At 48.5% G+C, this 230,686-nt stretch carries 186 protein-coding genes and 7 pseudogenes (2 of these 193 running past the window's edge); 38 read left to right on the forward strand and 155 right to left on the reverse strand.

Going from position 1 to position 230,686, the window contains the following annotated elements; genetic code table 11:
• From MHH82_RS16355 to MHH82_RS16365, 3 genes are all read right to left on the reverse strand, one after another.
• Window positions 1–157 carry the 5' end (the start) of a hypothetical protein gene (locus tag MHH82_RS16355; RefSeq protein ID WP_009593856.1) on the reverse strand. It extends 449 nt beyond the left edge of the window, so only the first 157 of its 606 coding nucleotides appear in the window; its start codon is at window positions 155–157; the stop codon falls past the left edge of the window.
• Between the two features lie 509 nt (window positions 158–666).
• Window positions 667–2,064 (reverse strand): catalase, encoded by a 1,398-nt coding sequence (locus MHH82_RS16360; RefSeq protein WP_340966810.1) that lies wholly within the window; start codon window positions 2,062–2,064, stop codon window positions 667–669.
• 318 nt (window positions 2,065–2,382) lie between these two features.
• Window positions 2,383–3,543, reverse strand: coding sequence for a Gfo/Idh/MocA family protein (locus MHH82_RS16365; RefSeq protein ID WP_340966811.1), 1,161 nt, complete (start codon window positions 3,541–3,543; stop codon window positions 2,383–2,385).
• A gap of 159 nt (window positions 3,544–3,702) precedes the next feature.
• Here MHH82_RS16365 and MHH82_RS16370 point away from each other — a divergent pair, with 159 nt between their 5' ends.
• Window positions 3,703–4,572, forward strand: a complete 870-nt coding sequence (locus MHH82_RS16370) for an AraC family transcriptional regulator (protein WP_340966813.1) — start codon at window positions 3,703–3,705, stop codon at window positions 4,570–4,572.
• Between the two features lie 184 nt (window positions 4,573–4,756).
• Here the strand turns inward: MHH82_RS16370 and MHH82_RS16375 are convergent, their stop codons facing one another.
• From MHH82_RS16375 to MHH82_RS16475, 21 genes are all read right to left on the reverse strand, one after another.
• Window positions 4,757–5,839, reverse strand: a complete 1,083-nt coding sequence (locus MHH82_RS16375; protein WP_340966814.1) for a nucleotidyltransferase domain-containing protein — start codon at window positions 5,837–5,839, stop codon at window positions 4,757–4,759.
• A gap of 467 nt (window positions 5,840–6,306) precedes the next feature.
• A complete protein-coding gene (locus MHH82_RS16380; RefSeq protein WP_340966816.1) occupies window positions 6,307–6,825 on the reverse strand; it encodes a DUF6886 family protein in 519 nt (172 codons plus the stop codon).
• A gap of 259 nt (window positions 6,826–7,084) precedes the next feature.
• Window positions 7,085–8,086 carry an NADP-dependent oxidoreductase gene (locus tag MHH82_RS16385; RefSeq protein ID WP_015735451.1) on the reverse strand — a complete coding sequence of 334 codons (1,002 nt, stop codon included), beginning with the start codon at window positions 8,084–8,086 and terminating at the stop codon, window positions 7,085–7,087.
• Between the two features lie 105 nt (window positions 8,087–8,191).
• Window positions 8,192–8,506, reverse strand: coding sequence for an ArsR/SmtB family transcription factor (locus tag MHH82_RS16390; protein ID WP_015735452.1), 315 nt, complete (start codon window positions 8,504–8,506; stop codon window positions 8,192–8,194).
• Between the two features lie 469 nt (window positions 8,507–8,975).
• A complete protein-coding gene (locus tag MHH82_RS16395) occupies window positions 8,976–10,013 on the reverse strand; it encodes an NAD(P)/FAD-dependent oxidoreductase (RefSeq protein ID WP_340966820.1) in 1,038 nt (345 codons plus the stop codon).
• Window positions 10,014–10,180: 167 nt separating this feature from the next.
• The gene (locus MHH82_RS16400) at window positions 10,181–11,770 is read right to left on the reverse strand and encodes a helix-turn-helix domain-containing protein (RefSeq protein WP_015735454.1); all 1,590 of its coding nucleotides are present in this window, start codon (window positions 11,768–11,770) and stop codon (window positions 10,181–10,183) included.
• Window positions 11,771–11,921: 151 nt separating this feature from the next.
• Entirely contained in the window at window positions 11,922–12,908 is a 987-nt protein-coding gene (locus MHH82_RS16405) for an ABC transporter substrate-binding protein (protein ID WP_145036547.1), read from the reverse strand.
• Window positions 12,909–13,693: 785 nt separating this feature from the next.
• Entirely contained in the window at window positions 13,694–14,122 is a 429-nt protein-coding gene (locus MHH82_RS16410; protein ID WP_340966824.1) for a protein-tyrosine phosphatase family protein, read from the reverse strand.
• A 587-nt stretch (window positions 14,123–14,709) separates the two neighbouring features.
• Window positions 14,710–15,285, reverse strand: a complete 576-nt coding sequence (locus tag MHH82_RS16415) for a dihydrofolate reductase family protein (RefSeq protein ID WP_251496057.1) — start codon at window positions 15,283–15,285, stop codon at window positions 14,710–14,712.
• Window positions 15,286–15,561: 276 nt separating this feature from the next.
• Window positions 15,562–16,317, reverse strand: coding sequence for a (S)-benzoin forming benzil reductase (locus MHH82_RS16420; protein WP_015735461.1), 756 nt, complete (start codon window positions 16,315–16,317; stop codon window positions 15,562–15,564).
• A gap of 23 nt (window positions 16,318–16,340) precedes the next feature.
• Window positions 16,341–17,027: a TetR/AcrR family transcriptional regulator gene (locus MHH82_RS16425; RefSeq protein ID WP_251496063.1), complete on the reverse strand. Its 687-nt coding sequence runs from the start codon at window positions 17,025–17,027 to the stop codon at window positions 16,341–16,343.
• A 213-nt stretch (window positions 17,028–17,240) separates the two neighbouring features.
• Window positions 17,241–17,705 (reverse strand): VOC family protein, encoded by a 465-nt coding sequence (locus MHH82_RS16430; RefSeq protein ID WP_015735463.1) that lies wholly within the window; start codon window positions 17,703–17,705, stop codon window positions 17,241–17,243.
• A 142-nt stretch (window positions 17,706–17,847) separates the two neighbouring features.
• On the reverse strand, window positions 17,848–18,522 hold the full coding sequence (locus MHH82_RS16435) for a Type 1 glutamine amidotransferase-like domain-containing protein (RefSeq protein ID WP_015735464.1): 675 nt from the start codon (window positions 18,520–18,522) through the stop codon (window positions 17,848–17,850).
• A 396-nt stretch (window positions 18,523–18,918) separates the two neighbouring features.
• On the reverse strand, window positions 18,919–19,677 hold the full coding sequence (locus tag MHH82_RS16440) for an ABC transporter permease (protein ID WP_015735465.1): 759 nt from the start codon (window positions 19,675–19,677) through the stop codon (window positions 18,919–18,921).
• Window positions 19,674–20,423, reverse strand: a complete 750-nt coding sequence (locus tag MHH82_RS16445; RefSeq protein WP_015735466.1) for an ABC transporter permease — start codon at window positions 20,421–20,423, stop codon at window positions 19,674–19,676. Before MHH82_RS16445 ends, MHH82_RS16440 begins: the two co-directional genes overlap by 4 nt.
• Window positions 20,420–21,133, reverse strand: a complete 714-nt coding sequence (locus MHH82_RS16450; RefSeq protein WP_340966832.1) for an ABC transporter ATP-binding protein — start codon at window positions 21,131–21,133, stop codon at window positions 20,420–20,422. The genes MHH82_RS16445 and MHH82_RS16450 overlap by 4 nt, the downstream gene beginning before the upstream one ends.
• A gap of 92 nt (window positions 21,134–21,225) precedes the next feature.
• A complete protein-coding gene (locus MHH82_RS16455) occupies window positions 21,226–22,236 on the reverse strand; it encodes a HAMP domain-containing sensor histidine kinase (protein WP_340966833.1) in 1,011 nt (336 codons plus the stop codon).
• A complete protein-coding gene (locus tag MHH82_RS16460; RefSeq protein ID WP_340966835.1) occupies window positions 22,233–22,910 on the reverse strand; it encodes a response regulator transcription factor in 678 nt (225 codons plus the stop codon). The genes MHH82_RS16455 and MHH82_RS16460 overlap by 4 nt, the downstream gene beginning before the upstream one ends.
• Before the next feature lie 413 nt (window positions 22,911–23,323).
• A complete protein-coding gene (locus MHH82_RS16465; protein WP_340966837.1) occupies window positions 23,324–23,986 on the reverse strand; it encodes a DUF998 domain-containing protein in 663 nt (220 codons plus the stop codon).
• Window positions 23,979–24,410, reverse strand: coding sequence for a hypothetical protein (locus MHH82_RS16470; RefSeq protein ID WP_251496081.1), 432 nt, complete (start codon window positions 24,408–24,410; stop codon window positions 23,979–23,981). Before MHH82_RS16470 ends, MHH82_RS16465 begins: the two co-directional genes overlap by 8 nt.
• 151 nt (window positions 24,411–24,561) lie before the next feature.
• Window positions 24,562–24,693 (reverse strand): hypothetical protein, encoded by a 132-nt coding sequence (locus tag MHH82_RS16475; RefSeq protein WP_015735472.1) that lies wholly within the window; start codon window positions 24,691–24,693, stop codon window positions 24,562–24,564.
• A gap of 1,111 nt (window positions 24,694–25,804) precedes the next feature.
• Between MHH82_RS16475 and MHH82_RS16480 the strand changes: the two genes are divergently transcribed.
• Window positions 25,805–26,413 (forward strand): TetR family transcriptional regulator C-terminal domain-containing protein, encoded by a 609-nt coding sequence (locus tag MHH82_RS16480; RefSeq protein ID WP_015735474.1) that lies wholly within the window; start codon window positions 25,805–25,807, stop codon window positions 26,411–26,413.
• Window positions 26,414–26,763: 350 nt separating this feature from the next.
• Here MHH82_RS16480 and MHH82_RS16485 read toward each other — a convergent pair whose 3' ends face one another.
• From MHH82_RS16485 to MHH82_RS16520, 8 genes are all read right to left on the reverse strand, one after another.
• Complete coding sequence (locus tag MHH82_RS16485) at window positions 26,764–28,653, reverse strand: cache domain-containing sensor histidine kinase (protein ID WP_145036573.1); 1,890 nt, start codon at window positions 28,651–28,653, stop codon at window positions 26,764–26,766.
• Window positions 28,646–30,286, reverse strand: coding sequence for a response regulator (locus MHH82_RS16490; protein WP_015735476.1), 1,641 nt, complete (start codon window positions 30,284–30,286; stop codon window positions 28,646–28,648). Before MHH82_RS16490 ends, MHH82_RS16485 begins: the two co-directional genes overlap by 8 nt.
• Window positions 30,287–30,311: 25 nt before the next feature.
• Window positions 30,312–31,568 (reverse strand): FAD-dependent oxidoreductase, encoded by a 1,257-nt coding sequence (locus MHH82_RS16495; protein WP_015735477.1) that lies wholly within the window; start codon window positions 31,566–31,568, stop codon window positions 30,312–30,314.
• A 69-nt stretch (window positions 31,569–31,637) separates the two neighbouring features.
• Window positions 31,638–33,152, reverse strand: a complete 1,515-nt coding sequence (locus tag MHH82_RS16500; protein ID WP_015735478.1) for an extracellular solute-binding protein — start codon at window positions 33,150–33,152, stop codon at window positions 31,638–31,640.
• A gap of 158 nt (window positions 33,153–33,310) precedes the next feature.
• Window positions 33,311–34,186, reverse strand: coding sequence for a carbohydrate ABC transporter permease (locus MHH82_RS16505; protein ID WP_015735479.1), 876 nt, complete (start codon window positions 34,184–34,186; stop codon window positions 33,311–33,313).
• Window positions 34,187–34,199: 13 nt separating this feature from the next.
• Entirely contained in the window at window positions 34,200–35,147 is a 948-nt protein-coding gene (locus MHH82_RS16510; RefSeq protein ID WP_015735480.1) for an ABC transporter permease, read from the reverse strand.
• Between the two features lie 518 nt (window positions 35,148–35,665).
• Window positions 35,666–36,442 carry a hypothetical protein gene (locus MHH82_RS16515; protein ID WP_015735481.1) on the reverse strand — a complete coding sequence of 259 codons (777 nt, stop codon included), beginning with the start codon at window positions 36,440–36,442 and terminating at the stop codon, window positions 35,666–35,668.
• Between the two features lie 359 nt (window positions 36,443–36,801).
• Complete coding sequence (locus MHH82_RS16520; RefSeq protein WP_145036582.1) at window positions 36,802–37,617, reverse strand: phytanoyl-CoA dioxygenase family protein; 816 nt, start codon at window positions 37,615–37,617, stop codon at window positions 36,802–36,804.
• A gap of 120 nt (window positions 37,618–37,737) precedes the next feature.
• On the opposite strand from MHH82_RS16520, the gene MHH82_RS16525 reads away from it, so the two are divergent.
• Window positions 37,738–38,535, forward strand: coding sequence for an AraC family transcriptional regulator (locus MHH82_RS16525; RefSeq protein WP_145036584.1), 798 nt, complete (start codon window positions 37,738–37,740; stop codon window positions 38,533–38,535).
• 50 nt (window positions 38,536–38,585) lie between these two features.
• Here MHH82_RS16525 and MHH82_RS16530 read toward each other — a convergent pair whose 3' ends face one another.
• From MHH82_RS16530 to MHH82_RS16555, 6 genes are all read right to left on the reverse strand, one after another.
• Window positions 38,586–40,124 (reverse strand): extracellular solute-binding protein, encoded by a 1,539-nt coding sequence (locus MHH82_RS16530; RefSeq protein WP_340966847.1) that lies wholly within the window; start codon window positions 40,122–40,124, stop codon window positions 38,586–38,588.
• A gap of 32 nt (window positions 40,125–40,156) precedes the next feature.
• On the reverse strand, window positions 40,157–41,017 hold the full coding sequence (locus MHH82_RS16535; protein ID WP_015735485.1) for a carbohydrate ABC transporter permease: 861 nt from the start codon (window positions 41,015–41,017) through the stop codon (window positions 40,157–40,159).
• Window positions 41,011–41,913, reverse strand: coding sequence for an ABC transporter permease (locus tag MHH82_RS16540; protein ID WP_285857446.1), 903 nt, complete (start codon window positions 41,911–41,913; stop codon window positions 41,011–41,013). Before MHH82_RS16540 ends, MHH82_RS16535 begins: the two co-directional genes overlap by 7 nt.
• Before the next feature lie 283 nt (window positions 41,914–42,196).
• Window positions 42,197–43,978 carry a sensor histidine kinase gene (locus tag MHH82_RS16545; protein ID WP_251496101.1) on the reverse strand — a complete coding sequence of 594 codons (1,782 nt, stop codon included), beginning with the start codon at window positions 43,976–43,978 and terminating at the stop codon, window positions 42,197–42,199.
• Window positions 43,979–44,019: 41 nt separating this feature from the next.
• Entirely contained in the window at window positions 44,020–45,564 is a 1,545-nt protein-coding gene (locus MHH82_RS16550) for a response regulator (RefSeq protein WP_340966850.1), read from the reverse strand.
• 54 nt (window positions 45,565–45,618) lie between these two features.
• Complete coding sequence (locus tag MHH82_RS16555) at window positions 45,619–47,871, reverse strand: FAD-dependent oxidoreductase (RefSeq protein ID WP_340966853.1); 2,253 nt, start codon at window positions 47,869–47,871, stop codon at window positions 45,619–45,621.
• A gap of 117 nt (window positions 47,872–47,988) precedes the next feature.
• Between MHH82_RS16555 and MHH82_RS16560 the strand changes: the two genes are divergently transcribed.
• Complete coding sequence (locus MHH82_RS16560) at window positions 47,989–48,831, forward strand: AraC family transcriptional regulator (protein WP_251498788.1); 843 nt, start codon at window positions 47,989–47,991, stop codon at window positions 48,829–48,831.
• 73 nt (window positions 48,832–48,904) lie between these two features.
• On the opposite strand, the gene MHH82_RS16565 is transcribed toward MHH82_RS16560, so the two are convergent.
• The 13 genes and pseudogenes from MHH82_RS16565 to MHH82_RS16625 form a co-directional block, all read right to left on the reverse strand.
• A complete protein-coding gene (locus tag MHH82_RS16565; RefSeq protein ID WP_251496115.1) occupies window positions 48,905–49,192 on the reverse strand; it encodes a hypothetical protein in 288 nt (95 codons plus the stop codon).
• A 310-nt stretch (window positions 49,193–49,502) separates the two neighbouring features.
• Entirely contained in the window at window positions 49,503–49,889 is a 387-nt protein-coding gene (locus tag MHH82_RS16570) for a DUF1259 domain-containing protein (protein ID WP_041622196.1), read from the reverse strand.
• A gap of 568 nt (window positions 49,890–50,457) precedes the next feature.
• Window positions 50,458–50,595 (reverse strand): divergent polysaccharide deacetylase family protein, encoded by a 138-nt coding sequence (locus tag MHH82_RS16575; protein ID WP_251496121.1) that lies wholly within the window; start codon window positions 50,593–50,595, stop codon window positions 50,458–50,460.
• On the reverse strand, window positions 50,592–50,774 hold the full coding sequence (locus MHH82_RS16580; RefSeq protein WP_251496126.1) for a divergent polysaccharide deacetylase family protein: 183 nt from the start codon (window positions 50,772–50,774) through the stop codon (window positions 50,592–50,594). The genes MHH82_RS16575 and MHH82_RS16580 overlap by 4 nt, the downstream gene beginning before the upstream one ends.
• 150 nt (window positions 50,775–50,924) lie before the next feature.
• Window positions 50,925–51,488: a dihydrofolate reductase family protein gene (locus MHH82_RS16585; protein ID WP_036660552.1), complete on the reverse strand. Its 564-nt coding sequence runs from the start codon at window positions 51,486–51,488 to the stop codon at window positions 50,925–50,927.
• A 144-nt stretch (window positions 51,489–51,632) separates the two neighbouring features.
• Window positions 51,633–52,184: a dihydrofolate reductase family protein gene (locus tag MHH82_RS16590; RefSeq protein WP_015735493.1), complete on the reverse strand. Its 552-nt coding sequence runs from the start codon at window positions 52,182–52,184 to the stop codon at window positions 51,633–51,635.
• Between the two features lie 314 nt (window positions 52,185–52,498).
• Window positions 52,499–52,756: pseudogene (locus MHH82_RS16595) on the reverse strand (zinc-binding dehydrogenase); the annotation flags it as partial.
• Window positions 52,757–53,058: 302 nt separating this feature from the next.
• On the reverse strand, window positions 53,059–54,318 hold the full coding sequence (locus MHH82_RS16600) for an FAD-binding protein (RefSeq protein ID WP_145036599.1): 1,260 nt from the start codon (window positions 54,316–54,318) through the stop codon (window positions 53,059–53,061).
• A 629-nt stretch (window positions 54,319–54,947) separates the two neighbouring features.
• Window positions 54,948–56,666 carry a response regulator transcription factor gene (locus MHH82_RS16605; protein ID WP_015735495.1) on the reverse strand — a complete coding sequence of 573 codons (1,719 nt, stop codon included), beginning with the start codon at window positions 56,664–56,666 and terminating at the stop codon, window positions 54,948–54,950.
• A gap of 3 nt (window positions 56,667–56,669) precedes the next feature.
• On the reverse strand, window positions 56,670–58,358 hold the full coding sequence (locus MHH82_RS16610; RefSeq protein WP_015735496.1) for a sensor histidine kinase: 1,689 nt from the start codon (window positions 58,356–58,358) through the stop codon (window positions 56,670–56,672).
• Window positions 58,359–58,441: 83 nt separating this feature from the next.
• Window positions 58,442–59,320, reverse strand: a complete 879-nt coding sequence (locus MHH82_RS16615) for a carbohydrate ABC transporter permease (protein ID WP_015735497.1) — start codon at window positions 59,318–59,320, stop codon at window positions 58,442–58,444.
• A 12-nt stretch (window positions 59,321–59,332) separates the two neighbouring features.
• Window positions 59,333–60,235, reverse strand: coding sequence for an ABC transporter permease (locus MHH82_RS16620; RefSeq protein WP_015735498.1), 903 nt, complete (start codon window positions 60,233–60,235; stop codon window positions 59,333–59,335).
• Between the two features lie 88 nt (window positions 60,236–60,323).
• Window positions 60,324–62,033, reverse strand: coding sequence for an extracellular solute-binding protein (locus MHH82_RS16625; protein WP_015735499.1), 1,710 nt, complete (start codon window positions 62,031–62,033; stop codon window positions 60,324–60,326).
• 279 nt (window positions 62,034–62,312) lie between these two features.
• Between MHH82_RS16625 and MHH82_RS16630 the strand changes: the two genes are divergently transcribed.
• On the forward strand, window positions 62,313–63,800 hold the full coding sequence (locus MHH82_RS16630) for an alpha-N-arabinofuranosidase (RefSeq protein ID WP_340966865.1): 1,488 nt from the start codon (window positions 62,313–62,315) through the stop codon (window positions 63,798–63,800).
• 222 nt (window positions 63,801–64,022) lie between these two features.
• Here the strand turns inward: MHH82_RS16630 and MHH82_RS16635 are convergent, their stop codons facing one another.
• Genes MHH82_RS16635 through MHH82_RS16650 form a run of 4 tightly spaced genes read right to left on the reverse strand, consistent with a single transcriptional unit; the run spans window position 64,023 to window position 70,006 of the window.
• Window positions 64,023–65,597 (reverse strand): glycoside hydrolase family 43 protein, encoded by a 1,575-nt coding sequence (locus tag MHH82_RS16635; protein WP_015735501.1) that lies wholly within the window; start codon window positions 65,595–65,597, stop codon window positions 64,023–64,025.
• Window positions 65,598–65,645: 48 nt separating this feature from the next.
• Window positions 65,646–67,622, reverse strand: a complete 1,977-nt coding sequence (locus MHH82_RS16640; protein ID WP_340966867.1) for a YjhG/YagF family D-xylonate dehydratase — start codon at window positions 67,620–67,622, stop codon at window positions 65,646–65,648.
• A 16-nt stretch (window positions 67,623–67,638) separates the two neighbouring features.
• On the reverse strand, window positions 67,639–69,105 hold the full coding sequence (gucD, locus tag MHH82_RS16645) for an alpha-ketoglutaric semialdehyde dehydrogenase GucD (RefSeq protein WP_340966869.1): 1,467 nt from the start codon (window positions 69,103–69,105) through the stop codon (window positions 67,639–67,641).
• 25 nt (window positions 69,106–69,130) lie between these two features.
• Window positions 69,131–70,006: a fumarylacetoacetate hydrolase family protein gene (locus MHH82_RS16650; RefSeq protein WP_251496157.1), complete on the reverse strand. Its 876-nt coding sequence runs from the start codon at window positions 70,004–70,006 to the stop codon at window positions 69,131–69,133.
• Window positions 70,007–70,178: 172 nt separating this feature from the next.
• On the opposite strand from MHH82_RS16650, the gene MHH82_RS16655 reads away from it, so the two are divergent.
• Window positions 70,179–71,093 (forward strand): AraC family transcriptional regulator, encoded by a 915-nt coding sequence (locus MHH82_RS16655; protein WP_145036611.1) that lies wholly within the window; start codon window positions 70,179–70,181, stop codon window positions 71,091–71,093.
• A 44-nt stretch (window positions 71,094–71,137) separates the two neighbouring features.
• Here MHH82_RS16655 and MHH82_RS16660 read toward each other — a convergent pair whose 3' ends face one another.
• The 9 genes and pseudogenes from MHH82_RS16660 to MHH82_RS16700 all read right to left on the reverse strand — a co-directional run bounded on the left by MHH82_RS16660 (window position 71,138) and on the right by MHH82_RS16700 (window position 82,915).
• Window positions 71,138–73,405, reverse strand: a complete 2,268-nt coding sequence (locus tag MHH82_RS16660; RefSeq protein ID WP_251496161.1) for a glycoside hydrolase family 95 protein — start codon at window positions 73,403–73,405, stop codon at window positions 71,138–71,140.
• A gap of 100 nt (window positions 73,406–73,505) precedes the next feature.
• Entirely contained in the window at window positions 73,506–73,733 is a 228-nt protein-coding gene (locus tag MHH82_RS16665) for a hypothetical protein (RefSeq protein WP_144374251.1), read from the reverse strand.
• A gap of 26 nt (window positions 73,734–73,759) precedes the next feature.
• Window positions 73,760–73,963 (reverse strand): annotated as a pseudogene (locus MHH82_RS16670) (amidohydrolase family protein); the annotation flags it as partial.
• A gap of 203 nt (window positions 73,964–74,166) precedes the next feature.
• A complete protein-coding gene (locus tag MHH82_RS16675; RefSeq protein ID WP_340966875.1) occupies window positions 74,167–75,825 on the reverse strand; it encodes an ABC transporter substrate-binding protein in 1,659 nt (552 codons plus the stop codon).
• 53 nt (window positions 75,826–75,878) lie between these two features.
• Complete coding sequence (locus MHH82_RS16680; protein ID WP_145036617.1) at window positions 75,879–76,799, reverse strand: carbohydrate ABC transporter permease; 921 nt, start codon at window positions 76,797–76,799, stop codon at window positions 75,879–75,881.
• Between the two features lie 24 nt (window positions 76,800–76,823).
• Window positions 76,824–77,798, reverse strand: a complete 975-nt coding sequence (locus tag MHH82_RS16685; protein WP_176502406.1) for an ABC transporter permease — start codon at window positions 77,796–77,798, stop codon at window positions 76,824–76,826.
• A gap of 274 nt (window positions 77,799–78,072) precedes the next feature.
• Window positions 78,073–80,388, reverse strand: a complete 2,316-nt coding sequence (locus tag MHH82_RS16690) for a helix-turn-helix domain-containing protein (RefSeq protein WP_015735510.1) — start codon at window positions 80,386–80,388, stop codon at window positions 78,073–78,075.
• A 348-nt stretch (window positions 80,389–80,736) separates the two neighbouring features.
• The gene (locus MHH82_RS16695) at window positions 80,737–82,005 is read right to left on the reverse strand and encodes a glycoside hydrolase family 30 protein (protein WP_145036817.1); all 1,269 of its coding nucleotides are present in this window, start codon (window positions 82,003–82,005) and stop codon (window positions 80,737–80,739) included.
• 85 nt (window positions 82,006–82,090) lie between these two features.
• A complete protein-coding gene (locus tag MHH82_RS16700) occupies window positions 82,091–82,915 on the reverse strand; it encodes a sugar phosphate isomerase/epimerase family protein (protein ID WP_340966884.1) in 825 nt (274 codons plus the stop codon).
• A 133-nt stretch (window positions 82,916–83,048) separates the two neighbouring features.
• On the opposite strand from MHH82_RS16700, the gene MHH82_RS16705 reads away from it, so the two are divergent.
• Window positions 83,049–83,831 carry a helix-turn-helix domain-containing protein gene (locus tag MHH82_RS16705; protein WP_051425300.1) on the forward strand — a complete coding sequence of 261 codons (783 nt, stop codon included), beginning with the start codon at window positions 83,049–83,051 and terminating at the stop codon, window positions 83,829–83,831.
• A gap of 95 nt (window positions 83,832–83,926) precedes the next feature.
• Here the strand turns inward: MHH82_RS16705 and MHH82_RS16710 are convergent, their stop codons facing one another.
• From MHH82_RS16710 to MHH82_RS16770, 13 genes and pseudogenes are all read right to left on the reverse strand, one after another.
• Complete coding sequence (locus tag MHH82_RS16710; RefSeq protein WP_036660567.1) at window positions 83,927–85,318, reverse strand: ABC transporter substrate-binding protein; 1,392 nt, start codon at window positions 85,316–85,318, stop codon at window positions 83,927–83,929.
• Between the two features lie 352 nt (window positions 85,319–85,670).
• The gene (locus tag MHH82_RS16715) at window positions 85,671–87,569 is read right to left on the reverse strand and encodes a family 43 glycosylhydrolase (protein WP_340966890.1); all 1,899 of its coding nucleotides are present in this window, start codon (window positions 87,567–87,569) and stop codon (window positions 85,671–85,673) included.
• 196 nt (window positions 87,570–87,765) lie between these two features.
• Window positions 87,766–88,539 carry a hypothetical protein gene (locus tag MHH82_RS16720; RefSeq protein WP_340970012.1) on the reverse strand — a complete coding sequence of 258 codons (774 nt, stop codon included), beginning with the start codon at window positions 88,537–88,539 and terminating at the stop codon, window positions 87,766–87,768.
• A pseudogene (locus tag MHH82_RS16725) lies at window positions 88,519–89,633 on the reverse strand (beta-L-arabinofuranosidase domain-containing protein); the annotation flags it as partial. The gene MHH82_RS16720 and the pseudogene MHH82_RS16725, both read right to left, overlap by 21 nt.
• A gap of 81 nt (window positions 89,634–89,714) precedes the next feature.
• Window positions 89,715–91,928 (reverse strand): ABC transporter ATP-binding protein, encoded by a 2,214-nt coding sequence (locus tag MHH82_RS16730; RefSeq protein WP_340966892.1) that lies wholly within the window; start codon window positions 91,926–91,928, stop codon window positions 89,715–89,717.
• A 23-nt stretch (window positions 91,929–91,951) separates the two neighbouring features.
• Complete coding sequence (locus MHH82_RS16735) at window positions 91,952–92,482, reverse strand: DUF1854 domain-containing protein (RefSeq protein ID WP_340966893.1); 531 nt, start codon at window positions 92,480–92,482, stop codon at window positions 91,952–91,954.
• Entirely contained in the window at window positions 92,479–94,776 is a 2,298-nt protein-coding gene (locus MHH82_RS16740) for an ABC transporter ATP-binding protein (protein ID WP_340966894.1), read from the reverse strand. The genes MHH82_RS16735 and MHH82_RS16740 overlap by 4 nt, the downstream gene beginning before the upstream one ends.
• 74 nt (window positions 94,777–94,850) lie before the next feature.
• On the reverse strand, window positions 94,851–95,624 hold the full coding sequence (locus MHH82_RS16745; RefSeq protein ID WP_036660572.1) for an alpha/beta hydrolase: 774 nt from the start codon (window positions 95,622–95,624) through the stop codon (window positions 94,851–94,853).
• Window positions 95,625–95,711: 87 nt separating this feature from the next.
• Complete coding sequence (locus tag MHH82_RS16750; RefSeq protein ID WP_340966896.1) at window positions 95,712–97,454, reverse strand: SGNH/GDSL hydrolase family protein; 1,743 nt, start codon at window positions 97,452–97,454, stop codon at window positions 95,712–95,714.
• Between the two features lie 19 nt (window positions 97,455–97,473).
• Window positions 97,474–98,994 carry a glycoside hydrolase family 43 protein gene (locus tag MHH82_RS16755; protein ID WP_251496208.1) on the reverse strand — a complete coding sequence of 507 codons (1,521 nt, stop codon included), beginning with the start codon at window positions 98,992–98,994 and terminating at the stop codon, window positions 97,474–97,476.
• 48 nt (window positions 98,995–99,042) lie between these two features.
• Window positions 99,043–100,077: an endo-1,4-beta-xylanase gene (locus tag MHH82_RS16760; RefSeq protein ID WP_435367961.1), complete on the reverse strand. Its 1,035-nt coding sequence runs from the start codon at window positions 100,075–100,077 to the stop codon at window positions 99,043–99,045.
• Between the two features lie 98 nt (window positions 100,078–100,175).
• Window positions 100,176–100,631 (reverse strand): endo-1,4-beta-xylanase, encoded by a 456-nt coding sequence (locus MHH82_RS16765; RefSeq protein ID WP_340966899.1) that lies wholly within the window; start codon window positions 100,629–100,631, stop codon window positions 100,176–100,178.
• Window positions 100,628–101,092 (reverse strand): hypothetical protein, encoded by a 465-nt coding sequence (locus MHH82_RS16770; protein ID WP_340966901.1) that lies wholly within the window; start codon window positions 101,090–101,092, stop codon window positions 100,628–100,630. The genes MHH82_RS16765 and MHH82_RS16770 overlap by 4 nt, the downstream gene beginning before the upstream one ends.
• Window positions 101,093–101,402: 310 nt before the next feature.
• On the opposite strand from MHH82_RS16770, the gene MHH82_RS16775 reads away from it, so the two are divergent.
• Window positions 101,403–102,176 (forward strand): helix-turn-helix domain-containing protein, encoded by a 774-nt coding sequence (locus tag MHH82_RS16775; protein ID WP_340966903.1) that lies wholly within the window; start codon window positions 101,403–101,405, stop codon window positions 102,174–102,176.
• Between the two features lie 105 nt (window positions 102,177–102,281).
• On the opposite strand, the gene MHH82_RS16780 is transcribed toward MHH82_RS16775, so the two are convergent.
• The 13 genes from MHH82_RS16780 to MHH82_RS16840 form a co-directional block, all read right to left on the reverse strand.
• Entirely contained in the window at window positions 102,282–103,817 is a 1,536-nt protein-coding gene (locus tag MHH82_RS16780; protein WP_445661971.1) for a glycoside hydrolase family 43 protein, read from the reverse strand.
• Between the two features lie 288 nt (window positions 103,818–104,105).
• Window positions 104,106–105,728 (reverse strand): response regulator, encoded by a 1,623-nt coding sequence (locus MHH82_RS16785; protein WP_036660577.1) that lies wholly within the window; start codon window positions 105,726–105,728, stop codon window positions 104,106–104,108.
• The gene (locus MHH82_RS16790; protein ID WP_340966905.1) at window positions 105,721–107,472 is read right to left on the reverse strand and encodes a sensor histidine kinase; all 1,752 of its coding nucleotides are present in this window, start codon (window positions 107,470–107,472) and stop codon (window positions 105,721–105,723) included. The genes MHH82_RS16785 and MHH82_RS16790 overlap by 8 nt, the downstream gene beginning before the upstream one ends.
• 79 nt (window positions 107,473–107,551) lie before the next feature.
• Complete coding sequence (locus MHH82_RS16795; protein WP_340966908.1) at window positions 107,552–109,246, reverse strand: extracellular solute-binding protein; 1,695 nt, start codon at window positions 109,244–109,246, stop codon at window positions 107,552–107,554.
• Window positions 109,247–109,409: 163 nt separating this feature from the next.
• Window positions 109,410–110,354 carry a carbohydrate ABC transporter permease gene (locus MHH82_RS16800; protein ID WP_028404889.1) on the reverse strand — a complete coding sequence of 315 codons (945 nt, stop codon included), beginning with the start codon at window positions 110,352–110,354 and terminating at the stop codon, window positions 109,410–109,412.
• A gap of 15 nt (window positions 110,355–110,369) precedes the next feature.
• Window positions 110,370–111,287, reverse strand: a complete 918-nt coding sequence (locus MHH82_RS16805) for a carbohydrate ABC transporter permease (protein WP_251496235.1) — start codon at window positions 111,285–111,287, stop codon at window positions 110,370–110,372.
• Complete coding sequence (locus tag MHH82_RS16810) at window positions 111,284–113,842, reverse strand: DUF5696 domain-containing protein (protein ID WP_251496238.1); 2,559 nt, start codon at window positions 113,840–113,842, stop codon at window positions 111,284–111,286. Before MHH82_RS16810 ends, MHH82_RS16805 begins: the two co-directional genes overlap by 4 nt.
• A gap of 12 nt (window positions 113,843–113,854) precedes the next feature.
• Entirely contained in the window at window positions 113,855–114,481 is a 627-nt protein-coding gene (locus MHH82_RS16815; protein ID WP_036660584.1) for a Yip1 family protein, read from the reverse strand.
• A complete protein-coding gene (locus MHH82_RS16820) occupies window positions 114,478–115,938 on the reverse strand; it encodes a hypothetical protein (protein WP_036660585.1) in 1,461 nt (486 codons plus the stop codon). The genes MHH82_RS16815 and MHH82_RS16820 overlap by 4 nt, the downstream gene beginning before the upstream one ends.
• 18 nt (window positions 115,939–115,956) lie before the next feature.
• Window positions 115,957–116,820, reverse strand: coding sequence for a carbohydrate ABC transporter permease (locus MHH82_RS16825; protein ID WP_175495229.1), 864 nt, complete (start codon window positions 116,818–116,820; stop codon window positions 115,957–115,959).
• Window positions 116,821–116,834: 14 nt separating this feature from the next.
• Window positions 116,835–117,794, reverse strand: a complete 960-nt coding sequence (locus MHH82_RS16830) for a carbohydrate ABC transporter permease (protein WP_015735535.1) — start codon at window positions 117,792–117,794, stop codon at window positions 116,835–116,837.
• Window positions 117,795–117,814: 20 nt separating this feature from the next.
• The gene (locus tag MHH82_RS16835) at window positions 117,815–120,706 is read right to left on the reverse strand and encodes an extracellular solute-binding protein (RefSeq protein WP_340966911.1); all 2,892 of its coding nucleotides are present in this window, start codon (window positions 120,704–120,706) and stop codon (window positions 117,815–117,817) included.
• A gap of 96 nt (window positions 120,707–120,802) precedes the next feature.
• Window positions 120,803–122,194 (reverse strand): ABC transporter substrate-binding protein, encoded by a 1,392-nt coding sequence (locus MHH82_RS16840; protein WP_015735537.1) that lies wholly within the window; start codon window positions 122,192–122,194, stop codon window positions 120,803–120,805.
• A 301-nt stretch (window positions 122,195–122,495) separates the two neighbouring features.
• Here MHH82_RS16840 and MHH82_RS16845 point away from each other — a divergent pair, with 301 nt between their 5' ends.
• A complete protein-coding gene (locus MHH82_RS16845; RefSeq protein WP_340966914.1) occupies window positions 122,496–123,185 on the forward strand; it encodes a response regulator transcription factor in 690 nt (229 codons plus the stop codon).
• A 390-nt stretch (window positions 123,186–123,575) separates the two neighbouring features.
• On the opposite strand, the gene MHH82_RS16850 is transcribed toward MHH82_RS16845, so the two are convergent.
• Together MHH82_RS16850 and MHH82_RS16855 are read right to left on the reverse strand one after the other, a co-directional pair.
• The gene (locus tag MHH82_RS16850) at window positions 123,576–124,100 is read right to left on the reverse strand and encodes a phosphotransferase-like protein (protein WP_036660588.1); all 525 of its coding nucleotides are present in this window, start codon (window positions 124,098–124,100) and stop codon (window positions 123,576–123,578) included.
• A gap of 178 nt (window positions 124,101–124,278) precedes the next feature.
• Entirely contained in the window at window positions 124,279–124,908 is a 630-nt protein-coding gene (locus MHH82_RS16855; protein WP_340966916.1) for a uridine kinase family protein, read from the reverse strand.
• A 164-nt stretch (window positions 124,909–125,072) separates the two neighbouring features.
• On the opposite strand from MHH82_RS16855, the gene MHH82_RS16860 reads away from it, so the two are divergent.
• Window positions 125,073–125,531, forward strand: a complete 459-nt coding sequence (locus MHH82_RS16860; RefSeq protein ID WP_251496260.1) for a DinB family protein — start codon at window positions 125,073–125,075, stop codon at window positions 125,529–125,531.
• 249 nt (window positions 125,532–125,780) lie between these two features.
• Complete coding sequence (locus MHH82_RS16865) at window positions 125,781–125,990, forward strand: hypothetical protein (protein WP_036660591.1); 210 nt, start codon at window positions 125,781–125,783, stop codon at window positions 125,988–125,990.
• Window positions 125,991–126,211: 221 nt separating this feature from the next.
• Here the strand turns inward: MHH82_RS16865 and MHH82_RS16870 are convergent, their stop codons facing one another.
• The 3 genes from MHH82_RS16870 to MHH82_RS16880 form a co-directional block, all read right to left on the reverse strand.
• Complete coding sequence (locus tag MHH82_RS16870; protein WP_015735542.1) at window positions 126,212–127,081, reverse strand: hypothetical protein; 870 nt, start codon at window positions 127,079–127,081, stop codon at window positions 126,212–126,214.
• A 208-nt stretch (window positions 127,082–127,289) separates the two neighbouring features.
• Window positions 127,290–128,219 (reverse strand): poly(ethylene terephthalate) hydrolase family protein, encoded by a 930-nt coding sequence (locus MHH82_RS16875; protein WP_340966918.1) that lies wholly within the window; start codon window positions 128,217–128,219, stop codon window positions 127,290–127,292.
• A 75-nt stretch (window positions 128,220–128,294) separates the two neighbouring features.
• Window positions 128,295–129,197, reverse strand: a complete 903-nt coding sequence (locus MHH82_RS16880) for an AraC family transcriptional regulator (RefSeq protein WP_251498794.1) — start codon at window positions 129,195–129,197, stop codon at window positions 128,295–128,297.
• Window positions 129,198–129,350: 153 nt separating this feature from the next.
• Between MHH82_RS16880 and MHH82_RS16885 the strand changes: the two genes are divergently transcribed.
• A complete protein-coding gene (locus MHH82_RS16885; protein WP_340966919.1) occupies window positions 129,351–130,262 on the forward strand; it encodes a DMT family transporter in 912 nt (303 codons plus the stop codon).
• 232 nt (window positions 130,263–130,494) lie between these two features.
• Here MHH82_RS16885 and MHH82_RS16890 read toward each other — a convergent pair whose 3' ends face one another.
• The 9 genes from MHH82_RS16890 to MHH82_RS16930 form a co-directional block, all read right to left on the reverse strand.
• Window positions 130,495–131,280 carry a copper amine oxidase N-terminal domain-containing protein gene (locus MHH82_RS16890; RefSeq protein ID WP_015735546.1) on the reverse strand — a complete coding sequence of 262 codons (786 nt, stop codon included), beginning with the start codon at window positions 131,278–131,280 and terminating at the stop codon, window positions 130,495–130,497.
• Between the two features lie 114 nt (window positions 131,281–131,394).
• A complete protein-coding gene (locus MHH82_RS16895; RefSeq protein WP_340966920.1) occupies window positions 131,395–132,810 on the reverse strand; it encodes a leucine-rich repeat domain-containing protein in 1,416 nt (471 codons plus the stop codon).
• Between the two features lie 412 nt (window positions 132,811–133,222).
• The gene (locus MHH82_RS16900) at window positions 133,223–135,709 is read right to left on the reverse strand and encodes a DUF4855 domain-containing protein (RefSeq protein WP_251496277.1); all 2,487 of its coding nucleotides are present in this window, start codon (window positions 135,707–135,709) and stop codon (window positions 133,223–133,225) included.
• A gap of 317 nt (window positions 135,710–136,026) precedes the next feature.
• Entirely contained in the window at window positions 136,027–137,301 is a 1,275-nt protein-coding gene (locus tag MHH82_RS16905; protein WP_340966921.1) for a Gfo/Idh/MocA family protein, read from the reverse strand.
• A gap of 96 nt (window positions 137,302–137,397) precedes the next feature.
• A complete protein-coding gene (locus MHH82_RS16910) occupies window positions 137,398–139,080 on the reverse strand; it encodes a response regulator (RefSeq protein ID WP_340966922.1) in 1,683 nt (560 codons plus the stop codon).
• 12 nt (window positions 139,081–139,092) lie between these two features.
• Window positions 139,093–140,823: a sensor histidine kinase gene (locus MHH82_RS16915; RefSeq protein WP_145036662.1), complete on the reverse strand. Its 1,731-nt coding sequence runs from the start codon at window positions 140,821–140,823 to the stop codon at window positions 139,093–139,095.
• A 40-nt stretch (window positions 140,824–140,863) separates the two neighbouring features.
• A complete protein-coding gene (locus MHH82_RS16920) occupies window positions 140,864–141,748 on the reverse strand; it encodes a carbohydrate ABC transporter permease (protein ID WP_176502408.1) in 885 nt (294 codons plus the stop codon).
• Between the two features lie 37 nt (window positions 141,749–141,785).
• Window positions 141,786–142,691: an ABC transporter permease gene (locus tag MHH82_RS16925; RefSeq protein ID WP_009590100.1), complete on the reverse strand. Its 906-nt coding sequence runs from the start codon at window positions 142,689–142,691 to the stop codon at window positions 141,786–141,788.
• Between the two features lie 114 nt (window positions 142,692–142,805).
• Window positions 142,806–144,479: an extracellular solute-binding protein gene (locus tag MHH82_RS16930; RefSeq protein WP_251496283.1), complete on the reverse strand. Its 1,674-nt coding sequence runs from the start codon at window positions 144,477–144,479 to the stop codon at window positions 142,806–142,808.
• Window positions 144,480–144,784: 305 nt separating this feature from the next.
• Here MHH82_RS16930 and MHH82_RS16935 point away from each other — a divergent pair, with 305 nt between their 5' ends.
• The 6 genes from MHH82_RS16935 to MHH82_RS16960 all read left to right on the forward strand — a co-directional run bounded on the left by MHH82_RS16935 (window position 144,785) and on the right by MHH82_RS16960 (window position 149,993).
• Window positions 144,785–145,633, forward strand: coding sequence for a helix-turn-helix transcriptional regulator (locus tag MHH82_RS16935; protein WP_251496285.1), 849 nt, complete (start codon window positions 144,785–144,787; stop codon window positions 145,631–145,633).
• A 106-nt stretch (window positions 145,634–145,739) separates the two neighbouring features.
• Window positions 145,740–147,122, forward strand: a complete 1,383-nt coding sequence (locus tag MHH82_RS16940; RefSeq protein ID WP_251496289.1) for an ADP-ribosylglycohydrolase family protein — start codon at window positions 145,740–145,742, stop codon at window positions 147,120–147,122.
• A gap of 339 nt (window positions 147,123–147,461) precedes the next feature.
• Window positions 147,462–147,920, forward strand: a complete 459-nt coding sequence (locus MHH82_RS16945; RefSeq protein ID WP_251496291.1) for a LytTR family DNA-binding domain-containing protein — start codon at window positions 147,462–147,464, stop codon at window positions 147,918–147,920.
• Complete coding sequence (locus MHH82_RS16950) at window positions 147,917–148,327, forward strand: DUF3021 domain-containing protein (RefSeq protein ID WP_096773885.1); 411 nt, start codon at window positions 147,917–147,919, stop codon at window positions 148,325–148,327. Before MHH82_RS16945 ends, MHH82_RS16950 begins: the two co-directional genes overlap by 4 nt.
• Window positions 148,328–148,344: 17 nt before the next feature.
• A complete protein-coding gene (locus MHH82_RS16955) occupies window positions 148,345–149,256 on the forward strand; it encodes an ABC transporter ATP-binding protein (RefSeq protein WP_192571753.1) in 912 nt (303 codons plus the stop codon).
• Window positions 149,253–149,993 (forward strand): ABC transporter permease, encoded by a 741-nt coding sequence (locus tag MHH82_RS16960; protein WP_145036672.1) that lies wholly within the window; start codon window positions 149,253–149,255, stop codon window positions 149,991–149,993. The genes MHH82_RS16955 and MHH82_RS16960 overlap by 4 nt, the downstream gene beginning before the upstream one ends.
• 27 nt (window positions 149,994–150,020) lie before the next feature.
• On the opposite strand, the gene MHH82_RS16965 is transcribed toward MHH82_RS16960, so the two are convergent.
• Window positions 150,021–150,389 (reverse strand): winged helix-turn-helix transcriptional regulator, encoded by a 369-nt coding sequence (locus MHH82_RS16965; RefSeq protein ID WP_015735560.1) that lies wholly within the window; start codon window positions 150,387–150,389, stop codon window positions 150,021–150,023.
• A gap of 139 nt (window positions 150,390–150,528) precedes the next feature.
• Between MHH82_RS16965 and MHH82_RS16970 the strand changes: the two genes are divergently transcribed.
• A complete protein-coding gene (locus MHH82_RS16970) occupies window positions 150,529–150,882 on the forward strand; it encodes a DoxX family protein (RefSeq protein WP_036660610.1) in 354 nt (117 codons plus the stop codon).
• Between the two features lie 157 nt (window positions 150,883–151,039).
• On the opposite strand, the gene MHH82_RS16975 is transcribed toward MHH82_RS16970, so the two are convergent.
• The gene (locus MHH82_RS16975; RefSeq protein WP_145036674.1) at window positions 151,040–151,636 is read right to left on the reverse strand and encodes a TetR/AcrR family transcriptional regulator; all 597 of its coding nucleotides are present in this window, start codon (window positions 151,634–151,636) and stop codon (window positions 151,040–151,042) included.
• 323 nt (window positions 151,637–151,959) lie between these two features.
• On the opposite strand from MHH82_RS16975, the gene MHH82_RS16980 reads away from it, so the two are divergent.
• Together MHH82_RS16980 and MHH82_RS16985 are read left to right on the forward strand one after the other, a co-directional pair.
• Window positions 151,960–152,841, forward strand: a complete 882-nt coding sequence (locus MHH82_RS16980) for an ABC transporter ATP-binding protein (RefSeq protein ID WP_096773891.1) — start codon at window positions 151,960–151,962, stop codon at window positions 152,839–152,841.
• Between the two features lie 23 nt (window positions 152,842–152,864).
• Window positions 152,865–154,478 (forward strand): ABC transporter permease, encoded by a 1,614-nt coding sequence (locus MHH82_RS16985; protein WP_251496293.1) that lies wholly within the window; start codon window positions 152,865–152,867, stop codon window positions 154,476–154,478.
• Between the two features lie 234 nt (window positions 154,479–154,712).
• On the opposite strand, the gene MHH82_RS16990 is transcribed toward MHH82_RS16985, so the two are convergent.
• A complete protein-coding gene (locus MHH82_RS16990) occupies window positions 154,713–155,114 on the reverse strand; it encodes a DUF6223 family protein (protein WP_145036677.1) in 402 nt (133 codons plus the stop codon).
• A gap of 625 nt (window positions 155,115–155,739) precedes the next feature.
• On the opposite strand from MHH82_RS16990, the gene MHH82_RS16995 reads away from it, so the two are divergent.
• From MHH82_RS16995 to MHH82_RS17005, 3 genes are all read left to right on the forward strand, one after another.
• Entirely contained in the window at window positions 155,740–156,426 is a 687-nt protein-coding gene (locus tag MHH82_RS16995; RefSeq protein ID WP_096773894.1) for a response regulator transcription factor, read from the forward strand.
• Entirely contained in the window at window positions 156,423–157,553 is a 1,131-nt protein-coding gene (locus MHH82_RS17000; protein ID WP_145036679.1) for a sensor histidine kinase, read from the forward strand. Before MHH82_RS16995 ends, MHH82_RS17000 begins: the two co-directional genes overlap by 4 nt.
• A 279-nt stretch (window positions 157,554–157,832) precedes the next feature.
• Entirely contained in the window at window positions 157,833–160,913 is a 3,081-nt protein-coding gene (locus tag MHH82_RS17005; RefSeq protein ID WP_251496295.1) for an FIMAH domain-containing protein, read from the forward strand.
• Window positions 160,914–161,027: 114 nt separating this feature from the next.
• Here MHH82_RS17005 and MHH82_RS17010 read toward each other — a convergent pair whose 3' ends face one another.
• The 3 genes from MHH82_RS17010 to MHH82_RS17020 form a co-directional block, all read right to left on the reverse strand.
• The gene (locus MHH82_RS17010) at window positions 161,028–162,803 is read right to left on the reverse strand and encodes a S41 family peptidase (protein ID WP_340966930.1); all 1,776 of its coding nucleotides are present in this window, start codon (window positions 162,801–162,803) and stop codon (window positions 161,028–161,030) included.
• 744 nt (window positions 162,804–163,547) lie between these two features.
• Complete coding sequence (locus tag MHH82_RS17015; protein WP_251496299.1) at window positions 163,548–164,972, reverse strand: response regulator transcription factor; 1,425 nt, start codon at window positions 164,970–164,972, stop codon at window positions 163,548–163,550.
• The gene (locus MHH82_RS17020) at window positions 164,969–166,714 is read right to left on the reverse strand and encodes a sensor histidine kinase (RefSeq protein WP_081746262.1); all 1,746 of its coding nucleotides are present in this window, start codon (window positions 166,712–166,714) and stop codon (window positions 164,969–164,971) included. Before MHH82_RS17020 ends, MHH82_RS17015 begins: the two co-directional genes overlap by 4 nt.
• A 364-nt stretch (window positions 166,715–167,078) precedes the next feature.
• Between MHH82_RS17020 and MHH82_RS17025 the strand changes: the two genes are divergently transcribed.
• The 4 genes from MHH82_RS17025 (at window position 167,079) to MHH82_RS17040 (ending at window position 171,572) form a co-directional block, all read left to right on the forward strand.
• On the forward strand, window positions 167,079–168,779 hold the full coding sequence (locus tag MHH82_RS17025) for an extracellular solute-binding protein (RefSeq protein ID WP_015735573.1): 1,701 nt from the start codon (window positions 167,079–167,081) through the stop codon (window positions 168,777–168,779).
• 97 nt (window positions 168,780–168,876) lie between these two features.
• Entirely contained in the window at window positions 168,877–169,767 is an 891-nt protein-coding gene (locus tag MHH82_RS17030) for an ABC transporter permease (protein ID WP_009590468.1), read from the forward strand.
• A gap of 65 nt (window positions 169,768–169,832) precedes the next feature.
• Window positions 169,833–170,723, forward strand: a complete 891-nt coding sequence (locus tag MHH82_RS17035) for a carbohydrate ABC transporter permease (RefSeq protein ID WP_015735575.1) — start codon at window positions 169,833–169,835, stop codon at window positions 170,721–170,723.
• Between the two features lie 462 nt (window positions 170,724–171,185).
• A complete protein-coding gene (locus tag MHH82_RS17040) occupies window positions 171,186–171,572 on the forward strand; it encodes a hypothetical protein (protein ID WP_251496300.1) in 387 nt (128 codons plus the stop codon).
• A gap of 173 nt (window positions 171,573–171,745) precedes the next feature.
• On the opposite strand, the gene rarD is transcribed toward MHH82_RS17040, so the two are convergent.
• Window positions 171,746–172,624 (reverse strand): EamA family transporter RarD, encoded by an 879-nt coding sequence (gene rarD, locus MHH82_RS17045; protein WP_036660621.1) that lies wholly within the window; start codon window positions 172,622–172,624, stop codon window positions 171,746–171,748.
• A 530-nt stretch (window positions 172,625–173,154) separates the two neighbouring features.
• On the opposite strand from rarD, the gene rsgA reads away from it, so the two are divergent.
• Window positions 173,155–174,228, forward strand: a complete 1,074-nt coding sequence (rsgA, locus tag MHH82_RS17050) for a ribosome small subunit-dependent GTPase A (protein WP_051425301.1) — start codon at window positions 173,155–173,157, stop codon at window positions 174,226–174,228.
• A pseudogene (locus MHH82_RS17055) lies at window positions 174,225–175,241 on the forward strand (phosphotransferase). Before rsgA ends, MHH82_RS17055 begins: the two are co-directional and overlap by 4 nt.
• A gap of 127 nt (window positions 175,242–175,368) precedes the next feature.
• Here MHH82_RS17055 and MHH82_RS17060 read toward each other — a convergent pair.
• Window positions 175,369–178,200, reverse strand: a complete 2,832-nt coding sequence (locus tag MHH82_RS17060) for a hypothetical protein (RefSeq protein WP_251496309.1) — start codon at window positions 178,198–178,200, stop codon at window positions 175,369–175,371.
• Window positions 178,201–178,249: 49 nt separating this feature from the next.
• The gene (locus MHH82_RS17065) at window positions 178,250–178,546 is read right to left on the reverse strand and encodes a hypothetical protein (protein WP_251496312.1); all 297 of its coding nucleotides are present in this window, start codon (window positions 178,544–178,546) and stop codon (window positions 178,250–178,252) included.
• A 337-nt stretch (window positions 178,547–178,883) separates the two neighbouring features.
• Between MHH82_RS17065 and MHH82_RS17070 the strand changes: the two genes are divergently transcribed.
• Window positions 178,884–179,840: an ABC transporter ATP-binding protein gene (locus MHH82_RS17070; RefSeq protein ID WP_251496315.1), complete on the forward strand. Its 957-nt coding sequence runs from the start codon at window positions 178,884–178,886 to the stop codon at window positions 179,838–179,840.
• A 2-nt stretch (window positions 179,841–179,842) separates the two neighbouring features.
• On the forward strand, window positions 179,843–180,673 hold the full coding sequence (locus MHH82_RS17075) for an ABC transporter permease (RefSeq protein WP_036660627.1): 831 nt from the start codon (window positions 179,843–179,845) through the stop codon (window positions 180,671–180,673).
• A gap of 238 nt (window positions 180,674–180,911) precedes the next feature.
• On the opposite strand, the gene MHH82_RS17080 is transcribed toward MHH82_RS17075, so the two are convergent.
• From MHH82_RS17080 to MHH82_RS17180, 21 genes and pseudogenes are all read right to left on the reverse strand, one after another.
• Window positions 180,912–181,838 (reverse strand): DUF2268 domain-containing protein, encoded by a 927-nt coding sequence (locus tag MHH82_RS17080; protein WP_251496319.1) that lies wholly within the window; start codon window positions 181,836–181,838, stop codon window positions 180,912–180,914.
• Window positions 181,839–182,099: 261 nt separating this feature from the next.
• Complete coding sequence (locus MHH82_RS17085; protein ID WP_445661972.1) at window positions 182,100–183,083, reverse strand: alpha/beta fold hydrolase; 984 nt, start codon at window positions 183,081–183,083, stop codon at window positions 182,100–182,102.
• Between the two features lie 316 nt (window positions 183,084–183,399).
• On the reverse strand, window positions 183,400–183,798 hold the full coding sequence (locus MHH82_RS17090; RefSeq protein ID WP_251496329.1) for a YkvA family protein: 399 nt from the start codon (window positions 183,796–183,798) through the stop codon (window positions 183,400–183,402).
• A 14-nt stretch (window positions 183,799–183,812) separates the two neighbouring features.
• On the reverse strand, window positions 183,813–183,953 hold the full coding sequence (locus MHH82_RS17095; protein WP_340966937.1) for a hypothetical protein: 141 nt from the start codon (window positions 183,951–183,953) through the stop codon (window positions 183,813–183,815).
• A 226-nt stretch (window positions 183,954–184,179) separates the two neighbouring features.
• The gene (locus MHH82_RS17100; RefSeq protein ID WP_015735586.1) at window positions 184,180–184,638 is read right to left on the reverse strand and encodes a DUF2269 family protein; all 459 of its coding nucleotides are present in this window, start codon (window positions 184,636–184,638) and stop codon (window positions 184,180–184,182) included.
• A gap of 14 nt (window positions 184,639–184,652) precedes the next feature.
• Window positions 184,653–185,381: an NAD(P)-dependent oxidoreductase gene (locus MHH82_RS17105; protein WP_251496332.1), complete on the reverse strand. Its 729-nt coding sequence runs from the start codon at window positions 185,379–185,381 to the stop codon at window positions 184,653–184,655.
• A gap of 270 nt (window positions 185,382–185,651) precedes the next feature.
• Window positions 185,652–185,984, reverse strand: a complete 333-nt coding sequence (locus tag MHH82_RS17110) for a winged helix-turn-helix transcriptional regulator (protein ID WP_015735588.1) — start codon at window positions 185,982–185,984, stop codon at window positions 185,652–185,654.
• A 236-nt stretch (window positions 185,985–186,220) separates the two neighbouring features.
• Window positions 186,221–187,231, reverse strand: a complete 1,011-nt coding sequence (locus MHH82_RS17115; RefSeq protein ID WP_015735589.1) for a phytanoyl-CoA dioxygenase family protein — start codon at window positions 187,229–187,231, stop codon at window positions 186,221–186,223.
• A gap of 103 nt (window positions 187,232–187,334) precedes the next feature.
• Entirely contained in the window at window positions 187,335–188,228 is an 894-nt protein-coding gene (locus tag MHH82_RS17120) for a helix-turn-helix domain-containing protein (protein WP_015735590.1), read from the reverse strand.
• 402 nt (window positions 188,229–188,630) lie between these two features.
• Window positions 188,631–188,975: a DUF1048 domain-containing protein gene (locus MHH82_RS17125; RefSeq protein WP_036660636.1), complete on the reverse strand. Its 345-nt coding sequence runs from the start codon at window positions 188,973–188,975 to the stop codon at window positions 188,631–188,633.
• 9 nt (window positions 188,976–188,984) lie between these two features.
• On the reverse strand, window positions 188,985–189,332 hold the full coding sequence (locus MHH82_RS17130) for a DUF1048 domain-containing protein (RefSeq protein ID WP_145038400.1): 348 nt from the start codon (window positions 189,330–189,332) through the stop codon (window positions 188,985–188,987).
• 140 nt (window positions 189,333–189,472) lie between these two features.
• A pseudogene (locus MHH82_RS41670) lies at window positions 189,473–189,549 on the reverse strand (PadR family transcriptional regulator); the annotation flags it as partial.
• Between the two features lie 342 nt (window positions 189,550–189,891).
• Window positions 189,892–191,040: an enolase C-terminal domain-like protein gene (locus tag MHH82_RS17140; RefSeq protein WP_340966942.1), complete on the reverse strand. Its 1,149-nt coding sequence runs from the start codon at window positions 191,038–191,040 to the stop codon at window positions 189,892–189,894.
• Window positions 191,041–191,130: 90 nt separating this feature from the next.
• Window positions 191,131–191,463, reverse strand: a complete 333-nt coding sequence (locus MHH82_RS17145) for an iron chelate uptake ABC transporter family permease subunit (RefSeq protein ID WP_340966944.1) — start codon at window positions 191,461–191,463, stop codon at window positions 191,131–191,133.
• 2 nt (window positions 191,464–191,465) lie between these two features.
• Window positions 191,466–192,017: an OsmC family protein gene (locus tag MHH82_RS17150; RefSeq protein WP_340966946.1), complete on the reverse strand. Its 552-nt coding sequence runs from the start codon at window positions 192,015–192,017 to the stop codon at window positions 191,466–191,468.
• A 93-nt stretch (window positions 192,018–192,110) separates the two neighbouring features.
• Window positions 192,111–193,079 carry an ArsR/SmtB family transcription factor gene (locus MHH82_RS17155; RefSeq protein ID WP_340966948.1) on the reverse strand — a complete coding sequence of 323 codons (969 nt, stop codon included), beginning with the start codon at window positions 193,077–193,079 and terminating at the stop codon, window positions 192,111–192,113.
• A gap of 155 nt (window positions 193,080–193,234) precedes the next feature.
• A complete protein-coding gene (locus MHH82_RS17160) occupies window positions 193,235–194,200 on the reverse strand; it encodes an ABC transporter ATP-binding protein (RefSeq protein ID WP_340966950.1) in 966 nt (321 codons plus the stop codon).
• On the reverse strand, window positions 194,193–195,176 hold the full coding sequence (locus tag MHH82_RS17165) for an ABC transporter ATP-binding protein (protein ID WP_036660646.1): 984 nt from the start codon (window positions 195,174–195,176) through the stop codon (window positions 194,193–194,195). Before MHH82_RS17165 ends, MHH82_RS17160 begins: the two co-directional genes overlap by 8 nt.
• Before the next feature lie 7 nt (window positions 195,177–195,183).
• The gene (gene opp4C / locus MHH82_RS17170) at window positions 195,184–196,068 is read right to left on the reverse strand and encodes an oligopeptide ABC transporter permease (protein WP_235201683.1); all 885 of its coding nucleotides are present in this window, start codon (window positions 196,066–196,068) and stop codon (window positions 195,184–195,186) included.
• A gap of 65 nt (window positions 196,069–196,133) precedes the next feature.
• Window positions 196,134–197,087: an ABC transporter permease gene (locus tag MHH82_RS17175; protein WP_015735600.1), complete on the reverse strand. Its 954-nt coding sequence runs from the start codon at window positions 197,085–197,087 to the stop codon at window positions 196,134–196,136.
• A 99-nt stretch (window positions 197,088–197,186) separates the two neighbouring features.
• Window positions 197,187–198,935, reverse strand: coding sequence for an ABC transporter substrate-binding protein (locus MHH82_RS17180; RefSeq protein ID WP_340966953.1), 1,749 nt, complete (start codon window positions 198,933–198,935; stop codon window positions 197,187–197,189).
• A gap of 707 nt (window positions 198,936–199,642) precedes the next feature.
• On the opposite strand from MHH82_RS17180, the gene MHH82_RS17185 reads away from it, so the two are divergent.
• Window positions 199,643–200,542 (forward strand): dihydrodipicolinate synthase family protein, encoded by a 900-nt coding sequence (locus MHH82_RS17185; RefSeq protein WP_036660650.1) that lies wholly within the window; start codon window positions 199,643–199,645, stop codon window positions 200,540–200,542.
• 228 nt (window positions 200,543–200,770) lie between these two features.
• Window positions 200,771–201,670, forward strand: coding sequence for an EamA family transporter (locus MHH82_RS17190; RefSeq protein WP_340966954.1), 900 nt, complete (start codon window positions 200,771–200,773; stop codon window positions 201,668–201,670).
• Window positions 201,671–201,901: 231 nt separating this feature from the next.
• Here MHH82_RS17190 and MHH82_RS17195 read toward each other — a convergent pair whose 3' ends face one another.
• Complete coding sequence (locus MHH82_RS17195) at window positions 201,902–202,387, reverse strand: DinB family protein (protein WP_145038388.1); 486 nt, start codon at window positions 202,385–202,387, stop codon at window positions 201,902–201,904.
• A gap of 176 nt (window positions 202,388–202,563) precedes the next feature.
• On the opposite strand from MHH82_RS17195, the pseudogene MHH82_RS17200 reads away from it, so the two are divergent.
• A pseudogene (locus MHH82_RS17200) lies at window positions 202,564–202,677 on the forward strand (AraC family transcriptional regulator); the annotation flags it as partial.
• 121 nt (window positions 202,678–202,798) lie between these two features.
• On the opposite strand, the gene MHH82_RS17205 reads toward MHH82_RS17200, so the two are convergent.
• From MHH82_RS17205 to MHH82_RS17250, 10 genes are all read right to left on the reverse strand, one after another.
• Entirely contained in the window at window positions 202,799–203,740 is a 942-nt protein-coding gene (locus MHH82_RS17205; protein ID WP_340966956.1) for a hypothetical protein, read from the reverse strand.
• A 176-nt stretch (window positions 203,741–203,916) separates the two neighbouring features.
• Entirely contained in the window at window positions 203,917–205,236 is a 1,320-nt protein-coding gene (locus MHH82_RS17210; RefSeq protein WP_145038384.1) for a sensor histidine kinase, read from the reverse strand.
• A gap of 17 nt (window positions 205,237–205,253) precedes the next feature.
• Window positions 205,254–205,424, reverse strand: a complete 171-nt coding sequence (locus MHH82_RS17215) for a hypothetical protein (protein ID WP_340966958.1) — start codon at window positions 205,422–205,424, stop codon at window positions 205,254–205,256.
• A gap of 142 nt (window positions 205,425–205,566) precedes the next feature.
• On the reverse strand, window positions 205,567–208,164 hold the full coding sequence (locus tag MHH82_RS17220) for an FtsX-like permease family protein (protein ID WP_340966960.1): 2,598 nt from the start codon (window positions 208,162–208,164) through the stop codon (window positions 205,567–205,569).
• Window positions 208,161–208,844 carry an ABC transporter ATP-binding protein gene (locus MHH82_RS17225; RefSeq protein WP_251496356.1) on the reverse strand — a complete coding sequence of 228 codons (684 nt, stop codon included), beginning with the start codon at window positions 208,842–208,844 and terminating at the stop codon, window positions 208,161–208,163. The genes MHH82_RS17220 and MHH82_RS17225 overlap by 4 nt, the downstream gene beginning before the upstream one ends.
• Window positions 208,845–208,868: 24 nt before the next feature.
• Complete coding sequence (locus tag MHH82_RS17230) at window positions 208,869–209,807, reverse strand: VanZ family protein (protein ID WP_036660657.1); 939 nt, start codon at window positions 209,805–209,807, stop codon at window positions 208,869–208,871.
• Between the two features lie 101 nt (window positions 209,808–209,908).
• On the reverse strand, window positions 209,909–210,910 hold the full coding sequence (locus tag MHH82_RS17235; RefSeq protein WP_036660658.1) for a sensor histidine kinase: 1,002 nt from the start codon (window positions 210,908–210,910) through the stop codon (window positions 209,909–209,911).
• Window positions 210,911–211,594, reverse strand: a complete 684-nt coding sequence (locus MHH82_RS17240; protein WP_015735612.1) for a response regulator transcription factor — start codon at window positions 211,592–211,594, stop codon at window positions 210,911–210,913. It abuts the gene before it with no gap.
• 152 nt (window positions 211,595–211,746) lie between these two features.
• Entirely contained in the window at window positions 211,747–212,988 is a 1,242-nt protein-coding gene (locus MHH82_RS17245; protein WP_015735613.1) for a YbfB/YjiJ family MFS transporter, read from the reverse strand.
• 43 nt (window positions 212,989–213,031) lie between these two features.
• Window positions 213,032–214,117 carry a polysaccharide deacetylase family protein gene (locus MHH82_RS17250; protein ID WP_036660659.1) on the reverse strand — a complete coding sequence of 362 codons (1,086 nt, stop codon included), beginning with the start codon at window positions 214,115–214,117 and terminating at the stop codon, window positions 213,032–213,034.
• 131 nt (window positions 214,118–214,248) lie between these two features.
• Between MHH82_RS17250 and MHH82_RS17255 the strand changes: the two genes are divergently transcribed.
• Window positions 214,249–215,145 carry a LysR family transcriptional regulator gene (locus MHH82_RS17255; protein WP_340966966.1) on the forward strand — a complete coding sequence of 299 codons (897 nt, stop codon included), beginning with the start codon at window positions 214,249–214,251 and terminating at the stop codon, window positions 215,143–215,145.
• 211 nt (window positions 215,146–215,356) lie between these two features.
• On the opposite strand, the gene MHH82_RS17260 is transcribed toward MHH82_RS17255, so the two are convergent.
• Window positions 215,357–215,689 carry a glycerophosphodiester phosphodiesterase gene (locus MHH82_RS17260; protein ID WP_051425303.1) on the reverse strand — a complete coding sequence of 111 codons (333 nt, stop codon included), beginning with the start codon at window positions 215,687–215,689 and terminating at the stop codon, window positions 215,357–215,359.
• Between the two features lie 334 nt (window positions 215,690–216,023).
• On the opposite strand from MHH82_RS17260, the gene MHH82_RS17265 reads away from it, so the two are divergent.
• Together MHH82_RS17265 and MHH82_RS17270 are read left to right on the forward strand one after the other, a co-directional pair.
• On the forward strand, window positions 216,024–216,506 hold the full coding sequence (locus tag MHH82_RS17265) for a MarR family transcriptional regulator (protein WP_340966968.1): 483 nt from the start codon (window positions 216,024–216,026) through the stop codon (window positions 216,504–216,506).
• 59 nt (window positions 216,507–216,565) lie between these two features.
• Window positions 216,566–217,600, forward strand: coding sequence for a nitroreductase family protein (locus MHH82_RS17270; RefSeq protein ID WP_340966970.1), 1,035 nt, complete (start codon window positions 216,566–216,568; stop codon window positions 217,598–217,600).
• 99 nt (window positions 217,601–217,699) lie between these two features.
• Here MHH82_RS17270 and MHH82_RS17275 read toward each other — a convergent pair whose 3' ends face one another.
• From MHH82_RS17275 to MHH82_RS17315, 9 genes and pseudogenes are all read right to left on the reverse strand, one after another.
• Entirely contained in the window at window positions 217,700–218,125 is a 426-nt protein-coding gene (locus MHH82_RS17275) for a DoxX family protein (RefSeq protein WP_145038374.1), read from the reverse strand.
• Complete coding sequence (locus tag MHH82_RS17280) at window positions 218,118–218,606, reverse strand: phage tail protein (protein ID WP_145038372.1); 489 nt, start codon at window positions 218,604–218,606, stop codon at window positions 218,118–218,120. The genes MHH82_RS17275 and MHH82_RS17280 overlap by 8 nt, the downstream gene beginning before the upstream one ends.
• A gap of 75 nt (window positions 218,607–218,681) precedes the next feature.
• Window positions 218,682–219,161 (reverse strand): GyrI-like domain-containing protein, encoded by a 480-nt coding sequence (locus MHH82_RS17285; RefSeq protein WP_015735620.1) that lies wholly within the window; start codon window positions 219,159–219,161, stop codon window positions 218,682–218,684.
• Window positions 219,162–219,499: 338 nt separating this feature from the next.
• Window positions 219,500–225,412: an S-layer homology domain-containing protein gene (locus tag MHH82_RS17290; protein ID WP_340966975.1), complete on the reverse strand. Its 5,913-nt coding sequence runs from the start codon at window positions 225,410–225,412 to the stop codon at window positions 219,500–219,502.
• Window positions 225,413–225,616: 204 nt separating this feature from the next.
• Complete coding sequence (locus MHH82_RS17295) at window positions 225,617–226,885, reverse strand: cytosine deaminase (RefSeq protein WP_036673980.1); 1,269 nt, start codon at window positions 226,883–226,885, stop codon at window positions 225,617–225,619.
• Window positions 226,854–228,131, reverse strand: coding sequence for a cytosine permease (codB, locus tag MHH82_RS17300; RefSeq protein ID WP_251496366.1), 1,278 nt, complete (start codon window positions 228,129–228,131; stop codon window positions 226,854–226,856). Before codB ends, MHH82_RS17295 begins: the two co-directional genes overlap by 32 nt.
• A gap of 285 nt (window positions 228,132–228,416) precedes the next feature.
• A pseudogene (locus tag MHH82_RS17305) lies at window positions 228,417–229,756 on the reverse strand (MFS transporter).
• A gap of 38 nt (window positions 229,757–229,794) precedes the next feature.
• On the reverse strand, window positions 229,795–230,058 hold the full coding sequence (locus MHH82_RS17310; protein ID WP_145038368.1) for a CD3324 family protein: 264 nt from the start codon (window positions 230,056–230,058) through the stop codon (window positions 229,795–229,797).
• Between the two features lie 164 nt (window positions 230,059–230,222).
• Window positions 230,223–230,686, reverse strand: partial view of a Cfr family 23S rRNA (adenine(2503)-C(8))-methyltransferase gene (locus MHH82_RS17315; RefSeq protein WP_251496369.1) — the end only. Its footprint extends 577 nt past the window's final position; the window shows 464 of its 1,041 coding nt (coding positions 578–1,041); the start codon falls outside the window, past its right edge — the gene reads right to left on this strand; the stop codon is at window positions 230,223–230,225.

A 230,686-nucleotide genomic window follows, 5' to 3' on the forward strand; every position in this document is an offset into this window, starting at 1 on the left:
AATTTTTAGCCTTAAAATACAGTTCTATTAAAAATTCAACATCTTCATTTGACAACGTTATATCCTTACATCTTTCCAGCAGCTGTTGAAAATCGTCTTTATTTTCATACCCTCTTTTTTGGGACATCTTCTTAAGCTCTTCAATTATGTTTATCATTTGAATCCCTTCACCATCTCCTTCTCTTCTCTGGCTTTACCCTATTGGCACATCATTCACCCTTATCCTTTTAACTTCTTAAACCTAGTTAAATATTCACTGACCAATTGGATTAAATTGCGGATAAAAAAACAGCTAATCGCTTATCTTGATCTGCTTGTGTTAAATTGCACTAACATGTCCCGTTAGTGCAATGGAGTGTCACCTAATATTATAAAGGAAACATTCCCCATCTGCCTGATAATAATGACCACCCATTACGCAAAACTGCCAGTTAGATTAATGAATTTGTTTGGAATACATAGTTAGATGCTTATCTAATCGCTAATCGGCTCATGTTCTTGTACCGATAAAACAAAAAAGCCGCTATTTTAGCGACTTTCTATGGGACCATGTTCTTGTCCCTCGACATGATTTCTTTTTTTGGCACCATATACCTATAGCTATCATTAAAAAAAGGCCAACCGAATGGATTGGTTGACCGCATTCTCCTTTTGTAATTGCGTGAATCATCCCTTCTTCGGTGCGGCGATCTGACGTGCTACCCTATCGGCTAATGTTGCATCTGCCTGGAATAAATAGCCTAACACAACCCTCTGAATCTCATGAGAAACCGCCGATAAGTCATCAGCGAGGTTCTGAACAAGATGATCCTGCTGAACTTGTGTGAGCGATTGGTAGAATTGTCCCGCTTGCGTGAAATTATCGGCCTTCGGAATATCGGATCGAACGAGCCGGCCAGCTACATAGCGCCCTGCTCCGCTCGTTACCTGTTCAGTCGGTGACCAGTTTGCTTGATGGTTAATCGGAATTTTGCGGAAATCCGTTCCAAGGCGATGCCGCTGTGAATCCCAATAAATATTGCTTCGACCTTGCAGCATTTTATCATCGGACAGCTCGGCACCATCCAGAAGATTTGACGGGGAGAATGCCAACTTCTCGATCTGCTCCTGATAATCAGTAGGGTTCGTATCCAATACGAGTCGACCAACTGGCAGCAGAGGGAATTGATGCACATCCCACACTTTCGTGTCATCCAGCGGATCGAACGACAGCATCGCCTCATCCTGTGGGTTCATCAACTGCACATACAGCCCGTATTGGACCGGTGTCCCTTTGGCAATCGTGTCATACAGATCTTTACCCGAATAATCCGGGTTCTCGCAGGCCAAACGAGCTGCTTCTTGCGCATCGATATATTGCTCTCCAGCCAACGGAATCCAGCGATATTTGACGTAGAAGCGGTCGTTCTGTGCATTTTTCCAAACATAGGTGTTAACACTGTGTCCCGGCGTATGGCGGAAACTCTTGACCGTCCCTTCGTCCGAGTACAGACGTACAACGAAATGGGTTGCCTCTGGCGCTGTAGCAATGAAACCCCAGAATCGATTCGGATCGATGAGATTGTTAACTGGTGATGGCAGGAAAGCATGAATTGACTCAGGGAACCGGATCGGGTCTCGTACGAGGAACACGGGGATATGATTACAGAGCAGGTCGAATACGCCATGCTCGGTATAAAATTTCGTCGAGAATCCACGCACGTTGCGGGATGTATCGGGTGTCCCTTTGTTGCTGACCGCAAGTGAGAAACGAACTGTAACGGGTACCCGTTGTCCCGGCTGCTGCAAGAAGCACAGTTTCGTATAAGCGGCCATCGAGTGAAGGGTTTCAAAATAACCCATGGCACCAAACCCCTTCACGTGGACCGGACGCTCTAATATCTTTTCGTGGACAAAGGTTTCAAGTGTTTCATGCAGCATGCTGTCCTGTTCAAGAATCGGTCCCCGTTCCCCCACCGTTTGTGAATGGTGTTCCGGCGACTGCATAGCATTCCATTGTGATTGAGCATGGCCTCTTTGCCAGCTTCGATCGTTTGCCTGATTGTTAGCTTTGTTACCGTCCATTGACCCGCCTCCCATACCTACATTCTCGGGGATATATATGCATGGCTATGAACGGGTATGACAGCATGTCAAATTGTATATTGAATTGAAATGAGTAAATGTGCATTCCATCACATAGTAGAGAAATCATATAAACACATTACGTTATCCGCATAGCTTTCTGCTGCGCTTTCAGACACAGTTCTACTGCCATAAAAGCGGATCGAGCGCAACAGCGGCGATGATAAATTCGCCCGGCTTGACCACCGGACTGGGCTTCCCCTTCGGGGCATAGTTCATTCCGTCGCTTTTCTGCATAATCATAAGCCTCCACCCATATCATTTTTTTTCGCCATAATTGCTTCCTGTCGTGATCTTCCCATCCTCAAAATTCTCAATGCTCTTGCCCTTTTGGTAAAAATAAGGAACGTTTTGTTGAGCACCCTCTTGCGTATAGAAGGGATCATTCTTTTGTAGCGGGAGTTGCACGTTCTCTCCCATGCCTGCGGATTTGTAGATGCTCATGATCAACTCCAATGTGCTGCGGCCGTCTTCTCCGTCGATGAGCACCGGCGTTCCATGCTCGATCGCGCTCAGCACATTGTCGATCTGACCAGTATGACCTTCGTACGGCAAATCCGGCAATTCGTCATAGTATTTCTGGATTTTTTCTTCTAGTTCCAAATCGCGTTCAGGGAATCCGTTCGGCAAGGAAGTGGAAGCCGTTACCCGCCACGGGGCAGAAATCCGTGCATACTGTCCTTGGAAGATGTATTGCTGTTCTTCTCCGTGGTGGACGACCGAACTGGTAAGTTGTCCCAAAGCTCCATTCGGATATTTCATCATCGCGATGGATAAATCCTCAACCTCGGCATTGTCATGCGCGACATTAGCCATGTAGGCTTGTACGTGGCTAGGACGACCAAGCATCCACAGCAATCCGTCGATATGATGTACGGCATGATTCAGCGTAGGGCCTCCCCCCTCTTTCTCCCAAGTGCCGCGCCACCATAAGTCGTAATAACTATGGCCCCGCCACCAAAAAGAATCCACTTGTGCATGCAGAATCTTGCCGGCCAGACCGCTATCCAGCACTTGTTTCAGCTTCATAATCGGATTTCTGAATCGATTCTGGGCGATCACGGACAACACCTTGCCGTTATTCCGTGCCGCTTCGATCATGTCATCACATTCCTTAAGCGACGCTGCCATAGGTTTCTCAACAATGACATGGCTTCCTGCGTTCAGGAAATCGACCGCAACCTGCGCATGAACGTACGGAGGCATACAAATGGACACAAGATCGATTCCGTCTTGAAGCAGTTCCTTATAATCGTGTGCGATTTTAGCCTCCAGTCCGTACTGTTCCCGCCTTACTTCAGCCTTCTCTGGGTAAAGATCGCATAAGGCAACAATTTTACAGCGGTCCTTAAACTGCAGATATGCTTCGATATGACTGGTCGAAATTGCACCCGTACCTATAATCGCAACCTTTAACATACGTTATTTTTTACCTCCCAACTTTATTTTTTATATAAAAATTATATCCGGTGCAAACTTGTAAATGTGTTTTGCTATGGGGGAAAAATAACGCTAGATTGCGGATTGTATGGTATATTCAATGCATGTACGAAGACGAGGAAGAAGGAGGCAAACAAGTTGTCATTCGTTGCAAGCAACTACAGTACCTCTCCCTTGTACTTTGCCTATAGACGTAAAAGCGAAAATTACGAGCATAAAGAGACTTTCCATTCCCATCTTGGCCTTGAAGTGTTGTTCATTCATCAAGGAAGGGGGACCATGATCGTTAACAACAACAGCTATGAGATTAAGCCGGGCATGCTTTGTATATTTCAGCCCTGTCAACTCCACCACCTAAAGCTTGAATACGACGATCATCAATGCTTCGAACGTTCGATTGCGATTTTTGAACCGACGGTGTTTGAGGCTTATTTTAAACAGTGGCCCGCTCTTCATGAATTTTACAATTTTATTTATCTAGGCAATCTTCCTTTCCCTTGTTTATACGAGGTCGACGACCCGTATCTGGAAGGTGCATACAAGAGCATGAACGATCGATTCCCGACGCTGTCCGACACGGAAAAATATGAAGAAATTTCGCTGTTTATTGTCGCACTTTTTCGCTCCTTGAAACCAATCTGGGATAAGCGGAAAGAACGGAGTTCAACTTACCAAACCCGTAAGAATCATCGGGTGGAGCACATCTTAACCTGGATTGAGACGAATTATACGATTCCTTTCCGATTGGACGCCATGGCGAAGTCGCTGCATCTATCTCCCTATCATTTATCACATCTCTTTAAAGAAGCGACAGGGATCAGCATCACGGAATACATAGCAGCCCGAAGGATTCATCAATCCATACAGCTCCTAGCGACTACAAAAAAACCGATCTCGCTTATTGCGGAGGAGATCGGATTAACGAATAGCTCTTATTTTTGCAAATTGTTTAAGTCGCAGATGGGAATCACGCCGCATCAATATCGAAAAAAATGGACGAGTACTTAAATAACGGGAATGCGCCTGATATTTATATGGACCTTACATAAGAAGGTTGATCGTGTCAAGCATGATCGAAGATAGTACACTCATGAAGTGATGAATAAAGCTAAAAAAGAACCGATGCATCACTCACCGGTATCGGAGCGTTTCCGCCGGACTTATTACGAACTGGGATTTAAGAGATATAAGATCAATGATTGATATAATGTTCATATAATTGCTCGAAGGTTGTAAAACGTTCGACTTCTCTACCAACCTTACCATATTCGTCTACATATTCATCCATCATTTCAAGGAACTTCTCTTTCATTACTGATAAATCACTTGCATCAAAGTACTGCATGAGGTCAAATTTCTTGGTTCCTTTCTCCGCAACCATATCATCAAGATAACCTTGTGCTCCAAAGGCCGAAAGAAAGGCATAGGAGGCATCGTTCGTTTTAACACTGTTCAAGATTTTATTGCGGTAGTTGCACCACAATTCTTCGTAAGTTCCCTTCAGATTATCAAAAGTCGGAGCGGGTTTAACAATGAAGTTATCACACATCTTGCTATGTAACCTCGTAACGCTGTTCAACATATTAAAAGAGGCAATTCGGATATCTTCAATGGTATGAGCTTCGATGACAGACATGTATAAGGATTCGAGGTCATCTGGAACATGGCGATACGAGCGTATTTCTTCTAAATATCGCTTGACACCTCGTTTGATGCACGTGTTATTCATGCTAACCAAGGCATTGACCAGATTGTACAGAACGCCGGCAGATGCATGTCTCACTGAACCGATATGATCACCCAGCATCGTATCGCTGTATGCTTGCTTAGCCAGATCGATCCATTTTTTTGCTCGATTAAGACACGCTTCTCCTATCGGCTCCGCAAGCGCATCAAGAGCTTTTTGCCTAAAGTCGTTCAATTTCTCCAAATCCTCAGACTTTGCATAATAGAGAATTTTGAGCTCGGTTAGGCTCGACACGTTGGGACTCTCTAAGATGGATTGTGCGTGTATTCTTGTATCCCATGGAGTGCAATAGATGTCATAGCCAACGTCATCTAAGATGAAGCAATCGGATATTCCCCATCCCTTTTCTGTATTATTTATGATAATTAAATCAAGATCGCTCTTTTCGTGAAAGTCCCCGGTGCTAAACGAACCAGTAAGCCCAATAATTGCGATATCGTCTTGAAAATCTCTTCTTGCGCGTTCGATCACCATGTTGATCAGCAGTTCATTTTTGTCCAGCAGCTTCTTCTTTATGATTTCGTTCATTCGTTACACCCCTTCGTATGAGCTGGCCGTCCTTCATCACAACAACCTCAACTAGAGTCTATCGATTTAGAGGTGCGGTTGCTATGTATAAGTTGATTTAATTCATCTTTGCACAAAATCCGCTAAACCGTTGATATGACGATTAAGCGGATTTCAGTAGTTCTTTTTTCTTTATGCTTTCGCATGACAAGGAATACTTTTAACAAAAAAATTACTGAAGATGTATTTCCGATTTGACATCATTTTGATTTAAAAATTTCATTAAATCATGACTCAGCTGCACAATCTCATTATTCGCATGCAAGCGTATCTTAATAATTCTTGATGAGGAATAACTTACATTGAATTTAAAGCAATACTTTAGAGTCACAAAATTTCTATAAAACTGCCCGTTAGCATAATTAAGGCAGCTGATCAATTGACCGGCTGCCTTCTTGTCTTTGTTAAACTAACGTTTCGCAGTAAGCTTAATTTAGAGTCTTTTTTGCGTTATTAAATCTATGTATCCCATATCCTGTGAAGTCGGAAGCTAATATTGCTTCCTTAAGCGGATATAAATTTGATGTGATTCTTAATTCAATTCCTTTTTGGAATAATCTCTCCAACAAATTCTCATATTTTTCAACTGATTTGGGTTTCACTACTTGACGAGAAATGTAGTAGCCAGCTGTTTTATCAAAAAGCTCAAAACCCTCATCGTCAAAACGATATCGAAATATGCTTTGCTTTGATATCCTCGAATACCAGTCACTTTCTACTGTAATTATGGTATTGGCAATTGAATTATTAAAGAAGAGTTGTAAATGTTGGTCTGTTGTCGCCTCATCTTTTCTACACACAATTCGGGGACAATCCCTAGGGAAATAGTACGTAAACTCGTGCTCTTCATCAAGTGCCCAAACTACCGCAGGAAAATCCGGACGATTTTGCTTCTCTTTCGGTACAAATATATTGATTCTATCGTCTTCACTGAAGTGAAAAAGCATGTGCGCCCCCCTCATACCATTTATTTTTATATTCCATAAAAATATTGGATTATCCAGCTCATTAGCTTAATGAAACGGCAGGAAAAATCTAGTTAGATCCTCATCTAATCGGTAATTGTCTCATGTTCTTGTCCCACGACTCTGGATAAGAACTCTCTTGTACCGATAAAACAAAAAAGCCGCAAAATTAGCGACTTTCAATTGGATTAGTTCTTGTCCCCCCGACAATAAAATTTCCTGGCTCTCCGCTGCATAGGAGTTACTTTATTTTAATGACTACCTTTCCTTTGGCACTTCCGCCTTGCAGGTACGAGAATGCTTGCGCTGTCTCTTCCAAATGGTACACTTTATCGATAACGGGCTTAATGTGGCCACCTTCAATATATTCTTTTAAAACCTTCAATTGTGCTCCACTCGATTTCATAAAAAGGAAATGATATCTTGTATGGTACTTCTTCTCAAGTGCTGTGATCTTACGGCTCACGATGGACAAAATGGCCGTTTTCATCCAACCCAACTTTGCTTCTTTTCCAAATCTTGCGTTTGGCAAGCCAGAGATGGATACGATTTGCCCTCCTGGCTTCAGGACACGGAACGACTTTTCCAAAGCCGCTCCTCCTAGCGTATCAAAAACAGCGTCATATCCAGTAAGCACTTCTTCAAAATTTTCTTTTTTATAATTAATGATCAGATCGGCGCCCATCGATTTGACCAACTCATACCCTTTATCACTTGCTGTTGTTGCAACAAAAGCTCCCATCAATTTGGCCAGTTGAATGGCGAACGTCCCCACGCCTCCTGATCCTGCATGAATCAGAATTTTTTGGCCCTTTTGGAGATGCAAAATATCGGTAAAGGCTTGGTAAGCCGTAAGTCCGACCAGTGGAATAGATGCAGCTTCTTCAAAGTTTAGATTCTGCGGCTTTAACCAAATATCTTCCTCGTGTACTGCAATGTATTCCGCCAATGTGCCAATACGACTCTTTCGTGGTCTGCCATAAACTTCATCACCAGGTTTAAATGCACTCACCCGTTTGCCAACCTTAACTATAACGCCGGAGAAATCATTGCCTAAAATTAGTGGGAACTTGTAACTCAGCAGGAGTTTTACTTTCCCTTCCTTAATTTTATAGTCGATAGGGTTTAAGCTGGCTGCATGAATTTCCACTAACACATCATGTTCTCCGATATGAGGTACTGGTTGTTCTGTCAACACTAAGGGTACATTTTTACCGTATTTCTCAATGGTTATAACCTTCATTTAATATCACTCCCATTAGGATTATTGGTTTAAACAAATGAACCTATCGAGCGAAAATGATCTGCTCTACCGTATTCAACTTAAGTCTTTGGGTTGTCACTGAGGCTAAGTGCACTCTGCTTCTATGGCATTAATCAAGGTTTTGAGTTGTTCAAGCGGTTTGCGGACTGTCAAAATATAATAATTTTCTACGCCCTTTTTCTCGGATTGAATATAACCAGACTGTTTCAGCACCTTCAGATGATGGGAGACGGCTGGTCTAGATAAATTGATGTGTCCTGCTATCGCATTTACATTAAGTCCCGATTTGTTCTGTGCTAGCACCATAATAATAGCTTGACGGTTTTCATCGGTCAGCACTTCCAAGAGCGGGATGGTCTCTTTGAATTGTTGCAGAACTTGCTCGGTTCGCTGGCTCATTCGATCCATCCTTTCCGTTCGTTCGTTTAATCGCTTAAACTTAATTTTAACTATATTCTTGATAAAATCAAGCGTATGCCGTTACTATATGATGCGTTTCAGCGTGTTTGATCTTCAATTATCCTGCCCGTTAGCTCAATGAAATTGCATGTAAACTTAGCTAGATACTTATCTAATCGGTAATCGGCTCATGTTCTTGTCCTTTACGGCAATCGTACAAGTTCTTGTCCTCGCCTCGGTACATGAACTTGTACCGATAAAACTAAAAAGTCGCTAATAGCGACTTCCAATGGGACTATGTTCTTGTTCCTCAACACAATACGCTGATTATCTGTCGGAGGACAAGAACTTGTTCGGTTAAATGATTTGGGCAAAATCGATTTAGTTGCGGACACCAGTCCACATCCAGTGCAATCTCTCATACACCGTAGAATAGATTTCTCGTCCGCCCTAATGATAGCAGACCCTGCTATTCATCGGATACGCCAAGCGCTTTGTTCCGTTCTTTAAACCTCTCATTATGCGACGATACATATGCCATTCTTGGTGCCTCGGGATCCATGTATCGTTTGGCGCTATTAAGCGCCAAAGCCGCATCCGTGAACGCCCCTGCAATAAGGTTGAGCTTGCTTTCGTAATTGGCGAAGTCGCCAGCCCCGAAAATGCCCGGCAAGTTCGTCTCAAGTCTGGGGCTGACGAATATGTTCCATTCGTCCATATCCAGTCCCCAATCCTTGATACCTGTAAAATCGGACTTCAGCCCGTGGTTGACGATAACCTCGTCTATTTCTATCTGGCGCGAGTCCCCTGATTCGAGATGGGTAATCGTCACCCGTTCAATCGTCTTTCCGTTGCCGCTGAATAACTGAGTGACTTCATACGGCGTAAGCACATCGGCAGAAGACTCCTTCATTCGAACAATGTTCTTCTCGTGTCCGCCGAAGCGGTCGCGCCTATGTACGACTGTGACCTGACCGGCGATGGGAACCAGCTCGTTCGCCCAATCGACAGCGGAATTTCCTCCACCCGAAATAAGTACTCGTTTCCCTCTAAAAGGCTCCAATTCCTGCACCGTATAGTGAAGATTGGACACCTCATAGCGCTCAGCTCCCTCCAGCTCCAGCTTCGCCATTCGCAGAATGCCGCGGCCGATAGCCAGAATGACCGTGCGTGTCCAGTGCCACTCCCCCGTTGCCGCCTCCAGTATGTACGTCGAATCCGCTTGTTTCTCCAGTCCGATGATGTGCTGGCCGAATACAATGGTCGGGTCGAACGTCATCGCCTGCTCCGACAATTGGGCGATTAAATTCTCGCATAGGATCGGCGGAACCCCGCCAACATCCCAAATCATTTTCTCGGGATAAATAAGCATCCGCCCGCCGAGCTCGTCTTTCGCTTCTATTAGCTTTGTCTTCAAATCCCGCATTCCACTATAAAAGGCAGTATACATCCCCGCAGGACCACCGCCGATAATCGTCACATCGTATATTTCAAGCTGCTCAGTCAATTGATATCCTCCTCAAGCCGGCTCATGTAAAGTCCATGCTGTGATAATCATTATCAATATAATTGTAGCTTCGGCCATGTGATAATAACAATAGAGAAAATCGACGGTTGCTTTATACAAAATACTAAATGGAGGATGCGGACTTTTCAGTGGCAAGCAAAACCGAATCAAGCTAAAGAACGCAGTATATCATCGATTTTTTTACCGTTGGAAATAATTCCGTTATTCATCCAAGTTAGAAAATCAACCTCGTAAACGTGGTTGTTTCGTACAGCAGGCAGCTCACGCCACTCTGGCTGCTCTAGCAGTTCCCTCTCCTTTCCTTCTGCCTGGCTATGCCACTTATCGAAAGTTATGAACAGATGATCCGCAGTTAACGTGCGTAGGTCCTCTACAGAGAGATTGAACATGCCCGGCCTATTCGCTTTTGAAGCTACACCTACTGCAGAGTGGGAACGCAAGCCAACATCTCCATAGAGAACAGTCGAAACAAAGCCTTGCCCTTCTTCCGTATATTGAATGATGTGGTCCGCCGAGATACGCAAAAAAGTGACAGTTTCACCTTTTATAACCTGACTAAGCGTATGACTCGCACTCCGTGCTTTGAAATCATACTTTGCGATAGCATCTTCGGCCAACTCTGTCCGACCGAAATAATCGGCGACGGTACGCAACAGCGTACGCCAATTATTGGTCTGCTCACGCAGGATGCACGTGTTGGATATGCGTCGGCACTGCGAATATTGCTGTTGCTCATAACGATCCATAAGCAATATCAAATCCGGCTTATAACCGGAAAGGGCGTCAAAGTTGCCGCCGTTCTCGTCGAACGTCGGAATATGGTTTAAGCCGAGATAGTCTTGCTTGCCCCATTTCGCATGCCAGTACTGGGCGATAGGCTGCATATCCAGCGCGACCAAGAAATCCTCCAAATACGGCGCTACTACTCTAAGCTTTCCCTTGCGGCTGCGGCGGTATTGTCCGGGCGATATGCCTACCGTCTGCTTGAATCGACGATTGAAATAATATTCATTGTTGAAACCTGCATTCAGCGCAATATCGAGCAGCTTGTCATCGGTGCTTGCCAGCCACTTCTTAGCTTCATTAATCCGTACTTCATTCAAGTACTGAAGCGGTACTTGACCCGTAGCCTCTTTGAACAGACGGGTATACTTCCAGCGATCAATGCCTGCGAGGGAGGCTAACTCCTCCACGGTCAGAATCTCACGGTAATACTGATGAATATGCCGTATGCTGAGCTCTATCCCATGCCGCTCGATATCCGTTCCCTTATCCTCGGCTGCAGGTGCATTTTGACGGAATAGAAAAAGCAGCAGTTCTTGAAATCTTACAAATCGTTGGAACAGCTCGAGCCCGCCTGTCGCCCCGCGGAGTCCATATATCTCATCAAGCAGCTCCATTGTCTTAGCGAAAGGTGCGCAGGCAAGCTCTTGCTTATCCGGCAGCAAGCTCGAAGCTGCATCATAGCCGCTCGTTACGAAGCACACACGGTAATAGCTGCAGTTCATAATCTCTTGATCAACAGATAAAGATCTCCCAGGCCCCTGCAAATAGCATTTTCCTTGTCCCTTCCCGCTCATTATAATGAGCAGTTCAAAGCTTTCCTTATCGTTTTTATCGCTGCCGTCCAAATCACTAATTTCTACTTGCTCGCCCGCATCGATCAAGCGGATTGATCGCAGCACATAATGGACTAAAGGGGCAGTCCCAGCTTGTTTGCGCTGTTCGATATCCATCGTTACTATCAACCCCTTTTTAATTGATATTCATTCTCAATGAACATAGTGTAAATCAAAACGAGCCACCCATCAACCTTCGTTGAAAAGCGGCTCTTTCTCACTTATGGCGATGAGTCCTGCCAATGAACTTAATCACTCTTATGTCCTGCTAAGAAGCCAGCAATCGAAGTAAATCATCCATCTTCAATCCGTTGGCCGTAATGGCTCCCGTCTGCCAATACGATCTCTCTACGGGATATACATGGCCGTTCTTAAATGCAGGAACGGTTTGCCATAGCGGATCTGCCTTCATTTCCTCAAGCGCTTTCTCATTGCTCTCTTCCTCCCACGTTCCGTTGGACGGAAGCAAAATAATATGGTCCGCGTCAAGCTCCGGAATGACCTCTTTCGACAAGACGATATTGCCCTCCGTCATCGCCTCGGCGAACCCCGGTGCCTTCAAACCAAGATCCTCATACAAGATTTGTCCGACAAACGTGTTATGAATGCCGAAAATATTAATCGATTTGTCTACAACGTTCATCCGCAGAACAACAAGCTTCTCATCGCCGATTGCCGCGTTCAGCTTCGCCTTTACGTCGACAATTCGGGCTTCGTAATCGGCAAGAACCTGCTCCGCCTTGTCGCTGAGACCAAGCAATTCGGCGATTAAGGTCAATGTTTTGCGCGAATCCGCAAGTACGTCGTCCGGCAAGCGGAACGTCGGCGCAACCTTGGAATAGAGCTCGTATTGTGCTGCATCAACCTCTCCGGCGCCGATGATCAAGTCCGGCTCCGACACAAGCATAGCTTCGATGCTGCCGGTCACGTCGAACAACGGCACGTCCAGCTTCAAATAATCCTGCTTGCCCCACATCGGGTTATAATATTGCACAATAGGAGTTACCCCAAGCGCAACCAAATAATCTTCACGATAAAGAGCTGAGATTCGCTTCGGATTTGTCGGAATCTCTACCTCTCCGAAGGCATCGGTTACGATTCGCGTTTCCGTCTGAGGCGCTGCTTCACTTGGCGCTGCGGTTGCCTGTCCAGGCTGATCGGTGGTACCGCCTGTCGAGCCGCAGCCCGTCACCGTAATCATTGCTGCCGTTATAAGTGATATCCATCCTGTTTTCATAAATCCCGATCTTGCCATGATTTAATTCACTCCCATAAGTTTTATGTTTTGTAGCAAAACAATTCATTTATTATTAATAATGATAATCATTATCATTTTGCTTGAGTAGATTTTACACCAAATTGGATTACATGCTCAATATACATTCTCTACGACAGGCTTTATATAAACTCGTCACTTCACTTCCTACTAACAAATAACAAGAAAAAACATGACCCTCTACCGGCTCACAGACTATGATGAAAATTTTCATAACCTTATTTTAAGGTCTTCTAAACCCTCCAAAAATGCTCAATGAACCAAGCAGACCTCGTGGCTTTCTGCGTTATAAATACGGAAGCGGTACCTTGAAACACATAGGTCCAGGCACTAAGTCGTATCTTACAAAACCTCACAGGTTATGGCTATTAGAATCATTAAACATTCCTTGAAGCTTAACTGACCTGCTGCTAGCTTCTTTTTGCCCACTTATTTGTTTCCGGATCATATGTGGGAAGCATCTCGCCCTCTGCTTAGATGTACGGAAATCCAAGCAGAATGAAACCGCTCTAACTCCTCTTTAAAGAACGTTCTTACCGTGCACCTACCTTTTCCCCACTAGAACTGATTTTCTTTTCCTTGTTCATCACCTCTTATAATGTCCTTGGCTCGGGACAACTTGTACCTATAAAACAAAAAAGCCGCTACAATAGCGACTTTTAATGGGACTCGACAACATTCTTAGCTTCAGCACCATGTTCCAGTTTAAAGCCTTTGTGTATACAGAAGCATGGCTTTTGCAATCCTCCACCTATAGGGACCCCCTATTTGAAACGAGAGACAAAGCGGCGTTGCCAAGGCGTCTCAACAGCTCGTGGACTGTATTGCTGCCGAATATAGTCGACAGCTTCATGATTTGGTAATCCATCAATCACAGTGAGACAGGCTAGTGCCGTACCTGTTCGTCCAATCCCGCCCCCACAGGCGATTTCAACCCGTTCAACTTCAGCCCGAGTCCATGCTTCGCGAAGCGCATCAGCGGCTGCAACCTTGTTTGTTGGCAGCCAGAAGTCCGGCCAAGGAATCCAGCGGCTTTCCCAAGTAACGGGCGCTGGTTGTCGTCCAAGCAGGTAGAGTGCAAAAGTGGGCTGAAGCCCTTGGGGAAGTGGACGTCTTAGTGCTCGGCCGCGGACGAGTCGACCTGAAGGAAGGCGCAGCACACCTGGCGATTCGGGGTTCCATGTATCATTCATAGTGTCACCCTCCTAAGGATTTAAGAACACGTACAACTAAACATTCCTTTGAAGCTTGACATTGCATTTTGACTTCGTCGCAGTGACGTACTTCATATAATTCACAGAGCCGTTAAAGTTCAAATAAGCTTCATAACGCATGCGGATTGCGGGTAAAGGGATCAAATCCAGAACATTTTCCTTTGGAACCCACTTGCATTCGCTAGATTCTTCAGTCGATTCAGCTAACTCTCCACCCACAGCTCTGCACACGAAATCAAACATGACCTTCGTAGGAACATCAGTTTCACCGTCATGCCACTATTGAATCGCTGTATATTTATTCCACGTGTTTCATGTACTTCCCTGCTTTCATAATGTATATGCTTGAAGTTACTCACCGAACGATTGGACTATCCTGCCCGTTAGTAATAACAGGGCGTCTGGCGCTGTCGATAAGTCATCATGTTCTTGTCCGCTTCTTCCTATTCATCACGGCTGTGGCAATAGATATCGAAAAAGGTAGCCGGCTTTGGAGTCGGCTACCTTCAATGTCTTCATTGAGATATATCGTGTCCCGTTAGCGTAATCTACTTTTGGAGACAGAGTCATCGAACCGTCTGGTAAACGAGGCCTATGGCTCCAGAATCAAATGTCTTGTTTTCGATAAGTTTAAGATTGACCTTCTCCTTGAGACCTTGGAATAACGGCAACCCGCTGCCGATCAGGACGGGAGAAACCGTAATTTTATACTCATCTATTAAATCAAGCTGCATAAGGTAGTGTGCGAACCTAGGACTGCCGAGGATGACCATATCCTTGCCTGGCTGCTGTTTGAGGTTTTTGATCTCTTCTTCGACATCTTCTTTCACCAGTCTGGAATTGTTCCATTCGACTTTCTCCAGCGTCGTGGAAAAAATAATTTTGGCTGTCTTTTCGATCCACTCGGCATGATTAAGTTCATGCTGCGAAGCTGATGGGTTCGAGGGCACAGATGGCCAGTAACTGTGCATCATCTGATAAGTTCCACGTCCCCAAATGACAGTGTCGGCAGTACTCAGAATTTCTTTCGCGTGCTTCTCCAAATCAGCATCGTAAGCAACCCAGCCAATGTCCATTTTACCGTTCGGCCCTTCTACAAAACCGTCAAGCGATGCGTGCAAAAATAGAACAAGTTTTCTCATTTTCAGTTCTCCTTTGTTCATGAGGGATCTCTACATTAACTACATTATAGGACAACTCAGCTTGGGTTGTTTCTTACGGATTGCTAATCACAAATGGGTTCTCAGCTAGCTGTATAACTGACTCGCTGACGAATGATGGAACTGTATCAAAAGTAGTAGGAGATTAATTAAAGCATAAATTAGAAAAGGAGAAGCGCTGGAATGCCTCTCCTTCTTCTTCTTCTATCAAATCACACCCATAAACGACCTGTCTCGCAGGTGTTCTTCCACTCGCGTTTATTGATCCATGGTTTCTATAACAACAGCCTTACCAAAATCTTCGCTTAGCAGAATCTCAATTAATTTGTGCGCAGTGTATTCAGGCGTTTGTAGCTTCCCTTCCTCAGAAAGTCGAATGAACTCATTAACATATGGGAAAAGATCATTACTTACGGATCGAATTTCCGATTGTAAATTGGTATCGATCATACCTGGATATACAGCGACTACTTTTGCTGGATATGTCACGAGCTTTTGCTCAATGTCTATGCTTTTGGTAAATGAGTCAAGGCCAGCTTTTGCAGTGCTGTAACAGCTTTGTGAGGGTAATAAATATTTTGCGGATGCTGAGGATATGTTTAGAATTCTTTTGTCCACATTCATATCTTGGGTACGTTTAAGATAGTTAGCTGTTATTATCATTGGTGCTAATAGATTTAAATGGATGTTCTCAATTATTTTATCCGTTTCTATCCGTTCAATTGGGCTCACAGGAGTCAACATGGCGGCATTATTGATAAGATAGATCGCTTTATCGTTGGAATTAAGCTCAATTTGACGGAAGATGTCCTCAAAAAGTTGATCAATCTCGCCAATGTTTGTTAAATCAAAATTAAAATAATCAATTCTGCAGTCCCTCTCCTGGGCTAGATCGATAATCCGTTGGTTCGTAGTTCTAGAAATGCATATAAGGTGATGGTTCTTATCGATTAATTGATTAGCCAACGATTCACCAATACCTCTTGATGTACCTGTAATCAATATATGTTTCAACCGGATCCCTCCTTATAAGTTAACTATGTATTTTCTCGAATGATAATTCTATTAACAGTTTCTTCCCAAATCATCTGATACTCCAAATCCATCTTCATCATCTTACATCTAGACAAATTATCAATAAGAAGGGCAAGAATTTTAGCACTGACTTCGATTTTTGTAGGTTCAACTAGACCCAGATCACTGCCTTTTGACAATAAATTACAGAAACCGTTGATAAAATCTTGTTGAACTTTCAATAAAGGAGCTCTAAATTGCTCATCACGCTCGGCTAGCATCGTGAACTCACTAAGCACTCTTAATGTTGAACGATACTCTTCATCATCGCTTGGCAGCATATTTAAACCGCCCCGAATTATCGTCTCTACAAAATTGTCTTTATTAACGGATTCAGCGTCAAAGTAAGCAGCAAAATAATGATCCCTAAAAATATAATCAAATGTTCGGCTAATCAACTCTTCCTTTGTTGCAAAATGGTAGTATATAGAGGATTTGGTTATGCCTACTTTTTTAGAAATCAAGCCCAAACTCGTTCTCTCTATCCCATGCTCTGCAAACAGCTCATATGCCGCTTGGACGATATGACTTGATGTAATCTCTCTTTTCTTGATAACCTTCAGGCTCCCTTCATCTGAATTAATGCCATTATAAGGATTATCATAATGTATTGTCAATAATTTAACGACCGATCGTTCAAAAATATTCAAATAAATCTATCTAATCGGTAACCGGCACAAGTACTTGTCCCCAGCCATGTACAATAAACTTATGCCGATATAATAAAAAAGCCGCTAAAATAGCGACTTCAATGGTCCATATTCTTGTCCCTCGACATTTAAAAAAAGACAACCGATCGCTCTAACCGGCTGCCTCCTCTTCTTTATTCAGCTCCCGTTAGCGAAATTGATCTGATTAATCGATTAAGGCTGCCAAACTTCCCATATGTTACCGTCAGGGTCAGCAAACGTTATGTTTGGTCCGCTTGTGACCCGTTCTCCTAAAATATTCACTCCGTTTTTCTTAAAACGTTCTAATAGCTCTTCGATCCGTGGTGTAATAAAACATGCTATTGCGTGGGGCTTGCCGTTGTCCAATGACCATGAAAAGCGTAATCGCCCGCCCGCTTCGTCTGATTTGTGAAGGAACAGAGCGGGTACAACTTGCCTTAAACCAGGTGAAGGCAGATTTCCATTCCGATTGGGAATATTCAAAACAGCCATGACCATCCCAGGCTCAACACGATCGTTGTTTGCAGGTTGGTACCCTAAATTCTTTTGATACCATTTAATAGACTCGTAAACATCACTTACTGGTACGTAAATACAAGTAACTCCCGTAATGTCTTCCAGCCCTTCTTCCATTTTGAATTCCTCATTTGCCTGCATAGCTTATCATCCCTTTGTTCATTCTTTTTCTAGCTTTTTATCAAAACAAGGTTAAATGCGATGTTTTCCCCTGGTGTAGCTTGGAGAAATACTAGAGGACAATGAGGAAATCTTTTCTCCATTGTGCTCTTCTCCATTCTTCCTATAGGAGGTGCGAAAAACGTTTCCAATTCCCTTCGGAGACAACTTCAACCGTTCCGTCGATCACTTTGATGGCGGTCTGATCATCGATCGCATACGCTGGCCCTTGCATCCCGGCAGCCCATCTCTCTGCATCAGCCATGGTGTTTCTCGGCAGCATTTCGTGATCCAGATGCGGAAATATTGCAAAATCAACCAGACTCAGCGCTTCATCGCCGCCAGTGGGTGGGGTCCAGCCAACGAAAAATTCCCCGATGTTAGGTGCCATCACCATACTCCCGGCACTCAGTCCCACATAAACTGCCTGCAGAGACGGTAAGAGGTCTGCCAGTCCGGACTGCCGCATCCAGTGGCACAGGTAGAGGGCGTCGCCGCCCGCAACCAGCAGGACGTCCGTCTCCCTTACTAGCGGCACCCAGCGGTCTTTGTCGATGCTTGGCAGCGCTGTGAGCTCCAGCACGCCGACGGACTTCCAGCCTAGGTCGACCATGGGATTCTCGGAATTCCCGCTAATGAATTGCCAGGCTTTGACGCCGGGGCCTACCCAGGGGTGTCCGTACATCGCGGTGGGAATACACAGGGCATTGCAGTCGGCGATCGGCTTGCCCAGCATGTCAACTAGCGCATTGTGTATGCTTTTGTTATTAATGCCGGCAGATGTGAGCAATAATTTCATAACTTCACTCCTTTGTTTGCGTTAGTCGTTTATTCTTTAGACTTTAGGGGGCTACATAAACTATAATATAGTACATTTCAGTGCGGATTGTTTCTTACAGATTGCTAATCTAATCTGCCCGTTAGTTCAATATAAGGGCGTTTGTCGCCGTCGATCAAATCATATCGGGAATGTTATCAAGTTCTTGTCATTGTGTTTTAACAAGAACATGTCCCGATAAAACAAAAAAGCCGCTAAATTAGCGACTTTCTATGGGTCTAGGTTCTTGTCCATCTATAACTTTCAATGAGACTTTGTTTTTGTACTCCGTCACATCTATCATATAGACCATCGTACTTTTTCAGAAATTTTTAAAAAATCACTAGCGTTATATTTTTGAATGGATGAAACTTACACTCAAGCATCTCGTTTACGGTAAAATACAATAGCTGCCGTAATAAAAATAAGTGTCCATATCATTGAAATCCCTGTCCCTTGCATTGGTGAAAGGACATTTATTTCATCAGAGGAAGGCGGCATATACATATAATATCCTGCCGTATCCGGAAAATACATTTTAATACTAGGCAGAAAATCTCTCGATAATGGACTGACAACGAAATAATAACCAAGCAGTACCACTAAAGCAGGGGTGGTTCGTCTTAATAAAGCACCTATAGCTGCACTGAGAAGTGTGGTTAATGTCAGATAGCCTGTTGCACCTGCTAATGCTTCTACCATGGTATCTATATCAATCACTGCTGCTGTGTCTTTCATCATCATATAAGTATAGAGTACACCGGATGCAGCGATAATAAAGGCCGCGGGAACGGTTATGATTGCCAATGCCAAATGCTTCATGGATAATTGAATCCCACGACAAGGTATCGCAGCTAACGTAGTTCGAATCTGTCCACCGATATACTCTGAACAAGTAGCTAGGATCCCAAGAATAATGAATCCTGCTTGAAGATAACCCATCGAAGCAAACCCTATATTCAGTATTTTTTGCGTCCCTATTGCCCCTTGTAAACCAATAGAAGTAAAAGCTGCGGCTAATCCTAAATTAAGAATGAATGTACCCATAAGAGTGAGCCATATCAATGGTAATGTAGCTAATTTATCCAGTTCAGCACGAAGGATTTGTGTTATCTTTCTAATAGAAGGAACACTCATGCAGCAACGTCCCTCCTATGGAATACAATAGCTGCAGCAATGAAAAGAACGACTACCCAGGCAGACATGACTATTCCGCCTGTGAACGGGGTGAGAAATCTGTCGCTCAGAAACATAAACATTTCAAGGCCAGCCCGATCCGGTAGGTATAACGCTAACTTTGTAACTTTAGAAAGCAGGAAACTAAATGAAACAACGGATGTATTTATGATGAGCACAGCAAGCGGAATCGTGCCATTCTTAGTTAGTACAGTAATCCCGAATGCTAATAGAGCAGTGAATGTCCAGTAACAAACTGCACCGAGCAGCTTCGACCATTCTAATACAGGGGAATACTCACCAAGAACAAGATGCGTGGCTGACACAGTTGTCATTATAGCAACAATACAAAGCAGTATACTGATTACTGTCACAGCGCCTGCTTTTGCCAGCAAAAATTGAAGCCTTGATGAAACAACCGTTAAACTTGTTGTAATCTGTTGTCCTCCGCCAGATTCACTGCTCTCTGTCAAATACTCGCTGCTGACAGCAAGCACACCAACGATGATGACACCTTGTACACCAAGGGCTAATCCAATATAGCCAACTTCCAAAAGCCGTGTGCTAACTCCAGCTATAATCTCCTCTTTTTGAGCTATACTGTCTAAGGCGGCTATGACCGCAGGAGAAAATGCTCCAACAAGAATGGCAAGCCAAATGCCCGGCAGGGAGAACAATTTAGATAGTTCCGCGTTGAATGCTCTCATACAACACCACCTGCATGATCAGATGTCCGGGCAAAAAAAGCTTTCTCCAGCGTGGAATGGTTACCTATTACTTCATCCAACGTTCCATCTGCAACGATTGTTCCTTGCTTAATAATAACCACATCATCAACTGTCTCTGCAAGCTCTCCTATTAGATGACTGGATAGTAACACCGTGTTGCCAGACTCAGCCCGTTTGCGTAAAAATGTCCGGATCCAACGAATTCCTTCCGGGTCGAGCCCATTTACGGGTTCATCTAGAACCAATATTGGGGGATCACCCAGCAGTGCAGCGGCTATTCCAAGTCTTCTCCCCATACCAAGCGAATATTTACCCACTCTTTTGTCAGCTGCATTAGTAAGACCTACGATTTCCAAAACTTCCTCGACACGTGAGTTAGACAATCCTGCGGCACGAGCAATCCAGCGTAAATGGGCCCGTCCTGTTCGGCTGCGGTGAGCTCCAGATCCATCCAATGCGGCACCTACTGTTGCTAGAGGATTATCTAACTCTGAGAATGGCTTGCCATTTATGAGTGCACTCCCTGATGTGGCGCGATCTAATCCAAGCAGGATGCGAAGCGTTGAGCTTTTACCTGCCCCGTTTGGACCTAAAAAACCAGTTACTCTACCGGGTCTAGCTTTAAAACTGATACCCGATAAGATTTCTTGAGATCCGCGATGTTTGACTAAGTTATTAATTTCAAGCAACCATAACACTCCCTTTCTGTTATGGTTCCAATTATAAAGTAGCAAAGTTACATCACGGTTATCATGGTGTTTACTTCCGGGTTACCTTTGGGTTACGCTCTACCAATAACTACACTTGTGCCATTTTCATTTGAGGTAAAGTCAGCTCTCAGCTTCATTTTTTTCAACATATAATTTGAAGTCGATAAACCAATCCCTGCCCCATGCTCATGGGAAGAGTTATCCAAACCTGGACCTCTGTCTGCAATAATGATCTGTTCTTTTTCTACATCAACCACAATGTTTGCATATTTCCCTTCTGCTGCATGGCGAAGAATATTCTGAAATAAATTATCCAAAACCCGTGTCATCCAATTAGGATCTGCTTCCCAATAAAAAGTCTCCTCTCCCGGTAAATCAACATCAAGCTGAATTTCTTTTTCTTCAAATACAGGATACCATGCAGCAACAGATGCTCTTACTAGACGTCCAATATCTGTTGAAACGGGCACAAAAGGATGTTTTCCCGAGGTAAGCAATGTATAGGACAGTAAATCATCCATTAGATCTCCGACTCTTGTAATCGTATGGTTGATCTCCGTTAACGAGTTTTGTCCTTCTTGACTCATGGGTTCTTTATTTAAACGGGTGACATGTCCTCTCAAAATGGTAAGCGGTGTTCGTAAGTCGTGAGATAAATTCGCAATGAGTCGATGTCGTAATAACTCCTCTTCATATTCTCGCTTGCGACTGTCTTCAAGCTGCTGATTCATCCAATTAAAAGAACTTCCTAACTGGTCTATCTCATCCATACGATCCGATTGAACAGATATGGGTTTAGGAAATGAGTTGTTTTTAGCTGAAAATGACATGACTTCTTGCAAGCGGGCAAGACGTCTTTGAAGTTTCAAGAAGAAGCGCCAAGATAAGATCACAAATGCGACAATAATAAAACCAAACACTAGTACGGTAACGTAAAACAGATTTAACGTATTTACATTTTTATCATGGATATCTGAAACCCCAAAAAACGCACTGATGAAAATAATCATAATCGGAGGAAAAAAGATAAAAAGAAAATGTACTTTTAGAAAACGACGAAATAATGATCTGTTTTGCTTCATAATTTCACCCGATAGCCTATACCCTTCAACGTTTCAATAATCTCTGGGGAATCGGGATGACGTTCCAGCTTTTGACGCAGTCGGTGGATATGCACCATCAGTGTTTTATCGCCTGTTATATAAGCTTCTTCCCAAATAGCTTCATAAATTTGTTCTTTTGTTAAAACTTGATTAGGGTGGCGTATGAAGTACATTAAGATTTGATGCTGTTTCCCTGTTAATATAATTTCTTCTCCTGTGTGTTTGTCAAATATCATTTGACCTTCCGGATCTACTTCAATCTGATTTCCTAACGAAATGCGATCGGATGTTGATCCACCACTACGACGGATTAATACTTCTATTCTTGCGACTAATTCATCTGTATGGAATGGTTTCGTTAAGTAGTCATCAGCAAATTGCAAACCATCTACTTTATCATCTATCGATGTTCGAGCAGTTAACAGCAAAATAGGAACAGCAGGAGCTATCTTCTTTAATCGTCTTCCCACAGTAAATCCGTCTAAACCGGGTAACATGATATCCAAAATAACAATGTCTTGCTGATTGACTTCTTTTTCGGCTCCTTCACCAGTTAGCAGCCACTGAACTGAATACCCTCGCTGTTCCAATTCTTCCTTTACCCAACTGCCTATTTTCTCGTTATCTTCAATATATAATACGTTTCTTTTCAAGTAACATCCCTCTTTTTAAATGGAGTCCACTACAGATTAACACACTATAAAAAAAAGTTTCCAGTTAAGACAATTTTATCGTTCGCTAATAGAGTTTTATAAAAAAGAGGCCCGTCTAACGGATTGGCACTTTTCTGCTCATGACATTAGATTTAATACGAACAATAGAAAATCCCCAAAAACCCTTGATACAGCTAGGGTTTCGGGGATTTTCGTTCCGAATGAATTATTCAAGTATTATGAGAGCCTCCGCCTAACCTCTTCCGATCCACAATGACGGCCATGGTTAATATCCTTCTTCCCGCATGTGTACTTGAACCGGAAAACCCTTTTTCAGACGCAAACCGGCAGCAAGTTCAATGCAGCCGGTTTACGAACATGTATTTTTTCTTTTGCGTTTACCTCGATTACACTTATTTAGAAGCTCCGAGCTTGGCTCCATGAACCCCTACAACAATCAGCCACGTAATCTCCGCCAAGATTAAGAATCGTCCGAACATACCGGCCAAAACCTCTGGTCCGAATTGCCCGTCTTGCGGAATTTGAAGAACGAATACCAACATCGCGACGATTGCAATCATCGCGATTGTGAGCATCACTCGCTTCATGGGACGCCAAACATCAAGTCGACATAACGAAAGACTGATCAATAATGCGGCTAACGGCGTATAGTCCAGCATCGCACCGATAGAGTGCATGCTGCCGCTAAACGTCGCATCATCCGGACTAACGGAGATAGGATCGGTCACGAAGATACCTGCGATTATTACGCCTATTGCACTGATTCCAAGAATAACAAGTCCAATGTATCCCGTAACCGTACGAATATGCGGGAATATCGTAATTGCTATGCTGATTTGAGCAAGAGCCAGCATTCCAAAAGCCAGGTGCATCATCCAACCGAAGTCGCCAAGAGCATATTCGCTGATAAAACGCCATGTTGGATCAAATTCGGGCTGCAGCAGATGCAGGCTGCATAGGAGAAGCACGAACAATGCTCCTGAGAAAATTGACACTAGCGCGAATATGGAGCCTGTCACCGTTAAAGGTTTTGCCATGACCAACTGCTTAACCAATGCCCATCCCTCCTGTTGGCGAGACTCTCGTCATCGTCGTTTCATAGCCTCCTCCGCCAGGATAATGCCATGCCCCCGAATGGGTATCTCCGTCAGAGCGGAATGCCCCTTTATAATAGGAAGGCGATCCTTTGTCTCCAGCCCATATGACGAGCGTATCTCCTTCCAATTCATACACATAATCGAAGGTATTGCCTAACGTATCGTAATATCGGGACCGAATATCCGGACTCTTGCTTTCGCCGAAGGGTTTTAAATGCCCAATCATCTCGATCCCTTTCACTTCTTGACCATTCTGGGAAAGATGGACGCGTTGTATCAAAAAGTGCCCGCCTTCCATCCACTCATAGGTTACCGTTCCTTCTGCTCCGCCGCTGATTTGCCAAGTACCGACTAGTCGGTCCAACGTTATAAGATTCGTCATTCTCCCATTCTCCTTATCGTTCGGAATTTGCTACAGCTTTTGCTACTATATCAGGAGCCATGATACCATTCGCATCGGTGAATCCTATCAATACAGATCCATCGCTTCAGCGTCGTTACACTTGATAGTGAGTTCTCTGCGATCGCGGTTTTTACGAATGATTGTTTTTCTGTTCTTTTGTAGTCATCCTTTTCAGGTAGCTTTCAAGGGAATCCAGCCTTTGATTCCAGACTTCGCGATAATTCAGCATGTAGTTCGCGATAAAACTGTTGATACCTGTCATAAATCCTCCTTCTTCTTGTATTCCAGCATATACTCCTTGAAGTTATCATACGGCTGCCTAATGCCTAGCGCTTGGCGATTACCCCTACCAATTCGGGTCCATTCCTTGGTAACACAACATGTTGAATCGATGGGGTCCGGCAAAAGTAAATAATGCGTTAACTGCATGTTTGGTGATCTACTGAACCAAATATACACCATGGCGTATATACACGTCAATATATATTAAAAACAAATTAACTCGAATTAAAATCAGTAACATGAAAGGAACAGCCCCGCAGAGGTTTAAGCTTTACGAGGCTGTTGAGGATCAAGATTATCAAGAACTACCCGATTGATTGCTTAATCAATAGCTGTAAACTCTAGTTAAATAATTATTTAATCGAAAAAATCGACTTCCTTGGGGCCATGTTCTTGTCCCTTGACAAGAAAGCTTTTAATGGCACTACGGTGCGGTTTACAGACGTTACGCACTCAAGGAGCCGCTATAATAAACGCGGCATTTTATCTAACTTGTCGATAATTGTCATTGGCGCTACGTAAGTTCTTGTCCGCTGTTCGGGATAAGAACTTGTACCGATAAAACAAAAAAGCCGCTAAATTAGCGACTTCCTTGGGGCCATGTTCTTGTCCCTTGACATTGCCGAGGCATGTAATACCCAATGGAGCTAAGCTCCTTCCCTATATGAGTATGAATTCTGCCTGTAACATGCAAGTATGACGAGTGCCATCCTTTTCAGGATGGCCCCTTCTGTCCTGCAACCTAATCTCTGCCGGTCAACAGTCGTCTTCCTAACTGCAATCGTGCTTCAAGCTCGATCCTGTTTTTGCAATCTTCGCAGCAATGCATTCCATTGAAATTTCGTTTCACACGGTCGTAAGCTTGAGTCCCCTCAATGACATAAAACTCTCTTCTGCAATGATAACAGGTGGTACGAAAACGAAAAAATCCATCGATTTGCTCTAGCATTGCTTCCCTCCCGTCAATCACAACAAAGTCCAATACTATTGACGTTTTATTTGCGACGCGATATAACTAAATAAACTCTAAATAACACAGTGTGTTATTTATTTTAATTCATTGTGCTAAATAAAACAAGGGGGCGTTAGCCTTGCCGAAAGTCGTGGATCACGAACAAAAAAGAAAACTGATCGCCGAATCAGCATGGAATATTATTAAAGAAAAAGGGATCGAACACGCGTCAATCCGTGCCATTGCAGCTGCGGCAGGGTTATCACCCGGCGCATTGCGGCATTATTTTTCAACACAGGACGAGCTGTTGCTATTTATCGTGGATTATTATTTGACAAGAGGAGTTGCCAGAGCAGAAGAGCGCCTCGAAATAAGCCCTATTCCGATGAAGGCTGCGAGGGAAATTCTGTTACAACTGCTCCCTTTGGATGCAGAAAAACGAACTGCCGGCGGCGTCTGGTGGGTCTTCGCCATCCGCTCCCTCGCGAGTCTGGCATTACAAGCTAAAAAAGACGAGCTCACGGACGGACTCCACTACCTGACTAAAGCCGTCCTCGAAATCCTAGCTGAGGCGAAGCTTCTCCTCCCTTCGGTAGACATTCAACTTGAAACATTAAGATTGGCCGCGATTGTCGAAGGCTTGACGATACTCGCTTTGCTCCGCCCGGAGCTCTACACGCCGGAGACAATTGAGCAGATCGTCAGCCGACATCTTCAGGAGCTGTGCTCGCAAGCTATGGATGAATGAGTATGTAGACGATTCCCGAAAAGACTTGCTGTTACTTATGGTACGTTTCAGCTTGTTGGATCTTCAATATTCCAGTTCGTTAGATCAATGAAGTTGCATGTAGACTTAACTAGATACTTATCTAATCAATAGTCGGTTCATGTTCTTTTCCTTTGCTGCAATCGATGCAAGTTCTTGTCCTCGAGACATGAACTTGTATCGATATAACAAAAAAGCCGCTATAATAGCGACTTTCTAACAGGTTCCGATACTGTGTCTCCACCCTTCAATGAGGCCGACTCAACGAATGACTTCTGCAATTATTGCTCGTAGACGATGCCAGGATAACCCCGATCCCCTATCGCATGCAGCTAAACTTTATTTTCTTCAGAAACCCGGGAGGTCATAAACTCTGCTTTCATCCGGACGGTGACAGAGGTACCCGCACTGAGTTTCGACGAGATGCTCAAGCCATACCCCTCACCAGAGTGTAGCTTGATCCGCTCGTTCACGTTAAACAAGCCGTAGGAGCTTCCGTTGCCCGTGTGATCACTAGGGCTGACTCGCTCCTCCGTCAGCAGACTGCGGGACATCTCCTCGTCCATGCCAATGCCGTTGTCCGAAATCACGAAAACGAGATCGCTTTGATCCAACTCCACCGTAATATCGATAAGCCCTTTCCGGTCCTTCGCCTTGCGTATGCCGTGCAGCAACGCGTTCTCGACAATCGGCTGCAAGATAAGCTTAGGCATGCGATATGCCTTCAACTCATCCCCCGCAGCCACCTTGAAATCGAACGAGCCGAAAAATCGGCTCTGCTGAATTTCGAGATACACCTCTGCCAGCCTCAGCTCGTCCGTAACGCTTACGATGGTATTTCCTTTATTGAGACTGAGACGGAAATACTTCGCGAGACTGTCGATCATCATACTGATGTCGGTTGCACCCTTACCGATGGCAATCCAGTTGATCGTATCCAGCGTGTTGTAAAGGAAGTGCGGATTGATCTGCGCCTGCAACGCTGACAGCTGGGCTTCCCGTTCGCGAATCTCAGCTCTGTAGTTTTCTTCGACGAGCGTACGCACCCTTAGGATCAGATGGTCGACGCTTCGCTCCAGCATATGGAAGTCACCATTAACCGCCGGTAACTCATGCAGACCGTCGATCGCTTCCTTGCCCTCCTTCCCTTCCTTTCGGATGACGGTGATCACGTGGTTGACTCGCCGGTTCATCCCCCGCACGATAATCGCCAGAAGGACAAACGGAAGGATCAGAAACAACGCGACATATTCAATCAGCGAGCGCCACTCTGACTGCTTCGTCTGTCGCTGCGTAGCGGGCGACAGCTGGGATTCCGTTCCCTGGACGACAAGCTTCCAGCCCGTCGGCGCAAGCGTCGTATACAGCACGTCGCTTTGTTCATTGTTCAGCAGAAGCGACTTTGTTCCTTCCGCCCCCTCGTTCAGCGCATCCAATAGGTGAGGATCAACCGCCTTGCCGATAAGTGCCTCATCGGGATGATAAACGATTGAGCCATCCTGAGCAACAAGGTAAACTGCTGTGCCCGGGGCGAACTGAAGATCGGATAAAATATTGGAGACGATGTCTTGACGGACGTCGATCATGAGCACACCGGACACTTTGTCATAATTATCGGGATCCCGCAGCATTCGGGCAGCAGATAATATCGTCTCATTGGAGCCGCCGAGATACGACTCCTCGTAGACACCCGTCCATACGATCCCACCGTTTCCATCGATGATGGAATGAAACCACGGTCTAACCATCAAGCTATCCAGCGTAAAGAAATTGATTCTCTCTTCTGCATACAGCTTAGATTTGTCCACGAACACCCGAACATGAAACACGTCGGAGTTAGACTGTACGGTCTCGACCAAATACCGCAAATCCTCAATCACCTTGATCTGTGTGCCGATGGACTGATCATCCGAATTAATGGATAAGTACGAATGCAGGTTTGCGTTCATGAATGCAGCGTCACTAATATCCTCGATGCGCTCCAGCCGGTAGGAGAGATTGCTCCCGGCCTGCTTTAGCGCTTGCTGCATCGTCCGGATGACCTCGCTCCTCAGAATATCCGCGGAACGCGCGTAATAACCATACAAGAAAATGCCCGCCGGAAGCACAATGAGCAGCAGATACGCGATTAACCAAGAACGGGGGATCGAGAAACGGCGAATCGCCGCTGGCTGAAGCAGCGGCGAAAGCAAGCCGGTTACGGCGACCCAGGCTCTACGCATGAGACCCCCGGTATGCGCTAGGTGTAACACCCGTTACCTTTTTGAACAGCTTTGAGAAGTAACTGGGGTCGGTATATCCGATCGCGTAACAAATATCATAAAACTTGTACTGCGGATCGCGCAGCAGCTCCTTCGCCTTATCCACGCGCACTTTAGTCAAATATTCGCCCACCGTCTGCCCCGTCTCTTGCTTAAACAGGAGACTGACGTACGTGGAAGACAAATAGACCGCCTTGCCGATATCGGCTACGGTAAGCCCGCCGTTGGCGTAGTTCTGATCGATATACCCGCGTACTCGCTCTATGACGTTTGCCACCCTGCCAGTCCGCTTCTCCCGAATGTGTTCCCCGACGGTCGCCAGATACGATTCGATCAGCCCCCGCATATCTTTTAACGTCTCCTTCGCGTACAACGCCTCTGTCAGCTCTCCCTCCATAACTTCCAGTTCGGGGTCCCCAGCGCCAAGCTCCATGAGCAGCTGTCCGATCGCGAGCACGAGCTGCATGCACAGATTGCGGCCGTACTTCAGGCCGTCCGGGCGGGTGTAGGACAAGCTGGCAAAAATCATCTCCACGGCTTCGCTAATCTTGTCCTCATCGTCCGCCTTGAGTGCGGAAATCAGCTTCTCATTGAGCTCGTAATCGTATTTCCGCATGGCGCCTTCCTCCGGCTCTGCGCTCTCCAGACTGTCCATTGTGATGATACGGTTTTTGCCGAGGTACCACTTGTAATCGACCGCTTCGCGAGCTTGCTTGTAAGCTGGCGCCAGTCCGGATAAGCCGCCTGCCATATCGCTAATGCCGATCGTCACGCCGATCTTGAGCCAGCGTTCCAGATTGGAGCGAAGATCGCCGGCCAGCGCAAACAGTGCCTCCGCCGCTTCGGATACCGAATCGCCGCCGGGCTCCGATACCTTCAGCACGCCTACAAATTCGCCGGTACGTTGCTCGAAGGCATACCCTCGCAGATGCGCATCCAGCAGCTCCTCGTAAATGTTCAGCACCGAATACCACAGCAGCTGGCGGTCGCGCTCGGAACGGCTGGCCATCACATCGGCAAGATCATCCACGCAGACGACCATCACCCAATAGGAAGCATTCACGGGCAAGTCCAATCCCAGAAACGACACCCGCTCCGCCAATTCCGACTTCGGCGCACCCTCTCTGATCATGGAGAGCAGGAACTTCTCACGCAGGAGCGGCATACCTTCCTTTAGTTTAACGAGCAGCTCCTGCTTATAAATCCGTTCGGAGCTCTCCGCGTCCAAATCGGCAACGACGCGCTTGATGACCGTACTCAGCTCCTGCAAATTAACCGGCTTAAATATATAGTCGACCGCGCTGACCTTCATCGCTGATTTAAGATAATCGGCGTCGTCGTGCCCGCTGACGAATATGATCTTCATGGCCGGATATTCGGACGAGATACACTGCGACATCGTAATACCGTCCATGTTCGGCATCCGGACATCCGTTAGTATAAGATCGGGCTGATCGCGGGCGATCATCTCAAGAGCCACGTCTCCATCATCCGCTTCGCCTGCCACTTCAATTCCGTAAGCGGCCCAATCGAAATAAGCGCGCAAGCCCGCTCGGACCGCCGGTTCGTCATCCACGATAAGCAATCGATACATCGCCCGCCATCTCCCTTCTCCTAATTTAACGGCCTAACAGTCTAGCGTCTTGATTGGCAAGCTCGGCCTGCACCTTGTCAATGTCTACTTCGCGAACGGGCACGGCGTCTTCGAGCGAGATCGCGGCCGCAATGCCTGCTGCTTGACCCAGCGCATAACAAGTCGCTTGGACGCGCATCGAAGACATTGCGACATGCGTTGCGGAAATCGATCTGCCCGCAACGAGCAGGTTGTCGATATCGCCAACAGGCACCATCGTGCGATACGGAATATCGTAGCCGTCTACGCGGCGCTCGTCGGTTGTCTTGCCCGCATCCGGGCTATGAATATCGATCTCGTAATTTGTTTGGGCGACCACATCCGGGAAACGCGTGCCGCTTACAACATCTTGTTCGGTCAACGTGTACAGCCCTTCAATTTGATTGGTCTCCCTAACACCTGTCTGCGGTGCGATGTGTGCGATGGCGTATGTCTCGAAGCCCGTTCTCTGCAAATAATGCGCGATCGAGAACACCTGCTTAAGCGCTTCGGTCTCCGCGTAATTGACTTGCTCCATATCGGCTCCGTTCGCCTTGACGCGCGACATATTAATGAGCAAAACGCCGTCTTCGCGCTGCTTCCAATATAACCTGCGCCCCTGCGGCAGATCGGATACCTCCTCGTAATAATAACAGCCTTCCGGAAGTATCTTCTCTACTGGCTTTCCCGTATCCTGCATCGTAAACATAAGTGTCATCGGCTGCGTGAGTCCATCAGACTCGCGGCCCGTGCGGTAAGGTACACCCGCATCGATGGCTACTCGCGCATCGCCCGTGCAATCGATGATGACATCGCCTTCTATCGCCCTTAGGCCTTCGCGCGTCGAGACGATAACCGAACCGATCCCGCTGCCGCTGCGGATCGTGCCCACGAATTCACAATGGAAGTAGACCGATACCCCTTCCTTTTTCATTTTGTCATTCAAGTATTGGCGAAGCAAAAATGGCGAATATTGCGGCGCGACCGATTCGTCATGGCCTGCGGGCAGATAGTCGGCCAGCATCTCCTTGATGATCTCGCGGTAGATGCCGGTCACATTGCCGACAGGCATAAACACGCTTACGTTGGCAAGCGTCCCCATCCCCCCGAGTTGAGCGGACTTCTCCAGCAAGATCACCTGTTTGCCGCGTCTGGCCGCGCCAATGGCAGCGGCCGTCCCCGCAGGTCCGCCTCCGATGACGACAACGTCGGCCTTGGCATGGGTTTTCACTTGACGTTCGAACGAATACATTGCATGTTTCATGATGATCTCTCCCTTAGATCGAAGTAGCGGTGTGAGCAAAAAAAGGATCACCACCGCTTATCCTGTTTTTTATTTAGTCGTTGCGTACCAATCGTTAATTTCCTTTGAAGCCGCTTCCCCGCCCGCTGACATAAACTTGGATTGGAAGTCGGCAAGGCTATCGATGGACTCCGCGCCGGCGATCAGTTTGACCGTGTAGTCGCCAACCATGGTGCTCAATTGCTGATTCGTCTTCGAATATTGCTGCATGTACGGAGCAAGACCCAGAACGTTTTTGATTTTCACTTCGGCTGGCTGCTCGTTGTTCAGGAAGTTAAACGCATCAAACATAACCGGGTTTTTGCGAACGCGCGCTTGCCAGTATTGCGGATAGTTTTCTTCATCCGTTCCCGCCATGTAGTTATTCGCCAAGTTGCGCTCGTCGGTGAAGATCGGCTGGATTGGCTCGTATGCTCCGTCTACTACTTTATAATGCGTGCCTTCCACGCCGATCGCCATATTTTTGAACGTTTCCGGCTCCAGGCTTTCATTGATCCATTTGATCGCATCTTCCGGATGCTTTGATGCTTTCGGAATGAACGTCAGACGGTCAAATCCGGCGTTTGCCGCGAAGCCGGCTTCTCCGTTAGGCCCCTTGAGCGCCGGCACGAAAGCGAATTTGGCCTCCGGCTTGGTCTTCGCAAGGGAATCCGAGATGGCCGGAATGTCCGCCCAGTGAACAACGATGGCGCCAGCTACGCCGCTTGCGAATTTCTCCTTCGCTGTAGCGTCTTTGTTGGCTACGAATTCTCGGTCGATCAATCCTTTCTCGTACAAGTTGCCTACGTAAGCGACATAATCCTTAAATGCCGGGTCCATGACACGCGGCACGAGCTTGCCGTCTACGTCGTTCCAAGTATTGGAAATGCCGAACGCGCCTACGAGGTTGTCAATCATCGATTGGTCACCCTTGATCGTAAGTGGTACATTGCGGTCGCCGTTGCCGCCTGGGTCCTTCTCCTTGAATTGCGTGAGAACGTTTGTCAGCTCTTCGGTCGTCGTCGGCATGGACAGACCCAGCTTATCGAGCCAGTCCGTACGGATGAGTATGGAGCTGTTGATATCATAAGTAACGGTTACCGGGATTGCGTATAGCTTGCCATTTACCTTAAGCGCTTCCATCGATTCGGGCTTGATAGCCGCCTTAATATTTGGGCCAAATTCGTCGATAAGCGGCGTCAGGTCGACGAGCGCACCCTTTTGCGCATAATCCGAATATAAAGCCATGTCGTTATAGGAAGTGACGATGTCATACGCTTCGCCGGAGGACATGATTAGGTTCAGCTTCTCCGCCCACTTGTCTTGAGGCAGCATATCGTATTGCACTTTATAGCCCGTTTTTTCTTCGAGCAGCTTGGCTACCGGGTATGCATTGTATTCTTCGTTCTGCCATACGTTCAGTCGCTTTAAGGCTGGCTTTTCCGCATCCGGTTTAGCCGTCGCTTCGTTGTCCGTGTTCGTTCCGTTGCCGGAACAAGCAGCCATAGTCATTGCCAGAAGCGCAGACATGGCCATGACAGACATCAATTTGAATGCTTTTTTCATAATGAGACCCTCCTGCAATTAATATAATCTATATCATTAATTTTCCCGCAACGTCCCGATGAAGGGGCAATTCTCCGGTACCTGAAGTCATGCCTTGACGTTCATCGCCGTTGCTGGAAAAGCTAATGCCTTAGGAAAGCTGCTTTACATGCCTGCCATCAACCTTTTACGGAACCGATGAGCACGCCTTTGATAAAATATTTCTGCAGGAACGGATAAACGAGCAGAATCGGAATCGTGGATGCGATGACCGTTGCTGACCGGACGCCTTCCGCAGGCACGTTCATGAGATCGTCGGCCGTCTTGTCAAGCGCCGAAGATGTATCGGCGTTCATGACGATGTCCTGTAGGTACAATTGCAACGGCTTCAGCGACGAGCTGTTGATGTACAGCATCGGGTTGAAGTAGTCATTCCAATAATAAACGGCGTAAAACAGACCAATCGTCGCAAGCACGGGACCACTTAGCGGCAAAATAATACGGAACAGAACCGTTAAATTGCTCGCGCCTTCGATTTTGGCGGATTCCTCCAGACTGGCCGGCAAGCTTTCAAAGTAGCTCTTGATGACCAGCATGTTGAACACGCTGATGAGCGCCGGCAAAATGAGTGAGCCTAGATGGTTAATGAGGCCCAACTCGCGGATGAGCAGATAGTTGGGGATGATGCCCCCGTTAAACATCATCGTGAAGATGAACAAAATGATGATGATGCCCATCCCCGGTAGCTCGCGCTTCGAGAGCGGATAAGCGGTCAGCGCCGTAATGAGCAGCGATGCGAGGGTACCGATGACTGTAATCAGCACCGATATCCAGAGCGAGTTTAGAAACTGGCTGTTCGTGACGACGAATTTCATCGTTTCGAGCTGAAAGCCGACCGGGAAAATTCCGACCTGGCCCGACAGGATGGCCCACTCTTCACTGATCGACTTGGAAAATACGTTTACAAACGGAAGCAGTGTAATAAGCCCCATCGCGATGAGCAGAACGTAGATAGAGCCATCTAGCATGAAATCTTTGACAGTTTTCCTATACATGGTCGTTCCTCCTTTACCAGATGCTGCGATTCAGGAATTTGCGGCTGAGCATGTTGCCCATGACGATTAGCAGGAATCCGACCGCTGAGTTGAATAGGCCAACCGCCGTACTGAAGCTGTAATCCTGCTGGCCGAGTCCCATCCGGTATACATAGGTGCCGATGACGTCCCCGGTCTCGTACACGAGCGGATTATACATGGTCAAAATTTGTTCCGTCCCCGCCTCTAGCAGGCTGCCGATCCGCAGGATGAACATCAACACGATGGTAGGCAGCATGCCCGGAAGCGAAATCGACCACATCTGTCTGATCCGCCCCGCCCCGTCGATGGCTGCGGCTTCGTATTGCTCCTGCTCGATACCCGCGATCGCGGCGATAAACACGATAGCGTTCCAGCCGATTTCCTTCCACCCGGCCGTGAAGACAACCAAGCTGCGGAACAGGCTGTTGTCGGTAAAAAACGAGATCGGCTCTCCGCCGAACGAACGGATGATTTCGTTCACGATACCGCCGGTAGGTGACAGGATGTTAAGGAACAACCCCGAGATAATGACCCAGGAAAGGAAATGCGGCAAATAAATGATCGTCTGGATCGTCCGCTTGAAGAACATGCGCCGCACTTCATTGAGCATAAGCGCGATGACGATCGGAATCGGGAATAAAATCGTTATTTTGTACAAGCTGATGAGCAGCGTATTTACTAATACTTGCAGAAATTCATCCGATTGCAGCAACCTCTCGAACTGCGCCATCCCTACCCACTCGCTGCCGGATATGCCGCCGAAGATGTTGAAATCCTGGAAGGCGATAACGATCCCGTACATCGGCGTGTATTTGAACAATAACAAGAACACAAGGCCCGGTATAAGCAGCAAATACATATCCAAGTTGCCTCTAATCAGTTTCCAACGCCGTCCGCCGGCGTACAGGAGAGTGCCTTCTCTTCCGCTGCGTTTGCTCACGATCTCCACCTACTTTTCTCTGTCTTGTCTCTTATTGTAGGGGAGGCAGCCCAGAGGGAGTAGAGGTCGATCCTTTTATTTCTGGTCTTTTCCAACACAGTTTGCGAATGGACTTGGGACTTGGCCGGGCCCTGTAGTGTGCTGCTTTGCCAAAAATTTTAGATAACGCTTAAAGTCCTTTAAATCCTATCGGCCCCCCTAAACGATTGCCCGCTCACGGGATCCACATTACTAAAAAGGTATTGCGGCAGCGTCTTTAAGCTCGTTCGCCAGACGGTCATAAACGCACACTCGACCAAAACAGACGCATGTTGGGATGCCGGCATGATCAATATAAATCTGGATATGTCCGTCAGGAGCGCAGCATTATGGAGGTTCGGTTCGCCACTCATTAATCTTGTAAAAATGACCCTGATTGCATAAAGCAATAGGGTCATTTTTCTAGTGTACCTTCAAAGAATTGGTCAGCAATTTGTCCCTTACGGCAATTGCCCCAATTCTAGTCCCTCGACAGAATTCTATCGGCAAGTCAGGTTAGCCAATCGCCGTATCTCATCGCTTAACTTTCGATTGACTGGATACACCTCTTCTATGAAATTTAAAATACGAAGAGCCGATTCTGGAACATGATCGTATCCCTGTATCATATCTCCTATGATTTCAGCAAAACGCGGGTATCTCCTCTCTAGCCGCCTCTCGTTGCCGAACGGATCGGGAAAGTAGTCCACCTCTTGCTCCAGCAGATGGAGCACAGATAGAATCCGATCCACTGCGTAACCTTGAACAAACCTTGTCGCGGAGAGACGCTCTCCCCTTGCAAAGCGACCGAGCCCCACGTATAGATTGGTTAACGCTTCATTCAAAGGAAAGTCCAAGGAATCCACTTTTAGGTTGGGGACCGGGTTGGAAGGTTTGGCGATGGCCGTATTGGAATACAGGGGGTTCTTCCATATGACTCTGCCTTCCGTATAGGTCGCATTCGCCAGCTCCCACTCCTCGAATACAGCATATTCCCCGAAAATACCATCCTCGAACAATACTTTGTAGCCAACATCCGAATTCTTAAACGCATAGGCAAGAGGGTGTACGTCCTCGAGCCAATCCAATCGGTCTATATATCTGTTTTTCTCCCTTGGCTCTACAATGACAAAGAAATCTAAATCCGAATATTCATCCAACCGTCCTGTCTCGACCCCAACGGAACCAACGCCTAATAATAAAAGAGCTCCCCCCTTGGTTTCGAGCGACTTGCCGATCTCGCCCAGCCGCTGTAACAGCAATTCTGTTCTCAACATTACGAACCCTCCCCTAGTTTTGGAATGCAAAAAGGGTCCAACCCACTTTTCAGCGAGGTTGAACCCGAAGGTTGCATTGCCTTTATTATCCTGCCATCAAGGTATCACGTATTCTTATTGCCGTCAATCGAAAAAAACTTGCCATGATTTGTAATTACGGTTCACCGCACATGATCTCAATCTATTCTGCCCTATATTTAATGGACTTTGAAGCTGCTGCCGGCGCCAAGCTGTTTTCTGGTGCGTTTGAGCTATCGTTAGGGCACCGTGGTATCAACATAACAAACCCTGACTTTCTTCATTCTTCTACCGAATACAATAGGGATGAAAATCCTTCCCATTGGAATGGATAGTGATAGCTACTTCGAGGATGGATGGATCAGCATGGATTTGAGAGGCACCATCGATTCCTCTGGAACGTAATAATTGAATTTGTTGTCGCTGATCTGTCCAAGCAGCTGGCGGCGTATCGGATCGGCGTCCTTCAGCAGACTCACAGACGCCGAGTGATAGTCAATAGGACGCATCCAGATCGGGCTGTAGCCCAGGAACAGCTGCCTTCTTGTGAATGTGGAGCGATTCGGCGAGCCAGCATGCCACAAGTTTTGGGCGAACACGAAGACATCACCTGGTTTTCCGCACACTTGTACCTCTCCGTCAAGCTGCTGGCGCACATCCTTGTGATTCGGATTGTACGGCTGCTTGTGACTGCCCGGAATCACTTTCGTATTGCCGCGATCCGGCTCTGACATATCGCTCAAAATATAACAAACCTTAATATAATAGGTTGCCGTCAAGCCGTTAATGACAGGAAACTGCGGATGCGGACCGTCTTGATGCCAATCGATAAAGCTGTGCGTGTCCGTTTGGGTTTCGCTTGGATTCGGTTGTCTGATCGTGAGGTGGGAGATATGAAGCTGGATGTTGTGGCCAAGCAAATTAACGATTAACGGAAGAATGGCAGGCTGATCGATTAATGCAGCAATCTCGGCATGGCGTTCTACGCTGTTATAAATATTGTGCGAGAGCGCTTCCGGTTCAATCGAGATAATTTCGTCGATCGCGGCATTCAGCCGGCTTACCTCTTCCTGCGACAAAATATCTGGTATAACCAAATACCCCTGTTCATGAAATTGCTCCATTAATTTCGGTATTTCCAAATGGGCTGTCTTCATCCTTTATACCTCCTACTTGTATTTAATTTAATTATATTTGCCGAACCATCATGTTATAATGTAAGAAAAATCGATTTCCCTTGTAAATAATTTCAATATACGAAAGGGTGTTGTCATGCAATGGAGTTCAGCGGATTTCTGGATCCCGATTTGCAATACCATGTCTACGTGAAGGATACCCCTCAATTTCAGAAAACGCATGATACATATGATCATTGGGCGTTGTTCATCGTCGAAGAAGGCGCTTTTTATTACAGAATGGGCAGCCAAAGCGGAAGGGCGGTCAAGGATGACATCGTATTATGCCCGCCCGATCTAACCTTCTACCGGCAAACGGACGGTTTATCATTCCATCTCATGGGGTTTCAATGGATCAATTCCCTAGAGGGGCCGCCGCGTGCGGCGGATTTCCCGACTTTCGGCAAGCTTCGGCTATTGAACCACAAACGCTTCCAATCCACCCTCTCTCAATTTCGCGAAGCCCAATACTTGCATGCAGGGATTGGTCATACGTACAAGAAACATCTTCTCAGGGATCTGCTCTATTTGCTTCAGATTGAGCAATCTGAGCAGCATACGATGACCTTGTTCAGCGAGGATCCGACCCTTGGGCGAGCCCTGCATTTGCTTCAGCAGCAAGCAGAATTCGGTCTATCGTTGAAGTCGATCGCTGTGGAGCTTGGTCTAACCCAGGTACAGCTGACAAGACTGTTTACACGCGAGTTCCGCATAACGCCAAGCGCCTACGCGACTAATCTTAGAATGGACAAGGTGAAGCAACTCCTTGTATACTCTTCGCTTACCCTTGCCCAAATCGCCGAGCATTGCGGATTTACCGACGAACATCATTTAAGCAAAAGCTTCAAAAAACTGTGCGGCGTCAATCCTTCGTCGTACCGAAAAACGCATAGCGTATAATAGAACAGGCCGACCTGCATCGAATGAGGTCGGCCTTTCGTTCCCGTTATTTAGTCCCCGTAACCGAGCGCCTTGAGCTGATCCATGGCGCTGTCCATTAACGCTTTGTAGTTCATGGACGTTTCCAGCGTCTTGATAAAGTCATCGTATTCGGTCAATGGACGTTTATCGTAAATAAACTTCGCGATCTCCTCTTCCATGTACCGATTCGCATCGGCAGGGTTATACCCCTCCGGATTGTCGACAAATCCGTTCAACGCTTCAATACGGGGTTGATCGTTCGCGAATTCGATTGCAGCCGATTGTGCGGCGAACTTCGCTTGCAAATACTCCATTTCCGGTCTGCCGGTGAATTGGTACAGCCAAGAATGGCCGACTTCGCCCGCTTTGTCCGTCATCTTAGGCTTGCCGTCCTCAAGTGTGAAGTGCGTATCCTTCACCCCGAACTGCACGAGCAGCGAGCCTCCGTCCGGATTCGAAATATAGTTGAGCAGATCGAACACCCGCTGCAGTTTCTCCGGGTCTTTCTCAAGCGCTTTCGGAATGGCATATCTCCCAGGCGCCGCGCCGATATCCCACGAACCGTCGAATTGTCCTCCTGTACCAGAAGGAGCGGCGATTTGCAGCCATTCCGCATTCGGATTAACGGTTTTGATCTGTTCCACGAACTGCTCCTTCGTCATGTTGGGCCAATCGATATAGACGATGCCCGCCTGCCCTTTGATCGCCTTCTCCTGATGCTGCAAACCGCTGTTGGCCAGCAGCTCCGGATCAACCGATCCGGATCCAATCATGTCCTTAATAAAGGCCAAAGCATCTTTCATTGCCGGCTCATGAAGCGCATTGACGACTTTGCCGTCCTTCTCGTAGAAGTTGCCTGGCATTCCGACGCCGAAGGCTCCGAAAACGGTCGAGAATGCACTCAGCTTGCTGCCCGTTAGACCAAAGGTATCCGGCTTGCCATTTCCATCCGGATCGTTCTTAGTGAACGCATCCGCTACGGAAGCCAACTGTTCCACGGTCGTCGGCACTTCCAGCTTCAGCTTGTCGAGCCAATCCTTGCGGATCCATAAGGTATTGTATGGGATCTGCGGAGATTTGGAGATGCCATATACTTTCCCGTCGACCATCCCCTTCTTGACGCTGTCCTCCCCGATGAACGCTACCGTTTGCTCCAATTTATCCATATACGGCGTCAGATCGAGCAGCAGCCCTTGCTTGGAAAATTGAATGAGCTGCTGCCGGTCGACCATGAACAGGTCGGGAAAGTTCCCCGAGGACATCCGAACGTTTAGTTGATTGTTGTAATCGTCCGCTGCTGGATATACTGTCAGGTTCAGGTCGATATTCAGCGCCTTATCCAATTCCTGCTTAATGATGTCTTTATCGGGTGACGGAAGATTGTTCCCCGTCTCGATAATGTCGAGCTTAACCGGTTTGCCGCTAGGCTGCTCCGTCGTTTCCGTTCCGGGCTTGGCGGTAGCGCCCGAAGGATTTCCCGGATTATCTCTGCTGTTTCCACCCGAACACGCCGTAAGCATGGCCCCCGCTAATGAAACGGCTACGAGCAAAGTCCCTAATTTCTTCATGATCTTAACCCCTCTCTGAATGGTTTCATCGGTTAACCTTTAATCGAACCAAGCAGCATCCCTTTTGTAAAATGCTTTTGAAGAAACGGATAGATCACGATGACCGGCAAGCTCGCAATCATGACGGATGCCATTTGCATCGTCTGCGTCGGCATCATATTTTCCGCGTTCTCCAGCGGCTGCTGGCTTTGCATCAGAATTTCCCGGACGACGACCTGCAGCGGATACAGCGTGCGATCGGTCACATAAAAAATCGCTTGAAAAAACTCGTTCCAATGGCCGACCAGGTAAAACAATCCAACCGTCAGCAAGACAGGAACGGAAAGCGGCGTAACGATTTGCAGCAGGATGCGGAACTCTTTGGCTCCATCCATTCGGGCCGACTCGAACAGCTCCTCCGGGAGCCCTTCAAAAAAGCTTTTCATAATAAGAACGTTAAAGCTCCAGACTGCATTCGGCAGAATCATCGCCCAGATCGAATCGAGCAGCCCCATCGACTTAACGACCAGATAGGTCGGAATAAGCCCTCCGCTGAACAACAAGGTGAACACGATCATGAGAAGAAAAAAGTTTCTTCCCGGCAAATTCCGGCGACTAAGCGGGTACGCCATCAGTCCCGTCAAGACGAGATTGACCGCTGTTCCGATCACCGTAATGAGAACGGTTATTTGGAACGCCTTCGGAATATTGGACTCCGTCAGCAGCGTGCGGTAAGCGGAAAACGTAATTTCCTTCGGGAACAATATGAATCCGCCGTTACGCAGCACTTCTCCGAACGGAGTGATGGATACGGATACGACATAAAGGATCGGCAGAATGGCGACAAGTCCGCATATTCCGAGAATGACGTATATGATTGCGTTAAAAATTTTATCATCGAGGCCTCTTACCATATGCCCTCACCCCATTTCTTCGCCACACGGTTAGCTCCTAGCACAAGGATGAGTCCGATGACCGATTTGAACAATCCGACTGCCGACGCCAAACTGAAATTAAGCTGCTGCAGACCGGTTCGGTAAACCCATGTGTCGATGATGTCCGCAACCGGGTATACCTGAATATTGTACAGAATGTAAATTTGATCAAAGCCTGCATCAAGCAGATGGCCAAGCTTCAGAACGAACAGCAGGACGATAATGCTTCTAATGCCAGGAAGCGTAATATGCCAGATCATTCGCATTCGGCTCGCACCATCCACTTTCGCCGCCTCGTAAAGCGTCGGATCGATGCCCGCCATCGCGGCTAAATAGATAATCGCACCCCAGCCGAGATTTTGCCATACCTCCGATCCAACCAGTATGCTGCGGAAATATTCCGTCGAGGTCAGAAACGGGATCGAGCTTCCCCCCGCTTCCACAATCCAGCGGTTGATGAGACCGCCGTTCTGGGAGAAGAGCGTCAAAAGAATGCCGAAAATAATGACCCAAGACAAGAAGTGCGGCATGTAGGTCAGCGTTTGTACAATCGACTTCAGCCAGCGAATGCGGCATTCGTTCAGCAGTACGGCCAGCATGATCGGCGGCAGCGTCCCCCATAACAGCTTGTAGAGGCTGATCAAAAGCGTATTGGTCAGCAGTTGACTGAAGTAAGGCGACTCGTAAAAGCTCTGAAAATGCTTATACCACGGATCAACCCACGAGCTGCCCGTTATGCCGTCCAGGATTGCAAAATCTTTGAAAGCGATAATGACTCCGTACATCGGGAAGTATCGAAATATGACAAAATAAATAATGCCGGGCAGCAGCATGACGTAAAAGGCTTTAAACCGCCAGGCTAACTTTAAAAACATGAGCAGCCTTGTCCGCGGAGATAACCGTATCCGAGGGGCTGGCGTTAGGCTATGATTGGCTTCCATCGTATCCCTCCCTAGTTTGAATGCGCTTCCAATTAAGGTAAGTATAAAGGTCCTGACGTCTCCTCGATATACACAAAAACGTAAAAAATGTAAGCATTTCCTTCATCATCATTAACATCGAACATGGATCCAACTGCATCAATATCAACGATAAATGAGTAAAGGCTGTCACGAATGGTCTGAAGAAACCACGTGACAGCCTTGGTATCGTTATTGGTTAACGCCAAATACCTAATCGTTCGTCGCTTTCCGTCAGGACGGGCATATCGACGCGGATAACAGTACCTGCCCCTTCCGCGCTTCCGATCCGCAAGCCGTACGCCTCTCCGTGATGGATCCGAATCCGCTCATGTACGTTCCGCAGCCCGATGCCCGTAAACCGGTACATGGAGCCCTGCCCACCGTCCTGATTTTCCAACAGCAGCCTCCTCCGCTTCTCCTGCCTGATGCCTATCCCGTTATCGCGCACATAGAGTCTCAGAATCCCCTTCCTCAGCCCGCCATTCACGACGATAAGCCCGCCGTGATTCGGCGTTAGTCCATGGAAGAGTGCATTTTCTACGAGCGGCTGCAGCGTAAGCTTAAGTATGCGATACTGCAGAAGATCAGGATTGATATCAATCCTAAACTGATATTGTTCCCCAAAGCGCACCTGCTGAATATGCATGTACATTCGCAGCCCTTCCAGCTCCTCCTCAAGGGATACGTATTCCGATTGCTTGTCGAAGCTGAAGCTTAACAGCTTGACCAGCGAACGAATCGTATCGCGTAACTCGTCGATACGCTGCTGCTTTGCCAAGCTGCTTATGCAGGCAAGGGTATTATACAGAAAATGGGGCGCAATCTGGCTTCGCAGCATCTTCAGCTCGTATTCCTTCTTCTGCTCCTCCGCATTTTTCGTCTTTTGGAGCAGGCTCTGAATCCTCTCGAGCATGGCATTGTAGCTCTGCGTTAGCTTGCCGATTTCGTCCATTCTCGTAACAGGCAGCTTCGCCACGACCTGAAAGTTGTTAAGACGGTCCATCTTCTCGACAAATCGGCGAATCGGATGCGTGAACGATCGGCTGAGCAGATACGCGCTGATCAGAAGCATAATGATCCATACGATACTCGCGGTCCGGTAGTTGTTGTTCAGCCTCTGAAGGTCCTGATAGAAATAATCCTCTTCGATGAACGCCGCAAGCGACCAGCCTAGACGGTTTTTGGTCGACTTCACGGCAACGAGCGGATTCAAAGAATCCCCTTCTATGCCGCTTACGCCGACTTTGAGCAAGGCGAGCTGCCCGCGAAAGCTCTCCTCCAGCTTCGGCGGATACGAGGCGGCTTGGAAGGGGAGCAGCTTATCGCGGGAATCCAGCCGATTAATGACGCTGCCTTCCTTCGTGAACAGTATATAAGATTGATAGATCATCGGCGCAATACGCTCTGTGAGCAAATCGAGATTAAGTTCGGCGACTACGACACCCTTCACCTTTTTGCCAGCATCCGCAATAGGCAGTACGTAAGCAAGCGTTCGCCCCGACATCGGCGAATCATAAGGTTCGCTCACGTTAATGGCCCCGTAGTTAATAAGCGCCAGCTCATAGAGCTGGTTCAGATTTGGATTGCCGATGATGTCATAAACGACCTGCGAGCTTGCAAATACTTGGCCGTCAGCTCGAATCATGTACAAAGTTCTGGCGATGGAGTTGTTAATCCCCGCAAACTTGCGAAGCGTCTCGACGGCTGCCACCTCATTCCCTTCCTCCAGCAAATCGGCGCGGGTCGAGAGTAGCAGCAGCATATTTTCCACATTGTCCAAACTTGCATCGATATATTGATTCGTCCGGCTGACGAGCAGCTCTGCATCGCGAATGACTTGATTCTGAAGCAGACTTTCAGCCTCGTGGAGGTTTCGCCATGCAAGCACTTGAACGAGCAGCAGCGTCACGATGAACAAATAAATAAACTGCTTGGTAGCGAGACCAAGGCTGGCATACCAATGAAACAGTTTCGTCATTATCCCCCTTCTTTCGCGCCCGTTCTGACGCTCCCATGCTCTCAGCCATTCCGTTTATAGTCCGTCGGCGATACCCCGGTCCAATTTCGAAACGTAACGGTAAAATAGCGGTAGCTCGGAATGCCGACCTCTTCCGCGATCTCATATACCTTCTTATTCGAATGCCTAAGAAGCTCAATCGCCTTCTCCATACGAAGACGGGTAATATACTGATTGACCGTACTCCCCGTTTCCTCGCGAAACAATTTGCTGATATAGTGTGGGCTCAATCCTACCTGCTCTGCAATAACGGGCAGTGAGATCGGCTCCTTGAGATGGTCTTTGATCCATTGCACGGCCAACCGAATCTCAAAGCGCGAACGCGACTTCCCTAGCTCGACAGCTTCCATAACCTGAACAATATTGGTAATCATCTCGGCTAACGTTCCTGCGTCCATTAATAGCCCCATACGGACTGCGCTTAGGTCAGCGCCCTCTTGCTGCCTGTGCCAGTCAACCTGCCAATGGAGTATCCGTTCCTTCAGTTGACTTGGCTTCACTCGCTCAGCGATGCACCAATCCCTGAACTCGCCAAGCAAGCATTCCTTCAAGCTCGCAAGAGACAATGATGCTTTTCTCAGCATCTCGTTTAATTCCTTCGTTTTCTTTTCCGTCAGATCCGATAGAGGCAGCGAATGCTGCGCGTACACAGCGCTTTCCTCGGGACATCGGTCGTAAAACAGCGCATCTTTCCACTCGTTCGAATAGGCGAGCGCCGATGCAATTTCTTCCTTGGATGTGACCGGTTTGCTAAATAGGGCACATACTGTCGCCCACCGTCCCTGCTTGGTCTCTTCCTTATTCAACAGCTCCGTCAAATGCTGAACGATCGTGCGGAGTGATTCAAGAACAGCATTGGTTAAAGTTCTGCCTTCAAGCAGAACAAAATATTCCCGCTCCCGTACCGTCAGCCAAGTCAGCCAAGTTGGATCCCTTTTTTCCTGCTCGGTCAGTCTCTGCCGAACTGTTTCCTTCACGGGTAGATAGGCTAATGGAGGAATGTCTAGCTGAAGTCGTACCAGCCGAATCGGACGATCTACGCTTAGCGTCATCGATTGCCAATCGGAGCCGGCTGGCTCTTGCCCATGAAGCAGCTTGCCGAATAAGGCGGCTTGCAGCTGCCTCTGTTCCCTTCTCGCATGCTCCTGCACCATGCGCTCCTTGACGACCGCAGCTCTCACTTTGTCCATCGCCTGCTTAAGCTCTTCTTCCTCCAATGACACCTTCAAAATATATTCAAGCGCTCCAAGACGGAGCGCTTCTTGTACGTAATGAAAATCGCTGTGACAGGTTAACAATATGATCTGAACGTGCGGGTGCCGCTTCCGGAGTTCCCGAATGAGAGCAATGCCGTCCATAACCGGCATCGTAATATCCGTTATCACGACATCTGGCGTGCGTTCAGCACATAGCTGCATCGCTTCCGAGCCGTTGCTCGCTTCCCCTATCCATTCGGCTCCGCACGCCTCCCATGGAAATAGCCGAAGCTCTTGCCGCAGAGGAATTTCATCTTCAACGATCAATACGCCAAGCGGCTTTATGACCATGATATCCTCTCCTTTACGCCCCAAAATGAAAGCGCTATCATTTATTTTATTCCATTATAGAGCATAAACTCTTATTTCGGCAACCTCCGCGCGTGGTCCTCCGTTCGTTTCGTCGATCCATAGTCTAATCGTATGCGACGAGATGGAACGGCTGAGCTTATGCACTTTTTTGCGCTTATGGTTGTGCTTCTCTTCAGCCAGTGTAACCCACTCCTCACCAATGAGCGCCTCGATCCGATAAGCTCGGACGAGCTCGGGAATCGCTTCGAAAGCTGTGCGATGATGGTGCAAATTGATTAAGTCTTCATTAACGTCGTCGTTAAAGGTGACGTGGATCTCGGCGATCGATTGCACTTCAGCCCACTCCAGCTGCAGCCATTCCGGTTTGCCTGGAGACATCGGCTCGGACATCCATAAATGCGGACCGGCGAACGGCCGAATATACCCGTCCGTCACCGCTGCGGCAGCGTACGCTTCCGTATTTGGCGTAACCTGCAGACACAGCGGCTTGCGGTTCCAACGGCGCATGCTCCACTGTACGACCGGCTGATCCGGTTGACGATCCTCTAAAAGCGTAGAGACGATCGGCTTTGGCCCCTTCTCAAAGCACAGCACGCCGGTCATCGGACAATCCGATCCGTGTAGCTGAATCGCTTCGTTCGCCTTAATAATAAGGAATGCATTACAGGCTGCATCGGGCTGCCAAAATAAGTCCAGCTTAACCCACTGCCCGGTACCTTCGGCTACTGACACCGATGCTTCAGCTACCATCTGCTTTGGCACGTAGTTTTCACCTTTATCCGTATGCCACAGCTCCACTTCAAGAGTAGCAGCCTTTGCCGCATCGATCAGCAGCTTCACTGATTCAAGCGAGGGATTCACGGGAAACAGGATGCCCAGTTCTTTATCCAACGGGTGCGTATAGGTTGAGTCCGTCAGCGAAACTTTGGTCATTGTGCTGGATGCCGTAATACGGGCCGACTTGGCGTGATCGTAAGGGTCGTCTGCCGCGATTCCGATAATCGACGCATCCTGCCTGAGCATCGTCTGCTGCAGGTCGTTCATATGGTCACGGTGCAGCGCACGCGGCGATATCCCTTTCTGCACGCACAGTGCGGCACCGCTTCCGGCTGCTTCGCCGATGACCGCACAGGTTGCCATTACCCTCGTGGTACCGAATGCGACGTGAGTTGCGCTGATATCGCGGCCTGCGAACATCAGATTGCTGACGTTGCTGGAGTACAGACACCGAAATGGAATATGATAGATGCCGTCCGAAAATAAATGCTTTGAACCGCTCTCTGTCGAATACATGCCTTGCGGCGGATGAAGATCTATCGACCAACCTCCGAAGGCGATGCGATCGGTGAAGGGCACCTGCGCGATAATATCGTTTTGGTTCAACATATAATCTCCTGTGAATCGGCGATACTCCCGTTTGCCAGGGAGCGATCCGACCCATTCCAGCGTCATGCGATCGGCATCGAAATTGCCGGAGTTTTTGATATAATCCCATACCCCGTAAATGACCGACCAGAGCTCATCGCGTATTCGTTCATTATCATGCACCGTATCCAGCTCGCCGCCCCATTCGATCCACCAATAGTGGCAGCCTGAGTCGCCACTGCGAATGACCCGCTTCATCGGGATCGCCGTTTGCGTAATGTCCTTCGCAAAGCTCGGCGGAATGTACTTGACCGGCCGATCGGCTTCCTTCGTATAGAACAGGAGCGTGCTGCCAAGCGTAATATCGTCCGCCGTCTCCGGCGCCCAGTCCTCGTTGTATTCCTCTGCGGCCTCGCGGCCGATCCGATATTTAGCGCCTGCCAAAAAACCCGCAAGGCCATCTCCTGTACAATCTATGTACATATCGCTTTCAAACCGGATTTTCCGCTCGGAGCCCATCATCCAGCCCGTGACCGACTTAATGATGCGCTCCTCCTCCGTGCCCTCTGCTTCGACCTCGTGCACATCCGTATTGAGAAACAAGGCAATGTTCGGCTCTGCTCGGACCGTCTCGAGTACGACGAGATCCCATAAATACGGATTTCCATCCGGGTTCCGGAATTGATTCTCGACGAACATTTCTCCCATGATGCCGGTTTCTCTCGCGTAACGCTGCGTGCCATGCGCCGTAGCACCGCATACCCACACCCGTACCTCGCTGCTAGAATTGCCTCCGAGTACGGGTCTGTTGTTCACGAGCGACACGGTTTGGCCAAGACGTGCCGCTGCAACGGCAGCGCATACGCCGGCCAGGCCTCCGCCGATAACGGTAATGTCGGATTTTACTAATTCAAACTTCAATCGAATCCCCCCATGCTTAGAATTACTATCATCTTAATCGAGGGGGTCGTTATTTAACATGCACTGCGCTATCATATTGGCATATACTTTATTTCATTCTGGAGGCGGATTGCCGTGATGATGTTAAGTCGAAGCCCCATCCTATATCCTAGTCTAATGCATCATGTCTTTTGGAATCATAAGAAGCAATTTCAATACAGCGTGGACACCTACGGACATTGGGTTCTATTTGCGGTGGAGGGCGGCAGCTTCCGTTATGGGATCGGCGATAGCGAAGGTACGGCGCAGATGGGCGACGTCATCGTTTGTCCGCCGGGCATCGATTTTCATCGCGACGTTATCCATGCGCCGTCCTTTCATTTCATCGGATTTTGGTTAGGCTTTATATCGGGAGAGGCGGTTGAAGGGCAAGAGGCAGTGCAGGACGTCCACCATCGTTTAGCGGCTTCTGCCTACAAGCCCGCCGTCGCGCATAAGGAGAGGTTTGCCGATAATTTGAGATATTTCAAGAGGCAGGACGAAGCTGCCGCGGAGATCGATCAGCGGAGCTATTGGCAAAACCATGCGCTGAACGATATTTGGCTCTTTTGTTTGCAGTCGATAGCGGTCGGTGTGGTTGGCGAAGACAAAAAACCTGCCGATCCTCTGATGGAACAAGCACGGCTCTATATCCAGCAGAACGCCTATAAGGACATGAGCATGCTGGTGCTTGCGGAAGAGCTGGGCATCAGTCCCGTTCAGCTCACCCGCAGATTCACACGAAGCGTGGGGATGACTCCTTCGCGCTATTTAAGCCATATTAGGCTGGAGCAAGCAAAGTCCTTGCTCGTCGATACCCATCTGAATTTAGAGCAGATCGCATTAGCTTGCGGCTTCAATAATGGCTTCTACCTCAGCCGCGTGTTCACGAAGCTGATGAAAGTCAGTCCTTCCGCTTACCGGAAAACGAACCGGGTCTAATGCCTGCAACAATCCCCTCAATTCAATAGAAGGAAGCGACAGGACAAATACACTTCCTTGTTCCGAGCTTTCCCTAATCGTTAGCTGCCTGCCTTGAGCTTGCGCCAACTGCCTGCGAACGTATGGCCAAGACCTGGCCGCGAACGGCATGCTTCTTGTTCTCGCCGCGGATGAACCGCTCGAAGATATTCTTCCTGTTGCGGCAGTGGTATGCCTTGACCGTTGTCAGACACCACGCATCGTCTCTCTCGCTTAAGAAGACGGAGATGCTAAGCGGCCGATCCGGATGAAGGGACTGTACGATATTATTGAGTAAAACCCGTAATGTCTTCCAGTCCTTCTTCCATTTTGAATTCCTCATTTGCCTGTATATCCGTTTCATCCCTTTGTTCATCAACGTTTCAAATCATTTTTATTGCTTGCAAGGCCACATGAGGCAGTGTATGTGAGACGGGTACAAAACTGGGACAGATGATCCTTCAACTCTCAGTCTTCTGTCCTGAACAGGTAGAGCGAAGGCCGCTTGCATTGCAGGTGGCTTTACTTGCTCTTCCCCCTTCTAGAACAACTAAAAAGCGGTACCACGCGCTTCGGTGTAGTTGGATTTTAATTATATGGTGAATCTAGTAGCCACCACGGCTAAACTGACCAAGCGGAGGCGAACCTAGTGGTTACAGCAAGTCAAGCGCTCTTCTGACTTTTCTGGCGAAAATGAGCGGCTTTTGTACCGCTTCGATGTTGACATAGATCAATCTGGGGCGCTCGAACAGCCATTCGTTATGAATGGACGAAACGATGATGTCCTGTTTAAGAAGGCTTGCGATAAACCGATCCGTTTCCTTTTGCAACAGGGCAACTCTTCCCAAACACAACGCTCTACCAGTCACAGCATTTAACGATTCAAACGAGAATGATGAGGTTAACATAAACCTTTTCTTTAAAATCGTTGCCTTTACTCGATTCCGCGAAATGGTCGCGACGCATTTTCCGCCTGCAAATCCGGGAGTTCCTCCAATGATTTTGGCAAACCTTCCGCAAATACGTTCATTTCTACTCATGCTCAACCGACTTCCTCCTTAAAAGGGTAGCAGATTCCGGTACTGCTTTTGCTTGACCTGCTTCATTTTCGCTTCGTAATCGGTACCCCTGGCTCAGCGGAGCTTCTGCATTTGAATCGGGGGAATGGCCAACGGGGTAACATATTTTTTGAGCGGCACAGATATATCCTCCTACTGAAGACTAGACATTTGTAGGTTCAAGGCATTCGCCCTGAAGTCCTGATATAGTCTAATGCCGCATCGGAGAAGCGCGATACGTACAGCAGCCCACGGATATCATTTATTTTATTACGCTAAACTTGCGAAAGAGAAGATTTTGATAAGGCTGTTTATTTGGAGACCATTGATCAATAAGCTCTGTGGGGTACGCCTATATATTAATTCATATGAAGAGACCCCACCTGAATTATACAGGCAGGGTCTTCGTCATGCGTGAAGTATTATACGAAGGCGTCACAGCAATTCGATTCCACCTCCCGTTCTCGATTTTGCTTGCCCTAGTACGCACGTAGCGGATCAGGCCGCCAGCTTGAATGCTCTCTGACCAGATCGCTGATCCTGACAAACTCTACTCTTTTATGGAGCTCCGGAATGGATTTTTCTGCGCTTCTGCCGTACGAATTCCGTACACGCCTACATGGCCTATTGCAATACAGAATGTCCGCTCTTCCGCTTGCTGTGCTGCGGTGAGGAGCTGCTTGCTCACGTGTTGTACGGTATGAACATCATCCAGGTATATATCGTTGGCAATGAAGCCATTCCCTTCGCCACAGCCAGTTTGCCGACAACGCTGTGGTAATTCGTCTTACTGTCGTTAAAGAACAATCCTCTTGCCCTGCAGACATCGAGCACGATAGACATGATTACGAATAACAAGGTCATCATGGGTTTGTGATCGTTCCTGCCAATGTGATGCTTATTGATTATTTTAAGCACAATAAAAAGCCGCACATTGTGCGACTTTGTTTATATCAGCCTATCGCCATACCGGTATCTGATAACAAGACATCTCTTGTATTCACTCTAGCGTCGTTGTCAGACAATCATGCGGTAGTGAAGATGAACAACGCCGCTTGGAAAGTGGCGCTCACCGAGCAGCTCGAGCCGCATGCAGAGGTTGTCCGGCAATGCTCGTTTACCTCCACCCAAGACGATCGGATTAAGAAGCAGATGACACTCGTCGATCAGTCCCGCTCTCATCGCCTCCCCAGCAAGCTCGGGGCCGCCAATCGTGATATCGGCTCCTGAAGACTCCTTCAGCCTCCGGATCGCTTCAGGATCGAATTCGCGCTCGATCCTAGTCCTGGCGCTTGAAACCGCCAGAAGTGTCCGGGAGAACACGATCTTCTTAGCTGTTCGCCAAATCTGTGCGAATTCCCGTATTACCTCTGGTTGATCATTGGGCTTGGCGCTCGCCGTCTCCCAGTACACCATCGACTCGTACATTCGGCGCCCGTATAGGTAGGTGCCCATCGGCCGCTCGAAGTCAGTCCAGAACGCAAATACCTCGTCATCGGAGATCGTCCACTCGATATTGCCGTGTTCGTCCTCAATGTAACCGTCTAAAGATACGTTTGCTGCGTAGATCAGTTTAGCCATTTCAATAACGCCCTCCAATTTTCAGTTTCCAGCCAGACCAAGTATTCCCCTCTGAATTTGCTCCTTGTAATATAAACGAAGCAGCCGACAAATGTATTTTGGCTCGTATAGCAGTGCCAAGCCGCGGTGATCAGCCAGGCATTGTTATCGAACGGGCGTGTAGTGGAGCACCACGACGCCGGAGCCGAAAGGCTTGGTCTCGGTCAGCTTCAGATTCAGTCGATCACGAACTCCCCCCAATAATTGGGGGCCATGTCCGGCAACGATGGGCTGCACCAGAAAGTGATACTCATCCACTAAGCCTAGTTGTGCCAGGGTGGACCCGAGTCCGGGACCGCCGTTAACGACTAGGTTCTTCCCTTCAGCCATAAGTCGCGGCACCTCCTCGGAAACAGGCCCTTTCAACAAGAAAGAGTTCTGCCACGACACGTGATCCAGCGTCCGCGAAAAGACGTACTTGGGTTTCCGATCGAGCTTGCGTGCGAAGTCGACCAAGAACTGAGGTCCGTCGCCGCTGCTGGCAATGGATGGCCAAGCACTTTCCATCAACTGGTAGATTTCACGTCCGAAAAGCAGACCATCAGACTCGTCCATCAAGTCCATCGTATACTGGTGGAGATCCTCATCCGCAATTACCTGCGTGTGGTCACAGCAACCGTCCAGTGTCACATTCATCATCAGGATTATACGTCCCATATGCAGCCTCCTTATGCCTACATTTTATCATCCAAAAGCAGGCCATGTTTCTCATAGATTGCTGATATGAACAGTCTGGGCCAGACCGAATACAACTTTAGTAAAATGGAGGATAGTAAATTAAACAATTTAGCCCGTTAACTTATTAAGTAGGTTTGTGTTTTAGTCATTGAGGATTTCTGTTACGTTCTTCTAGTCTATTTTCCAAGTCTACTTCTAGTTCATCAAAACAAATTTTTATCCCGCCCTTTGATTCCCAATATCAGATAAACTTCATCGAGACAGTCCCAAGTTAGTTCGTATACTTCACTAACTTAAAAGTGCTGCAGAACGATTTTACCCACTGTCCGGCCTGTCTCCAAAAGAACGTGCGCTTTACGCAGGTTCTCCGCGTTGATTGGCTCCAACTTCTATGCAATGGTCGTCAGTATGATACCTTGGCCCACGAGACGTGCGACTTCATTAAGGAGTTTATGCTGCTCTATCATATCGGCTGTCTGATAGGTGGAGCGTGTGAACATGAATTCCCAAACAAAGGTTGCACTTTTATTCTTAAGAAGTGTCAAATCCAATGTCAACCGCACCGATCGAATTGCAGGACCAGTTCGTAACGATTCCTTTTTCAGAGTGAAGATAGTTGTTTGATAAGGTACGAAGCCAACCTGTATCTATCATTTCTGAGATACATTCTATATCCATACGTTTCCCCTTTCCTTAACTATTGAAGAAGTTAACGGAATATATATTCTGTTTCTAACCAAAAACCTCCAACCCTATATTGCCAGTGGTGGAGGTCTTAACGAATGCAAAAAATTAACATTTTTGTTTCATTCCATTAGATCACTTTTTCTAAAATGGTGATTAATCCTTAACATCAATGCATAATGTAATGATCCAGAAACGTATTTCGAAACTTCCCTATTGGATCGTATCGAAGTAGTAGCTGACGGAAATCAGCTAACCGCTCATACCGAGCTTGTATCATTTCCGACTCCATCGTAAACAGTTTCGCCCAATGTGGGCGTGCTCCAAACGGTTCGAGTTCACGTTCTACAAGCGGAAGTAATTGGCGCACGCGCTCCCAATCCGGCTTCCATGTAAAATGAAAACCAACACTGTCTTGCCGGTAGCATGGGCTCATCCAAAAGGTATCCGATGCAATGGTTCGAATCTCGGAGATAAAGAGCAGAGGCGCAATTCTATCACGCAGTTTACCTAGCGCACGCATTGCCTCGACCGCATGACGCCTCGGAACGAAATATTCACTTTGCAGTTCGTTGCCCGCGCTGGGGGTAAATTCCATGCGAAAATGAGGCAACCGTTCATACCATGGTCCAGGAGCGCCTAGCTGCTCGCTACAGCTCTCTACAGATTGCCCAGTTACCATATGCCGTTTTTCCGGAGCTGGCAAAGCCCCGAAGAACTCTGGAGATATCTCATCCTCCCCGTTTATTCCCACCTTTTGTTTTACCCACACTTGATTGAATATGGGCTCTGCCCAATCCGTAAACAAGCTGATACTGTATGCGGAAGATAAAATTTCGTCTATGCCATGATCCAGTGCAGAAAAAGGAAGACGATCATATACGGTCTGACTTACCTGAAACGAGGGTACTAAATCCAGTTTAAGCTTTGTGACGACTCCAAGTCCGCCGAGTCCGACAACCGCCCCATCGAACTCGGGATCTATCCCGCGCGTGAGTACCGTTACTTCTCCATCCGATTTCATTAGCTCGATAGCACGTACAGAAGACGCCAGGCTTGCATTCTGATCGCCCGAGCCGTGCGTGGCTGTCGCAACGGCGCCTGCCACGCTGATGTGCGGCAGCGATGCTAAATTATGCAAAGCATAGCCATGATCATCTAAATAGCGGCACAGATCGCCATACCGAATGCCACCTTCGACGGTTACGGTTCTCTGTACACGGTCGAGATCGATTACCCGATTCATCTTTCGAAGCGAAAGATGGCTGCCCCCGGTGTCAGCAATCCCGTTAAAAGAATGGCGCGAGCCAAGCACGCGTATGCTTGTGCGGCTAACAACTAGGTCCTTAACTTCTTCTAGACTTTTAGGCTCAAGCAACTCCATCGAACAGTAGCGATAATTCCCGGCCCAGTTCAGTTTATCTCCCATATGAACGCTCCTATTTAATATGCTGGTTTTTGTCCTGAATCTATTTGATCATTGGTTTACCTGAATATCCAAATACTCCTCACTTCCGTCAAACGGTACTCATAAACTTTCACAAACAGAGGCTATCGCACCTTTGTGTTGATTTACCATTACCTTACAGGAAAATCAACTTAAAACTAGGTATTCGGCATAGCGCACCGCTTTCCTGCCCGTTAGCATAATGAAATTGCATGGTATCGTAGTTAGAAACTTATCTAATCGGCAACCGGACAATGTTCTTGTCCTTGGCTCGGGCCAAGAACTTGTACCAATAAAAAAGCCGCTAAATTAGCGACTTTTAATGGGATTATGTTCTTGTGCCCGACAAAATAGTAATTTCTCATGGTTGTCGAGAAAGCTAGCTTCTGTTCCCTCTTACGATAGCAGTCTGCATATCCACAGCCGAGGTGCCCTCGTCAAGAATAAGAATCGGCATGTCCGGAAAAGTTAGAGCCGTTTTCTCCGACGGCAGACGACAACCCGTTTGGCAGTTGCGCAATCAATTTGTCGATCCCGCTCATTTGAACGGCAGACTGGATCTCTTTAAGTCAGGAAATGAAATGGGACACAGTAGATGAGAAGCAACAGCTCTATGGCTTTTGAATCATATGCTTTTCCTTGTATTCCTGCGGGGAACAGCCGGTAGCCTTTTTGAAAAAACGAGTAAAAGAGGATGCGGTTTCGTAGCCCACACGGCGGGCAACTTCACCGACTCGAAGATTCTCGCTATGAAGTAAACGCTTCGCTTGCATAAGACGGGTGGAGTCGATAAACTCCGTCAGATTGTTTCCGGTTTCCTGTTTGTAGATGCGGGATAAATATGACGGATTCAAATATACTTGTTCCGCCAATCGCACCAACGACAGGTCTTCATCCAAATGATTCCGAATGAATTCCTGCAAAAAATCGATGATATGATCCGCGCGTTTTTTCTGCTCTACTTTTTGCATGTCGAACAACACAGACGATAACTCCGTCAAATATAAGGAAGCTTCGCTCCAACTGTCAAAAAAATCGATCCGCATCAGTCTGTTTTGACCCAACTGAGCTTCAATCTTCTCATTGAGTGCCCATCGATTGATATAGGACATCAAATACAGGGACACGGTGTAATAAATTTCCTGGGCAAAAGCATTATTTTTCGTGCGAACGTCTCTGATCGGACCAAGAAGCAGCTCCAAGGCTTCAAAATACTTACTCCTTTGTCCTGCCTCCAGATATTGCTCGATAAGCGAAAGATCGTTGGACTTAAGCACCCGCCCAAGCCTTTCTCCTTCGAGATCCTCTTCCTTCAAACCCTGAACGTTGCCTGCCTCATCGGGTTCATCATGACTAACCGCATCGTCGATCAGAAGAACTGTATTTTCGAGTCCGATCCGGTAATTGAGCAAGTGGTGGAGCGAGTGATACTTATTGGAAACCGATTCCCACCCATCCGCTTGGCTGCCGATTGTAAAGCTGATCGGAAGTCCGATATTTTCCTGGCATGCCGACTGGATGACCTCCAATATTCCTTTAAGGAACGACACTGTTTTATTGAACGTCTGCAGGATCGTCTCCGCATTCTCAGTACCGGTAGCGGACAACGACTCCTTAGGCTGAATAAAAATCACGAATCTGCGACTATCATCCAGCACAATCACAAAATTGACACGGGTGGCTAAGTACCTATGCATGATTTGACGTACGGCATAGATTTGTTGCATCTTCTGCATATAACCGGTAGAGTCGGGGAATTTATCGATCTTGCCCACGACCAGGGCAACCGGCCACTTAACATTCAGCGGGATCGACAATTCTTCGAACTGTGATTGGCTGGCTTGTAACCCGCGGCTGCCTTTTAACATGCCTAGAAGATAATCTTCTTGAAACAAATTCAGCGCTATGTTTATTTGCTCTTTGGCCTCCCGGATCAGATCTTCCGTTTTGATTTCCTGGCGGATTTTTGATACGGTCTCTTCGACCACCTGAATCACTTTGTCGATATTCTCGGTCTTCAGAATATAGCTGACATCCTGATACTGAATCGCTTTGTATACATATCTGAATTCACTGTGCCCTGTCAAAAAAATCACTCTGCACTGAGGCCAGCTTCGAAAAATCTCCTCCATGAGCTGCAGACCGTCAATGTGGGGCATGTCGATATCGGTCAACACGATATCAATTCTTGTACGGTTGAGCCACTCAATGGCTTCTTCTCCCCCATATGCTTTATAGACATCGAGATCCAAATGGTCAAATCCTCGAAAAATTTCATAAAGATGATTCACTATAATCTCTTCGTTATCGACAATCAGGAGTCTGTACATCCCTTACACACTCGCTTTCGGGTCAAGTTGCAGCGTCACCTTCAAGCCGCCCATTGCGCTTCGTTCCAAAAACAGGCCGTGTTCATCACCATATATCAAACGAAGCCGGCGATGAATGTTAATCAGACCTGAGGTCTCGATATTGGACGTATCGTTAAGGAGCTTTTGGAGCGCGGATAATTTGGACTCCGACAGATCCGTTCCGTTGTCCTCTACAATAATACGCAAAGCGCGGTCCTCCTGCTGAAAGCGCATTGTGATCAAGCCTTTGACTTTGGTTTGTTCCACGGCATATTTGAATGCATTTTCAAGAATCGGTTGAAGAATCAATCTAGGCACCTGAATTTCCTTGACCTCATCCGGAAGATCTTCAAATTGGATCGTCAGCCGGCTTGGAAAACGCATGAACTGGATCTCGCTATAGGTCCGTGCGTGCTCCACTTCTTCACGCAGCGGCAAAAAATCCGAAGCATTTCTTGTAATAAACTGAAAATAATCACCCAGCAGCTTAGTAAACGGGATTAAATTATCGTCCCCTAGTTTGGCCATCGTGTTGATCAAAAACAAACTGTTATATAAAAAATGCGGACTAATTTGCGATTGCAATTGCTTTAGCTCCGCTCTCTGGTTTAGAATTTTCTGCTTGTACACCTGCTCGATCAAAGCAGATACGTTCTGTACCATGGAATTAAAGCCTTGATAAAGATAACCGAACTCGTTTTTGCTGTTTACGTGGATCGAGACGTTAAAATTTCCGCTCTCGACGTGTCGGAACGATCCGACAAGCTTACGCATGGGCTTGTGAATTAAGTTATAGGTGTAGATAGAGTAAAACAACATAATCATTGCGCCTGCACCGGTGAATACCCACAGCCAGATATAAAAATCCCGCAGCGGCACAAAGATGAGCTCTTGGGGAATATAACGCAGTAAGAGCATATTCAAATAATCCGATTTGACAGACACCACATACATTTTCTGACCGTTTATGTTGCTGTATGTGACGTTCCCGCTCTTCAGTTCATGGTAGTTTCCCGCCAAATCTTGTAAGCGTACATTTGCATCGTTGCCTTTGCCGCTAATGACGATGTCGTGCGTGAGATCAATTAAAAAGGATCCGCTGTTGTCGTAAGTATGAAACTGGCCCAGCGCCTCTTGAAACGCCGTCGTATCCAGCTCAATCTCGATCATGTACTTTTGAGGCAAGCCGGCATTCTCGGTATGTAGAGTGGTTATGTAAAGATTATTTTTGTATTGTACCAGCTGCGCGCCAGTTTCCCCCGCCGGAACGCGAATCTGATCGAATTTGTCCATATCGATCGGACTTACGGTAGCGGTGGAGGAAATGGTTTTTTGAATCGGTAAAATGTGTGCGCTTACATTCGAGGTGTAGGAGCTGCTGTTATGAATAGTGACGAGACGCTGATGGAGCTTTCGCATGCTTTCCATGATTTCATACTCGTCCATGATGGAATACCGTACCGCGAGTTTGCCCAGGTATTCATCAGTCAAGCTTTCGTGTTGCAAAATTTTAATGCGTTCGATCTCCTCCTCCAGGCTTGTAAGGTAGAACGAAACCTGTGCAGTCGAAGAATTAATAATTTCATTTTTTACGGTGTTCAGGCTCCAATTGTACAAATAGATGCCCAAGAAAATAATTAGGACGATCGCCAATAAGAAGGACGCGATCAATCGTGCGAAAATGCTGTTCTTGATCTGCCCTCCCTCCCTTATTCACGATTATTATTGCGGGAAACGAGGTCGGCCTTTCGTGTTTATCCTTTCACGCTCCCGAGTACAATTCCTTTGACAAAGAAACGCTGCAGGAACGGATACACGCAGATGATCGGCAGAGCTCCAAGGAAAATCTGGGCCGAACGCAGCGTCTTATCCGAAATGTCCGCCATGAGCTTGGCCTCTTCCGGCGTCATCGTGGCTAACGAGCGCTGAACGACGATCGTCTGAATGTAGCTCTGGATCGGGTAATGGCTGGGATCGTTCATATAGATTAACCCATCGAACCAGCTGTTCCAGTGCGTGACCAGTGAAAATAGCAGAATGGTCGCAAGAGCCGGCAAGGATACCGGAACGTAAATCTGCCACAGCGTTCGCCAATGTCCGGCACCATCGATAAACGCGGCCTCACTCAGTTCCTTTGGCACTGCTCGAAAAAAATTCAACAGCAAAATGACACTGAATACAGGAATTGCAGTTGGGAAGACCAGCGCCCAGATCGTGTCGATCAACCCGAGCTGCTTGACAACCATATACGTCGGAATTAATCCAGCCCCAAATATCATTGTAATAAAAAAGGCCCATGAATAAAAGGTGCGCAGCCGGAATTCTCCCTTTTCTTTCGAAAGCGGATATGCGACTGTAGCGATCAAAACGAGATTCAGCGTCCCTCCCAATGCGATGCGCTCCAGGGAAACGAGCATCGATTGCCAAAAGGCTGAACGATGTGCGACAAATTCATAGGATTTCAACGTAAATTCCTTCGGCCACAAGGTTACGGTTCCTGTTGCAGCGACAGCGCTGGAGCTTAATGACACGGCCAGGATGTGTATCATCGGAATCAGACACAACATTCCGACTGCGATCAAGAATATACTATTGCACACAACAAACCAATCCAGCCTCTTTTTTACAGGCATATCGGTCCCTCCTTAGAAAATCCTGTAGTCCGCAACTTTATACGCGATGTAATAGGAGACGGACACGAGAACAAGCGCGATAACGGACTTGAATAATCCTACTGCGGTTGCAACCCCGAATTGCGCATCCAGCAGTCCGATGCGGTACACGAAGGTATCGAGAATATCCCCGCTTTCATATACCATCGGGCTGTACATGTTAAAAATCTGGTCAAATCCGGCATTCAGCAAATTCCCCAAATTAAGAACCATAAGCAATACGATAACCATCTGCATCCCAGGCAGCGTCACGTGAAGCGTCTGCCTCCAACGGCTCGCTCCGTCAATTTGCGCCGCTTCGTACAGGTTCGGATTGATGCTTGTAAGCGCGGCCAGATATATGATGGTTCCATATCCAAACTCTTTCCATACGTCTGTCAAAATCATGGTGTTTGGGAACCACCGATTGTCCCCAAGGAAAAAGATCGGTTCAATCCCGAAGGATTGAAGCGCCCGGTTGACCAAGCCGTCATTCGGTGACAGAATTTCGATAAAGATTCCGCCCAATACTACCCAGGATAAAAAATGGGGCAAGTAAATCGCGGTCTGCACTCCTCTCTTCAGTGCCATATGCCGGACCTCGTTTAATAGAATCGCAATCACAATGGGCACAAGCAATCCTAGAATGACTTTCATCATCGCGATATAAAACGTATTCCACATGATGTTATCGAAGTTGGGCAGGTTCATTACATATTCGAAGTTGCGCAGACCAATCCAGTCCTGATCGCCGAACAAACCTTTCGCCGGTATAAACTTTTGGAACGCAATAATGATTCCGCCAATGGGAAGGTAGTTGAATACCAGCAAAAAAAGAAAACCCGGCAAAATCATAACATGCAGAGGCAATTCCCTTTTCCAGCTTCTTTTTTGCATAATAAATCACCCGTTTCTTAAGATGAGAATGAGGAAGGGAAAGGATGCCCCAGATCAATGCAGCATCCTTTCTCATGGTCCTAGGTACTTATTTTACAGATGCGTACCACTCATTGACTTCTTTGGTCATATCGGCTCCCCCAAGCGTATTCCAGTTCTCTACGAACTTGTCGAACTCATCAATCGAAGTGGCGCCCATAATGATTTTGACAAACACCTCGGTTTCCAGCGCTTTTAGTGTGGACTGCTTTTCCGCCATCGTTTGGGTAGGCGGTCCGGCAAACGCCTCAAGCATGAAATGGTCGTTCTCCAGGTACTTCACGCTATGCTGGAACACGCCGTCTTCCCCATAAATTTTAGGCCATCCCCATAGAGTGGTTTCTCCATTGTTGAAGGCTTCCATATTTTTCTGAATCGACAGTGCCTCGCCGGTTAGCTGATCCAAAGTTTTATTCTTACGCGCCTCCTCGATTTCCTGGAACGCATTCACGTTTTTAAATGGCGGGTAGGGTTGTACCGGCGAATATTTCCACACGCCTACACTGTCATTGGCGGAAGGCATATAATAATAATCGAAATCTCCGCTTTCTCCCCAGTTCAACTCAATGTGCAAATTAAACATTTTCACCAGGGCTTCCGGATTGGAAAATCCTTTTCTGACGACCCAGAACTCCGATGCGGCAAATTTCTGCGGTGACAGCACCGGTTCCCCGTCCACCGAAACCAAGGCGTAGCCTTTCCAATCTGCACCCGGATCGTTCTGATAGTTGCTGATGAGCGGGTACATCGGATTCCATTGTTGCCCGAACTCCATGCCCACCTTGCCGGCCGCTATCGTCTCAGCCACCTTGCCGCCGTCCTTAACTCCGAATTCCTTGTCGATTTCACCGGCCTTATACATCGAAGACAGCGCTTTCAATCCCTCCTTTACTTCAGGAAGCGTACTGCCCCAAACCAGATTTCCCGATCCGTCATCGATCCACATGTTCGGATACGCGTGGTAGCCGGCAAAAAAACCTTCCAGCCCCATGGCTCCGCCGTACAAATCCTTCGTAATTGCTAGACCGTAGGTGTCGTTGACCCCGTTCCCGTCCGGGTCCTGCGTGGTAAACGCTTTACTGATTGCAATCACATCATCCATCGTTTTGGGCTCTGAAAGCCCGAGTTTCTCTAACCAGTCGGCACGAAGCCAGATAAATACGCCGTCTCCGTATACCTCCGGCGGACCAAGCCCCATCATCTTACCATCAACCGTAGCGGCCTGAAGGACCGCAGGCCCTTGCACCGCGTACAGCTCCTTCATTTGGTCAGAAGCATATTCGTCCCAGTACGGTGTGAGATCCTCGATCATATCTGCTTCAGCCATCTGTTTCATTTGTGCGGCTGTGACTCGGATCATGTCCGGAATATCCCCGGATGTCAACGTTACGTTAACCTTTTGGGTATAAGCATCCCCGCCGCTGACCGTCCAATCGTATTTTACGTTGATTCCCAGTTTTTCCGAGAACGCTTTCAACCAGCGGTTGTCTTCCACTGTTTCGCCAGGTGTTTTGGGTATGATGTTATCCTGCATATCGTTGTCTACATCGCGGGCAAATCGAATCGTAAGCGGTTCTTCATATTTGCCGAACGGTCCTTCCGCTGCGGTGGCTCCCCCTTCAGATGATTTGCCTGAACTGCTTCCTGACGGATTGGTTGACTGTTGATTGTTTGAGTCGGAACTACATGCGGTGATCAATCCTGTTAAAAGTATTGTTGCTAAGATGAGGACGACTTTCGGGTAAACCCTTCGTTTCATGCTAATAACCCCCTTGAAATCGTTTTTGCCTTGAATCACGTTTCATTTTAACCCTGAAATTTAGGAATGAATACAGGCGAGCTGTTACATTTCTAACATTTGTTTACGCTTTTGTCTCACCCCATGCTCGCAGTTTTCAACAAGTTTAGCATTTCTTTACGACCTCGTTCGGGAGCATGAAATCGGGTTGAACCGTTAAAATGAAAGCGCTATAATGGAACATCGCAAGGAAGTTCACAGGTCTAGCAACATATATTTTTCCGAATGGAGAGGAAGGCTATGGCGTTACTGTTCATCGATTCAGGGCGGAAGTACGGAAAAATCAACAAAAATGTTTACGGGCATTTTTCAGAGCATTTGGGACGAGGTATTTATGGCAGCATTTATGTCGACGAAAACAGCCCCATTCCCAATATCCGCGGGATACGCACCGACGTTGTGGAGGCATTGCGGCATATCCGGGTGCCGGTGCTGCGCTGGCCCGGCGGATGCTTCGCTGAATATTACAATTGGAAAGACGGCGTAGGTGCTGAGCGCAAGCGCATCGTGAATGCAGGCTGGGGCGGCGTCGTGGAGGACAATTCATTCGGCACCCACGAGTTTTTGGATCTATGCGAGCAGATCGGCTGCTCGGCTTATATCGCCGCCAACGTCGGCTCCGGTACCCCTAGAGAAATGAGCGAATGGATTGAATACATGACCTTTGACGGAGACTCGCCAATGGCGAACTGGAGGCGCCAGAACGGCAGGCACGAACCGTGGAAGGTTGAATATGTCGGCATCGGAAATGAGAATTGGGGATGCGGCGGGCACATGCGGCCGGAATATTATGCCGATGTGTACAAGCAATTCAACACTTATGTTCGCAATTACGGCAATCATCGGATTTTCAGGGTTGCTTGCGGTGCCGACGGCAACGATTATGCCTGGACGGAAACCTTGATGCGCGAAGCGGGCACAAATATGGATGGATTGTCTCTGCATTATTACACCATGCCGGGATATTACAAATCTGACGAATATCCCGAGGAGCGCAAAGGTCCGGCTCTGGAGTTCGACAAGCCGACCTATTATCGCACCCTGCGCCGAGCGTTGTATATGGATGAATTAATTACCCGGCATAAACATGTCATGGATCGCTACGACCCCAATGGGAAGGTGTCGATCATTATCGACGAGTGGGGAACCTGGCACGAGGTGGAGCCTGGGACTCACCCGGCATTCTTGTTTCAGCAAAATGCGATGCGAGACGCCATTGTCGCCGGAGTGTCCCTGAATATATTTAACGCCCACAGCCATCGGGTTCAGATGGCCAATCTGGCGCAGCTGGTCAATGTGCTCCAATCGGTCATCCTGACGGAAGGCGAGGATATGGTGCTCACACCGACGTACCATGTATTCGATCTCTATAAAGGGCATCAAGATTCGACACGGATCGAAAGCTATATACAACCGCAGCTGACGGGGACGACCGAAGCCGAGGTGCCGGCTCTGCACGTCAGCGCATCGAAACGGGCGGACGGCCGCGTTCACGCGACAGTAGTGAACTTGTCCGCAGATGAGTCCCAGCAGCTCCTTTGCGTGTTAGATGGTCAAGCGTTTTCCTCTGCAGAAGTTCGTTACATTTCTGGGACCATGACGAGCCACAACGCGTTCGGACGTCCCCCGCAAGTCGAAATAAAAAAGATGCCGGTTATTCCAATTAAGGACAACCGTCTGGATATGCACCTTCCCGCCTGCTGCGTTGCTGAAATCGTGTTGTCTTAATGCATCCAGGCTAGCTAGTGGCCGAGTTCGTTGATTTGTCGATAGCTCCACTTCTCCCACACATGAAGCCGGATGGCTTCTTACTTGAGTCTTCTGAAAATGCTTGAATTTTGCTCTTTATTTGCATCATAAAATGCACCCCTAGAAATCATCGGAATAGCCAGGGGATTCCAATGTCTATTCTAAGGGGTGCACTTTATGGTCTGATACCGCCTTTGCCATTTACATTTCTTTATATACAAAATAATCAAAATCAGCGTGTTTCCGGGTCCCGCCAAGATCCTGCACGCAAAGACCGATGTAGGTTCCCGTAAACCGGATATATTCAGGAGATTCATCCGACAGATGCGTGATATCGAACCATCCGCCTGCCGGATGCCAGGACGGATCATCTTGTAACCCATAGTAAAAACAGGCACGGTCATGATCGATCACAACCTTTAACCGGATCCCGTTCACCGGTTTCAGCGTGATATCATCCAGCAGCTCGTCGTATATCCCGTATCGGGACTGAATGATTCCGAGGCACAGTCCCTTCTCTTCGTGATACGTTACCCGTAAATAGAGATAGTCTTTCGTGTCGTAATACAGAATCAGCCCTGCCATTTGCTGCGGATGGTCCGGTGCAAACTCCAGACAAGTTTCGGCTTCACACGCAAAAGCCTGCAGTCTTCGCGCGACCATGCTCTGCCTGTGCGTCGAGCTCATTGACTCCATGCCGCGCAGGCGCAAGCAACCGGGACGTTCCGTAAGGCTCAGCCACGTCGAGTCCGGCGGTATACGAAGCGTATTCCAATCGCTCCGAAGCATGGGTTGATCAAAGTGGTCCATTTTCGGTGCCGGTTCAAAAGGGTGTGGCATAATTTTCGGTGCAGGCACCTGAACTTCGGGGTAGCGGTCACCGCTCGCAAGCCGCAGCCAGCCGTCCTCGCTCCAAACACATTGCTGCAGAGCCGTCTCACGGCCAAGTGTGCAAAATTGTCCATTGACAGGCCGGCCGACCAGGTGGGCCATGTACCATTCGCCGGTGTGCGTCTCGACGAGGCTGCCGTGACCGGCCTTCTGGAGCATTAAATCCGGCCTGCCGTATGAAGTCAGGATCGGATTGGCAGGATCGACCTCATAAGGTCCCTGTAACATGCGGGAGCGTGCTACCGTCACCGCATGCTCGTAACCGGTTCCCCCTTCAGCCGTTATTAAATAATAAAAATCCTTATATTTGTACAGATGCGGCGCTTCCGTCAGCCCTAATTCCGTGCCTTTGAATATGTTAACGGCGGGCCCTATCAGCTTCTGTTCCTGAACGGAAAATTCCTGGAGCACGATGCCCGAGAACCGGTTCTTTCCCTTACGGTGATCCCAAATCATATTGACCAGCCACTTGCGTCCGTCCTCATCATGGAATAAGGATGGATCGAATCCGCTGCTGTTCAAATATACCGGCTCGGACCACGGGCCTTCGATATCCTTTGCCGTCACAAGATAATTATGGGTATCTTTAAAAGCGCCGATCCGGCTTTTGACATCCGTGTAAATCAGGTAAAACACGCCGTTGTCATAGCTAAGGCAGGGAGCCCATACTCCTCCGGAATCGATGTTGCCCTCCATATGCAGCTGCGAAGTCCGGCTAAGCGGAGATTGTATCGGCTTCCAATGAACCAGGTCCCGGGAATGGTGAATCCGTACACCCGGGAACCATTCGAAGGTGGACGTGGCGATATAATAATCTTCCCCCGCCCGGCAAATGGACGGATCGGGATGAAAACCGCGAAGAACGGGGTTCGTGATCATATTCATTTAAGTTCCCTCCGGTATGAAAATGATGATTGTACAAAATGGTTGATTTCAGTGCCAGCCCAGTACTTTTTTGCCGGCTTCCAGAGCGGTTATGATCCGTTCCACGTCGTACACATTCCCTCTCCATGTCCCTCCGCTGACGGACTGCAGCGCAGCCCACAGCCTGGTGTCATCCGGCAGAGCTTCATCCGGCCGCATATCCGGATGGAAGGGCCTCTGTGCAAGGATGAGAGCTCCCTCCTCCGGCGAAACCTCGATATCCCCTTCACCGACAAAGTTCATGCTGCCTTCCAGCGTGTTGCGATCCACGACGATATCGATCAAGTCACCGTTCCGAAGCTTGCCGATCGGCCCGCCTGCCAGTGCTTCAGGGCCAACGTGGCCAATGCACGCCCCGGTGGAAACACCGGAAAACCGGGCATCTGTAATGAGCGATACGTATTTGCCGAAAGACAAATGCTTCAGCGCAGACGTAAGTTGGTAAGTCTCCTCCATCCCGGTCCCTGACGGCCCCCGCCCGAGAAGTACGACCACGTCGCCTGCCAGAACACCGCCGGTCTTAATTGCACGGATCGCTTCGCGTTCGGTTGTAAACACTTTTGCTCTACCTTTGTGACGATACACGCCTTGGTTATCCAGTACCGTAGGGTCGATCGATGTGGATTTGATCACAGAGCCCTCCGGAGCGATATTCCCTGTTGGAAATGTCACGGTAGAGGTAATGCCAAGACGCTGCGAATACTCAACGCTCATAATGACACTGTCCGGATCTATCCCGTCCTTCTCCTTCAGCTGCTTCCGCAGCAGATGACGGCGTTCCGACGATTCCCACCAGTCGAGAACCTCGCTCAGCGTCGTACCTGTTACGGTAAGCACGGACTCATCCAGTACGCCAAGCTGCCTAAGGTGAAGCATCACTTCGGGCACGCCTCCAGCCTGAAACACCCGAATGGTCGGGTGGAAGATCGGGCCGTTCGGCAGGGCGCTGACCAGTCTCGGCACATGTTTGTTGACCTGGATCCAGTCCTGCACCGCAGGCACGTTTAAACCGGCTGCATGGGCAATGGCGGGAATGTGCAGCAGCAGGTTGGTAGAGCCGCCGAATGCGGCATGAACAGCCATCGCATTGCGAATCGCCGCATCGGTGACAACGTCCGCCATTCTCAGCCCATTGGACTCCATCGCCATCAGTGCGCGTGAGGATTGGCGCGCCATTTCGATCCAGATCGGCTGCCCGGAAGGTGCAAGTGCGGCATGCGGCACCGTCATTCCCATCGCCTCGGCGACGACCTGGGCCGTTGCTGCCGTGCCCAGGAACTGGCAGCCTCCCCCCGGTGTAGCACATGCCCGGCAGCCGAGCTCCGCCGCCGCTTCCAGGGAGAGCTCGCCGCTGACGTACCGTGCGCCGATCGTCTGAATTTTGCCGGCGTCCTCTCCATCGACAGGCGGAAGGGTGACGCCCCCGGGAACGATTACTCCCGGCAGCTGCGGCATTCCCGCAAGCGCTAACATCATCGCCGGCAGACCTTTGTCACAAGTGGCGACGCCGATCACGCCTTTACGCGTCGGCAGGGAGCGAATCAATCTGCGGAACACGAGCGCGGCATCGTTCCTGTACGGGAGCGAGTCGAACATGCCTGTCGTGCCCTGTGATCTGCCGTCACAGGGGTCGCTGACATAGCCGGCAAACGGAATTCCGCCGCGGTCCGATATCTCTTCCGCCGCGGCTTTCATGAGCAGACCGACCTCCCAGTGGCCCGTGTGGTAACCGAGGGCTGCAGGACTGCCGTCCTCATTGCGAATTCCGCCCTGCGTGCTCAGGATCAGAAACTGTTTTCCGTTCAATTCCCCAGGCTTCCAGCCCATTCCGACATTCTGGGACATGCCGAACAAGTCGCCGCTCGGAGCGTTCCGCAGCAAATCATCCGTTAAAGGCAGCCGTCCCGCTGCCCCCGGAGCTTGTGCTGTAATATCGAAACGGCTTGAGTCAATCTCTCCCATTATCGACATAATCTGATCGTGCATGGCACCCTCCCGCAGCTTATGACTTCACGAAGACCGTTTTGATAGAAGTGAAAAACTCGATCGCTGCTTGACCCTGTTCCCTGGAATGCGAGCTTGACATCTTCATCCCGCCGAACGGCGCCTGCAGCTCTACACCGGCCGTTTCCGCATTGATCCTGACCAATCCGGCATCCATATCCCGGATGAAAGACAGCATTGCCCCGACATTTTGCGTATAGATGGAGGCACTCAAGCCAAAGTCGCTGTCATTGGCCGTCTCTATGGCTTCCTCTAGGGAATCCACCGCGATCAATGCAAGCACAGGACCGAAGATTTCTTCCCGGGCTATGGACATATGCGGTTCGACACCCTCAAATACGGTTGGCTGGACATAGAATCCCTCTTCAAGTCCTGGACCGTCCGCTCTTTTTCCGCCGGTCAGCAGCACGGCACCTTCATCCTGCCCTTTATGAATATAGTTCAGCACCGTTTCGAGCTGTCCTTCGTTCGCGCACGGTCCCATCCAGCTTTCGGAAGACATGCCGTCGCCCAACCGGATCTCCCGAATTTGCGACAGGAGCTTTTCTTTAAAGGCTTCATATACTTTCCGCTCAACAATGACCCGGCTGGTGGCGGTGCATTTTTGGCCGGTGGATTTCAAGCCGCCGCTGATGGTGGCCTCGACTGCCAAGTCCAGGTCCGCATCTGCCGCGATAATGATCGGATTTTTGCCGCCCATTTCAAGCTGATACTTGGCTCCCCGCCCCAAAGCGGCGGCGCCGACCCGTTTTCCGACTTCGTTGGAACCTGTGAACGTAATCCCGTTGACATCCGGATGCTCGGAAAGCGCAGATCCGATCACCGATCCTCTGCCGCATACAAGATTGAGAACCCCTGCCGGAATTCCCGCTTCCTCAAAGCATTCGATGATTTTGGCTGCCGTGACCGCCGTTTCCTGTGCGGGCTTTAGCACAACCGTATTGCCATATATCAATGCCGGGGCCGTCTTCCAAATCGGAATCGCTACGGGAAAATTCCATGGGGCAATGACGCCCACGACGCCAAGCGGTACGCGGGTCGTAAACATCAGCGCTTCGCTGTCCGTGGAAGGAATGACATCGCCGATTTTTCGCATCCCTTCGCCGGCGTAATACCTTAGGATCGCGACGCCGCGCATCGTCTCTCCCTTAGCTTCTGCGAGCGTTTTTCCCATTTCCCTCGTCATCGCCTCGGCGACCTCGTCGGCCCGGCGTTCCAGCACATTCGCCGCCTTGTACAGAACATTGCCGCGTTCCGAGCCTGTTAATCGCCGCCAGGCTCGGCCTGCTGCTTTGGCCGCTGCGACAGCACGGTTCAGATCCTCTATACCGGAAACCGGTACATACCCGACTACCTCATTCCGGTTTGCCGGATTGATGCTGGGTTCGGTTTCTCCGGACGCCGCCTTCATCCATTCTCCGTTGATATAGTTCCTGTATACTTGCTCTCCTTGAAATACCGTCATGGAAACACGTCCTCCTTATTCAAAACTAGTTTGATAAAACAGGGTTCACCAGCGTACCGATACTGCTGATTGAAATTTCAATCCGGTCCCCGGGCTCAAGCGTGAACTCATTAGGCGGCACAATGCTTGTGCCTGTCAAAAGCACCGTACCGTCAAACAAATCATTGTCTTTTGCCAGGAAGGAGACCAGTTCATCCAGCTTTCGGTTTAATTCACTCGTACTGGCCTCGCTCTTAACGACCATGCGCCCCTCGCGGTAAATTTCGCAGACGATGCTGAATGCATATGGATTCTGCACCGTTTCCGCAAGCCGGATGGCCGGTCCGATGGAGCAGGATTTGCGCCATATTTTCGCTTGCGGCAAATACAGCGGGTTCTCCCCTTCGATATCGCGGCAGCTCATGTCATTGCCGACGATATATCCCACAATGCTGCCATCTGCGCCAAGCACCAATCCCAGCTCAGGCTCAGGGATCTGCCATGTGGAATCACTGCGCAGCGTGACGGCCTCGTTCGGTCCGATGGTGCGGGCGGCCGTGGATTTGAAAAAGATTTCCGGCCTCTCAGCCTCATAAACTTTGTCGTAAAATGTCTCCGCATCCAGTTTTCCATCCGTAGCTTCATAATTACGTGCTTCGCGGCTTCGTTGATATGTAACGCCTGCCGCCCATACCTCCGGTGCTTCCACTGGCGTGACAAGGTGCAGAGAAGTCCAGTCACCAGCCAACTCATTCGCAGGGATAAAAGCGCTTTCAACCAGTTGGACAGGAGAGATCCCGCGCTCCCTGGCTTGATGGATCAAGGTCATAAAATCCGGCTGCGGCAGACGATAGGCTGCTTCATCATCCGTAACGGCTGCCAGCCGCTTCTGTTGTCCGTCCAGAAATCGAATAATTCTCATTCAGGCTTGCCCCCATTTCTTCCCCTTCGGGTTGATATTACTACCATAGCACCACCGATCGTCTATGACGATGCGCTAATCTCTACGACGATTTACCCTTTTCACGCATGATTTTTCTGTTAAGATGAGTCTAACCGTTACTGGAAAACAGGACATACCGAGGAGGTTTGCTGTGACCAAGTTTTCCGAAGCCGTATATTTAGGCCGTCTGCCCGATGTTCGCATGTCTTTTCAATTATTGGGGCTGCATGCAAGAAAAGTGGGTTCCCGCTGGACTTATCCGTCCCACGAGCATTCCATGTACGAAATTCATTGGATGATGGACGGAGAGATGAATATGGTGGTAAATGGACAGCTGTACAAGCAGTCCGTTGGGGACTTGTTGTTCATCCGCCCCGGTATGACGCATTCCTGCACTGGCGCCGGTCCGCAAGGTTTCACTTACTTTTCCGTCCATTTCAGCGTTCACGATACATCCTTTTGCAGAGAACTCAACCGCTGCAAGGACATTTATTATCCGGCTGATTCGGTTTTAGCCCAGGGACTGTCTTCTTCTCTCTCTACACTCTACAGTCTGGCCACAGAGCACTTATCCAGCCCGCTGCCGGCCTTCAAACAGATGAGAGTCCACGCTGCCGTATTCGAACTGCTCGGCTCCCTGGTCGGACAGCTGTCTCAGACCCCATCCGTCACCTTATCGAAAAAAGAAGCTATCGCCCGTCAGATCGCCGAGCAAATTGAAGACTCCGTAAGATATATCCATCTTCACGGTGAAATTCAGGAGACCGAGCGAACCTGGATCCATGACATCGCCAAGTCGCTGAACCTTAGTCCGTCGCAGGTGAATCGGATCTTTCGTGAAGTGTACGGCAAAGCACCGCGCAAGTTCTTGTCAGAAACCCTTTTGGGCGAAGCTCAGCGGCTGTTAAAGCAAACGGATTTAAGCATGGACCATATCGCGATGATGCTAGGATATAAGACCAATGCGCATTTCAGCCGCCAGTTCAAGCGGTGGACGGGGATGGCGCCCAGTGAATACAGAAACCGAGTCCAGCAGCAGTCATTAGATGATGAGCCGGATCCGTAACCTCATTAAGAATGCGTATCACGAGCAATAAAGTTAGCTGATGATCACTCATCCCTTTTCTTGGTGAACATGTAGGAGCGGCCGGCTTCCCCCGTAAACGAAACAGGGTCAAGTCCAGGTGCTTGTAAACGGCATGGACCGGAGACTGAGCAGGACACGACCACTTCAGTAACCTGTCCCTTCGTCCAGGTGAAATTCAAGGTGAAGCCGCCACGTGCCCGCAGCCCTCTGACTTCCCCATCGCTCCAGCTGTTAGGCAAAGCAGGCAGCAAACGGATCAAACCAGCGTGGCTTTGCAGCAGCATCTCGGCAATGCCCGCCGTGCCGCCGAAATTACCATCGATTTGAAACGGCGGATGGTTGTCGAAAAGGTTAGGCAGCGTAGAGTGGTGAAGCATCGCTCTTACGTTTTCGTAAGCTTTGTCGGAATCCAACAGTCGTGCCCAGAAGTTGATGATCCACGCCCGGCTCCAGCCGGTGTGTCCGCCGCCGTTAGCCAACCTTCGTTCCAAAGTCGTCCGAGCCGCTGCGGCGAGCTCCGGCGTGGAATCCACGTTCATGCCTTCGCCCGGATAAAGCGCAAACAGATGGGAGATGTGGCGATGTCCCGGTTCCACTTCCTCGTAATCCTCCATCCACTCCTGAATTTGCCCATATTTGCCGATCTGCGGTTTGGGCAGCCGCTTCAAAGCGGCAGCGAGCTCCTCGCGGAACGCCTCATCCCGCCCGAAAATTTCCGCACTCTGCATGCAGGCATCAAACAGCGCTTCGATGATCTGGAAATCCATCGTGGCCCCTGTGCACAGCACCCCCGTCTCGCCGTTTGGCAGCTTATAGCGGTTCTCCGGGGAAACGGAAGGGCAAGTCACGAGCCGCCCTTCGCCGTCCTCGATCAAATAATCGAGCAGGAACAACGCCGCCTCCTTCATCGTCTCGTATGCCCGCGCCAGAAAATATCGGTCCTGACCGAATCGGTAATGCTCCCACAGATGCAGGCACAGCCAGGCGGCGCCCATCGGCCAGAAGGAAGCAGGAAGGTACGTATCCTGCGGGGCCGTGTCCGCCCAAATATCCGTATTGTGATGCGCGGTGAAGCCCCGGCAGCCGTACATGACGCCGGCCGTAACCCGCCCGGGCTCCCGCATCCGTTCGATCAGCTCGAACAACGGCTCGTGGCATTCGGCCAAATTGCAGTTTTCCGCATGCCAATAATTCATCTGCGCATTGATATTGATCGTGAATTTGCTGTCCCACGGCGGAGTAAAGCTGTCGTTCCAGATGCCTTGAAGATTCGCGGGCAAAGAGCCCGGCCGGCTGGAGGCAATGAGCAGGTAGCGCCCGAATTGAAAATAGGTCGCGATCAGGCCGTGGTCTTCCTCGCCGTGTTGGAACCGCTTCAACCGTTCGTCGGTCGGGAGCGCGGCTTTGTCCGGATTCTCGGGCAGCTTCAGTTCGACCCGTCCGTACAGCTCGCGGTAATCGGCGACATGCCGGGCTAACAGCTCGGCATACGGAACTCGGCTCAACTCCTCCAGCCGCCGTTTGCCGTCAAGCTCCGGGTCGGGATGCCGGAACGTCGTTCCGGCGGCAAGCAGCAATGTGACCGAGCTTGCGCCGTCCACTAGCAAATACTCGCCAAGCGTGCGGCAGACGCCGCCTTCCGGGACCGCCTTCAAGACGGCGCTGAAGGAGCTGCCTCCTTCGCCGCCGCAATCCCCGCGCATGACCAGCCCGCTCGCCTCCCATTTGTCCGTCTTCTCCACGTACCTCCAGTTCCGGCGGTTGAACCGGGCTTTGAACGTGACCGCCTCCTGCTTGTCGGCGGTGATGCGGATGACGACCGCCTGATCCGGATAACTGGCAAACAGCTCGCGCGTATACCTGATCCCGCCGATCCGATAGCTGACGCGGGATACACCGCGCTCCAAATCAAGCTCCCGCATGTAATCCTCGGCAAGCTGGCCATGCTGGCCGAACGACAGCAGCAGATCGCCGAGCGGCACATAGTGCCGCTGCGCTTCGGGCAGCCCCGCCATCGTCATCGCCGCCAGCTCCTCCGCTTCCTGCAGCCTGCCTTCCATAATCAGCTTGCGGATCTCGGGCAAATGGGGCAGCGCATCTTCGTTGTTGCGGTCGCGCGGGCCCCCGTACCACACCGAATCCTCGTTAAGCTGCAGCTTCTCCTCGGCCGTGCCGCCGAAGATCATCGCGCCCAGCCGGCCGTTTCCGATCGGCAGCGCCTCATTCCATTCGGCCGCCGGTTTCCTATACCACAAGCGATGCTTCAGTTCCATGCCATTCAAACTTGTCATGCTTCTCCTCCAATCCGCTATCGCAATTTGAACTAGTTCAGCTCCACCAACGCCTTGATCACCTTCGATTCCGGCAAGAGCCAGCTGTCGAAGTTGTCGATCATGTCCTCGAGCGAGCTTCGGTGGGTAATGTAATGCCGATGTCAATGCAGCCGCCGGTTATGGCCGCAATCACCCGCTCGAAGTCCTCCCGCGTCGCATTTCGGCTGCCCTGCACCGTCATTTCGCACGCGTGAAAATCGGGATCGTTAAAGGTAATCGTGCTTTTTACCAACCCGACAAACGTCAAGGAACCGCCATGGCCGACGAGCCCAAAGGCGCTTTCCATCGACGAGGCGCTGCCCGTACGGCCGTTTCGCTTAATTTCAGAATGAATTCGGTTTCCTCGATCGTCGGCGCAGCCTGAACAAGAATCGTATGGCCGATGCCGTGTCTCTGCAAATGCAGTTTGAGACCGGAAGGCAAATAGTCGCGGTAAAGCACCGGAATTTCGGGCGTCATCCATCCGTAATCGTTGCGTTCGATTTTCCAAAAATGCTGATGGGCGTCAATGCGCATCGAACACAACCTCCATTCCACCTTGTTGCAACATCCGATAACAGAATAGAAATTGCCGAATCCCGCATATTTGTACCTTTTTTTGATGTCACGGTCCCAAATCGAAGATCACTTAAACGCCGAACTTTAAAAATAAGGAAGACAAGAGCCCCGCGTCCTGAGCAAAGACTCCTGCCTCCAAGCCGGGCTTATCGGGCCACGGTTTATTTCGATATTGTCGATGAATCGTAAGCAGCCTGCATGATTTCAATATAACGCGGCATGTTCAGACCCTCCAGCCCTTTCACGTAATCATCCCAATCCTTATCCAGGCTCTTGGCACCGGTGATGAACAGCAAGGCGTTCTGGTCAATATAGTCCTTGATGTTCGTCTGCATCATGCTGGCTTCGTCGGCAACCAGCGGGTCGACCCATAGCGCCCAGTGCGGGAAGATATCTTGCGGCTCCTTGCCTTCCATCAATAGCGTTGCCTCGTACAGGCGGCGTTCGTAACCGTCATCGGCGTAAATATCTGTGCCCTGAACCTCGGCATCGCGGTATGCCCGGTGATGGTTATATTGGGTTAATGCTCCCCAATTGTCATTGCGGGGCTGCTCCCCGGGTTCAAGCGGGATCGCTTTATAGAGCGGCTCCACTTTATCGTTCAGCGCGATTTCTCCATCCTGCGGCTTGCGCCAGCTTTTGCCTTCTTCACCGAGGTAGGAAAGCATCGCGCCTTCTTGCGTGTAGAAATAGTCCAGCATTTGAATGGCGGCAATTTGGGCCTCTTTGCTCGCTTTATTCGTCAGGACGAAGGATGCGCCCGGATCTATCGGATAGTTGAATGTTGCATAATCGGCATGCGGTCCTCGCAAAGGCGAAAGCGGGTTATAGTCCTTGCTGTACGGCGCGTCTTCTCCCGTCGTCAGGAACAAGGCGGGATGCATGCCGGCCCCGGCGCCCAACAGCTGTGCGTCCGCGTTATCCCCGATTTTTTTGTACGCGCCTGCATTTTGCGTAAAGGCTCCCGGGTCAATGAGCCCCCCATCATAAAGCGATTTGATGTAGGCCAGCGCTTCCCGCCATTCCGGTTTGTTCGCGGCGGTGTCTACCTGGCCCTCCTTCATGATGAGATATGTTCTGTCGTCGTTGTATATAAAGCCGTTCATAAGGTAAGGGATTACGTGAACGCCGAAATTTTCGACGGATCCGCTGAGCGGCACTTCGTCCGCCTTGCCGTTGCCGTTCGGATCCTGTGTCTTGAAGGCCTCGAGAACCGCTTTGAATTCTTCCGGCGTCGTCGGCTGCGCAAGCCCGAGCTGATCAAGCCACTTCGTATTGATCCACATTTTATTCGGGTAGGAGCAGTGGAAGCATTCGTTTAAGCCGGTCAAGCCGTAAATGTTGCCATCCGGCGCGGTGTTCATTGCTCTATAATAATCGTTGTTCTCCAGCACTTCCTTAATGTGCGGAGCATGCTCATCGATCAGGTCGTTCAGCGGGATGATTACCCCCTGCTGTCCGAACTTCAATAAGTCCGTCTGCGAGAAACGGTCTACCCATGGAATAAGCATATACAAATCCGGATAGTCGCCGGACGCGAGCGAGATTTGCCGTTTTTCGGCCGCGCCGTCAAACGGAACGGTTGTCCAATTGAATTTGATGCCGAATTGCTCTTCCATTTTTTTCGTAAACTTGTTGGTTTTCAGATCCATATCCGATCCTTGATGGGCAAAAACGTTGATCGTTACCTTCTCGCCGGAGTCCGGCATGCCGCCTTCCTTCCCTGCGCTTCCCGGGTTGTCATTTCCGCCGGAGCATCCGGCAAGCACAAAACTAAGCATCAGTATGAGAACAAGCAGACGAGTTGCTGTTTTTCTCAAATCAATCTCCCCCTCATGAATTGGTAATGCAACATAACGGGCTCTGCCCACGATCAGCCCTTCACGGAGCCGATCAGCATGCCTTGCACGAAATAGCGCTGCACGAACGGATAGATCACCAGCACCGGAAGGCTTGCCACCACAATAAGCGAGTATTTCATGAGCTCGGCCATTTGCTGCTGCTTCACCATCTCCCCGGCGTCCATATTGCCCGTTCCGCTTCCCAGGATGAGAATGCTGCGGAGAATGAGCTGAAGCGGATAGAGCGATTGCGATTTTAAGTAGATCAAGGCATCGAAATAGGCGTTCCACTGCCCCACCGCGTACATAAGCGAGAGCACGGCGATAATCGGTTTGGCAAGCGGAAGAACGACGCTGAAAATGTAGCGGATGTCGCTGCACCCGTCGATGTCTGCCGCCTCGGAAAGCTCATCCGGGATTGAGGTCTGGAAGAAGGTTCTGGCGATAATGACCTGCCATACCCAAACGGCATTCGGAATGAGCAGCGCCCAGCGGGTATCGATCATGCCCATCGATTTGACGACCAGATAGGTCGGGATCAACCCGCCGGAGAACAGCATGGTGAAAGTAATGAAAACCATAAGCGGCGTGCGGCCGAAAAACGACTTCTTCGACAGCGGGTAACCGACCATGATGGTCAGGGATACGCTGATGAACGTACCGGCAACGGTATAAAACAGCGAATTGGCATAGCCTGTCAGCACCTGGCCGTTTCGGAACACCGCCTCGTACCCTGCCAGCGATACGTCGACCGGCCACAGCCACACCTTGCCTGCAGAGACGGCGCTTGGACTGCTCAGGGACGAGCTTACGATGTAAATAAGCGGATACAGGACGGCAATTAAAACCAAGATCAGCAAGATGTAGGTTACGCTCAGAAAAATACGGTCCCCCAGCGACTCCTTGATCCTCACGCTCCGTCGGCTTCCGGAATGGGCCCGCAATGCGTTCATGTCACTTCCCCCCTTTCGTGAAATTTACCAGAGGCTGGTATTGGATGCCCGCTTGGCAATGGCGTTGACGACTAGGAGCAGCACCAGATTGATCAAGGAATTGAACAATCCTACCGCCGTGGCGAAGCTGTAGTTCGCGTTCAGCAATCCGATTTTGTACACATACGTGGAAATGATCTCGGACGAGGACAAGTTCAGCGGATTCTGCAATAAGTACATTTTCTCGAAGCCGAGTGCCATGATGTTGCCTACGCTGAGAATCAGAATGATGACCGCGGCCGGCAGAATGCCGGGAAGATCGACGTTCAGGATTTTCTGGAACCGATTGGCGCCATCCACTTTGGCCGCTTCATATAATGACGGGTCCACTCCCGCCAGAGCAGCAAGATAAATCACCGCGGAATAGCCCATGGTTTGCCATACATCGGACAGCACGTAGATCGTGCGGAACATGCCAGGCTCTCCAAGATAATTGACCGCTTCAAAGCCAAGCGCGCCAGCAATGGTATTCACGATCCCAAGACGTGGGGACAGGAACAGCATGATGATGGACACCATGACCACCGTGGAGATGAAATATGGCGCATAGGTGACCATCTGCACGGTTTTTTTGAACCTTGCGCTCTTCACCTCGTTCAAGGCCAACGCCAGCAGAATCGGGATCGGAAACCCGACGATCAATTGATAGAACGAAATGTACAGCGTATTTTTGATCAGTGTCACGAACGCAGGGTTGCGAAAAAACATCTCGAAATACTGTGTGCCGACCCATGGACTCCCCCAAATCCCTTTCATTACGTTATAATTCTTGAATGCTAGCACGGCGTTTGCCATGGGCAAGTACTTGAAGATGATGAAGTACAAGACCGGCGGAATGACCAGCAGATACAGTTGCCAATGTCTTCTGAAGCTTCGATAGGCGGCTCTTCCGATTTCCGAGCGCTTGCCGCTCGGGGCTCTGACCGTTTTGGACTTGGAAAATAGAGTACTCAGTTCCATCCCTCCTTCGATGAGTAGCTGCCAATGAAGCCAGAACTTATTTGGCAGCGCTTTCTTGTGCGTAATCATAAAATTGCACGCTCGGCTTCGTAAAGGCACACTTTCTCCCTTGCCGTACAATTTCGGAAACGGATGCTTTCTAAGCCTTGATTTTACTAGGTTTTTCATTAGGCGGATTCGATTAAAAAACGTCCGCCAACACGTTCGATCCCCTTTGATTAAGCAGACGGCTGACCTCCCTTTTACGCAAAAGATTGGCGAGATCGCCGTCTCCTTAATCGGCCATTTGCCGGAATGTGCTCGGCGACACGCCGCGAACCCGCTTGAAGGCCCTCCGAAATGAATGGGCGCTGTTATACCCCACCTGCGCGGCGATCTCGTCAATCGTCAATATGTTCTCCTGCAGCAGCTCGGCCGCCTTGCCGATCCTCACCAGCTCAACGTAGTCCGAAGGATTCGTTCCCGTATGTTCCTTGAACATTTGGGAGATATACTTTTCGGGCTTGCCAATATGCTCCGCGATACGATAAAGCGTCAACTCTGCGTCGGAGTAACGCTCGTGGATATAGCGGATGATCTCACCCACGGTCTCGGCATGCATGTCGCATTTTTTCTTCCGGACGTCCATGCAGATATCATGAATGAGCTTCCCGAATCTGTCCCTGAGCTGATCGACCCCGTCCGTCGTCGTAACGGCCGCGATCTGTTCCTTGATATGGTCGGTCAACGACTCGTCGTGGAATATTTTTTGTTCGGCCAGCTTCAAAAAGGTTCCCTTGAGTTCCGTCACAAACTGCTGCGTCATATCGTACGACAGCTCCCTTTCTTCAAAGTTCCGGCTGAACAGCTGGTCAAGAAGGCGGCTTGTTTCCTCCAGTTCACCCGCCTTAAGCGTATTGAGCATACGCTGTTCGGATTCAATCGGATAATAGTACAGCTCCGTTGCTTTCATCGCATCCTCGAACCGGGTGATGCCGACTGCCCCAGTGTGGACGGCATATTCCAACGCTTGCTGCGCTTCGTTGAACGAGTCAGCTACGCCGTTCCACGCGTCGAACACCGAACCCAGCCCGATCGTGATCGACAATCGATGCTGCCGATATACGGTATCGACTAGTTCGAGCAAACCGGCTTCCAGGCGACGATGTAAATCGTCCAGCGGCTCTCCGGCAAGCGCATGCACGAAAGCGATCTGGTCCGAACCCCAGTCCGTAACCAGCACATCGGATTCCAGCCGGCTCAAGCCCTGCCGGACGATCAACCTTGCGACGCTGAGTTCCTGGATGATTTCCTCACTGTCAGCGCTGCCATATCCGGCAACTTTTAGAATGCCTGCACGTCCATGCTCGCCGCGGAGGCGGACTCCGGTTTGACCGGAGACCGCCTCGATCTCGCGCAGCGTATAGAAGTCGCCTGTCAGCAGCCGCTTGATAAACGCATCCCTAAGCAGCGGGAGCTGATCGTTCAGTGAAGACTCCAGCAATTCATTGTTTGCGATCAGCGCCGCGATATTGCCGGCCAGGAAATCATACTCATTACCGATCTTCTCCCGAGAAATGTGGTTTTGCTCGCGAAACACGGACAGGAGCGAATGGAGCTTAGCACTGTGCCGGTACGCGAGCACAAGTCCGATCAGCAAACCGATGACCAGCGCAGCCAGCGTAAACGTCGTCGTGACCCGCTGGATTTTGTCGGCCTTCGTCAACAGCACCTGCTCGGGTATTCCGGCCATATAGGTCCACCCGTTCAGGTCGGACCGAATGGTAATCAACAGTTTGCCGTCGCCCGTGGGGCTGACTTCTCCGTTCTCGTCTCCCGGAGCTTCGGAGAAGCGCTTGGCTTCCTCTTCGCCGATGCCGCGGGACAGGATCAAGCTGCCTTCCCGGTCCGCAACCACCGCCCAGCCGCCGTATTGGTCCACGATGTTTTGCAGCAGGCTGCCCATATGATCTTCATCGATCATAACGCCGATCATCGCCTGTGGATTGTTGAAGCTGTTAAGCGGTATCGACTGCAGAAACGTGACTGCCGGCATTTCGACAAACACCGTATCGCGGATTTCCCGCCTATATTTCTTAAGCGGAATCAACTCATTTAGATGAGGTTTCTTTAATACGGCCTCTTCCCATTCCTCGAACGTCATTCCTTCAAGCCGATTCGCCTCGTAATAATGCTCAGGCCGGTAATAGACGGTGCTCGGCGTAATAATGGCGTTATAATTGCGTATGTAGATGAAGAAATTAGACAGGTAATCGTTCGTGCTGCTGTACATGGACAGACTGCGCTGCATCCTCCCCAAGCCGTAAACGTTGTTGCTGTCGAGCGGCTTGGGATCGGCGATCAGACGATATAAATCCTGATTGATCGCAAGCTGCTTCGTGAAGGCTTCCACCTCCACCAGATGCCGCTCGATGATCTCTTTTCCCAGATTCAATGAACTCAGACTGTTTTCGATCGAGCTTGATTTTGCTACTTCAATCGAAGCCCTGTACGATGCATAACCTGCGATTTGGGGGATTAACAGCACAATCAGGTAGGAAATCAGAAATCTGCGGAACACCGGGGAGAACTTGGACCATAAACGCTGCATATGTACCCTCCTCAATAGAAAGCGTTTTCAAATATGAAGCAATTCGATGATACACTTGACTGTTCGCAAGAAAAAGGTACAATTCCTTCCTCGGAGTACAATTGCATACGATATGGGAATAGGCTAGGAGCGAAAGGACGCAAATTCCTTTACGAGGCAATATGATCAATCGGAGTTAATATAAACATTAAGGGGTTTGGCAGGAACCACTGCGAGCTGTGTGTCGGCACTTCGTGGATTTCCTTACTGATTACCAGCCCAGAACAAAGAGCTGCCCTTCCAAGTCACCCTTGTGACTTGAAGACAGCCCTTATCATACGCTTTGTTAACAGTACCGTAGACGATGTGTTACCGTCCGAGTTCACCCACAAAAGTCGTAACGCTTTGCGCGGGAAGATGAGCCCAGAAATTGCTCCCTGTTACATTGAGAGACGTTCCTGGCTGGAGATTGCTGCTGCTGCTCGTGATCCACCTTGATACCTGCGAAACGGATCCATTCTGAAGGACAAAGTTCTGATTGACCCCGGAGTTGTTCCGGTTTATGGCAACGATAACGATTTTGTTGTCGCCTTTATAGGCGGATACGTAAACGTTCGTTTGTGGATTTTTCGAAGCATCCACCCTGACATAGCCGGGACGGACAAACTTGGAGAAATGAGCCATATTGTAGCCGCGTTTGCTGATCGTGCCGTCCTCTTTCATCGGACCGTAGGATCTGCGGATATACCACCATACGTAAGCTTGAAAATCTCCCTCTACCATCGCATTGTGGATATGGTAAGACACATCCAAGGCTTCAGGCCAGCGATCCGCCGAGTTGTTGTCGCTGTTCGGGTAATACACCTCGGTCATCCAGAGGTCTTTTCCCGCTCCTTTTTGTTTGAATAGTGGATACGCGAAATTGCTAACTTGGGTACCGTACAGATGAGCGCCAAGAATATCCATATTGGCAAGCGCCTGGGGATCATTTAGAATCGGGTCCGACATATTTTTCAGATATTGGAACGATTCCGGTGCGATCACTCTGCTGTTGATCGATCCGGCATTTTCTTTCATAAAGCGAAGCATTTCCTGCGGCGTCCACCACGTCCAGTCATGCGCATAATCGGGCTCGTTCTGGACGGAAATCGCGTAAAGATTCACGCCATTGTTTCTCATGTAGGTTACGAAATCGTTAAGATGCTGGGCATACGCGGCATACTTGTCGTAGCGAAGTCGCTTTGCCGACGTATCGCCGTTGCGGTTGAAGGTCTCGACCATGTCGGCGGGCGGATTCCATGGCGAAGCGAATACGATAGCTCCAAGGGCAATCGCTCGTTTGGCCGTATCCAGTTCACGGTACCACTGATTTCGGTCTTCGTGCACGTAGATTCTTAATATCGAGAATCCTAACTGGTTGTGTCCGTTTCCGAATGCGGTTTCTCTCTGTGCTGCCGTCAAATCTCCGATCCATGCCGGGTGGTTGATGCCTCCGAAACCGCGTATCACTTGTTTCTCCGACGATACATTCACAACGGCGTCGCTGGCTGCGGCAACATCGCCAGGTGCCGGCAAAAGGGACAACGCAAGGACAAGGGCCAAACATGCACTTATGGCTTTCTTATAACGTGAAATCAAGAAACGATTCATGAGACTGCTCCTCCCAAAAATTTTTTTTTGGATTCGTGTCAGGATGCACTCGGTTGAATTCATATCCGACCTTTCAATTCCACTCCATCCCTTCCACAGCTAGCAATCGCTTTATCGCTTTGGAAGCCTCGACGAATAGTTGGGGATTGGTGAATCCCTCGAACCTTCCGGCGGCCCGCAGATGCGGCTCCAAAGACAGAAAGCCGGAATACCGCCTGCGGCAAAGCTCTTGAAGGAGCAGACGTAGCTCGCCGTCACCATCGCCTGCGGGCACGACCATCCCCTTCCCCATTATGGCGTCTTTGACATGGATATACGCCGTATAGTCGCCGACCAATGGGAAGGCCTCGCCTACGGGTTTCACGTCGCACTGCACGAAATTCGCAGGATCGAACGCCGCCCGCAAATGGGGGGACGAAACTGATTGAAGCAACTCCAAGCATCGCTCGCCGGTGTCTCCGTAAATATGGCTTTCGTTCTCATGAAGCAGTACAATGCCTTCCTGCTCTGCCAACTGAGCGAGCCGAAGCATGCGCCGTATTACCTCTGGCCGATACTTCTCGTGGTCTCCGTCGGGAATGTAAAAGGAAAACACGCGGACATAAGGCGCTTGGAAATACTTAGCCAAACGAACGGCATGCTTGGCATGTTCGAGATGAGGTTCAAAGTCGTCGGTGATTTGGATTTTCCCGATCGGCGATCCGATTGAGGAGACTCCGACCCCCCGCTGCGATAATCGTTCTTTTATGCCAGACAACTCTTCTTCCCTCAACTGCAGCACGTTTTTCCCCCATACGCCTCGAAGCTCAAGATAACGGATGCTTTCGGATTCAAGGACATCCAGCTGTTCCTCCAAATCCTGGGAGATCTCATCCGCAAACCCGGTTAACGTGATCATTCAATCATTCCCTTTCTTAGCTGAAAATTTCGATAATAGCAAGCGGCGATTCCATGGTAAAATTACAATCCAATCACAGGTTGTAAAAGTTCATTAGGACGTTACAATTTTTTTAAAAGGAGGCGATTTTCGCATGGAGCTTGAATATCACCCTCATCTCGTACCGAATATCTTTCTGTTCGTAGACCGTAAATGTTATCCGGATTGGAAAATTCAGAAGTCCCGAATCGGATTTCATGATTTGACGTTCGTTGTTGAGGGCCGGGCAAACTACTACATTAACGGCAAAAAATTTGCAGTTGAAGCAGGCGACCTGGTATACGTTCCCGGAGGAAGCGTACGAGAAGCCCATACATGTAAGGAGTCGCCCATGCATGCGTATCCGTTCAATTTTTTCTGGGCCGAGCCGCATAATTATATCCGGCTTCCGTTTGGCGTGGTCACAAAGAAATTGATCACCAAGGAGATTCTTTCCTACATCCGTGAGTTCAACCTCGTGTGGATGAATAAACAACCGTTTTATATGATCCATGCGCGCGCATTGTTCGAACTCATTCTCCATCGGCTGCTCCGCTGCATGCATCGCCAAACGACGATGCTGATGGATCCGCGGATCAAGAAACTGACAGCATTCATCGAAGAGCACTATGCGGAAGACTTGACGTTAAACGATTTTGCCGAGCAGCTCAATCTCCACCCCGTCTACCTTGGAAAGCTATTCAAGCTGAACACCGGTTCGACCTACAAGGAATACCTGCAGCGCGTTCGCGTAAATAATGCTGAAATCATGCTGGCGACGGGCAATTGTACTGTTACGGAAGCCGCGGAATGCTGCGGTTTTTATGACCTTTCCTATTTCAGCAAAGTGTTCAAGGAATCGAAAGGCTATCCTCCCTCTGCCATTAAGAGGCATTAATCGAAATCGCTTTCCAACACGAATGGCTTTACCTGAAGCCGCCCTCCTAATCGAAAGAGGATGCGAGGGCAGCTGTTATGGTTGACGATCCCTGCTCACTTTTTCCAAACTGTATCAATCGCGGCCTGGAACGGCGCTTTGTATTTCTCGACAACCGTTGATACCGGGATGCCTTCCTGAATTTCCCCTGTAAATTCGTAATAAGGCATCGATGGATACCCGGCGTTGGTATCAACTACTTTGATGCTCTCACCGGCCATCTTGGCATTTTGAATATCGTCCTCATTGCTGAATAGTGTTTCCAGCGTGGATTGTTTCGGATAATCGTAGATTGAGTCGATATCGTTGATTTTCTCGTAAATGTAAACCAGGCGTTCGGGGTGTTCTACCGCGCTTGGAATCGTCAGATAGTTCGGGATCGTATTATGCGAATGATACCCTGTGGCGCTTGGCCCTTTCGGGAATGGAAGAAAGCCGATATCGTAATCCGGCATGTCCTGCTTGAAGTTCTCCATTTCATAGTCGCTGCCGGCAAGCATCAAAGTGTTGCCTTGGCGGAAAAATTGGCCCGCCTCAGTCCAGTCCCCTCCTTCCGTAGGCCTGCCAACCGCCTCGGTTGCAAGTCGCGATAAGAAGTTCAATACTTCCAAGGTTTTTGGATCCTCGAGTCCTTGCTGATCGAGAATGACCAGATTCGCCTCGTTCGAAGCCATGGCAGGAACCAGCAAGGAAGCGGTTGCAAGCCCCCAAATATCCAACTTGCCGTCGTTATTTGAATCTTTGTTCGCTTCTTTCGCGACTTGAATGAATGTGTCCCAGTTCCAGTTGTCTTCGTTGACGTATTCCTGCAACGGCTTTATGCCCAATTGATTCATTAGCGTGCGATTATAGAAAATGCCGGATGATGCGCCGTTGATGCCGGTCCGAAATCCGTAGCCTCTTCCTTCGTATTGGGAGTACTCGTTCGTGTACTGCTGTATGAATACCTTCTCATTCTTGGTGTATTCATCCACTGGCGCGAACAAACCTTGATTGACCAGCGTCGGAATCATCCATGGCCTTGCAACCCGGATGATATCGCCGATCGGTTCGCCCGCTACCAGCGAAGCTGTCACCTTGTCCTGATACTCGCCGAAATCCACGGTTACGTATTCCATTTTAAAATTATGCTTTTCCATTAACTCTTCCAAATTTCGTTTTCGATTAATGTTGTCAGGGTTGTCTTCCTGAATGGACTCGTCATACCAGGACACCCATTTGATGGTGCTGCCGCCCATATCAAAATCCATTTCCGGCGAACCGGATATGTCTTCCTGGCCGCTTGGTTCGTCTGCCGGTTCCTCGTCTTTCACTGCAGGCTCGTTGACGGCCTCATTCGCTATGCCGGGTTCGCTCGACTTCAGATCACCGCCCGAACCGCTGCTGCATGCCATCATGAACACCAGAATCAGACTGCAGAACAGCAGGCTGATCTTTCGCATCCACATGCGTTATTCCCCTCCCTTGGTCATGGCTGCATTCATGTTGCAGCGCTTACATTTTGTAGCTACCAAGATCATATAACTGCTTGCGTTAACGGACCAGAGAGAAACTAAACATGATTTGTAAATTCTAAAAGTGTTGATGCTCTGGGCAACGCAAAGGGCCGGAAAGTGGAAAGCGCTTGAGCATCGGCTATACGGTGTGCCCAATCTGAATTCATCATTGGCAAAGGATTAACCTCGGGTTCACGTCGTCAAAACGCAAAAGAAGCGCTGCGTACCCGCACACGGGAACACGGCGCTTCTTTTGTTCTTCATGTTCAACAATTCGCACAAACCCAGAAAAGTTGTTGTTCCGTCAGTCTTCCACCAATGCTTCCACCTGCACATCCAGGTATACGGACGCAAGCGCTGGATTCAGGTCCTTCTCTTCCGTCAAGCCCAGCATCGGTTCACCGTCAACGTCGAAATGCACGCGACGGAGACCCGAGCAGCGGGGTTGGCCGATGCCTGGACGAGCGTGATATACGCTCCAGATCGTTCCTTCCTCGTCCTTCACATAAGAATTGTGTCCTGGCCCGTATTCGCCCGGCACGCTTCTGGAGGTTAGCAGCGGGTAATTTCGCTTCGTCCATTGGTTCGGGTCAAGCAAATCAGCGTCAGAATTGACGCTGAGCATGCCGACGCAATACGTGGCATCGACCAGAGCACCGGATATCGTCACGAAGATCTTCCGGTCTGTCATGAGTGCAAAGGGCCCTTCCTCCACGAACGTTTGATTGTTCGCCCAGCCGTAATCGGGCTTGGACAGCAGGACAGGCTCCGATAACAGTCTCCACGGTTCCCTCGGATCCGCCTCGGCGATATAGATCCACGAGCCCAGGTCATGCGGTACCAATTCCCTTTGCGCCCAGAGCACATATAAACGGCCTTTCCGCTCTAATACGGTCATGTCCAGCGTTATGCCGGCTTGAAACAGCGGGCTTCCGTCATTCCTGGCGACCCGGATTGGGGTCCCCCAATCCGCAGCCATTCTCGGATTGCCGCCATTCTTTAACCGCATAACATGCGATTGAATGTCTTTGAATTCGCCGCTGCAGCCGGCAAGAAAAATATACAGATCGCCGCCGATGCCATGAAGTTCAGGCGCCCACAGAAATCGCTTCAGATGATCATGCATGCCTGTATCCAGGATTTTGGTTTCTTCTGCCGAGACCAGACCGAATATGGAATCCGCCTCCCGGATCGATATCGTATGGTTGCCGTCGGCATCATTGGTCGCGACAAAATAATACCTTCCGTCCCACTGCGCAATGCAAGGGTCGGCACGGTTCGTCGCCATCGGAAACGTATAGCGATCCTGCCGAATGCTTCCAGAAATGCGATAAGTTCCGGGACGGCTCCAATCGATCTCGGACGCATCCCACTCAATCGGCTTGATCGTGGTTGTGCCATCACTGTATATCGCCGTCACTTTAACGGCTTGTAACTGTTCTTTGGACGTAACGGCCACACGCTCCGGCAGTTCATTACGCACATGAACCGGTACCGTAAGCTTATGAATCAGCCTCTGAGCCACGCCTCGCGATACACGTATCGCATTGCGGGGCACTGCTCCTTCAATGTCGACGCGTCTCGGGCTTAGCGTGAAAGCTTCGCACGGCTTCGGCTTGGCAGCGTCGTCCGGGCATGTCACATCCGCCATTTCCCTTTGATAATACCTTCCGTCTTCTTCACGCCAACGAAGGATATACCTTCGGGAAGCATGTTCATATTCGCACATGATATCTTGTACATGAAGCCCGTTCGTTAGGTTCAACAGACCGAGCTCCCGATACTGCAGCAAGTCCGGGGAAGTGAACAAAAGCACTGAGCCCTTGCTCTGCTGATCGGGAGAACCGTCCGCTTCCGTCCGAATGGCCAGTACGCCAAAGTTTCCGTCAGCCATGTGGAACAGGTACGGATTCTTCAAACTCTTGGCGGACAGCGTGGCGTTTGAGAGCTCGGCGGCTTTAGCGAACAGCACCCCCGAGTTGTGATTAAGCTCCCGATAACTCATCCCGTCTTCGGTGTAAGCGAGATGCATGCTATATGCAAGCTTCGGGGAATAGATTTCCGGTTCAAGCGGTTCTCTCGTATAGCAGAGAACGCTGAGAATTTCATTTTCCATACGCTGCTCCTTCCCTCCTAACGGATAAGGCTTTTCAAGAATAATCTCTTCCAGCTTTGCACTCGGCTTCGAGTAATGAATATTCACTCCGATCGTCCCGCCGAACAGGAACGTTATATGAGACCTCCGACAGCTTACATCTCTCAAATCTCCATTACGGAAATGGCATTTTTACCGATCTCAGTATCCGCCTGTTTGATCGTACTAGTCATCAGCCTAGATCTATCGCAGGAATGGATGTTGATCAGCTGGACACACAGAATATTTTATTTTTCTCTCTTCACTATAATTTTGTACGCGTTACTTTGAAGTAAATTTGATAAGGTTCGTACCCGATATCCCGAATTCGTTTGAACGTGATGGCAGGTTCCTGGTTGACTGTCTTGAAGAAATACCGCCAACTCCCCCATTCACGTTCATTTTCGTTCTCGATAGCGGACGCAATATCCTCATCCCTCATATAGAGCTGCTGTTCTGATTCGCACAAGCCTGCCAACACTTCTGGACCGTATCGGAAGGCACCTATTCGTTCGTCGTCCGGTAGCGGAACAAACCGAATGCCGATTGGCAGCATGATCGAGACGGTATCGCCTTCCTTCCATGCTCTGTGAATGTCATAGAAGTTCTCGCTGTCCAGAGTCGTCCCCTGCAGAACGTCATTGACGTACACGGATGCTCCCGCCATGATCCACTCAGGTATGCGGAAGCGGAGCGTGAACGTTGTCGGTGCGGCAGCAGATACAATGAAATCGTATTTGCGAAAAGTAGGTATATTTTCATTTATCGACGCTGTATCATTAATAGCTTGGTACCCGGCCGTGTTAGACGAGGATAGGAGGCTACCGCTCATTTTGTCCTGCGTCTGTACGATCCGTATGAGGGTTCCAGCGATACTTGCGTCCAACTCGGAATCGAAATATTGACTGATATAGACGATATCCCCGTCCTGATAATAAATTCCCATGTTCCAGGCCGCATTCGCCTGAACCATCGTGCCGTGGCAGCAGAAGAAGCTGTCGGTTTCCGTGCTCCACTCCTTGCGCAGACCGGCCTTCATGGGGAGGAAATAGGTCAGCAGGCCGGTTCTAGGATAGTTATGCTGACTACCAGTCAAACCATATTCCTGATAATAGGCTTGCGCCATAATGCCATTGTATAGATTGTACTCGATATATTGCGCGTAGGTAGGGTCGCCAGATTGACGAAATAAGAAATCTGCTAGTCGGATCATGTTATAGACAGTACAATGCTCCTGATTTTTGTCACCTAGGCGGGCCTTCATCTTCATCTTCGGCATCCAGACCTCTCCAGCGGTTTGACCGCCTGTCGCAAGGCTTCCCCTTTCCGTTACAGCGCAATTCCAATACGCTTGGACGATGGACAGCCACCTGTCGTCTCCGGTAACCTCATAAGCTCTCGCACAGCCGAGCACTTCCGGTATCGTAGTGTTAGCATGCATATTCGTAAGCGGATCCTTGCCCTCCAGCAAGGGTTGAAACAGCCGACTGCGATAATACCGGTCTAACAGCACACGATATTTGTCCGCTCCGGTTATGTGCAACAGATCGGCCCAAACCTCAAGCATTCCGCCTGTCTCCACATCGAGAATATCGTCGAATTGCTCTCTTGTGAATGTGCCGCTCCATTCGACAACCAGTCCGCGAACCGATCCACGATATCCAGGGCCTGCCGATTTCCGGCATATTGCCAGGCATCGACCAACCCCATTAATATTTTGTGACAATTGTATTGGGGCGCCCAGATGCTTTTTCCGCTTGCAATCCAGTGCAGATATTTTTCGGGTATCGGACCGACCCACTGACCGCCGTTATCGCGTTGGCATTCATGCAATTCATGCACAATAGCATCCAGTTTGGCCTTTAATTCGATGTCGCCGCTTTCTTCATAATGCAACGCCGCACCAGACAACCAATGACCAAGAAAATGGCCGCGCAATTGGCAGACCGGCGTTTCCCAACCGCCGTGCGCACCTTCGGGAATCGTTCTTCCATGAAATCTTCCGGCCTCCAAATGATAATTAAACAACAGATGACCGCTGTCCAGCTTCATCAGATAGCTTCTGTTCGCTCGTTCCCTGCGGATCAGTTCTTGCTCTTTCAAAATGACCTGTTTGCCTCTCAATGCTTTCATTGAGTTCCTCCTTTCGATATGTCGGCAGAACGAGCTTTTAATCTTTCAGCCCGTCTATTTCACAGTAAGCATCTGGCGGCGTCATACCACCACGGAAGGGTCGCTCTTGCGGGACATGCCGCGCTGGGCGGCAATCAGCTTGTAATAGATCCCCCGCTTATCCATCAATTCGCGATGCGAGCCGATCTCGGCGATCCGCCCCCTGTCGAGAACGACGAGCCGATCGGCATGGCGCAGCGTGGAGAGGCGATGCGCGATAGCGATCGTCGTGCGGTTCTTCGTCACCCGTTTCAGTGCCTCCTGGATGGCCTCTTCCGTCTCGATATCAAGCGAAGCCGTCGCCTCGTCCAGAATGAGGATTCTCGGATCGTTCAGAACGGCCCTCGCGATGGCGATCCGCTGACGCTCGCCTCCCGACAGATTGTTCCCGTTCTCTTCCAGCCTCGTGTCGTAACCGTCAGGCAAGCTGATGATAAAATCGTGCGCGTTGGCGATTTTGGCCGCCTCAATAACCTCTTCCGGCTTCGCGCCCGGCTTCGAGTATTGAATATTCTCCGCGATCGTCCCGCTGAACAGGAACGTCTCCTGCAGCACGACTCCGATCTGCGAGCGCAAATCTTCCTGCCGGATCATCCGGATATCGATATCGTCGATCCGAATCTCCCCTTCGTTCACATCATAAAAACGGGAAATCAGATTGATCGTCGTTGATTTGCCCGATCCGGAATGGCCGACGAGTCCGATCATCTCCCCCGGCTTCACGGTGAGGTTGATTTCCTTCAGAACAGGCTCATACGATCGGTAACCGAAAAAAACGTCGCGGAACTCGATCGAACCCCGAATCCGGTGGCCCACCGCGTTCTTTGCATCGATGACTTCCGGCTGCTCGTCGATCACCGAGAATACACGATGCATTGATATGACGGCATTCGCGATCCAGCGCGGCATGAACATCAACCAGGAGATCGGCCCGAATATCATTGCGGCGTAAGCGCTGAACTGAATCAGTTCGCCAACGTTCATTTCCCGGCCGATAATCATGTAGCAGCCGATCATGAGGACGAGATATTGGCCGATCTGAATCAAATAATTCGAGATCGGCGATAAAACGCTGTACAATTGCTCGCTCTTGATCGCGGCTGCGGCAAATTCGCGGTTGTATTTCCGGAATCTGCGGATTTCCCGCTCTTCCTGGCCGAACGCCTTCACGACCCGGATGCCGCTTAGAACGTCGTGAAGGAATGAGTTCGCCTTATCGGAGATTCGCCACTGCTTGTGAAACAGCTTGTGCAGCACGCGTCTCCAAATATGGTAGTGCAGATAAGCAACGAACGGAGCGGGAAGGAGCACGACCAGCGCTAGCCGCCAATCGGCGGTAAAGAGCAGCGCCGCTGACGCGACCAGGATGATCAGTTGGTAGATGGCCGTTGTGCACATCTCCTGAATCAAATGACGGATGCGGTCCGTATCGGCCGTCACCCTGTTCATCAGGTCTCCTGCCCGCTGGGACGTCAAAAATCCGAGCGACATGTTCTGAATCCGATCGAATACCGTTTTGCGCAAATCGGCCGCAATGCCCGTACTGACGCTGGCCATGATCCGGTTTTTGGCGATGCCGAGCAGCTCGCCGAAGGCCAGGGCGAACAGCATCCCGGCGAGGGCAAGGAAGAACACCCTAACGTTCGCTTCTTGCCCGGCGGGGGGCAGCAGCGCAGCGTTGACGAGTAGCTTCTGGAAATAGGGTCCAGCCATCGCCAGTCCCGAAGCGACGATCAGAACGCCAAGCCCAAGCATTAAGCCTCGCCAGTGCCTTCTCGACACGAGAAGCAGTCGTTTGAAAGCGGCTGTTCTGCTCATGCATCGGGGACACACCCGCGTACCCGGGACGAGCGATCGTCCGCAAGCTGCACAAACCGGATCCGCTTCATCATGATAAATACGGATGGGGCGATTGGCAGCCATGTCATTCAAGATTTGGGCGATATAGCCGTACCTGGCCGCATGCTGCATCGTCACCCGGACGACGATTCGCTTCGTCTCGTTCTCCGTGGCTTCGAGCACTGCATTGCCAACGAACGGCACCAGCTTATAATCGCTGGCGTCCGCGATGTTTCCCTCGTCTCGCACCTGGCCGTCTTGCACATAGGCCCACCTGCCACCGCCGATCGCAAGATAGCCTTCCACCCGCCGCCCTTCCAGCGACAGGTCGGCCGGGACGCAATAAGCGATCTCCGCTCCGACGACTTGCCGTACCGCCGCTAAATCCTGCTCTGAAAGCGTGAAATTCAAATTCATCGATTTTCCTCCGTTACCGCCGTTTACAATCTCATTTCGACCATTCGGTATTCCTTGTCGCTCAGACGGTCCACCTGTGGGATGACGAATCGGTTTCCATCGACGTCTATAATCAGCAGGCGGTTCTCCGCCGCGAACTTGACGTTTCCGCTGCCGTTTCGCACCGTAAACCTGCACAGTCCGGCAGTCGTTGCAACTTCCCAATAGGAATAGCCGAACTCCTCGGTTACGGCAATAACCTTCGTTATTTCCGGCGTAAAATAGCGGATTATCATCTGCCTTTCAATCAGGGAGGCCGTGCCTTGGGGAAAATCGTCAAGATGGCGGATCATGCCGATCTCCTTGTTATCCGCCGTACGAATCGACAAGAATGAGCGCTGGTTCGTATGCGGAAAGGAACAATGCACGTAAACCGGCGAATGCACTTCGCCCCCGGTACAGACCGATAGCATACGTCCGTTCGTCTCCGTAAAATCCGTATTGCCCGGGATCAAATATCGGATGCCTGCCGCATCCGCCAGCTCTGTCCCCCGATGTTCGTCCATCGTCGTCATGCGATGATCTCCCCCTTCATTCTGAGCGCTTCGTCATGTTTGCGGACCAGTTCCCTATAGACGCCCTCCATCGCCATCAGCTCGTCGTGCGTGCCCGCTTCGACGATGACGCCTTTATCCATCACAACCAAAAAATCGGCTTGCCTTAACGTGGACAGCCGGTGGGCGATCGCGATCGTCGTCCGTCCTTTGACAAGCGAATCGAGCGCCTGCTGAATTTGCAGCTCCGTCTCCGTATCGAGCGAGGCGGTCGCCTCGTCTAGAATGAGCACCTTTGGGTTGTGCAGCACGGCCCTGGCGATCGACAGCCTCTGCTTCTCCCCGCCGGACAAGCTGTAACCGCCCGATCCGACCTGGGTATCATAGCCGTCCGGCAGCTTTTCGATGAAATCGTGCGCATTCGCGATTTTGGCCGCATGCAGAATGTCCTCCGCCTGGCAATCGGGATCGGCGTACGCGATATTTTCGGCGATGCTGCCCGAGAACACATAGACATCCTGGGATACGATCCCGATATGACGCCGCAGTGAAGCTGTCGAAAGATCCTTGACATTGACGCCGTCGATCCGGATTTCCCCCTCGGTTACGTCGTACAATCGCGACACCAGATTGACAAGCGTCGATTTCCCCGCACCCGAATGGCCGACAACGCCGATCATCTGCCCCGGTCTCGCGCACAAGGACACCTGCTTCAAAATCGGTTTGTTCGGCTCGTAGCCGAACGAAACGTTATCGACCACGATATCGCCTTTCATCGCCGGCAAATGAACGGCGCCAGGACGCTCAGCTACATCCGGCACGGCATCCTGGATCTCGAAGATACGCTGCGCCGCAGCCATGCAATTGGACCACCAGCCGACGATATTGTTCATGAACTGAATCGGCCCATACAGCATCATCATATAGTTGACGAACGTCAGCACGGCGCCGAACGACATCCGGCCTTGCATCACGTACCAACCGCCGAACGCCCAGATCAAGATCCCGCCCGCCTGCGTCAGAAAATTGAGCACCGGGAACACGGTTCCGCTCAATTTGTTGAAACGCTGTTCGGCCCCGGAGAATGCATCGTTCGCCCGCTGAAAGCGGCGGATCTCCACCTTTTCTTTACCGAATGCCTTGACGACCCGCGAGCCGCGAACCGAATCGCTGATGATTGAATTCAGGGCGCTCACCCTGCGGTGCCTTCGCCAGGACAAGCGCCACAGCTTCGGAAACGCGCTCCGGACAAGCCAAAGGACCAGTGGCATCGGCAGCAGGCAAATCAGCGTAAGCCGCCAATCCATCCAAAGAAGCACGGCGGTGATGCCGATGATGTTCAACGCATTTACGATGAAATAAGAAAGCCCGTCTACGAAGAAATATTGTAGTTCCTGTGCGTCGTTATTCACTCGGGTCATGAGATGACCGGTCTGCCTACGCATGAAAAAATCGAGCGACAACCGCTGCAACGCGGTAAATACGGCCGATTTCAAATCGAATGCGACCTTTGCCGCCAGTTTTGCGATAATGGTGCCGAACAAGACCCCGAATAACAGCGATAGCGTTCGGAATGCGAGAATGATCACAATGACAAGACCGATCTTCCCCGCGAAAGCGCCACTTCCGGCAAGCGCCTGATCAAAGAGCACCGTGCCTTGAAAATAAGGAATGACGAGACCGGTCGCCGAGTTGAGCAGCATAAACAACACGATAAAGAAGATAGACAGCTTATACTTGCCCGCAAACGACAGCAAACGTGCGAAGACGGCATGCCTCTTCATGCATTTCGGGCAGAATGGCCTGCCTTCTTCAGGGTACATCAATCCGCATGTCGGGCAGGAAGCCCCTTCCGATTCCTCGTTTTGTTCGAAGGCCTCCAACCGCTCGTTTTTCTTCATTTTGTCGAAGGCTCCCGCAAATCGGACGGCCTGTTTCATTTGACCACTCGTGAATGCGCCGATCACTCGCTCTTCCCGCTCCTTTGCCACGACCATGCCGGAAGCGACCAGATTAACGATGATCAGGGATTCCAATCGTTCGACGGGAATGCGTTCCCATGCCCAATCGACGGAACGGTCTCTCCCCGGCTTGCCAGCGTCCTTGCTCCGGCGGGCTGCATCACTCGAAAACGTCTTCTCCTTCGAAGTGACGCTGCCACGAAAGATGTGAAGATATTCCCGGGACAAGACGAGATATCCGTCCGTATAGCCGCCGTCCGGCAACCGGTCACACTCCATCCAGTGCACCAGATCAGCGGCTTTTGTACCTTTTCTGTCCAACATGGACATGATTTCCTTCGGCAGTAACGTCATGATCTTTTCGCCTTTCGGTCATTTTGGCTGAAAGTAAAAAGCCCGGCCATAAACGGACAAGGCTTCCTTGCACATTAGCTATCTTTAAAAAGGTGCTGAGAAAAATGATACAAATCGCTCTTCCATACGGACCAATCATGTCCGCCAGGTTCCTCAAACGAAATATGTGGAACCTGGTGCTCCGCCAAATACGCATGCGTCCGGTCGCTAATCGGCTTAAGACTGTCTTCGTCGCCGCATGAAAGCCACAGCAATTTGAGCCTGGCCGACGCTTCTTCCGGTTGCGGGACGAGCTGTTCAGGAGATTTCGTATTGGGAGCCGGGGAAAAAGCGCCGATCCATGCGAAACGGTCGAGGTGCTTCAAGCCGATATTCAAGGATTGCCCCCCGCCCATGGACAACCCCGCAATCGCACGGTTTTCCCGACCTGTCGATACCGAATAACGCGACTCGACAAAGGGAATAAGGTCGTTTAGCAAATCGAATTCGAACGTCTCGAATGCTTTCACTTTGTCCGGATCAAACAGGTCCCCTTCAGCCCGATCGTTCGGCATCGCACGGCCATTGGGAAAAACGACGATCATCGGCGCGAGTTTCCCATCCGCGCATAGATTATCCAGAATCGTCTGCGGATCCGCATGGCGGTGCCATTCCGACTCATCACCACCGATCCCATGCAATAAATAAAGCACGTTGTACGTTTTATCATCGCCATCCCCTGGTGGCGTATAGATCGTCGCCTTTCGAAAGTTGCCTACCGTTTCGGATGCATATTCCACCGTTTCGATTATTCCCCTGGCGATATGTTCCCGTTGCCGGTCGAATCCGGCCGGGGCCTTCTCCTTCATGTTCCTCTCCCCTTCAGTTCATAGGTTTAGCGCCGGGCGATATCCAAGCAAACTCACCACTTTGGCAAGCTGTGCTCTAATACAACCCTATGGAACATAACCGAAGCCCAGAATCGTGAATCGCTTATCCTCGTGGCCTTCCGCCATTTCGATCTCTACCGAATGTTCCTCCGAATTTGGATCATTGTATAAAATCACAGCATTGCAGTGGGTCCAGTTCACTTCAAGCGGATCGGCGGTCTTCTTCAGCTTCCCGTCCACCCATATCTTCGCGGTCCCGAATTCCCGGCTGCCGGAGTCTTTATAAACAAGGATGAGACTCTTGCTCCGGAAGGTCATCTTGAAGCTGTGCTTGCCGGAATCGGCCGTGTGCATCCAGTTGTGCGGAAATTGCGGCGTCCCGTATGCATGATCGTCCATTTCCGCCGTCTGCAGATCCGTGTCGATGTCCGAAAAACCGCCGGCATCAATGCGGGCGAAACGGTCGCCATTCAGACGGTCGAGCAGCTTCGTTAAAGCGAAGTCGTTTCCGATCAGCGGAGGCTGTACATCCGTGAAGTCTTCCTCGTCGGTGGGGGAACGATCGGTTATCTCGAATAACCAGCCCAAACAATCGGCCATCACCCGATGTCCTGCATTGGTCGGATGATATATGTCGTAGAAAAACTGCCTTTTCGTAATCACGTTGCCTTGCTCCTTGCTGTATCGAAACTGTTCCGTGACCGCATCCTTCACGCTGACCATCGGAAGGTTGTAATGCCAGCCTACGGGGGCTAGCCGATCTTGAAGATTCCAGTCGTTCACGAATACGCTGAACAGCAAAATCACCGCCGGCTTGTGATCGGCACGAAGAGCCTTGAGGACCAGGCTCTCGTAACAGTTTCCTTTCGTTTCGTCGCCGGCGTCGTTGACGGCAAACTCGACGATCACGATATCCGGCTGTACCTCCCCTTCTCGAAGCACATCCCGATCATAGCGGACGATGCCCAGCTCCGACGGTGTGCCGCCTACGCCGGCTTTGATCAGACGCATCGGGCTGTCGGCGGCTGGTGCAAACCTTCGCTTGAACAGGTCATAGGATTGGTATGCGTAGCATTGGGAATGGAGCGGAACAGCACCGGCCCCTTGAGTGATGGAACCACCGATGTAGGCGATGGTTACGGGCTCGCCTCGCTTCGCTTTTTCGATCGCCGCTTTTAGTCGTTTGTTATGGCCCGGACTTATGAGCGATTTCTTAATCATGTCTTGATATGCTTGTGATTCCACATCGACCGGCGGGTCGGCTGCAACCTCGGGAACTTGGTAACCGTCATGAAGATAGAATACGATGCTTGCCGTTGCCAACACGCCCCCTCGCTCAAACTCCAAGACGAATTTGCCCGGAACATGGTCATCCGAATATCGACCCTCGTCGTTATCCAGAACCAAGAGCGTTTCCGTTCCGTTGGCTGGACAGGTTATAGTCTGCCGGGATCCCGTTTCGTATGGATTCGCTTTTCCCCAGTTCCAAAATGTGAATAGGGCGCTCGATACGTCTCGTTCATGAGCATGAACGGAGATCCCGATACAGTCCACCAGCCGGCGGAGACCGCTGCTGCTCTTTAGCAGCTCAAGAATGGTTTCATCCGTCACACCTCCCGTAAATCGGGCTTTATCGACGAGTTGGCTCCCGTCCAGGTAAATCTCTTGCGTATACTTCCCATCGGGACGAATCGTCGCTTCGATCATCGTCTCATATAGGATGTAAAGTCCGCGGCGTCCGACTGCCGGATTCTGCGGTGCGGCCGGGCCTTCCGTTTCATTTGCCGCTGTCGTCCCATGGTCTGCCATGGCTCGTCATCCTCCTGCTCTACCGTTCGGCTTTTTCGTAGCGGAAATAATCGAAGTCGACATGGCCGCCGATTTGCGTGGTGGCATAATAAAATAACCCGATCCGATAACCCATAAAGTGATCTAACGTATACCGCATGTTCAGCTCTCCGCCGATCGGCATCCACTCCGACCCGTCGACAGAATAATGAAAGGAAGCCACATCTTTGCTGTTTTCAAAATCAAAATGGATTTTCAAATGCACATCCCTGCCGTGAAAACGTACGGTTTCCAGCTCCTTCTCTAGGCCATCCCCATCGTTCACGCTCATCCCGATGAACTTGTCGCCGTTTTCTGCCACCTTAACGCCTACGGTGCCGAAATGGCTTTGCAGGGCAACAAGCCCAGCTCGATCGCCCGGCTTCATACGATCCGTATCCAGCAAGGCCAATCCCATGCAAGCAGGCCCTTCCGTACGCTGCGTTAACGTATTGCGCGCCTGAAGCACGCCTGCAGCCAAGCTGCCCGTCGTCAGTCTTAGAAAACCGGGGCGTTCGGTCACCGACCACAGCCGATGATCCGGGTTGTGGTTCCACTGCCAATTCAGCGCCAGCTTATCCGATTCGTATTCGAATTCGTCGCTGATCACGAGCGGCTTCGCCGCGCCTTGCGGCAAGTCGACATCAAACCGTTCCGGCACCTTGCCTTCCATGCCGAACACCGGCCAATCCTCCTCCCAGGCCACCGGCACCAAGCACGGGATTCTGCCGACTGCATCATGATCCTGGAACAGCATCGCGTACCACTTGCCATCCGGCGTGTCGAATATTCCTCCCTGGGCAATTCCCTTGTTACGGTATCCGAGATCGTCATCCAATACGATTCTTCGTTCATAGGGGCCGAGCAATTCCCGTGACCGGTAACAGATTTGTCTGCGCCGGCCGTTGCCGAAGCCTGCTTTCGGCCATTCAATGAACAGCAAATAATAATAACCGTTGATTCGATAGGCATGGCAGCCTTCGCAGCGAAGTCCGATACCCTCCGCTTCCGTTTTGAACAGCAGCTGGTGGATTCCGTCCGGCTTAAGAGCCGTGGTATCCGCGGTCAACTCGGTGATGTAAATATCCCCGTTGCCGTAGATTACGAAGACGCGGTCATCATCAAAAAGCAGGCCTGGATCATGCCGAAGTCCGTCGATGACCGAACGCTGCCACGGCCCCTGAACGATATTGTCCGTGCAGTACACGTAAAATTTCCTGGTATCGTTGCTGGAGAAACAAACATAGAATCTGCCCTGATGATAGCGTAGGCTGGCCGCCCAGGATCCTTGCCCGTATATATTTTGGCCGTCTTCCAAACGATGGGCCTCATTGTCTTCGAACGTATCATATACGTAACCGACAATTTCCCAATGCATCAAATCCTCGGATCTCATGATCGGACAGCCCGGCATCGAATGCATGCTGGTGCTGATCATATAATAAGCATCCTCTGCGCGGATGACATCCACATCCGGCACGTCCGCCCATATGATCGGATTTGTGATCAATGTCTTGTTCATAGATGGTTTCTCCCTTCAACTAATGGAGACTGCTGGAACGGTGCGCGATCAAACATCCTGAAATGTCTGATCCGCCTTGGCTTCCTTCAACAGGTTCCAATAAGATTCCTTCGGATGATGATTCTCATCGAAGACAAACGGCCAATTTTTGCGGCCCCTTACCGGAAAATGATCCAGCCAGGTATAATCGTCCGCCGCGCCCCAGAAGGTTACGGAAGTTATGCTGCCGCTGTACTCTTTAAGCAGCCGGAACAATTGTCCGTAACGCTCCGCCTGGCGCTCAAGCATTTCTTCCGTCGGCGCCGCCAGATCGGTCCGCTTATCCTCATGCGCGAAAACGGATACGTCAAGCTCCGTTATATGGAGCATCAGGTCAAGGCTTGCATATCTTTCGATGGCCCTGCGGATATCGTCAAGCGAAGGGAACTCCAGATTCCAATGAGCTTGAAGCCCGACGCCGTGAATCGGCACATCCTGCTCCTTTAACAATTTAAGGAGCGCGTAAATCTTCTCCCTCTTCTCCGGTACGGATTCGTTGTAATCGTTATAAAACAGCAGCGCTTGCGGATCCGCTTCATGCGCGTATTCGAATGCCTTGGCGATAAAATCCTCCCCGATTGACGCAAGCCACGGGGAAGAACGAAGAAGTTCGCTTCCGCTGTCGGCAATGGCTTCGTTCACGACATCCCAAGCATGGACATCTCCGCAATAACGGCCAACCACCTCATCGATGTGCGCTTTCATCCGCGCAAGCAGCAGCTCGCGGCCGGCTTTTCCGCCGGAGCTGTTTTGAAACACCCATTCCGGCGTCTGATTATGCCATACGAGTGTATGTCCTCGCACCGCCATTCCGTTCGATTTGGCAAACGATACAATCTGGTCGGCTTGCTCGAATGTATATACCTCTTCCGATGGGTGCAATCGCTCGAATTTCATTTCATTTTCCGCCGTAACGCTGTTGTAATGGTGCGTCAACAATTCCTTTTGAGTCACCATCGTGATCGGATTCACGGCAGCTCCGATGTTGAAGCTATTTCCAAAGGCTTCATGAAGCTTGGGCAGCTTCTCCACATTCATTCTCATCATTCGGCTTTCTCCTTATCACGTTTTTTTCGGTAAGCGGCATTGAGCTATACAATTGTTTATCCATAATGCTCGCTCGATTCTGCGGTAACGTCTGTTTATAACTCGGTCTTCGCCGCCTCAATAACGGCCCAAAATGCCGGTTTGGGCTGATGTCGTTGATCGAACAGCAAAGGCGCATTGGTACGTGCGACCGGAAAACCGTGAAGCCAGGTATGATCGTCGGCGATGCCCCAAAACACGACGCCGCTAAGAATGTCCTTGTTTTGGCGGAATGACTTAAACAACTCGCCATATCGTTCGGCTTGCAGGTTTAGGATTTCTTGCGGGAGATCTTGGCCGTAATCGCTGCGGTCGTTCCAGGCATAAATGCTCATGTCGAGCTCGGTGACGAGATTGTCGAAGCCAAGCTCCGCGAATTTTCGCATCGACGTGATGATGGAATCCACCGATGGACCATAGATGTCAATATGCGTCTGATGTCCGACACCGTCGATCGGAACACCTTGCTCCAGCAAATCTTTCACCAGCTGAAACAAACGGTCCCTTTTCACAGGGTTATCCGTTCCGTAATCGTTAATATAGAGCTTCGCTTCAGGTCATCCGGCTTCATTGCGTTCTCCGCCACCAGCCAGCGGACATGCTTCTTCAGCAGCTCCGACGATGGGCCGTTGGTCTGATTCGGTTCGATCGCGGCGCCGATCGGAAAAACCTCCTCGAATAGTTCATGAAGCGATGGAATATCTTGCCGTACAGACGGTTGTGCTTGAGGTTCAGTAGACGCGGGTTTGTTTGCACTGGCTGGGGATTCGGCACTCGAATTCCCGTTCGACGCTTCGGAGTTCCCCCTTAGCTCCGCGGCTCCTTCCTCCAGTGTTCCTGGTGCCTGACTTTCCGCGGCCTGCTTGTTGCGGCTGTCCATATAAGACACGATTAAGAGGAGAACAACGGACGCTGCCACCGCAGTTGCCACTGACGTTACCGCCCATCTGCCGAGTTTAGACATACGAAGCAAAACACAGCCTCCTTTCAGCTTCGAGCAAAAAACAGAAATCCGGTACGGAGCCCGGAACCCCGCCCGAATGGTCATAACTCCATATTAGCGCTTACATTTTTTTGCAACAACCTGCCAAATTGGGGTCCTTCACCCGTCCAATCTCAGGTTGTCAAAATTTCTTACGCGTTCACATACCGGTTATATTCGGTAAGAAGTAAATATCGGTTAGAAATATAAAGATCGGCACATTGTGATCCAGCCTTCCGTTCCCCATAATGTTATCAAACCGTATGTAAGCGTTATTACAAAGAAGTTAGGGGGAAGCATTGTGCATGATATTCTGCTTGTTGATCTGGAAACTCATGATGTAGAAACACCGGGAAGCCCGCCGGATTGGAATGGTTTGAGATGCTCGCGGTGCCGCTGCGTCAGGTCCTCCTCGTCCGCTATGCAATTCGTTGCCTTGGAGCCTTACACGGTAGTGATTATCCATGCGTTCGGTTCAGATTCCGCAGGCATGGAGTTATGCGAACAAATCCGGCACGTAAGCCGAGTCCCTATCATTGTTGCCGGAGGCAGCACGGACTTTTATTGGACCCGGAAAGCCTTGCAGCTGCAAGTCAACGATTATTTGCCGGCACCGTTCACGATCGAAGAGCTCAGCTCCAGCTTGCAGATGATCACGCCGACAACCGATTCCGGTGACGGGAATCCGTGTCTTAGAGGGTCCCATGTCCATGCGGAAAAGGAGGATCAGGTCATTCAAGAGGTCAAGGAATACTTGGAAGATTCGAAGTATCAAAACGTCACCTTGAAAGAAATTGCCGAGCGGATGCATTTCAACTACTCCTATTTAGTCCAAAAATTCAAGTTCCACGAGAAGATGACGTTTAACGAATATCTATTGCAGCAGAGAATGGAGAAAGCGAAATTCTTGCTGGTGCACACCAACATGAAGATATACGAAATCGCTGACATGGTGGGTTATAACGATATGGACTGGTTCTATAAAAAATTCAAGTCCTATGCCGGCGTAAGCGCTAACATGTTTAGAAAAATGCATGGATCGCAGACAGTTCAGATCGCCTCTGGCCAGCATTAACTTGTACGTACATTATAACCTCGAAACCTAAAAAAGGCGCTGCTTTTTTCGGGAGCGCCTTTTTAGATGGCAATCATGTTATTAACGAACAGGCAATATCAGCAATCAATGATGAAATTGCCATGCTTCGAAATCAAATAGCCTCTGATCCCGCTGCCCGGTAAATATGAAGTAAAGATGATGGATGCCGGACGCGCCCGAAACCTCTATGGAGAATTCCCTTCGCTGTTCCGTACCGGATGAAGGCGGTACGTCCACCTTGCCGATCCGTTCTCCATCCGGACGATCCAGCCGAAGCTCCAGCCGCCCTCCCGCATCTATACCCGAGACCCAAGCCGTAAACGCAGATGCTCCTTTCCCGAAATCAGCATTGGCCACTGCGATCCAATCCCGGTCATGGATGTCCGTGACCCTCAATATCGGGCTTCCCTGCGAGTCCTCAGCAGCCATAGACGTATTGACTTGAATTCCGGCATTCCATGCCATCGTTACCGCCTCCGTTCGTTGGAAAGGATTGAGCGGCTGGATCCCTTTCACGCCTTCCATGTCAGCTACAATCTCCCTGATGGTACCGTCCGGCTCGAAATAAACCCGGTTCAGATGGGTTGAGCGATAGCCTTTGGGAACCCCCATGGACTTCGACAGCGTTTGGGCGTGATAGGCAATATACCAGTTTTGTCGGAGTTGAAAAATGACGTGATGATTATTCCCTCCGACCCCGAAGAAATGCCCTGGATTTTTCAAAATAGTCCCTTTATAAATCCAGGGTCCCATCGGATGCTCGCTGACCATATAAGCGATCTCGCCTGGAGGAGGACTGTTCTCCGGCCGCGTTCCTCCGGAGAAATTGGAACAGTACGTATAGTAATACTTTCCACCAAACTTGTTGATTCCTGAATCCTCGAACATATAAGGAGCTGGAATCGTGACGGCTTCTCCAAGCACGCTGACCATATCTTCGCCAAGCTGCATGACGCGAGCCGTATCCGGCATTTCGGCTTTGCCTTCCGGAACGCCGCCGCCAAAGTAGATATAGGCTTTCCCGTCATCGTCAACGAGCACGGCGGGATCAAACAACCACGTGACTCCTTCCACGCCAGGCGTGTTTCTTGTGATCAGCGGCTTTCCTATAGGATCTATCCACGGGCCAACGGGGCTGTCGCTCGTCAGTACACCGATGCTGCTGGCATTGTTGGCAAAATAGAGGAAGAATCGATCTTCCCCGTGAATCACCTTGTGCGCGGCCGCTGGTGCCCATGATTGCGTTGCCCATGCGGCAGCGCCGGTCGGTCCTGCAACCTGGATTGCGCCGTGATCGGTCCAATTGACCAAATCCGAAGAAGAGATGACGGACAGCTTGTTGATCGTGCTGTAGCTGTTGTCCTTGACGTTCCCGTCACCGTCATACTCTAGTGCGTCATACGTGTTATATAAATATACACGTCCGTCTACTGCCAGCGCATAGGGATCCGCGCCGAATTTATGCGAGACGACCGGATTCCCATTCGGAGGAATCTTGCCGATCGCGACCGCGTACGGCTCGCTGCGGGTGCTGTCCGCATCCCGAATCGTATCCATGCCGCTGCTGCCCTGGTCCATCATTTCAGTTCCCGCCTTGCCTGCTTTGATTTCATCACTCATCTTGTCACTCAACTCCTGGTTTAACAGTTTTGGATCGTCTTGGCCACGATTCGCAAAGTTTGCAAAGACAAACATTATGCAAACGAACGCGAATACGGTAGATATGACCAGTAACGGCTTTACGGGCTTCATCCCTGAACACGCCCTCCTCCATCGTTACTTGGCGACCTGTCATTCCCATTACGGGTCGACATTTCGGAAGTGGTCGTAAAAAGTGTACCTCTTGCTAAGCAAGGCAACAACCCGACATTCCATCTGAAAACACCGGACTAATGGTAGGTGGCCGGCCTAATTCACGAGATTGTCCCGGTACTCCTGAGGCGTTAACCCCGTCGCCTTTTTGAAGAAGCGGGTGAAGGAATGGGCTGCATCGTATCCGACAAGAGGAGCCACGTCCCTTACCTTCAAATCCCCTTCCTTAAGCAGCTCCTTGGCTCTTCGGATTCGGCATTTTTCGATATATTCGGAGATGTTGATTCCCCGTTCTTGCTTAAACAAGCGCGATAGATAGGACGGATTGAAATAATAGCGTTCTGCAAGATGCACAAGGGTCACGTCCTGATCCAAATGCTCCTCGATATATTGACATACCCGATCAATGACATGCGCCGTTTTGCCTCGTTCATCCATTCGTTTGAAAGCGAAGATGTCTTCGGCCGTTCGCCTCAAATACCGAAAAGCTTCCTTCATGGAATCATGGCCTTCCAAGTCCAGCAGCTTTCCCCGTTCACCGGTAGGATCCTGAAGACCTAGCCGGGTCAGCTTCGCATACAGCACCAGCGCGATAGAATAATAAGCTTGGGCAGCGTGCTGATGAAGATCGTCCACGGTCAGCACGATTTCCGACATCTGCTCCAATTCTTCCATAAATTCATTTTCCCTTCCGGCCTCCAAATGTGCTTCCAAGATGTCCGCCTTATGACTCGCCTCCACTCCTTCCTTGCAGTACGGCGATTTGTCAGAGTCGGTTTGATCCTTCAGAATCATCGGAAATCCGTCGCCCATCTTTAGCTGCTGCAGCCTTCGCAGCCTTTCATACTGTGGTGTCACATCCTCCCACCGGCACGGGAAGCCGCTTATGGTGAATGATACGGTAAGTTCAAGAGAATCAAGGCAGGCTTCCTGGATGAGTTCAAGCGTACCCTCCAAATAAAGAACCAGACGATCCCCGGTCGGGTTCTCGGACCGAGGCTGGAGCAACCATAATAAATCCCCGTGTTTGTCCACGACGCCGATGCTGCGGACATGCTCCTCCATAAAAGAATTCCATATCCATCTTACCGATCGATGGCCATTTTTCTTTTCTGCATATGCTTTGCCTGCTGAATACGCTACGCGGCCAAGAGCTAACAGTACAGGAAGTTTCGGATCCAGCCCAATGTTCAAGGTTTGGAAATCGTCAATCATCGCTTCGTTATCCGCTCCAAGCAAGCTGCTGTCCGCTACGAATTGCCGGAAGTACTCCCCCTGCTCCATCCACTCCAGCGCTTCGATCTGCATGCGAGATTGCTTGAGGCATTCTTTCATGCGGTTGCCGCTCTCGATTTCATGGATAACTTCCTTCACGACCTCCATGACCTTATCGAAACCTTCCGTCTTCAACAAATAGCGAATATTGGGCATCTGGATCGCTTGATAAGCGTAATCGAAATTACTGTACCCGGTCAGAAAGATAATTCTGCACCTTGGCCAAAGAGCGCGGATGCTCTCCGTCAATTCCAATCCGCTCATGCCCGGCATGCGTATGTCCGTCAGAACGATGTCGATTCTCGTGCGCGACATCCAATTCAGCGCTTCCTTGCCGGAGTAGGCCCGGCAAACATCAAGCTTTTCGGGCATCCATTGATGAAATACTTCGAACAAACTGTTCGTAATAATCTCTTCATCGTCGACGACCAGCAATCTATACATGTCCATTCCCCTCCGTCAGCCTGATTCGAATCTGGACCCGCAATCCATTCAATGGACTTCTTGAAAGAACTAATCCGCTGCTTTCCCCGTACGTTAAGGCAATTCGCCGATGGATGTTGATAAGGCCCGTCACTTCAGGGGATTCAGCGGATTCGGACGTCCGTTCAAGCCGCCTGTTTAGCTCTTCGATTTCGTTATCCGTCAGCCCGTTCCCATTTTCTTCAATCACGATGGAGGCTTCGTCTTTATCCAAATGAAACGCTACATGCAGCAAACCTTCATCCTGCATTTTTTCGAGACTGTGCTCATAGGCGTTTTCGATAATAGGCTGAATGATCAATCGCGGCACCTTGATGGTCTCCATTTCCTTCGGCAGCTCCCCGAATTGAACGCGGATCCGCCTTGAGAATCTGAGCTTTTGAATCTCGGTATAAATGCGGGAATGCCTCGTCTCTTCCAGCAATGGAACGTTGTCCGCATCATTGCGGGTAATGAATCGAAAATACTCTCCAAGCATGTTCGTGAACAACTCGATTTGCGCGACATCCCCCGTTTTGGCCAGGGAACTCAAGATGAAGAAGCTATTATATAAAAAGTGGGGATTGATCTGGGATTGGAGCTGTTTCAGCTCCGCCCTTTGCATCATGAGCTTATGCCTGAAATCCTGATCAATCAAATGCTGCAGCTTGATAAGCATATGATTGAATCGATCGTATAAATAGCCGAACTCATCCCTTTGTCCGTGCCTGATCCGGATATTAAACATGCCATCTTCCATTTTCCTGAAACTTTGGACAAGCAGGAGCAGCGGTTTATGAACCAGCTTGTATGTCGATACGGCATAGATGGCGATGGCTAAGAGCGTCGTGCCTGCAAACAGCCAGGCCCAGACATAAAATTTACTTAGCGGCCGCTTCACCACCTCGGTAGGCAAGTAGGTGAACACGGATAATTTCAGCTTATCGGAATACGCCTTATCGATCAGATACCTGCCTGTACCGATCGTTATCAGTTGGCGATTCGCATTTGGGATGGCCTGCATGGCCCCTCCCATTAAACGATCCGCCTCCTCATGGCTGGCCAGAGCAAATCCGGACGGCTCGGAGACGATAAAAGCCCCGCTTTCCGGATATACGCTGATTTGCATCAGGGATTCCCTGAGTTTGCTCGGATCCAGTTCGATCTGAACGATCAGGAACGGCTCTTCCCCTTTTCTAGCTCCGTATTTAGCCGCTACAAGATGGAGCGTATCGTCGATCTGCAAGAGTCTCGCATTGCCGTGCGCCTTTCCTACTTGGACATTGTTATACCGTATCGAGTCGAATGGGTTCATCCCGGTCATGGCTGAAATCGTTTTATCCATGCCGCGAATATGAACGAATACGTCTTTTATGTAGACACTGCTGTTTTTGATGGAGACCAGTCGAGGCAGCAAATAATGGAGGCTTGCTTTTCTATCGACCGTGCTCATCATCTCCCATGTCAGCGCCATTTTGTTGAGTTCCCCGTCCTGCAAAATATCGTATTGCTGAATTTCCAACCATTCGATTTCCCGGTTCAACCCGTCCAGGTAAGCCGAAAGCTGCGCTTGCGAATTTTTGGATATTTCCTGGCTAGCGTATTGGTAACTCCAGTTATACAGATAAACACCGAGAATGATAAGCGGAAGAATAACGAATAGATAGGTAGCAACCAATCGAATAAAGATGGTATTTCGAATGGAATTCACGGGTAACTTAAGCAATTAAACTCCTCCGATGCGTGTGAATATGCTTGATGATTAGCCGCCTGATAGCCTTTGAAGCCAATCATGCTTGCGGGGCTCATGGTTCTATGGACGGCCTTTTCTTGTCCTCATGCCATTGATTCACTTCTGCCGTAATGTCCGCGCCGCCAAGCCGATACCATTCCTCGACAAACCGGTCGAATTGGTCGACGGGTTCGCCGAGGATGATATTAACGAAGTAATCATGCTGAAGATTGTCCAGAATGTTTCTTCTTTCGATCAAGGTTTCGGTCGGAGCGCCGGCAAATGCATCGAATAACAACTGATCGTTTTTCTCGTATTGGTCCAGGATACTCATCGCACCGGATGACCCGTAGATTTTTTCCCATCCCCAGCCGGATTCGCTGTCTTCTTTCTTATCCATATATCGAGCGATTCGGTCTTGAATGAATCCGGACTCACCTTGTAACTGTGACGTCAATCCTTGTTGACGCGCTTCGGCGATTTGCCGGTAGGCTTTGAGGTTTTTATCAGCAGGGAAAGGAGTCACGGGAGATAGACCCCACACGGGCGAGGAATCGTTGTAGTAAGTCCCGTACTCGGCCGTTTTGCCCCAATTTTTTTCAAGATGCAAATTGAACATTTTCAGAATCGCTTCCGGGTGAGCAAAATCCTTTCTTACGGCGTAAAAAGAACTTGTGGTGAATTTAAGCGGAACCATTGGCGCCTTGCCGGAGTCAGTAACAATGGGAAAAGCCTGCCACTCTGCATCCGGATCGCCGCTTCGGCTGGATTGAAACAAGAACGCTCCCCATTGCTCTCCATAGGCCATTCCGATCTTCCCATCGGCTATGAGCTGTTTGGCTTTGCTTCCGTTTTTAAAAATGAATTCACTCTCGATTTCATGGTTGCGATACATATCCTGAAGCGCTTTGAGCGCCTGTTTCACTTCGGGCTGAATGCCTCCGTATACGAGTTTGCCGCTCTCGTCTTCAAGCCATATGTTCGGGTAAGCTCCATAACCGGCCATGAATCCGGTTAAACCCATGACGGGGTCCCACAAATATTGGGTAGCCGCTATTCCATAGGTGTCCTGTTGGCCATTTCCGTCGGGATCCTGTTCTGTAAACGCTTTCGAAATTGCCAGGACATCATCCATCGTTTGCGGAGGCAACAGCTCCAATCGGTCCAGCCAATCCGTTCGAATCCACAGAAACATCGCCTTTTCGATAGAGGAATCGGTCTCTGGTATGCCCATCAGCTTGTCACCGATTATGCCGGATTCCAGGGTGCCGCTCCCTTCCTGACGATGAACTTGCCGAGTCAACGCTGAAGCATATTCCTCATAAGCCTGCGTCAGATCCTGGATCAGACCGGCATGACTTAATTGCCTGAGCTGCTGGGCATTGACCTTGACGATATCCGGAATGTCCCCTGAAGCCAGCATAATATCCAGCTTTTTGTGGTATTGTTCGCTTCTCACAGCCCATTTGTATTTGATTTGAATGCCAAGAACTTGTTCGTACAACTGACTCCAGCGATTGTCCTCCAGCGTTTCATCAGGCAATGCCTTCAGAATATCTTCCAAGCCGTCGCCGATTTCTCTAACAAGCGTGACTTCGATCGGCGGATGATAAGCGCTTAATGACTTATCGTTGTATACGCCCTCCCCGCGTGTTTCCGGCCCCCGATTGTGGTCGATACCGCTGCTTTGGTGACAAGACGCCAGTGTTGAACCAAACAGTAAAGCGCTTAGCATGACCTTGGATAAGTTCTTTACGATGATCAGCAACAGATAACACCCTTTCCTATCGATTAATTGTATTATTATACTTTAAAGGCCCCGGCCCACAATAAACATTTTTTTACTTTCCATCCCGTTATTTACTTGTTGCTGCATGCAAGCAAAAACCGCCATCCCCTAGATTCGGGGTGGCGGTTTTCATCTTGAAATGTTAGCCTACGATACCGGTACGCTCGATACTTTCCACGAAGTATCGCTGGACGAACAAATAAATGACGATCAACGGAAGGATGGCCAGCAAGATGCCGGTATCCTGCACCATACTCAAATAAAAAGGGTCTGCCTTCGAAGGATCCCCGCCCAGCATAATGGACAGATTGTACGGCAGCGATGAAAGCTGGGTGGACATGACCTTGCTTGAAGTCAGATACGTCGTCGTGTAGAAGCTGTCGTTCCATTGCCAGACGAAGGAGAACAACGTCGTGGTAATGACGGCAGGAATCGCGTTCGGCATCATGATGCGGGTAAAGGTGGTTCCGACGCCCGCGCCGTCGATATAAGCGGCCTCTTCCACTTCTTTCGGAATGCCGCGGAAAAATTGTCGGAATATAAAAATGTACAAACCGGCTTTGAGGGAATTGGCCGTCAGCGAAGTCAGAATGAACGGCCAATAGCTGTTTAACAGATTGACGGATTTCCCGGTTATGAGCGGGATCAAGCCCATCAGCGTAAAATCTTTCAGATTCAAGTATATAGGAATGAGAATCGTGGTTGGGGGCACCAGTATCGTCAGGATAACGCAAGCGAACATAAATTGGCTGCCTTTGAACTTCAAACGGGCAAAGCCGTATCCCGCAAGCGCGCAAGAAGCGGCTGTCAAGACCGTCGTCGTCGCCGACAGCGCAAACGTGTTGAAGAGCGTTTCCCAGTAATCCATAATGCGGATGGCATCAAGGAAATTGCTCATCGTAAAATTTTCCGGAATCCATACGACGACCGGTGAATAAAGATCGGCCTTGTCTTTGACGGCCGTCGAGATTTTTTGCAGAATCGGATACAGAATAACAAAGGACAGGCCTGCGATCAATGTTAAACGTATGAAAGACCAGAGCCATCGTTTCCAATGTTCGAGCGATAGCCACCGAGATACCGGCATTGCATTCACCTTCTTCTATTCATGGTAAAAGACTTTTCTGGATACCAAATATGCGCTGATTAATAGGATGATAGTAATGGCTAAGAAATAAATCCAGGCCATCGCTGAGCTAAGGCCGAAATCGAACTGAACGAAGCCCGTGGTACGGATTAACTCTGTCAGCTCATTTCGGGAGAACGAGTCGATAATCGTATAAATCATATTGACCAGGATTAGCGGGCTAACCATCGGAAACGTGATTTTCCAGAAGGCTTCGTAACCCGTTGCCCCTTCCATCTTGGACGCTTCATACAGCTGGGGAGATATCGTCTGGATGCCAGCCAGGAATATGAGAATCTGTACGCCGGATTGGCTTACAATATCATAAATACGATCCACGGCTCCCGTTAAATAGTTTACGATGGTCTCGCTTACGCCGGCTTGAAGCATTAATCGCTCGAGCTCAAAGCTTCCCAAAGCGTTGATCAGCCCTCCGGAACCGGCATTCTGATCATTGATCGCCTGGACGAGGCTGCTGCTTTCCAGGGTCAGTATGACCCCGGAAGCAAGAATGACAGGCAGGAAGAATATCGATCTGGCAAAGGAACGGCCAAGGAATTTCTGATTCAGGACAACAGCCAGAAAGAGGCTGAAAATAACGATCAGGGGCACGTTTACCACCATATTAACAATCGCTTCGGTCAGCATTCGATTAAAGCTGGTGTTGACCGTAAAGGCGGTCACATAATTTTTCATCCCCATTAGGGTAATGCCGATTCCTTCGGAATTCGCGGTTACAGTGCTAAAACTGTAGATCAGGGAAGTCAGCAAAGGGATCAGGAAGAAAAATATAAAGCCGAGAAGCCAAGGCATAACATAAGCAATGCCCCATAAAGCCTTCTGTTTCCCATAGCTCCTTTGCTTTCCATCCAATCGCTGGGTTATGAATTTCACGGCGCTTCACCACCTGTCACATAGCTTTCGGCTTCAATGGTTAGATCGTCAATCGTCACCGGTACATGATTATAATTCACGATGACATAAACGCCGCTCTCATATATCGTCTTGAATACGCCGTCACCCAATTCGTCATGTCCGATGATCCGATCATGGCGAACCTTTTTCAGAAAAGCATTCACTTCCTCATAGATACGGGCGGCTTCATCGATCCATATCTCGTAATTGGCGGAGAACAAGTCGTTATGCGCTGTGTCCTTTATGTTGTGATTCGGTTCATAGATCCATTGGAAGTACACGCTGGAACCGTACTCCAAACACTTCAATATATACGGTTTGGGATCGGTATACGCAGTCAGATTGTAGGGTGAGCCTGTGTAATCGATATAACCGCGGACGACCATTTGATAGAACGGGATTTCCGCGTCCTCGATTTTAAACCTGCTGCTTGCCATGGGCGCGTGGGTGATATCGGTTAAGAAAGGCAGCGCATAAGCATTTCCTCCGTCAGCCATGACCTGAAGATTGGCATCTTCAATCTTGTTCAGCGCATCCTGAGACAGCTGCTCGGACTCCGTTCGGTCAATTTGGCGGTCCTTGCGAAAATCGCTATCGAGCTCGGCGGCCAGATCACTCAGCGAAACGGCATTTGCGCCGTATTTGCCATAGTCCTTTAAGAAAGCTTCCGTGTAACTACCTATAAACCGCGGCGATATGACATAGGTCGGCGAACCGGTCCGATCCCGGCGATTCAATGCCGGATTGAATGAATAGAGCTCTGCGGGGACGCCTCGGAGCGTTCTGGCCGCCTCCTTCGTTTCGTTGAACCCGGAACCGGACAATGCGGTAAGGATGGCGACATCCGGATATAGCGTTACCCCATTCTCGTTTGCATAGGATAACAGACGCCGAAGTCCCTTCTCTCCCCCTACCTGCTGGTCAACGGAGACGCTGCCAGGCACCTCATGAGCCAGCCCCTTGTTGAACCAGCCGCTATATTTCAATTTGATGTCATGGATTCCACGCTGGCTCATGTCTGTCAGAATACTTTGCGCTTGTTCAAAGGTCGTGAGCGGCTCCAGCGCCCGATAGGGAATTCCTGCAAAATGCTTTTTCTTATAAATGCTACCTACGAGCTCCAGATAGAACGGCATATTCTCCCCGTTCCTCTCGGCAATTGCGGGAAGACCGCCATGCTGCTCCAAATATTTCCTGTAATAGGCAGCAAGTCCTTGATAGGAAGCCGACTGCTTGCCCACGAAGGCATATCGGACCGTAAAATCGCTTCGCATCGGAGCTTCCTGAAATTTCGGAAGCGAGCGCTGCTGGCCGTTCGCATCCAGGCTTAAGTCGCCTTTGTTGATCACCGTGAACGTCGGGTAAACGTAGTTATAGCTGTTCAGTCTGCCGCTAACGTCGGCATTGATTGTCGCGGCCGGAGCCCCTTCCTCGATGATGCCGATAAATGCCCCGGCTTGACGGATGATTCCGAACACCGGCAGCCTGATTTCCTGGCTGATTTCTGCCGTTTCGATGCGGCTCACGGTTCGGTCCGTTCCGTAAACGTTTTGTTGGTAGGCTGGATACCGGGTCTTGCCGTTATTAAAATGGATCAGCGCCCCCGATCCGTCCGGAATGAAGATCGAGCCTTTTTCTTCCGTTCCCCCGGCACCGAAGAAACTCAGGAACGATATGGTGTTCACCGGATATTCAGCCGGGAAATCGATGCTGGAAACCGGGATCTTGGCGAGCAGACTGTCGCCGTCCAGCGTGTATTCAACCGAAGCATGAAATACCCGCGGTTCAGGCTTGGTCTGATCCAAATGGTTTTCCTCAATGTCGACCAGCAAATCTTCTTCGGTATACCCGGCATCCTCAAAGGCTTTAAGCGCCCGCTCCAGTTGAAGGCCTTTAAGCGCGCCGTCGGACCGGACATACATCCCCTGTTCCGCATCCTCGGTGTACGCGATTTTCAGCGTTCGCTGGCCCGTGCTGTCCAGCTTGCTTAACAGGTTCTGCTCAAAGCGCGACTTGCTGATCTTCTTGGGCATGTCGTCGATTGTTTTCTTGTCCGAGCCGAACCGGTAGTTTACGCGAACGCCATTTGCGATTTCCTCCATGCCGATTTGTTTATAAGCCACGCTATCGGCGTGCGAATTGACGGAGTTTATTTGTCCGAAACTATTATAAAAATCAAGCTTCAACTGAGAGGACAACAAACTCTTGTTCACGCCTGCAGCCAGCGGATCCGACTCACGCCCGGGAGGATTGCTGTGCCAAACTTCCCCGCTCGCTTTATGCACGACGGCGATCGCCCCCGTCTGATCGTCCGCTAGCAGCTGCAGTTGATCGTTCTCGGCGATGCCTTTCATGCCTTGGACTCTTGGATTGGCGAACGACGCCTTAAGGGTTGAATCGGGTTTAAACGTTTCGGTGAGCCTGTTGACTTGATCGCCAGCTGCCTCATCGGGTCCTTTATCCGTGCATCCGGCCATGATCAGCGCTGTCAGTACACTGGCAGCAAGCAGCATATATCTAGCGAAATTGCCCATTTTTCCTCCTCCTTAAGTTCTCATGACGAATTCTTGATAGATGACGGATATAAAGGCCACGATCTGTTGGACCAAGCTGAAAAACAGCAAACTGATAAAAGCCATGAACCCCATGGCGACCAGGGTCAGCATCATAATTCCGATCGTTTTGGACGGGGAAAACTGATGTACGGTCATATTGCCGATAAACAGCAGATATACGAACCAAAGAACCGCAACGGAGTTGGAAAAATAATAGAAGGCGGTCTCTTGCAGCGAAACGAGATTGCTGAGCCAAATCCATGGAAATTGAATGATCACGAGCGGCATAAGCGCAAAGCAGGTCGACGTGAAAATTTCGACGAATTTGCCTTCTCCGTCCATCAAGGTCGTAAGCGACCAGTTGGCCACGCACCAGAACAATACCGGCACGATCACATACACGATTTCCATGAAGCTGTTCATGGTCTCCGGATTGTACACATGGACTAGAAAACCGCTGTACTGGCTCCCCAAAATGTTCGTAACGGCCACCAGAAACAATACGCAAAATGAAATGATCAACGTGAATTTTCGGTTGCGATCGTATTTCAGGTCCCAATAGCCTTCAAAGGGATGAACCATGAGATTTAGGGGGAATCGAATCCAATCCCTGCTCATGCGGAAGCCCCCTTTCTTCGTTCCTTCACTTTCCGAAGCCTTGCCGCGGCAAAAATACTGATTCCGGCTAAGAACAGCACGGTCATGATCAACGGAAAATGCTCTCTCATGACTTCTTTTCGATATAGCAGGAATGCTTTGGAATAGTTTTTCTGATCCAAACTGCGTTTAAAATGCTTCATGGCGTCCTTATAATCGCCTTGACGAAGCAAGGCTTTACCGATCCCCGCATAGGCAAAATCCAGATTGGCATTCATGGCGATCGTTCGATTAAACAACGCAAAAGCGGTTTCTTCCTCGCCACGGTAATAGCTTTTGACTGCTTCATTCAGCGTTCGCCCGTACTCGGTCGTTCGGAAGACGGTGATTTCGCCCAGCGCTTTATCCAGCACAAGAAAATCCTCGCCGATTCGATCGATGGCGGCCGGCGTATGAAACTGGCCCAATTGGTTCCCCAGCCCGCCGAATACGTACATCAGATGACCGTCCCCGTTGTAAGTGAACACCCGCCCTCGCTTGCCATCGAGAACGGAGTATATCTCGCTGTTTGTAACATCGATATCGATCAGCTTAGAAGGACCTTCGCTGCTGATGTAAAGAATGTCGCCCTGCGGGTCGGAATACCCTGTTCTTCGTAAAATGTCACTGCCTTGCGCGTTAAGCTTCTTAATGTTGTTCCCCCACTGGTCTCCGTTAGTGGCATAGATAAATCCTTCCGAGTCCATATCCAGATTCGTAAACTCCGTAGGCGTAAACATGACCATCTGGCTGCGCTGCGCTTTAGTCGAGATCTGCTTCCAGAAATATTCGATCGGATCGATATAAACGCGATTCGCGCCAATGAAAGTAGTAAACGCCCCTTCGGCGTTGAATTCCATGAACCCGTCAAACACGCCGCCAGCCATGACATAAATTCGCTGTGCATGGTCCATTACGACCCGCACGGGTTCGAATTTAAACGAATCCTGCAATAGTTCCGACTCCGGCGAATCGATGATCTTGACCAGCTGAAAATCCGCATCTAAGTGAACCACCCGCTTGTTACCCGTGTCCGCTACAAGCACATCGCCGTCATCCGTCACGAAAATCCCTTGCGGTTGAAGGAATGTATCCGGCTTGCCCTCTCTCGTGAAGGAATCCACGGTGGTTACCAGCTTTAGATCATGGTCCAGCACAACGATCCGATTGTTGCCTGAATCCAGTACGTATACGCGATTGTCGGCGGCGACGTGGAGATCGCTGGGCTCTTGGAAAGCTCCCGTCCCCAGGTCCGAGCCGCTGATCCATTCGGTCGCCACATAAGCGGCCGGCGCTGCGACGGCATCGCCCCAATAGGAATAATTGTAGGAGTCCGCGGCGCTCTCGGCGCTTACGTTCCCCGTTCCTGCGCCAACCCCCAATAAGCAGCAGATCAAGATGAGGAGAGGCGTTTTCAGTTTGCGCAAGCTGTTGATCAATCTGGTCATGCCTCCTTTCTAATCCTTCATCCCTGAAGTGGCCATCGTCTGCATGACGCTGCTCTGGGAGATGATAAAGAGCGTGATGGGAACGATCATCAGGAGCAAAGCAACGGCCGCGCCGACGCCGGCTCTTGCGATTCCGCCTTCCGTGATCTGTCCCAGCGCGAAGTGTAACGTCTTCAGATGCTCGCTGTATATAAAGCTGCCGCCATCGCTGCCCCAAAGCGCGGGAAATTGCAAAATCATAAGCGTCAGCCAGGCAGGCTTCACGTTCGGCATCACAATGGACCAGTAAATCCGATACTCGCTGGCCCCGTCAATTTTGGCCGCCTCGAGCAGCGCGTCGGGAATTTGCTCCATAAACTGCTTCATCAGGAACAGCCCGAGCGGAAAAGCCAAGGAAGGCACGATGATGGAGGCATGCGTATTGATCCACCCCAGCCAAGACATGACCATATAGTTCGGGATCGCCGTTACATGGGGCGAAAACATCAGGGCGAGCACCACGATGGAGAACAGCGCTTTCGAGCCAGGAAACCGGTATTTGGCCAGCGGATAGGCTGCCGCGGACGCCAGCAGGATATGTCCGGCCGTTCCAATGATGGTGATCAATAGCGTGTTTGCGAAATAGCGCGATAAGGGTACCCAGGAATTCCCCATTAACACCATCAAGTCCAGGAAATTATCCATCGTCGGATTGTTTACGAAAAACCGCGGAGGGAAAATGAACAATTCGTCCAGCGGCTTGAATGCGTTGTTCACCGCGTAAATCAAGGGCAATGCCATGAAGGCTCCGAACAAGGCGAGCAGCGCAAACAGCAAAATGCTAACGGGCAAAGAACGGTTCAGCGTTCTCGGCAGCCGGAAATATCGAATCATTTTCGCAGCCAACGTTACTCACCTATCTTTCTCAACATTTTTTGCGTTAACTTGTTGGTCCCTACCATCAGCAGGAACAGGAACGTCGCAATGGCTGATGCGTAGCCGAGTTCAAAGCGGATCGTGCCGAAATCCATCAGATGGGTTACGATCGTGTGCGCCGCATAGTTAACGCTCGGAAACCCGGCTAGCGCGATGGAGATATCCGCGACCGCGAATGCGGTTGTAATCTGCATGACGGCCCCGAACATCAGCTGCGGCCTCATGGACGGCAGCGTAATATACCAGAGCTCCTGCCATCGATTTTTAATGCCGTCCATCGCCCCGGCTTCGATCAACGACTTGTCGATCGTTTGCAGACCGGCGATAAAAGCCAGAAAGCTGGTGCCCAGGCTGAGCCAAAGCTGTACGATAATCACGATCCATAGAATATAGTTTTCATTCAGAAGCCATTGAATCGGTTCCAAGATAAAACCGGCTTTCATAAGAAATCCGTTTAAATACCCGTAGCTGTCACCGGAAAAGATGATGAGCCAAATGAAATAAACGTTTCCCGATATGGAAGGCGCATAAAAGACCAGCGTCATGAACGCCCGCACTTTGGGCGACAGTTCATTGATGATCCATGCGAATACAAAGCAGGCGATATAACTGACAGGACCGGTTACGACTGCAAACATCAAGGTGTTTTTCAAGGCGATCATAAAGATATCGTCATTCAGAAATAGTCTCGAATAGTTTTGCCAACCGACGAACCTCGGAAATTCCAGCATGTTAAAGTAAAAGAAGCTTAGGGCAAAGGAAAAGACCACCGGAATGACCGTAAACAGAAAGAAAATAATCATATACGGACACATCAGCAAATAGTAGTGCTTGCTGCGTTTCAACTCACTCATGAAGGAAACCCAACGGCTGTTCCTCTGCACATTCGATTTGGGGCTCTTCACGGTTTGAATTCCTGGTTCTCCTTGCATCGTCTACCGCACCTCCCCTGTTAATATGGCAAATTGAACTCCTTCCGCTTGATCTCGATTTCATCGTTAATGTACAAAATATAATCGGACAAGGCTTCTCGCGGATTTTCGCTGGCATTCACTACTTTTCTAAACGCATTGTCCAAATGCCTGCCCGTGAAATATCCTCCTGGCACTTGCGGAATTCCTCGCACCCATCTCCATTGGTTATTCAAATTTCGGTAATCCTTCACCGGCCATGGCAGCTCCTCCAGCGCTTCGATGTTGGCCGTCGGATAGCGGGCCGCCTCACCCATCAAGCCTTCCATCTCTCGTCCATACGCAATTTGCGTATCCTTGCCGGTCCACCACTTCAGAAATTCCCAAGCGGCCTCTTTGCTCTTCGAATTCTGAAGCAGCATGACGGCGGTCGTATGGCTGGCAACCTCGTGGTTTACGGTGCCGTCCCCGCGTTCAGTGCCCGGCACGATCGTGAAATCCCACAGTCCCTTAATCTCGGGGGCCATAACCGTCAGCATGTTGTACGTCGTGTAATCCGCAATCCCGATCGGCATCTCTCCGGTCCGGAAACGGTTCGGAAAATCCGCTTGAAGCGGGAACTTGTAGCTGGTATAGAACTGCGTCCACTTCTTGAAGGCTTCCATGGAGATGTCGGAATCGAGCGCGCTCTTCGTATCGTTATCGCGGTAGAACTGCCCGCCGTTCTGGTACAGCAGCATCGCGAACGTCGCATTCGGGACCAGGCTTGCATTGGTGGCTTCCAGCGGCAAATAAAATTCCATGTTGTGCTTCTGAAGCACGGATATCATGTCATAGATTTCTTGCCAGGTAGCGGGCGGCTTTAAACCAAGTTCCTCCAAAATATCTTTCCGATAGAACAACATCGGGAAGGTTTGCTGCTCAGGCAAGGCGTACACCCCGCCGTTATATTTGTAAGGCTCCAGCCCGCTATCGCGGAACCGGGTGGCCACCTGCTCGAAATCATTGAATTTCGTCAAATCGGCAGCAGCGCCCCTCATCGCGTAGTTGACCGGCACATCCTCGCCGATTTGCATGGCGACATCCGGACCCTCTCCGGCAAGCGTAGCTGGCAGAAGGATATTTCCCGGAACAAGCCGGAGATGCACCGGAATGCCCGATTCAGGCGTAAACGTGTCGTCGATCAATGCTTTCAGTACTTGGGCCTGATCGCGTCCGGTCGTTACCCAAACGGTAATGGCGTCTTCTTCATCGCCGGCGTTGCCGATCGTGTCATAGTCTTCCGTGTATGAAGCCACGTAAGCGCCTAGCTCATGGCCCGTTATCTCGAGAAACGACGCGTCCGGTTTGGGCAGCTTGCGGTCCGGCGAGTGAATGATAAGGTAATCGAGCGAGATGGGCTGCTCTTTAATCTGCAGCATCCAGGTTCCCAGACCGCCTACGTTCACTTTATACGTATCCAAGCGCTTCGCGACGGTTTCGGGATTATCGGCAAGCTCGTTCAGCTGGTGCACCATCGAATGCAGGACGGCTACCTTGTCGCTTCGCTCGCCCGTAGCCTCTTCCAGGTAATCGGCCACGCTCTGAATGATTTCGGCCTGCTCGGCGAACACCTCCACCATATCCGGAATCCGCTTCTCCAATTGATAATCGCGGAACGGGTCCGGCGTATTGGAGGTGATCATCAATATTTTCCGGTACATTTCATTCAGTTCCAGCACGCTGGATTCAATCGTTTGCAAGAGAGGCGCAATCTCGCCAAGAGACACCATCATTCGGATCCGGTGCGTGCCTTTGGTGAAATGGAATAGATAAGGCTCTTCCACTCCCAGCACATTCATCTGCCAATCGCGGTCGTAATGAAAGCGGATTCGTTTCATTTCCTGAAAGGGAAACTCCCCGTCAATCATAAGGCTGCGGGTGGCGAATACGCCGCGGAGCTGGTCCTGCTTTTGCTTTAAGGCGATTTGGTATAAACCGTCTTCTTCCACTTCGAACTCCCATTCGATCCATTGCCCAGGCAGCTTCCAGTTGACGCCTCCGATGGTGTTGACTCTGATTTTGGAAACGTCGTACGGCACCACGGTCGGGCTGGATCTGTCGGATGTTGGATACAAGGTCGGCGACGATTTCCGCTTGGCGTCCTCCGCTTGGATCAGAATGTACTGATCCCGGCTCGGTTCCAAGCCCTCGGACTCATATTCATTCGCCAGCTCCTCGTACGTTCTCAAGGCATGATCCTGGTAGAGCTCGATATAATCAATGGCCATCGGCTCCCGCAAGGACGTTAGCGTAAGCTTCTGCTTGCCCCTGTCAAAATAAAAGGAATACGGCTCATCATAATAGCCATACCGATCGGAGAGCGGCGCAAGCTGCCATGAAGGCTTTTCGACCTGCCTTGGCCGCAGATCGTTTCCCCGGTTATCCTGCCTGATTTCTTCGTCCCGATTTCCCCATACCCTGTCGAATAGCACGATATCCGCACCTTTGAAAGGCACCTCGTCATTGATAGAGAACTGTCTTTCGATCGCCGAACTCTTCCCTTCAATCGGATAATAGCGAATTCGGACATGATATAAGCCTGGCTCTTCCACGTTCACGTTCCAGGAGATGGAACCCGTCTCTGGCGTGATCACGGATTTGCCTTCGGAACGGTGTAATTTCTCCGCGATCTCGAATCCCTTCCCAGCGGTTGATACAAAAGACTCGCCTTCGATGCGGACAATGCGGTCCGGACGATTTGCCGATGCATGGGCTTCTAAATACTGGCTGTACCCGTCCTGCCCTTCCGTTTCCGTGATCGCTTCAAAGTCGGCGGTCGCTTGAACGGTGCCTTGGTTTGTCGATTTCGAAGGGTAGAAGGCCCATAGAGACAAAAAAAATAGGACGATGACAAGTATGGCGCTGCCGAAACGCTTGTTCCTGGTGTTCAATTTCTCTCCCTCCCACACGGTTAATCCATCCAATGATCGCCCCTGCCGCAGCAATGAGCTCCGCAGGGACGATCGGTCTTCGGCTAATATTCAAGGTCAAGGACCATATACTTCGTCGATGGCCGCTTGAAACGTTGACTTATACTTCTCAACAACGGTGGAAACGGATATCCCTTCATTCAGCTCCCCGACGAAATCGTAGTACTTCAAATTCGGGAATGTATTGTGGTCAAGAATAATCATATTTGGCGCCACCATCTTGGCGTTGTTCAAGTCATCTTCATTCGAGAATATCGTTTCGTACGAGCCTTGGTCCGGATAATCGTATACGGAATCAATGTCGTTGATTTTCTCCCAGATATACAGCAACTGTTCCGGATTTTCGACTGCTTTCGGAATGGTAAGCGCCTGGAAGAGTGCTTCGGCAGAGTGGTATTCCGTTGCGTTCGGCCCTTTTGGAAAAGGTACGAAACCGATGTCGTAATCCGGCATATCCGTCTGCAAGCCGCTCATCTCATAGAGGGCACCGGCGTACATTAATGTATTGCCTTGACGAAAAAATTGCCCTGGCTCCGTCCAGTCGCCGCCCTCGGTAGGTCTTGCTATTTTCTCGGTAGCAATACGAGAAATGAATTGAAGTGCATCCAATGTTGCAGGATCATCGAGATTTTGCTTATCTTCTTTGGTCAGCCCCGTATTGTTGGAATACAAGGCATGGTCCATGAGAGAGGAGTTTGCTAGCCCCCAAGTGTCCAGCTTGCCATCGTTGTTCGTATCTTTGTTGGCTTCCTTAGCCACTTGGATGAATGTTTCCCAGTTCCAGTTATCTTCGTTCACGTACTCTTGAAGCGGCTTTAAGCCAAGCTGGTTCATAAGTGTACGATTGTAAAAGATGCCTTGAACCAGATTTGCCTGGTTTTCGGTAAACCCATACCCCCTGCCTTTATACGTGTAGTATTCCTTCGTAACCTTTTGATTAAAGGCGATGGGGTTCTGGGTGTATTCGTCGATCGGCCAAAGCAGATCCTGTTTAACCAAGGTAGGCACCGTATAGGTTTTGCCAAGTCGAACGATATCGCCGATCGGCTCACCGGCTATCAGGGAAGCGGTAACTTTCTCTTGGTACTCGCCATAATCGATCGCCACGTACTCCACTTTAAAATTATGCTTTTGCATCAGGTCTTCAAGGTTCTTCTTGCGCTCGATATTGTCCGGGGTATCCTCCGGAATCGTCATATCCCACCAAGAGACGATTTTGATGGTCTTGCCGCCTAAATCAAAATCCATATCCGGCGTTCTGTAGACTTCTTCCTCGCCGCTGTTTTCGGTCTCGTCCGTTCCCTTCGACGTCTCGTTTTCAGTGCCGCTATTCGTCTCCGATTCCACGGTTTCTTGGTTGCCGCTGCTTGGGCTGCCTGAGCCTCCGCTGCAGGCTGCAAGCAGCAGCGCCAATCCTAATAACAGAACCATTAATTTGCGAACACGCATCTTTAATCCCCCTCAACGATTGATGTTTGGTCCATATTCATCCAAAGTTTAGCGCTTACATTTCCATGCAACAACCTGGGGAAATCGGGATGTTCAACCTGTGAAACGCTAGATAGCCAGCTTGTTCTGCGGCATGTTCACCGATCTTTATAACCCAGCTATGAAAGAAGTAAAGAACGGCTAGCTATGCAAAGAAAAGCACATTGTAAAGAACGGGATCGGGGCAACATAATGTAAGCGTAATCATTTTGAATGATATTCCGTTTAAGGAAATGTACGGGGGGGAGTCAACATATCTAAGATGCTATATATCAATCTGAGTTGCTATTCCGAAAGCGACATGCTTCGCCTGCAGGATTGGGGCAAATGCGGGATCAACATGGACTTCTGCGAACATGATTGCGACGCATCGCTGCATCTCATTGAGGAGAATGGCTATTCGCTGGCCGTCATCAACATGAACGGCAAACCTAAAGAAGGGTTGGAACTGTGCGGTCGGATCCGGAGGATAAGCCGATTGCCCATCATCGTCATCGAGGATGCCATGAAATTTGCCGTTATTCGAAAAGCGCTGCAGCTTCAGGTCAGTGATTACTTGCCGAGCACGTTGCCGGCTGAGGAACTGGTGAAGAGCGTAGCAGCTATAAAGGCGAACCATCACCGCACTGAGGATGACGTGATCCACAGAGTGAAGGAATATGTAGGAAAAATGCTTCACGAAAATATTACCCTGAAAGACTTATCGAGCAAATTCCATTTCAACCGCTCCTATCTTGGTCAAAAGTTCAAGAACCATGAAAATATGAGTTTTAACGAATATTTGCTCATCCAGCGCATGGAAAGAGCGAAAATATTGCTGGAGCAAACGGATCTCAAGGTTTACGAAATTGCGTATGAGGTGGGCTATACGGAAATCGACTGGTTCTATAAGCGATTTAAATCCTATACCGGCGTAAGCGCGAACGAATATCGGAAGATGGTCGCCTCCTAACGCCAAAAGTCCTTGGTTATCCAAGGACTGTCCCCCTTTGACCGGCCGTTTTGATGCTGCCAGGCTTTGACACCGGGACCCACCCAGGGGTTGTCCGTACATCGAGTTGGGGATACACAGTACGTTCGAGTTGGCAACGGCTTGCCAAGCATGTCAACTAGAGCGTCGTGACTGTTTTATGTTATTAACGCCTGCAGATGAGAGCAATAATTTCATAACTTTATGCGTCTGTCGTTTATTATTTGACTTTTTAGGGGGCTACATAAACTACAGAATAGTACATTTCGGTTCGTATTGTTTCTTTCAGAGTACTAATCTAAAAAGGCAACTGATCGCTCTGACCAGCTGCCTTTTCTTTATTTACTTTCGTTTCCCGTGAGCGTAACATGATTAATATTCGAACCTACCGTGCAAACATTTTAGAATCGAATCTGCACATTCTTCTGAAGAATTTACGTGTGTGTTGACAGTACAGTCGTACTGTATATCTTTTGCCATCAATTTGTCTTGCCAGTCTGATTGATCTTCAGCTCTATCTCCACGTTCAATATTTCTTTGGCGACAAATTTCCAAGGGACAAAACACTTCAACCATATAAAAGGGGTACCCAGCAAATATGTCCTTAACTTTTTCATAATGCGGCTTTAACTCAGGTCTTTCTACCAAGATGCCATCGATAAGCACATTTTTACCATGGTCAGAAAATAGTTTGGCGGTATGATACATCATAATAATGGCATCACTTAAATATTTCCAATAATCTTCTCGAAGATAGTGATCGCCAATTGTATTTTCAAAAAGATCGTTTGCAACAACATAATAAAACTCGTTCGATTTTAATTGAATAGCGTCTACAATAGATGTTTTTCCTGAACTGGTTACTCCGTTCAAAAACACGATTTTCCCTTTACTCATCTCTAATTCCCCAATTCGTTCAATTTAATTACAGTTTAACAGTTTCAACGTATAAACAGGATTGAGAAAACAATTATAATTGAACTATGAGTAATGAAAATGAAGCAGCTGCCAACCGGCAAACTGCTCCATCTGTTTTCCTCAACTATCGTTTCCCATTAGTTCAGATAAGTAAAATCTAAATAACATTAGATTCATTGTTTACCACTATTATATCGAATGTTTTCGGTGGACGCAGAACTGTAAAATAGTAGTCCTCAGCCGAGTCCCATCGAAGATGCCAATCCAAATCGTCGGTACCCTCCCTAATATCATGCCTATGACGGCGAATTTCGGGTGGTACATCCACAAGTACTGTAAGATGGTTAACATCGGGTAGTTCAAGGAGGGAGCTATAAATACCATCAAGGATAATTACCTTTGAAGGCTCAATCGTCACCAAGTTCGATCCCAAGCTGTTGCCAGATAAAAAGTAATAAGGATAGTATTGGGCTTTCCTACCTTCTAACAGAGGCAATAATGCTTCATTAAGCATACGTTGCCAGTCAATACAACGACGGCATTTTTGCTCCAATGAGTATGTATCCCAATCGTTGTCAGGGACAGTTGCATCAAAAAAGTCATCGCAGTGAATCACTGCTGCACCTAACTGCGAGGTTACCCCAGCAGCAAGTGTAGATTTGCCTGCCCCACTTCCTCCGTCCAATGAAACTACTAAAGGATATTTATCATTCATATGGAGATTAATTGCAGAAACAATTGACTGAACGGCATTAAATGAATTTTGTGACAAATGGCTCTTTTCCAAATTTAACACTTCCAAACTTTCAAAGGGATTTTAAGCTAGTTTCTACCGATTTCCTCCCATTCACTTGAGATTCCGTTGTTCCCGTCCATATATTAAGTTATAATGAACCTCTATGATGATAGATATTCAACTTATACTTATTCTATCTTGCTACCGGAGGAATTATGAAACTAGTTGCTTTTTTTCCTTATCGAAATGATGTAAGGAAGATCCTGATCCCTTATTTAAACCAATTGACGGAAGAACAGTGGTATGCAACGCATCCCGATCATCCCAACTCTATCGCCTGGATCGTTGAGCACATCGCGCGCAGCGAAGACGAGTGGATTAACGTGATTAGTTCTAAGGGAAAATGTCAACTTCCGCAGTCTTTGGAGCACTCGCAGCAAATTTTACAGGCCTATATCGACATTCGGAACCAAACGGAGTTCAAGCTCAATTCCATGGTTTACGATGAATATGAACCAGCCATACAGCTCCCTCGTTTTTCAGACGGTTGGGAACCGCCTTCGGCGCCGACACTGCGATGGATTTTCCATCATGTTTTCGAGCATGAGTCGTACCATGTCGGTCAAATCGGCGTCATCGCACGTTTGAACGGATTCTCCGGTCCCCTCTTCTGAACGTAAAAACCATTTTGTCTTATAATGGTAAAGCCCGTTGCTACCCAACATCGGACTAATCCACCACTGCTTCATCTGATTTCTCATCAGGAAAATGATGCTGAAAATGACTTTCCGACTCTCCTTCTTCGACAGTTCACTTTAGCTTATCCAGACCTTCAAGTTCCGGAAGGCCCGCTTCTCAACGTTTCTAGAATAAGATGATTTATATTCAGTGGTTGTTAAAGTTAAGGAAGGTGAAAAATAGCCATGCGTAAAAAAGGTAGGAACGTAACAGGTATTGTATTGGCCGTAATTTACTGTGTTGTTCTTTTTGAGATTTTAATTGATGCACCCCCTGGTGAAGCTCCAAATAATCCGCCTTGGGCATACGCAATGATTCCACTTGGAGCTGTTGCAATCACCTTTCTCTTTGATTATGTGATCAAGTTCGATTTCTTCAAAAAAAAGAAAGAGTGAATGGGATGCGATAAATGACAAAATTAAACATGGATAACACATTTTGCGGAGTTCTCCTTTGATTGTTGAACTACCCGGATCGATGATGCTTGCTATGCCGAAACTCCCACTATGGTTTTTTAGCCCATGTTCTTGTGCCGCGGCAATCCTTGAACATATACCGTTAAAGGACAAGACCCCTTTCCCGCACTTGCCCCTTTTCGCCTATCACCTATCCAATGTTACCAGGACGAGAGCTCTGTTCTTTTCCACTTGTTTTCGGTAACGCAAACATATACATAATCGTCGTCCCATGCTATCTGACCCTGACTACAGGCAACTGTGGATGAAGCAGGCGTAAATTTGTCCCGGATTCGAAGCATATCCCCGTTTACATCTAACTTGGTATCGGGGTCATTCGTACCTAAACCGACATTACCGCTGCTGCGCTTTATGGTTAGCGGGGAATCAACGACGTTGCCGTCATCGTCATAACGAACGAACTGCATGTCGGCTCCGGAATTGTCCCCCGGTTCTTCGGAACTATCTGCCCGAAGGGCCCATCTCGTTATCGTCTCATTTTCCTTGCCGGCTACACTGAACTGGATATCCCGGTTAGTCCCTTTTTCCCCTGCGACTCGCAATATGCCGTTCATTACATTGAAGTTGGAAGAATGCGTACGAATCTCGCTAACGTCAGTATCGTAAGGAATTTCAAACCGGGTAAACAGTTGGTTCGGATATTCCCCCGTTGGCGACATCGTCGTCTCGAATGAGATATGCTTATGGTCGTGCTGATCAGGATTGTTAGCCTTGTCATGCGATATGATCGCCGTTTTGTTCATTCCCTTCTCGTCGAGCCACACGATTGCAGGTTTAGCCCTTTCCGCCGTCCATTGAAGCCGAATCAGATCAGACTGATGCCCTTCTTCCTCAACCCACCTCTGATCAGTAGACATATGCAGTCGGTCATTATGTGGTACGCGAATATTGTTATCGGATTGTTTGAGTTCGCTTAGGGTGATCTCCGATTCTTGTTTCTGAACGGTACAGCCAATGCCCAACAAGCAGATGCCGCCTACTATCATCATAATCGTCCTAATGTACTTCAAAGCGTTTCCCTCCGTTGTCGTAAATTCGAACTTGTTACGTAATAAGACTGATCGTATTATATTCAACAGAGGTCGTATACCCATTTCATCAAACTTCCCGGAAAAATGATTCTTTTCGTCTATACAATCAAAAGAGCACTCCGCCAGAGAGAAAGTCCTATAAATTACACGAACATAATCCCACGAGGGATATAACCGAACATGATTGTTATGGATTCACGAATGTATGATCATCCATATTAGCTTGTTCAACGTCCACCCAATTTGCATTATGCATCATCTCGGAAGAATCCCCATGAAATGCCTTCATGGCTTCCTGATCATCAAACAGCCGATATCTCATCCAAGCCGTCAAGTACCCCCGATGATTGCCACCATTACCTTCAATCGCTGTATGAGCAGCACCTTTCGCCATCCCCATCATAACTGGCGTGCTTGCATGAGTATTATGTAAGGCTAATTGATTCGTTGATACCGGTGATATTATGAAATCTCGTGTACCTCCCATAATGAGAAAAGGAACGGTAATACGTGCTGTATCGTACACATCTTCCGGATCACAATGCTTCAAATCCGGGAGAGCGATGGAAACAACCGTCTTAATCAACGATCCACTTTTATAGTTGGTATGTGCATTAATGACCCCTGTAGCCCCTTGTGAATGTCCAGCTACACCAATATGTTCCATTTGTATTTTTTGATAAAACAAGCTGTTTGCTTGTTCGTTTTCATTTTTCAAATAATCAATAGCCTCCACAATTTCTTTGCCTGTTCCTGTTGTCTTGCTGTACGAATCTATTACTATGAATCCCCAGCTAGCTAGATGAGTTAAGAGCTCATCATAACGATCTGGCGTGGCATCTGTTCCATTCCCCCATGAAATAATAGGATAGGATTCGTCTTCTTGAAATGCCGGGTAGTATAGTCTAAATAAAGCCTCCCCGCTCATTCTCTTAACTTCTTCTACCTTTACATGATAGCTTCCTTTCTGCGCATACCGCTGCTCAATGCTTCCATCCGCAAGTTCTGGTACATTTGAATGAATGATAATTTGCATGAAAATTGTTATTGGAACTGCAACGATCATGATTAAAGCTGACAACCATAAAATCCACTTGCGTTTCTTCAGAACCGACATATACGTGACCTCACGATAGACTACCGATTTCTCTATCGTCCTCTCAGTTAAAGTATGAAACTGAATGGATATACGTTAAACTTTGGACTGTTTCATTTCAGCTCTATGCTTTCGAAAATCTTTGGGTGTTCTTTCGTGGTACTTTTTAAAAGACTGAATAAAATGATTGACATGATTGAAGCCTACCCTGCGGGCGATCTCGGTTATGGTGTCGTCCGTTGATATTAATAATTCGCTGCTTTTCTTTATCCGGTACTTGATCAGGTACTCGTAGGGGGTCATATGAACCGTTTTTTTAAAACATCGGGTGCACTCCGAGATGCTCAGATGCGCAACATCGGCAATTTCTTGCAGCGTTACAGGAAACGAGTAGTTTTGATGTATGAAGCTAAGCATGAATTGCAGTCTCTCCTGTTGCCGCTTCACGTGTTTTGGTGCTTCCACGGGAGAGACCGACATATTGGAGATCAAGATGTACCATAGCTGAACGGTTTGAATCGAAATCTCATATTCCCATCCCCAGCTTTTTTTTATATTAAACTTCTTTCTCATTTCCCAAAGCAGGTCCAATACCTGCTTCTCCCACTCCGCATCTCCTGTGATCACGAGCGAAACGAAAGAAGAATTGGTAAAAGGGAGCACATAATTTTTTTCCATGGCACTGTCCGCGTGGAAGGCGAGCAGTTTCTCAGGAAAATTGAAACTCACATATTGACCGTCATGCGTTAGCTGCGTCGCCACATGAAGAACTCCCTTGTTGATCAGAATCGCCTGGCCGGTTTCCAGCTCATGATCCATCCCATTTACTTGAATACTCAGTTTTCCTTTCGTCACCAACGTGATCTGCAGATCTTCGTGCCAATGCAGATCGTTGAATCCTCTGCCTTCGGGAATGCTTTTATGAAGCGTATGCGTGTACATGATATAAGGAAACGAATCGTCGGGATACAAAATAGTTTCATGCAGCGGCTTAGCGATTCCAACTAGCTCCTTTCTATGACGATATATCTATATTATTGAAGGATATAATTACACAATCCAATATTATACGATGATATTATTATATCATGAATTTGGCTTATCACTAGCCTGTGCACAGACGATCGGATAGGCCCTCTTGGAGGGTAATCATTGAAAAGATATAAATTACAGTTACAGCTTCATCCGTATATCCTGCTTTTTATCGCCATTCTGTCGGTGTCCGTATCTTCGATCATGATTAAATCATCGGACACGCCAACCGCTGTAGCCGGTATGTACAGACTTTATCTATCGGCACTCATCATGCTTCCGTTTGTCCCCTGGAAAACGCTCCGCTCCTCAAAACTGGACTCGAAGGATTGGAGAACCGTTTTTTTGGCCGGCCTGCTTCTGGGATTGCATTTCCTGTTTTGGATGGAGTCGTTGGTATATACCTCCGTGGCGAGTTCCATGGTAATCCTGGCGCTACAGCCTTTGTTTGTGATGATCGGTTCGTACTATATGTTTAGGGAACGAGCGAGTGTGTTGACCGTTCTCTGCTTGGTTGCCGCCTTGTTTGGCTCGCTTATTATCGCTTGGGGAGATGTTGGAGTTTCAAGAGAGGCATTGATCGGGGACGGTTTGTCACTGATAGGAACCATACTGGTGTCGGCTTATATGCTGGTCGGACAGAAAGTGAGCCAAAAAATCAATGCGAATCTATACAGTGTTGTCGTCTTCTTTACTGGGGGGAGTGTCCTGCTCGTCTACAGTTTGTGGAATCACAATTCTTTGACCCATTACAACGCTTCGGATTGGACATACTTCCTTCTGCTTGCGATCATTCCCACGATCTTTGGCCAATATGTTTTCAACGTGCTGCTCAAGTCCATTGGTGCAACAACGGTTTCCGTAGGCATTATCGGCGAACCCGTTTTGGCCATTATGCTGGCTTATCTGTTGTTGGGAGAAACGATCTCCGCATTTCAATTTGTAGGTGGAATGATTACGCTGCTGGGCATGCTGACATATTTTTGGCTGCAAACCCTAAGATATTCAGCTCACAAAAATCTTTCGCATTGATCAGTGTATGCAGTATTAGTCCATCGGTAGAATGTAACTAACCAGCATCCTCCATATGGAATAGGATACAATGCATCCCTTACTGTTGCATGAGGTATAACATTATTAAGCTGCTCGTTAGCTCGAACACAAACAGCCGATCCACGTGGATCGGCTGTTTTTAAAACCTACTGTAATAATATCATGCAACGACATCTTAATTCTTCTGCCATATTCCTGTTCTTGTCCTGTATTATGGCTCTATAATTTGTCTGCCCACGTTCACATCGTCTACCTTCCATTGGTTATCAACCAATTTATAGAATACAAAACGATCAACAAGCTCAAGATTGATAGGACCGCTTTCAAAGTAAGCCGATTGGTGCATTCTCGCCGCTGTGGTACTACTGTAAGTAATATCGGCCTTTTTTGTTAGTATAGCGTTATTTTTAATGCCATTACTGTGAATAATCTTGTTTATAAATGAGTCCGTGAAATAAGGTCTGAAATGTGTTCGGATTTGGGAATAGCTTGATAGATCGGTGGCTTCATTTATCTTTTCATTCAGTACGTTTATTCTCTCTTGACTCATTCTCCAAGGCTTCTGCGGCTCTGTATGGATAAAGACCTGTTGCAGACCGATCGTAATGGTTGTTTTTCGTTCTTGTTTGGACCACAGCGCCGTTCCGCCAAAAGCTTCAGCAAAAACACGTGCGGGCACATAAGTCGTTCCATGATCGATTTTTGCTGGCACATCAAGGCTGAAAGCAGCGTTATTTAATAAAGCTGTGCGAGAGTTCACACGCAGCAATAGCTCTCGTTTGCCACGAATAATCGTAATGCTTTTTTTTGCCTGGTTCCAAGTTACTTCTGAATTGAATTTCTCTGAAACAGCACGTAATGGAATCAGCATTCGTCCATTTTCGATTTTCCCATTGTCAACCGTATTCGAAAAATTATCGGCGAAGCTTATCGCTGGATTACCGATTAGTAAGGTACACACTAAAGAAAATGTTAGTGCGAGTATTGTTTTTTTCATAGATGACTCCTCCCACGGTTCGATTATATCCTTGACCCTAACTCAATCCTTGTTATTTTAAAACAAACCCCTCCAGCAATTTACGCCGGAGGGATCAGGCAGTACGTAATGAAGCTATTTTTGCTCAAATATGATTACCGTTTTGGGATTCGACACGTATTCAACGGGAGATCCTAACAGCTCGGACACGAAGCGTACGGGGATAAACGAACTATTCTTCTTCAACAGTAACGGCGCATCAAATGAAACGGTTTTTCCATTCACGTTTGCTTTCTTTTCATTCACTTTCCAACGGATCGTCGTGTTGTCTTTGCTGATCGTTACCTCTTGTTTGCTTTGGTTCCACCCTACCTTCGAACCCAATCGCTCGGATACAAATCGAATCGGGACATAAGTGCGGCTCGATGCAATAAACGGCGCTTCGCTTAACCCAAAGGAACTCTCTCCTATGTAAGCAGTTCTACTCCCTATCACTAATCGCTGGGCTTTCAGTTGGCGGGATCCATCTCCACCGAGCTTATTGAGAAGTTGATACGTTTTGGTCGTACTTCTTAAATCCAAATAGTTACCGCTTAATTGCAACGCGTATCTTAGCGCTCCCGTGTCATAATGAGTATCGAACGAATGATTTCGAATGGGGTCCAAACTCCATACACGGTTATCCTTTAGATATAAATATTGAAGTTCCTTTAGGGATTTCAAAGGCTCAAGGTTGTAAACCAAATTAGAGTTTAGACTCAAGGAAGACAGGTTAGACATTTTTTTCAGTGGGTCTAGTTTCTTGATCTGATTGTTGTCCGCGGAAAGAACCCTCATTAGCGTCATCCCTTCAAGCGCACGGAGATCCGAAATTCGATTGCTTCCGATGTTAAGGCTCATTAAACTTTTGGATAGCGGCTTAAGTGGACTCAGGTCCGAGAATTGATTGCTCGCTATTTCCAAATTCTTTAGCTTGGTTAATCTGCTCAAGGGCTGAATATTCGCGATCTGGTTCCCGTTCAGTTGTAACCATGTTAATTCTCTGGCCATTGATAATGCCGTTATATTCGAGATTTGATTATCGTTCGCTTCGAATGTATGCAGACGCCCAAGCTGCTTGATCACATCAATCGACGAAATTTGGTTCCGGTTTACGATCAACATTTCCAAATCCGTCATGGCGGACAAATCCTGAATTGAAACGATCTGATTGTCCGCAATATCAAGTTCGCGAATCTTAATCAATGGCTTGAGAGGCGTAATATCGTCAATTTCATTATTGGACAAGTCAAGATATTTCACATTGGAAGCATATTGCAAGCCTTGAATGCTTTTAATTCCTCGTCTTGAAAGATCAAGTAATGTTAATGATTCCATATCTTTCTGTGTAACAGCCGCATTTTCATCCTTTTTTAAAATCTGCTTTATTGCTTGCTCCAACTGTTCGTCCTGAAAACTTACTTCCAGGGAAGCCTGCTCCATAGATGCCTGGCCCGGTAAGCTGATCATCATTACCAAAACGAATACGAGCCCTGATAAAACCTTATTCATTTCCTTTCTATCCCCTCTTCTACTGGTGTCTTATGGTAATGACGCTTATAACCGATAAAAGTTGCAGTACATTTTTTTCCATTGTGCCATCAAGACGAGTACAAAAAAAGGCCAACCAGTAGACTCTGGCTAACCTTTCCATAAATCCTCCAACCTTCCACGATACTTTACTTAGTTCTCATACGCCCGAGCATATTTCTTATGGTAGTCGATCATCTCGTCCAACTCGGATTCCTCGAGTCCTTCACTTCCCATGGGGGCGCCAGGACCGATTCAATAGCAAAAGCCATGGGTCACAGCGTGAAAAATAATGCTGCGCTCATGGCTTTTTATTAGGAATCATAAGATACCGTGCACCATGGCGCGACAGAATATGTCATGGAATTCTCTGCCGTTACCGGATGCCCGGTATTTACGGCGTCGGCGGCAAAACGACGGCTCCATTCGCCTTGCCGTCCATGCCAAGAACTTCGATTTCATCAAGGAAGACCCAGACGTTGACCGGGAATTCGATCTTGACGTAGCGGGCGAACACTTTATCGGCTCCCGCTTTCCCCGGCACGCCGTCTGCTGAGCCGCTCCATCTCACGAATTCGGCAGAGGCAGCATCATGAGCCGATGGCGGAGAAACGGTTGCCAGCGAGCTCCAGGTTTGGCCGTTCGTTGAAACGGAAAAAGCGACGTTCTGAGGGAAATAGATGCCAGGTCCTTGATCCTGAAGAAAATGGGCTCTGATTGATCCGATCGATTTGTTGCGGCCCAAATCCAATGTGATGGTGCGGCTTCGTTCTTCAGGGTAGGCGCTTCCCGCATGACCCTGCCACTGCTCGTTGCTGAAATCCGTTCCGCCGAATAGGCCGTTCGTCAGTTCATTCCCGGAATCGGGATAGTTGCTGTTAGGCGGTCGCGAAATGGCATAGCTTAGACCTTGAGCCAGATTGCTGAGGCCCCAGTCGTCAGACAAAGTTTCCATGAGAACTTGGGCATAGGTATCAAGCACCGTTGCTGCCGGTGCCGAAATCAACCCTTGTGCTTGCACGGCCGGATCGTGAATGTGTACGAGGAAATCCTGCATATACGTTACGGCATCCTTCGGCTTGTTTTGCTCCAGAAGCAGCTTGATGATCTGCATACGATACAACAACTCATTGCCAAAAGCCGAATTGATTTCGTTCGACGCGACATAACTGCGTACAAGCTCCTCCATTGTCTCCGGTGTCGGGCTGCTGTCAATCGTGTACGTTCCGTTCAAGAACTGGTAAAGCCAGTCATACATCAAACGCAAGCTTGGGTCTTTGCTTACCCCTAAGTTGTAAACGGCATTATTGCCTTGGTAATAAGCTCTAAAACCATTTTGCATCAAGCCGGTTTCAACGCCGCTGTTCAAGTATTCGACATAGCGGTTACGGAATACGTCGTCCGTCAGCATCCGATCATCGAACTCCAGCTCATTCGACATCCCATATTGCTTGGCCAGGTTCGAGGCATCTTCCAAACGGTCGGAATCCGTTCCGCCGAAGAAATAGTTAGGCTGAAGCGCCACGGCATCAAACCCTACTTCTTTCCACATAAAGCTTTTATAAGCCAATGAGTGAGGGATCCAGAAAAATTTCAAGTTCATGTCATGAACTTTGCCGCTTACAGCTTTAAGTAAATCGGGGCCTGTATCGCTTGTGCTGATTTGTTCTTCCAGCCAGTACATGCCGACAAGCTCCAGATGGGAATAGTTCGCTTCCTGCCATCTTTGGCGAACCTGATCCAGCCACCACTGCATCGCTTTTATCCGGTTTTCGAGCGCTTTCTCTTTGCCGACAACCGAGTCGTTAAAGCTTTCGGATACCCCGTCACCGTCAACGTCGCCAAAGTCGTTTACGTATTCCCCCGGGTTCGGAATCATGAGCACAACCTTCATTTTATGATCAGGCTGGTCCAGCTTGGCTCCGACTTCCACTGTTGCCTCATTCAACTGCTGCATATCCCCCGCGGGTGCGAAGGTTTTATCCAAATACCAGTTCCAGTCCTCCAGGATCGTTTGTCCGACACCGAAGTCACGGCCGGCAGGCGAAGCCAGTCCGAGATATAATATACCGTCAAAAAGCCAGTCGACAGGCTCGCCATCTTGATTTACATAACTGATGTTCGGGATGATCCGTTCCTTGTTCCAATCGCCCAACCCATCTGCATATTGCCCGTTATACAGCAGATTCAGGTTCCGGATACCGGCTGTAGCTTCTCCCGGCTCCAAAAAACGAGGCTGTTCGGCAGGAACCTTTACCGCCCCCTGAGCCTTGCCATCCGTACCTATAATTTCGATTTCGTCAATGTATTCCCATTGCGAAGGATGCATCGTAAAGGTTACTTTAACATAACGCGCATAAGCCAGCTTGCCGTCCGTATTCCCGCCTTTGATTCCATCCCGGCTGCCGTCCCATTCAAAGTTCTCCTGCCTTGGCGGTCCTTCCCCCCAGAGCAGCTGAGTGGCGTTATGTGACAGCAGGCCCCAATGTTCTTTATCATCGGAGACATACATCGATACGGTCAAAGGTACAAGGATCGAGTTGGTAGGATAATCTTGGAAGAAGTGAGCGGTAATCTTTCCGATTGACTTTTCCTCACCGAGATCAAAGACGACTTCCCGCGTTTTTCCACGCAGATGCCCTACCCATGCCGGGTCATTCATATCCAACGTGCCGTATTTTCCATCCGTAAGTTTGTAACCGTTGTCAGGATGCGACGCTTCTGGCTCCTCGGACCATTCATATGGGAGGCCGTCCGCAAGATTGCGGAATTGCGTCTCCTCCACTGCCGGAACAGGCGATTTTGCCTGCACCGCAGAAATCGAGGAAATCAGCAATACTACTGTCAGCAGGACGGATCCCCATTTCTTGTTCAACGTCATTAGGTCAGCTCCTTTTTAATCTCAAGTGTAGAAATGCCTGAATTCTTTACCCGCTTAGTGATGAATACCTAAATGGATCCCCCCTTTCACGAAATTCGGCAAACGCCCTGATTGGAATCGCTTTCAAAAATAAAAAATTCTCATTCCTCATTCCCTTCTTTGCTCGCGAAATGTCTTAGAAGATCAGTCCGAAGGTGAACCATTAGCCGGCAGATCATCATCTGCAGCGGCTATGGCGCCGTCCACCCTCGCGGCTTCATTCAACTCATACGGCGAATTTGCGGTCGAATTAATTCAAGTTCCACAGTTGTGTACAATTAAACACCCGCTTCTTCCTTCTGATACATCTCGGTCAGCTTGATGCTTCTGCCCTGCTGCAAACGGGATCGTTCGGAAGCGAAAGCAATCAAATGGCTTTGCAAGGAAGCGGTAGCCGATGTAAGGCCTTGAGACGGGTTGCGGTCGAACTTATGTACATTTTTAAGGAAGGAGCTCACCATGCGCTCATCGCCTCCGCCGTGGCCGTCGCCCTGCACGCTGCATTTAATTTCAATCTCTTCGCCCGTCGCATAACGGTACAGCGTAAAAGAACCCTTATCCATGTCGCCCATGATCTCTCCCTGCGTACCCATAATCTGCACACGGCGAGTACCGCTTTGGGTTAATCCCGACATAATGAAATTAGCATTAGCGCCGCTGGCAAATTCCATATTGACGACCTGATGGTCGACAACATTATTATCGCAGCGATAGACGCAGCGGCCGAACGGTCCTTCCTTAAGCGCCCGGATAATGCCTTCCTGTGATAAATCGTGCGTCATATAGCGCGCCCAATGATCGGCAGGTTGCTCCAAGTACATTTTAATCGCTGAAAAAGCACATTCCCTCTCGGCTTCGCAACCATCGATGCAGCGGTCCGTAGCACCCTCCGGCGCGTTCTCGGCTTTAAAATGAAGCAATGAGCCAAAGGAGCTGACCGCTGTGCACGGTTCATCCATCAGCCAGGAGATGAGGTCCAGGTCGTGGCAGGATTTGGCCAGAATCATCGGACTTGTTTCCTCGGAATTGCGCCAATTGCCGCGTACGTAGCTATGAACCATATGGTGATAGCCTACGTTCTCTGTCAGCTGAATGGTGCCGATGGCACCCAGCTCCCCATCCTCGATGCATTTTTTGATGCCCGACCAGAACGGGGAATAGCGAAGCACATGCGTGACCACCAGCAAACGCTTATGCTTAAGGGATGCTTGCTCCAGGTCTATGCATTCCCGCACATCCGGTGACATCGGCTTCTCCAGCATGACATGGTAGCCAAGCTCCAACGCTTTCATTGTCGGTATATAATGCATCCGATCAAGCGTGCAGATGATCATCACGTCGGCTATTTTCCCCTGCTCGAATGCTTGTTCCCAAGAATGATAAACATGCTCTTCAGCGATTTGATGAATCTCAGCAAAACGCTGTCTGCGTTCATCATCCGGCTCGGCTACGGCAACAAACTTCAGCTCATTCGGAAATTTCTCCGCATATGGTCCGTAGATGTATCTACCTCTACTGCCTGCGCCTATTAGTACGGCCGTTAATGTTCTCAATGTTAGTCCCCCTTGCATGTACAGTTGCATCCTAATTTCATTGTAAGGGGTGACTCCGCGCATCAAAATAGATCATTGCTTACATTTCATATACATTTATTGACCTTGGTGCATAGTTTCGGTGCGGACCGTTCGAAAATCCTGCGGCGTCATATCATTTTGCTTCTTAAAAAAGCGGATAAAGGCAAGCGCTGAATTGTAGCCGAGCTTGGCGGCAATTTCATTGACCTTCATGGATGTATTGAGCAGCATATCTTTTGCTATGACATTACGGTAATCATTTACGTATTTAGAGAGACCGATTCCCGTTATCTGTTTGTATAGCCTTGAGAGATAGGATGGATTCAAGCTGACATAATCCCCGATCGCGGTTAGGGATATATCATCCGCAATATGCTCCTCTATATAACGATGCACCTTATTGACAACCTCCGCCGGCAGCTCTGTCCCTCGAAGCGCGTTCCATTCAAAAAAGCAGTCCGCAATTTGCCAATAGTATGGAATCAGTTCCGTCCATGAAGCGGTCTCCTCCTGGCGGAACAGCATATCCATATTCATCTGGGTGTTCATATAGTCTCGCATATCTTTATTTTTGTGCAAATGCGCCAGAAATACCGCAGATAGGAAATGGTACAACTCAAGCTTGCGCTCATAAGGAGTATCCGGATCGTTCCAGATGTCTGTCAATTCAACAAACAGATGATTAAACTGCTCGCGGTGATTATTTTCAAGACAGCTCATCAACAGCTGCACGCGAGCGTGAAAAAAGCTGTCATGATAGCTTTTCGCCTTCTCTTTTTCTTCGGACTTCTGAAGATCTTGATCTGTCATGATGACCTCATGGAACAAGCCATGGCCTTGCATAAGACCGTATTTCATCGCATGAAAACGATCCGACAGCCGATTCCAGGGGACAGCCTCGCTGCCAATAAGAAAAGATACGGAGAGGTTCAGCAGCCTTTTGCTGGTCGCCTGGATCGTCTCCAAATTGCCGCTCACATAGCGGTATGCCCTGGTCCATTCCATCGTACGGATATCCGCCGTTATCTCCGGACCGGCTTTAGGCTGAAAGATCCATACCATTTTGTTCATATCAAATACGACGGAGAAGCAGCGCACATGGGCGGATAAATACTCATCGCCGATATTTTGAAGTGCGTAAGCGAGCAAAGCCTTGTCCGGTGCCGTGAACATTTCCTTCCAGGCATCGATCCTGCCAATCAGTAAATAGACAGGGAGCGATGCGTCGAGCGGAATGTCCATTTCCGCAAAAGCGTCCCGAAGCTGCTGCCCCGTCATCGTCTTGCCTTGAAATAAGCCCCAGATATATTCCTTCTGCAAGGAAGGCATCGCTATTCTCATTTTGGACTGGGCCCGCAAGATCATTTGAGCCTGACCCTGTTCCTCTTCGATTTCCTCTATCGCCCGTTCAACGGTATGAATGATCTTCTCGTCGCTTTCCACTTTCAGCAAATAATCAAAGGCACCAAATGTAAGGGCGTTCTTCGCATAGTGAAAATCATTGAACCCTGTCAATAAAATAACTTTGCACGCCGGCCACTGCGATTTTATTTCCTGAAGCAGCTCAATGCCCTCTATGCCGGACATCTTAATGTCCGAAATCACAATATCCATCCGGTGATGGGACAGCACCTCAAGCGCTTCTTCGCCGGAATAGGCCTTCATGACTTCAAGCTCCAAACGCTCCGTCTTCTCGAACAACTCCAGAAGACCATCTACAATAATCGGCAAATCATCCACGATTAAAAGCCTGTACATGGCGATTCCTCCTTAGCTCATGCTCAGTTTAATAATAGCTTGAAGCCCGCCAAGCTCAGAGCGTGATACGGTAATCCCATACTCTTCTCCATAACGAAGCTGAATTCTGCGATGAACATTAAGCAGGCCGGTTGTCTCCTCCATCTGGTTCGTTGAATAACGCAGCTTCTTGCCAAGCGCTTCGATTTCCTCATCCGTAATGAACTCGCCGTTATCTTCTACGTAAATGTAAAAAGCATCATTTCGCAGCTTGCTGTGCACCCATAGCTCGCCCGTGCCGCGCATATTGCCAAGGGCGTACTTATAAGCATTTTCAATAATAGGCTGCAAAATCAATCGGGGAACTTCAATCGGCTGGGCTTCGACTTCAAACAGCACTTCGATTCGTTCCCCGTAACAGATCGACTGCATCTCTACATAAGTGCGGGAATGCTCAAGCTCCATCTCCAGCAGAATGTCGTCATCATGATGGCGAGTAATGAACTGAAAATATTGCCCTATGTACAAACAGAACTGGTAGGCTTTTTCCTTCTGGGTATCGGATTTAATCAAGCGGCAAAGCACGAAAAAGCAATTATATAAAAAATGAGGATTGATTTGCGATTGCAATCGCTTCAGCTCCGAACGCTGATTGCGAATTTGCTGCTCATAATTTTCCTCAATCAGTGTTTTCAAAGATTTCACGGTATCGTTAAAAGCCTGGTATAAATAGCCGAACTCATCCTGCCTGCGGTCGATCAAGATCGGCTCCAGCTCGTTTTGCTGCATGCGGCGGAAGGAACGCACCAGCTTTAACAACGGACGGTATATTAATCGGATGATAAAATAGGTAAAAAATAAAAAAATACAAACAGCAAGCGCGCAAGCCCACCAAAACAATGCCCTATATACCTGCAATGAACCGAGAATCATCTCTTCCGGTATGCTCGTTACCATGTATGAATTCCATAGGCTGGAATACTTGAATACGGTTAGATATCGCTTGTTTTTATAATGGATCGTATCATAGCCTTCATCCATTTTCGCCGCCTGCTTTTCAAAAGCCAGCTCCTTCATCAGATCATGAAATTCAAGGTCGGAACCGCTATTGATTTCCCAGCCGCGCTCCAGATTAAACAATACGGTCTGACCACCCCTGCTGTTGCCGATTTGCGTTAAGGTCTCTTTAATTTTGCCGGTTGAGAGCTCTACGCCCACCACATAGAGCGGGTCCTTTTTGCCTGCAGGGTACTGCATCGTAATAAACAGCCGGTCCTGCCAATAAATAAAGGGCTCCGTATAAAGCTTCTTGTCTGGCTGCATCGCTTCATATTCTTCTGCATCCAGATTGGTTTCAAAGCTGTTGCTCAGCACCGTGCGCTCGATATGCGGAATGTACGCCTTCGCCTCGCGAATGAACGGACTGGAATTTTTCATTAAATCCAGGCGGTGCTGAATATCCAGTATTTTATACGACCGCTCGTAGGAGTTCATCTGCTCGCCTGTCGCCGCCACTTCCATCAAATCCCTGTCCATAACGTAGTTAGGCAGATATCGGCTGATCCGGTCTGCTTCCTGATCCAGGGAGTCTAAATAAAACCTTGTCGTATTCAAAATCGAATCGGATATTTCACTGCGGATATGATCGGCCCCTTGCTCATTCATCATCCAGGTTATCGCCATAAGCGGCAGTAAGGCCGCCAAAAAGGCAGCCATTATTTTTTTGAATATAGAGGAATCCTGTAAAAAGAATATACTTTTCATCGTCTGTTCTCCTGTGCCCGAGATCTACGACCTTCTTTGTCTATTCTTTTACGCTTCCCATTACAATGCCCTTGATGAAAAACCGCTGCAAGAATGGATAGACAATAAGAATCGGGAAAGCCGCTACGAAGATTTGTGCCGCCCTGCTTGTACGGTCAGACAGCTGGAGCATGAGTTCCACATTTTCTGATTTAAGAAATCGGAAATCCATCTTAATAATAACGGTTTGCAAGAAAGTTTGCAGCGGATAATTTTCCGGGTGATTCATATAAAGCATGCCGTCGAACCAGCTATTCCAATGCCCTACCATCGTAAAAAGCCCCGTTGTCGCCAGTGCGGGCAACGATAGCGGAACATATATTTTCCAAAGCGTTGCAAAATGCCCGGCTCCGTCAATCCGTGAAGCATCCTCAAGCTCCCTGGGCAGATTGCGGTAAAAGTTCAATAGCAGGATGACGTTGAACACGTTAATTGCCATAGGTAGCACCAACGCTCCGAGAGTATCAATAAGTCCCAAGCTTTTAATTGTCAAATAGGTAGGAATGAGTCCGCCGTTGAACAAAATCGTGAAAACAAATATCCATGCATAGACGGTTCTTAGACGAAACGTATTGCGATCCTTGGATAAAGGATAAGCTGTAATAATCGTTAACAACATACTTAATACCGTCCCGACAACAACCCGTTGAATCGAAATGCCAAAGGCTCTTACATACTCAGGCTTGCCGAACACGTTATCATAAGCCGCCGTTGTAAACTCTACAGGCCACAGCGCAACCTTGCCGGCTGCCGCCGCCGAACCCGAGCTAAACGAAATCGCCAAAATATGAAGGATCGGCATTAAGCATAAAAAAGATATAAACGCTAGAAAGACTAGGTTGCAAACTAGAAAAGCCCTTCTTCCGAATGACGGTTTAATAACCACGGTCAGTCTCCTTTCTGAATCACCGACTTTTCATCTATTAGAAAATACGGTAATTCGCTAGTCGGTATGCGAGTACGTAGGATACGGAAATGAAAATAAAGGATACGACGGATTTCAATAAGCCGACAGCTGTGGCAAATCCGAACTGGGCTTGCTGGATCCCCATACGGTAGACAAAAGTATCAATGATATCGGCACTTTCATAAACCGGTGCGCTGTACAGGTTAAAGATTTGATCAAATCCCGCATTCAGCACATTGCCGATATTAAGCGTCAGCATAAGAACGATGATCGGCATCATGCCCGGCAGCGTCACGTGAAGCGTTTGTTTCCAGCGGCCCGCACCATCGATTTGAGCGGCTTCATACAGCGTAGGATTAATTCCTGTCAGTGCGGCCAAATAAACAATGGTACCAAATCCAAATTCTTTCCATACATCGGAGATGACCATGACATAAGGGAACCAGTTATTATCGCCAAGAAAGAAAATCGGCTTCATGCCGAACCATCCAAGCAGCTGGTTCAATATGCCGGAGGAAGGAGACAAAATATCGACCAAAATCCCGCTCAGCAGCACCCAGGATAGAAAATGGGGCAGATAGACCAGGGTTTGGAACGTTCTTTTCATCCATTCTCTACGCAATTCATTAAGCAAAATTGCTATCGTGATTGGCACGAACAAACCGGCAACGATTTTCATTACAGCAATGTATACCGTATTAAAGAAGATGCGGCCGATATCCGGATAATCCATTAACAGCTGGAAGTTCCTCCATCCGATAAACGGGGAGCCGAACAACCCTTTATTCGGCACATATTTTTGAAAAGCCATCATGATTCCTGTCATAGGAATGTAACTAAAAATAACAATCATAGCTAAACCCGGCAGCAGCATCAAATGAAGCGGCCATTCCTTCTTCCACATGCGCGTCAGACTATTCATATCTTCACCTCGCTGATTCACTTATCATGCTGTGCATGCCTTGCTCAAGAACCTGATTGTTCTTGAAAAAAGGAGGGATTGCATAGATTCAATCCCTCCTTTGCGCTACAGATCCTATTTCATCGATTGATACCACTCGTTAACTTCTTTCGTGATTTCATCGCCGCCAAGCTTCTTCCACTCTTCAACGAATGTATCGAATTCGTCTACGGATACTTGGTTCATTATGATTTTGATGAATATTTCATCACGTTTCTTCGTTAAAATTTCTTGACGGTCTGCCATCGTCGGTGTAGGTGCGCCGTAGAATTTGTTTTGCAGGTATTCTTTGTTTTGCTGGATTTTTGGGTTATGCGATACCGCTCCGTTCGGCCCCGAAATCAGCACTTCCCACCACATATTGATATCGCTACCATCGATAAATTTCATCGCACGTTCATAACGACCCTTCTGGTCTGCAGTTTGAAGAATGCTAGGATCTTTCGTTTCGATCGCTTTCGGCAGAATTTCGCCGTTGTTATCCATCTGTTTGCCTACGCGAAGCGGGTTCAGCAGCCAGTAGTTGTTGCCTTTTTCTTGTTTGTCTTTACCATACAGATAGATTTTTTGTTCATCTGTCGGATTCATCGTATTATCAACGACGATCCATTGGTTCAGCAATTTGATAACGCCTTCAGGATGCTTGGCTTGTTTAGAGATCACATAGTACTCGTCAACACCAAGACCAATTTGATTCAATGTAGGCTTGTTGTCTACGGAAGGGATAGGGAACACTCCCCATTCTTGAACAACCTTCCCGTCTTTCACAGCGCCCTGCACAAGCTGCGCCGGTGTCCAGGAAGCACCAAATACCATGCCGATGCTGCCGTCGTAGATGAGCTCAGCGGCTTTTTCCGTATCTTTAACCGCAAACTCAGGATCGATCAACCCTTTTTTGAACATGTCTTGCAGCGCTGCAAGCGCCTGCTTCATCTCGGGCTGGATATCACTGTTCATCAAACCGCCGTTCCCATCTTCCATCCAAATGTTTTCATAAGCGTGATAGCCGTTCAAGAACGCTCTCAGACCGGTAACGCCTGTCTCGATACTAAATGGGTTTTTGCTGACCGCAATACCGTAAGCTTGTTTTGTGCCGCCAGGATTCTTGGTTTTGAACGCTTCGGCAATTTCAATGAAATCATCCATTGTTTTAGGCTCAGGCAAGCCAAGTTCTTTCAGCCAGTCGGTACGAACGAACAAGTATTGATAGTTGAACGGGTTGTATGAGCTTGGAATCCCCATCATTTTCCCGTCGATCATCGCAGTTTTCATCTGCATGCCGCCGTCCATGGTCAGAAACTTTTTCGTCTCTTCCGTAGCATGCTGATCATAAATCTCTGTCAAATCCATAATCATATCCGCTTCCGTCAGCTCCTTAAGCTGTGCAGCGTTTACAAGCAAGAAATCGGGAAGATCGTTGGATGCGATCGCAATTTTTACTCTCTCTTTGAATTGGCTGATGTCTGCAATCCACTTGTTTGTAATTTTGACACCGATATCTTGTTCATAAACGTCATAAACTGAGTTTTTGTCGAAGTCTTCACCTTCGTCGAATTTCAAGTAAGGATCGCTTGGCGAAACCGTTGAAACCTCAATGATATCATTGCTGTTTCCTGTGCCTGTTGTTTCAATTGGTTCCTTGGAATTTACAGGTGGTTGGTTTGGCTCAGACGACGTTTTGAATCCGCAGCCTGTAATCGCCAATGCAAGCGTCAAGGAGATCATTGCAAGTGCCTTTTTGCTCTTCAAATTTTACCCCTCCGGTACATTTCGTTTAGTTTTCTGCAAATTGTATTGCAGTCTTTCATAATTCCAGTATAGAAAGAAGCCCCCCGCTGTTCTATATACTAGTCTTTACTTTCGTATACACCTCTTGACACCAGGCAAAAAGCAAATAATTATCGTGATTCACTTATACATCGGCAGCATTTACTTTTCATTTAGAAATACCTCAAAATGTATGTATGAAAGTAAATAACAGTATCTGGTTGAAGTCATCCCTTGTCTATATACTTAGCATATAAATTCATGATTGTCTGGAGGCGTTGGACATAATGAGACTTCATATTGCCTATGACCATCCCATTGCTATCAATGCTTTCGAATGGACCCCTGCCACTTATCGGCAGCCGCCTCATGTGCACGCAAGCCTGGAGATCGGTCTCTGTTTAACAGGCAAAGGCTATTTTTTCTTTGGCAACAAACAATATGCAGCAAAACCTGGCGACTTATTTCTGGTCAACAATGATGAACGGCATATTGCCCAATCTGCCCCCGATGACCCGAGCCGCTATCTTTTTATTAATTTTGATCCCGCTCTGCTGCTAGCGGAGGAGCCCGGTCTTCTGCTGCCATTCTCCTATCGCTCCACTCATTTTTGCAATCATATTATGGGCGGCTCGCCGCTCGCCAAACAGCTTACGCCTTGGGTGCTGGCTATAGCGGAAGAACTGCGGGAAAAGTCCCCCGGTTATTTGGCAATGGCCAAAAGCGCGCTCATTCAGCTGTGCGGCCGTCTTCTTCGACATTACAACGGTTTGCTGACCGATGATGAGCGTCATCATATGCTACATTCCGTTCGCCAGGCGCAATCGCTTGCCGCTTTGGTCGAGCATCGTTACCACGAGCCGGTTAGCTTAGGGGAATTGGCTGATGAACTTGATTTAAGCGTCTCGCGCGTGAGCCGGGCGTTTCTGGAAACGACCGGTTATCGTTTCTCGGAATATGTTTCCTTGCTGCGTATCCAGGCTGCCAAGAGGGAATTGGCAGGAACAGACAAAGCTGTAGCCGATATTGCTTTCGAATGCGGCTTTCAAAGCTTGCCGACCTTTTACCGTGTTTTTAAAGAGATTGTCGGCCTGTCTCCGATCCGTTATCGGCAAACAATAGGGATTACGGAATGAGCAAAAAATGAGAATAACGCTTTAATGATTTGAGAAGCCATTGCCGGCATGGCTGGTTATAATCAAGGCATATTTTGATTATATGGATTTCAGGAGGGCAACCTTGATGACGAAATGGATTGGACTGAGGGAATTAGTTCGGGATGAAATCAAACAGCGCGGAGAAGAAGGCTGTCATGTTGAGGGGATGGCCGAGCGTCTGGAAGCAGCCGGCACAGACGAAGCAAAGTTAATGGAAGTATACCAGGCTTTAATGGCTCTTGAACCGCATGCGGATTTCAAGTATTTCGAGCCGTCGGAATTGGAGGCCATTCGCGCCGAACGTCCGGATGGACCGAGATTCCTGTCCGGAAACTGGGATGAGCTTAAATGGCAGGATAAATTTCATGGTGCGTGGCTCGGCCGTTCGGCTGGTTGTGCGCTCGGAAAACCTCTCGAAGCTCCTTCCTTCATGCAAGGCTCGGGCGGAAGACCCGGCTGGCACAATGTTAAGTTGTGGTTCGAAGGCGCAGGGCAATGGCCGATTCGCCACTATACACCGGGTGAATCAACTGCAGAAGCCGAGTACGGTATCGAGATCGCAAGGTGGAGCAGCTTGGCCAGCTGCCGGGATAACATTCGTTTTATGGAAACGGACGATGATATTCGATATACCGTTCTCGGCCTGCTCATGCTTGAGGAACGCGGGCTCGATTTCAACTCCTGGGATGTGGGCAAGCTGTGGCATCGTCATTTGTCATTCGGGCAGGTATTCACGGCTGAAGCGCAGTCCTATCTTAATTTCGCTCGCGTCACTTCACATATTAGCGGCGATCGACCAGATGACTGGGAGAAACACATCCAATGGGGCCGTTCTTATTTAAACCCCTACCGCGAATGGATCGGCGCCCAAATCCGTGTGGACGGCTATGCATACGGTGCTGCCGGCCAGCCCCAGCTTGCAGCTGAGCTTGCTTGGCGGGACGCTTCCTTCTCCCATGTGAAGAATGGTATTTATGGCGCCATGTTTTGCTCGGCTATGATTGCCGCCGCATTCGTTGAAAGTGATATGAAGCGAATTGTTGAGATCGGATTGAGTGAAATTCCGAAACACAGCCGTCTTGCAGAAGATATCGCATTAGCGGTCAACATTGCCGAGGAAACGGAAGACACAATAGATTTGGTGAGTAAAATATGGGAAGCATTTAAGCACTATCACCCTGTTCATACCAATAATAATGCTGCATTATGCGCGGCTGCGCTCATTCATTCCGGAGGCGATTTTGAGAAAGGCATAACAACAGCCGTACTTGGTGGCTGGGACACCGATTGCAATGGCGCCACCGTCGGTTCCATTCTTGGCGCATCCCTTGGAGCGGCGGCGCTTCCTGAGAAGTGGATCTCGCCGCTAAACGATACGTTGTATGCCGATGTCAGTGGCTTCCACCCCATTGCCATCTCCGAATGCGCGCAAAGAAGCTATCGCGTCTTTCGAAAATTGCAGCATTAACATGATTTAGGATGAATCGAGTATAATGCGGTATCATATTAAACTAATATGTCCGTTCACTTAAGAAGGCAGCTGATCGCTCTGACCAGCTGCCTTCTCTTTTTTATCAATTTCCTCTTGGCAAGTGTTCTGTACGTCCGATGAGTTCATTTCGATAATTCATTTTTGAAGGCTTAATGCATTTTCGTGTAGTATTTTATCTGCTTTGCTGCAGGTCGGACGCCGATACATGCATCTTACTACCCGCGTCCTGCGTGTCGCCTTTGTTTTAATGACAATTGAAAAATCGCCATCTATACTAAACCTATAGAGCGTATGGAATGGAGGAGCCGTCTATACATGAAAATTTCACTCGACATCGACCCGCGCAACGAAGAAACCACGGTGACGATTCACTGCAAAGAATTGACCCCAGCCATCCAGGAGATCCTCGAGTACCTCAATAAGAATGATATGGATTTGATCGTCGGAAAAGATGGAGAGAATCAGCACTTAATTAAGCACGAGGAAGTACACTACTTTCGTACAGAAGGCGATGTGGTCACAGCCTCCACCTCAGAAGGAATCTTTAAAATAAAAGAAAAATTATATGAGCTCGAAAACTCCCTTCCTTCCCACCGGTTTATCAGGATCTCAAAATCCGTCATTGCAAACCTGCATGCAATGAGCCATTTCGAACCATCATTTAACGGGACCCTCTGTGTTCACTTTAAATCAGGTGAAAAAGAATATGTTTCGCGTCATTACATTGGCCGAATTAAAGAAATTCTAAAGATGAACAGGAGGGAAACGAAATGAATGCATTTCTTTTCAGAAGCATGATCGGTATATTCTTCGGGGCCTTTATTGCTGTAATGACTACAAGTGCGCTTATTTATTTTGGCGGACAATCGACAATAGACGGAATGCATTTTATTAAAAATGCATTTGGCTATATATTCTGCGGCTGGCTGTTTAATGTCACACCCCTCTATTTCAAAATTCGCTCACTTCGTCTGCCCATACAAACTGCCTTGCACTTTTTAACAGTCACCATCGTCTACTTTTTATTAGGCCAATGGATCGGCTGGATTCACATTAATGTAAAGAACTTTTTGATATTCCTGGGAATCTCTATTATCGGTTACGCCATCGGATGGATTGGATTTTATCTTTATTTTAAAAATGAATCGAAAAAGCTGAATAACGATCTTAGAAGACATTGAATAAAAGGAGAAAACGCATGGAGAGTGTCATTACAGTTCGCAATCTATCGAAAAACTTTGGCGGGACCAAGGCAGTAAAGAATCTTTCCTTTGATGTTTACAAAGGTGAAATCTTCGGAATTATCGGGCCGAACGGCGCAGGGAAAACGACCACCCTCGAAATCCTGGAAGGAATCTCTGATCCAAGCGAGGGAGCGGTTGAAGTCCTTGGACTCGTTCCCAATAAGCAGCTTCGGGAGTTAAACAAGAGAATTGGTGTCCAGTTTCAAGCCACTTCGATCCAGAAGAAAATGAAAGTAAAAGAAGCGCTGGATCTCTTTTCTTCATTTTATGATAATGCCACGAAAAAAGATCATTTCATAGAATTGCTTGGCTTAAACGAAAAGCTGAACGTAAAATTTGATGACCTATCCGGCGGATGGAAGCAGCGGGTAACTCTTGCTTTAGCCACTCTGCATGAGCCTGAAATCTTATTTCTTGATGAGCCGAGCATGGGTCTTGATCCCTCAGCAAGGCGGGAAATGTGGTCTTTGATCCGGCTGTTACGGGATCGTGGAAGTACGATTGTGGTGACCACGCATTATATGGAAGAAGCTGAGCAGCTGTGCGACAGGGTGGCGATGATTTACAGCGGCCAATTAAAAGCTTTAAACTCCCCTCGTGAATTATTAAACGAAGGTGCTGCTAATTGTCTTACCTTTATCAGTGAAGGAGTCGCCCCCGAAAATCTAAGCTCGCTTCCCGGCGTGGAGCGCGTTGAAAAGAATCAAGACGAATTTAAAGTGTTTTGTGATGACCAACAGACAACGGCTTATCACATTTTCAGTTACTGTCAGGAAAAAGGCATCCGATTGTCCAGCTTCAGGTTTGAAAAAGGCTCTCTCGATGATTTATTTATCCAGTACCTAGAAAAGGAGAAGATCGGATGAACGCAATCGTAAAACTCGCCAGTTTAGAAACGAAAATGTTCTTTAGAGACCGTTTAAGCATGTTTTGGACGTTTCTCTTTCCTATTGTGATGATCGGGCTGTTTGGATCCATGTTTGTTGGAGATAACATGAGTCAAAAGGCTTTTGCGGAATATTTTGTTCCTTCGTGGATTGGCGTCAATATCGTAACCACTTCCTTTTTTACTCTGGGAACTGTTTTAACCAATTACCGGGAAACGGGCGTATTGCGAAGATATCAATCAACACCGCTCCAGCCATGGAAAATCCTCGCCGCCCATACCTTTCAAGGGACCGTCATCTTTGCAATATCCGCCATGCTTCTGATGGTCTTTGGCATGCTGCTCTACGATTTAACCCTGCCGGCCTACATCGGAAGCACCCTGCTTTCATTGCTTATTAGCATCCTCGCTTTTTTCCCGTTTGCTTTATTCCTGACCTCATTAGCAAAAAACACTCAGGCTGCTTCCGCAATCAGTTCATTATTTCTAAACCTGATGCTGTTCCTGTCAGGAGCGACATTCCCGCTGGAAATGATGCCGACGGTTCTTCAATATGCAGCGAAAATACTCCCGCTCTATTACGTCATTCAGTTGCTGCGGGGGACGTGGACAGAAGCGCCAATTACGGAGTATGGCTTTGAAGCAGCTGTTTTGATTGGCATTGCCATTGTATCTGTTGTGCTTGCTACACGGTTTTTCCGGTGGAGCGGGAAATAGGAATATTATAAGAAGACTTGCATCGCATCATTTATAATCGGTTGACCCGGTTTCAAACCTGAAACGATCTACTCCATAGAGCGTATTCATATGCTCCATATGAGCCGCTCCCCAATTGTTCAATGCCTTTAACACCGTGCTTAAACCTTTGCCATACTCGGAAATTGAATACTCTACTTTTGGAGGGACCTGGTTATAAACCTCTCGATGTACAATATCGTTATACTCAAGCTCTCTTAACTGTTGGGTAAGCATTTTTTTGTTTATACCCGGTATCGATTTTTGAAGCTCGCTGAATCTCATGGTGCCGTTGGAAATCAGTTGAAGTAAAATGACGGGCTTCCATTTCCCCACCAAAATATCAAGCGCTGATTCAAATTTGCAATACTCTTTCATTGAACTCCCCGCTTCCCTGTACCTTAGGTAACTTTTTATTCACTATGTTTAGATAAAGTGCCTACTTCATTGAACCCAATTACTAGACTATTATAACCTCAGAGAACGCAAATAAGTAATAAGGAGGTTAGCACCATTCATGAATATCGCATTATGGATCATTCAAGGGCTTGCTGCGCTGGGGTTTGTCTACTCAGGATGGTTAAAGGCGTTTCAGTTTGAAAAAGCCAACGCGTCTTGGGGATGGGTGAAAGACGTTCCCAAAGCGTTCGTCGTCTTTATTGGGGTAGCAGAATTGGTAGGAGCTTTCGGACTCATTCTGCCACTAGCGATGTATATCGCGCCCATATTGACGCCTATTGCCGCTGCAGGTCTTGCCACAATCGTTCTTCTTGGCGCCTTATACCATGTTGCACGCAAGGAGCATCGAGAAATAGGCGTAAACGTTGTCTTCTTTGTGTTAACTGTATTTATTGTGATCGGTCGTTTTTAAACCAGCATCTGCCGAAGCTGGATTCAATGTTTCAGTAGTGAATATAGCAGCAGAGAATCGACCTGCAGGTCGATTCTTTGCTCTATCACGATCGATGGTACGGTCCACCGTTAATGATCTCAAACGATCCTGCCCTTACTCTCTCATTCTTCTACCTTTATTTGCTTGGCGCAATCCCTTTTACCAGCAATTCCGTCCACTGGGCGGTATAAGGGAGTATCTTTTGGTAGATATGCGGGCTGGATATCCCTTCAACCAGGGCCTGGAAATATATCAGAAGAAATTCATCCGAATATTTCAGATCAACCTTGCCTTCTTTGCGCCCACGATGAAATAAATCCAACATAAGACTGTAGCTTTCGTTGACGTACTCCTGCATCATCAGTGATAATCCGTTATCGTCCTTCTTTGTAAAATAATCCATTAAATCGAAATAAAACTGCTTGTTGATCTTCTCCAGAAAATGAATTTTGATCTGACTCATGGCAATGATCGTTTCTTCGAAGGGTTTATTATCGGCCATGATTTTTCGGGCATTTTCCCCCATTTGAGTTAAAAAATATTTAAACACCTCATGGATCAGGTTTTCCTTGCTCCCAAAATATTTAAATATCGTCGTTTTACCGACATTGGCATGTCTAGCTATCTCATCCACTGTTACATTTTCGATGCCGGCTTCGGTATTCAACAAGTTAAAAGTTGCCTCCAAGACTTGATTTTTCTTCGCTTGTGTCCTCTTTTCAAAACCATTCATTCCTTATTCCTGCTTTCTAACGATAATGACTAAAATAAATTATTGCGGAGGTTTTAGTTCGTAATTTTCCTTCCTATTTATTATATAGCGAAATTATGAATTATCAAACTCATATGAGTTTTAAACTTTAGTTTTTTTGCATTGACTATGCCAATAAACGGGTGTATAACTGAAGTTGTAAATGAACTTTGGTTTAAAACAAAGCATTTTCAGCGAATATACGAACTATATCTAAATATTTAGTTCATAATTTATCAAGATGAAGCTTTGCTTTAGACTGGAAAGCACGTTACTAAAACTGGTTAAGAAGGAGTTTTAGTGCTATGACAAACATTGTAAAGGTGCAAGGCTTGCAAAAAAGCTTCGGGAAGTTCAAAGCGTTGCAAGACGTATCATTTACGGTAAATGCCGGGGAAGTTGTCGGATTTATCGGGCCGAACGGCGCGGGGAAATCCACAACAATTCGTACGTTACTTGGGATTATCCGTCGGGATGCCGGGGAAGCGAAGATCTTTGGCAAGGATGTATGGAAAGACAGCCTTGAGATTCATAAACGAATTTCTTATGTTCCTGGGGATGTGGCGCTTTGGGGCAGCTTAACTGGCGGTGAAATCATTGATTTATTTATGAAATTACATGGCGGCGGAGACAAAAATAAACGCGACTATTTGATTAAACGGTTTGAATTGGATCCGAAGAAGAAAGCCAAGGGCTATTCCAAGGGAAATCGGCAAAAAGTCGGCCTGATCGCGGCTTTGGCCGTTAATTCCGATTTGTATATTTTCGACGAACCGACTTCCGGCCTTGATCCGCTGATGGAAGCCGTCTTCCAGGATGAGGTCGAAAAAATCAAGCTTGCAGGAAAAGCCATCTTACTGTCCTCTCATATTTTGAGCGAAGTGGAGCGGCTGGCCGATAAAGTGGTCATCATTCGCCAAGGCAAAGTGGTTGAAACCGGGACATTGGATGAGCTGCGTCACTTAACCCGTTCTACGGTAACGATGGTAACGCAAGACAATGTGGCTATAATGGCATCCGTTAACGGTGTCCATGATTTCAAGCAATCCGGCAATCAAGCGACATTTTCCGCGGATAACGAATGTATCAATGAAATTTTGTCCGAAGCGGCAAAATTGGGCGTCAAGAAGTTTGAGTCCGTGCCGCCTACGCTGGAAGACTTATTCATGCGTCATTATGAAGTCTAAGGGCGGAAACGGAGGAAATTATAATGCAAGAAAAATTTGCACGTTCGCGTGTACTATTCATCCAATATCTGAAACGTGATTGGAAAAAAATCATCATCTGGATTTTAGGTTTAGGCTTGTTTTCAGCCGGATTTGTTCCTGCTTTTGAAGAAATCGGCAAGGGACAAGGTTTGCAAGGAATGTATGAAACCTTGCAAAATCCTGCCATGATTTCCATGGTGGGTCCGACACCGGTTGAGACCGCAGCGGATTATACTTTAGGCGCGATGTATGCGCACGAAATGCTGTTATTCTGCGGTTTGTTTGCGATGATTATCGCTGCATTGCATGTGGTAAGCCATACTCGCAAAGAAGAAGATCTTGGGCTTACTGAACTCGTACGCTCCTTTCAAGTAGGTCGTCAAGCCAACTCGCTTGCGGTAATTGCCGAAGTTGTTGTGATCAATATGATATTAGCACTCGTGATTGGCGGAATGATGACTAGCTATGGAGCAGATACGATTTCGGCCGAAGGATCCTTTTTGTTTGGCGCATCCATCGGCATGGCCGGGATCTTGGGAGCCGTAATTGCCTTAGTTATGGCACAAATCATGCCGACTTCATCCGGTGCAACCGGTTCATCACTCGGAATTGTAGGCTTGCTATATATTTTTCGCGCCGGAACGGATGTGTCGAATACGGATCTCTCCATGATTAATCCGATGGGTTGGACGTATCTAACCTATCCTTTTACAGGAAACCATTGGGTCCCCCTAATTGTGGCGATAGTCTTCAGCGTCATCGTCGTGATCATCGCTTTTGGCCTTGAAGGCCGCCGAGATATGGGAGCCGGTTATTTGCCCGAACGTGAAGGACGGGAGTCGGCAAAAAAATCATTGCTATCCGTACCCGGCCTGTTTACGAAGTTGAACAAAGGCGTAATGATCAGTTGGTTGATTGCTTTCGTCATCATGGGAGCAGCCTATGGTTCGATTTATGGAGATATGCAAACTTTCCTTGAAAGCAATGAAATCATGAGTCAAATGTTTGCGATATCCGGTGTTTCCATCGAAGCAGCCTTTACCGGGACCATTATCATGGTCTTGATGGGATTGGTTTCCATTTTGCCGATTGCGATCGTAAACAAATTATTCTCGGAAGAAACGCGGCGCCATTTAAGTCAGCTTTATGCTACCAAAGTGACGCGAGCTCAGCTCTATTGGTCGAGTGTCATATTGGCCAACATTGCTGGAATCGTGGGTATTTTGCTCGCTTCAAGCGGTCTTGGCGGGACAGCCATTGCTGCCATGGGTGACGGCTCGCCCATGAACATGGGGGATTTTATCGCCGCTGGTTATAACTTCCTGCCTTCCGTGTTGTTTTTTACCGGACTTGCCGCTTTGGCTTTAGGTTGGGCACCTAGACTAGGCAAAAGCGTATATGCGTACCTTGGCTATTCCTTTGCTCTAAACTACTTTGGCGGCATTTTGGAGTTGCCGGAATGGTTCTCGAAAACAGCCGTTCAAAGCTGGATTCCACGGATGCCGGTAGATCCGTTTGATGCTGCCACCTTTATTGCGATCTCAGCGATCAGTATTGCCTTCATGGTTTTGGGCTTTGTGGGATATCGCAAACGGGATATGGTTGAAGGAGCTTAACCGATAAATAAACTGATCTCATACTTTGATATAAATGGAACAGAAAACGGGCTGAATCCTACATATTCAGCCCGTTTTTTTCATTTACGAAGTTTATCTGTATAACTAACAATATTGCCAAACTGCTCGCCCGCCATTATTCGCTGAAACGCGGTAGTGCTTCATCCATCGCGTAGATCCGCCCATTGGCTTAAACCACCTTTAAGTATTGGAATAGGAAGCATCATTGTCGGGTCAGCCGGCGCGGCGGGAGCGGACCAGAGTTAGCGCACCGAGGATCATACCGATCAGCCCCATTACAATAGCAATGATCGCCCCAGCTCTCCCGGCGCCGGTACCGAAATCACCAGTGAATATGGTCAGATGCACTATAGCGTAGACTAAGACGATCAGCCCTAATACCATGGCCACGATCGACCCGTTTCGCCCACCATTTCCGGTACGACGTACGGAGCGGGCCAGAGACAGCCCACCGATGACCGCGCTGATCAGGCCCACCACCGCGTCCATCGTGGCCCAGAGTCGCCCGGGGGTTAATCCGTATCCGACATTACCGTTGGTCACTTCAGCAGAGGCAATAGTTGGAGCAAGTAGAAATACACAAAGCATTACGAATGTAACTAGCTTCAATTTCATTTGTTAATTACCCCTCTCGGTTGTTTTTTCATCATTTGCAAGGAGACTTCATGAGTTTGATAGGAGTTCCTGCTAGATCAACTAGTAAGATCTGTTTACCGCCAAAACCTGGCGACAATATCATTACGGGTATAGGCCCGCTTTAAGCAGGGTTCTCCTCCTAGATTCTCATTTCTGGCCTAGACGTTCCAACGATCAGAACACTCGTCCGTATGCAATGACTGTGCTGAACTCAGCTAATTCAAACGTTTTTGTTTGTTTAGATCATCCAGCAATGTCGTACTTCCGTTCTACTCAATTGTTACGGAATTTCCGGATAATCCCCCCTTAATGCCGAGTTCAAGCAGCGCTTTCTCAATCGATATCGTATACAATCCGCAGTTCATCCTTCCGTCTTCAAAAATTACGTTTCTCAGAATCCGATTCCCCAGATTCATTGTCCTTCTTGTTCTTCGCGACCATCTCTCTCCTTTCACAGCCAGTTTACACAACAAATGTCGAGAACTTATGCAGATCTTCCGCTCTTTGTGTGGATTTCTTTAAGAACCTACCTAATCACGTTATAATTTTCGGTAAGCGTAGTGTACTCGCTATGGAAACAAACTAAGGGAAGGATGTGATGGGAATGGAACCGAAATTGTTGATTGTGGAGGACGAACCGGGAATGTTGGAGGAGATGCAGACCTATTTGCAACGTGAAGGGTTCAAGGTATCGACAGCCTGTACCGGCAAGGAAGCGCTCATGATTGCCCGCTCTGAGCGGCCTGATCTCGTCGTGCTTGATTGGATGCTCCCGGAAAAAAGCGGAATCGACGTATGCCGCGAGATAAGACAAACCTCGCATTGCGGCATTATTATGGTCACGGCCCGATCGGACGAATCAGATAAAATCGTCGGTCTGGAAATTGGCGCAGATGATTATTTGACGAAGCCGTTCAGCTTGCGCGAGCTCGCATCGCGCATCAGAGCTTTGCTTCGCCGTTTACGCGGACCCGAAGACAAGTCGATATTCTTGGAAAGAGACAACCTGATCATTTCCGAGGCCAAATGTCAGGTATTCAAAGACGGTCAGGAACTCCAATTGACACCTACCGAATTCAAAATTCTGTTCACACTCGCGGGTCGTCCCGGCATTGTCTTTAGCCGTTTGCAATTGTTAAAGGCTGCTTTGGAGGATGAGTACATGGGATACGAAAGAACGATGGATTCCCATATCCGGAATCTTCGCCGCAAACTGGGAGACGATCCTGCCAATCCTCGATATATTCAAACGGTATATGGTTTCGGTTACCGGTTCGGTGAACGTACATGACGGTCCGTATGAAAATGTTTGCCTGTATGGGACTGATCGTTTTCATTGTAAGCATCACGTTCTCCCTGACAACGCAGGTTTACACAAGCGGCTTGATCGATCAATTTCAAAGGGAACAAATCGATGCCAACTATTTGAGCGCATCGCCCGAAGAGCAAATCGAAATTTTTAAATCTTATATCCTTGACAATATGCAGCTGAACGAACTGCTTAATGTCACGCACGGCGTGCGCTTGTTCTTTTTTGTTGCGATCGGGTTGTTCTTCAGTTATTGGATGTCGGGGGTGCTTACCCTCCCGCTCAAAAAACTTATAGCCGCCATAGAGCGCGTGGCGCAGGGTGACCTGAATGTCAAAGTACCTGTAGACACGAAAGATGAGTATGGGAAAGTTGCCCAAACGTTCAACGATATGACGTTCCGTCTGCGTGAAGCCGAAGAGACCCGCAGGCGACTGGTGGCCGACATTGCTCACGAGCTTCGCACGCCGCTCTCCGTGATGCAGCTTAAACTGGAGAATTATCAGCAGGCCGGTCATCATGTCCCGCCGGAAATGCTGCTTCGGCTTCACGATGAGGTAATCCGGCTCAGTCAGCTTGTGAACGATCTTCATATATTGTCGCTGGCCGAATCGGGCCGGTTGTTGCTCGAACGCAAACCGCTCGATCTGACGATGCACCTAGAACGAATTGTGGACGACGTGAAATACGAAGCGGAAGAAAACGGTTTAGACGTTTGTCTTTATACGATTTCGAGTCCGGTTACCGTTATGGCCGATGCGAGACGGATCACGCAAGTATTCATTAATTTGCTGACTAATGCGATTCGTTACACGCCTCGTGGAGGGAAGATTACTGTTGAAATCGAAGACCGGGTCTTTGATAGGAATGCGTTCTTTGCATGTGTCTCGGTGATCGATACCGGCATCGGAATACCGGCGGAAGAGCTGCCCTACCTATTCGATCGATTTTACCGCGTAGACGAAGCGCGCTCGAGGCATACAGGCGGTACGGGGCTCGGGTTATCTATCGCCCATCATTTTGTAAGAGCCCACGGCGGGTTCATCCGCGTTGTGAGTCAGTCTCATGAAGGTACTACATTTACCGTTTTTCTGCCTATAGGGCGATGATGTCTATAAAAGTTGATAACTCGGCATATAAACTTGCAGGAATTCCATTTACGTTCAATATCCTCATATATCCAGGTCTGGTAGCTTTATAAGGCTGAGACAAGACCTTTGGGGAGAGTATAGGCACAGCATATTTATAGAGAATTTAAAGACATTGACATTATATATGGCCCCTCATATAATCTATTTACATTTTTACCACTATTGAACTAGAAAGGAAGAACGCAAACAACAAAATCAAATAGTTTATCGAAATTTACCGCATAAAGGAGGAAATTCATGAATTCCTGGATTAAAAAAACGGCCATCCTGTTCACTTATTCCTTAACTTTAAGCTCACTTGTACCTCTTGCTTCTGGATTTGCTCAGAGCCCCACCATGATGGTCTCCAATTCCTCTCTCGTCATTAACAACGCGGGTTTTGAAACCTTGGGAAGTGGTAGTGAAATACCGGGCTGGACTTATTATTGGTCACCGCTGACTGACGAATATTCCATCTCGATCACAGATTCCAAAAGCTATGAGGGAAACTACGCTTTAAAGATGGTCGATGGAGGGCCAAAGTCACTGGGATTAATCAGTTCTTCCTTTCCGGTCACGGAAGGAAGCAGTTATGTCACCTCCGTGAAAACCTGGCTGGAACAGGGTTCGGTGGCGATGATTGTTTATTACTACAATGCCGATAATAAGGAAATCAGCAACAGCCGCTCCTCCCTATCCTCCGTAAGCAGCGATTGGTTGGACTTTACGCATGAAAGTGTCGCGCCAGCCGGTGCCGTTACAGCCAAGATTATGCTGTACTCCGGTACTGCCGGCTACAGTACCGCCTATTTCGATCATATGACCGTGTCCGCATCCACTGCAGCAGATATCCCCGTTGCCTTCGGGGATCCGATTGACCTGGGAGCCGCGACGAAAACGGTCAAAACCAGCGGGGCCGCCATGGCGAACGGCGAGGTTTACTTTGCAACGAATGGAACGCCTTCGACTTTCTATGCACTGGATGCCTCAACCGGCGAAGTCATCTATTCCTCTCCGGTCCAAGGCGTGAACACGGTATACGGTGTAGCAGCCGGTTCCGACGGCAATGTATACATATCCGGCGTGGAGAACGGCATGCTGTATCGTTATTCCCCTGCCGCGAAAACGTTGGAGTCTGTAGGCGTCAATCCATCTGAAAAGCTGGTCTGGGATTTGGCAGCCACCTCGGACGGCAAAATTTACGGGGCCACGTACCCAAACTCCAAAATCTTCGAGTATGATATTGCTTCCAATCAATTCCGTGATCTCGGAAGCGTTCGTGAGGACGTCATGTACGCTCGAGGAATCGGTGTGACCGAGCAGTATATCTATGTCGGGGTGGGAAACCCTGCTTATTTATACAAGATTGATCGTCAAACAGGTGAACAATCTGAAGTCAAGCTCCCGAACTCAGGAGACAATGACATGATCGCCGACATCTGGTCGTATAATGGAAAGCTGTTCGTACGTTCCGGTGCTACTACCCTGTTTATTTTGGATGAAGAAACCGAAGAAGTGCTCCAATCTCTCCCTTGGCCTTCTCCAACCCGTTTTGACAGTATGATCTCCCCTCCTTCCCCACTGGACAGAGATCTGGTGTATTTCCGGAATGTAGTTAACAGTGAACTAGTCACCTATAATACGGCAACCAATGAAGTCATCCCTTTAGAGGGTGTCGTTCTGCCAAATTCAACGGTGCGGGCATATGATTGGGTTACTCCTCAAACCGGGCATAAAGCCGGCAAAACCTTGCTGGCCATGGTAACAGAAAAGCTGGAATACGTATTATTTGATCCTGAAGATCGGTCTGTCGAAACCATTATGCCTGAAATTGAAGCGGAAGGCATTGATATTCAGAGCATGGAGATGGGGCCGGAAGGGAAACTGTATATGGGCGGCTTCCATACAGCCTTATCCATCTTTAATCCAGTTACCAATGCGTATGAACTACAGGAACGTGTCTTTCCACAAATCGAAGGGATCGGCTTTTTAAACGATAAAGTATATTTCGGCACCTATGGGGGGGCTGTCATCTACAGATACGATCCATCCCAACCGTACAAGAAAGACGTCAATCCTTCGCTCGCATTCAATATTGAGGATGGTCAGAGCAGGCCGTTCGCTTTTGCTTCAGGCGACGACCAGCTGTTCATCGGAACGATCGCCGACTATGGTCTCGTTAAAGGGGCATTGACCATGTACGATGAACCAACCGATACTTGGACCACCATTCCGGATATTGTGGAGAATCAAAGCGTGATGTCCGTTGCCTATAAAGACGGTCTGGTCTATGGAGGAACAACGATCCATGGTGGCGGAGGCTCGACCCCCGCAGCTTCGGAAGCCAAAATGTTTATTTTTGATCCCAAAACCAAAAGCAAAGTCAAGGAGTTCTCCCCTGCGATCCCCGGCATGACATCCCACCAGCTAATCGGTGACCTGAAGGAAGGGCCAGACGGGCTTTTATGGGGTGTGACTTGGGGGAAAACAGCTTCAGGAACCACCGTATATTCGGTCTTCGCTATGGACGCAGCATCACAGGTAATCAAAAAGAGCAAGCTGTTATATCCGAATACCCCGTCCGGAAGTACATGGAGACCTTATTTTATCCGTTTTGGCGACGATGGTCTGCTCTACACCACGGTCGGTCGTACTCTAACGGTGATCAATCCGGAAACAATGGATTCCCAAAAAATAGCGGACAGCGTCAACCTCATGACCTTGGCAGAAGATGGCGGAATTTATTATGCGGAAGGCTCCCATCTCAAGAAGCTCCCAATCGCCTTAAAAGAAGTCGCATTGAATTTGGATGAATCGTTACTCACTGTTGGAGACCAGGCACAGCTTGTGCTGAGCGGAACCCTGTTTAATGGAAAATCCGCAGACTTGGCCAAAGCTTCGATCAACTATAAGAGCTCTGACGAAGGCATCATCACCGTGTCCGATTCTGGTACCATACAAGCTATAGGTGCCGGGAGGGCAGAACTACAGGCCACGGTTGTTCTGAACGGTATCACCGTACTCTCCAACTTGGTAGTGGTTGAAGTCCGTGCGACAGCGGAACAATTGACAGAGAGACTTCAACAGGAATTCAATCTTCGACTGGCTTCGGGCGAGATTCTTAAGCCGCTCGCGAATCAATTGGAGAACAGCCTGAAGCAAACCGAACATCAATTGCTCAAAAAACATACGACTCAGGCCATCCACCATCTTGAGAAATTCACCCGAGATCTTGCAGATCCGAAAATGAATGACTATATCGTTCCGGCCGCCAAGGAGGCATTGCTGCTCCAGGCTGCGGAGCTGCTGAATATCTTAAATCAACAATTGGACAGTTGAAATCGATGCTAGAGTTATGCCTAAACAGCGTGTACCTATCGGTACACGCTGTTTGCGTGGATGAATTCATTACCTTTAGGCTTTCGTGCATGTAGCCATTTGCCTCGCCTTTGTTTAATAATCAGCTTTAATTATTTCTAAGGCTTTCTCAACATACTCGTCCCTACCTTCCATCATTCCTTCAATGGTTGGATCAAGACGAATATCAGGCTGCACTCCTATTCTTTGCGTTGGTTTTTTATCTGGATAAAATACTCCTCTTCCACTTATTGCAGTTTTTATATTTCCTGGTAGAGTAAATATAACTTTATTACCGTCAGCTCCGGCAGTAGGCCTCCCAAGAACTATTGAATTTTCTGTATTTCTCAGCGACATCGTTGTAAATTCACCGTTACTTATCGTATGTTCATTGATTAACATCACGAGTTTTCCTTTGTAAACCTCGTCATTTATATTTTGAGGCTTCCCTGAGAAAATATGCATATAATAAAATTCACCTGGTATTGCAGGATTAGGATATGACAATTTGGCAAACTCTTTTTCGGAAGGGATCAGATATTGAGCTAATTTATAGGAAAGTTCGCTAGTAGGGTAGTTTCTAAGATCAAGAATTAAACCTTTTGTATTCCACCATTCCTTCATGAGTTTATCAATCTCTCCTTCTTCCAACAGACCGGCATTGATATAGTAGATGTCTCCATTCTCCATTGCTTGCGATTTCGTATCAACAAAGAAATTAAACCATTGTCGATAGCCTGTTGCACTTATTTTCATCGTATTTCCCTGTCGGATAACGGTAACGTCAGTATTCTTCTGTTGAGTTCGGAATAATGCAGGAAAGAAATGAGCTGACGTGTCTTCTCGAGACTGTGATATATATTTTCTTCTATTTTCTAATAATTCATCGATACTATCGTCGCCAACGTTTAGCACAATGTCTCCGACTTCAAGTCCACATTCGTTTATTACTTTACTGATAACAATCTGATTATTAATTTCGATAAAGTTTACGGGAAGCTGATACAATCCAAAATAGTCAGTAACAGTCTTTCTGTTTTTGCCCAACAAATAGGCATGAGAATCATGTATTCTAGTTGTCAGTTCTGCTAAGGTCATGTAATAGGAGTCATAATCAGACCCATCTATCATTTTAGGGATAAATTCCAGAAGCACTCGATCCCAATCCTCTTCGATGACATCTTTATAAGGATAATAATATTCAATAATATTCCAATAGCGGAATAAACCAAGTAATCTGTAGCCTGTATCATCAAATTTCATATTTATATAAGAGTTTTCATTATGCATACTCGGTTGGGGTGAATCATCCTTAAAACTTACATATGCATGTTCTCGGTCTGAAATGTTCGAATTCAAAAGCATTGATAATTCAAGACTCAGATCTGCTCCGAGATATTCCTCGTCCTTGGACCAATCTGTAGTTGGTCTGAGATGTTTATAATCCTCGGGAATTTGGTATAGCTGTTCAAGAGCCCCGGGGACGTTCTCATTACCTAACGTATGAACCCACTCATAGAGGATTGAGTTCACATCCGAATTTTCATCTATAATAGAAGGCATCACACGAAAAAGCTCATAATCCCAATTTATTTCCCCAGATACAACCTTAGGATGGTAATATTTCACCAATCCCCATACCTTACTGAGCTTAGCGATATCCTCGATCTTCTGTTCAGAAAGGCTGGAAAATTTCATTCCACTTCCTTGGTCGTACTCCTGCCCCTGCTCCTGCTTCTGCTCTTTCACTTGCTCTTTCACTTGCTCAAGCTGATGAGCCTCCTGTGATGCAAAACATCCTGCAGTAATGAGGATAAACAATACATTGATAAACACAAAGAACATCCGGTCTCTTCTTTTTTTTAGTCTCACCTTTTTCCACCTTTCAGCTCAATAATTTATCTCTTTAGTCATTCTTGCAAATCTAGGACCTGCTTCGCCTTTCTAACACGTGGAATGTTAATATATTACATATTATATAAACTATCCCTCGAAATCTCTAGTGCAAATAAAAAGCCCAGCCTATATATTCTCCTAGGCTTGGGCGTATGTTGATCCGATTGATTACTCTTTCCTCAACATTGCTGAAGCATTTGCCGTAGTAACCTTCAACGAATTCCCTTTCCCCTTCAAAGGTAAAGCTGTAGCGTTTGAAAAAATGGGGGGCTATAATATATATCATATTTGATAAAATTGTACATGACATAGATAAGCCACCTGGTTCCTTTCCAAGTGGCTTATTGATCTTGCTACATATTTGATTTTCTTCGTTTTATTCCTTGGAAAATCAGCATTAACGCCATGAAGAAGAATAAAGTATTGACTGAACTTAGAGGCTGTTTTCCTAAAAAATCCTTAATAATAAGATACGATTGGATACCCAAGATAATCGATGCATATAGAAAATACATATTGGATTTGTCTTTAAATTTCCGGCCAAGCAGCTTAATTATCATTGTAAATGCAATGGCATAGATAGTGATTATCCCAACAAGAATAAGAGCTAAGATTGATAAGTTCATAATATCAATCCCTTCCATTTATTGATAATTACATTTTATCACAGTGATTGTTTGTAACAAAATAATTTTAGTATTTCAGGAGTTTAACTAGTGCCTACCTCGCCTTATACCGCTGTCTATATTCGCTCGGCAGCATGCCTGTCTGCTCTCGAAAAGTTCTGCTGAAATATTTCTCATCCTCGTATCCGGTTTGCTTGGCAATCCAGACAATTGGCCTGGCCGTCTGTTCCAGATATTCCCGAGCCTTATCGATCCGTACCTTGCGCAGATATTCATTGAAGGAGTAGCCAACGATTTCTTTGAAACATTGATAGAAGTAGCTTCGGCTCAGATTGACCCGCTTCGCGACATCGATAGCGAATAACGGCAACTCAAGTTCGTCGTGCACGATTTTGACCGCCGTCATAATGCTGCCGCTCACTTCGGGGCTCAGCTGCAGGCTGCCTGATAGCGTTATCCCAATTTCCCTGAATTGTTTCAGCCAGTCCGCAACCTCCCGCCAGCACGTAAATGTGTCAGGCATCTTGATATCATCAGGTTGTATCGCTCTATAAAGCCGGTTCCAGTCAACCATACATCCATAGATCCATTGCATTAGCTTGGAGACGGGTATACGCAGTTCTTTCAATCGACTGCAAAGCTTATCAAAGGCTTCATCGTCATGGACCCATGTGAAGGCGTGTAGTAATTCCTTTACAGTGGCCGTCTCTTCTTCTCCCGGTTCAGGACGTTCCGCCATCAGCTCCATGACAGACTTCTCAATCGGATAGGGCTCATTGCCGTCGCAGTCGTAGAAAAAATCTCTGCTCCTGTAGGCCCGTATTCGTTGAAGCAGCTCGGATGGAGATAAATCGGCTGTATGCCGTAGCCGTACCATATGCCATCCGGTGCTGCACGTTCCGTCTGGAAGCGGCGGCAACGGTTCTTCTTCGTCATTGCCATGAGACTGAACCTCCTTGGGAAGATCCGTCAGCCACATCAGAATAGATCCATCCGCTTCGGCTGTCCAGCCCAATGAAACGCAATCCGCTACCATTCTGCTTGTTAATGGCTCATCCGGGTACGTCAATAGCGCATACGCCGTATCGCAAGAACAAGCCGCTACTATCGAATCCGACTCATTCTTGTGCTTCTGCTTCACTTCCTCAATGCGCGAGTGAATGCGCTGAAACACTTCTTCGAACTGTTCTTTTTCAAGCTCAACCTTGGCAATGTAATCAATGGCACCCAGTCTCAGCGCTTCCTGGATGTATTCAAAATCCTGATGAAGAGTCAGCACGGCGATCGCGATATTCGGATATTGCTTGCGCACAACCCGAATTAACTCTATGCCCGACATCACCGGCATGGCCAGATCGGTCATTAACAGATCTACCCGATTCGCCTTCAGAAAATCGAGCGCCTTCTCCCCGTTGGCAGCTTCGCCTACAACTCTCATTCCGAACGATTCCCAGGGCAAAAAAGACATCAGTCCCTTACGTACAAGCTTGTCGTCGTCTACGATGAGAACATGGATCATTTCGTTAAATTCTCCTCCTCGATTTGTATCGAAATGATGATGCGGGTACCTTTGCCAAGCTCGCTTGTCACCGTCAGACTCGCTTTCCCTTCGTAATGAAATTCTAACATTCGTTTGACATAATTCAGTCCGATTCCCATTCCCACTCGATGGCGCTCAGTCTGTTCCTGCTCAAGCAATGCCTCAATCTTTTCCTCAGAGATCCCCCCACCGTTATCTCGAATTTCGATCTCAAGTCTGTCATTCTTTCTAACCACCACCTCGATTCTGCCGTTATCATCTAGACCGTGATACAGCGAATTTTCAACCAACGGCTGCAGAATGAATCTAGGAACCGTCACTTCGAGTAATGCGTCGTCCACGTGAATATTGACATCGAACTGAAAATTGTATCGAATCTGCTGGAGAATGAGATATTGCTTCAGTGAATCAATCTCATCCCTGATCGTCGCGACACTGTTGCCTTTACGGAGATTGTAGTAAAGCAGTTTGTTCAACGAAGTGACAAGCCTGTCGATCTCCTCCTGACCGTTCATAACGGCTAGCCAATGCGCAGTATCCAGCGTATTCATCAGAAAATGCGGATTAATCTGATACTGCAGCTTCTCGATCTCCAGATCCGCTCTGCGCTTCTCTTTGGCCTTGACTTCAGAATACAGCTGCGTAATCTGAACCTTCATATGTTGAAATTGGTTTAACACCATCTCAAATTCCGGGATGCGCGATTGCGTGGCAGCCGCATTAAAATTGCTGCCCGCAATCGATTTGATCTCCTTATTAAAGCGCGACAGCGGCCGGTACACCATTTTCCATAGAAGCCAGCCAATGGTCAGACTGACTACAGCGAACAGCAGCGCCAGCCCCAGCATCTGCATCATCCAGCGATTTTTCTCACGGTTGTAGTCGGATTTCGCAATAAGCGAGACCACACTCCAGCCCTGATTGCTGACTTGTCGATACCAATAATAGTCGGACGTAATACCTGTTACCAGGGAAGGCGCTAGAGCGTCCGAAAATATTGAATTTTCAGGAAAGATATCTTGAAGCTCGCTGTATGAAATTCTTCCGTTGTTGTCCAGAATTAAATGATTGGCATGCTTGCTGACTTCATCCAAATCAAGAATGCTCTGCGTCAGCTTGAAACCGGACTCAATGTAAACATAGGCATCTTCCCTCTGCGGCAAATCAACCTTTCGCAAGGCGGAAAGCACATATTGATTGTTGAATCGATCTTTACTGATATGCGGTCCAAAATAGGTAATGCCATAATACGCTGCTATGATGGGAAGGCCATCGATATCGAATGGCTGTTTCATGCCTGTATTCTCAAAAAGAGTGGTCTGATCGTCGCGTAAATAATACAGCGTTAATCCGACATTGGGATTGGTGAACGTGATTAAATTCAGCTGGTTTTTGATTTCATCCGTCAGATAACTCCGGTCGTACGGCTGCTTCGCCATCAAAAACTTCTCAAGCTGCCTACCGACATTCCCCTTAAAGGTCAGTTGTTGGGAAACGTGATTCAGATTGTCCAGCGTGTTCTCAAGCGACAATCGGACCTGCTTTAAATTGCTTTGAATGCCGGATTGCAGCTTCGTATTCAGAATGGATGTAATGGTGTTGTATGACAGATAACAGGTGCAGATGAAAGGGATCAATGTTGCTGCGGCAAACAGTAAAAGAATTCGATTTTTCAAGGTCAATCGCTTCAGGCGGGACTTCCAATCCTTTTCCGGTTTCATCGTTTCATCCCCATCGATTATCGACTCCTCCTCTCTTTGAATCATATGGTCTATGACGTGCATAATCAGAAACAGGCGGAAAAATCTTTCTAGAATATAACACAAATTAAAATGATTATTGAGCAAAGATTTCAATAAATCAGGTGCCAAATCCGTTAACGTTCAAATGAAAAAATCACGGGTAGACAAATGTCTTCTCCTTAGTGGGTGAAATGTCCAACCACCCGCAGCAGCCGTAAATTTTTGTACATATGACCCCCTCATTTAGAAACCACCTTCTATCCTTGAAGGCGGTTTCATTGTGTTACAGTTAAATGGTCCATACGAATAGTTATTCCATTCATCTGAAAGAAGGGGTGTAATTATGAAAAACAAGTCAAAGACGTTAGCGCTTTTACTGGCCTGTTTTCTCGTTCTAGCAGCTTGCAGCAATCCAACGAATAACACGCCGGCTGCACCGGAGAAAAGCGCGGAGTCCAGCGAACCCGCAGATCCATTTGGCCGCTACGAAGAACCTGTCCAGATCAGCATCAGTATTGAAATCGATCCCACCGATAATGAATTGCCTCCTGGCGACACGCCGCTCGACAATCAATACACTCGTCAGATTAAGGAAGCGCTTAATGTGGACGTCGATCATCAATTTGCTGCCTCTGGCCAGAATCTTCGTCAGAGAATTAGTCTCGCTATTGCAAGTAACGATTTGCCGGATGCTATGGTCGTCAATGCCGTTGAGCTGCGCCAATTGGTCGAAGCCGACCAAATTGCCGATTTAACGGAGGTGTATGAACAATATGCATCCCCGGATATAAAGACAATCATTGAAAACACCAACGGTGCTGCCCTGGATGCAGTAACATTCGATGGCAAAATCATGGCCCTCCCGGGTGTGCAAGCCAATGCCGATGGCATTCACCTCTTGTGGATCCGGCAGGACTGGCTGGATAAGCTGAACCTTGAACCGCCAACCACAATGGCTGAACTTGAGGAAGTCGCCCGTGCTTTCGTCGAAAATGATCCTGATGGTAACGGTCAGCGCGATACGATTGGGATCACCGGGCCGGAAAGTGGTGGCAAGCTGTATGCGAACTTCCTTGAGTCGAAGAACAATTTATACGGTTTTGACGCCATTTTCTCCGCGCATGACTCCTTCCCTGGATACTGGCTCGAGGGCGAGGATGGCAGCCCTGTATACGGCTCAATCCTGCCGGAGACTCGTGAGGCGTTAGCTAGTTTAAGAGATTTGTATTCCAAGGGACTTATTGATCCAGAGATGGGTGTTCGTAACAAAGCGGATGAGCCCATTATCGCCGGAAAATCCGGAATGTTCTTTGCGCCATGGTGGATGGCTTACGGCCCGCTAACCAATGCCGTAAAAAATGATGCCGAAGCCAATTGGCAGGCTTATGCTCTGCCTTTGAATCAAAATGGCGAATTTAGACCACATGCCGCTACACCTTCTACTGAGTTTGTGGTGGTTCGGAAAGATTACGAGCATCCGGAAGTTCCTATGAAATTGCTAAACAATCTGTTTAAAAACGAGCAAGAGAACACCTTTGACCCGAGCAAAGGCGGTCCTGGTTATTATCCGCTCCGCGTGGTTTACGCACCATCCGACGAAATTGAATTTACAGTCAAAGCCCTCCGTGACGTGCTGGCAGGCAATAAAACCGCCGAGGATTTTGCAAATGACAAGGCCTACAAACTGCTGCCTTCGGACATCGCAAGCATCAAGACGATCAAAAACGAGCCTTACGATTCCATGGATCTTTCAACATGGAACCCTGAAGCGAACTGGGGAGCATGGACTCGATCGTACTCCATCATGGTGGGCGGCAGGCCGCTGGTTGATACCGAGTTTGAGGAGGTGCCCAGTCTTCTGTATGAGCAGACACCGTTAATGGAGAGCCGTTGGGTGAATCTGCGCAAGTTAGAGGACGAGACTTTCCTGCGCATCATCATGGGGGCGGCTCCTCTGGAAACATTCGACTCCTTCGTCGAGAACTGGAAACGTCAAGGCGGCGACCAGATTACCCAGGAGGTTAAGGACGCGCTTGCGCAGTGATCTTAAGGCATACAACGAACCATAATAGCCAGAGCTCCCGGCAGCCGTCAGGAGCTCTGGAACACTCGATGCAGGATTCGGGGAAGGGAGTGCTGTCATGCGTATGAAAGGCTTCGCCAAACATTATTATCTGATGCTGATCCCGGGATTTCTATGGCTGTTCGTCTTCAGCATCGTTCCGATGTTCGGCATCATCATTTCGTTCCAATATTTTAATCCAGGCAAAGGTATCCTGGGCTCGGATTGGGCAGGGCTTGAGCACTTCAAGTATATGTTATTGCTGAAGGATACACAGGAAGTCTTCAGCAATACGCTTGTTATCGCGTCCATGAAGATTGTCGCCAATCTGATTGCGCCTCTGTTGTTTGCACTCATGCTCAATGAGCTGCGTTTGATGATTCTCAGACGCTGGATTCAGACCATCGTCTATCTGCCCCACTTTTTGTCTTGGGTTATTCTGGGGGGCATTGTACTCGATCTGTTCTCCTATAACGGACCCGTCAATCAACTGACTGCCTTGTTCGGATTCCAGCCTAAACTGTTCTTTGCCGACTCCCAACTGTTTCCGTTCCTCGTTGTCGGTAGTGACGTCTGGAAGGAATTCGGTTTTGGCACCATTATCTATCTTGCCGCGCTTACCGGGATCAACCCGGCACTGTACGAAGCTGCCAACATCGATGGCGCAGGACGCTGGAGAAGTCTCTGGCATATCACTTTGCCCGGGATCCGCACGACAGCCGTATTGCTTACGGTACTCAGCTTGGGTAATGTGCTTAATGCGGGCTTTGACCAGATCTTCAATCTGTACAACCCGCTCGTCTATTCTACAGGTGATATTATTGACACCTGGGTCTATCGTACAGGTTTGCTTAACCTGCAATATGAACTTGCGACCGCCGTCGGCCTGCTGAAGTCCGTTGTGGGCTTCCTGCTGATATCCGTCTCGTATTATCTGGCTTACCGTTTTGTTAACTATCGCATATTCTAAGGATTCATCCTGTTGAAAAGCTATATAAACCAATCCCATTCCAACTAGTGTAGGAGGTGCTGACCGTGGTCAGAGACCGGACGTTCGGCAACCGTGTGACGGATATTATACTGATTGTTGTCCTGATAGGCATTACGTTGTCATGCATCCTGCCGATCTGGTACACCCTCTCCCTTTCGCTTAGCTCCAACTCTGCCGCTGCGGCCGGTAAGGTCTGGCTATGGCCGGTCGATTTCAATCTCAACGCATATGCCCAGATTCTCAATGACCAGCAGTTCTTCCGGTCCTTCTGGACCTCGACCCAGCGAGTGCTGCTGGGGGTTATGCTCAATTTTATCATGGTTGTGCTCATGTCTTACCCGCTCTCGCGGACAGCGAAAGAGTTCAAGGGGCGCAATGTATTCATGTGGATTCTCATTTTCACGATGTTGTTCAACGGTGGACTGATCCCGCTGTATCTGACGGTCAAAGAGCTCAACATGCTGAACAGCATCTGGGCACTTGTCCTGGTCGGCGGCGCGCAGACACTCGTCTTCAACGTCATCCTCACGATGAACTTCTTCCGCAACCTGCCCAAGGAGCTGGATGAAGCTGCGCTTGTCGACGGCGCGGGACCATGGTACATCCTGTTCAAGATCTACATCCCGCTGGCCGTGCCGGTGCTGGCGACCGTCTCGTTGTTCAGTATCGTGTATCACTGGAATGAATTCTTGTACGGTCTGATCTTCATGTCCCGTGAGCAATTCTATCCACTCCAGACGTATATCCAGCAGCTTGTCGTCTCGGTCGATCCATCGACGATGTCCGAGGACCAATACCGTCGCTTGTCTGAGTTATCCAACCGGACACTCGATGCCGCCAAGATCTTCATCGCGATGCTGCCTGTCCTCATCGTCTATCCGTTCCTCCAGCGCTTCTTCATTCACGGGATTACGCTGGGTTCGGTTAAAGAGTAGCTCCGCCACCCAGGACAACAGCTTTCAGAGATCCGAGCCATTTTCTTTACATGAATATAAAAATATACGAAAACAGGCGCTGGGAGTACGTATCATCCCTCCCATCGCATGTGCTTTGTTTATCCTATGTACAGACAACCTCATTATCTTGGTTGTCTTTTTTTAATTCTACAAATATCCCCCTAATGGCTGACCTTCGTTTGGTTCACCGTGTGTTAATTGCTTCTCTTCGAGACCTGCTTCGATCGTTCTTCATAAAGATTTCAAACAGACGAAATTTCACGTAAAACACAATGTATCGTCATAAGTTCACAACATGAATTTGTTATTTTATAACGGTAAATAAGAACGCTACGGATTAGAAATTCAGAAACGAACATTAAGCCGACCCATCCGCTTTCGAGAAAATCAAGAATTTTGGTCCTCAGATCGTTCAATCACACCAGAAAGGAATTGTTTATAATGAAAACGTTCGATATCGTGAAAGAAAATTTGTTGTTTATTCTTGGACTTGGCGCATTAGCTCTAGTGAGGCCCATAATGAAGATGACGGGGATCATGGATCTGATCGGACAACAATTTGGCAGCATTCTGATGACGATTCTTATTTCCATAGCTTGGCTCGTTATCGTTTTAATTAAGAAACCCGCTTCTCCAGTGGTCATTCTTATTTTTGCCGGTATGAGTTATGCCTTATATACCGTCATCCTTAGCGGCTTAGTCTCTCCGCTTCTTGATGGAAAATTACAAGGTCCATTAACTAATCCGTTTGCTCTTGTAAGTGTCTTTGCTATAAATGCCATTTGGGGATTCATCGTTGGATTCATTGCCAAAACACTACGCCGTTAACGTTTGAAATAACTGTTATCTCTTCCCGCCATCTCTCGAATCCTTGATAATGTAATTGTCATCGGCGCAGACGGCAGCAACTTCAGAGAAACGGAATATGTAACGGAAAACGGCCATCTCCGCCCCTATCGGACGGAAATGGCCGTTATGACTGTACCTTGACGCCCTTACCGTCAGCTCGCCTTCGCGAGTTTCGTGCTGCGAACCGATGCCACAGCGTATACAACGAGCGCTGTCCAGATGAGCGCGAAGCCGATAAGCAGAACCGGCGAGACCGATTCCTTGAACACGAATATGCTCAGTAACAGCATGATCGTCGGCCCGATGTATTGTACGAAGCCGAGCGTGGATAGCGCCATCCGGGCGGCCGCCCGCGCAAAGAAGAGCAGCGGCAGCGCCGTTACCACGCCGGATAGAAGCAGCTCGACGAACACCGGCGCAGGCAGCGTCCATGCCGTCGTCTTGCCCACGGCGGCCAAATAGATCCAGTAGCCGAGCGCGACGGGCAGGATTACAGCCGTCTCCGACAACAAGCCTACAGAAGCGTCCTGCACGATCTTCTTCTTCGCGAGGCCGTACAAGCCAAACGATACGGCCAACGAGATCGCGACCCACGGGAACCGCCCGTAGTCGATGGCGATGATGAGCACCGCGGCGCCAGCGATGGCAATCCCGAGCCATTGGCCGCGGTTAGGCTTTTCACGAAGGAAGACAACCGCTAACAGAACGTTCAGCAACGGATTCAAATAATAGCCGAGACTTGTCTCGACAACATGGCCGTTGTTGACCGCCCAGATGAAGATGAGCCAATTCGCAGCGATCAGCAGTCCGCTGGCGGCGAGCGACAGCAGGAGCGAGCGGCTAGTCGCAACCCGCTTCATGTCACCCCAGCGTCGCTGGACGGCGACGAGAATACCCATGAAGACGAACGACCAGACAACCCGATGCGACAGAATTTCGCCTGCCGGCACATTTTCAAACAACTTCCAATAAAGCGGGAGAACCCCCCACATGATATACGCGATAATAGCGTTAACCAACCCATTGTTCATTATGATTTCTCCTCTTCTAGCTCCGATGTCTTAACGGATTATACGCCTCGATCCTCGCTTAAGTAAAGCAAATAATTCGTGTCCGATAGCAGACAGTCACGCTCTTGTTCGATTCTCGTTGTATTTTGAGCTATCGTTTTCCGTTCGTTCGCAGACTCGATGAAGCAAGCAGCTGACACATTCTGCGCTGTTAGTCATTGATTATTTTTCCAAAATAGGTTATTTTATAGACAGCTTAGCGATAAGCAAGTTCCTATCACGAAGGGAGATGTGTTTTAATGGCGACTACTTATATGGTGGTTTGGTCTTAAAACTGAATAGCAGGCATACGCGATTAAAGCGGGACAACGCCCGTATTATTTGGTGTGCCATTCAAAGTAACCTTTCGTGAATATTGCTGTTTGCGAGATACGATGAATGTCGTATCTTTTTTGCGTCCTGATGCCGCGCGACAGCAGCTTCTTTAGAGGCTGCTTGTCCGTGGCATTTTTGCGTCCAAAAAACAACATTAAAGGAGCTAACAAAAAACTATGATGGATTTGAAAACTTATGGCTACACAGAAATAGAAGCAATTCAAGGCGGCTTATTGCCCGGCAGGGTGACGGAGCTTCGGCGCGAGCGCTTCAGGGTCATGACCGAGCGAGGCGAGGTAACGGCGGTGCTCAGGGGGGCGTTCTATCACAGTGCGGAAACGCGAGTAGACTTTCCTTGCGTCGGTGATTTTGTATTGCTGCACTACAACGAAAGCGGAGATTCTCTCATCGACAGGGTACTGCCCCGCCGCTCCAAGTTCTCACGCGCGGATTACTCAGGGCATGCCGCAGGCTATGCCAAAACCGTGCGGGAACAGGTCGTTGCAACCAACTTTGACTATGTATTTATCCTTTCTTCTCTGAATTGGGATTTCAATGTTACCCGTATCATTCGGTATCTGACACAAGCCAGGCAGAGTGGCGGCCAGCCGGTCATCATTCTGACCAAGGCTGATCTCGCCCCAGATTATAATCTCCTGCTCGCAGAAGTCACACAAAGCATCCCCGATGTGCCGGTTCACGCGATCTGCAGTCATACAGGCCTGGGGATGAACGAACTCGATCCCTACTTGATGCCTGGTAAAACGGTCGTCTTTCTCGGCATGTCCGGGGTTGGTAAATCGTCTTTGCTCAATGCGTTGATAGAACAGGACGTAATGAAGGTTCAGGCAATCCGGGAGGTCGACAGCCGGGGGCGGCATACGACAACGCACCGTCAGCTGTTCATGCTGCCCTCCGGTACGATGGTTATTGATACGCCGGGTATGCGTGAGCTTGGGATTTTTGATGCCGACGAAGGCATACGCGCAAGCTTTACCGATGTGGAGGCATGGTTCCCGCAGTGCCGATTTACGGATTGCCGCCATCAGGCCGAGCCGGGCTGTGCCGTTCTTGCCGCGCTTGCCGACGGTTCATTGCCGCGTGAACGGTGGGAGCATTATGTGGCCCAGAAGCATGAGAACAAGTATGTCCAGGATAAAACCAGCTACCTCATCGACAAGAGAGCTAGAAACAAAACGAACGCCATGTGGAGCAAGCAAACGAAAAAAAACGGAGGATGGAAGATATGAATATTCAATTCGAAACGCTGATCTATGCCTTGAGCCGACAGTTCAAGAAGGATGTCATCTCGGCCGACTGCCAAACCAAGCCGTTGCAGGGCGGAACTGTGGGAAATGTGTACCTGGTAACGGGGATCGCCGATACCGCGGATGGCGAACAATTGCCGTATCGTATCGTGCTCAAAATCCAGCAGAAATGGGAGCGTTACGGCGATCCGGGTTCATGGCGCCGGGAATATGATCTTTATGCGTCTGACTTGGGAGCGACGTTCTCGGATGCCTTCCGCTGGCCGACATGTTATCACGCCGAGATCAATGCCGAGGAAAATGAATTCCAGCTGTGGCTGGAATATATCGATGGCGTAACCGGTTTAGATTTGACCGGTGACATGTATGAACAGGCTGCGCTGAAGTTAGGACGCTATCAAGGCAAGCTGTATGCGGAGCAGCCCGCTGTGCTGCAGAGCCTGACCAACCTGAGCCATGCGGATCTCATGAAGAATACGTATCTCCATTACCGGTCTTGGCCGGTCGTCTACGATTATATACGCTCGGAGAACTGCGATTTCCCGCAGCACGTGCGGCAAATGCTCATCGACATCGATGAGCATGCAGACGAGATCCTCGATCGCATCGAAAAATTGCCTCTCGTGCTATGCCACCGGGACTTCTGGGTGACCAACCTGATCTATGCCGACGGTAAAATCGCACTCATTGACTGGGATACATCCGGATGGGGCTACCTGGGCGAGGACCTCGCAAGCCTGATTGCGGATGAAGCGGATATCGATCACATGGTCGAAAACTACCAGCGTTGTGTCCCCGCGTATTACAAAGGCTTTTCGGAATATGCGGATGTACCCCCTATCGCCGAACATTGCGTCTAGGAGCTGATCCTTCTCGGCTTCGGATACAGGCTTGTGGAGTGGTATCTCCACACAGAGGACGATGACGAAAAGACGAAGCATTTCCATACGCTCCAAAAAATCCATGAAATGAAGACCACCCCTGTACTGGGTTGACTCTAAATAAAGAACTCCGAAAACCCTTGAATATAGTGGGTTTTCGGAGTTTCTTTCATAACTCCCATTCGATCGTCCCCGGAAGCTAGCTCGTGATAACATCTCATATTGCTATATCATACACGTTTTAAAAAGGTCCGGTTATTTTCACCTTGATTTTATTGGATTCAACCGTTACCCCGTTCAATGTAATTCGAATCGACAACTCGGCTTGCCCCGGATGCTTGGCGATAATCTTTCCTTTCGGGTCGATCTCCGCCTTTTCCGGACGGCTGCTCAAATACTCAATGACTGCGCCGGATAACTCCTTAGTCGTTCTTTCTTTATCAAGGAATACTTCGTAGGAATAACCGACTTCATCTCCCGGACGAAGCTGGAGCGATTCAGCCTCAAGCTGTACTTTGTCTAGCTGCACGACCAGATTCGGATCGCTATACTTCATCAGCTCGCTGCCGTATTTGAAATATAAGTTGCCAAAATCGTCCTGGGCCAGTTTTTCCGCATTGCTCTCCAACAAGATGGACAGCGATTTGCTTGCAGCGTCAATCTTAAACATTTTGCTTGTGTACGTATGGTCAGCAACATATCCCGTAAAAATGGTACCGTACACATTCCCGTCGGTTCCCACGGTTAAGCGAGGATTGCTGTGTGCATAATCTGCTGTAGGAAACATATCTTCGCTGTAAATAATCTCTTGGCGCTCCGGATCATAGATAAACAGAGACCCTAGCGCCATTCCCCAAATGTTACCGTCCGGGCCCCATATCAAAGAGGTTACTGCTTTTTTGCCCGCAACAGGTACCTGTTCCAGCTCTACTCGGCCGGATGCTGTATCGTAAATGGCAAGCTTCCCCTCTCCGCCTGTCATCGCGCCGGTGGCCATAAACAGCTTTCCATTTTTGTAAAGCAACGAATTGATCGAATGCCCGGATATAATGTCACGTTTCACATCAAACGTTCCGGTAACGGGATTATAGACGGTAAGAGCCCCGCCTGTTTTGCCTGCGATTGGATAAGAACCGATATATAACAGGTTTTCTTCCTCGACCCCGAGCATGGCAACGGGCCGGTCTTGCTCTGAACCCAGCTGACCAAGCCGCAGCGGATTATTCGGCTCTGATGGGTCCGTTCGGTTCCATGGCTTGGCTGGATCGTATTCAAAGATAGTCGCTCTAGGATAAACGCCGAGATACATTTTCCCGTTCAAGGAACCGAATCCTTCGACTTGGCCGATTTGAGGATAATGCTTGGTCTCGTTACGGGTTGGGGAGTAAATTCCCATACCCCCGCCTGAAATGAAGCCAGAGGACAGTATCTGCCCATCTGTGCTCTTCCCGATATTAAACAATTCCACGAACTGTGCCGGAAACGGAAGCTCAGGCGTTTCAATCAAACCGGTTTCCAGATTGTAATAAAATGCTCTTCCGCTATTTCCGGCCAATCCGACTAATGTCCAGCCCGGATAATTTGTCTGGTCCAGCTGTACGTAACCAAAAGCTACGCCTGCTCCTTTGACGTCGACACCCAGCGAGCCGTAATCTCCCGTTCTCACGTCGTATGAATAGAGAGACCATTGCTGCGCGCCACCTGGAAGGGTTTCGTAATAGGTGTAGAATACCTCCTCGCCGTCAGGCGATAACGGTGAAAATCCTCGTGCATTATAGGCAGTATTATTGTTAACGATCCAGCTAGCGGTATCGGGATCATACACGAACATAACCGGTCCGGGATCCACGCGCACGAACAATTTACCTCCTGCATACTGGAGATCGTAAACCGAAGTCTTGCCGATAAATTCAGGATGATGTAGCGCAATCGACGTGCCGCTAGCAAGATCGTACTGATAAAGCTTAGCGACGTCTGCTCCCCCCACATAGATCATTTGACGATCGGAATCGTAAGCAAGGCTGCGGATATGAGCCTCTTTCGATGAAGTCTTGAAGGATTTAAGGATTCGAGTCTGGTCGGTAACGGGATCATATTCAAACAGCGATTGGGAATATCCTGTTCCTCCATACACTTTGCCATCTTCCCCGGCTACAAGCGTCCAGATGACGGTATCGGTAGGAACAGGTTTCCCGATGGCACGCAGCTTATCCTCTGCCGGATCATATTGAAACAACGTCCCGTTCGGCGTACTTCCGATGTATACCTTACCGTCGGAGGCTGTCACAATCGCCCAAGCTGCCGAAACGTTGCTCCCGTCAAGCGCAACAAGTGGATGAGTGGATTTCACTTCTTTCGAAGCAACATCCATCACGATGAATTGTGCCGGATCACCCTGTGCGACCGTAAACAAAGCATCCTGACCATTCCTATCTTTACCGAATGCAGCCGTCATTAAGGTTAAACTTGAAGATTGCGGTCCTAAATTCGTTAAGTACGGGGAGGAAGCCTGCGACTCCAATGAGACGCTGTCAACGAAATACCTGCCGGTTAGGTCACCATTAAAACCAAAGGCTACCCTGACCTCCGTTGCATTTTTAGGGGCAGAAGCAGCCACTCTTAAATTCTGCCATTTGCCCGATGTTTCACCGACCAGGCCGCTCACGACGGAGACAAGCTTTCCGCCTGCATCATAAAATCTGAGGTCTGCTTTGCCGCCTTGGCCTTCATCCGATAGCACGCTTGCTGTCATGATGACATTGCCGAATGGTTGGGCGATATATGCATCGCTCACAACTCCGGAGCCTGCGGCGGGCGACAGGCGTTCCACCTGAAGACTTCGTTCCCCTTCTGCGTACACGGACTCACTTACAGTTATGACAGCTGTGTCTTCATCGGGCTGCCAGCCCGGCAAGCGTCCATCTTCTTCGGAATCCTCGAAGCCGCCGTTGATCAAAACGTTGGTCAATTCTTCGTCTGCTGCATACGTGATCGACTTTGCCCACCCGATACTTGCGAACATCATGATGACTGTTAGGGCTCCGGCAAGCCGACTCCTCCACTTGCTTCTCACTAAACTCTCCCCTTTGCGAATAAATTTTCTCAACAGGTAGTAAACGCTTTCAATACACTCTCATCTTATCATATCCCTTCTTTCGTATACAAGTAAAATACATGTAAGTATAATTCTTTCCGATAAACAAATAAGCCGTGGCATCGGGATATGTGTTAAACAGCGTTGCAATATTGGTCATGTTTCCAAGTCCGAGTAGCACAATTTCATGTAGATTAGCCTTGAACATCTCATACATAAAGGCAGGCGCTTCCGATTTTTCATAGAAGTCGTGTTCCCAGTTTGCCAATGCCGCCGCGCCGTCCGGGGTCGGATATACAGGGACAGGCTGTAAAGTTGTATCCAATGCCGAGCCTCGTAAACCACCTTCCGTCCGTCCCTCCTGGGAGCAGCATCCGCACCGGAACGGCCTCCTTATCACTCTTTCAGCACATCGGACAGCAAACCGAACATCCCCAGTCGGGATTTGAGGCGCGTGGGTCATGGTGCGGTACTGGGGCACGGCATGCCGTCTCCGTCCTCAGACGGAGACAAAAACCATTCTGCCGTCCCTCACTTCTTCTCAGAGCAATAAGTTATCGTTGTATTAACGCCTGTTGATATACCGTTAACAGTCAAAGAATATTCTTTGACTTTAAACACGCAGCAGCAAAAACATAGTTCGAAAACTGAAAGGGGCAAGCATGATGAGGCTGATCTATCAATTAGAGCATGTGAATAAAACGTACAAAAAAGGAAAGGTTATCGCCAATCAAAACATAAGCTTCGACGTTCAACAAGGGGAGATTCTCGGTTTGCTCGGTCCGAATGGAGCGGGCAAATCCACGCTAATCAAGCAGATGGTAGGCCACCTTGCTCCCACCTCAGGTACGGTACGCTATAAAGGAACCAGCGTGCAGACACAAACAAAGCGAGTTGCCCAGGAGGTCGCCTACTACTCGCAAGAGCCTCACGCCCTGACCAGTTTAAAAACCTGGGAAGCCTTGTATTTTACAGGAAGATTGCGTGGGTTGACGAAGGAATCCGCCTTAAAGCAAACAGAGGAATTGCTGGAACGCTTTGGTATGCAAGACCTCCGTCATAAGCTGTTGAAGAACGTTTCCGGCGGACAAAAGCGTTTAATCGGGATCGGAACTTGCTTGATCGGCTTTTCCCCCGTCATGATCCTGGATGAACCGACCAATGAACTAGATCCTAAAAAGAGAAGGCTCGTATGGGATCTGATTCAGGAACGCAATCGTCAAGGAGTAACCGTGATCTTGGTAACACACAACGTGCTGGAGGCCGAACAGGTCGTGGATAGAGTTGCTGTCGTAAATCACGGCAAGCTATTGGCCATCGATCATGTCAGTGTTTTAAAACAAAGGGTAGACCAGCGGATGAAGCTGGAAATTACGACTTCCTTTGGCGAAAGCGATTATGTTTGCCGAAGCTTAAGCGCTCTAGGGCAGTGGACCAAAACGGGAGAAAACCGAATCCGGACACTGATCGAGAAGCAAAACGCCAGCTACGCGATCGACTGCCTGACTGGGCAGCAATTACCGATTGAAGAATACTCGTTGGTCCCTCCGAATCTTGAAGATGTCTATTTTCATATTGATGATGATCAGGATAAGCCTGCCAAAGCGGAGGTGGTCTAAACATGGAAAAGATAAAACCATCCATGCAAAGCCATGACATGCAGCTGCAAGAAACCGTCTTTCTCCAAGGGCACGAACAGCAGAGCATAATCCAGCGCAGAATCACGGAATGGCTGATCTTAGCCCGCATTCAATTTACGATCATCCGCGAAGCATGGGTTTGGATTTTCATCATGGCATGCATGTTTCCGTTAACGACGCTGTTGTTTCTCAAATTCTTTACGGTCGACCCAACGCCGGCTGTCATGACACGTATTATTACGGGGAATATGCTATTCGGCTTAATCGTCATGGGACTCAATTCCATGGCTCAAGAGATATCTTGGCAGAAGCATCAAGGCCATTTCACGTACTATTCGTCTCTGCCGATAGCCAAGGTAAACTTCATCTTCGCCAATTTGCTGCGTGGATTGATCATGAGCGTACCGTCTTTTATTATTCTGGCCATGATTGGTCAACTTGCTTATGGCATTCAATTCCACTACAGCTGGGGACTTGTCCCTGTATTGCTGCTCACCGTTTTTAGCGTGGTTGGCGCGGGTGTACTGATCGGCTTCTGGTCACCTAGCCATCAATTGACCAACATGCTGGTCCAGGCGCTGATGATGTTCATCTCGTTTTTGACGCCTGTCATGGTGGATATGGATCAATTGCCTATGATCTTGCAATGGCTCTCTTATATCTTCCCAACCACTTACGCCGCTGAGGCCATGCGGGAGGTATTGATATCTGGCTGGTCCGGCTCTGTTGCCTGGAACACGCTTGTTCTCTTGTTTTTCTCGCTGCTCTCCATCGTATTGATCTTGAAAAAGGTTGATTGGCGTGTTGAGTAGTAAAGAAAAGTTCTCCTTGTTTACGGTCGTTGACTAGCAACCTCGACGAAAATAGATAATCACGAGCAGAACAAAGTCGTCTTTACAGGCGACTCTGGACACCAACTTGTACCTGTCAAAGCAAAAAAGCCGCTAAAATAGCGGCTTTTAATGGGAGCATGTCGTTGTCCCTCTGCCCGAAATTTCATAAACGTGGGCAATGTAAGTTCCAAATGGTTTCTGTTATTTAAACGCGATCTTAACAGCTAATCACCGTGTCTTCATTCCAAAATTCTTTTACTTCGTCTAATATTTCAGAAGCAGGCGTTATGGTGGCCTCGAAAATCGTTCTACCTGTTTTCCTTAAATAATATTGGATTAGATAATATCCGCTCGCGTATCCAGCACTATATGGCATGTTGACCGGTTTAAAGTTTTGTAGTTTGGCGATCTCGTCACCGTAAAGATACGGAGCAATATTATCAAAACCCGTTAAATGCAATTGCTCTTTAAGCACAGGCTTTATGCGCCTGTTCAGTGTTTCTGCGTCTGTTTTCGTTACCCAAGGACCGAGCAATTCTTCTCCAAACATGAACGTAGCGTAATTTTCGGCTAATCCTTCACTTACAATGAGCTCGCCCAAATGAACGGTGTGATCCCACTGAATAAATTGATATCGCACATTATGGTTGCATTCGTGCGCGAGCGCAGCCTTCATTCGAGGAATCGTGTACGCATTTGGCAAGATTGTACCCCAGATATACCCGGGAATGCCCCCAAAACCGCTATAACCTTCGTTAATGGTTAAGGCACGGCTTTCCGGATTCCCTAGTTGAATAGTAAATAAATATTCAGAAACAGGGAGGTTTATTTCATGTTCCATAAATAGTTGGAGGCTTTTCCTTACTGCATGCTCACACTCTAACCAAAAAGAATCTGACGAAATCAAATCTACCTCATGTGAAATCTGCGCGGTAATCTGATCAGGAGATCGATGCATTAGGCTATTAAACGTAATAACATCAAAACCGTTAGCCTCTTCCGCTCTAAAAGGGATCTGTTGAATATGCCATTGTTTCATAAAGGGAGCCATCATTTCGTTTCTGAATAATTCAACTTTTTCCTCGGGCGAAGCTTGGGCAACTTTTTGATAAATATGGTCTGAACGCAATGTTCTTATGTTCATTTCTATCACTCCTAGTTATGTATTCATAGAGAGACTTATGCACGGGCTACGATCGATTTCTAACCGTAATACATAAACATCATATTTGAATAGAAGACAACGAGGATATGCCGATTATAGATATATTCATTTATTACCTCTTCCTGCCCGTTTCTTCATTTGAAAAAGGGAGCAGCTGCTGGCGCAATCTGCTCCCTTTCATTCAACTCGATCCAGTTCATTTTTGGTAATGCAATCGATCTACGCCATAATGGGATCTAATTATTTTATCCCGCCCGTAAAATCCCTAATTTCGTCCGAGATTTCTTTTGGATGAGAACGATATAAATAATGTCCCGCGTCCAATAAAACCATTTCTCCATGTACAGATTCCTCTAATTGCTTCTCATGCTCGGGGATCCATCGGTCCGTCACAGGGTGCTTCGCTTGAACAAAGAAAAGAATAGGTAAATCGGGAGGAAAATCCAGCTGTTCTGCTGCTTTAAAGTTGGAATACATGCTCACTGCCTCATTTAATTGCGTGTTGTTATACATGTTTTTGCGTATCATAATGTTCAATTGTTCTTTGGTTTGTTGATCATACGGCAGTCCTTCATAAGGGTCAGCGCTTAGTTTCAATTGTAACCGGGCGAAGCCCAAGTTGCGGAACCATTTAACCGGTTCTGTGTCTGACGAATCAATCTTCTGTTCGCTCAGAGACGGAACGCTGCTATCCAGCCCGATAAACGCACGCACTTCATCTGGATATTGGTTCACGTAATCCAGACTATAGAGCCCCGAAATGGAATGAGCCATGAGGATATAACGATTGATCTGGAGACTTTGTAACGCTTCGTGAATTTCACTTACGATATTTGCTGTACTGCGCTCCTTCTGGGTTCGATCGCTCAAACCGTAACCAAAAGGTTCAATCACGACGACTTTATAATAAGGGATTAACTCTGATATGAGCGGCTTAAAATCAAGTGCAGGTGCCGCTGTTCCATAACCGGGAAGAATCACAATGGTTTCTTCACCTTGACCTTGAATGAAAACATTCATCTGTTTTCCATCTACAGCTATACGCTGACCGTATGGCTCCATTCTTTTTTGTTCTGCATGACTGCTGATTTTATTTACGGTATACACGGTGGCGATAAAAAGCAGGATGGCTATAACTACTGCGACGATTATTTTAAGCAAAATATGTAGTACTCTCTTTGTTTTTGTACTATTCCTTACTTCCTTTCCTGCTGGTTGTGTCAAACTCTTCAGCTCCTTCTTGTCTAACTGTACACTGGCCATGGGGTACACTAATACAAGTCTAGCCAACCAAGATGTCCTCTCAATGAATGCAATATGAACGGAGCATGAACAAAGTTTATTGGTAATCGACACCCGCTTTTGTCCTCGGCTAGGGACTAGATCTTGTACGGACAAAACAAAAAAAGCCGCTAAAATAGCGACTTTTATAGGTATTTCGGAAGCACAATAAATAGCAAGTGAGCACTTTGCTGTAATCCGTAAACAGTGAGCTGATTAAGAGGTGAAAAGATGCAATTGAGAGCAGTTATAACCTACCTTAAGTAAATAATTTATAGCAGATGCTTCCGACCCATACGGCGATTAATACCCATATCAAAATGAATAACGCACCGGTCACCCAGTTTTTCGGTTTTCCCTGCTCCCTGATCTCCTCCGCTTTAGCTCTACATTCTTCAATAACCGATTGTGGAATCATTTTAAGGGCGATCGTAATTCCTAAAGGCACGATAATCAAATCATCAAGATAACCTAAAACGGGTATGAAATCCGGTATCAAATCGATCGGACTGAAAGCATAGGCAACCACTAAAACCGCAAACAACTTTGCGTACCAAGGTACTCTTGGATCTTTATAGGCCAGGAACAAAACAAAAACATTTCGTTTAATTTCTCTTGCCTTACTCTTTGCTTTTGTTAGAACCTTCGCTTCTCTCATAAAGACCTCCAAAATCATTTGCTATGTCCCTGGCGCAGCTCGTTAACGGAACAAATGGTGTTCTTTAGTTCAGAATACGGCAGCTGGATCGGCTGCCGTTTCTTGGCTATCATTCCCTTATCTTTCGTCAGATTGTCAGTGAATTTTGGCTTCATTTAAAAAGTTGGCACCCGCCCACTCCCCCTCAAACTTAAACAACTCATACACAGCCTCGCGGTCCTTAGGCGGTTCATCTATCCAAGAACTCAATTGGTCTAGACCATAACCCGCTTTTAAAATCCCAATTTCAATGACCGCCTTTTCTCTTAACCCAGCACTTTCCTAATTATATCACCAAAATCATGTGGCTATAAAAGTAAGTTAAGATGCTCCATCGGCTCCTTAAAAAGGTTTTAAGACCATAAGCACCAATATGGCAATCATCATCAGCTGTGCTGCCGTCTCGATGGGGACGATCTTTTTGATCAGCAGTCCGAACTCGGCGGGTATTTCATTACTCTGGTCTTGATTTTCAGATATGAGCTTGATGATCTTTTTCAAACGGGGCTCGATCCATCCGTCGATTAGGACGATCATGAGGAGCGATAAAAGGATGGACACATTCAACCACATTTGGGATATCCCCATCTTGGTTATGATCATAAGCCAAACCCCGGTTACAATAAGTAGAATGCCGCCCATTTTAGGTATGATGGCAAGTTTGGTCGTTATACCAAAAGTAAAGTGCAGCTGGCCGACGGTTCTAGCGGATCTTCGAATGAAGGGCATTACGAAAGCGGGGCCAATGATGGCGATCGAAGCCAATATATGAAAAACAAGCAGTAATCCAAACAAACCCATACTCCCTCTTCTCCTCAGCGCACCGAAATCTTGCTTTGATAGGCTAGCCCGACCCTTTTCCTTTTAAATGCTCCTCCGAGCTCAAGATGGTTGAGCAAACACATTACAACATCGTCATAAGCAACATTGAGTTCTTGAAATCGGCTGAACAAATGACCGGCAATTTCTGCCTCGGAAAATTCCTTGATCATCTCCGACATCGGAACGGGCAAGGTTTCCGCTGTTACATGTAGCTGAACCGGATCTGGATGCTCTCTTGAATCCATCATGGTTCCCGGACACATCATGGACCAATCGAGCCCAGTCCGTTGCAGCCTTTCGAAATTCAGGTTGTGATTTTTATACTCGGGCGGGAAGCCGGGTAAATGGTTGCCGATCAGATCGGTATATGGAATATCCAGCAAACCGGCTCCTCCCATGACCCATACCCGCCCAGAGAAACTAGGCTCCAATTCACATCGGCTTATGATGTTATCGACGATACGAACAAACTCTTCTCCCTGTCCCGCATGTCCGGCCGCAATAATAGCAGCGTCTTGATGCGCAAGCGCCTCGCTGACGCTTACTGGGTTCAACATATCGTCCACGATCACCTTCACATGCTTTGCGGAATGTTCACCTAGTTGATCATATAGCTTCTCAGAATTCCGCACAAACGCGGTCATTTTGTGCCCCATTTTTATTCCTTGTGCCAACACTCTTTTCCCCGTATTTCCCGTTGCTCCAAAAACAATAATGTTCATTGTTCTTTCCTCCTCTTTAACGGCTCCAATATTTGGTTGACTCAAGCTTAGCATCGCTTCAAAAAGATGTTAAGAACCCACTTTAAAGTAGGGTACTTACTTAAAAGTAAGCTTCACAGAAAGAGAACCCATATTGTGCGCGGAGGTCGGGACGATAGGAAAAACCTTGTGGCAGATTGTGCGGCTGTAGACGAAAAAAAGCTGCCCGGAATTCCGTGGCAGCTTGTGTTATGGGTTGATTGAATTAGATTCGATTTCTTTAAATCAGCTTTATGACGCTGACTCTTCATACTTCCGCTTATTATGATTTTCTCCCCAAGCACACATGACTTCTGCTACAGGAATCAATGTTCTGCCATATTCACTAAGGGAATATTCAACTTTTGGAGGGATAGCAGGGTAGACCGTTCGGTCGACTATGCCTTCGCGTTCCAAATCTCGGAGATGTTGGGAAAGCATTTTTTGTGAAACATCAGGTATAAGCTTTTCCAGATCGTTGAATCGCTTTGTGGATTCAATCAAATGCCATAAAATCAAAGGCTTCCATTTGCCGCTTAAAACATGCAGGAGTGTTTCGACTGGACATTCGCGCTGATGAATCATGGATCAATCATCCCCTTACTTTTGAGTACGTGTATTACCGATATTAATGTAACAAAATTTTACAATAGGGATACCATCAAGTCAATCATCGAAACTAAAAAGGGTTTTGGGGAAGCACCTGTTATCTTATTCGTCTACTGACTGCTCCACCTATCAAGCAGTCAGTGCAATAAAACAATGAGCCCTCAGTTCGATCATTGAACTGAGGGACTTTTCCTCTTATGCAATTTTCACCTCTAGTCCTGTTCTTTTTTCACCTGTACGACAGGCAGCATCATGCCGTCATCCATGCCCATCAACGTCACGCTGGATGATTCGGGTATCTCATCGTGCTGCGTAATATCTACCGGGGTATCAAATATCGGTTCCGCATAAGCAAGATGCGTCCGGCCGCGGGCCAAAATCTGGCGGTAATTCCCGCTTTCGCCTTCATAACCGTCATGGTCCCACGGAACGAACGACCGAGCGTTACAATAATGGCACACATAGGAGCGGCGATAACGGTCCTTCGTTCGGTTCCGATATGAACGGTGGAACAAATGGGAATCAAAGAACAGCACATCTCCAGGCTTCATTCGCACTGGAATGGGGGCCGGATAATTGGACACCACTTTGGATAACGTGTTGACCTCATCGTCAAGGTGACTGACATTCTCCACGGAATGGAGATCGGTGAATGCTTCTTTAGCATGAACACTGCCGCCGTTATCCCCTGGCGGTGGGTAAATCGGTTCGTGATTGGAACCGGGAACGACCCACAAACACCCATTCTCTTCATCGGCATCCTCCAGGGCAATCCAGGCTCCGATTAGTGTGTCGGGATGGGTCTTGATGTAATATGCATCCTGATGCCAACCTTGCCCCCCTTTTCCCGGCGGGTTAAAGAACATCATCGATTGCAGAGCATAGACATCGGGCCCGATAAGCGCCTCAAGCACATCCAAAATCCGGGGATGAAGCATCAGCTGCTCCCCTTCCGGATGGACGCGGGAGATCATATGGACCCTCGTTTTCTCGGCAAACTCCGATTTGAGAGGATCCTTATCTTCCGTAGATGCCTCTTGACGTTTCCCCTCATGTTCAATCCGCAGTCTCTCTGCCCACGCTGCATAATGCTCTATTTCTTTCGGATCCAACAGTCCTTCAACAATAAGGAAACCATCTCTGTGATAGTGCTTGTATTGCTCTACCGTTACATAATAACGGCCTTCTCTTAGTTTGGCCTTAGGTACATAAGTCTGCCCCATGCTGATCCCTCCACATGAATTGATTACCTTAAGTGTGAAGGATTTCAAAAGCGTTCTCAATGGAGAGGACACGGAAAACGGTGGACTGATTTGATATCCGTTATCATGTCCGTTCCTGATTCAGAGCGACAAAATGCCGGTTCAAGGGATAAGCGGACTCCTCCTCTTCAGTCATGGCCAAATGACGAAATAACGGATCCGCAAAACGATCGCGGAATTCCACGGCAGTGACACCACGTGTCCGTTTGAACATGCGGGAGAAATAGTGCTCATCGGCAAACCCGACATCGTAAGCGATTTGTTTGATCGTTCGCTCCGCTTGGATTAATAGCTGTTCCGCTCTCCGTAGACGGCGTTCCAGCAAAGCCTTCTGGGGAGGGATCCCAATCCAGCGGACAAACATTCGGGTAAAGTGCTCATGAGTCCAGCCGGAACTGCCCGCAATCTCTTCAATGGTAATTTGGTGATGAAGATGTTGTTCCATATAATCCAATGCCTTGATAATCGGGGCAGGCAGGTTCATGGAAGAGCGCGAATCGTCTTCATCGATCGCCTGCCATTCCTCCAGAACGCTCAATAGCAAAATGGCTCCTCTTCTCTGCCAGCCGCGGGGTTTTACATGCACAATTTTGAGCATTTGTTTCAATAGGGAGGGAACAAGACTTCCCCCGGCAATCACCGACCAGTCCTGGCATTCCCCTCGGCTATCGTCCTGTCTGCAGAAGGTTTCCCGGAATGCTGTATATTCGAAGTGGACATATAAATGCCTGGTGGGAACGAGCGGATCAAACCGGTACCTATGCGGCTCTCCGGGACAGGTGAAAACAATGCCGGGCCGATCCAGCAGAAATTCGCCCCGGTCGTTTTCGTAAACGGTTCGGGACCCCGTCGGAAAGAATACCAATTCGAAATCATCAATCGTTCGCACCCCCAGAACGGATCCCTTGTTAACAGTGATATCCCCCATGACATGAAGTGCGGGCAGCGTTAGCGACAACGTATAACCTCCCATTCCTTCCGTTTGTTCTAAATAATATGACGCAGGGCACAAGTTATAAGTTCCATTTAAAACGGTTTCAATTATATGCTACACCACTTAACTCGTAAGAGTTAGGAAATAACTGCCGAAAAAAATGATGTATTAGTTAGTTAGGCAAGTTTACAGACCGCGTCCCTACGGGTACACCTTCCCGTTAATGGTCCATAGAAAATGAATCTGACCATTGTAAAATCCCATTTCGTTGCCGAAAATCATATGGACGATCTTTTTGCCAGTATGACGACGGGACTTAAGAAGGGACAGAAAGCGAAAGGAACTAGCATTGGCCAGCTCCCTTATATACGTCTAACAAATAAAGCCGACTATCATTCGAATCTCAAAGTCACCTATATCCCACTTTTACTTTGTTTTATCCGTAATCTTTTTTATGGCCTTGCTTTGGTCAAATGATTCTTGATAGATATCAGCGTAAGTTTTTGAATCTTTGATAAGATCGTCGCAGAAAGCCGCTACGTCACTGCCCGTTACTTCGAGCACGCCTTTTCCCGCGGCCGCGCCCTCTTCAAAAAGATCGATAATCCCCGAGAGCAAACCCGTCCCGTCGGTTAGTTCAACAGGGCCGACCTTAAAGAGATATTTTTGAATCTCTTTATAAACAATCTGATAATCTTTCGGGAGTGCTTTGACACGCGCCACATGCGCTCGCCACTCTTTTTTGCCTTCGATGATATCTTGTATTCTCATGTTATCCTCCTATTTACCTAATTTTTTAGCGATATTATTGTTGAGCTGCTCGCGCCACTTGTCACGAAAAGACTTTGCTCCTTCTTCGCCGGCCAGCGCTGAACAGAAACCCTTGATATCGTTACCCAAAACCTCTTGGACATTCTGACCTTCCGCCGCCGATTCTTCGAGCAAGCCAAGCACGCCGTCAAGAATTGGCATGAGGTTGCGACCGGTGAAATCGGAGTGCGGCCAAAGATTGGCATTAATTTCATTCCATGCAGCTTGATAATCAGCCGGCAGCTTCTTGGCTCGTGATTCAAAAGTTTTAAATTCTTTAGTCATGTCGCTGCCAGTGATTTTTTCCCAAAAATTCATGATTAATTCTCCTTTAACTCGTTAATTGTTGATGATACGAACTCCCATGTTTCCCAGAACCTTTTCAGCTCCGCGCGCTCCACGTACACCCTTCCCTCCACAACACGGAAGTTCAGTCGCCGCGTGATTTCGTAGCCTTAGGTTTCAATGCGGCATATAATTCCAAGGACACACCTTCAAGCATCCCTTTGAGCAATTCCGTTAGGTTTTCCAGCACAATTACCGCTGGCTATTCTGTAGCACTGGTATGAAGTGTTACTTACTACTTCTATAAAGTAACACGTAGTAGTTGGTTTGTCAATTGCATTTCCTCTGACACGGATATTATATGTTCAACAATCCTGGCCGTTGATAGAACAAAGGCAGCCGATTTTATGAACGGCTGCCTTTTTGTCTGAACTAGTTCTGCTAAAGGCATGGCGATAGTTCCTATATACTAACATTCCTCCGGCTAATTTTCATATGAGATAAGAAAGTCCCTCCACTTTCTCTGTTCTGGGAACACGGCTATGAATCCACTTCGCTTGCTCAGTTGCATGCTGCCATTACTCAACTGATCTCAGGACCAGCCGGATCGGTTTATAAGGTAAGTTACAAGTTCATCGTCGAAGACGATGCCGAAACCCGGCGTGGCCGGAACATGAATCTCTCCGTTTTCGATTCGATAGCCTGATACATCCATTCCTTCAATCGTGATGTCGTCATATTCCACAAATTCGAAGTTTCGCACTGCGGCAGACAAATGTCCCGACGCGTAAATGCCATAAGCATTGCCGTAACAATGAGGCGCAGACCGCAAACCATGGGCATCCAACTTCTCGCCTAATTCCATCCAATGCGTGAAACCAGGCCAAATGATATCGTACTGCAGTACATCAACACGGCCGCGAGTCGCCCACTCAATAAGATGAGGTGAGGCAAGCCCTTCCCCATCCGCGATAAGCACATTCTGCCCACGTTGCCCGAGCCATTCCTTCAGGTCCTCGTACAAGGCTTCATCCTCATGAAACGCTTCTTCCAGCCAATACAGATTCACATCCGATAAAGCCGCCAAGACCTCTTTGGTTAAGTTCAAATTATAGGCATTATTCGCATCGATCATGATCTTGCCTGCGGGACCTGCCACTTCCGAGATCCCGCGCACGATTGCGATATCTCGTTTCGTCCCTTCCCAGAGCGGCATATGGCGTCCGCCTCGGCCAACCTTAATCTTATAATGACGTTGGCCCTTCGCATAACCTTGCATCGCTTCTTCCTGCATCAGCGCGACCGCGGCCCTCTCATCGGCCAAATGCAAATCGTCGAAGTATAGAGAGGTATCATAGCAGGGGACAACCAATGAGGCTCCCTTTTCCAGGTGGGCACCGGACACTAAGTCATACACTGGTTTGCCTTGTCTCTGTCCTAACCAATCGAGCACAGGGTATTCCAATTGCAAACGATACGCTTCCCGCAGTCTGCCACGGTCATCGAATAAATCAAGCAAACGGCGGCCTATTACATCTTCGGCCCATTCCGGTGTCATATGAATTGAGCTACCGTAACCTGTTTGTCCATCAATCGTAATTCTGGCGATATCCACTGTGCAGCTTTTGCCATGAACGCCGATTCTGCCATTGGCCCCCGCGCTTCTGGCTCGTTCACCCGTTAACTTGGCGAATTCGATTTTTTCCACTTTCCAGTCAGATTGTATACCGGTAATGTTCATACGATCCTCCTTAACCGATTCGAACGGTTTCTTGTCCGGATTTGATTCGTAAGTAGAATACCATATCATAGAATTATACTGTGAGTTGAACTATGTTATTCGCACGAATAAGCCGCCACGAATCGTATCGTGACGGCTTATCCTTTTAGCTATTTGCGGTCCAATCAGGCCGATAAACCCCACGGCTCCGACCAGAGCGACCGATGATCCGGCAAGTCCCACGGCTATGAGAAGCAGCCATAGGCGTTGTCGCTGCACAGCCGCGCCCATGCCGGTTGCGATCCCTTCCCCAAGCGTGTGAATGTTCAAGTGGCGAGCATTCAACCAAGCGATTCCGCCGCAGAGCACCGTCCACGGCATTAGCGTTAGCACCTGGTTCCAAGTAGCTTCATACCGCTGCCGGTTAGGCGGAATTTCATTCATTTCTAGAGGGAAGAACCTTCTGGCTGTCCGGCAGGCGATCGATGCACCAATTCACCGGATATCGATTGCGGATATTTCAACAGGTTGTAAATCGGACATACGCGTTCAACCGCTTTATGAAGATCGGCGATGGTTTCAGCGGATTCTTCGGATACGATGTAAATGTTATATTCGATATTATGCGGATAGATAGGAATATCCTCGTATCCCGGTTTGCCGGCAAGCGGGTGCAATTGACCCGTGACTTCGACTTCAAGGGATTCCAGCGATACGCCCCGTTCCGCTGCCTGAATCAATGTAATATGAGTCAGGCAGCTGCCTAGTACGCCAAGCTGAATTTCTGGTGATGATGGACCGAGGCTATATCCGGCATAATTCTCGGGACTGTCGCTGATGATTTGGAAGTCGCGTATGCGTATTTCACGAACGCCGCTGCGGCCTTTCGCCTGTACCTTGGCCGAATAAGTATTCGGCTTGGGGTCTTGCTCCGCTTGAGAACGCAGGGACTCCGCCGCCGCTTTCTTTTGCGCTAAATATTCATTTAATGTAGTCATCGTATCTCGCTCCTTTAAAATATTAATGATTTTAACGAAAAAAGACACAGCTAAGCAGTATCTCTGCTTAAAGCTGTGTCTCCGACGATTCGGTCAACACTCGTTGCTCGGTGATACTATTTCATTAACTCGATTGGATAATAGGCTAGGGTTCATTCCCAAATAATCGAAGAGCCCCTGTTCGATTTGTTGAATTCGTTCCACTCTTAAACTATAGGTCGATACCGTCTCCCCGACGACATGAACATTGAGCAGCCCCGCGCAGCGCAAATTGAAAATATGGTCATGCGTTATGCCTTTGGATATGCCGAGATGACGAACCACTTCGATAAAAGTGCGCGGTTCGCTGCGCAAAAAGTGCAGGATTCGCAAACGACTCTTCTCGCTCAGGCTGCGGAGCAGCCGGTATAATTGAAGCGACGGCTCATCCTCTTCCTCGGAATGCGGCCAGATTCTGGAGGCATAATGGCAGAGGGTTAGGCTTCCGTACGAATAAAAGATATTGCCGGGCTGAAAATGGTAGTGCGGAATCAGAACCAGCTTCTCCAGCCCGTTCACCGGCTCGAAACAAAACCCGTTCGTCAAGGCTGCCGCCTTCTCGTAAGCTTCAAATCCACCCCATCCCGTCTTCTCTTCCGCTTCGGCACGCAAAGCCGTGACGATCCCCGGGTCGATATGTTTAAAATAGACTTCATTCCATTCAGACAGCATCCGATGCTGCCGGTTTCGTACCGCGCCGAAATCTTCGGGAAACGTCTGGACATACGGCGACAGCACGGCATAAAGTTCACCCAACGTGAGTTTATGCAGCCAGGATAGAAAATCTTCGACGCTATTTTTGTTCGGGGACACATAGGCCAGAAGATGAAGCAGCTTCCATTCCAAATCGATTCCCGTCTGTTCCAGTTGATCGGCGAATTCTGAAGACAAGGATGCATGTACATTCTGAGTCCAGTCAGGACCAAGATCAATCCGTTTGTGCCAGCTTTTGCAAAGATACGTATGGAGGCTGTTGATCAGTTCGTTGACGGGACTGAACGATAATTCCAATTGATAGGACAACAAGTTGCACTCCTTCTTTGACCTGTTATGACGGACTGGATGCCGTTAATTCAGCAACTGTCTCGTTCATATTGTACAACATTTGGCAGCGGACGACACAGCCCCAAGGCATATCCTCAATGTGTTATAAAATGATCTGAAAATCGCGTGCCGCTTCAAACGAGATGACAAGCCACGTAATGATCGTCCACCACGTTTCGGAGCTCGGGCACGACCTCCCTGCACTGCGCCAAGGCATATGGGCAGCGTGTATGGAACTTGCAGCCGGAAGGCGGATGGGCCGGACTTGGAATATCCCCTTTAAGCACGATTCTCTCCCGCTTCAGCCTCGGAACCGGAACAGGGATCGCCGATAACAATGCTTGCGTATAAGGATGCAGCGGACGGCTGAACAGTTCGTCACGCGAAGCCATTTCCATCATGGAACCAAGATACATCACCCCGATGCGATTGCACAAATGCTCCACGACGCTTAGATCATGCGAAATGAACAAATAGGTTAATCCGCGGTTATGCTGAAGCCTTTGAAACAAATTGATGATCTGTGCCTGGATGGATACATCAAGCGCAGACACCGGCTCATCGGCGATAATAAAATCGGGATTCAGCACCAGAGCGCGGGCAATGCCGATCCGCTGCCGCTGGCCGCCCGAAAACTCGTGCGGAAACCGATTGTAGTGATAGGCAGATAAGCCGCAAGCCTCCAGCACATCCAATACCTGATTGCGAACCTCATCTTTTTCGGCCAAACCGTGCTCTAGCAGCGCTTCGCCGATGGCGTCTCCGATGCGGATTCGCGGATTCAACGAGCTGTAGGGGTCCTGAAAGATAAGCTGCATTTTAGGTCTAAGTTTGCGCATCTCCGATTTGGGAAGCTCGTGAAACGGGATTCCTTTATAAAGGATGTCCCCGCTGGTTTTCTCATGAAGCCGAAGAATCGTGCGCCCGACCGTGCTTTTGCCGCTGCCGGATTCGCCGACCAGGCCGAATGTTTCTCCGGCCCGTATACTCAAGCTAATGTCATCAACCGCTTTGACATGACCGACGGTACGGTTAAGCAGCCCTGCGGTGATGGGAAAATATTTTTTTAAATGTCGTACTTCCAGCAATGCTTCACTCATGCCGAGCCTCCTCTTCATACAACCAACAGGCCGTCCTGTGACCGGGCTCCACTTCTCTTAATGACGGCTGCCGGGTTCGGCAGACGGGCATGCAGCTCTCACAGCGATCATGAAAATAGCAGGATTCCGTCAATTCAAGCGGATTTGGAACCTGACCAGGGATGGAGTATAACTGCTCCGAGCGCTGGCCGATGATCGGCTTCGATTTCAACAATCCCTTCGTGTACGGGTGTTTCGGATGGTCGAAGATCTCCTCGACGTCTCCTTCCTCGACGATTTTCCCCGCGTACATGACGATGACATAATCCGCCATCTCGGCCACTACGCCAAGATCATGCGTGATCAACAGCATTGACATATTGGATTGCTCCTTGCTTTCCCTAAGCGTTTCCAGCACCTGCGCCTGGATGGTAACGTCCAGTGCGGTCGTCGGTTCGTCGGCGATTAACAGCTTGGGGCCGCACGAGATCGCAATTGCAATCATAATCCGCTGCAGCATGCCTCCCGACAATTGATGGGGATAGGAAGCCGCGATTTGTTCCCCTCGGGAAATGCCGACCAGCTCGATCAATTCGAGCGCTCGGGCATAAGCTTGTTTTTTGTTCATTCGCCGATGTAGCATGAGCGGCTCCATGATTTGCTTGCCGATGGTAATGACCGGGTTCAGGGAGGACATCGGTTCTTGGAAAATGATCGAGATGTCGTTGCCCCGGATTCGGCGCATCTCTTCTTTGCTGATCTTCAGAAGATCTTTGTCCCCAAATTGGATCCTGCCGTTCACCACCTTCCCGTGCGGCCCTTCGACCAGTCCCATGATCGACATGGCCGTAATACTCTTGCCGCAGCCGGATTCGCCCACGACGCATACCGTTTCGCCTTCGCGGATACGGAAGCTGATATCATCCACCGCTTTGACCGTTCCGGTTCCGGATTCGAAATAAGTGCTTAAGTGATTGATCTCAATTAATGAATTCATCATCCGTTCACCTGCTTGTATTCTGTTTAGGATCAAGTACGTCTCGCAATCCGTCGCCGAAAATGTTAATGGCAATGACCGTCAAAAAAATGGCCAAGCCTGGTGGAATCCACAGCCAGGGCCGTTTCTCAAAATCGATGACATTGTTGGCCGCATCGATCATATTTCCCCAAGTTGGCGTTGGAGGCATGACCCCCAGCCCGAAGAAGCTAAGGACCGATTCCGACAGTATAGCTCCACCGATGCTAAGCGTGGCGATGACAATCAGAAGCGGGAAGACATTAGGCAGCAAATGGCGAAACAGCTTCCGTTTATCGCTGAGACCAAGCACGTCGGCTGCCAGCATATACTCTCGTTCCCGCAAAGTCAGCATTTGGCTGCGGACGAGCCGAGCTACGCCGGGCCATCCGATGATGCTGAGCATGAGCATGACCAGATACAGCCGATAGTCGGTCGGAACCTTCCAATCCGACATCAGCGCACCCATGATAAAGAGAATTGGAAGACCCGGAATCGTGAAGAGCAAATCGGCTGTTCGCATGATCAACTGATCGACTACTCCACGATAATAACCCGAGATGACGCCGAGAACCGTCCCGATCGTCATAGACAGCGCCATGGATGCAAGACCGACCGTGAGCGATATTCGGCCTGCTTGCAAGAGTCGGGTCAGCACGTCGCGGCCGAGCAGGTCCGTTCCGAGCCAATGCTTGCCGCTTGGAGGCTTGTGCATCATGGCAGGATTGATTTTGCCATCCGCATACGGCGAGAACAACGGACCGATAAAGCATGCGACAAACATCAACACGATAAAGGCGAAGCCGGCTACGGCCAGCTTATTTTTCCAAAGTTGCCGAGTGGATTGCTTCCACAGGGAGTCTGGAACATCCATTCTTCGGGCGGCTTTTCCGGCTTGACTTGCCGTCGTTGGAATCGACAAGGTAATCCCTCCTTTCTTTAAAGCCTGACCCGGGGATCGGAAGTGTGGTAGAGGATATCGGATATGAGCGTCCCGACGACCGTCAAGATAGCCAAAAACATCGTAAAGCCCATAAGGAGCGGATAATCCCGCACCGTGAAGGATTGCATGTACAACTGGCCGATGCCCGGCCAATTGAAAATCTTCTCAATGATGATGGAGCCGCCGAAAAGGCCCGGCAATTCGAAACCGATCAACGTAATTGCGGGCAGCATCGCATTTTTCAATGCGTGGCGGTACAGCACCGTTCTCTCTTTCAACCCTTTCGCACGGGCGGTGCGGACATAATCCTGCCGGATCACCTCCAGCATGTTGCTGCGGAAATAACGGGTGAGCGACCCGACGCCGAGCAATATCATAACGGCGGCCGGAAGCAGCATATGGTGCAGCACCTCGACAACGTAGTCCCAGCCCTCGGCCCGGCTCCCCGTCGTAATCATTCCCCCTGGCGGGAGAATCTTTAAATCGACGGCGAATACTTTGATCAGGAATAATCCGATAAAGAACGAAGGAATCGACATCGCGGCGAAGATGCCGATCATAACCAGGGTATCGAGCAGCGAATATTGCTTATAGGCCGTAATAACGCCCACGACGACCGCGATGAACCAGGTGAAGAACGTGGATACCACCGCCAGCACAAAGGAGTTCCATATGTAATCCTGAAACAGGTCGAGGACGGGGCGCTGCTGAGCCAGAGAATAGCCGAAATCGCCTGTGAAAATGTTGGCCATCCAATTAACGTATCGTTCGATGACAGGTTTGTTCAACCCGTGGATTTCCCTGAGTTCCGCCTTGCGCTCCTCGCTCAAACTCAAGTTGTTATCGACATAATCGCCTGGCGTTAGGGAGTACAGGAAGAAGATTAACAGGGATGCGCCAATTAATATCAAGAGCATGTACAAGCATCTTCGGAGCAAATAGGTTCTCATGTTCTCTCCTTCATTAGTCATCTCCTTGCCTGATGGGTTCAGGCAGGAGATGTCTTCTTTGATAGAGCAGTCTAATCTTCCCTCCAGCTGCCAGCTGGCTTATTGCAGATTCCATCCCGGCAAGCTGTATGCGATTCCCGCCAGCGGGTTCAATTCGAAACCGTCGATGCGCCCGTTGATCGCGATGACCGATTTGGTATAGTTGGTAAACATGATCGGTAATTCGTCATTCAATATTTTGAACATTTCGTGGTAAATCGCTTTGCGTTCTTCGACGTCGCCCGTGGCAAGACCCTGGGCGTAGAGCTCTTCGATGCGCGGATTGTCGTAGCCCTTCGTTTCGCCTTTGATGAACCGCTCCACCCCTTGCGAAGGATCGCTGATAATCGTCGTCGAGAACGAAGCCATGTCATAATCACCGCTGTTGACCTTGGATACGAGCGTGTTAAAGTCCGGGAATTGCTCAGGCACGAAATCAACCCCGAGTTCTTGATAGTTCTCTTTGGCAACGGCAATGAAAATATCGGTATTCGGGCTCTTTGATCCCAGATAGTTGATACGAAGCTGGACCCCTTCCTTCTCCCGAATGCCGTCTGCGCCGACCGTCCAGCCCGCTTCATCCAGCAGTTGTTTTGCTTTTTCCGGATCATACGGATACGGGTTGATATCCTCCTCGGTATAGGACCACAGGATCGGAGATGATGGGATGTTGGCGATCGACGCTGCCCCTTGCCTGGAATCCACGTAAATCAGCTGACGATTCAGGCCGTAAGTCAAGGCTTGGCGAACCCGCTTGTCTTTCAATGGATCCCTCTCCAGATTGAATTGATTATAGCCGTAGTTGCTGGCCGTGGACGGAATCAGGTTCAGGAAACCAAGGGCTTTCAGTTTCTCGATGTTATCCGTCGTAGCCGAGAAGCTGCCATAGTCGACTTCTCCGGTTTCGATAAACTGCCAAGTGTCGCCTTCCGTCGTCTTGTAGATGAAGTATTCGGTCTCCGGTTTACCTAACACGTAGTGTTCATTGGCAACAAAACGCACTTCTTGGCCCGGAATGAACTTCTCCAGCTTGTAAGGGCCGTTCGTGATCGGATTGGCGTGCAGGTTCTTAATATAGTCCAGGTTGCCGAACTGATAATCCTTGCCGTAGTACGCTTTGGACAATATCGGTCCGCCAAGCACCGTCAACGCCGTTGCGTTGGTCTCTTCCAGCGTCACGGAAATCGTTCGCTCGTCGATAATTTGAATGCCTTCAATGGAATCCGCTTTTCCGTCCTTGTAGGCTTGACCTCCCTTGATCTTCGCCTCTACCACGCTGTTGAGACCGTCATACGACGGATCATGAAGCAAGGTCCATGTAAATTCCACGTCCTCGGTTGTCATGGGGGAACCATCGCTGTATTTCAGCCCTTCCCGAAGATGATACGTATACGTCAGCTTATCCTCGGAAATTTCCCATTTCTCCGCGAGACCAGGAACCGGTAAACCATCGGTATCGACGCGGACAAGCGGAGTGTACAGAACAGAGTTTACATTACCGTCATAACCCACTTGGGTGAAATATGGTGTGAATGCCCCGCTCGGATTCACCAGAGTGACGATAATGGCATCATTGCGCTGCTTCGCTCTGTCCGGTAGCTTGTTTAAATCGGTTGCCGCAAAGGGTTCTTCGAGCAAATGGCCCTCCGTACCTTGCTCAGCCGGCTCACTGGATGCGTTCGCTTCTGGAGTTGTCGGCGGCGATGCGGCCGTCTCCTTGTTAGCAGATCCGGAGGAGCAAGCAGACAATATCAAGAATAGCGACAATAACCCTAACCATAACAAACCGGAATATCGTTGTTTTCTCATAGAAACCACCTTTTCCATTTTTTAGAGTTTAACCTCCAAGTAAAATTATAATTCAAATAGGTTAAGTAGGATTTATTGCCAAACTGATGCATCAGTAAGCTCATTTTAGCCAGCGTTATTGATTCTGTAAATAGCTAACTTCCGCGTGTTTCTGTCTAGACAGAAACATTCTGACTACTTTTGGACATTACAATGTTGGCCGTAACTTCGTCGGCATTTGTTCAAATGATGGATATCAAATCATCTTTGATTCTCCAAGGTTTGCGATGGCTTCCTTCTATCGATTCTTGTCCTTCCATCTCCGTTATATGGAATGACATGCCTACTAATAGGTAGAAATCGAATCTTCAAGCTGCATCTGTTCTTGCATCGCTACGACCTATTGGGCCCTGGGAGATTCCAGTCCGTTATTTATCTTGATGTTGAGTTGTCCATATCGACCGAATTTAGTAATTCCATTCCGGTTTTCACATAAATTTTTTTAAAAAAAAGTTTTTCCTCCCCTTCTTTTCCGATTTTTCCGGTTCCGTCTACCGACGGCATATCCACTTCCATCAAGGTACTTTTTTGTTTGAAACCGACACACCAATATTACTTTGATAAATTGGCCTAATAGAGTGTTTTGAAATTGGATCTTTAAGTGAGTCCAGTTGATTCTTATAATTTGTGTTATTTATGAAAGTTAACATTTGGAGGAGTGTAGCTTCATGTTCCATGGATTATCCGCCTTTCCACTGACCCCAATGAATGAAACAGGAATTAATGAAAATGAATTTGTTAAGCTAATTGAACGATTGGCAGCAGCAGGCGTAGACTCCATCGGGGCACTGGGTTCTACAGGTAACTATGCCTATCTGAGCCGGGAGGAACGCTACCGGGTTTTGCAACTTGCGGTCGGTTACGCTGAGGGCATTCCCGTGATGACAAGCATAAGCGCAATGCGCACGGCTGATGTGCTTCGTTTGGCAGAAGACGCACAAAGAGCAGGAGCAAGTGCGGTGCTGTTAGCTCCTGTTTCTTACCAAGCATTAACGGATGAAGAAGTATACTCCTTATATAAACAGGTGACATGCTCACTCTCTATCCCGCTTTGCGTTTATGATAATCCGGGGACTACGCATTTTCATTTTAGCGATGAACTGCATGGCCGAATTGCTGAGCTCCCCAATGTACGTTCAATCAAGATCCCTGGAGTGCCGTCTGAACCTGAAGCAGCCAAGACACGAGTAAGCCATCTCCGCGAGCTCATTCCTTCCGGCGTAACCATCGGAGTAAGCAATGATCCGTTTGCAGCCACCGGCTTGAATGCAGGTTGTGAAGCTTGGTACTCGGTGCTGGGAGGCTTATTTCCTAAGACATGCATGAGGATGACTCGATTGGCTTTGGAGGGCTTTGCAGACGAAGCCAATCTCCTTTCTAAACAGCTCGAACCGATTTGGACGTTATTTCGCCAATATGGTAGTCTTCGCGTAGTATCTGCAGCAGCAGAAATGGATAACTTGATTTCAAGTCCCAGCCTCCCTCTTCCGTTACAACCACTGAATCCTTCAGCCAGAGAGCATTTGAAGTCCATACTTGTTGACATTCAACTTATGGAATCATCTTGATTGACATCTATATTGGGGCTGTTGCGCAGCCCTAATATTTTTATGCATAGTAATTGACATGGATCAAAGTATGCTTTTATACTGTTAAATGAACTTAATATCTTACCTAAAACCTATTTGGGATGATGTGGACTTTTCTGGAGAGCTATCTCTCCATTTTCGCCACGCAAAGGCCGTACGGTCGTTTGTGTGGCTTTTTTGCGTTTAACTAAGGAGGATAATGATTAGATGAAATTATGGCACTATGCATTGATCGTTTTTTTAGGAGGCTGCAGTTATGGGGTTTTGTCCACCTTCGTTAAATTGGCCTATGCAGCAGGTTTCACCGTGTCCGCAGTAACCGGAGGACAGTATCTCTTCGGCGTTGTCCTCTGTTGGCTTGCCGTGTTATTTACCAAACAGAAAAAACTGACTCGGATCCAGACTTCAAAGCTTATCCTATCTGGAATTCCCTTCGGGTTAACGGGCATATTTTATTATCAAGCCCTACAAACTTTAAGCGCCTCTCTAGCAATCGTTATTTTGTTCCAATTTGTTTGGATCGGAGCCTTGTTGGAGTGGGTATTCCACAAGAAAAAGCCAACCAAGACGAAACTCATTTCCATCGCCTTGCTTTTGGCTGGTTCCGTGTTGGCAGCCAATATCCTATTCCAAGAACCCATAGTGTTATCATGGCAGGGATGCCTCTGGGGAATGCTTGCGGCATCGTCCTTTTCCGCATTCGTATTTTTGAGTGGATCGGTTGAAAAGGAAACCCCTCCCATTTTAAAAAGCGCCCTACTTTCCACGGGAGGCGTATTGACCGTATTTATCGTTTTTCCGCCAACGTTTTTATTCGACTTGGATGTATTGGTGGGAATCATTCCTTACGGATTGGCACTGGGCATATTCGGCGGCGTCCTCCCCCCTCTTCTGTATTCGATTGGAATGCCGCATGTCGGTTCGGGATTGGGAACCATTCTTACGTCATCCGAATTCCCGGTTGTCATCGCCATGTCCTCTTTAGTCCTGGGAGAAACCATAAGCTGGTCTCAGTGGATTGGCGTGATCATCATTCTGGGCGGAATTTTTTACAGTAATATTCGATTTCGTACTCGGAACAGAGAAGCTTTGACAACCACTGTGTAAGCTAAAAGCATGTGACAAAAAAAACCGCTAAACCCAATAGGATATGGCTCGATATCAAGTAGATGGAGTAAGAACAAAAAGATGAATCCTTCGGTTCCATACTAGAACTGAAGGATTTTTGTTCTTTACGCCATTCGTTGGGGATAAGCAGTTCGGGCATCTTTGCCGATTGCATAGCTGTGAACTCGTCCATATGCTGACCCTGGCATGTTTATCGTTCAATAGAATACATCAGCATTTTATATCGAATAACCCTCTATGAATCAAGTTTGCAGTAACCGGCTGCTTTCCGATTTCTCGCGACCAGATAGACAATTGACCGATATGATGAATTTCATGGGCGATCACGTGACGCATCACTTCACCGAATGTAAATCTTTCCTGTTCCCCGTCCTGGTTCGTGTCAACCATGATGCGATCTTCCAAGCTATCATTCCAGTCGTAGACGAAGGGTGCAATTTCCGCATGGGCTCGGGCCGAATAATCTCTTAATCCTTTGACGCTGGCACAATCCTCGAAAGAAGGAATATCCAGCTCTTTCCCTTGCAAATCCCCGCACAACCAGGCATATTCAACGGTCACGATATGATACAGTGTGAAGACAATGCTTCCTATGCCACCGGTGCGTTGTTTCAACAACTCTTCCTCGCTCACGGTATCGCACCAGTCAAACCAATCTTGGCGAACTTGCCAGTTATACTCGAATAGCTTCAACATGTCACAGCCTCCTGTAATCATAAACTTTGTCGCGTATACTCATGATTCGCGATCTAATTCCATTATCCTCCCTCTATGAAGATTCCGGATCCGAGGTTTACCTCTAACATATCATGTATTGTTGGATGAAGCGTCTCTATTCAAAGCTAAGAACAAAACCATAGCCATGATGCAGGACGTCCCAATCCAATCAGGTAGGATTTAACAGCACCAGCTATTTCATCAATCAATTCAGAAAAACAATGAACATGACACCTTTAACCTATAAAAAGCAGAAAAAAATAACGTAACATGCCGATTCGTAATGGAGTGAGGAACTTTATATGCTTCAAACAAAAAAGCCGCATACCATGCGGCTTTTCAGTGTATTCATGTTCTTGTCGTTTGACAAAAAACAGCGGTACGGGTAGTTTACAAGACTCGCCGTCGATCGTGCAGCACTAGAAGAATGATCATTACCATTATGATCCCCAAGATCATCCCCGCTTCCGTGGTCAACACCCGCAGCAACGGGTACTCCGGAGAAAATTGGGAGTCCGTGCGTATGGCGGAAAAGAGATTGTATGAGAATAACATTCCCGACGAAATCCACACCGTTGCCATCGGGGGGAGAAACCTTCGCGATTCGTTATCCGAAGTTAGAACCCGAGCTCCCCACGCTCCCGCGAAAGACCATGCTCCGGTACTAAACGTCAGCAGATGCCACCACACATCGCGTTCATCCACTCTTGCCGGGTCAATGCCGAAGGTCCCTCCCGCAGCCCAAAACACCTTGATGGTGCCGAGTAGAATACAGCCAACTCCAACAAACTTGGCCAATGTTTGCTGCAGCTTCAAAGTGTTCCCGGGTAAATCACGATAATCAAAGAATGTGCCGAAGGCCTCCGGCCAGCGTGTTCTGGCGTAACCTGCTAGGGCGAGAGGCAGACAAATGCCGACACCGACCAGCGATATCATGACGAAAAACTGTTCATAAACCCAAACATCGGCGGCGCCTGCCTCCTTATCCCGAGTCATGGCTGCCGGTCCTAGTACCGGAGCCAAGAGCAGCATTGGAACCAGCAGACCCGTACCCATCCAAATGGGGATGGCAACCAGCCAAGCAGGAAGACGTTCGCCCCATGGCATGCTGAACGCCAGCGCCAGCAGGATTCCGATCATTGCGAGCACTACGGTAGCTGCGTTGATCGCACGCCAACTAACATCGCCCATTTGTTCAGTCGGAATGAAGAAACCTAAAGTCCAAGCGATTTTGATCAACAGATACGGCAGCACCGATATGGCTGCTCCATAGCCGCATATACGACGCATTTTCTTCCATAACGGCGCGTGCAGCTCTTTCGACATTGCCATGTTATCATACCTCATGTTGGATTACTTACCTCCTTAAATAACGCTGCTTGCATATCCCATTCTATCTTCTGATTCGAAAAGTAAAGCGACCTTAAGTTTAAGAATGGGTTAAATTTCTGCATAAGTAGCCTTACGCGAGGTAATTGATCAAAAAAGAAACTGCATGCAACCGTAATCTAAATGCTGCCGCCGCTATCCTTCCAAAGATAAAACGAGCTTCCGTTTGCTTCGGACTTCAACTCCCATTGCAAACCCATCTCCCTGGTCATCATGGATACAATGGACAATCCAATTCCAGCTCCTTTTTCAGGAGACTCGTTACAAGTGCCGGGACCCTTGTCTTGTACGATAATAGCCTGATTTGGATAATCCGTGATTTGAATGCCGATGTATCGGCCAGCTCCAGCATGACGCACCACGTTCTGGAACACATTGTCAATGATCCGATGAAGCCACATGGGGTCTACATTCCATAGGATCGGGCAATCAGGCAGCTCGACAACAACATCAAAGTCCTTTGCCTCGAAGATCGGATACCATTCGGCCACGCGGTTACGAACTTCTTCAGTGATATCGATCGATTGGATGTTAATGGGATACTTACCCGCCGATAGCAGTGAGTATGACAGCAGGTTATCCATCAACTTGTCGACTTCATCCAGCTTGTGATCAATGATAGAAAGCGACGTCTGTTCCTGGGAAGCAGCAGGATTACTTCGAACGGAATGAACATGCTGCCGAATGACAGTTAACGGAGTCCGGAGATCGTGGGAAATATTCGAAATGAATTGCTTACGCAGTTCCTCCTCCTCCCGCTCCCGCTGCTGACTTTCTTTAAGCTCGCAGACCATCCGGTTAAAGGCGCCTTCCAGCTCTCCAATCTCGTCTTCCTTGCTAATAACGACTTCATTCGGGAAGCCGGTCTTCCCGCTTAAGTTCATCGCTGATCGAAGTTTAATCAATCTTTTTCGAAGATTCACGAAGAACAGAAATGACAGTACCAGAAAGCATAGACAGACGGTGAAGAACATAATGGCTAACGGCATGTTTTCTGGAAACGACATTTCCGCAGATATAATATAAGATTCGGGAAGACTCATCACCATAAAGCCTTGTTTTGGATCGTTTCCGATGAGAGCCGTCAAGGTAAACGCTTCCTGGTTGCTATCCAGGGTTTGAAGCGAGAGCATATCCTCATAACTCCATTGCGCCGGGATATCGTTCGAGGTGACCTTGATCGCATTCGTTCTACCCGACGAGTCGACCCAGAACATCTCCGCCTCCGGATATTCCTTGCTCAACGCGCCTAGTTTGGCATGAATCGCGGCACTTCCTGCACCATTCAGCTTGATGGCCTCCTCTTGCCACCTACGAGTGATCTCTTCCGGACGATACATCGAATGCTCGCTGAATAGGTAACCCGGTAAATAAAACATCGCTGGAATGACTGGCCATAACAGCAATGCGGTCATCATCAGAGCCAGGTATTTGCTCATTAACGAGGTGCGCATCCTCATGTTCTCACTCGGTATCTAACGCGGCGAATCGTCTCGATCATCTGAGGGGAACGGGAGTCCAGCCCTGTTCTCCAGATCACCTCGTAGTCTTGTCCGCATAGAAAGTTTCTGGGCCAGGTGCTAATTTCCTGATTGTTTTCCATGTACAAGATCGTGAATGTCTTCATCTTCACACAGACTCCTAACAAGTGGTATAAGGTTAGTCTAACACAGGAAGGAAATACGGTGAGCGTTATAACGAGAACTTCTATACTTCAAGCAAAAAAGCCGCAACTTTTGCGGCTTTCCTGATAGTCAATTTCGATCTGCCTATATATTCTCCTGCTTTAACGCATCAATAATGTTTTCCTTTTTTAATTTCCTGCTGGAAAAAATAATCGCAGAAACGACAATAACAAATACGGCGACGACAACAGAAAGCACACTCAGCCAGGGAACGGTGAATCCGTAGCTGAATCTGTTCGCAAATGACCTATAAATCAGAATCATCACGGCGAAACTGACGGGAAGCCCGAACAGCAGCGACTTGACTCCATAAAAAATACTTTCATAGTTCATCATTTTCGCAAAGCCCTTTGGCGTCATGCCAACGGATTTTAACATCGCAATTTCTCGCTTACGAAGGGATAAGCCCGTTGAGATGGTATTAAAAATATTCGCAATGGAAATCGCGGAGATTAATACGATAAAACCGTAAGAAAAGACGGCCGTCAATAGAATCTGTTGTTCTTCGCTTTTTCTGGATTGATATACATTGTAGACATTCAGATTGGTCTCAAACATCTCTTCGATTTCCTGCTGTGTTCTCATCGGCTCCGTACTTTTCAAATAGAGGTATGTCTGAAGGTTAGCCAGCTCCTCGTCGTCTGCCAATTGATCCATGATGTGTTCCGACACGATCATATTTAACCCACCCACGCCTGCCCCGCTCATCCCCATCGGCGCTTGATCTTGATCCGCCAACGCGGCAACGGTCACCCGGCTTACCTTCGTTTCTTCCGCATTATATTTATAGCTATTCGTTAGTTCGAAATTTTGACCGACATTCGTATACACGGCCTTTGTCTGGACATATCTCCCAGAATCCATATCTTGGTAGCGGATCGTATCCATCACGATCGCGGCAGGATGATCCGGATCCCTAAGCTGTTCGTAATTTGCACCGACGGCATTGGCATAGGCTTGCAGACTCAAATCGTTTAATGCATGGATCTTAATCTCGTAAGGGTATTTTCCGCCTTGCAGTAAACCCTTATCCTTCTTAACCATCTCTTGCAATTCATCGGCGATGTACGCTTCATCAACCCAAGCCTGCTTATAGAACTCTTGAATCAGGTTGTAATCCGTTACACCATCTAAGGATACAATCGATTGCAGCAACCGGTCGTCTATTCTTTTTCCATTGCTGTACGACAATTGAATATCATAATTGACGCCTTCCTGCGACAATTCCAGGGATTGTTTCATGCCGGCGGTAAAAAACGATACCGTCAAAAATAAAACGATGCTGATGACAAGCGAAAATACAATGGCATGATATCTCCGTTTGTTTCTTTTTAAGTTTTTCAATCCGATTTCCGCTTCGATGCCGAAGAGCTTGCGAATGAACCTCGACGTTTTCACGGCTTTCGCCGTAAGCTTAACGTCGGACGTTTGGCGAATTGCGTCCAAAGCGGAAACCTTGGATGCTTTGATCGCCGGAAGATACGTCGAAATGAAAATCGTCAGCATCGAAACAACACAGGCAATCAAGAGTGATAACGGCGTGACGATGACCGTCAGCTTTTCACTGCTCCATAATGCCCCTTCAATCATCGGGTTCATGAACCAAAAGGTGATTCCGATCCCAGCAAGACTGCATAGAATGCCAATCGGAATGCTAATCAGGCCAATAATGACACCTTCAAAAAGCACGGAATTTCGCTTCTGCCTTTTCGTAGCCCCGACGCTCGCGAGCATCCCTAATTGACGGGAACGTTCCGAGACGGATATCGCAAACGCATTATAGATGAGCGAAACCGAGCCGATCATAATGACCGCCATCAGAATCGCCGATAAAGAGTACATCATGCTGTACGATTTTTCGTTTTTGGATAAGCCGTAATAATGCAGCAAGTCGTTATTGTATTGGACCGATTCGATGCCGTTTCTCTTTGCCACATTTTCCGCATGCGTAAACAAGGACGGTTTGATTTTCTGCAAGACCACCGCTGCATTCACGTGATCTTTTGCCCCGATCATATTTTCATCGACATAACTGATCATCGTATAACCCGGAGACCAAGCCGTTTCCCATTCGGGACGCTTGATGTAGCCGACCACCGTATAATCCCTTGTCTCGATATGCTGCAAAGTTTCGGTCAAAGCGCCCTCTTCCCTGCGCAGCGGTTCGGTCTGATCCAAAGGATGATCGCCCCCTTGTTCGAATCGTTCGCCGATGCGAAGGGTTAGACGATCCCCGATTTCGTACTTCACTTTGGCGTTCGTTGCAACGGGCTCGGAGATAACGACTTCCTTGTCCGTATGGGGTAGACGCCCCTTGCTTAGTTCAACCTGAAATTGCGTGAAACCTTGCGCATCATACTCCTTGATGAACAAGTATGGTTTATTGGGATTTTGTCCCCCTTCTAAAGGAGCGAAGCCAAGATCCCTTGTAATCGCAACCGTTTTAGTTGCCTCATCGGCTTGTATCGCCGCAAGCTGTTCTTTGGTAACATCTTGATATTGGACATGCCACTCCCCGCTATCCGCGATGGTTTGCCTGATCATTAAATCCGAGAAGGAGAACACAAGCGTAGCGACAGCTGTCACCATGGCAACCGAAATGATGACGCCGATGATGGTTACGAGTGTTCGTCTCTTGTTTTGCTTTAAATTCCGGATGGCAAGTTTGTAGACAATATTCATCGACGGATCACCTCGTCTTTGGCAATCTTCCCGTCTACAATTGAAATGATCCTGTCGGCCTGCAAAGCGATTCGTTCGTCGTGAGTGATGATAATCAGCGTCTGATGATAGGTTTTATTCAACATTTTCAACAAATCGACGATCTCGCTGCTATTTTTGCTGTCCAAATTCCCGGTGGGCTCGTCTGCCAGCATGATGGCAGGGTTACTGATGATCGCTCTGCCGATCGAAACCCGCTGCTGCTGTCCGCCGGATAACTGATTGGGCAGGTGGTTTAAACGATGCTCCAAATTTAGCGTCTTTACGAGCCCATCGAACTGCTTCTTATCTTCCTGCTGGTTGTCAAGCAAGAGCGGAAGCGTCATGTTCTCTTTCACCGTTAAGGTGGGAATCAGATTGAAAAACTGGTAGATCAGTCCGATTTGTCGCCGCCGGAAGATGGCCAGACGCGTTTCGTCCAATGCATAGATGTCCGTATTTTCAACGAAAACCTTGCCGCTTGTCGGTCGATCGACGCCTCCCAGCAGATGAAGAAGAGTCGATTTTCCCGATCCGGACGGGCCGATAATCGCGACGAATTCGCCTTTTTGAACCGAAAATGAAATATCGTCAAGCGCCTTTACCGCCGATTCGCCTGTCCCGTATATTTTAGACAAATGCTCGATTTTTAATATTTCCATTGCCATAGCTCCCTCCCTTCATGCTCAATTCCAGCGATAGACCATCTCTTGATATCCAACATCCCACAGGGTTACATTTCCCTCAATGGTTATGGTAAGCTCATCGGCCTTGGGGAAATAAATCAAGCCCATATCCGGCTCGTGGCGTCCGGCTTCAACAGATACAGTCAGGTACTCATGTCCATCGGCGGTAACCCTAATGCTGCCTTGGGAATCCTGCTGATCGGGAATTCCATAATTCAAGAAAAGGTACAACTCCTTCTTATTGCCAAACGTATATGTGTACGTTTCCTTGTTTTTACCTTCAATGCTGTACACATTATATTGGGGTTCCACATCTTGACCGCCAATCTCAAAACTGGCCGTTTTGAGTCCTGTTGAAGGATTCCCAGTACTATTCCTTAAATCGTTTATCGCCACAAAGGGACCCATCTCTTTGGTGAACGCTTGGTCAACCATCCCGAAGATCCCCCACACCCCGAGCATCAGGACAATGCTGGAAATACCCGAAGCAGCAATATTTCTCCAGTAGTTTTTTCTACGAAAGCCAAGTTTGTACGCCCCGAATCCGATGGCTGCGCCCGTTGAGTTCTGAATGAGGTCGTTCATGTCGAAGCTGCCGAGGAAAGTTAGCGCCTGAATCGTCTCCAGCACAAGAATCGACAGGACGAACAAAGTCATGAAGCGAACAAAGTTGGTTCGATATAACAACGGAATCAATATGCCAAAAGGAATGAAAGCGGCGACGTTCCCGAAACCCACAAAATCCATCAACGTCGGATGTAGAAGGTCGGATAGACCTGGCAGCCTAAAAAAATCGTCCGGTAAAAAAATAAAGGTGTACCCCTTGATTTGATCTGCCTTACCTACTCTGCCGAAAGCGAAAAACAAAAAATAAAGAATAAACAGGGTGTAAAATATCGTAATAGCAAAAATAATCTTACGCTGTTGCTTCGATTGCATTGTCTTACCTCCATCGTTCTTCTGATGAATATCATTTTATCTGTCTAAAATGACTTTACAGTGACGATGGAGGTGACAATTCAGTCACTTACGGAGTGCCGCTAAATCACCTGCTTATAAAATTTAATCCGAAACTGCGTACCCTTCTCGCTGTCGCTCGTCACATCGATCACGCCGTTCTGGCTGGCAATGATGCTCTGAGCCATCGCAAGCCCTATGCCGATGCTCCCTTCGCTAGCATTCTTTCCTTTGTAGAAACGTTTGAAAATATACGGCAAATCTTCTTTCGGAATGCCTTTTCCGTTGTCGGCAATGACGATTTCCGTGTATAACGCGTTTTCGGAAAATGAGATGGCGATCGCACCGCCTTCAGGCGTATGCTCCACTCCGTTTTTCAAAATATTGATAACCGCTTCAGCAGTCCAATTGAAATCGCCGACAAAAGAGACATCGTCTTTCCCCGCAATGGAAACCGTCTGTCCCTTAATATCCATCGGAATCATTACCGGCTCTAATGCCTTTTGGATAAGGTTTTTCATGGGTATTCGATCTTTTTTGAATGGGATGGTCTTCGCGTCCATTTTCGATAGCTTTAATAAAGAAGAAACAAGCCAGTCGATCCGTTCAAGCTGGATGCGAATATGGTGGGTGAACTCCGTTCTTTTGACCGGAGGCAGGTCAGGGGCGCTTAGCAGATCCGCCATGACGGTCATGGAGGTGAGCGGCGTTTTGAGCTGATGCGAAATATCGGAGATGGCATCCGTCAATTGAAGTTTGTCCCGCTGCAATAGCGACCGGTGTTCCGACAGCATGCGCGTCACTTTGTAAATATCATTCTTTAGGATGCTAAGCTCGCCTTCTGTATTATCCCGCACGTCAAGGGTATCATTGCCGCTGCTAATCTCCCGCAAATAGACGGACAGCTTTTCAATTTCGCGGTATCTCCATTTCGTAAATAACAAGCTGCCGCCAATGAGCAAAATCGATAGAAAGAAAACGAGCATTGCGGCGGCAGGAGAGATCATAAGAGCTGCAACAATCCCCGCAAGGCTGACGGAACCCATGACGAACAATAACATCATAATTTCTCGATTGCGCAGCATCTAATCACCAACCTTATATCCCAGTCCGCGCACGGTTTTGATCAATGTCGGATGTCCAGGATCATCTTCCAGCTTTTCCCGCAGTCTTTTGATATAAACGGTTAACGTATTGTCGTTCACGAAATCGCCGGCCACATCCCAAATTTGCTCTAATAGCTGATTTCTTGAGAGAACCTGCCCGATATGATTGCCAAAGATGAGCAATAAGCGATATTCCAAAGCGGTCAACGCTATCTCGGCACCGTTCTTGAACACTTTCCCTTCCAGCGTATTGATGCGGATATCATCGATATCCATGATGCTGTTAACTTGGGACGGCTTTTGATATCTTCTTAAAACGGACTTGATCCGCGATAGAAGTTCACGCACTCGAAAAGGTTTGGTAATATAATCATCGGCTCCCATATCAAGCCCCATCACGACATTAACCTCATCATCGATCACGGTTAAGAAGATGACCGGAATGTCACGCCGCTCCTTCACCATCTTGCACAATTCATAGCCGCTTCCGTCCGGAAGCTGTAAATCGAACAAACATAAAGCGAACTGATCGATGTCTTCGGCGAGCACCTGTTTTGCAGATGCGACATCATGGCAAATAACGGTGGAATAGCGCTCTTGCTGCAGCGAATATTCCAGACCGGACGCAATCGTTTTATCATCTTCCACTAACAAGAATTTCATATCCAAAAAGATCATCCTAACGTTATGATTAAATTTATGACCCCATCTTCATTCTGATAGTTTACCAACGCATTAGGAAAAATAAAAGCCGTTGCCTCAATGAAAACGGCAGCCGATCATTTGACCAGCTGCCTCAATATGATGCTTCAACATCAACTACGGATAGGCAAATCTCGAATCTCAAGCTTTCGTTGCTGTTGTCCATACAATACAGCCAACGCAGCGGCAATCGCCATAAAGATGGCGCTGGATGCCACGCCGAATGGCAAGCCGTATTGTTCGACGATCAAACCTCCAACGATGGGACCGATGATCTGTCCAGAGGCAAAAAAAGCAGTGGCTATGCTGAGGCTTGGCGCATACGCGTGGTGAGGGACATGACGACGAAGAAGCGCTGTTGTCATCAGCGGAGGGGTAATAAAGGAAACCAACCCAATCGTGGTGGCTCCAAGTACAGTAAAGAACATATTATTAGTGATTACCCCACACGCACCGATCGTACCTAAGGTTAATCCCGACGCCAGCGTATACCCGTTCGGCCATCGGTCAATGGCTCTGCCTCCGATCCATCCGTTAAACAAACCCGCGAATCCGATACCGGACCATATCAGCCCGGCATAGAGGGATGGAATGCCTTGGTTCACCAGATAGGGAATCAAATACGTGAAATAGATGATGTATCCCCAGCCGAAGAAGAAATAAGAAGCGATTAGGAACAAGAGCTTATTGGGGTTCAACAGGAGACGATACACATGATTGCTTTCTTGGTCCCTTGGCTTCGATTCGGTCGGCGCGGGTATTTTTACGACTCCCCTCTCTCTGGTAACAACGAACTCGAAACCGAGCGCGGCAATTACACCGAATACGCCCATGATTACCCAAGCATACCGCCAACCCTGCAGGTGTGAAGGATCAATGATAAAGGGGGCGAACAAACCCGTCACTAGAATGCCGGCAGATCCGCCCAGCCATATAAGACCCGATGCAACGCCTCGTTCCGCCGGTCGAACGGCATCCATGGCAATGGACAGGACTAACACGGTCGCGAAGGCAGATAACAATCCGATGGCGAACCGCCAAAGCCCAAGCTGGGTAAAATGGTCACTAAATGCCGAGCCGATCAAAGTTAATCCGAGCAATAAGCACGTCATCCGATTCATGATATGCTTGTGGTCTGGAAACCGGGAGATCAACGGGGAAAGACACAACGTCCCGATTAAATAACCGATAAAGTTGACGGTGCCGAGTATACCCAACTGTCCATAACTCCCCCCGATGACCCTCTGGATCCCGGGCAAAAACATGCCGTAGGAGAGCCGGGAAAAACCGAGTATCACGACAAATAATAACGATGCCCATAGCGTAATCCAATTCCATGCCGATTTAGTACCCATATCCCCCATCTTCCCCCAAAATAATAAGGCGAACCATGAACCGCTACCCTTCCTGCAATACAATCTCGGCTTCGATGCCCATCTGTTCGCACAGCTTGTGAATCCGGCGCATGTCCTGTGTGCTGGTGATCCATTCGCAACCCAAGGCTGATGCCTCGTGAGCCGCCCATTGCAGGATATAGACTATAGCATCCGCATGGGCTTCCTTCGTAGCGAAGTCCTCCAGTATCAGCGTGCCGCCCCGGATCGAAGCACGCACGTATGCCCAGTGCTGTCCGGCAAAGCTGCGTGCGACAAAACGCGTTTCACCATCCGACGGAGACTGCATGGAGAGCGCTTGCAGCCATTTGCCGAAAGCTCCTGACCCCGTCGGAGCTTTCGGGTTCCCCCATTCAAGTGAATCGGCAGCCAGCTTCCGCAATTCATCCTCGTCAGCGACGCTCTTCCACTGCTCACTTTGGTAAGAGTTCGGGAGAATCGGTTTGAAGCGGACTTGCCAGCTGCGTTCGCCTGCCCTGATGCCATTGGCATGTAGCAGATCGGATACGGTGATCATATCAAGACCTTTGGCGTGAGCATGGTGTACAAGCGATTTTACGGCCTGCGGCGTTTCTTTGGCGATTTCATTGGCATGAAACATCAAAATCGTCCCATTATCCAGCTTAGGTATCACCCGCTCCACAAGCTGCGCGCTTGGCGGTCCCGACCAGTCGACGGTATCCTCCCCCTCGATGACCAGATAGTTCCACTCCCGAAGCCATTCCAAATTCTCTTCCCGATAAGAGGCGTAAGGAAACCGCATGAAAGTCGGAACCGGCCTTCCCGTTGCTTCTTGATAAGCAAGCTCAGCCCATTTCAACTCTTCCAAGAATACGGCTTTGGTCACATCTGCCATTCTGCGGTGATGGTAGGTATGCGTGGTAAGCTCATGGCCCCTGGCTATCATTTCTCTTGCTTTCGCCGGATACCGATCAAACCACTCGCCCGTTAAAAAAAACGTCCCGCACGCGCCTCCCTGCTCCAAAGCATCCAGCCATGCGTCAACAGGAATCCGCATCGGTCCGTCATCAAACGTAAAGGCACAGTGAGAAAGCGCCGGATTGCCGCGAGTAATGACCAAATTAGACATCGTAAATCCCCCTTCTGTAATATCTTTTCATCAGAATACCGGTGTGACCCTATTGTAAAATCCCGGGAATGTTTTGTAAAATTGAATAATATGAATGAATGATTCAGATAACTTAAACAAAGGTGATGGAAATGATGGATCTTCGAGCTTTAAAGACCTTTGAGGCTTGCGTGCGTCTTGGACATTTTTTGAAAGCCGCCGAGGAACTCCAATATGCTCCTTCTACGGTAACCCTTCAGATTCAGCGTCTCGAAGCGGATCTTGGCGTTTCTTTGTTCGGGCGCGACGGAAAACGCGTGATTGTGACCGAAGCCGGCCGATGGCTCTATCATGAGGCCTCGGCTTTACTGAAATCGATCGGAGCCATGAGGCAGACCGTCTCGGATATTGCAACGGGAGATAACGGCTCAGTGCGTTTTTCCTCTATCGAGCCTGTCGCAAGCCAGCAGCTAGCGGCCGTGATAGCCCGCTATTGCAAGACTAGACCGAAGGTGCAGTTAACGATGGAAGTAGGCGGCAGCAGATCCATTGCGGAGAGGGTTCGGGCCGGCGAACTCGATTTTGGTGTTTGCTCGGCTCCACCTTCGAAGCTCATGCTGGAGTTTGAGCCGCTGTTTGAAGAAAGATTAGGCGTCATGTTAAACATGAATCACCCATTAGCCGATCGAGATAGCATCACGGCGAGCGACCTCGCGGGGCATACCATTCTAGTCAAAGAACCGACTTGTATCTATCGGGAGCTTTGGGAAACGGCGATTTATGAGGCTGGGGATAACCTGTTCTCTTGTATGGAGGTTGGAAGCTTCTTTGTGATTCAACAAATGGTAAAGGCCGAGCTCGGTATCGGGATTGTTCCGATATACAGCGGTCTGGAACAGGAGGGCTCCTTGGTTATACGACCAATAACCGATTTGAATCCTGTCATTACGATAGGCATCGCTTATAAAGACAAAAACGTCCTAGGCAAGGCAGCTTTATTGTTAATGGAGGCCATTCGGAGCATCCGCGAACCCAAGCCTGCTCTCTAAAATTCGACAGGACCTGTATGGAAAATGACGATGAGTTAACTCCCATGAAAAATTTCGGCGGTAAAGTCCCGTGCTGTTCATGCCCTTCTTGTTCAGGGCTGCAGCGTGCGCGGAAAGTTGGAAATCGTCCTCTTTACGTAAAATAAAAAAAGCCGCAACTGTGCGACTTTTAAGCATATATGTTGTATCGGTCCACGGCCATACCCCAGGACTACCCGTTCTGGCCGGATACCTTCGCCCAGAGTTCCAGCTCGTTCGTGCAGATAAGCAAGGAAGGATATTGAGCTGCCAATTTCATGTCGCTTTCTTGATTAACTGTCCAGGAGATGAGCTGAATGCCTTCTTCTGCACAGCGTTGGATGAAAGGCTCCGTAATATGTTGATGTTCAATCGACATGTAGCCGCAATGGATCTCTTTGGCAAATGGAAAAAATGCCGGCGAAGCCCCGATATTGATCAGGCCAAGGCCGATTGTATCGTCAAGCTGTCTTACTCTTTCGAGGCAATAGTGGTCGAAAGATGTGATGAAGACCTGCTCCTGCATTCCTTTTTTCTAGACCATATCCAGTACAAGCTGTTCCATCCCCCGGTATAGATCGCCCATCTGCTTCAATTCAATATCAATGATGATCCGGTCCTTTAATAAATCGAGCGCTCATCACCTGTATATTACAGTGAGCAGCGCTATTGCACAATGCGTTTCTTCCAACTCTTGCATTCAGATCGTCAATAACACACTTCGCTTGTTCCCAGCGCTCAAAATGCTCAGTAGCTGATTGTCGGACATCACATGCAAGATGCATGCGGCACTTGCTGAATCCGACAAACTGTGATATTTTAATTTCCAAGTAAACAATATGGAGTGTGAGACCGGAACTATGGATTACCCTGATCGCATCAAGTCAATCATTTATGAACAGCTGCTTCACTTCTCTCATTTGCATGAACAGCGAATGGAACTGGAACTTAAAGAAATCCAAGAGATGGTCCAGCTTCATCAACTGAAAGGCGTACCTGGAAATTTATCGACCATCCATGTCCTGGATTGCATCGGCCAACATGAACCGATCAATCATTCCGCGATTGCCGAAAAATTAAATTTGTCGAAGGCGAGCATTACCAAAATCAGCAAGAAACTGCTTGCGCTTGACCTTATTCATCGAACCCAGCTTAACGACAATCGCAAAGAAGTCTATTTTCGTCTAACGCCCCAAGGTAAGCAGCTGTTCGAATTGCATCGGACTTTGCACGAAGCAGAGGAGCAGCGCTTTATGCGATTTTTGGACGATTACTCCGAAAGCGAGCTGCAGACGCTGTTGAAGTTTTTTCAAGGAATGGCCCGGTATATCAGCGAGAGATAAGTAAATTTTTTTAGTATTTTTGTTTATCAGTAAACTATATTATATAAGGAGGAATCAAATTGAATATTCCCCAAACGATAAGAGAACGCAGAACCATCCGGAGATTCAACACAACGCCGGTACCTCCCGAACTGGTCGTATCCTTGTTGAACGATGCGGTCAACCTGTACGAAGACAAAGGTACGCCCCGCTGGCGCTGTCTTATCGCTGGCACGCCGGAGTCCCGTCAAAGATTGGTGGAGAGCATGATGACCAAGATGAAGGAAAACCGATTCGTTAAGCTCATGCCCCCAAAAATGATTGATTTTTTCATTAAACGAGTAACGGAAATTCCCGCTCACCTGATTTTCATCGCGGAATCGGCCTCCGATCGGCGGCAGAGCGACGAAAACTTCGCTGCAGTTTGCAGTGTGATGCAAAATTTTCAGCTGCTTGGCTGGGAACGTGGATTGGGCGCGCTGTGGGACACGGACCCCATGTTTCAAAGCGAGTCATTTCTTGCGGAAATCGGTTTGCAGGAAGGTGAAAGGTTTGCCGGGATTTTGCACATTGGATATTTCGATAAAGCGCCGAGAGCCCGAAGAAGAACGCCGGCCGAGCAGAAATGGACCGCCGTCGGCGAAGGCCGAGAAGCGGATGGGCTACGGTCGGAACGCGGCGGGATTTCAGCGCAAAGCATTCTGGAAGTGCTGGATGACGCTGTCTGGGCCCCGAATGACGGACTAAGAGAACCGTGGCGCTTCATCTATGTGACGGGCAGCGAAGCGGCCGCAAAGCTCTCGAATTCGGAAGGATATACATCATCGGCTTTTCTCTTGATTATAGCAGAGCATGAAGAGGATCCCCACAAGCAGGAGGAGGATTATGCGGCGATTTGCTGTTTGATCCAGAACGTACAACTATTGGTAAAATCCGGGCCGTGGAACGCACGCCGATCGATACCGGAATGGATTTATGACCAGGATCAGTGCAAAGCGTTCGGCATTCAGCCGGAGGAGCGGGTTGTAGCGGTGCTGGAGCTCGGAGAAAACAATCGATCGTTGCAATCGGTATCGTCTCCTCCCCCGCTCCTTAACCTGACGCATCTATCATGATATGAGCGGGGTGGACCTCCCCAGATCGCTTGATGTGAAGTCCACCCCGTCGTATTTGTGCAATAACCCCGTTCAGATAGCCGTGATTTCGCCCTGTTCTTAAGATAAGCGGTTCTTCGGTGGCCGTAGCGCCCACGAGACGATATTAAGTACCGCATAAGAAAGCGGTAGGATAAGATTAAACCCGTAATCCCCGTAATCGTTAGCAAATGCATGAGATAATGCCGCACCCGTCATTAAAAAGAAGATGCCGGCGTGAACCCATTCTTTAAGTCGAGGTAAACCTGGCACAAGGAGAGCGATGGCACCAAGCACTTTCCAAATTCCGAGAATGGTCAATACATATAGTGGATAGCCCAGATTCGTCACCAATTCGAGGTTTCCCCCAAATTGCATCAACTGTCCGATGCCACTTAACATAATAGCTGCTGCAAGCAGTCCTGTGACTGACCAATAAGCAACCGTTTTCCCTAGAGGGCGGGTATTTATTTTCATGCTTGTTTCTACACCGATCACCTTATTCATTGGTTTCCACCTCTTCATTATAATCTCTCTTGATCACAAAAAACGAGCCTCGAATCGTTCCTGCAAGTTTCGACTTCTGCCTAGCGAACTTGAACTTCCCTTCTAACTCTTCGGGCACCTCCATCCCCTCCGAAAGCTTAAAACCAACGGCTCGCTTCTTAGGATCATCCACGGTATACATTACGTTTAACCCGAGACCATTCTCGTAAAAAACATAGGCAAATTGAATGTTTTCCACTTGAAAACGTGACGTTTCCAATGGTTTGGCCGCAAACTCAAGATCACGCTCTTCTTTCAATATTCGGTTCACATAATCCAGGGTCTCCTGGCTCTCGCTAGCCGGTACAACAGTAAATGCATGCTTATACTTGTTCATAAAGTAACGGGCTTCATTCGCCCGTAAACCAGCAAGCGCTTCTGCTACGGGCGAAGACTCTAAACCAGTTGAAGATACATGTTTAAAATCAACGATATTGGACAAGATCATCCCTCCTAATAGTTTTGCGAGCTTTCCTTCTACTATAGGCAAAGCTCGCTCGAAAGCATTCGTGGCTCTTTATTTCCGAACAACAGGAATCCACATTTCGCCTAATATTTGGCCGTTTCGCTGTCCCATATCCACCATGGCATTCGGCCCGCCGACATAAGCGAAATTGTTGGCTTCCGGCAATACTTGACCAAAGGCGATACCAGCAAGCAATTGACTCAACTCATCAGCCGACTGCCCCTCCCCTTTTACAACGAGGTAATCCCCTTTAGGAAATTGGATAACGCGGGTTGCTTCGGGCACCGATTCCTCTGTCATGACGCCGGCGTAGAACATCATCTTGTTGTTAACCGCTTCGTTTACGGCAAAAATGTAGTCATTTGCGGCGATGCCCTTTAATGTGTCCAACCTTCCGTCTTGCTTCACGGCTTCCCAAAAGTCGGCCTTCTCCTTGTTAATGCCCGCATAGTCGGTGTAGTCGCTCTGAAGCTCAGTTCCAATTCCTAAAACGATAAAGCTGTCTTTTTCCTCGAGGATGTAATTTGTCATTTTCAATCCCTTCCTTTTCTTTGAATATTCATTTCGTTCGATGGGTTAATCATAACTTTTAATCATGTCAAAAAATGATACTGTTTAGAGGGCTTATGAAAAAAGTTAAAACGGATGAATTCCATCACTTGGTTTCTTATCCTCAACTCGGGTCAAGAGCTTGCAGCAATAAGACAAACTAGCCTCGATTCTCGCAATTTCTTATGCATGTATATTCTTGTAATCAAGTGCTTACAAGAATACAAGCAACAAAATAAGAACGGGAAGTTTCTCCCGTTCTTATTTTGTGAGCACTTCTAATTCATGTCTTTTTGCCTGATCCTCATGTTTTCTTTTGTTTATGAGGCTTCCCGGCTTTTGACCAGGTAGTTGTACATCAGCTCGGCTGCCATTGCCCGATTGGTAACGGCCTTTGGAGACAGCTTGCCTCCGCCGGTGCCTTGAATCAATGCGGCTTCAAGCATGAAATCCATCGCTTCCCGCGCATAACCGGATACGTCCTTCGCATCGGAATAACGATCCATGTCGTCTCCTCCGCCCGGAAACTCGCTTCCGGCCGCTTCCATCATCGCATGAAGCATGACGACCATATCCTGACGCGTGATCGAGTCCTCCGGTCTAAACCGGTTATCTCCCGTTCCATGAACCAGTCCCAGCTGCTTCGCAGCGGACAAATACGGCGTATAATACCTGCTCCCCGCATCGGCAAAATTCATGGCGTCATCCGTTTTCCCTGGTTTGATGCCGAAGGCATTCATGGCCATGACCAGGAAATCGGCCCGGCTGATCTTCTCCTGTGGGAGAAATCGCCCTCCGCCTACACCTTTAACAACGTCCCTGGCAGAGAGGTAATGAACGGCGTCCGCATACCAGCTGCGCGGGTCTATATCCCGGTAAGATACTTGCTTATATGCGATCCCATACGTGCCAAGCTTGCCCGTTTCAAAGGTCAGGGTACGATGCTCGACATTGTAATAACCGTTTAGGACAGCGGATACGGATCCCGTTGCATTGAGTTCCCACGCGACCAGCTGATCCAATCGCTCGTCAGCCTTGGCCTCATAATGGAGCGATACCTTTACAGGTGTGCTGCTTCCCGGCCACTCCACCGTCTTGCCATCGATCTGCAGCAGCAGCTCGACGATCGGTCTGTTCCAAATCCCGGCTAGTCGGTCCCCGGAAAGCCCGCCTTGATTGCCCGGACGAATCACGAGGCCCGTGAACTGCCCTGCTTCCTTCAGATTGTTCAGCATATTGGAAGGCACCTTCACAGTTGCCAGTGGGGTAACGATTTCGATCCGTTCCCGTGCGTGGTTCCGGTTCAAGTACGCTGACGGTACCTGGATGACGATTTCGCCGTTGAACGTTCGGACGCTTTCGTCCAGTTGAATCGTGACGGTCTTAATTCCCCGCCCATCTGCTGTTACGCTTTCGAAGGCTTCGCTGAGCTCCAATTCGCCGATGGCTGCCTGAGCCTTCTGACCGTTTATTGCGACTTCCGCCGTAATCGTTCCCGGTCTGGAAGCTCCAGTGGTCGGCGGTGTGCCACCTGGCTTGCTTGGGCCTGGTTGATTGCTGCCGCCTCCATTATTGCTGTTGTTTCCGTTGTTTCCATTGTTTCCGTTATTGCCGTTATTGCCACCCCCATTGTTTCCGCCGCCGTCATTCCCGCCACCTGGAGGTGAGGATTTCTTTGTGGTCGTAAAACGATAGATTGGACTAAGCTGCCTGGCGCCGAATTCATCGGTAATATCCATATACCAATAATATGTCTCATCGGCTTCTCGTCCATTCCATACGGCAGAAGCAATTTCTCCGGACTTCACGTCTTTTTGCTCGCCAATCAGCGTATCTTTGTACACATTGACCGCGAAATAATCGGTTGCCACCCGTTTTTGAATATCCCTGAACGCAAACGGCTCCGTAAAATCCTCAATGGCGTCGTCAAAGAAATTATAATCGTCCAAGTAAGGCGAATACGTATCCACGTCCAGCGTGCCGGAGGTTGGATCGAATTTCAGCAGACGCAGATAACCGCTTCCTCCGTTCGGCCCTCCCTGATAATCCGCCAGCATTTCAATGACCTGTCTTGACGATCCGTCCGGATGCGTCACCGTTTTCACGACCCGGTTGGCAGCATGATAATGGCCGCTTAGCACCAGCTGCACGTTTTTGTTTGGCGCAATGACCTGGTCAAAAACGCGCTGCGCCATACTGGACAAGGTTCCGTTGCTCTCCAAATAAGCGTGCATGCCCACGATCGCGATGCGGTCCGCATGCTTCTTCAACACCTCGTTGGCCCAAGCGATCGTTTCCGGCGTATCCTCCAGTCCAAAGCCGATATAGAGGAAAATAAAGTCGTGGCCTCCGAACGATACGAGGTCGTAATGGTTGCGGTTGTTATCCATTTCGCCGCCATACCATGGGTTGTTCTTGTACCGGTCGGCCCCGACATACTTTCCGTAGAAGGAGTAATCCACGCCGTCAATGATGACGTCGTGATTGCCCGCCAGCACGCCATACGGTACGCCCGCTTCGTCCAGCTTCTTCAAATTCCGGTCGGCTACGGCCCACTGCTTCTCGTCGTCGGCCACGTTTACGATGTCGCCGGTATGGATCACATAACTGAACAAGCCTTTCTTGTATTCTTCCGTGATCCAATCGCCCAGCTTATCGAAAATGTCCGGGTACGATTCCGCGTAATACTGGGTATCCGTAAACCATAAAATGTTGAACGGCGCATTCGCGCTCTTCACTTCATCTTGGACCATGGCCTGGATTTTGCCGTTTCGCACGTAAGGGCTAGGATCCACTTCCGCTGTCAAGACGATGTCGGATTCGGCTTCGTCACCGGTGGCCGACTTCAGTACCGTCCACTTGCCGCTCTCATAATCCCAAGCATACAGCGTCACGATACGGCCCGGAAGCGTGCGCCCTTGCCAGTGCAGCTCAACGGTATCCTGTTCCGACCATGCTTCGTCCAGCTCAATTTCGAATCGATGATAAGGGAACCCGGAATCCGTATCCGTGATAAGATACTCACCGTCCGGGTAAGCCATTTTCTCGGCCTCCTCCTTGCCGATCCCTTTCTCTCCGTCCGGCGCCAGTACGAGCGGAGGCTCCCGGTCTGCAACGTTGAAATGGCCTTCGATCCCGTCTTCGCGGGCAAAGTCGTATTTATCCCCTTCCAAGAAGCGAACGTCCATCGAATCTCCGCTCGGATCGCTGAGTCGTGCTCTTAGGCTCGGATTCAAACCCACATTCTCCACGAAATCGGCTGGGGAAACCTCGCCCGGAAGGAGAGGTTTCTCCTCTTCGATCATGAAGGTGCGAGAGATCTCCGCCGAATTGCCGGCCCCGTCGAGTACGGTCACATTCAGAGTATGCTCGCCCGGCGCAAGCAGCGTGGAAGATGTTTCATAAGGTAGCGTGATTGGCTCGCCATCAAGCTCCGCCGCAATGCCCGTTACGCCTGTTAAATTGTCTGAAGCGACCACATCCAGCATGAACGGCCCTTTGAGCTGCATGGCGTCAGTCAATAATTGCCCTTCCCCATACGATATCCCTTCAATCTCGGGTGCGGTGTTGTCGACAGTCACGTCGATGGTCTGGAAGACTTGACCGTTCATCGACATGCTCAGAGGATATACCCCGTCCTTTACCGAAGCGGTGTCGAGTTCGGCATATCTTGCCGTGAACTTGTCCTCCGGAATCGGAAAGTGGAAGTCGCTGATCATCGGCTTGTTCGGGTTGCTGCCGTAATCCGCATCGCCGAATCCGTAGTACGTATCCTCTCGGTAATCCACGGACGACTGCCCAAGGTTGCCCAGGTAGTTCAGTACCTTATCCGGTTTGACCACCGAACCGTCCGGCAGCACAAGATGTAGATTCATCACTTCAAAATCATCATGGTTGTTCTTGCCGAATACCTTGTCATGGTCTTTGACTTGATATGGCGCATTCTCATTTCCGGTATGCACGGAAACCGTTGTCCCGGTGACGAACAGGTCAGGAGCCATATCGAACATCGACCAAGCGCCGTCGATGTATTTGGGCAGGATGCGGCTGAAAAATACCGTCTCCCCGCTTGCATCCAGCGCGCTTGCCGACGCTTGGTAAATCTGATCGATCCCCCGGGTCTGCATACCCAGCTGTACCTTACCCGGCAGTGCCTTGCGAAGCGGCAGCGGATTGGCCTCAAAGCGAACTTCGATGTCGTCTTCAGCCCGGGAGCCGTAAGCATAGAAGGAAAACTTTCCGCTGATCATGCTGCCGTTTGATAAGGACAACCCCGGCTCTGGCAGCTCCGTTCCCGTATTCTCTTCGTTAACCGTTAGCAAGCCGCCTCGGGAGTTATATGGAACTCGAGTGCGGTTGCCGCTGCCGTCGGCAGCTTCAATGATATACCGATAGACGCCGATCTCATTTAGCGTGATCGTGCCTTGGTAGACGTAAAGGCCATTTTCTTGGGACGCAAGCGTCAGCGCATGCTTGTCCGTAAACGCTGTCGGCTCCTCGGTGGCCGCTCCAATCAGCACTTCAATGGAAGCAAGGGGCTCATCGCTGATCACGGAAACCGGATAAGCCTGTCCCTGGCCCAAGTTATAGGCGGTCTGCTCATGCTGCAGCGTCGGGGCAATCATGTCGACACCTGCAACAGGCGGCACCTGGACGGGATCAATGCTGCCAGGATTGGCGTACATCCGATTATCCAGACGTTTCATGGTCGTTCCTGCATCCGGATAGGCATATCGAACGACCGCATTGCGGACGTCGTTGACCAGCCTGTCCGGGCTGTCCGGGCTGCTGGGATCGTACCAGGCCTGTACGATGTACGAATTGGCCTGTCCCGGCGCGGACAAGGCAATCCCTCGATGCAGCGAATTCGGAAGATTGAAATCCGAAGCTTTCGAATTATCGTAGAAAATAATATCGTTGTCGTTCAGCGTGCTGTTAAAATGCAGATTGAAGTCCGCCGTCGTCGTATAACCCTTGCCGTTAGCCACGGCTTCCTTCGCGAACCAGATAACCGCTGCGCTGTACGGCTCGACCGAGGTATGATCCGGTACCTTCCAGCTCTTAGGCGCCGTTGTGCCCGGATATAGATACCAGAGGGTGTAATCCTTGAGGTCCAAAACCTGATCCGAGTTATTGTAGATTTCAACGTATTCGTACTGGTTGCCGCTTCCCCACCGGTAATCCCCGGCCGGGTTCGGAAGAATTTCGGTGATTAGAATACGCGGTACGTCCCCGTCTGCAGAAGCTCCGGTTAAAGCCGTTTCATAATCGACAGATCTCGACTGCTGAAGTCCATCCACTGCCTCGATATAATACTGCAGCTTATCCCCGGTCAACTGATCGGCCGGAATGACCGCATCGAATTGATCACCGCCCCGATCGATCATGTCGATCTGGCTGTAGGGACTATTGACTGCCGTTTTGTAATACATCTTAACTACCAGCGCATCTCCGTCCGCGTCATAAACGCTTGCGCTGACGGTCAGCGGCTGTGTCCGCTCGGTAAAGGCAATGGGCGTGTGATTGATTTCCGGCGCACGATTGTCAAGCGGCGATAGCTGGCCCAAGTCAACGATTCCGGCGCTAAGCGCAGCTTCCCTGGCGTAAGGAATCATCGCCGAACCGCCGGGAGGCAGCTGAAGATGTACACTCTTGCCGTCGCCGACATCATTGGCAGTATAATAGAAGCCGCTGAGCACGGCGGCGTCGTCGCCTTTTCGGGTTATGTATAAGCCGCGGTCCGTATTGTTGAGGCCATCCTGTCCCCGAAGCTTGAATACCGGTACCTGGTCGGGAATCGAATGATACCGGCGGAAATCGGATTCCGTCAGGGCAGCGGCTGCTCCGGTAATGGATGAGCTTGTCCGTTCCACCCAGAGCACGGCCGGGCTGTCCGCCGGGATGACCACCCCATCCGGCTTGCCGTATACGGTGTCCGTTACCGTCAACGTCTTCACGCCCGTATTGTAGTCGTAACGCATGTTGAATTCGTCATTAAACGAGATCGGCGCTCCCGAATGATTGTAAACCTCCACATATTCGAACAGGTCGGCCCCGCCCGCGCCTTCGATTGTCTGCTGATTCGACCGGTCATCGGGATAAATTTCCGAGATCAACACCGGCATTGCTCCCGAAGGGGCCGCATAGGCCGAGTTGCTTGCAAGCGCAAGCTCAAACAAGCTGCTGCCAATCAGTATGCCGGATAATAATCCGGCGATCCATTTTCGCTTCATGTGCTCCTCCTCTATGCTTTATTCCTCTAAAATCCTAAAGCACAAGGGTCAAGCGAGTATCAAATGTAATCGCGTGTTTCGTAAACGAATCCTCAATAAAAAGAAAGCCATCGCTACGTACGCGATGGCTTTAAATTGCCTGGTAACCTATTTACAATTTCAATGGAATATCAAACGATTCATTCAGAACCTGTCTTCAATCCATCATTTATTAAAAGTGACCTTCTCCGAACCGCCCTCAAGAATGATTGACGTGTCCCGCGGTTTCGTTTCGGCGATTTTGCGGCCGCCTCTGAACGAGTAGAGCACTCCGGCCTGTTTGCGGATAGCCTCATATTCGTTCTCGGCTTCAAGAACGATGAAGTTCGCAGGCTTGCCTTCTTCAATACCGTACACGTCCTCGATATGCAGCGTTCTTGCACTGTTCTTCGTAATGAGATCGATCGAATTCACGATTTGATCGTAACCGAGCAACTGGGAAGCATGGATGCCCATGTGCAGCACCTGCAGCATGTTGCCCGTGCCCAGCGGATACCATGGATCAAAGATATCATCGTGACCGAAGCACACATTAAGACCGGCTTCCTGCAGCTCTTTCACGCGAGTCAGGCCTCTTCTTTTCGGATACGTGTCAAATCGTCCCTGAAGGTGAATGTTGACCAACGGATTGGAGACGAAATTAAGGTCCGCCATCTTCAGCAATCTGAACAATTTGTAGGTATATGCATCATTGTACGAGCCCATCGCCGTCGTGTGGCTTGCCGTGGTGCGAGAGCCCAGCCCGCGTTCGTAGGCTTCTTTGGCGACGACTTCCACGAAACGGGATTGCTCGTCATCAATCTCGTCGCAATGGATGTCGATGAGACGGTCGTATTTTTCAGCGAGGTCAAACGCAACCTTCATCGATTCAACGCCATATTCCCTCGTGAATTCGAAGTGCGGAATGCCCCCAACCACGTCAACGCCCATTTTCAGCGACTCCTCCAGCAATTCCGCGCCGTTCGGGTAGGAGTGAATGCCTTCCTGCGGAAAAGCGACAAGCTGAATATCGATGTAGGGTGCCATCTCTTCTTTCACTTCAAGCATCGCTTTTACCGCAGTCAAGCTTGGATCTGTGACATCCACATGCGTCCGAACATGCTGGATGCCTTGTGCCATCTGCCACTTCAGTGCCGTTTTGGAGCGCGTTTTGACGTCTTCATGCGTCAGGAATGCCTTGCGTTCAGACCAACGCTGAATGCCTTCGAACAGCGTTCCGCTTAAATTCCATTCCGGCTCGCCTGCCGTTAACGTTGTATCCAGATGAATATGAGGTTCAATGAACGGCGGCAGCACAAGCGAGCCGCCCACGTCAATGACTTCCTCATTCGCCGTTGCTTCCAGCGACTGCGTGATTAGCTCAAACTTACCGTCTTTCACGACGATATTCCACAAACCTTCTTTACCCCGCAATTTTGCGTTCTGTATAATCATTGTTTTTCCCCTTTTCTTTGGTTTCTTTCGCAGGAGCGATCAGCATCAACACAATGTAGGCCACCGCCGTACCGATTAGTGCGTTCAATGGCGTTATGCCTGGAGCAAGCTGGGCGAACGCCACGCCGATAGCCCAAGCCAGCATCGCTATCCAGTTTACCTTCTTGAAAGTCATGTCGGCAAACGGCTTATAGTTTCTGCGCTTCACAAAAAAGTAGTCCGCGATGATGATGGCCCCGATGGACGGTACCGCCGCGCCCAGCACATTGAGGAAACCGACGAAATTGTTGTACATCCACATGGCCAATACGGTACCCACGATGCCGTTTACGATGACGAAGAATTTTTTCGATATTTTGGTGATGTTGGCAAATCCCAGTCCGGAAGCGTAAAGAGCGTTATCATTGGTCGTCCAAATATTCAGCCCCAGTACGATGATCGCAGGAATGATCAGTCCTTGCAGGAACATGACCTCCGAGATATCTGCCAGGTTATAAGCCATAGCGCCAACCGCACCGAACAGGAACATGAGCGAATTCCCCAGGAAGAACGCGATGACCGTGGCGGTAACCGCCTGCCTTGATGTCCGGGAGAACCGTGCAAAATCGGGCGTCAAGGTTCCACCGCTAATGAATGAGCCGATACAAATGGTCAGTGCCGCTGCTGCGGTCAGCGTCTGTTCAGGCGTGTAATCGAGCAAGCCTTGCAGACCGCCCAGCATATCCGCGCCTTTGAACATGGAGTAACTGCCGAGAATGGTAATGGCCGGAACCGCGATATAACCCAAAATGACCAGCGACTTCATGCCGAAGATGGCCGATGCCGTCATGGCGAGACCAAACAGGAAGATCAACAGATACACGTTCCAATCCATCGCTTTGGCAACCGGAATTGCAAACATGGCCACGCCGACGCCGAACCATCCGACCTGCGTGAAGCCAAGCAGGAATGATGGCAGGTACGACCCTTTCTTACCGAACGCGTATTTTGCCAGCAAATGCGTGGAAAGGCCTGTTTTTGCCGCGATATGTGCCAGCGCACCTGTGTAGACACCGAGTGCCAAATTACCCGCAAGCACGATTCCAATAAACTCCATGAACGTCAAGCCGACGCCCAATGTCCCCCCTGCCAGCATGCTTGCCGAAAAGAATGTGAACCCTAACATGACGGATAACGTCTTCCAAAAATGGTTTCTTTGCGTTTTCGGTACCGCTTGCCATGAAAACTCTTGATCTTGTTTGCTCATCAGAATACCTCCAGGTTAAAGTGTTCTGATACCAAAGAAGCAGAAAAAAGAGGCTACTCGTCAAGTCTTCACTGACAAGTAGCCTCTTCCATCACATCATAACCCGCGCGAAGACACAGAGCATCCCTGACGGAATATGCACTGAATCACGCGTGATTATAAAAATCCGCTGCCCTTGCCAGCCTCTCTGGACTGAATTAAAGGTACCAGTATTCAATTACCTTCTATTATTTTGGAAAAGCCTGCAGTTGTCAATGTTATAATTATCCAATGGTTAAAATCCTCTTAAGTATCTTTGATGCGGAAGGATATCGTAAAACTCAAGAGCACGAAGATAAATTGGAGGGACAAAGCCAATAAGATCCCCGTTAATATATCCAAATTCAACGACTGACTAATCGCAACGAGGGCTCCGCCGATTCCAATGCTCAAGCCAGGACTAAAGGCATCTGTAAACTGAAGACTGGCGGATATTTCCCCCTCTTCCCCTGCTTTTACGTGCTGCAGCGCAATGGCTCCGGTGGTTGGATGTGCCAGACCGATGCCAAACCCAGTGAAAAGCTGCGAAATAACTGCAAATCCAATTCCCCCTCCAGGTAGGCCCACAGCCAGCAATACGGATAAAACACCAATGATCATAAATCCAATACCGATTGTTACCCATTTCTTTCGTCCCTTCCCGTGGTCTTTATCATCAAGCTTAGACTGCAGCCAAGCGGCCGTTGACCAACGTAACGCACCCGCGGCTACAATCAGTCCCGCTACATCTGCAGGGAGCTTTTTTACATCAGTCAATGCCAGTACGACATAGCTTTCAGTCGCATTATAGCAAGCCACGAAGAATGCTCTAGAAGCAATCGTAGCTGGCAGACCTGCTCTAGCGCTTAAGGTACCTGCAGGCAGCAATGTTCGCAAAGGCTGAATCAAGATCGCAAATCCTGCCAGTGAAAGCAAAATACCATTCCAATTGGTTATCAGGCTTAATCCAACCAGCAGCAGGCCCGTTCCTATTGTTAGAAGTAATGCAAATCCTTCTTTTCGGCTGTTCTTAAGAACAGAATCCCGTCTCACTGGAAATTTGAGAAAAGCGGGAAGCGTCAGCAGTACAGCCAAACCAATGAAAGGAAGCACCAGCCAAAAAACCAATCTCCAGGACATATACTCCGCAATGAGTCCGGCAATATAAGGGCCGATTAATGCAGGCAAAATATATGCCCCGGAAAACAAAGCAAGTATTTTCGTTCTCAGTTTATCGGGATAACCTAGAGTAATGCTGTAATACACGCATGTAACAATAGCCCTGCACCAAATCCCTGAAACGCTCTCCCTGCGAGCAGCATCATCATGTTCACAGAAACAGCAGCAATCACGATGCCTGTCACAAAAATAAAAATCGATATGCCAAACTATGCAAAAACGCCGATTCGGTTGATCCGTTGACCTATAATCATCGTTCCGAGGATTTGGGCCAATAGAAACGCGCTGAATATCCAACCGAACAAATGCAGCCCATTCAACTGTTGAGCCAGGGTCGGTGCAATCGTCACAAGTGCCAGTCCTTCAAACGCAACGGTCGTTACAGCAAGAATGATCCCTATAGTTAAAAAAATCCCTTCAAGTAACAGTGCTGGATTTTAGCACGCTTGAAGGGATTCGTAGGTAATTATTTCTGATAAATTATTTTTCTGATAGCGTAGGTTGATAAAAAGAACGATTCTGAGAGTTCCTCGACTGAAGCGCCAGATAAATACGCATCCACAATAGCATCATTTCTTTGGTTAATTTCTTTTCGTGCGCCAGACAGCTCTCCCCAGACATTAAACTCATCTTTTGTAGCTGGTATATAGAGGTATTCGCCTTGGACATATTCCTGTAATTGTTCTACTAGTTCATCCGGCAAGACGACATAAGCATTAATATATCTCACGAACGACTCACTCCTTGAAATTATTGTTCAAGCAGCAAAGCCAGTTTCTATTTTGTTGGCTGCTCCATGCAAATACTCAAAACCGGCTCTGCATGGAGAATCACATGTGTTATAGATGTATTTTTTAAGAACATTGTATTCCTCCTGGTTAGTTGATCGACTTATTAAATGTTACCGTTTGATCCATATAGTTGACCGCATGCTGCGTTGATGTCTGATCCGAATTGGGTCCTCACGGTGACATGGATTCCCTTTGACTTCAAGATTCTAAGGAACATATTGATGCTGTTCTGATCCGACTCCACAAAATTTTGTGATGTGGCATCATTGGTATTGTATGGAATTAGATTGACGTGATATAAATGTTCCCACGACCCTCTTCCACGCAACAAATCAGCAACGGCTTTAGCATGTTTAGTTGAATCGTTGATACCCCTTAGCAGGATATAAGCAATGTAAACCTTTCGCTTTGTTTGCTGAATATGCTCGTCCAACACGGTCATAACTTCTTCTAATGGAAAATGATTGTTAATGGGCATTAACTCGCTTCTCTGATCATGAAATGGTGAATGAAGCGAGAACGTTAAATTAATCTGTGGAAATTCCTTCGTCAACTTTTTTACTCCAG

The organism is Bacillus sp. FSL K6-6540, assembly GCF_038007545.1.

Excerpts from the sequence above, each read along its gene's own strand:
- MHH82_RS16940 (WP_251496289.1), top strand. The coding sequence starts at position 145,740 with ATGACGAAATGGATTGGACTGAGGGAATTAGTTCGGGATGAAATCAAA.
- MHH82_RS16975 (WP_145036674.1), bottom strand. The coding sequence starts at position 151,636 with ATGAATGGTTTTGAAAAGAGGACACAAGCGAAGAAAAATCAAGTCTTG.
- MHH82_RS17100 (WP_015735586.1), bottom strand. The coding sequence starts at position 184,638 with ATGGGTTTGTTTGGATTACTGCTTGTTTTTCATATATTGGCTTCGATC.
- MHH82_RS17220 (WP_340966960.1), bottom strand. The coding sequence starts at position 208,164 with ATGAATATTGTCTACAAACTTGCCATCCGGAATTTAAAGCAAAACAAG.
- MHH82_RS16390 (WP_015735452.1), bottom strand. The coding sequence starts at position 8,506 with ATGAGCCAGCGAACCGAGCAAGTTCTGCAACAATTCAAAGAGACCATC.
- MHH82_RS16600 (WP_145036599.1), bottom strand. The coding sequence starts at position 54,318 with ATGGGAGATAAACTGAACTGGGCCGGGAATTATCGCTACTGTTCGATG.
- MHH82_RS16520 (WP_145036582.1), bottom strand. The coding sequence starts at position 37,617 with ATGAAGACAGCCCATTTGGAAATACCGAAATTAATGGAGCAATTTCAT.
- MHH82_RS16815 (WP_036660584.1), bottom strand. The coding sequence starts at position 114,481 with ATGAGCAGGGATTGGATTCGATTCCCCCTAAATCTCATGGTTCATCCC.
- MHH82_RS17175 (WP_015735600.1), bottom strand. The coding sequence starts at position 197,087 with ATGAGAACCTATTTGCTCCGAAGATGCTTGTACATGCTCTTGATATTA.
- MHH82_RS16535 (WP_015735485.1), bottom strand. The coding sequence starts at position 41,017 with ATGGTAAGAGGCCTCGATGATAAAATTTTTAACGCAATCATATACGTC.
- MHH82_RS17110 (WP_015735588.1), bottom strand. The coding sequence starts at position 185,984 with ATGATTCATCAGCGCGAATGTCCAGTCGAAACACTCCTGCATGTTTTA.
- MHH82_RS16580 (WP_251496126.1), bottom strand. The coding sequence starts at position 50,774 with ATGATGACCTTGTTATTCGTAATCATGTCTATCGTGCTCGATGTCTGC.
- MHH82_RS16455 (WP_340966833.1), bottom strand. The coding sequence starts at position 22,236 with ATGAAGCAAAACAGATCATTATTTCGTCGTTTTCTAAAAGTACATTTT.
- MHH82_RS16440 (WP_015735465.1), bottom strand. The coding sequence starts at position 19,677 with ATGAGTGTTCCTTCTATTAGAAAGATAACACAAATCCTTCGTGCTGAA.
- MHH82_RS16925 (WP_009590100.1), bottom strand. The coding sequence starts at position 142,691 with ATGAATAGTCTGACGCGCATGTGGAAGAAGGAATGGCCGCTTCATTTG.
- MHH82_RS17020 (WP_081746262.1), bottom strand. The coding sequence starts at position 166,714 with ATGAAACCGGAAAAGGATTGGAAGTCCCGCCTGAAGCGATTGACCTTG.
- MHH82_RS16785 (WP_036660577.1), bottom strand. The coding sequence starts at position 105,728 with ATGTATAGATTGCTGGTCGTCGACGATGAAGAGATTATTACGAACAGT.
- MHH82_RS17040 (WP_251496300.1), top strand. The coding sequence starts at position 171,186 with ATGAAAACGTTCGATATCGTGAAAGAAAATTTGTTGTTTATTCTTGGA.
- MHH82_RS16735 (WP_340966893.1), bottom strand. The coding sequence starts at position 92,482 with ATGACGACGATGGACGAACATCGGGGGACAGAGCTGGCGGATGCGGCA.
- MHH82_RS17095 (WP_340966937.1), bottom strand. The coding sequence starts at position 183,953 with ATGAAGCCAAAATTCACTGACAATCTGACGAAAGATAAGGGAATGATA.
- MHH82_RS16620 (WP_015735498.1), bottom strand. The coding sequence starts at position 60,235 with ATGCAAAAAAGAAGCTGGAAAAGGGAATTGCCTCTGCATGTTATGATT.
- rsgA (WP_051425301.1), top strand. The coding sequence starts at position 173,155 with ATGATGGATTTGAAAACTTATGGCTACACAGAAATAGAAGCAATTCAA.
- MHH82_RS16985 (WP_251496293.1), top strand. The coding sequence starts at position 152,865 with ATGCAAGAAAAATTTGCACGTTCGCGTGTACTATTCATCCAATATCTG.
- MHH82_RS16890 (WP_015735546.1), bottom strand. The coding sequence starts at position 131,280 with ATGAAAAAAACAATACTCGCACTAACATTTTCTTTAGTGTGTACCTTA.
- MHH82_RS17205 (WP_340966956.1), bottom strand. The coding sequence starts at position 203,740 with ATGGCAATGTCGAAAGAGCTGCACGCGCCGTTATGGAAGAAAATGCGT.
- MHH82_RS16745 (WP_036660572.1), bottom strand. The coding sequence starts at position 95,624 with ATGAAGGAGAAGGCCCCGGCCGGATTCGACCGGCAACGGGAACATATC.
- MHH82_RS16365 (WP_340966811.1), bottom strand. The coding sequence starts at position 3,543 with ATGTTAAAGGTTGCGATTATAGGTACGGGTGCAATTTCGACCAGTCAT.
- MHH82_RS16755 (WP_251496208.1), bottom strand. The coding sequence starts at position 98,994 with ATGAACAAGACATTGATCACAAATCCGATCATATGGGCGGACGTGCCG.
- MHH82_RS16545 (WP_251496101.1), bottom strand. The coding sequence starts at position 43,978 with ATGACGAAACTGTTTCATTGGTATGCCAGCCTTGGTCTCGCTACCAAG.
- MHH82_RS16915 (WP_145036662.1), bottom strand. The coding sequence starts at position 140,823 with ATGAAAAGTATATTCTTTTTACAGGATTCCTCTATATTCAAAAAAATA.
- MHH82_RS16470 (WP_251496081.1), bottom strand. The coding sequence starts at position 24,410 with ATGACGAATCTTATAACGTTGGACCGACTAGTCGGTACTTGGCAAATC.
- MHH82_RS16400 (WP_015735454.1), bottom strand. The coding sequence starts at position 11,770 with ATGGATATCGAACAGCGCAAACAAGCTGGGACTGCCCCTTTAGTCCAT.
- MHH82_RS16800 (WP_028404889.1), bottom strand. The coding sequence starts at position 110,354 with ATGCCGGTATCTCGGTGGCTATCGCTCGAACATTGGAAACGATGGCTC.
- MHH82_RS16565 (WP_251496115.1), bottom strand. The coding sequence starts at position 49,192 with ATGAGGAATTCAAAATGGAAGAAGGACTGGAAGACATTACGGGTTTTA.
- MHH82_RS16910 (WP_340966922.1), bottom strand. The coding sequence starts at position 139,080 with ATGTACAGGCTTTTAATCGTGGATGATTTGCCGATTATTGTAGATGGT.
- MHH82_RS16625 (WP_015735499.1), bottom strand. The coding sequence starts at position 62,033 with ATGAAACGAAGGGTTTACCCGAAAGTCGTCCTCATCTTAGCAACAATA.
- MHH82_RS17240 (WP_015735612.1), bottom strand. The coding sequence starts at position 211,594 with ATGAAATTCTTGTTAGTGGAAGATGATAAAACGATTGCGTCCGGTCTG.
- MHH82_RS17080 (WP_251496319.1), bottom strand. The coding sequence starts at position 181,838 with ATGAACATAAGAACATTGCGTTCAGACCATATTTATCAAAAAGTTGCC.
- MHH82_RS16830 (WP_015735535.1), bottom strand. The coding sequence starts at position 117,794 with ATGCAAGGAGAACCAGGAATTCAAACCGTGAAGAGCCCCAAATCGAAT.
- MHH82_RS17030 (WP_009590468.1), top strand. The coding sequence starts at position 168,877 with ATGCGTATGAAAGGCTTCGCCAAACATTATTATCTGATGCTGATCCCG.
- MHH82_RS16605 (WP_015735495.1), bottom strand. The coding sequence starts at position 56,666 with ATGTACAGACTCCTGATTGTCGATAACGAAGAGATTATAGTGAATCAT.
- MHH82_RS17190 (WP_340966954.1), top strand. The coding sequence starts at position 200,771 with ATGAAATTATGGCACTATGCATTGATCGTTTTTTTAGGAGGCTGCAGT.
- MHH82_RS17130 (WP_145038400.1), bottom strand. The coding sequence starts at position 189,332 with ATGAATTTTTGGGAAAAAATCACTGGCAGCGACATGACTAAAGAATTT.
- MHH82_RS17115 (WP_015735589.1), bottom strand. The coding sequence starts at position 187,231 with ATGGGGCAGACTTATGTACCTAAGGCCAAACTAAGAGAAGGCCGTTAT.
- MHH82_RS17185 (WP_036660650.1), top strand. The coding sequence starts at position 199,643 with ATGTTCCATGGATTATCCGCCTTTCCACTGACCCCAATGAATGAAACA.
- MHH82_RS16865 (WP_036660591.1), top strand. The coding sequence starts at position 125,781 with ATGCGTAAAAAAGGTAGGAACGTAACAGGTATTGTATTGGCCGTAATT.
- MHH82_RS16860 (WP_251496260.1), top strand. The coding sequence starts at position 125,073 with ATGAAACTAGTTGCTTTTTTTCCTTATCGAAATGATGTAAGGAAGATC.
- MHH82_RS16490 (WP_015735476.1), bottom strand. The coding sequence starts at position 30,286 with ATGTATCGATTGCTTATCGTGGATGACGAACCGGCGGTCCGAGCGGGC.
- MHH82_RS16505 (WP_015735479.1), bottom strand. The coding sequence starts at position 34,186 with ATGTATAGGAAAACTGTCAAAGATTTCATGCTAGATGGCTCTATCTAC.
- MHH82_RS17180 (WP_340966953.1), bottom strand. The coding sequence starts at position 198,935 with ATGAGAAAACAACGATATTCCGGTTTGTTATGGTTAGGGTTATTGTCG.
- MHH82_RS17290 (WP_340966975.1), bottom strand. The coding sequence starts at position 225,412 with ATGAAGCGAAAATGGATCGCCGGATTATTATCCGGCATACTGATTGGC.
- MHH82_RS16435 (WP_015735464.1), bottom strand. The coding sequence starts at position 18,522 with ATGAAATTATTGCTCACATCTGCCGGCATTAATAACAAAAGCATACAC.
- MHH82_RS16660 (WP_251496161.1), bottom strand. The coding sequence starts at position 73,405 with ATGACAAGTTTGAATGGCATGGAACTGAAGCATCGCTTGTGGTATAGG.
- MHH82_RS16410 (WP_340966824.1), bottom strand. The coding sequence starts at position 14,122 with ATGAATGATACATGGAACCCCGAATCGCCAGGTGTGCTGCGCCTTCCT.
- MHH82_RS16650 (WP_251496157.1), bottom strand. The coding sequence starts at position 70,006 with ATGAGAATTATTCGATTTCTGGACGGACAACAGAAGCGGCTGGCAGCC.
- MHH82_RS16740 (WP_340966894.1), bottom strand. The coding sequence starts at position 94,776 with ATGACGTTACTGCCGAAGGAAATCATGTCCATGTTGGACAGAAAAGGT.
- MHH82_RS17015 (WP_251496299.1), bottom strand. The coding sequence starts at position 164,972 with ATGATCCATGTTCTCATCGTAGACGACGACAAGCTTGTACGTAAGGGA.
- gucD (WP_340966869.1), bottom strand. The coding sequence starts at position 69,105 with ATGACGGTATTTCAAGGAGAGCAAGTATACAGGAACTATATCAACGGA.
- MHH82_RS16550 (WP_340966850.1), bottom strand. The coding sequence starts at position 45,564 with ATGGTCATAAAGCCGCTTGGCGTATTGATCGTTGAAGATGAAATTCCT.
- MHH82_RS16965 (WP_015735560.1), bottom strand. The coding sequence starts at position 150,389 with ATGAAAGAGTATTGCAAATTTGAATCAGCGCTTGATATTTTGGTGGGG.
- MHH82_RS16405 (WP_145036547.1), bottom strand. The coding sequence starts at position 12,908 with ATGGCAAGATCGGGATTTATGAAAACAGGATGGATATCACTTATAACG.
- MHH82_RS16515 (WP_015735481.1), bottom strand. The coding sequence starts at position 36,442 with ATGTTGAGAACAGAATTGCTGTTACAGCGGCTGGGCGAGATCGGCAAG.
- MHH82_RS16950 (WP_096773885.1), top strand. The coding sequence starts at position 147,917 with ATGAATGCATTTCTTTTCAGAAGCATGATCGGTATATTCTTCGGGGCC.
- MHH82_RS16895 (WP_340966920.1), bottom strand. The coding sequence starts at position 132,810 with ATGAATAAGGTTTTATCAGGGCTCGTATTCGTTTTGGTAATGATGATC.
- MHH82_RS17245 (WP_015735613.1), bottom strand. The coding sequence starts at position 212,988 with ATGGGTACTAAATCGGCATGGAATTGGATTACGCTATGGGCATCGTTA.
- MHH82_RS17140 (WP_340966942.1), bottom strand. The coding sequence starts at position 191,040 with ATGAACATTACCGGTATACAATCTGACTGGAAAGTGGAAAAAATCGAA.
- MHH82_RS16485 (WP_145036573.1), bottom strand. The coding sequence starts at position 28,653 with ATGCGTAGAGCCTGGGTCGCCGTAACCGGCTTGCTTTCGCCGCTGCTT.
- MHH82_RS16590 (WP_015735493.1), bottom strand. The coding sequence starts at position 52,184 with ATGGGACGTATAATCCTGATGATGAATGTGACACTGGACGGTTGCTGT.
- MHH82_RS17260 (WP_051425303.1), bottom strand. The coding sequence starts at position 215,689 with ATGCAGGAGCAGGTCTTCATCACATCTTTCGACCACTATTGCCTCGAA.
- MHH82_RS16445 (WP_015735466.1), bottom strand. The coding sequence starts at position 20,423 with ATGAGAGCATTCAACGCGGAACTATCTAAATTGTTCTCCCTGCCGGGC.
- MHH82_RS16845 (WP_340966914.1), top strand. The coding sequence starts at position 122,496 with ATGCTATATATCAATCTGAGTTGCTATTCCGAAAGCGACATGCTTCGC.
- MHH82_RS16615 (WP_015735497.1), bottom strand. The coding sequence starts at position 59,320 with ATGCCTGTAAAAAAGAGGCTGGATTGGTTTGTTGTGTGCAATAGTATA.
- MHH82_RS17265 (WP_340966968.1), top strand. The coding sequence starts at position 216,024 with ATGGATTACCCTGATCGCATCAAGTCAATCATTTATGAACAGCTGCTT.
- MHH82_RS17250 (WP_036660659.1), bottom strand. The coding sequence starts at position 214,117 with ATGTCTAATTTGGTCATTACTCGCGGCAATCCGGCGCTTTCTCACTGT.
- MHH82_RS16685 (WP_176502406.1), bottom strand. The coding sequence starts at position 77,798 with ATGGAACTGAGTACTCTATTTTCCAAGTCCAAAACGGTCAGAGCCCCG.
- MHH82_RS17160 (WP_340966950.1), bottom strand. The coding sequence starts at position 194,200 with ATGAGTGAAGCATTGCTGGAAGTACGACATTTAAAAAAATATTTTCCC.
- MHH82_RS16475 (WP_015735472.1), bottom strand. The coding sequence starts at position 24,693 with ATGACAGGTATCAACAGTTTTATCGCGAACTACATGCTGAATTATCGC.
- MHH82_RS16635 (WP_015735501.1), bottom strand. The coding sequence starts at position 65,597 with ATGAATATGATCACGAACCCCGTTCTTCGCGGTTTTCATCCCGATCCG.
- opp4C (WP_235201683.1), bottom strand. The coding sequence starts at position 196,068 with ATGGATGTTCCAGACTCCCTGTGGAAGCAATCCACTCGGCAACTTTGG.
- MHH82_RS17195 (WP_145038388.1), bottom strand. The coding sequence starts at position 202,387 with ATGTTGAAGCTATTCGAGTATAACTGGCAAGTTCGCCAAGATTGGTTT.
- MHH82_RS17105 (WP_251496332.1), bottom strand. The coding sequence starts at position 185,381 with ATGAACATTATTGTTTTTGGAGCAACGGGAAATACGGGGAAAAGAGTG.
- MHH82_RS17075 (WP_036660627.1), top strand. The coding sequence starts at position 179,843 with ATGGAAAAGATAAAACCATCCATGCAAAGCCATGACATGCAGCTGCAA.
- MHH82_RS16900 (WP_251496277.1), bottom strand. The coding sequence starts at position 135,709 with ATGACGTTGAACAAGAAATGGGGATCCGTCCTGCTGACAGTAGTATTG.
- MHH82_RS16500 (WP_015735478.1), bottom strand. The coding sequence starts at position 33,152 with ATGAAAAAAGCATTCAAATTGATGTCTGTCATGGCCATGTCTGCGCTT.
- rarD (WP_036660621.1), bottom strand. The coding sequence starts at position 172,624 with ATGAACAATGGGTTGGTTAACGCTATTATCGCGTATATCATGTGGGGG.
- MHH82_RS16990 (WP_145036677.1), bottom strand. The coding sequence starts at position 155,114 with ATGAAATTGAAGCTAGTTACATTCGTAATGCTTTGTGTATTTCTACTT.
- MHH82_RS17275 (WP_145038374.1), bottom strand. The coding sequence starts at position 218,125 with ATGAATAAGGTGATCGGTGTAGAAACAAGCATGAAAATAAATACCCGC.
- MHH82_RS17000 (WP_145036679.1), top strand. The coding sequence starts at position 156,423 with ATGACGGTCCGTATGAAAATGTTTGCCTGTATGGGACTGATCGTTTTC.
- MHH82_RS16585 (WP_036660552.1), bottom strand. The coding sequence starts at position 51,488 with ATGGCTAAACTGATCTACGCAGCAAACGTATCTTTAGACGGTTACATT.
- MHH82_RS16970 (WP_036660610.1), top strand. The coding sequence starts at position 150,529 with ATGAATATCGCATTATGGATCATTCAAGGGCTTGCTGCGCTGGGGTTT.
- MHH82_RS16980 (WP_096773891.1), top strand. The coding sequence starts at position 151,960 with ATGACAAACATTGTAAAGGTGCAAGGCTTGCAAAAAAGCTTCGGGAAG.
- MHH82_RS16955 (WP_192571753.1), top strand. The coding sequence starts at position 148,345 with ATGGAGAGTGTCATTACAGTTCGCAATCTATCGAAAAACTTTGGCGGG.
- MHH82_RS17285 (WP_015735620.1), bottom strand. The coding sequence starts at position 219,161 with ATGACAAATTACATCCTCGAGGAAAAAGACAGCTTTATCGTTTTAGGA.
- MHH82_RS17145 (WP_340966944.1), bottom strand. The coding sequence starts at position 191,463 with ATGAATGAAATTCCGCCTAACCGGCAGCGGTATGAAGCTACTTGGAAC.
- MHH82_RS16750 (WP_340966896.1), bottom strand. The coding sequence starts at position 97,454 with ATGGCAGACCATGGGACGACAGCGGCAAATGAAACGGAAGGCCCGGCC.
- MHH82_RS16570 (WP_041622196.1), bottom strand. The coding sequence starts at position 49,889 with ATGAGTAGAAATGAACGTATTTGCGGAAGGTTTGCCAAAATCATTGGA.
- MHH82_RS17150 (WP_340966946.1), bottom strand. The coding sequence starts at position 192,017 with ATGACTACATTAAATGAATATTTAGCGCAAAAGAAAGCGGCGGCGGAG.
- MHH82_RS17210 (WP_145038384.1), bottom strand. The coding sequence starts at position 205,236 with ATGAGCAAATACCTGGCTCTGATGATGACCGCATTGCTGTTATGGCCA.
- MHH82_RS16875 (WP_340966918.1), bottom strand. The coding sequence starts at position 128,219 with ATGTCGGTTCTGAAGAAACGCAAGTGGATTTTATGGTTGTCAGCTTTA.
- MHH82_RS17295 (WP_036673980.1), bottom strand. The coding sequence starts at position 226,885 with ATGATTATACAGAACGCAAAATTGCGGGGTAAAGAAGGTTTGTGGAAT.
- MHH82_RS16995 (WP_096773894.1), top strand. The coding sequence starts at position 155,740 with ATGGAACCGAAATTGTTGATTGTGGAGGACGAACCGGGAATGTTGGAG.
- MHH82_RS16705 (WP_051425300.1), top strand. The coding sequence starts at position 83,049 with ATGGAGCTTGAATATCACCCTCATCTCGTACCGAATATCTTTCTGTTC.
- MHH82_RS16780 (WP_445661971.1), bottom strand. The coding sequence starts at position 103,817 with ATGAGTGATGAAATCAAAGCAGGCAAGGCGGGAACTGAAATGATGGAC.
- MHH82_RS17165 (WP_036660646.1), bottom strand. The coding sequence starts at position 195,176 with ATGAATTCATTAATTGAGATCAATCACTTAAGCACTTATTTCGAATCC.
- MHH82_RS17125 (WP_036660636.1), bottom strand. The coding sequence starts at position 188,975 with ATGAGAATACAAGATATCATCGAAGGCAAAAAAGAGTGGCGAGCGCAT.
- MHH82_RS17090 (WP_251496329.1), bottom strand. The coding sequence starts at position 183,798 with ATGAGAGAAGCGAAGGTTCTAACAAAAGCAAAGAGTAAGGCAAGAGAA.
- MHH82_RS16825 (WP_175495229.1), bottom strand. The coding sequence starts at position 116,820 with ATGATTCGATATTTCCGGCTGCCGAGAACGCTGAACCGTTCTTTGCCC.
- MHH82_RS16430 (WP_015735463.1), bottom strand. The coding sequence starts at position 17,705 with ATGCAGGCAAATGAGGAATTCAAAATGGAAGAAGGGCTGGAAGACATT.
- MHH82_RS16495 (WP_015735477.1), bottom strand. The coding sequence starts at position 31,568 with ATGAAACATGCAATGTATTCGTTCGAACGTCAAGTGAAAACCCATGCC.
- MHH82_RS17230 (WP_036660657.1), bottom strand. The coding sequence starts at position 209,807 with ATGCAATCGAAGCAACAGCGTAAGATTATTTTTGCTATTACGATATTT.
- MHH82_RS16935 (WP_251496285.1), top strand. The coding sequence starts at position 144,785 with ATGAGACTTCATATTGCCTATGACCATCCCATTGCTATCAATGCTTTC.
- MHH82_RS17215 (WP_340966958.1), bottom strand. The coding sequence starts at position 205,424 with ATGAAGACATTCACGATCTTGTACATGGAAAACAATCAGGAAATTAGC.
- MHH82_RS16720 (WP_340970012.1), bottom strand. The coding sequence starts at position 88,539 with ATGAAGGCCGGTCTGCGCAAGGAGTGGAGCACGGAAACCGACAGCTTC.
- MHH82_RS16630 (WP_340966865.1), top strand. The coding sequence starts at position 62,313 with ATGGCGTTACTGTTCATCGATTCAGGGCGGAAGTACGGAAAAATCAAC.
- MHH82_RS17070 (WP_251496315.1), top strand. The coding sequence starts at position 178,884 with ATGATGAGGCTGATCTATCAATTAGAGCATGTGAATAAAACGTACAAA.
- MHH82_RS16730 (WP_340966892.1), bottom strand. The coding sequence starts at position 91,928 with ATGAATTTGAATTTCACGCTTTCAGAGCAGGATTTAGCGGCGGTACGG.
- MHH82_RS17005 (WP_251496295.1), top strand. The coding sequence starts at position 157,833 with ATGAATTCCTGGATTAAAAAAACGGCCATCCTGTTCACTTATTCCTTA.
- MHH82_RS16700 (WP_340966884.1), bottom strand. The coding sequence starts at position 82,915 with ATGATCACGTTAACCGGGTTTGCGGATGAGATCTCCCAGGATTTGGAG.
- MHH82_RS17025 (WP_015735573.1), top strand. The coding sequence starts at position 167,079 with ATGAAAAACAAGTCAAAGACGTTAGCGCTTTTACTGGCCTGTTTTCTC.
- MHH82_RS16960 (WP_145036672.1), top strand. The coding sequence starts at position 149,253 with ATGAACGCAATCGTAAAACTCGCCAGTTTAGAAACGAAAATGTTCTTT.
- MHH82_RS16360 (WP_340966810.1), bottom strand. The coding sequence starts at position 2,064 with ATGGACGGTAACAAAGCTAACAATCAGGCAAACGATCGAAGCTGGCAA.
- MHH82_RS17235 (WP_036660658.1), bottom strand. The coding sequence starts at position 210,910 with ATGCTGCGCAATCGAGAAATTATGATGTTATTGTTCGTCATGGGTTCC.
- MHH82_RS16530 (WP_340966847.1), bottom strand. The coding sequence starts at position 40,124 with ATGAAGAAATTAGGGACTTTGCTCGTAGCCGTTTCATTAGCGGGGGCC.
- MHH82_RS16680 (WP_145036617.1), bottom strand. The coding sequence starts at position 76,799 with ATGAACGCATTGCGGGCCCATTCCGGAAGCCGACGGAGCGTGAGGATC.
- MHH82_RS16710 (WP_036660567.1), bottom strand. The coding sequence starts at position 85,318 with ATGTGGATGCGAAAGATCAGCCTGCTGTTCTGCAGTCTGATTCTGGTG.
- MHH82_RS16850 (WP_036660588.1), bottom strand. The coding sequence starts at position 124,100 with ATGAGTAAAGGGAAAATCGTGTTTTTGAACGGAGTAACCAGTTCAGGA.
- MHH82_RS16810 (WP_251496238.1), bottom strand. The coding sequence starts at position 113,842 with ATGGGCAATTTCGCTAGATATATGCTGCTTGCTGCCAGTGTACTGACA.
- MHH82_RS16380 (WP_340966816.1), bottom strand. The coding sequence starts at position 6,825 with ATGCTTTTTCACTTCAGTGAAGACGATAGAATCAATATATTTGTACCG.
- MHH82_RS17225 (WP_251496356.1), bottom strand. The coding sequence starts at position 208,844 with ATGGAAATATTAAAAATCGAGCATTTGTCTAAAATATACGGGACAGGC.
- codB (WP_251496366.1), bottom strand. The coding sequence starts at position 228,131 with ATGAGCAAACAAGATCAAGAGTTTTCATGGCAAGCGGTACCGAAAACG.
- MHH82_RS16665 (WP_144374251.1), bottom strand. The coding sequence starts at position 73,733 with ATGGAAAGCGCCTTTGGGCTCGTCGGCCATGGCGGTTCCTTGACGTTT.
- MHH82_RS16540 (WP_285857446.1), bottom strand. The coding sequence starts at position 41,913 with ATGTTTTTAAAGTTAGCCTGGCGGTTTAAAGCCTTTTACGTCATGCTG.
- MHH82_RS16560 (WP_251498788.1), top strand. The coding sequence starts at position 47,989 with ATGATGTTAAGTCGAAGCCCCATCCTATATCCTAGTCTAATGCATCAT.
- MHH82_RS16760 (WP_435367961.1), bottom strand. The coding sequence starts at position 100,077 with ATGAGAATGAATGTGGAGAAGCTGCCCAAGCTTCATGAAGCCTTTGGA.
- MHH82_RS16945 (WP_251496291.1), top strand. The coding sequence starts at position 147,462 with ATGAAAATTTCACTCGACATCGACCCGCGCAACGAAGAAACCACGGTG.
- MHH82_RS16415 (WP_251496057.1), bottom strand. The coding sequence starts at position 15,285 with ATGAGAAAACTTGTTCTATTTTTGCACGCATCGCTTGACGGTTTTGTA.
- MHH82_RS16385 (WP_015735451.1), bottom strand. The coding sequence starts at position 8,086 with ATGAAGGTTATAACCATTGAGAAATACGGTAAAAATGTACCCTTAGTG.
- MHH82_RS16690 (WP_015735510.1), bottom strand. The coding sequence starts at position 80,388 with ATGCAGCGTTTATGGTCCAAGTTCTCCCCGGTGTTCCGCAGATTTCTG.
- MHH82_RS16375 (WP_340966814.1), bottom strand. The coding sequence starts at position 5,839 with ATGAACGAAATCATAAAGAAGAAGCTGCTGGACAAAAATGAACTGCTG.
- MHH82_RS16840 (WP_015735537.1), bottom strand. The coding sequence starts at position 122,194 with ATGCGTGTTCGCAAATTAATGGTTCTGTTATTAGGATTGGCGCTGCTG.
- MHH82_RS16640 (WP_340966867.1), bottom strand. The coding sequence starts at position 67,622 with ATGCACGATCAGATTATGTCGATAATGGGAGAGATTGACTCAAGCCGT.
- MHH82_RS16525 (WP_145036584.1), top strand. The coding sequence starts at position 37,738 with ATGGAGTTCAGCGGATTTCTGGATCCCGATTTGCAATACCATGTCTAC.
- MHH82_RS17255 (WP_340966966.1), top strand. The coding sequence starts at position 214,249 with ATGATGGATCTTCGAGCTTTAAAGACCTTTGAGGCTTGCGTGCGTCTT.